202 protein-coding genes, 16 tRNA genes, 7 rRNA genes, 5 pseudogenes and 1 riboswitch (2 of these 231 only partly in view) are annotated in these 230,686 nt (G+C 42.7%); of the genes and pseudogenes, 77 read left to right on the forward strand and 153 right to left on the reverse strand.

Annotated elements, in window-relative coordinates; all coding sequences use genetic code 11:
- A protein-coding gene (mpl, locus tag M1F03_RS17135) for a UDP-N-acetylmuramate:L-alanyl-gamma-D-glutamyl-meso-diaminopimelate ligase (RefSeq protein ID WP_318840027.1) crosses the window boundary here: on the reverse strand, positions 1 to 649 show its 5' end (the start). The gene continues 731 nt to the left of window position 1, outside the view; the window shows 649 of its 1,380 coding nt (coding positions 1-649); the start codon lies at positions 647 to 649; its stop codon lies beyond the left edge, outside the window.
- Positions 650 to 950: 301 nt separating this feature from the next.
- On the opposite strand from mpl, the gene fbp reads away from it, so the two are divergent.
- Complete coding sequence (gene fbp, locus M1F03_RS17140; protein ID WP_154624533.1) at positions 951 to 1,958, forward strand: class 1 fructose-bisphosphatase; 1,008 nt, start codon at positions 951 to 953, stop codon at positions 1,956 to 1,958.
- 211 nt (positions 1,959 to 2,169) lie between these two features.
- Entirely contained in the window at positions 2,170 to 2,700 is a 531-nt protein-coding gene (ppa, locus tag M1F03_RS17145) for an inorganic diphosphatase (RefSeq protein ID WP_154624532.1), read from the forward strand.
- A gap of 106 nt (positions 2,701 to 2,806) precedes the next feature.
- Here ppa and M1F03_RS17150 read toward each other — a convergent pair whose 3' ends face one another.
- From M1F03_RS17150 to tamA, 3 genes are read right to left on the reverse strand one after another with little or no spacing between them, the layout of a single operon-like run.
- Positions 2,807 to 3,157 (reverse strand): gamma-glutamylcyclotransferase, encoded by a 351-nt coding sequence (locus tag M1F03_RS17150; protein ID WP_154624531.1) that lies wholly within the window; start codon positions 3,155 to 3,157, stop codon positions 2,807 to 2,809.
- Positions 3,158 to 3,160: 3 nt separating this feature from the next.
- Positions 3,161 to 6,931, reverse strand: coding sequence for an autotransporter assembly complex protein TamB (gene tamB / locus M1F03_RS17155; protein WP_318840028.1), 3,771 nt, complete (start codon positions 6,929 to 6,931; stop codon positions 3,161 to 3,163).
- Positions 6,928 to 8,670, reverse strand: coding sequence for an autotransporter assembly complex protein TamA (gene tamA / locus M1F03_RS17160; protein WP_163863204.1), 1,743 nt, complete (start codon positions 8,668 to 8,670; stop codon positions 6,928 to 6,930). Before tamA ends, tamB begins: the two co-directional genes overlap by 4 nt.
- A 133-nt stretch (positions 8,671 to 8,803) precedes the next feature.
- Here tamA and msrA point away from each other — a divergent pair, with 133 nt between their 5' ends.
- Together msrA and M1F03_RS17170 are read left to right on the forward strand one after the other, a co-directional pair.
- Positions 8,804 to 9,445: a peptide-methionine (S)-S-oxide reductase MsrA gene (gene msrA / locus M1F03_RS17165; protein WP_318840029.1), complete on the forward strand. Its 642-nt coding sequence runs from the start codon at positions 8,804 to 8,806 to the stop codon at positions 9,443 to 9,445.
- Between the two features lie 148 nt (positions 9,446 to 9,593).
- Positions 9,594 to 10,961: a hemolysin family protein gene (locus tag M1F03_RS17170; RefSeq protein WP_154624528.1), complete on the forward strand. Its 1,368-nt coding sequence runs from the start codon at positions 9,594 to 9,596 to the stop codon at positions 10,959 to 10,961.
- A gap of 91 nt (positions 10,962 to 11,052) precedes the next feature.
- Here the strand turns inward: M1F03_RS17170 and M1F03_RS17175 are convergent, their stop codons facing one another.
- Positions 11,053 to 11,259 (reverse strand): DUF1107 domain-containing protein, encoded by a 207-nt coding sequence (locus tag M1F03_RS17175; RefSeq protein ID WP_014657315.1) that lies wholly within the window; start codon positions 11,257 to 11,259, stop codon positions 11,053 to 11,055.
- Between the two features lie 303 nt (positions 11,260 to 11,562).
- On the opposite strand from M1F03_RS17175, the gene M1F03_RS17180 reads away from it, so the two are divergent.
- Entirely contained in the window at positions 11,563 to 12,123 is a 561-nt protein-coding gene (locus M1F03_RS17180) for a YtfJ family protein (protein ID WP_163863209.1), read from the forward strand.
- Positions 12,124 to 12,290: 167 nt separating this feature from the next.
- Here the strand turns inward: M1F03_RS17180 and qseC are convergent, their stop codons facing one another.
- Entirely contained in the window at positions 12,291 to 13,640 is a 1,350-nt protein-coding gene (qseC, locus tag M1F03_RS17185) for a quorum sensing histidine kinase QseC (RefSeq protein WP_163863211.1), read from the reverse strand.
- Entirely contained in the window at positions 13,637 to 14,299 is a 663-nt protein-coding gene (qseB, locus tag M1F03_RS17190; RefSeq protein ID WP_154624525.1) for a quorum sensing response regulator transcription factor QseB, read from the reverse strand. Before qseB ends, qseC begins: the two co-directional genes overlap by 4 nt.
- A 178-nt stretch (positions 14,300 to 14,477) precedes the next feature.
- Between qseB and M1F03_RS17195 the strand changes: the two genes are divergently transcribed.
- The 4 genes from M1F03_RS17195 to mqo all read left to right on the forward strand — a co-directional run bounded on the left by M1F03_RS17195 (position 14,478) and on the right by mqo (position 17,931).
- Entirely contained in the window at positions 14,478 to 14,882 is a 405-nt protein-coding gene (locus tag M1F03_RS17195) for a YgiW/YdeI family stress tolerance OB fold protein (protein WP_251464757.1), read from the forward strand.
- Between the two features lie 146 nt (positions 14,883 to 15,028).
- On the forward strand, positions 15,029 to 15,619 hold the full coding sequence (locus tag M1F03_RS17200) for an NUDIX domain-containing protein (RefSeq protein WP_163863213.1): 591 nt from the start codon (positions 15,029 to 15,031) through the stop codon (positions 15,617 to 15,619).
- 419 nt (positions 15,620 to 16,038) lie between these two features.
- Positions 16,039 to 16,428 carry a hypothetical protein gene (locus M1F03_RS17205; protein ID WP_154623671.1) on the forward strand — a complete coding sequence of 130 codons (390 nt, stop codon included), beginning with the start codon at positions 16,039 to 16,041 and terminating at the stop codon, positions 16,426 to 16,428.
- A 9-nt stretch (positions 16,429 to 16,437) separates the two neighbouring features.
- The gene (gene mqo, locus M1F03_RS17210; RefSeq protein WP_196713718.1) at positions 16,438 to 17,931 is read left to right on the forward strand and encodes a malate dehydrogenase (quinone); all 1,494 of its coding nucleotides are present in this window, start codon (positions 16,438 to 16,440) and stop codon (positions 17,929 to 17,931) included.
- 53 nt (positions 17,932 to 17,984) lie between these two features.
- Here mqo and cysQ read toward each other — a convergent pair whose 3' ends face one another.
- Positions 17,985 to 18,725: a 3'(2'),5'-bisphosphate nucleotidase CysQ gene (gene cysQ, locus M1F03_RS17215; RefSeq protein WP_154623673.1), complete on the reverse strand. Its 741-nt coding sequence runs from the start codon at positions 18,723 to 18,725 to the stop codon at positions 17,985 to 17,987.
- A 571-nt stretch (positions 18,726 to 19,296) separates the two neighbouring features.
- Here cysQ and M1F03_RS17220 point away from each other — a divergent pair.
- Positions 19,297 to 20,265, forward strand: a complete 969-nt coding sequence (locus M1F03_RS17220) for a hypothetical protein (RefSeq protein WP_196713719.1) — start codon at positions 19,297 to 19,299, stop codon at positions 20,263 to 20,265.
- A 95-nt stretch (positions 20,266 to 20,360) separates the two neighbouring features.
- Here the strand turns inward: M1F03_RS17220 and fklB are convergent, their stop codons facing one another.
- Positions 20,361 to 20,981: an FKBP-type peptidyl-prolyl cis-trans isomerase gene (fklB, locus tag M1F03_RS17225; RefSeq protein ID WP_154622444.1), complete on the reverse strand. Its 621-nt coding sequence runs from the start codon at positions 20,979 to 20,981 to the stop codon at positions 20,361 to 20,363.
- A 231-nt stretch (positions 20,982 to 21,212) separates the two neighbouring features.
- On the opposite strand from fklB, the gene M1F03_RS17230 reads away from it, so the two are divergent.
- Positions 21,213 to 21,827 carry a LysM-like peptidoglycan-binding domain-containing protein gene (locus tag M1F03_RS17230; RefSeq protein ID WP_251464758.1) on the forward strand — a complete coding sequence of 205 codons (615 nt, stop codon included), beginning with the start codon at positions 21,213 to 21,215 and terminating at the stop codon, positions 21,825 to 21,827.
- Positions 21,828 to 21,927: 100 nt separating this feature from the next.
- Here M1F03_RS17230 and rplI read toward each other — a convergent pair whose 3' ends face one another.
- The 7 genes from rplI to nsrR form a co-directional block, all read right to left on the reverse strand.
- Positions 21,928 to 22,377, reverse strand: a complete 450-nt coding sequence (gene rplI / locus M1F03_RS17235) for a 50S ribosomal protein L9 (RefSeq protein WP_154622442.1) — start codon at positions 22,375 to 22,377, stop codon at positions 21,928 to 21,930.
- Between the two features lie 38 nt (positions 22,378 to 22,415).
- Positions 22,416 to 22,643: a 30S ribosomal protein S18 gene (gene rpsR / locus M1F03_RS17240; RefSeq protein WP_000135199.1), complete on the reverse strand. Its 228-nt coding sequence runs from the start codon at positions 22,641 to 22,643 to the stop codon at positions 22,416 to 22,418.
- A 4-nt stretch (positions 22,644 to 22,647) separates the two neighbouring features.
- Positions 22,648 to 22,965 (reverse strand): primosomal replication protein N, encoded by a 318-nt coding sequence (priB, locus tag M1F03_RS17245; RefSeq protein ID WP_163863218.1) that lies wholly within the window; start codon positions 22,963 to 22,965, stop codon positions 22,648 to 22,650.
- Positions 22,966 to 22,973: 8 nt separating this feature from the next.
- The gene (rpsF, locus tag M1F03_RS17250; protein ID WP_154622441.1) at positions 22,974 to 23,369 is read right to left on the reverse strand and encodes a 30S ribosomal protein S6; all 396 of its coding nucleotides are present in this window, start codon (positions 23,367 to 23,369) and stop codon (positions 22,974 to 22,976) included.
- Positions 23,370 to 23,528: 159 nt separating this feature from the next.
- Positions 23,529 to 24,275 carry a 23S rRNA (guanosine(2251)-2'-O)-methyltransferase RlmB gene (gene rlmB / locus M1F03_RS17255; protein WP_154622440.1) on the reverse strand — a complete coding sequence of 249 codons (747 nt, stop codon included), beginning with the start codon at positions 24,273 to 24,275 and terminating at the stop codon, positions 23,529 to 23,531.
- Between the two features lie 66 nt (positions 24,276 to 24,341).
- Positions 24,342 to 26,807, reverse strand: coding sequence for a ribonuclease R (rnr, locus tag M1F03_RS17260; RefSeq protein ID WP_196713721.1), 2,466 nt, complete (start codon positions 26,805 to 26,807; stop codon positions 24,342 to 24,344).
- A 42-nt stretch (positions 26,808 to 26,849) separates the two neighbouring features.
- Positions 26,850 to 27,272 carry a nitric oxide-sensing transcriptional repressor NsrR gene (gene nsrR / locus M1F03_RS17265; protein ID WP_163863223.1) on the reverse strand — a complete coding sequence of 141 codons (423 nt, stop codon included), beginning with the start codon at positions 27,270 to 27,272 and terminating at the stop codon, positions 26,850 to 26,852.
- Between the two features lie 642 nt (positions 27,273 to 27,914).
- Between nsrR and M1F03_RS17270 the strand changes: the two genes are divergently transcribed.
- Positions 27,915 to 29,117 carry a mechanosensitive ion channel family protein gene (locus M1F03_RS17270; protein WP_154622438.1) on the forward strand — a complete coding sequence of 401 codons (1,203 nt, stop codon included), beginning with the start codon at positions 27,915 to 27,917 and terminating at the stop codon, positions 29,115 to 29,117.
- Positions 29,118 to 29,235: 118 nt separating this feature from the next.
- Here the strand turns inward: M1F03_RS17270 and M1F03_RS17275 are convergent, their stop codons facing one another.
- Positions 29,236 to 30,534, reverse strand: a complete 1,299-nt coding sequence (locus M1F03_RS17275; protein WP_154622437.1) for an adenylosuccinate synthase — start codon at positions 30,532 to 30,534, stop codon at positions 29,236 to 29,238.
- 105 nt (positions 30,535 to 30,639) lie between these two features.
- Between M1F03_RS17275 and M1F03_RS17280 the strand changes: the two genes are divergently transcribed.
- Positions 30,640 to 30,777: a hypothetical protein gene (locus tag M1F03_RS17280; RefSeq protein ID WP_163863225.1), complete on the forward strand. Its 138-nt coding sequence runs from the start codon at positions 30,640 to 30,642 to the stop codon at positions 30,775 to 30,777.
- A gap of 27 nt (positions 30,778 to 30,804) precedes the next feature.
- Here the strand turns inward: M1F03_RS17280 and hflC are convergent, their stop codons facing one another.
- The 8 genes from hflC to tsaE all read right to left on the reverse strand — a co-directional run bounded on the left by hflC (position 30,805) and on the right by tsaE (position 39,570).
- Positions 30,805 to 31,809 carry a protease modulator HflC gene (hflC, locus tag M1F03_RS17285; protein ID WP_154623461.1) on the reverse strand — a complete coding sequence of 335 codons (1,005 nt, stop codon included), beginning with the start codon at positions 31,807 to 31,809 and terminating at the stop codon, positions 30,805 to 30,807.
- Positions 31,810 to 31,811: 2 nt separating this feature from the next.
- On the reverse strand, positions 31,812 to 33,017 hold the full coding sequence (gene hflK, locus M1F03_RS17290) for an FtsH protease activity modulator HflK (RefSeq protein ID WP_154623462.1): 1,206 nt from the start codon (positions 33,015 to 33,017) through the stop codon (positions 31,812 to 31,814).
- A gap of 86 nt (positions 33,018 to 33,103) precedes the next feature.
- A complete protein-coding gene (gene hflX, locus M1F03_RS17295) occupies positions 33,104 to 34,384 on the reverse strand; it encodes a ribosome rescue GTPase HflX (protein WP_154623463.1) in 1,281 nt (426 codons plus the stop codon).
- Between the two features lie 101 nt (positions 34,385 to 34,485).
- A complete protein-coding gene (gene hfq / locus M1F03_RS17300; RefSeq protein ID WP_154623464.1) occupies positions 34,486 to 34,782 on the reverse strand; it encodes an RNA chaperone Hfq in 297 nt (98 codons plus the stop codon).
- A gap of 106 nt (positions 34,783 to 34,888) precedes the next feature.
- Complete coding sequence (gene miaA, locus M1F03_RS17305) at positions 34,889 to 35,830, reverse strand: tRNA (adenosine(37)-N6)-dimethylallyltransferase MiaA (protein WP_154623465.1); 942 nt, start codon at positions 35,828 to 35,830, stop codon at positions 34,889 to 34,891.
- On the reverse strand, positions 35,823 to 37,787 hold the full coding sequence (gene mutL, locus M1F03_RS17310) for a DNA mismatch repair endonuclease MutL (RefSeq protein ID WP_251464759.1): 1,965 nt from the start codon (positions 37,785 to 37,787) through the stop codon (positions 35,823 to 35,825). Before mutL ends, miaA begins: the two co-directional genes overlap by 8 nt.
- 12 nt (positions 37,788 to 37,799) lie before the next feature.
- Positions 37,800 to 39,092: an N-acetylmuramoyl-L-alanine amidase AmiB gene (gene amiB, locus M1F03_RS17315; RefSeq protein WP_154623467.1), complete on the reverse strand. Its 1,293-nt coding sequence runs from the start codon at positions 39,090 to 39,092 to the stop codon at positions 37,800 to 37,802.
- Between the two features lie 13 nt (positions 39,093 to 39,105).
- On the reverse strand, positions 39,106 to 39,570 hold the full coding sequence (tsaE, locus tag M1F03_RS17320; protein ID WP_154623468.1) for a tRNA (adenosine(37)-N6)-threonylcarbamoyltransferase complex ATPase subunit type 1 TsaE: 465 nt from the start codon (positions 39,568 to 39,570) through the stop codon (positions 39,106 to 39,108).
- 345 nt (positions 39,571 to 39,915) lie between these two features.
- Between tsaE and queG the strand changes: the two genes are divergently transcribed.
- Positions 39,916 to 41,073, forward strand: a complete 1,158-nt coding sequence (gene queG / locus M1F03_RS17325) for a tRNA epoxyqueuosine(34) reductase QueG (RefSeq protein WP_251464760.1) — start codon at positions 39,916 to 39,918, stop codon at positions 41,071 to 41,073.
- A gap of 687 nt (positions 41,074 to 41,760) precedes the next feature.
- Here the strand turns inward: queG and M1F03_RS17330 are convergent.
- From M1F03_RS17330 to orn, 5 genes are all read right to left on the reverse strand, one after another.
- Positions 41,761 to 41,836, reverse strand: a tRNA-Gly gene (locus M1F03_RS17330).
- Positions 41,837 to 41,875: 39 nt separating this feature from the next.
- Positions 41,876 to 41,951: transfer RNA gene (locus tag M1F03_RS17335), tRNA-Gly, on the reverse strand.
- A 39-nt stretch (positions 41,952 to 41,990) separates the two neighbouring features.
- Positions 41,991 to 42,066, reverse strand: a tRNA-Gly gene (locus tag M1F03_RS17340).
- Between the two features lie 370 nt (positions 42,067 to 42,436).
- Positions 42,437 to 42,649 carry a DUF1471 domain-containing protein gene (locus M1F03_RS17345; protein ID WP_154624508.1) on the reverse strand — a complete coding sequence of 71 codons (213 nt, stop codon included), beginning with the start codon at positions 42,647 to 42,649 and terminating at the stop codon, positions 42,437 to 42,439.
- 281 nt (positions 42,650 to 42,930) lie between these two features.
- A complete protein-coding gene (gene orn / locus M1F03_RS17350; protein WP_154624509.1) occupies positions 42,931 to 43,473 on the reverse strand; it encodes an oligoribonuclease in 543 nt (180 codons plus the stop codon).
- A 117-nt stretch (positions 43,474 to 43,590) separates the two neighbouring features.
- Between orn and rsgA the strand changes: the two genes are divergently transcribed.
- From rsgA to M1F03_RS17370, 4 genes are all read left to right on the forward strand, one after another.
- Positions 43,591 to 44,643 carry a small ribosomal subunit biogenesis GTPase RsgA gene (gene rsgA / locus M1F03_RS17355; protein ID WP_163863233.1) on the forward strand — a complete coding sequence of 351 codons (1,053 nt, stop codon included), beginning with the start codon at positions 43,591 to 43,593 and terminating at the stop codon, positions 44,641 to 44,643.
- 157 nt (positions 44,644 to 44,800) lie between these two features.
- The gene (gene asd, locus M1F03_RS17360; protein WP_251464762.1) at positions 44,801 to 45,712 is read left to right on the forward strand and encodes an archaetidylserine decarboxylase; all 912 of its coding nucleotides are present in this window, start codon (positions 44,801 to 44,803) and stop codon (positions 45,710 to 45,712) included.
- A gap of 33 nt (positions 45,713 to 45,745) precedes the next feature.
- Positions 45,746 to 49,087 (forward strand): miniconductance mechanosensitive channel MscM, encoded by a 3,342-nt coding sequence (gene mscM / locus M1F03_RS17365; protein WP_163863237.1) that lies wholly within the window; start codon positions 45,746 to 45,748, stop codon positions 49,085 to 49,087.
- A 64-nt stretch (positions 49,088 to 49,151) separates the two neighbouring features.
- Positions 49,152 to 49,481 carry a hypothetical protein gene (locus M1F03_RS17370; protein ID WP_154624512.1) on the forward strand — a complete coding sequence of 110 codons (330 nt, stop codon included), beginning with the start codon at positions 49,152 to 49,154 and terminating at the stop codon, positions 49,479 to 49,481.
- Positions 49,482 to 49,493: 12 nt separating this feature from the next.
- Here M1F03_RS17370 and M1F03_RS17375 read toward each other — a convergent pair whose 3' ends face one another.
- The 5 genes from M1F03_RS17375 to pldA all read right to left on the reverse strand — a co-directional run bounded on the left by M1F03_RS17375 (position 49,494) and on the right by pldA (position 55,637).
- Positions 49,494 to 50,285, reverse strand: a complete 792-nt coding sequence (locus tag M1F03_RS17375; protein WP_154624513.1) for a tetratricopeptide repeat protein — start codon at positions 50,283 to 50,285, stop codon at positions 49,494 to 49,496.
- Between the two features lie 656 nt (positions 50,286 to 50,941).
- Complete coding sequence (yigL, locus tag M1F03_RS17380) at positions 50,942 to 51,760, reverse strand: sugar/pyridoxal phosphate phosphatase YigL (protein ID WP_154624514.1); 819 nt, start codon at positions 51,758 to 51,760, stop codon at positions 50,942 to 50,944.
- A gap of 13 nt (positions 51,761 to 51,773) precedes the next feature.
- Positions 51,774 to 52,769, reverse strand: coding sequence for a lysophospholipase L2 (gene pldB / locus M1F03_RS17385; protein WP_154624515.1), 996 nt, complete (start codon positions 52,767 to 52,769; stop codon positions 51,774 to 51,776).
- Between the two features lie 16 nt (positions 52,770 to 52,785).
- Positions 52,786 to 54,612: an ATP-dependent DNA helicase RecQ gene (recQ, locus tag M1F03_RS17390; protein WP_251464763.1), complete on the reverse strand. Its 1,827-nt coding sequence runs from the start codon at positions 54,610 to 54,612 to the stop codon at positions 52,786 to 52,788.
- Positions 54,613 to 54,743: 131 nt separating this feature from the next.
- Positions 54,744 to 55,637, reverse strand: coding sequence for a phospholipase A (gene pldA / locus M1F03_RS17395; protein WP_154624517.1), 894 nt, complete (start codon positions 55,635 to 55,637; stop codon positions 54,744 to 54,746).
- Positions 55,638 to 55,793: 156 nt separating this feature from the next.
- Between pldA and M1F03_RS17400 the strand changes: the two genes are divergently transcribed.
- The 6 genes from M1F03_RS17400 to prfH all read left to right on the forward strand — a co-directional run bounded on the left by M1F03_RS17400 (position 55,794) and on the right by prfH (position 63,471).
- A complete protein-coding gene (locus M1F03_RS17400; protein WP_154624518.1) occupies positions 55,794 to 56,264 on the forward strand; it encodes a thioesterase family protein in 471 nt (156 codons plus the stop codon).
- 159 nt (positions 56,265 to 56,423) lie between these two features.
- A complete protein-coding gene (gene rarD / locus M1F03_RS17405) occupies positions 56,424 to 57,314 on the forward strand; it encodes an EamA family transporter RarD (protein WP_318840030.1) in 891 nt (296 codons plus the stop codon).
- A gap of 859 nt (positions 57,315 to 58,173) precedes the next feature.
- The gene (locus M1F03_RS17410; RefSeq protein WP_154624359.1) at positions 58,174 to 59,526 is read left to right on the forward strand and encodes an APC family permease; all 1,353 of its coding nucleotides are present in this window, start codon (positions 58,174 to 58,176) and stop codon (positions 59,524 to 59,526) included.
- 191 nt (positions 59,527 to 59,717) lie between these two features.
- On the forward strand, positions 59,718 to 61,439 hold the full coding sequence (locus tag M1F03_RS17415) for an amidohydrolase (RefSeq protein WP_154624358.1): 1,722 nt from the start codon (positions 59,718 to 59,720) through the stop codon (positions 61,437 to 61,439).
- A gap of 287 nt (positions 61,440 to 61,726) precedes the next feature.
- Positions 61,727 to 62,863, forward strand: coding sequence for an RNA ligase RtcB family protein (locus tag M1F03_RS17420; RefSeq protein WP_251464764.1), 1,137 nt, complete (start codon positions 61,727 to 61,729; stop codon positions 62,861 to 62,863).
- Positions 62,863 to 63,471 carry a peptide chain release factor H gene (gene prfH / locus M1F03_RS17425; RefSeq protein ID WP_154624356.1) on the forward strand — a complete coding sequence of 203 codons (609 nt, stop codon included), beginning with the start codon at positions 62,863 to 62,865 and terminating at the stop codon, positions 63,469 to 63,471. Before M1F03_RS17420 ends, prfH begins: the two co-directional genes overlap by 1 nt.
- A 47-nt stretch (positions 63,472 to 63,518) precedes the next feature.
- On the opposite strand, the gene M1F03_RS17430 is transcribed toward prfH, so the two are convergent.
- Positions 63,519 to 64,103 (reverse strand): 2OG-Fe(II) oxygenase, encoded by a 585-nt coding sequence (locus tag M1F03_RS17430; RefSeq protein ID WP_154624355.1) that lies wholly within the window; start codon positions 64,101 to 64,103, stop codon positions 63,519 to 63,521.
- Positions 64,104 to 64,355: 252 nt separating this feature from the next.
- Positions 64,356 to 64,823, reverse strand: coding sequence for a hypothetical protein (locus M1F03_RS17435; protein WP_251464765.1), 468 nt, complete (start codon positions 64,821 to 64,823; stop codon positions 64,356 to 64,358).
- Between the two features lie 127 nt (positions 64,824 to 64,950).
- On the opposite strand from M1F03_RS17435, the gene M1F03_RS17440 reads away from it, so the two are divergent.
- On the forward strand, positions 64,951 to 67,572 hold the full coding sequence (locus M1F03_RS17440) for a T6SS effector BTH_I2691 family protein (RefSeq protein ID WP_251464766.1): 2,622 nt from the start codon (positions 64,951 to 64,953) through the stop codon (positions 67,570 to 67,572).
- A 4-nt stretch (positions 67,573 to 67,576) separates the two neighbouring features.
- Positions 67,577 to 68,524 carry a DUF6708 domain-containing protein gene (locus M1F03_RS17445; protein WP_251464767.1) on the forward strand — a complete coding sequence of 316 codons (948 nt, stop codon included), beginning with the start codon at positions 67,577 to 67,579 and terminating at the stop codon, positions 68,522 to 68,524.
- 152 nt (positions 68,525 to 68,676) lie between these two features.
- Here M1F03_RS17445 and M1F03_RS17450 read toward each other — a convergent pair whose 3' ends face one another.
- Both M1F03_RS17450 and M1F03_RS17455 read right to left on the reverse strand, forming a co-directional pair.
- Entirely contained in the window at positions 68,677 to 68,868 is a 192-nt protein-coding gene (locus tag M1F03_RS17450) for a hypothetical protein (RefSeq protein WP_318840031.1), read from the reverse strand.
- Between the two features lie 130 nt (positions 68,869 to 68,998).
- A pseudogene (locus M1F03_RS17455) lies at positions 68,999 to 69,364 on the reverse strand (replication initiation protein); the annotation flags it as partial.
- A 136-nt stretch (positions 69,365 to 69,500) separates the two neighbouring features.
- Here M1F03_RS17455 and M1F03_RS17460 point away from each other — a divergent pair.
- Positions 69,501 to 70,448, forward strand: coding sequence for a DUF6708 domain-containing protein (locus M1F03_RS17460; protein WP_318840032.1), 948 nt, complete (start codon positions 69,501 to 69,503; stop codon positions 70,446 to 70,448).
- A 157-nt stretch (positions 70,449 to 70,605) separates the two neighbouring features.
- Positions 70,606 to 70,785: a hypothetical protein gene (locus tag M1F03_RS17465; protein ID WP_251464770.1), complete on the forward strand. Its 180-nt coding sequence runs from the start codon at positions 70,606 to 70,608 to the stop codon at positions 70,783 to 70,785.
- Here M1F03_RS17465 and M1F03_RS20060 read toward each other — a convergent pair.
- The 7 genes from M1F03_RS20060 to lptM all read right to left on the reverse strand — a co-directional run bounded on the left by M1F03_RS20060 (position 70,782) and on the right by lptM (position 78,132).
- Positions 70,782 to 70,967 (reverse strand): colicin-like pore-forming protein, encoded by a 186-nt coding sequence (locus M1F03_RS20060; protein ID WP_413242963.1) that lies wholly within the window; start codon positions 70,965 to 70,967, stop codon positions 70,782 to 70,784. The genes M1F03_RS17465 and M1F03_RS20060 overlap by 4 nt on opposite strands.
- Before the next feature lie 1,421 nt (positions 70,968 to 72,388).
- Positions 72,389 to 74,554, reverse strand: coding sequence for a DNA helicase II (uvrD, locus tag M1F03_RS17470; RefSeq protein ID WP_251464771.1), 2,166 nt, complete (start codon positions 74,552 to 74,554; stop codon positions 72,389 to 72,391).
- A 58-nt stretch (positions 74,555 to 74,612) separates the two neighbouring features.
- On the reverse strand, positions 74,613 to 75,329 hold the full coding sequence (gene yigB, locus M1F03_RS17475; protein ID WP_154622898.1) for a 5-amino-6-(5-phospho-D-ribitylamino)uracil phosphatase YigB: 717 nt from the start codon (positions 75,327 to 75,329) through the stop codon (positions 74,613 to 74,615).
- Positions 75,329 to 76,258, reverse strand: coding sequence for a tyrosine recombinase XerC (xerC, locus tag M1F03_RS17480; protein WP_196713738.1), 930 nt, complete (start codon positions 76,256 to 76,258; stop codon positions 75,329 to 75,331). Before xerC ends, yigB begins: the two co-directional genes overlap by 1 nt.
- A complete protein-coding gene (locus M1F03_RS17485) occupies positions 76,240 to 76,944 on the reverse strand; it encodes a DUF484 domain-containing protein (RefSeq protein WP_154622900.1) in 705 nt (234 codons plus the stop codon). The genes xerC and M1F03_RS17485 overlap by 19 nt, the downstream gene beginning before the upstream one ends.
- A gap of 153 nt (positions 76,945 to 77,097) precedes the next feature.
- A complete protein-coding gene (gene dapF / locus M1F03_RS17490; RefSeq protein WP_163863267.1) occupies positions 77,098 to 77,922 on the reverse strand; it encodes a diaminopimelate epimerase in 825 nt (274 codons plus the stop codon).
- Between the two features lie 21 nt (positions 77,923 to 77,943).
- On the reverse strand, positions 77,944 to 78,132 hold the full coding sequence (lptM, locus tag M1F03_RS17495) for an LPS translocon maturation chaperone LptM (protein ID WP_154622902.1): 189 nt from the start codon (positions 78,130 to 78,132) through the stop codon (positions 77,944 to 77,946).
- A gap of 273 nt (positions 78,133 to 78,405) precedes the next feature.
- Between lptM and cyaY the strand changes: the two genes are divergently transcribed.
- Entirely contained in the window at positions 78,406 to 78,723 is a 318-nt protein-coding gene (cyaY, locus tag M1F03_RS17500; protein WP_163863270.1) for an iron donor protein CyaY, read from the forward strand.
- An 18-nt stretch (positions 78,724 to 78,741) separates the two neighbouring features.
- Here cyaY and M1F03_RS17505 read toward each other — a convergent pair whose 3' ends face one another.
- Entirely contained in the window at positions 78,742 to 81,315 is a 2,574-nt protein-coding gene (locus tag M1F03_RS17505) for a class I adenylate cyclase (protein ID WP_163863272.1), read from the reverse strand.
- Between the two features lie 722 nt (positions 81,316 to 82,037).
- Between M1F03_RS17505 and hemC the strand changes: the two genes are divergently transcribed.
- The 5 genes from hemC to M1F03_RS17530 all read left to right on the forward strand — a co-directional run bounded on the left by hemC (position 82,038) and on the right by M1F03_RS17530 (position 86,717).
- Positions 82,038 to 82,982, forward strand: a complete 945-nt coding sequence (gene hemC / locus M1F03_RS17510; protein ID WP_154622904.1) for a hydroxymethylbilane synthase — start codon at positions 82,038 to 82,040, stop codon at positions 82,980 to 82,982.
- Positions 82,979 to 83,734, forward strand: coding sequence for a uroporphyrinogen-III synthase (locus tag M1F03_RS17515; protein WP_196713741.1), 756 nt, complete (start codon positions 82,979 to 82,981; stop codon positions 83,732 to 83,734). Before hemC ends, M1F03_RS17515 begins: the two co-directional genes overlap by 4 nt.
- Before the next feature lie 3 nt (positions 83,735 to 83,737).
- Positions 83,738 to 84,964, forward strand: coding sequence for a uroporphyrinogen-III C-methyltransferase (gene hemX, locus M1F03_RS17520; RefSeq protein WP_247047183.1), 1,227 nt, complete (start codon positions 83,738 to 83,740; stop codon positions 84,962 to 84,964).
- A 2-nt stretch (positions 84,965 to 84,966) separates the two neighbouring features.
- Positions 84,967 to 86,160, forward strand: coding sequence for a protoheme IX biogenesis protein HemY (hemY, locus tag M1F03_RS17525; RefSeq protein ID WP_154622907.1), 1,194 nt, complete (start codon positions 84,967 to 84,969; stop codon positions 86,158 to 86,160).
- Positions 86,161 to 86,489: 329 nt separating this feature from the next.
- Positions 86,490 to 86,717, forward strand: a complete 228-nt coding sequence (locus M1F03_RS17530; RefSeq protein ID WP_154622326.1) for a hypothetical protein — start codon at positions 86,490 to 86,492, stop codon at positions 86,715 to 86,717.
- Positions 86,718 to 87,705: 988 nt separating this feature from the next.
- On the opposite strand, the gene M1F03_RS17535 is transcribed toward M1F03_RS17530, so the two are convergent.
- From M1F03_RS17535 to trxA, 19 genes are all read right to left on the reverse strand, one after another.
- Positions 87,706 to 87,782, reverse strand: a tRNA-Pro gene (locus M1F03_RS17535).
- A gap of 30 nt (positions 87,783 to 87,812) precedes the next feature.
- Positions 87,813 to 87,898: transfer RNA gene (locus M1F03_RS17540), tRNA-Leu, on the reverse strand.
- A gap of 15 nt (positions 87,899 to 87,913) precedes the next feature.
- Positions 87,914 to 87,989 (reverse strand) — tRNA-His (locus M1F03_RS17545).
- Between the two features lie 81 nt (positions 87,990 to 88,070).
- A tRNA-Arg gene (locus M1F03_RS17550) sits at positions 88,071 to 88,147 on the reverse strand.
- A gap of 169 nt (positions 88,148 to 88,316) precedes the next feature.
- Positions 88,317 to 89,705, reverse strand: a complete 1,389-nt coding sequence (gene thrP, locus M1F03_RS17555; RefSeq protein ID WP_154624230.1) for a bifunctional threonine/serine APC transporter ThrP — start codon at positions 89,703 to 89,705, stop codon at positions 88,317 to 88,319.
- A gap of 303 nt (positions 89,706 to 90,008) precedes the next feature.
- Positions 90,009 to 90,746 carry a lipopolysaccharide N-acetylmannosaminouronosyltransferase gene (gene wecG, locus M1F03_RS17560; protein WP_154624229.1) on the reverse strand — a complete coding sequence of 246 codons (738 nt, stop codon included), beginning with the start codon at positions 90,744 to 90,746 and terminating at the stop codon, positions 90,009 to 90,011.
- Between the two features lie 9 nt (positions 90,747 to 90,755).
- The gene (gene wzyE, locus M1F03_RS17565) at positions 90,756 to 92,111 is read right to left on the reverse strand and encodes an ECA oligosaccharide polymerase (protein ID WP_154624228.1); all 1,356 of its coding nucleotides are present in this window, start codon (positions 92,109 to 92,111) and stop codon (positions 90,756 to 90,758) included.
- A complete protein-coding gene (locus tag M1F03_RS17570) occupies positions 92,108 to 93,190 on the reverse strand; it encodes a TDP-N-acetylfucosamine:lipid II N-acetylfucosaminyltransferase (RefSeq protein ID WP_154624227.1) in 1,083 nt (360 codons plus the stop codon). Before M1F03_RS17570 ends, wzyE begins: the two co-directional genes overlap by 4 nt.
- Entirely contained in the window at positions 93,187 to 94,437 is a 1,251-nt protein-coding gene (gene wzxE, locus M1F03_RS17575) for a lipid III flippase WzxE (protein WP_163863280.1), read from the reverse strand. Before wzxE ends, M1F03_RS17570 begins: the two co-directional genes overlap by 4 nt.
- Positions 94,437 to 95,567 (reverse strand): dTDP-4-amino-4,6-dideoxygalactose transaminase, encoded by a 1,131-nt coding sequence (gene rffA, locus M1F03_RS17580; protein ID WP_154624225.1) that lies wholly within the window; start codon positions 95,565 to 95,567, stop codon positions 94,437 to 94,439. The genes wzxE and rffA overlap by 1 nt, the downstream gene beginning before the upstream one ends.
- Entirely contained in the window at positions 95,554 to 96,294 is a 741-nt protein-coding gene (rffC, locus tag M1F03_RS17585) for a dTDP-4-amino-4,6-dideoxy-D-galactose acyltransferase (protein WP_163863282.1), read from the reverse strand. Before rffC ends, rffA begins: the two co-directional genes overlap by 14 nt.
- Entirely contained in the window at positions 96,272 to 97,153 is an 882-nt protein-coding gene (rfbA, locus tag M1F03_RS17590) for a glucose-1-phosphate thymidylyltransferase RfbA (RefSeq protein ID WP_154624224.1), read from the reverse strand. Before rfbA ends, rffC begins: the two co-directional genes overlap by 23 nt.
- Positions 97,154 to 97,162: 9 nt before the next feature.
- Entirely contained in the window at positions 97,163 to 98,230 is a 1,068-nt protein-coding gene (gene rffG, locus M1F03_RS17595; protein ID WP_154624223.1) for a dTDP-glucose 4,6-dehydratase, read from the reverse strand.
- Complete coding sequence (wecC, locus tag M1F03_RS17600) at positions 98,227 to 99,489, reverse strand: UDP-N-acetyl-D-mannosamine dehydrogenase (protein WP_154624222.1); 1,263 nt, start codon at positions 99,487 to 99,489, stop codon at positions 98,227 to 98,229. Before wecC ends, rffG begins: the two co-directional genes overlap by 4 nt.
- Positions 99,486 to 100,616: a non-hydrolyzing UDP-N-acetylglucosamine 2-epimerase gene (wecB, locus tag M1F03_RS17605; protein WP_163863284.1), complete on the reverse strand. Its 1,131-nt coding sequence runs from the start codon at positions 100,614 to 100,616 to the stop codon at positions 99,486 to 99,488. Before wecB ends, wecC begins: the two co-directional genes overlap by 4 nt.
- A gap of 98 nt (positions 100,617 to 100,714) precedes the next feature.
- Complete coding sequence (wzzE, locus tag M1F03_RS17610; RefSeq protein ID WP_163863285.1) at positions 100,715 to 101,773, reverse strand: ECA polysaccharide chain length modulation protein; 1,059 nt, start codon at positions 101,771 to 101,773, stop codon at positions 100,715 to 100,717.
- Between the two features lie 31 nt (positions 101,774 to 101,804).
- Entirely contained in the window at positions 101,805 to 102,893 is a 1,089-nt protein-coding gene (wecA, locus tag M1F03_RS17615) for a UDP-N-acetylglucosamine--undecaprenyl-phosphate N-acetylglucosaminephosphotransferase (RefSeq protein WP_163863287.1), read from the reverse strand.
- Positions 102,894 to 103,623: 730 nt separating this feature from the next.
- On the reverse strand, positions 103,624 to 104,883 hold the full coding sequence (rho, locus tag M1F03_RS17620) for a transcription termination factor Rho (protein WP_318840033.1): 1,260 nt from the start codon (positions 104,881 to 104,883) through the stop codon (positions 103,624 to 103,626).
- Between the two features lie 680 nt (positions 104,884 to 105,563).
- On the reverse strand, positions 105,564 to 105,890 hold the full coding sequence (trxA, locus tag M1F03_RS17625; protein WP_096617951.1) for a thioredoxin TrxA: 327 nt from the start codon (positions 105,888 to 105,890) through the stop codon (positions 105,564 to 105,566).
- 117 nt (positions 105,891 to 106,007) lie between these two features.
- Here trxA and M1F03_RS17630 point away from each other — a divergent pair.
- The 4 genes and pseudogenes from M1F03_RS17630 to gppA form a co-directional block, all read left to right on the forward strand.
- Positions 106,008 to 106,199: pseudogene (locus tag M1F03_RS17630) on the forward strand (DEAD/DEAH box helicase); the annotation flags it as partial.
- 92 nt (positions 106,200 to 106,291) lie between these two features.
- A complete protein-coding gene (locus M1F03_RS17635) occupies positions 106,292 to 107,563 on the forward strand; it encodes an IS4-like element ISPa13 family transposase (RefSeq protein ID WP_000813355.1) in 1,272 nt (423 codons plus the stop codon).
- A gap of 22 nt (positions 107,564 to 107,585) precedes the next feature.
- Positions 107,586 to 108,689: pseudogene (gene rhlB, locus M1F03_RS17640) on the forward strand (ATP-dependent RNA helicase RhlB); the annotation flags it as partial.
- 11 nt (positions 108,690 to 108,700) lie between these two features.
- Entirely contained in the window at positions 108,701 to 110,206 is a 1,506-nt protein-coding gene (gene gppA / locus M1F03_RS17645) for a guanosine-5'-triphosphate,3'-diphosphate diphosphatase (protein ID WP_154623515.1), read from the forward strand.
- Between the two features lie 49 nt (positions 110,207 to 110,255).
- Here the strand turns inward: gppA and rep are convergent, their stop codons facing one another.
- Entirely contained in the window at positions 110,256 to 112,280 is a 2,025-nt protein-coding gene (gene rep / locus M1F03_RS17650; RefSeq protein WP_163863289.1) for a DNA helicase Rep, read from the reverse strand.
- A 375-nt stretch (positions 112,281 to 112,655) separates the two neighbouring features.
- A complete protein-coding gene (gene ilvC / locus M1F03_RS17655) occupies positions 112,656 to 114,131 on the reverse strand; it encodes a ketol-acid reductoisomerase (protein WP_154623517.1) in 1,476 nt (491 codons plus the stop codon).
- Between the two features lie 177 nt (positions 114,132 to 114,308).
- On the opposite strand from ilvC, the gene ilvY reads away from it, so the two are divergent.
- Complete coding sequence (ilvY, locus tag M1F03_RS17660) at positions 114,309 to 115,205, forward strand: HTH-type transcriptional activator IlvY (RefSeq protein ID WP_154623518.1); 897 nt, start codon at positions 114,309 to 114,311, stop codon at positions 115,203 to 115,205.
- Here ilvY and ilvA read toward each other — a convergent pair.
- The 6 genes from ilvA to ilvL form a co-directional block, all read right to left on the reverse strand.
- The gene (ilvA, locus tag M1F03_RS17665; protein ID WP_251464775.1) at positions 115,197 to 116,771 is read right to left on the reverse strand and encodes a threonine ammonia-lyase, biosynthetic; all 1,575 of its coding nucleotides are present in this window, start codon (positions 116,769 to 116,771) and stop codon (positions 115,197 to 115,199) included. The two genes, ilvY and ilvA, sit on opposite strands and share 9 nt — an antisense overlap.
- Before the next feature lie 2 nt (positions 116,772 to 116,773).
- The gene (ilvD, locus tag M1F03_RS17670) at positions 116,774 to 118,624 is read right to left on the reverse strand and encodes a dihydroxy-acid dehydratase (RefSeq protein WP_163863294.1); all 1,851 of its coding nucleotides are present in this window, start codon (positions 118,622 to 118,624) and stop codon (positions 116,774 to 116,776) included.
- A 65-nt stretch (positions 118,625 to 118,689) separates the two neighbouring features.
- The gene (locus M1F03_RS17675; RefSeq protein WP_154623520.1) at positions 118,690 to 119,616 is read right to left on the reverse strand and encodes a branched-chain amino acid transaminase; all 927 of its coding nucleotides are present in this window, start codon (positions 119,614 to 119,616) and stop codon (positions 118,690 to 118,692) included.
- A 12-nt stretch (positions 119,617 to 119,628) separates the two neighbouring features.
- Positions 119,629 to 119,898: an acetolactate synthase 2 small subunit gene (ilvM, locus tag M1F03_RS17680; RefSeq protein ID WP_154623521.1), complete on the reverse strand. Its 270-nt coding sequence runs from the start codon at positions 119,896 to 119,898 to the stop codon at positions 119,629 to 119,631.
- Positions 119,895 to 121,541: an acetolactate synthase 2 catalytic subunit gene (gene ilvG, locus M1F03_RS17685; protein ID WP_249999477.1), complete on the reverse strand. Its 1,647-nt coding sequence runs from the start codon at positions 121,539 to 121,541 to the stop codon at positions 119,895 to 119,897. The genes ilvM and ilvG overlap by 4 nt, the downstream gene beginning before the upstream one ends.
- A gap of 134 nt (positions 121,542 to 121,675) precedes the next feature.
- Positions 121,676 to 121,777 carry an ilv operon leader peptide gene (gene ilvL / locus M1F03_RS17690; protein WP_071599630.1) on the reverse strand — a complete coding sequence of 34 codons (102 nt, stop codon included), beginning with the start codon at positions 121,775 to 121,777 and terminating at the stop codon, positions 121,676 to 121,678.
- A gap of 479 nt (positions 121,778 to 122,256) precedes the next feature.
- On the opposite strand from ilvL, the gene M1F03_RS17695 reads away from it, so the two are divergent.
- On the forward strand, positions 122,257 to 123,783 hold the full coding sequence (locus tag M1F03_RS17695) for a YifB family Mg chelatase-like AAA ATPase (protein ID WP_163863298.1): 1,527 nt from the start codon (positions 122,257 to 122,259) through the stop codon (positions 123,781 to 123,783).
- Positions 123,784 to 123,985: 202 nt separating this feature from the next.
- Here M1F03_RS17695 and M1F03_RS17700 read toward each other — a convergent pair whose 3' ends face one another.
- Positions 123,986 to 124,324, reverse strand: a complete 339-nt coding sequence (locus M1F03_RS17700) for a DUF413 domain-containing protein (RefSeq protein ID WP_004915426.1) — start codon at positions 124,322 to 124,324, stop codon at positions 123,986 to 123,988.
- Positions 124,325 to 124,435: 111 nt separating this feature from the next.
- On the opposite strand from M1F03_RS17700, the gene hdfR reads away from it, so the two are divergent.
- Positions 124,436 to 125,275, forward strand: a complete 840-nt coding sequence (gene hdfR, locus M1F03_RS17705) for an HTH-type transcriptional regulator HdfR (RefSeq protein ID WP_154624507.1) — start codon at positions 124,436 to 124,438, stop codon at positions 125,273 to 125,275.
- Between the two features lie 852 nt (positions 125,276 to 126,127).
- Here the strand turns inward: hdfR and M1F03_RS17710 are convergent.
- The 6 genes from M1F03_RS17710 to M1F03_RS17735 form a co-directional block, all read right to left on the reverse strand.
- A tRNA-Trp gene (locus tag M1F03_RS17710) sits at positions 126,128 to 126,203 on the reverse strand.
- A gap of 8 nt (positions 126,204 to 126,211) precedes the next feature.
- Positions 126,212 to 126,288, reverse strand: a tRNA-Asp gene (locus tag M1F03_RS17715).
- Positions 126,289 to 126,343: 55 nt separating this feature from the next.
- A 5S ribosomal RNA gene (gene rrf / locus M1F03_RS17720) occupies positions 126,344 to 126,459 on the reverse strand.
- Between the two features lie 119 nt (positions 126,460 to 126,578).
- Positions 126,579 to 129,484: ribosomal RNA gene (locus M1F03_RS17725) — 23S ribosomal RNA — on the reverse strand.
- Between the two features lie 345 nt (positions 129,485 to 129,829).
- Positions 129,830 to 129,905: transfer RNA gene (locus tag M1F03_RS17730), tRNA-Glu, on the reverse strand.
- A gap of 134 nt (positions 129,906 to 130,039) precedes the next feature.
- Positions 130,040 to 131,579, reverse strand: a 16S ribosomal RNA gene (locus M1F03_RS17735).
- The 16S, 23S and 5S rRNA genes sit together here with 3 tRNA genes alongside, the layout of an rRNA operon.
- 555 nt (positions 131,580 to 132,134) lie before the next feature.
- Between M1F03_RS17735 and M1F03_RS17740 the strand changes: the two genes are divergently transcribed.
- Positions 132,135 to 132,680 carry a gamma carbonic anhydrase family protein gene (locus M1F03_RS17740; protein WP_154622872.1) on the forward strand — a complete coding sequence of 182 codons (546 nt, stop codon included), beginning with the start codon at positions 132,135 to 132,137 and terminating at the stop codon, positions 132,678 to 132,680.
- Here M1F03_RS17740 and M1F03_RS17745 read toward each other — a convergent pair.
- Genes M1F03_RS17745 through dprA form a run of 5 tightly spaced genes read right to left on the reverse strand, consistent with a single transcriptional unit; the run spans position 132,656 to position 135,957 of the window.
- Positions 132,656 to 132,916, reverse strand: a complete 261-nt coding sequence (locus M1F03_RS17745; protein ID WP_163863300.1) for a DUF1488 domain-containing protein — start codon at positions 132,914 to 132,916, stop codon at positions 132,656 to 132,658. The genes M1F03_RS17740 and M1F03_RS17745 overlap by 25 nt on opposite strands.
- Complete coding sequence (aroE, locus tag M1F03_RS17750) at positions 132,913 to 133,731, reverse strand: shikimate dehydrogenase (protein ID WP_251464776.1); 819 nt, start codon at positions 133,729 to 133,731, stop codon at positions 132,913 to 132,915. The genes M1F03_RS17745 and aroE overlap by 4 nt, the downstream gene beginning before the upstream one ends.
- Before the next feature lie 7 nt (positions 133,732 to 133,738).
- Positions 133,739 to 134,308, reverse strand: coding sequence for an L-threonylcarbamoyladenylate synthase type 1 TsaC (tsaC, locus tag M1F03_RS17755; protein ID WP_154622875.1), 570 nt, complete (start codon positions 134,306 to 134,308; stop codon positions 133,739 to 133,741).
- 12 nt (positions 134,309 to 134,320) lie between these two features.
- On the reverse strand, positions 134,321 to 134,860 hold the full coding sequence (locus M1F03_RS17760; protein ID WP_154622876.1) for a type I DNA topoisomerase: 540 nt from the start codon (positions 134,858 to 134,860) through the stop codon (positions 134,321 to 134,323).
- 17 nt (positions 134,861 to 134,877) lie between these two features.
- Positions 134,878 to 135,957, reverse strand: a complete 1,080-nt coding sequence (dprA, locus tag M1F03_RS17765) for a DNA-processing protein DprA (RefSeq protein ID WP_154622877.1) — start codon at positions 135,955 to 135,957, stop codon at positions 134,878 to 134,880.
- A gap of 134 nt (positions 135,958 to 136,091) precedes the next feature.
- Here dprA and def point away from each other — a divergent pair, with 134 nt between their 5' ends.
- From def to mscL, 5 genes are all read left to right on the forward strand, one after another.
- Positions 136,092 to 136,616: a peptide deformylase gene (def, locus tag M1F03_RS17770; RefSeq protein WP_163863309.1), complete on the forward strand. Its 525-nt coding sequence runs from the start codon at positions 136,092 to 136,094 to the stop codon at positions 136,614 to 136,616.
- A 25-nt stretch (positions 136,617 to 136,641) separates the two neighbouring features.
- On the forward strand, positions 136,642 to 137,589 hold the full coding sequence (gene fmt, locus M1F03_RS17775; protein ID WP_251464777.1) for a methionyl-tRNA formyltransferase: 948 nt from the start codon (positions 136,642 to 136,644) through the stop codon (positions 137,587 to 137,589).
- A 71-nt stretch (positions 137,590 to 137,660) separates the two neighbouring features.
- Positions 137,661 to 138,947 carry a 16S rRNA (cytosine(967)-C(5))-methyltransferase RsmB gene (gene rsmB, locus M1F03_RS17780; protein ID WP_251464778.1) on the forward strand — a complete coding sequence of 429 codons (1,287 nt, stop codon included), beginning with the start codon at positions 137,661 to 137,663 and terminating at the stop codon, positions 138,945 to 138,947.
- A gap of 33 nt (positions 138,948 to 138,980) precedes the next feature.
- A complete protein-coding gene (gene trkA, locus M1F03_RS17785; protein WP_154622880.1) occupies positions 138,981 to 140,357 on the forward strand; it encodes a Trk system potassium transporter TrkA in 1,377 nt (458 codons plus the stop codon).
- 101 nt (positions 140,358 to 140,458) lie between these two features.
- On the forward strand, positions 140,459 to 140,869 hold the full coding sequence (gene mscL, locus M1F03_RS17790) for a large-conductance mechanosensitive channel protein MscL (protein WP_154624951.1): 411 nt from the start codon (positions 140,459 to 140,461) through the stop codon (positions 140,867 to 140,869).
- Between the two features lie 3 nt (positions 140,870 to 140,872).
- Here the strand turns inward: mscL and M1F03_RS17795 are convergent, their stop codons facing one another.
- The 38 genes from M1F03_RS17795 to M1F03_RS17980 form a co-directional block, all read right to left on the reverse strand.
- A complete protein-coding gene (locus M1F03_RS17795) occupies positions 140,873 to 141,073 on the reverse strand; it encodes an alternative ribosome-rescue factor A (protein WP_167520927.1) in 201 nt (66 codons plus the stop codon).
- 42 nt (positions 141,074 to 141,115) lie between these two features.
- Positions 141,116 to 141,532 (reverse strand): Zn(2+)-responsive transcriptional regulator, encoded by a 417-nt coding sequence (gene zntR / locus M1F03_RS17800; RefSeq protein WP_154624961.1) that lies wholly within the window; start codon positions 141,530 to 141,532, stop codon positions 141,116 to 141,118.
- Between the two features lie 127 nt (positions 141,533 to 141,659).
- The gene (gene rplQ / locus M1F03_RS17805) at positions 141,660 to 142,046 is read right to left on the reverse strand and encodes a 50S ribosomal protein L17 (protein ID WP_154624952.1); all 387 of its coding nucleotides are present in this window, start codon (positions 142,044 to 142,046) and stop codon (positions 141,660 to 141,662) included.
- Positions 142,047 to 142,083: 37 nt separating this feature from the next.
- Complete coding sequence (locus tag M1F03_RS17810) at positions 142,084 to 143,073, reverse strand: DNA-directed RNA polymerase subunit alpha (protein ID WP_004926425.1); 990 nt, start codon at positions 143,071 to 143,073, stop codon at positions 142,084 to 142,086.
- A gap of 25 nt (positions 143,074 to 143,098) precedes the next feature.
- Positions 143,099 to 143,719 (reverse strand): 30S ribosomal protein S4, encoded by a 621-nt coding sequence (gene rpsD / locus M1F03_RS17815; protein WP_004265487.1) that lies wholly within the window; start codon positions 143,717 to 143,719, stop codon positions 143,099 to 143,101.
- A 34-nt stretch (positions 143,720 to 143,753) separates the two neighbouring features.
- The gene (rpsK, locus tag M1F03_RS17820) at positions 143,754 to 144,143 is read right to left on the reverse strand and encodes a 30S ribosomal protein S11 (protein WP_002919257.1); all 390 of its coding nucleotides are present in this window, start codon (positions 144,141 to 144,143) and stop codon (positions 143,754 to 143,756) included.
- Between the two features lie 16 nt (positions 144,144 to 144,159).
- Entirely contained in the window at positions 144,160 to 144,516 is a 357-nt protein-coding gene (rpsM, locus tag M1F03_RS17825; RefSeq protein WP_004907144.1) for a 30S ribosomal protein S13, read from the reverse strand.
- A gap of 145 nt (positions 144,517 to 144,661) precedes the next feature.
- Complete coding sequence (rpmJ, locus tag M1F03_RS17830) at positions 144,662 to 144,778, reverse strand: 50S ribosomal protein L36 (protein WP_071548716.1); 117 nt, start codon at positions 144,776 to 144,778, stop codon at positions 144,662 to 144,664.
- A gap of 47 nt (positions 144,779 to 144,825) precedes the next feature.
- Complete coding sequence (secY, locus tag M1F03_RS17835) at positions 144,826 to 146,151, reverse strand: preprotein translocase subunit SecY (protein WP_070928787.1); 1,326 nt, start codon at positions 146,149 to 146,151, stop codon at positions 144,826 to 144,828.
- A 7-nt stretch (positions 146,152 to 146,158) separates the two neighbouring features.
- Positions 146,159 to 146,593 (reverse strand): 50S ribosomal protein L15, encoded by a 435-nt coding sequence (rplO, locus tag M1F03_RS17840; protein ID WP_070928788.1) that lies wholly within the window; start codon positions 146,591 to 146,593, stop codon positions 146,159 to 146,161.
- A gap of 3 nt (positions 146,594 to 146,596) precedes the next feature.
- Entirely contained in the window at positions 146,597 to 146,776 is a 180-nt protein-coding gene (rpmD, locus tag M1F03_RS17845) for a 50S ribosomal protein L30 (RefSeq protein WP_004265475.1), read from the reverse strand.
- A gap of 6 nt (positions 146,777 to 146,782) precedes the next feature.
- Entirely contained in the window at positions 146,783 to 147,283 is a 501-nt protein-coding gene (gene rpsE / locus M1F03_RS17850; protein ID WP_004265471.1) for a 30S ribosomal protein S5, read from the reverse strand.
- A 14-nt stretch (positions 147,284 to 147,297) separates the two neighbouring features.
- The gene (rplR, locus tag M1F03_RS17855) at positions 147,298 to 147,651 is read right to left on the reverse strand and encodes a 50S ribosomal protein L18 (protein ID WP_070928789.1); all 354 of its coding nucleotides are present in this window, start codon (positions 147,649 to 147,651) and stop codon (positions 147,298 to 147,300) included.
- 9 nt (positions 147,652 to 147,660) lie between these two features.
- A complete protein-coding gene (gene rplF / locus M1F03_RS17860) occupies positions 147,661 to 148,194 on the reverse strand; it encodes a 50S ribosomal protein L6 (RefSeq protein ID WP_154624953.1) in 534 nt (177 codons plus the stop codon).
- 14 nt (positions 148,195 to 148,208) lie between these two features.
- Positions 148,209 to 148,601, reverse strand: a complete 393-nt coding sequence (rpsH, locus tag M1F03_RS17865; RefSeq protein WP_004907134.1) for a 30S ribosomal protein S8 — start codon at positions 148,599 to 148,601, stop codon at positions 148,209 to 148,211.
- A 34-nt stretch (positions 148,602 to 148,635) separates the two neighbouring features.
- A complete protein-coding gene (gene rpsN / locus M1F03_RS17870) occupies positions 148,636 to 148,941 on the reverse strand; it encodes a 30S ribosomal protein S14 (protein ID WP_154624954.1) in 306 nt (101 codons plus the stop codon).
- Between the two features lie 12 nt (positions 148,942 to 148,953).
- Positions 148,954 to 149,493 carry a 50S ribosomal protein L5 gene (rplE, locus tag M1F03_RS17875; protein ID WP_070928791.1) on the reverse strand — a complete coding sequence of 180 codons (540 nt, stop codon included), beginning with the start codon at positions 149,491 to 149,493 and terminating at the stop codon, positions 148,954 to 148,956.
- 15 nt (positions 149,494 to 149,508) lie between these two features.
- Positions 149,509 to 149,823 (reverse strand): 50S ribosomal protein L24, encoded by a 315-nt coding sequence (rplX, locus tag M1F03_RS17880; RefSeq protein ID WP_154624955.1) that lies wholly within the window; start codon positions 149,821 to 149,823, stop codon positions 149,509 to 149,511.
- Positions 149,824 to 149,834: 11 nt separating this feature from the next.
- Positions 149,835 to 150,206, reverse strand: a complete 372-nt coding sequence (gene rplN / locus M1F03_RS17885) for a 50S ribosomal protein L14 (RefSeq protein WP_004926446.1) — start codon at positions 150,204 to 150,206, stop codon at positions 149,835 to 149,837.
- Between the two features lie 177 nt (positions 150,207 to 150,383).
- A complete protein-coding gene (gene rpsQ, locus M1F03_RS17890) occupies positions 150,384 to 150,638 on the reverse strand; it encodes a 30S ribosomal protein S17 (protein ID WP_154624956.1) in 255 nt (84 codons plus the stop codon).
- On the reverse strand, positions 150,638 to 150,829 hold the full coding sequence (gene rpmC / locus M1F03_RS17895) for a 50S ribosomal protein L29 (protein WP_008913885.1): 192 nt from the start codon (positions 150,827 to 150,829) through the stop codon (positions 150,638 to 150,640). The genes rpsQ and rpmC overlap by 1 nt, the downstream gene beginning before the upstream one ends.
- Positions 150,829 to 151,239: a 50S ribosomal protein L16 gene (gene rplP, locus M1F03_RS17900; RefSeq protein ID WP_004926449.1), complete on the reverse strand. Its 411-nt coding sequence runs from the start codon at positions 151,237 to 151,239 to the stop codon at positions 150,829 to 150,831. The genes rpmC and rplP overlap by 1 nt, the downstream gene beginning before the upstream one ends.
- A 12-nt stretch (positions 151,240 to 151,251) precedes the next feature.
- Positions 151,252 to 151,953, reverse strand: a complete 702-nt coding sequence (gene rpsC, locus M1F03_RS17905) for a 30S ribosomal protein S3 (RefSeq protein ID WP_004926451.1) — start codon at positions 151,951 to 151,953, stop codon at positions 151,252 to 151,254.
- A gap of 17 nt (positions 151,954 to 151,970) precedes the next feature.
- Positions 151,971 to 152,303 (reverse strand): 50S ribosomal protein L22, encoded by a 333-nt coding sequence (gene rplV / locus M1F03_RS17910; RefSeq protein WP_004265430.1) that lies wholly within the window; start codon positions 152,301 to 152,303, stop codon positions 151,971 to 151,973.
- Between the two features lie 15 nt (positions 152,304 to 152,318).
- Complete coding sequence (rpsS, locus tag M1F03_RS17915) at positions 152,319 to 152,597, reverse strand: 30S ribosomal protein S19 (protein ID WP_004265426.1); 279 nt, start codon at positions 152,595 to 152,597, stop codon at positions 152,319 to 152,321.
- Positions 152,598 to 152,611: 14 nt separating this feature from the next.
- Positions 152,612 to 153,436, reverse strand: coding sequence for a 50S ribosomal protein L2 (gene rplB, locus M1F03_RS17920; RefSeq protein ID WP_070928794.1), 825 nt, complete (start codon positions 153,434 to 153,436; stop codon positions 152,612 to 152,614).
- Positions 153,437 to 153,455: 19 nt separating this feature from the next.
- Positions 153,456 to 153,758: a 50S ribosomal protein L23 gene (gene rplW, locus M1F03_RS17925; protein WP_004926456.1), complete on the reverse strand. Its 303-nt coding sequence runs from the start codon at positions 153,756 to 153,758 to the stop codon at positions 153,456 to 153,458.
- Positions 153,755 to 154,360: a 50S ribosomal protein L4 gene (rplD, locus tag M1F03_RS17930; protein WP_004926458.1), complete on the reverse strand. Its 606-nt coding sequence runs from the start codon at positions 154,358 to 154,360 to the stop codon at positions 153,755 to 153,757. The genes rplW and rplD overlap by 4 nt, the downstream gene beginning before the upstream one ends.
- Before the next feature lie 16 nt (positions 154,361 to 154,376).
- The gene (gene rplC / locus M1F03_RS17935) at positions 154,377 to 155,006 is read right to left on the reverse strand and encodes a 50S ribosomal protein L3 (protein WP_154624957.1); all 630 of its coding nucleotides are present in this window, start codon (positions 155,004 to 155,006) and stop codon (positions 154,377 to 154,379) included.
- Positions 155,007 to 155,038: 32 nt separating this feature from the next.
- A complete protein-coding gene (rpsJ, locus tag M1F03_RS17940) occupies positions 155,039 to 155,350 on the reverse strand; it encodes a 30S ribosomal protein S10 (RefSeq protein WP_318840034.1) in 312 nt (103 codons plus the stop codon).
- 352 nt (positions 155,351 to 155,702) lie between these two features.
- Positions 155,703 to 156,176, reverse strand: a complete 474-nt coding sequence (gene bfr, locus M1F03_RS17945; protein ID WP_154624958.1) for a bacterioferritin — start codon at positions 156,174 to 156,176, stop codon at positions 155,703 to 155,705.
- A gap of 127 nt (positions 156,177 to 156,303) precedes the next feature.
- Positions 156,304 to 156,504 carry a bacterioferritin-associated ferredoxin gene (bfd, locus tag M1F03_RS17950; protein WP_154624959.1) on the reverse strand — a complete coding sequence of 67 codons (201 nt, stop codon included), beginning with the start codon at positions 156,502 to 156,504 and terminating at the stop codon, positions 156,304 to 156,306.
- Between the two features lie 90 nt (positions 156,505 to 156,594).
- Positions 156,595 to 157,338: an SDR family NAD(P)-dependent oxidoreductase gene (locus M1F03_RS17955; protein ID WP_251464779.1), complete on the reverse strand. Its 744-nt coding sequence runs from the start codon at positions 157,336 to 157,338 to the stop codon at positions 156,595 to 156,597.
- Positions 157,339 to 157,616: 278 nt separating this feature from the next.
- The gene (gene tuf / locus M1F03_RS17960) at positions 157,617 to 158,801 is read right to left on the reverse strand and encodes an elongation factor Tu (protein WP_154624778.1); all 1,185 of its coding nucleotides are present in this window, start codon (positions 158,799 to 158,801) and stop codon (positions 157,617 to 157,619) included.
- Positions 158,802 to 158,922: 121 nt separating this feature from the next.
- Positions 158,923 to 158,998, reverse strand: a tRNA-Thr gene (locus tag M1F03_RS17965).
- A gap of 6 nt (positions 158,999 to 159,004) precedes the next feature.
- Positions 159,005 to 159,079, reverse strand: a tRNA-Gly gene (locus M1F03_RS17970).
- Positions 159,080 to 159,153: 74 nt separating this feature from the next.
- A tRNA-Tyr gene (locus tag M1F03_RS17975) sits at positions 159,154 to 159,238 on the reverse strand.
- Between the two features lie 16 nt (positions 159,239 to 159,254).
- A tRNA-Thr gene (locus M1F03_RS17980) sits at positions 159,255 to 159,330 on the reverse strand.
- Positions 159,331 to 159,768: 438 nt separating this feature from the next.
- Here M1F03_RS17980 and coaA point away from each other — a divergent pair.
- Positions 159,769 to 160,719: a type I pantothenate kinase gene (coaA, locus tag M1F03_RS17985; protein ID WP_154624779.1), complete on the forward strand. Its 951-nt coding sequence runs from the start codon at positions 159,769 to 159,771 to the stop codon at positions 160,717 to 160,719.
- Positions 160,720 to 160,800: 81 nt separating this feature from the next.
- On the opposite strand, the gene M1F03_RS17990 is transcribed toward coaA, so the two are convergent.
- The 11 genes and pseudogenes from M1F03_RS17990 to M1F03_RS18040 all read right to left on the reverse strand — a co-directional run.
- The gene (locus M1F03_RS17990) at positions 160,801 to 161,697 is read right to left on the reverse strand and encodes a hypothetical protein (protein ID WP_318840035.1); all 897 of its coding nucleotides are present in this window, start codon (positions 161,695 to 161,697) and stop codon (positions 160,801 to 160,803) included.
- Positions 161,698 to 161,890: 193 nt separating this feature from the next.
- A complete protein-coding gene (birA, locus tag M1F03_RS17995) occupies positions 161,891 to 162,868 on the reverse strand; it encodes a bifunctional biotin--[acetyl-CoA-carboxylase] ligase/biotin operon repressor BirA (protein WP_163863319.1) in 978 nt (325 codons plus the stop codon).
- The gene (murB, locus tag M1F03_RS18000; protein WP_154624963.1) at positions 162,865 to 163,899 is read right to left on the reverse strand and encodes a UDP-N-acetylmuramate dehydrogenase; all 1,035 of its coding nucleotides are present in this window, start codon (positions 163,897 to 163,899) and stop codon (positions 162,865 to 162,867) included. The genes birA and murB overlap by 4 nt, the downstream gene beginning before the upstream one ends.
- 208 nt (positions 163,900 to 164,107) lie before the next feature.
- Positions 164,108 to 164,223, reverse strand: a 5S ribosomal RNA gene (rrf, locus tag M1F03_RS18005).
- 28 nt (positions 164,224 to 164,251) lie between these two features.
- Positions 164,252 to 164,327: transfer RNA gene (locus tag M1F03_RS18010), tRNA-Thr, on the reverse strand.
- Between the two features lie 45 nt (positions 164,328 to 164,372).
- Positions 164,373 to 164,488 (reverse strand): 5S ribosomal RNA (rrf, locus tag M1F03_RS18015).
- Between the two features lie 119 nt (positions 164,489 to 164,607).
- A 23S ribosomal RNA gene (locus M1F03_RS18020) occupies positions 164,608 to 167,513 on the reverse strand.
- Between the two features lie 460 nt (positions 167,514 to 167,973).
- A tRNA-Glu gene (locus M1F03_RS18025) sits at positions 167,974 to 168,049 on the reverse strand.
- Positions 168,050 to 168,136: 87 nt separating this feature from the next.
- A 16S ribosomal RNA gene (locus tag M1F03_RS18030) occupies positions 168,137 to 169,676 on the reverse strand.
- 538 nt (positions 169,677 to 170,214) lie between these two features.
- Positions 170,215 to 171,081 (reverse strand): glutamate racemase, encoded by an 867-nt coding sequence (murI, locus tag M1F03_RS18035; RefSeq protein WP_163863321.1) that lies wholly within the window; start codon positions 171,079 to 171,081, stop codon positions 170,215 to 170,217.
- Positions 171,026 to 171,358 (reverse strand): annotated as a pseudogene (locus tag M1F03_RS18040) (TonB-dependent receptor domain-containing protein); the annotation flags it as partial. The gene murI and the pseudogene M1F03_RS18040, both read right to left, overlap by 56 nt.
- 66 nt (positions 171,359 to 171,424) lie before the next feature.
- On the opposite strand from M1F03_RS18040, the gene M1F03_RS18045 reads away from it, so the two are divergent.
- A protein-coding gene (locus M1F03_RS18045; RefSeq protein WP_130574490.1) for an IS3 family transposase occupies positions 171,425 to 172,587 on the forward strand; the annotation gives its coding sequence in 2 pieces (ribosomal slippage) (positions 171,425 to 171,689 and positions 171,689 to 172,587; 1,164 coding nt in all).
- A gap of 9 nt (positions 172,588 to 172,596) precedes the next feature.
- Here the strand turns inward: M1F03_RS18045 and M1F03_RS18050 are convergent.
- Positions 172,597 to 174,153: pseudogene (locus M1F03_RS18050) on the reverse strand (TonB-dependent receptor domain-containing protein); the annotation flags it as partial.
- A gap of 71 nt (positions 174,154 to 174,224) precedes the next feature.
- Positions 174,225 to 174,421: riboswitch (cobalamin riboswitch) on the reverse strand.
- 182 nt (positions 174,422 to 174,603) lie between these two features.
- On the opposite strand from M1F03_RS18050, the gene trmA reads away from it, so the two are divergent.
- Positions 174,604 to 175,689 (forward strand): tRNA (uridine(54)-C5)-methyltransferase TrmA, encoded by a 1,086-nt coding sequence (gene trmA / locus M1F03_RS18055; RefSeq protein WP_251464781.1) that lies wholly within the window; start codon positions 174,604 to 174,606, stop codon positions 175,687 to 175,689.
- 90 nt (positions 175,690 to 175,779) lie between these two features.
- Here trmA and M1F03_RS18060 read toward each other — a convergent pair whose 3' ends face one another.
- A complete protein-coding gene (locus M1F03_RS18060; protein ID WP_154624413.1) occupies positions 175,780 to 176,169 on the reverse strand; it encodes a YijD family membrane protein in 390 nt (129 codons plus the stop codon).
- Positions 176,170 to 176,183: 14 nt separating this feature from the next.
- Positions 176,184 to 176,840 carry an HTH-type transcriptional repressor FabR gene (gene fabR / locus M1F03_RS18065; RefSeq protein ID WP_375097477.1) on the reverse strand — a complete coding sequence of 219 codons (657 nt, stop codon included), beginning with the start codon at positions 176,838 to 176,840 and terminating at the stop codon, positions 176,184 to 176,186.
- Positions 176,841 to 177,263: 423 nt separating this feature from the next.
- Here fabR and sthA point away from each other — a divergent pair, with 423 nt between their 5' ends.
- Positions 177,264 to 178,661 (forward strand): Si-specific NAD(P)(+) transhydrogenase, encoded by a 1,398-nt coding sequence (gene sthA, locus M1F03_RS18070; protein WP_154624411.1) that lies wholly within the window; start codon positions 177,264 to 177,266, stop codon positions 178,659 to 178,661.
- Positions 178,662 to 178,733: 72 nt separating this feature from the next.
- Here sthA and oxyR read toward each other — a convergent pair whose 3' ends face one another.
- Positions 178,734 to 179,642: a DNA-binding transcriptional regulator OxyR gene (gene oxyR, locus M1F03_RS18075; protein WP_154624410.1), complete on the reverse strand. Its 909-nt coding sequence runs from the start codon at positions 179,640 to 179,642 to the stop codon at positions 178,734 to 178,736.
- 180 nt (positions 179,643 to 179,822) lie between these two features.
- On the opposite strand from oxyR, the gene M1F03_RS18080 reads away from it, so the two are divergent.
- The 3 genes from M1F03_RS18080 (at position 179,823) to M1F03_RS18090 (ending at position 183,143) form a co-directional block, all read left to right on the forward strand.
- Positions 179,823 to 180,985 (forward strand): IS3 family transposase gene (locus M1F03_RS18080; protein WP_130574490.1). Its coding sequence is split into 2 segments (ribosomal slippage): positions 179,823 to 180,087 and positions 180,087 to 180,985, totalling 1,164 coding nucleotides; the frame shifts between segments, so codons are not numbered across the junction.
- Positions 180,986 to 182,392: 1,407 nt separating this feature from the next.
- Positions 182,393 to 182,725, forward strand: a complete 333-nt coding sequence (locus M1F03_RS18085; RefSeq protein ID WP_154622549.1) for a pilus assembly protein — start codon at positions 182,393 to 182,395, stop codon at positions 182,723 to 182,725.
- Positions 182,726 to 182,786: 61 nt separating this feature from the next.
- Complete coding sequence (locus M1F03_RS18090; RefSeq protein ID WP_196714151.1) at positions 182,787 to 183,143, forward strand: hypothetical protein; 357 nt, start codon at positions 182,787 to 182,789, stop codon at positions 183,141 to 183,143.
- A 74-nt stretch (positions 183,144 to 183,217) separates the two neighbouring features.
- Here M1F03_RS18090 and argH read toward each other — a convergent pair whose 3' ends face one another.
- From argH to argC, 4 genes are all read right to left on the reverse strand, one after another.
- Positions 183,218 to 184,594: an argininosuccinate lyase gene (gene argH / locus M1F03_RS18095; RefSeq protein WP_154622551.1), complete on the reverse strand. Its 1,377-nt coding sequence runs from the start codon at positions 184,592 to 184,594 to the stop codon at positions 183,218 to 183,220.
- Positions 184,595 to 184,671: 77 nt separating this feature from the next.
- The gene (locus tag M1F03_RS18100; RefSeq protein WP_251464782.1) at positions 184,672 to 185,892 is read right to left on the reverse strand and encodes an argininosuccinate synthase; all 1,221 of its coding nucleotides are present in this window, start codon (positions 185,890 to 185,892) and stop codon (positions 184,672 to 184,674) included.
- Positions 185,893 to 185,969: 77 nt separating this feature from the next.
- On the reverse strand, positions 185,970 to 186,746 hold the full coding sequence (gene argB / locus M1F03_RS18105) for an acetylglutamate kinase (RefSeq protein ID WP_154622553.1): 777 nt from the start codon (positions 186,744 to 186,746) through the stop codon (positions 185,970 to 185,972).
- A gap of 37 nt (positions 186,747 to 186,783) precedes the next feature.
- Positions 186,784 to 187,788: an N-acetyl-gamma-glutamyl-phosphate reductase gene (gene argC, locus M1F03_RS18110; protein WP_163863328.1), complete on the reverse strand. Its 1,005-nt coding sequence runs from the start codon at positions 187,786 to 187,788 to the stop codon at positions 186,784 to 186,786.
- A 102-nt stretch (positions 187,789 to 187,890) separates the two neighbouring features.
- Between argC and argE the strand changes: the two genes are divergently transcribed.
- Positions 187,891 to 189,045, forward strand: a complete 1,155-nt coding sequence (gene argE / locus M1F03_RS18115) for an acetylornithine deacetylase (RefSeq protein ID WP_196714153.1) — start codon at positions 187,891 to 187,893, stop codon at positions 189,043 to 189,045.
- Between the two features lie 228 nt (positions 189,046 to 189,273).
- Positions 189,274 to 190,158 (forward strand): methylenetetrahydrofolate reductase, encoded by an 885-nt coding sequence (gene metF, locus M1F03_RS18120; protein WP_154622556.1) that lies wholly within the window; start codon positions 189,274 to 189,276, stop codon positions 190,156 to 190,158.
- 52 nt (positions 190,159 to 190,210) lie between these two features.
- On the opposite strand, the gene M1F03_RS18125 is transcribed toward metF, so the two are convergent.
- From M1F03_RS18125 to metB, 5 genes are all read right to left on the reverse strand, one after another.
- Positions 190,211 to 191,317, reverse strand: coding sequence for a TPM domain-containing protein (locus M1F03_RS18125; protein WP_251464783.1), 1,107 nt, complete (start codon positions 191,315 to 191,317; stop codon positions 190,211 to 190,213).
- Positions 191,314 to 191,904: a LemA family protein gene (locus M1F03_RS18130; RefSeq protein ID WP_251464784.1), complete on the reverse strand. Its 591-nt coding sequence runs from the start codon at positions 191,902 to 191,904 to the stop codon at positions 191,314 to 191,316. Before M1F03_RS18130 ends, M1F03_RS18125 begins: the two co-directional genes overlap by 4 nt.
- Positions 191,905 to 192,238: 334 nt before the next feature.
- Positions 192,239 to 194,878, reverse strand: coding sequence for a phosphoenolpyruvate carboxylase (ppc, locus tag M1F03_RS18135; RefSeq protein ID WP_154622559.1), 2,640 nt, complete (start codon positions 194,876 to 194,878; stop codon positions 192,239 to 192,241).
- A 405-nt stretch (positions 194,879 to 195,283) separates the two neighbouring features.
- Positions 195,284 to 197,725: a bifunctional aspartate kinase/homoserine dehydrogenase II gene (locus tag M1F03_RS18140; RefSeq protein WP_247047159.1), complete on the reverse strand. Its 2,442-nt coding sequence runs from the start codon at positions 197,723 to 197,725 to the stop codon at positions 195,284 to 195,286.
- 11 nt (positions 197,726 to 197,736) lie between these two features.
- Positions 197,737 to 198,897, reverse strand: a complete 1,161-nt coding sequence (metB, locus tag M1F03_RS18145; protein WP_251464785.1) for a cystathionine gamma-synthase — start codon at positions 198,895 to 198,897, stop codon at positions 197,737 to 197,739.
- 310 nt (positions 198,898 to 199,207) lie between these two features.
- Here metB and metJ point away from each other — a divergent pair, with 310 nt between their 5' ends.
- From metJ to M1F03_RS18160, 3 genes are all read left to right on the forward strand, one after another.
- A complete protein-coding gene (gene metJ, locus M1F03_RS18150; protein ID WP_004924597.1) occupies positions 199,208 to 199,525 on the forward strand; it encodes a met regulon transcriptional regulator MetJ in 318 nt (105 codons plus the stop codon).
- Between the two features lie 182 nt (positions 199,526 to 199,707).
- Positions 199,708 to 200,454 carry a hypothetical protein gene (locus M1F03_RS18155; RefSeq protein ID WP_196714156.1) on the forward strand — a complete coding sequence of 249 codons (747 nt, stop codon included), beginning with the start codon at positions 199,708 to 199,710 and terminating at the stop codon, positions 200,452 to 200,454.
- 156 nt (positions 200,455 to 200,610) lie between these two features.
- Positions 200,611 to 200,976, forward strand: a complete 366-nt coding sequence (locus M1F03_RS18160; RefSeq protein WP_251464786.1) for a hypothetical protein — start codon at positions 200,611 to 200,613, stop codon at positions 200,974 to 200,976.
- A gap of 130 nt (positions 200,977 to 201,106) precedes the next feature.
- Here M1F03_RS18160 and rpmE read toward each other — a convergent pair whose 3' ends face one another.
- Positions 201,107 to 201,322, reverse strand: a complete 216-nt coding sequence (gene rpmE / locus M1F03_RS18165; RefSeq protein ID WP_154622565.1) for a 50S ribosomal protein L31 — start codon at positions 201,320 to 201,322, stop codon at positions 201,107 to 201,109.
- Between the two features lie 217 nt (positions 201,323 to 201,539).
- On the opposite strand from rpmE, the gene priA reads away from it, so the two are divergent.
- The 9 genes from priA (at position 201,540) to rraA (ending at position 211,786) form a co-directional block, all read left to right on the forward strand.
- A complete protein-coding gene (gene priA, locus M1F03_RS18170) occupies positions 201,540 to 203,738 on the forward strand; it encodes a primosomal protein N' (protein WP_251464787.1) in 2,199 nt (732 codons plus the stop codon).
- Between the two features lie 97 nt (positions 203,739 to 203,835).
- Positions 203,836 to 204,426 carry a hypothetical protein gene (locus tag M1F03_RS18175; RefSeq protein WP_251464788.1) on the forward strand — a complete coding sequence of 197 codons (591 nt, stop codon included), beginning with the start codon at positions 203,836 to 203,838 and terminating at the stop codon, positions 204,424 to 204,426.
- Between the two features lie 216 nt (positions 204,427 to 204,642).
- Positions 204,643 to 205,305 carry a pentapeptide repeat-containing protein gene (locus M1F03_RS18180; RefSeq protein WP_249999503.1) on the forward strand — a complete coding sequence of 221 codons (663 nt, stop codon included), beginning with the start codon at positions 204,643 to 204,645 and terminating at the stop codon, positions 205,303 to 205,305.
- Between the two features lie 619 nt (positions 205,306 to 205,924).
- The gene (cytR, locus tag M1F03_RS18185; RefSeq protein WP_196714160.1) at positions 205,925 to 206,953 is read left to right on the forward strand and encodes a DNA-binding transcriptional regulator CytR; all 1,029 of its coding nucleotides are present in this window, start codon (positions 205,925 to 205,927) and stop codon (positions 206,951 to 206,953) included.
- 198 nt (positions 206,954 to 207,151) lie between these two features.
- A complete protein-coding gene (gene ftsN / locus M1F03_RS18190) occupies positions 207,152 to 207,970 on the forward strand; it encodes a cell division protein FtsN (protein WP_163863346.1) in 819 nt (272 codons plus the stop codon).
- Positions 207,971 to 208,124: 154 nt separating this feature from the next.
- Positions 208,125 to 208,655 (forward strand): ATP-dependent protease subunit HslV, encoded by a 531-nt coding sequence (gene hslV, locus M1F03_RS18195; RefSeq protein ID WP_154622266.1) that lies wholly within the window; start codon positions 208,125 to 208,127, stop codon positions 208,653 to 208,655.
- Positions 208,656 to 208,666: 11 nt separating this feature from the next.
- Positions 208,667 to 210,001 (forward strand): HslU--HslV peptidase ATPase subunit, encoded by a 1,335-nt coding sequence (hslU, locus tag M1F03_RS18200; protein WP_154622267.1) that lies wholly within the window; start codon positions 208,667 to 208,669, stop codon positions 209,999 to 210,001.
- 229 nt (positions 210,002 to 210,230) lie between these two features.
- Positions 210,231 to 211,151 carry a 1,4-dihydroxy-2-naphthoate polyprenyltransferase gene (locus tag M1F03_RS18205; protein ID WP_154622268.1) on the forward strand — a complete coding sequence of 307 codons (921 nt, stop codon included), beginning with the start codon at positions 210,231 to 210,233 and terminating at the stop codon, positions 211,149 to 211,151.
- A 110-nt stretch (positions 211,152 to 211,261) separates the two neighbouring features.
- Positions 211,262 to 211,786, forward strand: a complete 525-nt coding sequence (gene rraA / locus M1F03_RS18210) for a ribonuclease E activity regulator RraA (RefSeq protein WP_154622269.1) — start codon at positions 211,262 to 211,264, stop codon at positions 211,784 to 211,786.
- Positions 211,787 to 212,303: 517 nt separating this feature from the next.
- On the opposite strand, the gene zapB is transcribed toward rraA, so the two are convergent.
- Complete coding sequence (gene zapB / locus M1F03_RS18215; RefSeq protein WP_154622270.1) at positions 212,304 to 212,543, reverse strand: cell division protein ZapB; 240 nt, start codon at positions 212,541 to 212,543, stop codon at positions 212,304 to 212,306.
- Between the two features lie 304 nt (positions 212,544 to 212,847).
- On the opposite strand from zapB, the gene M1F03_RS18220 reads away from it, so the two are divergent.
- The 3 genes from M1F03_RS18220 to M1F03_RS18230 all read left to right on the forward strand — a co-directional run bounded on the left by M1F03_RS18220 (position 212,848) and on the right by M1F03_RS18230 (position 220,492).
- Positions 212,848 to 213,690, forward strand: a complete 843-nt coding sequence (locus M1F03_RS18220; RefSeq protein ID WP_154622271.1) for an MIP/aquaporin family protein — start codon at positions 212,848 to 212,850, stop codon at positions 213,688 to 213,690.
- Positions 213,691 to 213,714: 24 nt separating this feature from the next.
- Positions 213,715 to 215,241, forward strand: a complete 1,527-nt coding sequence (gene glpK, locus M1F03_RS18225) for a glycerol kinase GlpK (RefSeq protein WP_154622272.1) — start codon at positions 213,715 to 213,717, stop codon at positions 215,239 to 215,241.
- A gap of 199 nt (positions 215,242 to 215,440) precedes the next feature.
- The gene (locus M1F03_RS18230; RefSeq protein ID WP_251464789.1) at positions 215,441 to 220,492 is read left to right on the forward strand and encodes a hypothetical protein; all 5,052 of its coding nucleotides are present in this window, start codon (positions 215,441 to 215,443) and stop codon (positions 220,490 to 220,492) included.
- A 40-nt stretch (positions 220,493 to 220,532) separates the two neighbouring features.
- On the opposite strand, the gene emrD is transcribed toward M1F03_RS18230, so the two are convergent.
- On the reverse strand, positions 220,533 to 221,717 hold the full coding sequence (gene emrD, locus M1F03_RS18235) for a multidrug efflux MFS transporter EmrD (protein WP_163863350.1): 1,185 nt from the start codon (positions 221,715 to 221,717) through the stop codon (positions 220,533 to 220,535).
- A gap of 390 nt (positions 221,718 to 222,107) precedes the next feature.
- On the opposite strand from emrD, the gene fpr reads away from it, so the two are divergent.
- Complete coding sequence (gene fpr, locus M1F03_RS18240) at positions 222,108 to 222,854, forward strand: ferredoxin--NADP(+) reductase (protein WP_154623345.1); 747 nt, start codon at positions 222,108 to 222,110, stop codon at positions 222,852 to 222,854.
- A 36-nt stretch (positions 222,855 to 222,890) separates the two neighbouring features.
- Here fpr and M1F03_RS18245 read toward each other — a convergent pair whose 3' ends face one another.
- Positions 222,891 to 223,313, reverse strand: a complete 423-nt coding sequence (locus M1F03_RS18245; protein ID WP_154623344.1) for a DUF805 domain-containing protein — start codon at positions 223,311 to 223,313, stop codon at positions 222,891 to 222,893.
- A 52-nt stretch (positions 223,314 to 223,365) separates the two neighbouring features.
- On the opposite strand from M1F03_RS18245, the gene M1F03_RS18250 reads away from it, so the two are divergent.
- The 5 genes from M1F03_RS18250 (at position 223,366) to M1F03_RS18270 (ending at position 229,732) form a co-directional block, all read left to right on the forward strand.
- Entirely contained in the window at positions 223,366 to 223,977 is a 612-nt protein-coding gene (locus tag M1F03_RS18250) for a DUF1454 family protein (RefSeq protein ID WP_154623343.1), read from the forward strand.
- A gap of 185 nt (positions 223,978 to 224,162) precedes the next feature.
- Positions 224,163 to 224,933 carry a triose-phosphate isomerase gene (tpiA, locus tag M1F03_RS18255; protein ID WP_154623342.1) on the forward strand — a complete coding sequence of 257 codons (771 nt, stop codon included), beginning with the start codon at positions 224,163 to 224,165 and terminating at the stop codon, positions 224,931 to 224,933.
- 468 nt (positions 224,934 to 225,401) lie between these two features.
- On the forward strand, positions 225,402 to 226,349 hold the full coding sequence (locus tag M1F03_RS18260; protein WP_282560474.1) for an OmpG family monomeric porin: 948 nt from the start codon (positions 225,402 to 225,404) through the stop codon (positions 226,347 to 226,349).
- Positions 226,350 to 226,768: 419 nt separating this feature from the next.
- Positions 226,769 to 228,649, forward strand: a complete 1,881-nt coding sequence (locus M1F03_RS18265) for a glycoside hydrolase family 3 protein (protein ID WP_318840037.1) — start codon at positions 226,769 to 226,771, stop codon at positions 228,647 to 228,649.
- A 126-nt stretch (positions 228,650 to 228,775) separates the two neighbouring features.
- Positions 228,776 to 229,732: an OmpG family monomeric porin gene (locus M1F03_RS18270; protein ID WP_163863352.1), complete on the forward strand. Its 957-nt coding sequence runs from the start codon at positions 228,776 to 228,778 to the stop codon at positions 229,730 to 229,732.
- Positions 229,733 to 229,896: 164 nt separating this feature from the next.
- Here the strand turns inward: M1F03_RS18270 and M1F03_RS18275 are convergent, their stop codons facing one another.
- Positions 229,897 to 230,686: the 3' portion of a sulfate ABC transporter substrate-binding protein gene (locus tag M1F03_RS18275; protein ID WP_163863354.1), read on the reverse strand. 212 nt of this gene lie beyond the right edge of the window; the window shows 790 of its 1,002 coding nt (coding positions 213-1,002); its start codon lies beyond the right edge, outside the window; its stop codon occupies positions 229,897 to 229,899.

Raw genomic sequence — 230,686 nt, forward strand, 5'->3', positions numbered from 1 at the left:
TTTTGCCGTTACTCGGCACAATGCGGACGAGATGGTGGAATTGCTTTTGGATAGCTTCAAGGTTGTCGAAAATATCAGCGTGATCAAATTCGAGATTATTCAACACTAAGGTTCTTGGGCTGTAATGAACAAATTTCGAGCGTTTATCAAAAAATGCACAATCGTATTCATCCGCTTCAATCACAAAGAAAGGACTTTCTCCAATTTGAGCAGAGGCCTCAAAGTTTCCGGGTACACCGCCGATCAGAAAGCCGGGCTGATAACCACAATCTTCTAATATCCATGTTAACATGCCCGCTGTGGTTGTTTTACCGTGTGTTCCTGCTACGGCAAGCACCCAGCGCTCGGGTAAAACATGGTCATGTAACCACTGAGGACCCGATGTGTAAGTTAGGCCTTTTTCTAATACCGCTTCTACACAAGGGTTACCGCGTGTCATCGCATTACCGATAACAACCATATCCGGTGCAGGTTCAAGCTGGCTAGGGTCATAGCCCTGAATGAGTTCAATGCCTTGTTTTTCTAGCAATGTACTCATCGGAGGGTACACGTTTGCATCGGAGCCTGTCACTTTATGCCCGAGCGAACGAGCCAGTATTGCCAAACTACCCATAAACGTACCGCAGATACCCAGAATATGTATGTGCATTATTTTCCATCCAATAGCATGAGGTTTATCATTATTCTACCCATCAATGTTAGGTTTATATAGACCAAAAATTCGAATTCTTACCACAACAAAAAATGCAGAGTATTCCCAAAATCATTCAAGCGACAACACGCGGCAAGCAACAACAATTTTAAGGGGGCATACGCAAGTATGTGACTCAGGTAACAAAACTCAGCCCATAACGCTGCGATAGCAAGTATGAAGGGTATAGATAAACTCCCCGCGCAAGGGTACAATTCCCCCCTGCAAACCTCTGTCAATTATATTCAGGACCTTCGTCATGAAAACATTAGGCGAATTCATCGTCGATAAGCAACAAGATTTTCCTCATGCAACAGGAGAGCTGACCGCACTACTGTCAGCAATTAAACTGGGCGCTAAAATTATCCATCGTGATATTAACAAAGCTGGACTGGTCGACATTCTAGGCACAAGTGGTGTTTCGAATGTACAAGGTGAAGTCCAGATGAAGCTTGACCTGTATGCAAATGAAAAATTAAAAGCAGCTTTGAAAGCTCGCGGGGAAGTTGCCGGTATTGCCTCTGAAGAAGAAGATGAAATCGTCATTTTCGAAGGTGATCGTGCAGAAAACGCGAAATATGTCGTATTAATGGATCCATTAGATGGTTCTTCTAATATCGATGTAAACGTTTCCGTCGGAACAATCTTCTCTATTTACCATCGTATTACCCCAATTGGTCAGCCTGTGACTGAAGCCGACTTCTTGCAACCAGGCCATCGCCAAGTGGCTGCTGGCTACGTCGTTTATGGCTCATCCACTATGTTGGTTTATACAACTGGTTGTGGTGTTCATGCCTTTACCTATGATCCATCACTTGGCGTATTCTGCCTGTCTCACGAAAAAGTGATGTATCCAGCGGAAGGCAAAATGTATTCAATCAACGAGGGTAACTACATTAAGTTCCCTATGGGGGTTAAGAAATACATTAAGTACTGCCAAGAACAAGACGAAGCAACAGGTCGTCCATACACGACGCGCTATATTGGTTCACTCGTTGCGGACTTCCACCGTAACTTGCTCAAGGGAGGTATTTATATCTACCCAAGCACAGCGAGCCACCCAAATGGTAAATTGCGTTTACTATACGAATGCAACCCAATTGCCTTCCTTGCTGAACAAGCAGGTGGTAAGGCTAGCAATGGTCGTGACCGTATTTTAGATATCGAACCAAGTGAGCTTCACCAACGCGTACCCTTTTTTGTCGGTACCGCATCGATGGTGGAAAAAGCAGAATCATTCATGCGTGAGTTCCCTGACGCTGAATAACTTGATTTCTTACGCTAAGGCGGGGGTTATCCCGCCTTTTTTGTTCTCTTTATTCAGCTTTTTTTTATGAATAGCTTACCAACTAGTGAGTTTTGTCCCTCTTTACGGCTATAATACCCCCCACGCTATGGACCAAAATAGGTTAGATTGTTTGGATATGATCTAATATATTGATGGACATATTAGTTTTTAACATAAAGGATACTTTTTCATGGGCCTGAACAATGTACCGGCAGGTAAAGATCTGCCAGAAGATATCTACGTTATCATCGAAATCCCTGCTAATGCAGATCCTATCAAATATGAAGTTGATAAAGACTCTGGCGCTCTGTTTGTAGATCGTTTTATGTCTACAGCGATGTTCTATCCATGTAACTATGGTTACATCAATCACACGCTGTCTTTAGATGGTGATCCTGTTGATGTGTTGGTACCAACACCTTATCCATTACAACCAGGTTCCGTTATTCGCTGCCGTCCAGTTGGTGTGCTGAAAATGACAGATGAGTCTGGTGAAGATGCTAAATTAGTGGCAGTACCGCACACTAAACTAAGCAAAGAATACGATCACATTAAAGACGTAAACGATCTGCCTGAATTGCTACGTGCACAGATCACCCATTTCTTTGAACACTACAAAGATCTCGAAAAAGGCAAATGGGTTAAAGTTGATGGTTGGGATAATGCTGAAGCGGCTAAAGCTGAAATTATCTCTTCTTTCGAACGCGCAGCTAAAAAATAATTCCCTTTTCTGGGGAAATGAAAGGTGCTAACGGTAACGTGAGCACCTTTTTTGTGGATATGAACAAACAAAAATGCCGGCAACGATGACGTATACCGGCATTTAACTACTCTTCTTCTTCGTGGCGCTTGAGCCAATCACCAGACTTAATTTTGCGTAAGCCTTCAACAGAATGCCGATACAGGTAAATCCAAGCATTACCATATGGCGTAGGGATTAACTCACGGACATAGTCTTGCGAATTTTTCTTTAATTCGTCTAATTCAGTCAGAATAGACGGATTGATGCGATAAACTTCGCATTCAATCACACCTTCACCTTTAATAACCGCTGGATAATAGCCAAGGTCATAAAGCTCATAGCCTTCTAAGCTATGCTCTCCTAGCAACTGAGCATAAGTCATCCAGTGATGATTCCCTTGCTTGCGCCTTAAACTGCCATAAACAATTACACGCATATTTTAAAACTCAAATTGATAAAGAAGATCCAAGGCCTGATTGACACCAGACACTGCTTCCAAATATAACTTCGGCATTAATCGATAACGTAACGTTAACGTTGCCAATGAATCAAATATACCAACACCATACTTAATTTGTAGGTCGTTAGTAATTTTTCCACTCACCACGACTTGAGATTTATCACCAACCCCTTGCGTATCGAGTGCCAAATCAGAGACTCCAAATGTTTCGCCAATTTTACCGACAAGTTGGCCACTTTGCGCAACGCCGAGTCCAATTAGCATCGATGTCATTTGTGAACCATTAGCATCTCCGCTTTCTAATCCTTCCCCGCGTAGCAGATAGGATAAAGCTTCTTGCTGTGTTTTGGCTGGCTCAGAGAATATCTCGACTTTTGGCTTGTCTGCAAGTCCTGTGACCTTAACACCTGCAATAACATTATCGGCAGTGTTATCTGGATTACGAATTGCTTCTAAGTTCAAGAATGGTTGATCCGCAGGTCCCGAGAACTGTATCTGACCTTTACGTACGATCAGATCCTGCCCATAAGCGCGGAAACGCCCCGATGGAATATCGATCTGTCCATTAAGGCTCAGACCTTGTTTGTTTTGTAATACCTTTAACATCCCCGTCAAACGGGCTTTCAGGCCAAAAGCATCCAACTGAACATCATTACCAATCTTAATATCCAAGTTAGTTTGAATTGGAATTGGCGTGCTGGTTTTATCGATAGGTTTCAAGTCGCTATCTAACATGACCACATCTGAAGAAGCACCAACAGCAGATTCTGGTAGCTCTTGTACCGTAATCCTCGCCCATGGAATTGTCACGCTACCATTTAATGTCAGTAACGTCGGTGACGCTTCAAACACAATATCAGGCTGTACATCAACTTTAACCATTGGAGGCATGGAAACACGTAAGTTATTACCGACTGCCATCACTTTCGCTCGCCATGCATCAACTTTACGCCAATCTGCATCACCGCTGATATTGAGATAACCTTCTGGCGTATTAATTTGCCCTGTCATTACGGAACTCGTGCCATTAAAGGCAATCCCTAAGTTACCGCTTTTAATATCAAAGGGAATCAATGATGATTTGATTTCCAAACCGGAAAGCGCCAAGTTACCGTTGAGCAATGGATTATTTGCCGTTCCCCCAAGGCGTAAGTTGGCATTTAAATCCCCATTTGCGACTTCTTTTTCACCTAATAATGGCTTAATCAGCGCTAATGTAATGCGATTGATCTCAACATGACCTGAAAGCTGACGTCTCTTTTCTAGATCCGCAATTTGTACACTGCCTTTCAATTGACCATTATTGGCGATTTTGAATAACCAATCCAAATTGGCTTTACCATTTTTCAACGCCGCACTTAACGTCAAGGTATCAAACTCTAGCGGTATCCAAGTACCATCAACTAACTGAACGGCTTTAACACCATCGCCTTTTAGATCCACTTTCGCTTGTGGCAAGCTACCATCATCTTTCCAAATAACATTCGCCTTACCACTAAACACACCGCGAACACGTGTTTCATCCGTGAGGAAGGGTTTCAACATTGCAAGATCAAAACGTTCTAGCACAATATCCGCGCTACCGTTTTTACCTGCTTTAATTGGTTTTGGCACACAAAGGCGCGCATTGATATTCACCCAGCAATGGGTACCAACCGTCACTTCTTGAGTTTGATTTGCATAATCAAGAGCCATGGCCTTGCTGAGTTTCCATTCACCAACGGGGGTTTCAAACAAGGTATTACTCAGGTTGCCTTTCCAAACCTCAGTTTGGCGATCAAACCCACCTGCTAATGTTAGATGGCCAGAGACGGGTTCCCCACTCACATCCAGCTTTAAGGTATGTTGCTTTTCGCTACCTTTCGCATCCAAAGTTAAGCGACTGATGACGAGGTCAGCTTGTTTTAACTGGCGAACAACGACGGATAAGTCACCTTTGATCTGTTCACCTGAAGCCACTTTACCTTTGATAACAACATTATCGACAGACAGCTCTTTTTGCCATCTTACGCCACGAGCTGTTAAATCCGCCAATATTTCAGGCGCTTGCAGGTCACCTCGTAATTTAACATCACCGATAATCACCCCACCAAGGCCCGGCAATATGCCATCTAATCCCGGCGCATTGATTTTCGTGTCTAAATTCCATTTATCTGATAGATTTCCTTTAACATCAAGGTGGTTTTTTCCGAGTGAAAGTTTCAGCTCTGGAATATTCCACTGTCCAGCAGCATTACCTGTCGCCTCACCTCGCGCTTTGAGTAAGTTATTCTTAACATTACCATCTAACGTAATTTCAGGTATTTGTAACTGCCAGCTGCCACCATAAAGGCTACCCCGGGTCGCAATCTTACCATCGACTTTTGCAGGCCATTCCGGCCATTGCTTAGCCGTATTGATACCTGATAAGGTCAATACGGCATTCCAACTGATTGCTTTGCTCCAATCAGCGACACCCGTAATATCAGCATTACCCTGTAAAGCCGCTAATCGCAGACGAGTAATATTGACTTGCTCTTCATTCCCTTTCGCATCCAACATCAATGTGGATGGTGGAATTTCCTGCCCAGTTATCGCTGAGCGAAGAGATAAATCATAAGCAGAAGGTCGGCCATTCAAACGTAAACGTGTACCATCAAGTTGATATTGAGCATCACCCACTAATGGCCAACTCAGTTTCTGGCTTTCTAACGTTAACTGAATAGGTAAGTCAGCTTGGGCAAGGTCGGCTTGAGCCGCTAAGGTTGCGTTCACCGGTCCACTTAAGTTCAGTGCGAGTTTTAGCTCCTCAAGTAACCCACCTTTGAGTGATAAATCGACTTTTTGACCATCAAGGTCTTCTAGACGGCTTTCCCCAGTAATCGACAGAGAAACAGGCCATTTATCGGCTAATGTTGCTGTTCCCGATAAGGCAAGGTGACCTTGGGGCGAATCAACCGTAAATTTCTTCAGTAGGACATTTTGCCCATCATTTGAAAGCGTTAAATTCAAGCTATTGATCACAACGTCCGTCGCGCCCGTTAGCTGTAAATTCGAACCGTTGATCCCTTCAACATTTAAATCGACAGGAAGGATCACTTCCGGTAATTCCGCCAGTAATGGTTTAGCGAACAGTTCCTTCAGCGTTTCGCCAATCGATTTTTCTTCACCAACAGGAACTTCTGTCACGGGTTCATCTGGCTGCGGTTCTTCGCTTACTGGCAGATTAATCGCTAAATTAATCACATCCATGGGTGCTAATGTCAGTGCTTTTTGCTGCCAGTGAATACCTGTCTTAAACTTTTCGAGGTCAATCGCCATCCCATCAACATTAACTTTGGTTGATGTTAATTGTAATTGATTGAGATTAATCGTGAGTGGCGCATTCAATTCGGTTAATGGCTCAGAAGGCGGCGTTTCTTCTGAAGGAGGCATTTTTGAGGTATCAACATTGACGATAACATTTTCAGTCGAAAGATCATCAATGCAAAGCTCGCGACTAGTCAAACAGCCTAAACGTAATGCAAGATGCAGTTTTTCTGCATCAACATCGACGCCCGGCATTTGGTATTTTACCCCAGCCAAGGTCAGATTATTGATATCCCCATCAATAGAGCGGATCTCTAGCCCAGGTACAAAACGTGTCGCACTATTAAGTGCAAAATGGAGGCCTGATTGCGTGCCCAATACCCAACTTAGTGCGGCAACAATCAAGATCAATACAAGTAAAACGGCAAGAGCTGTCCATTTTAACCACTTCATCCATTTCATAGTTCAGTCCCCAAGCCGATATAAAATTGTATTTTATTATTATCAGGATCCCCGATCGGAGTCGCTAGGTCGAATTTTATTGGTCCTACCGGAGAAACCCAGCGGACACCAACGCCAGCCCCCGTTTTAAAATCACTTTTCTTAATATCGTTAACGGCTTCACCACTATCAATAAACACAGCACCCCACCAGTTACCCGTGAAGTTATAATCGTATTCAATGGAACCCACGACCAGTTTAGATGCCCCTGTTAGTTTACCTTTGCTATCCTCTGGTGAGATTTTTTGGTAACCATAACCACGTACACTGCCATCACCACCGGCAAAGAAACGTAAGTCTGGTGGCACCTTGTCAAAATTATTCGTTTCAATCCACCCTAAATTTCCTCTGAATACAAAACGATGGCCTTCCCATGGGGAGCGGATCCACACTTGCTTAGTTTGCAATACAAGAAAATCGATATCGGAGCCCCAAATTTCATTCGAATAATCAATAGAGTAACGCTGACTGTCCCCCCAACTTGGCATCACACCACCACGTTGGCGAATTCGGCTAACATTAGCCCCAGGATAAAGCAACATCGTGGTATTCGTGACATCCGCTTGGGTAAAGTGGCTCAACATCCAACGCATGTTCACGCCATATTGCCAGCCGCTGGAATAATCCCAATTACGTGATACGTTTAGGGTCGTCGTATCGGACTCTGTATCGTTTAAGTCAGTACGTTTATACCCCCCTTGAACCGCATAATATTGTTCTAAAGGATTGGCTTTAAGGGGGATCTTATAGCTAGCATCAATAATCTGTTCAGGCTGCGATAAACTGATATTTGAGGTAATACTTTGCCCTCGCGAGTTTACCCAAGGCCTATTCCATGTTGCTTTAACGCGAGGACCAACGTCAGTGGCATAACCACCACCTAATTCAACGAAGTTTTTTGCACGAGGAACCATCACCCCTTCCATTGGCAACAGGTCAGTGTGCTCTTCCCGAGCTTTAGCAATATTGGGTGTCACAATGGCGGAAGTAAACCAACCCGTTTCCACTAATCGGCGGTTAAATTCGGCCAGTTGTTCTGAAGTGTAATATTCACCTTCTTTAAAAGGCGCGAGGTTGTTCAGATAATCAGTGCGGATTTGAGAACCTTCATAGGAAATGTCACCAAATCGGTAACGCTCACCACTATTAAAGTCAAAGTCCCAATAAGAGGCATGGTGATCAAGTGATATGCCTAGTTGGCTTTTTTCCATGATCGCATCAAAATAACCTTTACGGATCGCAAGCCCACTAAATTTACCTTTAAAGCTTTCATATTCGCCATCATTCTGGATCGTACCGATCTTAGGTGTGTTATTTTTTATCATTTTTGCATAGTCAGGGTCGTTTTTCGCTCCCCCTTCTAATGTAATATTAACACCTTGTACTCGAACAGGTTCGCCCAGTGTGACTTTCGCCGTTAATACGGAACGTGCTGGTGGCTTATTTTCTTGATAAGTGAACTCAATTTTAGGCTGATAGTATCCAAGTGGTTTCAGACCTTCCTCGATTGCTTTTGTGACACGAGCACGAAAGCGACCATTAGGCACCACTTCATCCTGAGAAATATTAGAAAGCTGAACACGGACGTTCTGATTAGGTTGCCCTTCAAGTCCTTCAATATTAAGGCGTAGATTTGCGCTATACGCAGCAGGAACTGTCGCCATTAAGGTTAGAAAACAGATGATAGGGTATTTTGACACGCCCGCTCCTAAGATCATTGATAATTTGACTAAACACTTCATATCAATTTATTTTGAGTAAAATAAACTCTAGATACAAGTTTTTATCCTAATTTTTACCGAAAATGCACATTACCACACATAGGAATCTGTTATGTCTTCTAATAAATTACAACCCGTGAGTATTTCGCAAGCGCTACCCGGTAGAGAAACCGCCATTCCCCATTCACCATACCATGCGGTGAACCAGTATTCGATTGATAATATTCCGAAGAATGCTGAAGTTGCCTATTTTGCGATGGGTTGTTTTTGGGGCGCTGAGCGCTTGTTTTGGCAGCAGTCCGGCGTTTATTCCACCTCTGTTGGCTATAGTGGAGGAATTACCCCAAACCCAACCTATGAAGAAGTTTGCACAGGACTGACAGGCCATACCGAGATTGTTAGAGTGGTCTTTGATCCACAGACTATCCGCTATACTGATCTATTAACTCTGTTTTGGGAAAACCATGATCCAGCCCAAGGCATGCGTCAAGGCGGTGATATTGGCACACAATATCGTTCAGCCCTCTATACCGTTTCTGATTCACAATTACAGCAAGCACAAGAGACACGAGCGGCTTATCAACAAGCGATGGTTGCTCAAAATGATACTCGCCAAATCACCACAGAAATTGCATCATTAGAAACCTTTTATTTTGCGGAAGATTACCACCAACAATACCTCCATAAAAATCCAGCAGGCTATTGTGGATTAGGAGGAACTGGAATTTGTTTACCGCCACAGAACATAAACTAGGCAGAAAATTTAACCTAATGCTATAATAACGTCACTAACCCAATTTTGCGCACCTCCGCGCTATTTTATCTCTGTAGTAGAAAGAGTTGCCTTCAGGGGATCCTCCATAAAGGGTCAGAGGTTCCTGAAGGTAATATTTGGATAATTTATGCTTAATAGTTTACTGATCGTTCTTTTATTATGTGCAATTAGCGCATTTTTTTCGTTGTCAGAAATTTCACTGGCAGCTTCTCGTCGTATCAAACTCAAGTTAATGGCCGATGAGGGCAACATTAATGCGGCACGAGTCCTGAAATTACAGGAAATGCCCGGTATGTTTTTTACTGTGGTTCAAATCGGCCTAAATGCGGTCGCCATCTTGGCAGGGATTGTCGGTGAATCTGCCTTTTCACCTGCATTACAAGACATTTTTATTAATTTCCTTTCTCCCGAGTGGGCACAACAAACTGCATCTATTCTGTCATTTACCATTGTCACTAGCCTATTTATTTTAGTGGCAGACTTAACCCCTAAACGTATTGGAATGGTAAAACCCGAAGCTATCGCTGTACGGATTGTTAACCCAATGCGTTTGTGTTTAACCCTACTCAGCCCACTGGTTTGGTTCTTCAATGGCCTTGCTAACTTGATTTTCAAAATTTTCAAGTTACCCACTGCGCGTAATGAAGATATCACTTCAGATGATATTTTTGCTGTTGTTGAAGCAGGTGCTGTTGCTGGCGTATTGCGTAAACAAGAGCATGAGTTGATTGAAAATGTCTTTGAACTGGAATCTCGCACGGTTCCATCGGCAATGACCCCGCGTGAAAGTATTATTTACTTTGATAAAGATGAATCCGAAGAGAGCATCAAACACAAAATTTCAACCGAGCCACACTCCAAATTTTTAGTGTGTAGCGGTGATATTGATCATGTCATTGGTTATGTTGACTCGAAGGTCCTATTAAACCGTGTATTGAATGGCCAAAGTCTTAATTTACAAGATGGTGTTCATATTCAAAATGCCTTAATGATCCCTGATACGCTCTCTTTGTCTGACACTCTTGAGGCCTTTAAAGCTAATGGCGTTGACTTTGCGGTGATCCTCAATGAATACGCTCTCGTTATGGGGCTGATCACAATTAATGATGTGATGATCACGTTAATGGGGGATCTTATCGGGCCAGGCCAAGAAGAGCAGATCATCTCACGAGATGAAAACTCATGGTTAGTTGAAGGCGGAACCCCTATTGAAGATGTGCAACGTATTTTGGATATTGATGAATTTCCTGACGTTAGCAACTATGAGACCATTGCTGGTTTTATGATGTATCGCTTAAGAAAAATGCCAAAGCGTACTGATTATGTCAAATATGCGGGGTATAAATTTGAAGTGGTTGATATTGATAACTACAAGATCGATCAATTACTTGTTACCCGAGTCACAACACCACCAGCAGCCGTCGTGGTTCAAGCAGGAAAAAGTAACGTGGAAACGGCTAACGCAGAACAACCAACACAACAAACTAAGCATTAATGCTTTACAGCGAAGCCGTTTCGCTTAACGCGCCACTCTATGTGGCGCTGTTTTTAGCTCAATAGCAATTTGCTATTTAGGCTAACAGCAACTACCCCAACTCAGACTGTAGTACCAATACTTGTTTGTTCACCTCACTCATCACATTGTAGTGGCGCTTGTCGCCCACCTTTGGTGGTAAGATTTTGCCATAATTAAACTCAAAAGCCCCAAAGCCTTTGATGTAGATACGACCACGGAATAGCGTTTTAACGTAGAGTGCAATTTTGGATGGGTTATAACGGTTAAATATTTTCATTAGAACTTTTCCTTTCCTTTTGTCTTACGATACTCTTCACTCATACCGCTCGTTAATAATAGACCAGGAATATTTACTTTGGTTCGATTATTGCAGTTTTATTCAATTCATTTACAGAAAATGACACTACAAACATTCTGTCAATAACCTCAAAAACTTTGTAGTTATGCTAAATTTTGCAAAAATGTTAATTTTGGTTTCACAACTCATCGGATGAGCTATGCTATAACTGTAAGCACAACACATTTTTGTGATGGTTCATTTCTCGTTGATGCATCAAAATATAACAAAAGAGGTAATATAATGATTAAGAAGAGTTTTTTATTTGCTTGCCTACTAACCCTCTCCTCTACCGCCTTGGCAAGCCAAATCCAACTTAACCAATCCGTTCCCCCTGTTTCAGTGACTGATAAAGGTGAAATGCAATTAAGTCCTGATGGAAAATTTTCTTATCAAGAATGGAAAAGCCAACAGCTACCTGGAAAAGTTCGGACAATTCAACATATTGCGGGGCGCTCTTCAGCTAAAGAACTCAATGCACCACTGATTGAAGCGATCAAAAAAGCCCGCTTTCCTCATGATACCTATCAAACAACCTCAATTATTAATGCCGATGATGCCATTTTCGGCACCGGTGTTTTTGTGAGTAATAGCGTTGAGGACAGCAAGAAAGAGTTTCCTTACTCACAATTTATTGTTGATAGTGATGGTGTCGTTAAAAAAGCATGGAGCCTCGCCCCTGAAAGCTCAGCGATTATCCTATTGAATAAAGAAGGAAAAGTACTGTATTTCAAAGATGGGGCACTGACTGAACCTGAAATTAATAAAGTGATAACCCTGATAAAAGCAGAACTAGGACAATAAATTTCCCCCTCTCTAGTGCACGGAAATATTGCTGTCGTGCACATAGAGAATGGCATCGTATCGAGAGGCACAGATTTCCATACCAATAGAGCGTTATTCTAAAGAAAGCGTATTACCTTTAAATTTACACGGTGAATAATTATTTGAAATATATTAATAACCAATCATTATGACCAATGTATTTTCACACAAAAACCGCCATTTTCACCATTCGTAAACGCTAATTTAAAATGATGTAATTCAGCGATACGTTTAACAATCGATAATCCTAATCCACTGCCCGTTTTTTCTTGCCCTGCTGGACGATAAAAACGTTCACCTAATCGCTTCAGCACCTCTAGCGGAACTCCCGCCCCATCATCCTTAATCGTTAGGTCATTATTATTTAATTCTATTTCAACTTTCCCACCCGTCTTCCCATAACGGATCGCATTATGCAGTATATTTCTCAGTAAGATAGCTAATAACAAACGTTGTCCTGTAAATGATGATGGTTCACTGAGCACACTGACATCAATGGTAACTTGTGCCGCCTTAGCCTCTAACTCAATGTCTTTAATTGATGACTGAATTAATGCAAGCCATGATAGCTGCTCAATATCGTCCAGTTGTGACAGTGATTCTAAGCGCGAAAGTGTCAGGAGTTGGTCAACAAGGCGTGTTGCTCTATCGATACCTTCGGATAAATTGGCCACCGCATGTTCGCGGATTGCCGAGTCTTGCCCTGCAATTTGCACGACTTCAGCCTGAACTTTAAGGGCGGCTAATGGGCTACGTAACTCATGTGCCGCATCGGAGGTAAATTGCCGTTCGCGGGCAAACATCGTCTGGATCCGTTCAAATAAGTGGTTAAGCGCATCTAACATAGGCTTAACTTCTGACGGCAAGCGTTCGACCTGAACCGACGTTAATTCATCTGGCCGCCGTTGATAGAGCTGAGTAGCCACTTGATGTAAGGGGCGCAATGCTCGGGTTAATAACCATAAAAATACAATCAACAGCGTCGGTAAAGCGATTAACCAAGGCAAAAACTGGGCAACCATAATGTCCATTGCCAGGTCTTGCCGATATTCCCACTCTTGCCCTACTGCAATAATATATTGCCCTTCCGAGGACTTTAACCAGACAAAACGCCATTCGTCATCACTCCCTTTAATTTTGCCTTCAGTAAAACCTTCCCGAGAAAAACTGAAGGGAATTTTACGCCCATTATCACCATCGTTGAGGACCATTTCGCCTTGAGGTGTAAAAATAGCGAATGCCAGTGCATCATCATCTTGATGACCCCGATTTTTACGTAAGATTTTTTTCGTTTTTGCTAATGACGTATTATTAAAGTCAAGGTCAGAAGGTAATACGGATAAGCGTTTGGCGAAAACCATTTGCTGGGTATCAAATAATTCATTAATGGTTTTATAGGTTTGATGCCATGCGAGTAAACTCGCGATACCCCATGTCATTAAGGCAAGTAACAGCAGTATCAGCGTTAGCTTTAAACGTAAACTAAAGGTTTTCATACCGCTTCACCTAAACGGTAACCAACACCATGAACCGTCCGGATAAAACCCGATCCTAATTTGCGGCGTAAATGATGAATATGCACCTCAACAGCATTGCTCGATACTTCTTCATCCCAGTTATATAATTTTTCCTCTATCATCGTTCGGGACAACACCTTATTTGGATTATGTAGAAATAGCGATAACAAGGATAACTCTTTGCTTTTTAATTCGATAAATTTACCATGACAAGTTACCGTCATCGCCACAGGATCCATTTCTACATCACCATGTTTGAGTATGGGTGATAACTGCCCGCTTCGCCGACGAATTAAAGCCTGTAACCGCGCGGCAACCTCAGCGAGGGCAAAAGGTTTACAGAGATAATCATCGGCACCTTGCTGTAACCCCTGAACACGCTGATCCAATGCATCTCTGGCAGTCAGTATGAGAACAGGCTCATCGCGCCCTTCTTGACGCCAATATTTCAAAATATCCATGCCGTCTAAACTCGGTAGAGAAAGATCGAGGATCACGGCATCGTATGGTGCATCAAGTAGCGCAACTTGCCCCTGTTTTCCATCAGTAAACCAATCAATGGTAAAGCCTAACTGGCTTAAGCCCACTTTTAAACCATCACCAATTAATCGGTCATCTTCTATCAGCAAAATACGCATGCTTCTCTCCTGTGTTAGCATATTATTATATTTATCCGATTCGTTTAGCGATGACCAGCTGTTATCGGCTAAATTTAAAATATATTTTTTTATGGGATTCCCTTAAGATCCTGTTAAGAATTTTTTGTTTTAATAGCTCCCGTAAACAAATTTTGGTAACCAAATGGAGAGGACCACTATGAAAACATTACCTTTAATTACCTTGATTGCGGCATTAGCTTCTGCACCAGTACTGGCTGTAAATGGTGGCTTTGATGGACCAGGTGCAACCCAAAATACCCCCGCTCAAACTTCCCAATCAGGTGGTTTCACGGGACCAAGTAGTGGCGAAACCACTGTCGCTAAAGCATTAGATCTCTCTGATGATAGCTGGGTAATTCTGCGTGGTAATATCGTTAAACAGTTGGATCAGAAACATTATGAATTTACCGATGGTACAGGCACCATCAATCTTGAAATTAGTCCAAAAAGATGGAATGGCCTTAACGTAACGCCAAAAGATAAAGTGGAGATCCGCGGTAAAATTGACAAAGATTGGAACTCACGAGAAGTGGAAGTGAAACAGATCCAACTGATTAAATAACGTTGATTTGATAAGGTGGCTTGGCATCCAAGCTGCCTTATCTATCCTTTATTCCCTTCAATAGGGTGCAACTAGCATGATTTCCTATTTCGAGATATTGATGACAATGCTAGATTAACAGCTATCATCATTATGAAGGTCATATCATGTCGACTAAAATCCCTCAAGTTCGTAATATTCAAGAAACTTTGCTCTCTGATAATTGGTATACACTGAAGAAATACACTTATGAACTTCAGCGCCGTGATGGCAGTTGGCAACAACAAACCCGCGAATCCTATGATAGAGGAAATGGTGCGGTGATTTTGCTATACAATCGAGTGAAAAATACGATTGTACTGATCCGCCAGTTTCGTTTTCCTTTATATATTAATGGATACCAGCATTTACTCATCGAAGCCGCCGCTGGATTACTGGATAACGCCTCACCAGAACAACGTATACGTGCTGAAGCGGAAGAAGAAACCGGATTTCGTATTGAAAAAATTGAAAAAATTTTTGAAGCTTATATGAGCCCAGGCTCTGTAACTGAAAAACTGTATTTTTATATCGCAGAATATCATGACCAAGATCGAATTAGCTCAGGTGGTGGCCTTGCTGAAGAAGGTGAAGATATTGAGGTATTAGAGTGGCCATTTCCTAAAGCATTGGCCGCCATAAAAACGGGCGAAATTGTCGATGGTAAAACCATCATGCTTATTCAGCATCTTGCCTTAAATAATATTTTAACTCATTAAAAATAATGCTATTTATATTATTCTATTTTCCTTCTTGATTAGAATTAGGAAGGAAAATTAAATCGTGTTTATTTCTATTTATATTTTTTTATTTATTACGTTAATTTTCTATTTATTGATGTGTTGTTTGCCCCATAATAAAAAAAATAAATAATTTATTTGTTATCAATAAGTTACGTCACCATTTATTTTGTTTTTTGTCATTCAAATAAATATCATCGGAAAACATCCTACCAATTCCTACAGTATTTATTTTAAATAGAATAGGATACAATAGTTGAATAGAATATTTATTCTAAAAGTACACTTATTTAGAGTTATCTTAATATGACTATTTGACAATATCTTTTGTTAAAAGTGCTTCATGTTTACCTATTAGCTTGTTTGTTCATCCATACAAAACTTAAGAGGTTAATAATATGATACGTTGTGTTCGTATGTGGACCGGTGAAGATGGTAATTCTCTGTTTGAAGAAGGCACGATTGAATTAAGTGGAGAAGCGAGAGGAGATAGCGAAACTCCTGCTATTGCCGTTAGTGAATTATCCTTCCGCGAAACCTCTTCAGGCGGGTCATGGGATTGGCACAAAGATCCTGTTCCACGTTATGTCATCACACTTACTGGTACTTTAGAGTTTGAAACCAAAGATGGTTCAACGTTTATTATTAAACCGGGTGATATTTTACTCGCCCAAGATAACACGGGAACCGGCCATAAATGGCGTTTAATCGGCGATGAACCATGGCGTCGCGCGTATGTTGTCTATCAAGAAGGCACTGAGCTGTGTTTTAAACCCTCTAAGTCTTAGGAGTTTTTAATGAGTAAGCCTATTTCAGAACAAGTAGATATCGCGCTCATCGGTGCCGGTATCATGAGTACTACCCTCGGCACTTTTTTAAAAGAACTTGAACCATCACTGAATATTGCGGTTTTTGAAAGACTGAATGACTGTGCGCAAGAAAGTTCTCATCCTTGGAACAACGCCGGTACAGGTCATGCTGCAAACTGTGAAATGAACTATACGCCACCGAATCCAGATGGCACGGTTGATATCAGTAAAGCCCTTGAAGTGAATACCGAGTTTGATCTGTCTCGCCAACTCTGGTCTTACTTAGTCACGAAAGGCAAAATCAAAGATCCCCGTGATTTCATCCATCCTTGCCCACATATGAGCTTTGTTTGGGGTGAAGATAACGTCAAGTTTTTGAAACAGCGCTATACCCAGATGTCAGCTCACCACTGTTATCAGAACATGGAATACACTGAGGATCCGCAACAGATCAATGAGTGGGCACCACTGATCATGGAAGGCCGTGATCCAAAAGAAACCATCGCGATGACACGGGTTGCAACCGGTGCCGATGTGGATTACGGCGCGCTGACGCATCTATTAATGGAACAATTGAGCCAGCAGTCAGGTTTTGCTGTTCACTACAAACATGAAGTTATCGATATTAAAAGAGCCGCTGACGGCAGATGGAATATCGAAGTCAAAAACCTGCTCACTCATGAAAAAACCATTACGACTGCTAAATTTGTCTTTATCGGTGCAGGCGGACGAGCTATCGAATTACTCCAAAAATCAGGTATTCCTGAAGGTAAAGGCTATGGTGGCTTCCCTGTTAGCGGTATCTGGCTACGTTGTGATAATGAAGAAATTGCAGCTCGCCATCATGCAAAAGTGTATGGTAAAGCAGACAAAGGCTCCCCACCTATGTCCGTTCCACACTTAGATACACGTATCATTGATGGTAAACGCTCATTATTGTTTGGTCCTTATGCTGGATTTTCTAGCAAATTCCTCAAACACGGCTCTTATTTAGATTTATTTGAATCGGTTAAATTAAATAACATAGAGCCAATGCTTGCCGTTGCTAAAGATAACTGGGCGCTAGCTGAGTACTTAGTTGGGCAAGTGCTCCAAACTTCAGCCCACCAATTTGCTATGCTGCAACAATTCTACCCAGAAGCACAGCGTGAAGACTGGAAAGAAGTGGTTGCGGGACAACGTGTTCAGATCATAAAACCAGATCACGATAAAAAAGGTATCCTAGAATTTGGTACTGAATTGATTACCAGCGCAGATAAGTCACTGACTGTCTTGATGGGCGCATCACCGGGTGCTTCTACCGCTGCGTTTATTGCATTGAATGTCTTGAAGACTTGCTTTGCGGATCAGCTTAATTCAGATGGCTGGGAAGCGCGTTTAAAAGAGATCATTCCAACTTATGGAATTGATTTAAAAGTCGACGCAAAAGCTTGCTTAGATATTCGCGCGGCAACGGCAAAAGTACTCAAGCTCGATAACTAATCGCGTTTTGTCGGGTAAATATACCAATTTACCCGACATGTTCTTATTTCCAGTCAGAACAAAGTTACACGGAAACCAGGGTTTAAAAAAGACTCACGTGGGGTGTAATCTAGCGTTTTACCGTTCCAATCTAAAACTTTAGCACCGGATGCGATTGCCACAGCATGCCCTGCTGCCGTATCCCAAATATTGGTTGGCCCGAAACGCGGGTACAGTTGCGCTTTGCCTTCTGCCACTAAACAAAACTTTAATGAAGAACCAATTTCAACCGTTTCATGGCTTCCCATTTGAGCAAGATAATCGCGCAATTCACCATCTTGATGAGAGCGGCTGATCACTATGATAGGTGGCATTGAATCTTTAACATGAATCGGTTGCTTGTGCCCACCTTCTTCTTTCCACGCTTGATTACCTTCAGCGTAATAGAGTAACCCTTTGGCGGGCGCATAAACAACGCCCATAATCGGTATACCCTTTTCAATCAACGCAATATTGACTGTAAAATCACCATTGCGATGAATAAATTCTTTTGTTCCATCCAGAGGGTCAATCAACCAATAACGCTGCCAATTTTTACGTTCATCCCATGACGGTGGCGCTTCTTCAGATAATTGAGGAATATCGGGTGCAATACGTGTTAAACCGGCAGTAATAATGTTATGAGCAGCAATATCAGCCTCTGTCACAGGAGATTGATCGCTTTTATGATCAATATGTAACGGCTCTTGGCTGGTATAAATAGCCATAATGGCGGAGCCTGCATCGATAGCCAATTCGCAAATTTGTTTTAGCATGATTCACCTCTTTTCCATCACTCTGTACCTTTAGCTTAACAGCCATAGATCATTGGAACCACAGAAACCGTTCACACTTACCTTATCAATTTACATTATTTTCTTTCCAAGTAGTTTCAATTAATGAAAAGAATAGTGTTCTTGGGGAAATATTGCGTTATATCAGAAACAGCGCTTTATATTATGCTTTAGGTTTGATTTATCACTCGACATTTGCAATAGTAATATTGTTTAATCCATTGTTTTGTATCCATAAGAAACAAATAAGAGAGAGCGGTGAGCTTCTTTTAAAGAAAGGCAATTATAGATTGTGAATATATAAGAAGTGACTTTAGGTTTTTAGCGCTAATGCCGCTAAGAAAAATGCCTATATTTAGGCTCGATGACAACATTAAGGTAGCAAACTTTATACCCCATTCTCGAGTTGCAACAACGCATTATGATTTAATGCTATACAGAACAATAAGTAAAAATGACAATAAGCTTAATCGCATTTTTGAATAGGAATCTAACCTGCTATTTATATATCACAACTATCAATGATGTGATTCTCTAAAATTTAGGAATAAAAATGAGTCAATCAAATACAGCCAAGCTCTCTTTTTTTAGATTACCCGCCATATTTGTGAGTGTTTGGATCCTCACGGAGTACTTTTGGTTTTATAGCGTGACAATTCAACCATTATTATACGTACCGCCTCATTATTTAAATGCGATTATATATAGCCTAAGGGTAGAATGGTTCATTAAGATTTTTATCTTCCTATTTTCCACTTGCCTTATCTTTTACTACACCAAATTGAACCAAGCTAACCTTAAAAATATCCTTATTGTTGCGGGTATTGCCATCGTCTACTTTTTTATTCTCAAATTTACGCAATACGTAAATGGGATAGCCATGCATAAGATGTTTGGAGAGGTACAGTTATATCATCGCCCTAGCTTAATATATACCTATAGCTTTTCCATTATATTTAACATTATCAACGTCTTGATACTTATTTTACTATTTATACCAAGAATATTTTTTTGTAAAAAAGCCCGTCATGATTTCGTATTAACAGAAAAAAATCATGGGTTAATTTACAATGCACTCTATACCATAACCATGCTATGTTTTACGCTTGTTATCGCCTCTCTCACGATATATTGCATTGCGTTACTCAAGGAAAATCAACTGATATTAAAAATTTTTTTGCTTCTGAGTTACCAAGCATCTGACATGTTATTTCCTGCAACAGCCGCTGCTATCGTTATATTGCTTTTAAGTATATATAGGTCAATTCCTTTCCAAGGAAATCAACTCAAGATAAAACGTTTAATGCTTCTTTCGTTCATTAATACCATCATACTACTGGCAATAATGAGCCTATTAGCTTTCTTACTGTATTTATCAATAGAGGTCTCTCAACAAATCACCACTTTAGATGAGCTATTTGTCATCGTTGGTTTTGTGATTTTTATTATCATTGCACGTCTTGTAAATAAACGGGTGTTTAGAACTAAAAAAGATTCCCCCTCAATAACACCTACAGCTTAAAACATAAAAAGGGCTTTGCGACCTTGCCTTCATCATAAAAAGGCAGGCCTGCAAAGCCCTGATATTGGCTTAGTCAGTTATACTGACCGCCAAGATTACAGAATTTCGAGTAATTCGACTTCAAAGACTAGCGTACTGAATGGCGGGATAGATGCGCCTGCACCACGCTCACCATAAGCCAGCTCAGAAGGGATGTACAGTTCCCACTTAGAACCGACAGGCATCAGAGTCAGAGCCTCTATCCAACCTTGAATAACGCCACTCACAGGGAATTCTGCGGGTTGGCCACGTTGAACTGAGCTATCAAAAACAGTACCGTCAATGAGACGACCTGTATAATGGACGCGAACACGGTCAGTACGTGCAGGGATCGCACCTTCACCTTGGTTAATCACAGAGAATTGCAAACCAGAATCAGTGGTTGATACACCTTCACGCTTTTGGTTTTCTTCAAGGAATGCACGACCTTCAGCCGCCATGGCTTCTTGGCGAGAAGCACGGACTGCATCTGCACGCTCATGAATTTCACGTAGCGCTTTATGAAGTGCTTCAACAGGAACTGAAGGCATATTACCTTCTAACGCATCAGTGAGGCCTGCTAAAATAGCAGCAGGTTCTAGGCCTTCTAAACCAGACTCTAATAATTGCTGACCGATTTGTAAGCCAATACCATAGCTTGCTTGAGCTTCTACTGAATCAAAATTTGGGTTTGCCATGAAAATACCTGTATGGTTTTTGATAAAAAAGCAAGAATAACAGCCCCTACCTTATGGGTAAACCTAAACCATACCTCTGTGCGTTAAAAGTAAGCTATTTTGTATGATTCAGCTCAGTGTTCTCTGAAAAATAACCTAGGGTAATCAAATTACTAAAAATCAGTGCTACTATTCCTATCATCACAAATGAATTTAGTTCGTCACCGTTCGTTCCTCAATCAAGGAGGAGTCATGCTTAAATTTTCAAGATTTCATCGCATTGGTATCACTATCTTAGCGATTATCGTTATTGCAGCCCTTTTCTGGCCTACTGGTGATGAAAACCAAGGTAATAAAACACCTCAAAGTCAGCCACAGCCTATTGTTGTACCGCCACCAACGACTCCCGAGATAGTGACTCCAACACCATCAGAAGAACCAATAGATAACGGTCAAACGGAAGGTGCCCCCGCAGGCGTGCCTGCTGAACCAGAGATCATCCAAGAACCGCCAGTGGAGCAGACTCCACCTGAGGTTACATCACCACCAACGACCACCACACCACCAAAGCAGACACAACAGCCTGCAACTCGCCCTACAACCAATGAATGGCAAAATTATCAGATACAAAAGGGCAAAACATTGGCACAACTGTTTCGTGATAACCACCTGCAAGCCAATGATGCATTTGTTATGGCCCGTGTTGAGGGAACGGAAAAACCTCTCAGTAGTTTACGGCAGGGTCAGAAAATACGTTTGAAGGCAAATGCAAAAGGGGAAGTACAGCTATTGGAGATTACGACCTCTGAAGGTAAAACATTTAGCTTTGCGCGTTTAAGTGATGGTAGTTACTACCGAACACCGTAGCTTGACTTGAACAAGCGCGATTACAGGCAATAAAAAACACCGGACTAGCCGGTGTTTTTTTGTGCTATCGGAAAACCGATGGCACTACCATCATTTTTGATTACTCAGCAACGATGATAACGTTCAGCTCAGCAAAAACATCGCTGTGTAACTGGAAGTGAACTTCGTGGTCACCAGTAGTACGCAGAACGCCATTTGGTAGGCGAACTTCGCTTTTCGCGATTGCAACGCCAGCAGCAGTTACTGCATCAGCGATGTCACGAGTACCGATAGAACCAAACAGTTTACCTTCGTCACCCGCTTTAGAAGCTAGAGTAACAGAACCCAGCGCAGTAACAGCTGCTGCACGAGCCTGAGCTGCTGCCAGAACGTCAGCTAATTTAGCTTCCAGTTCAGCGCGGCGAGCTTCGAAGAATTCGATGTTTTTCTTAGTTGCAGGAACAGCTTTGCCCTGTGGAACTAAGTAGTTACGAGCATAGCCCGATTTAACGTTAACCTGATCACCCAGGCTACCTAGGTTAGCTACTTTATCAAGCAGAATAACTTGCATTACCTTATCCTCTTAAAGTCGTTAATGGACTGTACCAATTACTGATGACGATCAGTATATGGCAACAGAGACAGGTAGCGAGCGCGCTTGATAGCACGAGCGAGCTGACGCTGATATTTTGCACGAGTACCGGTGATACGGCTTGGTACAATTTTACCACTTTCAGTGATGTAGTTTTTCAGCGTTGCGATATCTTTATAGTCGATCTCTTGAACGCCTTCCGCTGTGAAACGGCAGAACTTGCGACGACGGAAATAACGTGCCATATGGCTAGTCTCCAGAATCTATCAAATCAATCTGCTCGGCATGAAGAACCAGTTTACTTAATCCATTGCGCCCTTGATGGGTACTAATAAAACCAGTGACTGTAATTCGACTGCCGACCGTTATACTGTGAGTATGGGCTTGTAAGGTTTGTCCGCTAACAATTATGGGCATTCTGCACCATGCTTGTCGGGTTAATCCTGCTTCCTGTTGTTGTGAACGATGTTCTAAAACAAACTGGCAGTGAGGGATACCCGACGGACTCACTTTTCGAATCAATGCTTTACAGACTGTGCCTGTGAGCACCAAACGATTAGTGAACACCTGCGCAATTACTCTTCAGAATCCCCAGCTTCTTCAGCTTCTTCATCCTGATATTCATCAGCCAGGTCACGGCTACGACGTTCGTCTTTAGCTTTAACCATTGGAGAAGCTTCTGTTACTGCGTGTTTTAAGCGCATAACCATGCTGCGGATAACGGCATCGTTGAAGCGGAAGTTAGTTTCCAGCTCATCAATCGCTTCCTGTGGAGCTTCTACGTTCAACAGAACATAGTGAGCTTTGTGCAGTTTATTGATTGGGTAAGCCAGTTGACGACGGCCCCAGTCTTCCAGACGGTGGATCTGACCTTGTGCGTTAGTGATTACAGCACTGTAACGCTCGATCATGCCCGGAACCTGTTCGCTTTGGTCAGGATGGACCATAAAAACGATTTCGTAATGACGCATTAGTAGTTGCTCCTTACGGATTATTCAGCCTCCTGTCAGGGTTAACCGCGGCCCGCGGAGGCAAGGAACTTGTTGAGTGCGGCTAAAAAATTGACGCGTCACTATACCCATCCCCGAGAGAAAACTCAAGAGATGGCGACAAATATCACTGAATATTTATTATTCGGGTGACTTATCAGTACGTTGACGCACAGCTTCAAACAGGCAAATACCTGTTGCAACAGAAACATTTAATGAAGAAACCGTTCCCGCCATTGGGATGCTGATCAACTCATCACAGTGCTCACGGGTTAAACGGCGCATGCCTTCCCCTTCAGCTCCCATCACGAGTGCCATTGCCCCAGTTAATTTACTTTGATACAAGGTGTGGTCGGCTTCACCCGCGGTACCCACAATCCAGACATTGTACTCTTTCAATAAACGCAACGTTCTCGCTAAATTAGTCACGCGAATCAAAGGAACGCTTTCCGCTGCGCCACAAGCAACTTTTTTCGCGGTTGCATTAAGTTGTGCTGATTTATCTTTCGGCACAATCACTGCATGAACGCCCGCTGCATCTGCGCTACGCAAACATGCCCCTAAGTTATGAGGGTCTGTAACGCCATCTAACACCAATAGGAAAGGGGTTTCTGTATTTTCAAGAAAATCAGGCAAATCCCCTTCTTGATACTGCTTACCCGGCAATACTTTTGCAATGATGCCTTGGTGTACCGCACCTTCTGTTTGTGCATCCATCCATTGACGATTCGCGACTTGCACCACAATGCCAAGCGCTTCGATTTCATGAATAATCGGCATCAGACGGCGATCTTCGCGCCCTTTTAAAATATAAACTTCTTTGAGTCGTGATGCATCACGATCAAGTAGGGCTTTCACCGCATGAATGCCGTAAATAATTTCGCTCATAAATCTCTTTTTTGTTGATGGAATTCAAGGTGGCATGACGCCACCTTAGTTAACTCAGCGGATCCATTACCCTTCTTGTTTTTGGGCTTTTTTCGCTGCGCGTTTAGCTTTTAATTTTGCACTAATTTTCTTGGTTTTATCAGAGGCTTTTTTCCCTTTAGCCTTATTATCTGATTTTTTATCTGTTTTCTTGCCTTTCTTCTCTGAACGACGAAAAGCTGAATCAGGCTCGAAGTTTTTATCTTTGCTCACATCACCACGTTTACTGCGTGCTGATTTAGTTGCATTTTTAACTTCTTTTTTCATTCTATCACGTGCTGTTTTACCGGGATTCTTGGCTTTACGCGTAGTTGAAATCAATGCGAAATCAATGGTGCGTTCATCCATATGCACCGCTTCAACGCGAATCTCCACTTCATCGCCAAGTCGATAAGTGGTTCCGGAAGACTCACCAATCAAGCGTTGTCCCACCGCATCATAACGGTAGTAATCATTATCTAGCGTCGATACATGCACTAAGCCATCAATAAACAGGTCATTTAAGCGAACAAAGAAACCAAAACCTGTCACGCTGGTAATTAGCCCTGTAAAGACTTGACCGACTTGGTCTTGCATAAAGTCACATTTTAACCAATCGGCGACATCGCGTGTCGCTTCATCGGCACGGCGTTCCGTCATGGAACAATGCTCTCCGAGCTGTAACATGCTATCCATATCAGAATGCCAGCCACCTGTCGGCGTCCAACGATGATCGGTGTGCCCACGCTCTTTCGCAAGTAGGTATTTAATCCCTCTATGCAACGTTAGATCAGGGTAACGGCGGATAGGTGACGTAAAATGCGCGTAGGATTTTAAAGCCAGCCCAAAGTGACCGCGATTTTCAGGATCATAAATCGCCTGCTTCATTGAACGCAAGATCATCGTTTGCAGTAATTCATGGTCAGGACGGTCAGCAACTTCATTCATGACTTGAGCATAATCTTTCGGCTCAGGCTTCATGCCACCTGGTAGCGTTAAGCCCAATTCACTAAAGACGGAACGTAAGTTCATCACGCTCTCTTCTTTTGGACGATCATGCACACGATACAGTGCAGGCTCTTCATTTTTCTCAACATAGCGAGCCGCTGCGATGTTGGCTAGAATCATACACTCTTCAATCAGTTTATGAGCGTCATTACGTTCTACAGGCTCGATGCGTTCTATACGGCGTTCAGCGTTAAAGATGAATTTTGCTTCTTCTGATTCAAACGAAATTGCACCACGTTCAATACGTGCATCATCCAGAGCTTTATAAAGCGCATGTAATTGCTCAATATGCGGAACCAATGCCTTATAGTGTTCACGCAACTCCTCATCACCTTGTAAAATCTTCCATACTTTGGTGTACGTTAGCCTTGCGTGTGAATTCATCACGGCTTCATAGAATTTGTAGGAAGATAGGCGACCTGACGCAGATACCGTCATTTCACACACCATACAAAGGCGATCAACACCTGGGTTCAGTGAACAGAGGCCATTTGAGAGCACTTCTGGCAGCATAGGTACCACTTGCGATGGAAAATAGACGGAGTTACCCCGACTACGTGCTTCATCATCAAGTGCAGTTTGTGGACGAACATAATAACTTACATCAGCAATCGCCACCCATAAACGCCAACCCCCTCCTTTTTTCGGAGCACAATGTACGGCGTCATCAAAGTCACGAGCATCTTCACCATCAATCGTCACAAGGGGTAAATCACGTAAGTCGACACGCCCTTTTTTTGCTGATTCAGGAACCTGCTCACTTAAATCCGCCACCTGTTTTTCGACTTGAGGTGGCCATGAATGTGGGATTTCATGAGTACGCAAGGCAATCTCAACTGCCATACCGGTACCCATACTTTCGCCTAATACTTCAATAATATGTCCAACCGCTTGAGAACGGCGCTGTGGTCTTGTGACCAATTCAACCACCACCACGTTACCCATACGAGCACCGTTGATTTGGTCTTTAGGAATTAAAATATCAAAACTTAAACGGCTATCATCAGGAACCACAAACCCCATTCCTGATTCAATAAAATAGCGCCCAACAATTTGATTGTTACGAGGTTCAAGTACACGAACAACACGCACCTCAGTGCGCCCTTTACGGTCTTGACCATAAGGCTGTGCTAAAATGACATCGCCATGTAATGCACGTTTCATCTCATCTTGTGATAGGTAGTAGTCTTCTTTTTTACCTTCAACGCGCAAGAAACCATAGCCATCACGGTGGCCTATCACTTTGCCTTTAAGTAAATCTAAACGCTCTGGTAGCGCATAGCATTGACGGCGAGTAAACACTAATTGCCCATCACGCTCCATCGCTCGTAAACGGCGGCGTAAGGCTTCTAACTCTTCTTCTGAAGAGAGATTCAATAATTGTGCTATTTCTTCGCGCTTTGCAGGGGCCGAGCGTTTAGTGAGGAGTTCGAGTATGAATTCTCTGCTAGGAATTGGGGATTCGTATTTTTCTGCTTCTCTTTCCTGAAAAGGATCTTGTGACATCGTTACCTCCGTTGTCATCAGAATTTGCTATTACTGCGTTGTCTAATCGAGCAGTAATTGATAAAGCGGACTGTTATCTTTAACCATGTCAGCTAGCGTATGTTTATCGAGTTCCTTTAAAAACTGTTGTATCGCCTGATGAAGTACACCCTTCAAACGGCAGGCGGGTGTTATATGGCAAAACTCACCACTGCAATTCACTAACGTGAGGGGCTCTAGTGCTCTGACAACGTCCCCGATCCGGATGGTTTCTGCGGGTTGTCCAAGCGTTATCCCACCATTTTTACCACGAGTCGCTTTAACATAGCCAAGATGGCTGAGTTGATTGATAATCTTAACCATATGATTGCGGGAGACACCATAGACGTCAGTGACTTCTGTGATACTGGTCATTTTCCCTTCAGGGAGTGATGCCAAATAAATCAGAGCACGTAACCCATAATCTGTAAAACTCGTTAGCTGCACAATCACCTCAAAATTTTTGGCTTAGCCAATGGTTATCTCACCACTTCTCTCTTATTAAACTCAAATTATCACGAAATGGTATCCATATTGTTTGCGCTAGGCCAAAATAACCTAAGGATATCTTTCAAATAATTCAAGTTATACTCGGCACGGTACATGTTCCGTACCTCATGTTGGCCTTGCTTCAAAAAGCAAACAAATTAATGCCAATAGGCTTCATCAAATCAAGCCGCTCTTCAACGCTCAACAAAGACATTCACGTTAACAACAATAACCTAGACGATAACGAATGCCATTACGTCTGCATTTGGCATCATCAAATACCGTTTATTCTAGTTTAGCTTACTATGCAGGAAACATGTCGGTTTTCAGAGCGAGATAAACACTCCTACCATCTCCTGTTTTTACCTATCGATGCAAGCCAGATACTGACAAACAAATAATATCAAAGAATAATCGAACACATAATAGCACAGATTCCTTAAGCCACTCGAGATTCCTGACTCACTCCCTATTGTCTATACTGTTTGAACAAGAGTGAGTTGAATCGATAGGCTGCTTATCACTTTTAACATCAAATCTTTTTATTTTTTCCGTTTTACAATGAACAGTCGGCACGCTAAGTAGGTGATATAGGACGTTATGGAACAAATTATCGAAATTTATGATTTTATATCAGGGAACACCTTATTAATGACAGCGATCTTAGTCGTCGTTTTACTGCTGACATGGATCGTTGGCAAAGTCATTTTCTTACGATTTGCCAGAAGGTTATTACCATTATTAACCAATTTAACTGACGATGACTTAATTGATGGCGTTGCACGAAAAATTGCATCCATTGTTGCCGTCACTTTTGTGCTTTATCTCAATCAGATGCTGCCTTCATTTTCTGATGAAGTGAATATCACCTTTAAAACCATCTGTTGGGCGTTGATTATTATTAATGTTGCCGCTCTGATAAACGATGGCTTAGATGTTTTTATTCTGCGCCAAGCCAAAAAGACCCTGCATCGCAATAACTCAATAAAAGGCTATATCGAGATCGCAAAAATTATTGTATGGATAATTTCATTTATCTTGATCATCGCCCTAATGACCGACCAATCACCGATCATTATTATTTCGAGTTTTGGTGCTATTGCCGCAGTATTAATGTTTGTCTTCCAGCACACATTGCTATCATTTGTTGCCAACATACTTGTATCAAATGGTAAGGTACTGAAACTTTACGATTGGATTGAATTACCAAGCAGTAATATTAGTGGCGAAGTAATTGATATCGCCTTGCATACGATCACCGTTCGAAATTGGGATAATACGATTTCACGTATCCCGACAAAGGATTTTTTGACTGAAAAATACACTAACTGGCAACCCATGTTTTCATCGGGAGGTCGTCGCATCAAACGCAGTTTTTACATTGATCAATCTTCAATTTCATTTGCCACTGAAGCTTTATTTAATGAGCTAAAAAATACAGCGCCCTTACGCCAAAGTATAGAAAATATGCTAGAAGCACGAAGTGACATCACTAATATCAATGAATGGATGATTAATAATGGTGTAACGAACCTACAACTATTCAGAAAATATATTTTGAATTGGATAAAAATGCGTGGCGATGTTAGGACTGATATGTACTTAGTCATAAGAACGATGCCACCAACCCCCAACGGGTTACCCGTCGAAATTTATTGTTTCACTCGCTCAACGACTTGGGTTGAGTATGAGGAAGTACAATCTGAAATTTTTGAATATGTTAATGCTTCAGCAAAATACTTTAAGCTAAGAATTTACCAACACCCATCCGGCAGTGATCTGGCGAATTTAAAACGTGAATAACCAATAACAAAAAACACCGAATAAATCGGTGTTTTTAATCTGCCTAGACGCCTGTTCAAGACACAGGCTCTTAGCGGATAATGAGCAGCTTCTTATCTAAGAAACTGCTATGGCTGAACTATGCATCAAATGGATCGCGCAGGATCATCGTTTCAGAACGATCAGGTCCTGTTGAAATAATATCAACTGGAATACCCGTCAGCTCTTCAATACGCTTGATGTAATCTAAAGCGGCTTGTGGTAACAGCGCTCTGTCTTTAACACCAAAAGTTGTTTCGCTCCAACCCGGCATAGTTTCGTAGACAGGCTCTAAACCTTCCCACTCATCTGCTGCCAGTGGTGTCGTTTCTAGCACTTGACCATCTGGGCGGCGGTAGCCTACACAGATTTTCACTTCTTTCAGACCATCTAACACATCAAGTTTAGTCAAGCAGAAACCAGACAGGGAGTTGATCTGAACAGCGCGATTAATCGCAACAATGTCTAACCAACCTGTACGACGTTTACGACCTGTAGTCGCACCAAACTCTTGGCCTTTTTCACGCAGGAATTCACCTGTCTCGTCAAAAAGCTCTGTAGGGAATGGGCCTGCACCAACACGCGTAGAGTATGCTTTAATAATACCTAACACGTAGCTGACGTAGCGAGGACCTAAACCAGAACCTGTTGCAACTCCACCAGCAGTGGTATTAGAAGAGGTGACATACGGATAAGTACCGTGGTCAATATCCAATAAAGTGCCTTGTGCACCTTCGAACATCACTAATTCATTCTTCTGATGTGCTTTATAGAGCAGATCAGAAACATCAACTACCATGCTAGTCAGAATATCCGCGACTGCCATGATGTCATCGAGGGTTTTCTGATAATCAACCGCAGGCTCTTTGTAGTAGTTCACCAGTTGGAAATTGTGATACTCAATGATTTCTTTTAGTTTTTCAGCAAAACTTGCTTTATCAAACAGGTCGCCAACTCGCAAACCACGACGAGCAACTTTGTCTTCATAAGCAGGACCAATTCCACGACCCGTTGTACCAATCGCTTTCGCACCACGCGCTTTTTCGCGCGCATTATCTAATGCGATATGATAAGGCAGGATCAGTGGGCATGCTTCAGAAATATGTAAGCGTTCGCGAACAGGAACACCGCGATCTTCTAATTGCTTCATCTCTTTCATTAAAGCGTCAGGTGCAAGTACCACACCATTACCAATAATGCTGATGACATTTTCACGAAGAATACCGGATGGAATTAAGTGGAGAACGGTTTTTTCACCGTTTACAACAAGAGTATGGCCAGCATTATGGCCGCCCTGATAGCGAACTACATATTTAGCACGCTCTGTCAGCAAGTCGACGATCTTGCCCTTTCCTTCGTCACCCCATTGGGTGCCCAGTACGACAACGTTCTTACCCATTTCAAAATACACTCGGTTGCTTAAAAATGAATTCTACCATCTAAAATATTCTGTTCCAGTAATTTTTGGCACAGCAAAAATTATTTTTCTGGAAAGCAAGCAAAAATGGCATTTTTTATTTCTACCATAACTCCAACTGATAATAGCCAGCTCGACCAGATTGAATTTTCCCTGAAAAATCCAACACTTAAAATGGTAGGCGAAAAAAAAGCCCGCGAAGCGGGCTTTTCTTTACTAGCTTAACAGTTATTTTAATCTGTTGCACGTAACTTAATCATCAGTAGAACGCAACTTAGTTGGCGCTTTCATAAAGCGGAAGAAATCTGTGTCAGGGCTAAGCACCATCACATCATCGCCACCTTTAAAGCTCTGCTCATAGGCACGTAAACTACGGATAAAGGCATAGAACTCAGGATCTTGGTTGAAAGCGTCAGCAAACAGTTTTGTTGCCATCGCATCCCCTTCACCGCGTAGTGTCAATGCTGTACGTTCAGCTTCTGCCAACGTTTCTGTTACCGTTTTATCAGCAACCGCACGGATCTTAGTGGCTTCTTCCTGACCTTGTGAACGATGTTGACGGGCAACCGCTTCACGTTCAGCACGCATACGCGCATAGATAGCCTCAGAAACTTCGTTCGGTAACTCAATACGTTTGATACGAACGTCAACCACTTCAATCCCTAATGCAGCCATACTGTTTGCATTCACAACCAATGGCGCTAGGTTAGTTTCTTGCTCAACGCGTGCAGCCGCAGATGCGATAGCAGCATCGGCATCTTTCGTAGCATCATCCGTTGCCGTACCTTTGTTCAATGCATCACGCACATCAATGGTTAAACGACCACGAGAGTCCGTAATGATGTCTTTAACGCTTAAACGACCAAACTCAGAACGTAAACGGTCACTGAACTTACGTTTTAACAGTGTTTCGGCTTGATAAGGGTTACCACCTCCCGTCGCTACATAGTAACGGCTAAAGTCTGTAACACGCCATTTCAGGTAAGAGTCTACCATCAAGTCTTTGTTTTCACTTGTTAAGTAACGGTCAGCTTGAATTTCCAAAGTCTGGATACGCGCATCAAGCATTTTCACCGTTTCAATAAACGGTACTTTAAAGTGTAAGCCTGGCTCATAAATAATGGGTTTATTTTCTGAGTCACGCAATACCTTACCAAAACGTAACACAATGCCACGATCGGTTTGAGGAACAATAAAGATGGATGCGTAAGCAACTGCCAAGATGGCAATAACGATAACAATTAGCGATTTACGCATGATTATTGTCTCCCTACTCTAACGGCATCACCACGAACACCACTGTTTTGTTGCGCGGGTGCCGAACCATAAGATGATGAATTATTGGTATTAGGATTCATCACTTTAGGCGCTAAGCTCGTTTTTGGTGCTGGCGCACTGCTGTTGCCACCACGCATCAATTGCTCTAATGGCAGAACTAACATGCTGTTGCTCTTATCATTGGCGATAACTTTACGTGTATTGCTTAAAACACGTTCCATCGTATCAATGTAGAGACGCTCACGCGTAATTTCAGGTGCTGCACGATACTCAGGCAACATCTTCGCAAAGCTTGCAACCTCACCCTCTGCTTTAAAGACAACACTTGCCTTATAAGCTTCAGCTTCTTCGATTAGCTTTTGTGCGTTACCTTTTGCCATTGGCAGAACTTCGTTACGGTAAGCATGAGCTTCACGAATGGTTTTTTGTTCTTCTTCCCTTGCAGCGATTACGTCATCGAATGCGGCTTTAACATCTTCAGGCGGACGAGCAGCTTGGAAGTTGACATCGAGCAGTGTGATACCCATTTTGTATGGCGCAATTGTTGCTTCTAGCTCTTTTTGCGTAACATCACGGATAAATGCACGGTTTGTTGTCAACACTTGTTCCATTGCTGACTGACCGATAACGCCACGCACAGCACTATCAAGAGCCTGACGTAAGCTGTTATCTGGGTTGGTCACACTGAACAGGTATTCAGCAGGATCAGTGACACGATACTGAACGTTCATTTCAACGCGGATCACGTTTTCATCTGACGTTAGCATCATACCGTTAGTCGCTTGTTCACGAACGGTTTCAACGTTAACAGGGATAACCTTGTCAATAAATGTTGGCTTCCAGTTCAGACCAGGTCCGACAACACCGCTATACTCGCCAAAGCGTAATATAACACCTCGGTCACTTTCCTTAATGGTATAGAAACCTGATCCAGCCCATACAACTACGATGGCAGCAAGAGCCAATACACCAAGACGACCGCTGATTTGAGAGGGTTGTTTATTATCACCATCACCACCGCCGCCTTTTTTACCACCAAGCTTACTGCTCAGTTTACGAAAGAGATCGTCGAGATCAGAAGCCCCACGTTTTCGACCACCTTTGTTCCCGCCAGAGTTGCCGCCTTTATTGCCGCTTCCCCACGGATCGCGGTCTTGTCCGTCATTACCGGGCTGATTCCACGCCATGTTTTAGCTCCATATCTTTATGATTGATTTTTCGGGTTAAGAGCAACAAATAACTCTTAATATCAATTCCATTTCCTAGCGACATGTTAGATAACATAACTAGGTAATTGTTGTTCCTGTTTGCACAAACGCTGCCAATCAACCATTGGCATACGCACCTCAAGGCCAATTGAGCCGTCCTCTTCAAGCCATTCACGTTCAATCGCATGAAGTTGATAAAAACGGCTACGTAAGCGGCCTTCACTAGGTGGTAAACGCATTTCAACATGTGCGATTTCACCTGAAAGGCGTTCCGTCAATGCTTGTAGCAACAAGGGGATACCTTCACCCGTTTGCGCTGATACCCAGACACGAACCGGTTTGTTATCCTCATTTCTGTCGATACGCGGGATAAATTCTTCCAGCATATCCACTTTATTCATAACTAAAAGTGTCGGAATTTCATCAGCTTCAATTTCTTCCAATACACTTTCGACCGCATGAATATTTTCATCCAAACGGCTATCTGCTGCATCAATCACATGAAGCAATAATGTTGCTTCGCGAGTTTCCTGCAGTGTTGCTTTAAAGGCAGCAACTAAATCATGAGGCAGATGGCGAATGAAACCAACAGTATCTGCAAGCACAACAGTTCCTACATCATCGACATCAATACGTCTTAATGTTGGATCCAGTGTCGCAAACAGTTGATCCGCAGCGTAAACGTCAGAAGCCGTCATCCGGTTAAATAAACTCGATTTACCGGCGTTGGTATAACCAACAAGCGAAATCGTTGGAATATCCGCTTTATTTCGCGCCTGACGCCCTTGTTCACGTTGTCTTTCTACTCGGCCGAGACGGGATAAAATCTGACTGATTTTTCCCCTTAATAACCGACGGTCAGTCTCTAACTGAGTTTCACCAGGGCCACGTAAGCCAATTCCGCCTTTTTGTCGCTCAAGGTGCGTCCATCCCCTCACTAAGCGAGTTGATAGATGGCGTAATTGCGCAAGCTCAACTTGAAGCTTCCCTTCATGCGTGCGCGCCCTTTGAGCAAAGATATCTAAAATGACCCCTGTGCGGTCGACGACCCGACATTGGCATAGCCTTTCGAGATTACGTTCTTGCGCTGGACTCAGAGTATGGTTGAATAACACCACATCCGCGCCACTTTCCTTCACCGCCTCCGCGATTTCTTCCGCTTTCCCTTCTCCGACATAATACTTAGGATGAGGAGACTTACGACTGCCTGTGACTATCTGTACAGGTTTAACGCCTGCCGATGTCACGAGTGACTCAAATTCGGTTAGATTTTCCGTGTCCTTTTCTTGTGAGAAAAAAACATGCACTAATACAGCCAGCTCACCGCCTTCATACCTATCAAACAAGGGCTATAACCTCTTAGGCTTAATCACTATCAATACAAAGGAAAAACACAGGTAAAGTCTCCCTACCTATGTTTTCCTTGAATTTTAACGCACAACTGGCCTTACTCAGCGGCTTCGCCATCCTGTTGAGTAGGAGCACCAGTGTTATAATTGCCATTACCTGCCCCACCAGCAGCACTACCGCTATGATGAGAAACAGGACGAGCAGGGACAACGGTAGAGATAGCATGCTTATAAACCATCTGGCTAACCGTGTTTTTTAGTAAAATGACAAACTGGTCAAAAGATTCAATCTGACCCTGCAATTTGATGCCGTTAACCAAATAAATTGAGACCGGAACCCTTTCACGACGTAATGCGTTCAGGAACGGATCTTGCAAAGATTGCCCCTTAGCCATTCTATGTTTTCCTTATTTTGTTGTTTTTAAATGAGAATCTTTCGATTCCAAAAAGTAACTACTCAAAAATTGCGCTTAACATTCTAATTGTACACAAACCTTGGCTCTATGCACATATAACCTGCATAACAGACTTAAGCGCTAGCTGTGGTTGTTCACTATCTAGCCAGTGAACATTTTCCCAGCTTCTCAACCAGGTAATTTGACGTTTTGCCAATTGGCGTGTTGCACAAATTCCCCGATAAACCATTTCATCATAATCTGTTTCGCCTGCCAGATAAGACCACATTTGTCGATATCCCACACAACGGATAGAGGGCAAGTCAACATGGAGGTCACCTCTGTTATAAAGCGCTCTAACTTCCTCTTCAAATCCAGCATCTAACATCTGATGAAAGCGTTGTTCAATGCGCTGATGTAAAATTTTACGATCTTGAGGCGCAATAGCAAACTGAAACACATTATAAGGTAATTCTTCACCCGCTGTTTGAGTCATTTCAGTCAAAGTTTTCCCTGAAATGAGATATACCTCTAAAGCTCGAGATAATCTTTGCGGATCATTAGGATGAATCCTAGCCGCCGCAACCGGATCAACCTCAGCTAAACGACGATGAATGTCAGCCCATCCGTGTTGCTGTGCAATATCTTCAATCTCAGCACGGATAGCAGGATCCGCTGAAGGCAATGGTGAAAGCCCTTCTAACAACGCCTTAAAATAAAGCATTGTGCCACCCACCAGTAATGGAATTTTACCTTGAGAAGTAATCTCCTCCATTACATTTAATGCGTCTCGCCGGAAATCGGCGGCGGAATACGGCAAAGAAGGATCGAGAATATCGATCAGATGGTGAGGGGCTTGACTAAGTTCCTCTGCATTTGGCTTCGCTGTACCGATATCCATACCACGGTAGATCAACGCCGAATCGACACTGATTATCTCCACAGGCAAGTGTTGACGCAAAGCAATTGCCAACGCGGTCTTACCGGAGGCTGTCGGCCCCATCAGGAATATAGCATTCGGTTTTTTCTGAGTTAACAGTTCACTCATTTGTTAGTGTAGCTACCACGGGTTGTAAATTAATTAATTGTAATAATGTTGGTGACGGCTTTTTGACATACTGTGGACAAAGCCGCTCAACATCAGCGAGTAACTGAACTGCTTGTGCTAAGCTCCAGCTTTCTTGCATTTTTTCTCGAGAAACTGTTTTTGCAAGCCATTGAGCAATATCTTGATGAGAGACATGCTCTTTTGTCGACAAAAAATTCAGCAAACCTGAAAAAAGCTGAGATAAATTTTGTGTTCTTAGCGGTAACGATACCGCATGAATAGTTACTTTTCCATGAGATATCGTGGCTTCAACACCAAATAATGTCAATTGTTCCTTGTTACGTTGAAAAACCGCAATTTCATCAGCACTCAATGATAATTTTAACGGGATCAATAATGGCTGAGGTTTCAACGCTTCACCCTTTGGTGATAATTGAGCCAACTTCAGCAAATAATTTGCTTCTGTTAAGGATAACAGGATTAGCCCTAATGAAGACTCAATTAATGCAAAGTTTTTTGCGTAAATTGTCAATACTTTGCCAAATGTGAAGTTGTTGGCATTTTCTGCGACTGATTGGGAAGAAATTGTTGAAACATCTAGTGGTTGTCGAGCCGGAAATAATGGTTTTTTATCCTCTTCAGCCACAGGAACCGACATTAACGCCTGATATAACTGCCCTGCTTTTCGGTCATAATTTGAGGAAGAAGGGGAATAAGCGCTTTTTCCTTGAATATCACGATTGACTGATACCGCTGGCTGGGACGATAGTGATGGCGTAAAACGCGCTTTTTTTGATTGCTCATCATGCTCTTGCTCGCGTTCTTCTTGAGTATAGGCCGCTTGTTTATTTTCCTGCGCACTAAAACCTGTTGGTGATGAAAAATAATTATCGCCTGCGGAAGTCCGATTGGCTAATTCATGCGTAACAGGCTCAATGCCAGGCAATTCATCGGCCCCATGAGCATTCAACAATGCTGTCCGAACCCCTTGATAAATAAAATCATGGACTAAGCGAGCTTGATGAAAACGCACCTCATGCTTAGCAGGATGCACGTTCACATCAACTTGTTGAGGATCTATGGTCAAGTAAAGGACATAAGCGGGCTGTTGATTATCATCAAGGTGTCCTTCATAAGCTTGACGAATAGCATGATTGATTAACCTATCTCGCATCATGCGGCCATTCACATAACAGTACTGAATATCACTGACAGAAAGCGTATTGTCAGGGGAGACTACCCAGCCTTTTATACCGAGATCGCCGTGCTCCCACGCGATTGCCAATGCGCCTTGCATAAACCCTGTTCCACAAACCGTTGCTAATCGACGTTCTTGTTGCACTTCATCATGAGCCGCTCGGTATTGCTTAACAAGTTTACCGTTATGATTCAAATTAATCGCTACGTCAGGCCGAGAAAGTGCAATACGTCGCACAATTTCGTCGATATGACCAAATTCCGTTTTCTCAGTACGCATAAATTTGCGGCGAGCGGGGGTGTTATAAAACAGATCAAGCACTTCTACCGTAGTGCCGTTTGGGTGAGCAGCAGGTTTTACCGTCACCGTCATATCCCGCCCTTCCGCATACGCTTGCCATGCTTCGGATTGTTCCGCGGGCTTTGACGTTAACGTTAAGCGTGAAACTGAACTAATACTGGCAAGCGCTTCCCCTCGAAAGCCCATACTCATAATGGCTTCAAGATCATCTAATGTCGCTATCTTACTGGTTGCATGACGTGCTAAAGCCAAAATTAATTCATCTTTACTGATGCCATTACCATTATCGCGAATACGAATTAATTTCTCCCCACCACGCTCAATATCAATATCAATGCGTGTTGCACCAGCATCTAAGCTATTTTCAACTAACTCTTTAACAACCGAGGCGGGACGCTCCACTACCTCTCCAGCAGCAATCTGGTTAGCAAGTTGAGGGGAAAGAATCTGGATCGCCATCGCTATCACCTCTTAATTAGGTGCGGCTTGCAGAGGGTTTGCTAGGAAATATTGGCGCAAACCTTGATGAATTGCTTCAGCAACTTGCTCTTGATAAGCGTCTGATTTTAGCAATTGTTCTTCCGCACTATTACTAATGAACCCTGTTTCAACCAAAATTGAAGGAATATCCGGCGAACGCAGTACGCCTAAACTGGCATGCTCAGGGCTACGTTTATGAATATTGCCAACTTTTCTGAGTTGTTTAATCACTTGGACGGCAACGTCATACCCCACTCGCTGTGAATGACCAAATTGCAAATCAAGGACCGCTTGGCTCAAATAAGGATCAGCACCACTTAAGGCATCACCAGCTCCACCTAATAATTCAGATTGTTTTTCGCGCTGCTCAAGCCAGTTACCTAATTCACTGTTAGCACGACGATTAGAAAGAACCCATACCGATGCCCCTCTCGCACTGCTGTTTGGCGCGGAGTCAGCATGAATAGACACTAACATATTGGCGCCTTTCTTACGTGCAACATCAGAACGGCCACTCACTGAAATAAAATAATCACCGTCACGGGTCATTGCCGGCTTAAACATGGGGTCTGCCGCCAATTTAGCATACAGTTTGCGCGCCACACTCAAGGTAACATCTTTTTCACGATAACCATTTTTACCAATCGCACCGGGGTCTTTACCACCATGGCCCGCATCAATTGCAATCACCACCTGTTTAGCACCTTTTGGCATCGTTTTATTGGCTTGCACTGGTACAGGCGTTTTTTGTTGTCCCGCCGCGTTCATTTTTAACGGCTTATCCTGTGCACTATTATTGCCAACGGCCTGTACTGGTTGAGTTATGTTATTCGACGGTGCAGATGTCCCACCTTTCCCTGTCGAAAGGCTAAACACCACTTGATATTGACCAGCAACTTGTTTCAGCGACGTTTGTACCTTGGCTGCTTTTGTCAGCTCCAAAACAATACGTTTATGCCGACTATCCGGTGGCTGACTCGTGCGAACAACTTTCACTAAATCACCCGCAGGGAGTTTCATCGGTAAACCCATAATTTCGCCATTTTGTTTAATATCAATGACGAGACGCTCTGGCGAATGCAGGGGAAAATATTTGTAGTCAGGGTTACCTCCAGCAAAGGAGAGTGTGACCTGTGCATTTGATGGGCTGTTATCTACTTGAATGTTCGCTAACGTTGCTGCCTGAACAGGCCGTGCAACGAGACAGAGCGCAAAAATCATCAATAGTAATAAGTAGGAAGCAATGCGCCTATCGGTTATTTTTCTTGGTAATGCATTCGTCATGAGCAATATATCCTTAAAGAGCGGGTAGTTCTTCTAACAACGACTCCCCATTTGCAGAAAAAGCAATCAAGTGAGCCTGACGTCCTTTATCCTGATAGGTCAAATGAAGTTCCAAGTCCGCCTCAGGTAGAAAACCTTTACCTTGTTGAGGCCATTCAACTAGGCAGATCGACTCAGGGGAAAAATAGTCACGGATCCCCATAAATTCCAATTCTTCTGGGTCGGCTAAACGATAAAGATCAAAATGAAAAACTTGTCGCTCAGGGAGATCATAAGGCTCAACCAGTGTGTAAGTCGGGCTTTTCACATGACCTTGATGCCCTAATGCCTGCAAAAAACCTCGACTAAACGTTGTTTTACCCGCCCCAAGATCGCCATACAAGTTAATCACTGCACCTTGTTTGCAGGCCTGTGCAACTGCACGCCCTAGTGCCACGGTTTGCTCTTCGTTGGCAAGTTGTAATATGCGTTCTTTCATGAATTATTCAATCAGCTATAGTAAGGAAAAAACAGATCAATGTTGATATTAACGACTATATTAACTCAAGCCGATCCATTTTTCTTAAATAACATTACAGAAATATTGGCATCATGGATATTAAATTAGTCATCGAACTTAATCACACAACGAGATTAACAAGTCGATATTTTGTGAATTCACCTAGCCATGATAAAGTTCTCAAGAAATGGAGGGCGTCCAGCTTAGATGACTGAACACGGTATTTGGGGTCTCACTCAAATAAGATGCATTCACAGACAAACAGACCACCAAACGTCAATAACGCTTAGCAAGGTATAGAGCCTAGTATCACGATAAAATCTCATGGCAACACTTCTTGATCTCAACCTTCTCGCTCAAAATATCAAGCAATGGGGAGTAGAAATTGGCTTCCAGCAAGTCGGTATTTGTGACACTGACCTTTCGTTAGAAGAACCAAAATTGCAGGCATGGCTGGATAAACAGTATCATGGCGATATGGCGTGGATGGAACGCCATGGAATGATGCGAGCAAGGCCACATGAGTTACACCCTGGCACATTGCGCGTCATTAGTGTACGTATGAATTACCTTCCTGCAAAAGCCGCTTTTGCGAGCACTCTCAATGACCCTAAACTGGGGTATATTAGCCGTTATGCCTTAGGTAGAGATTATCACAAGCTACTTAAAAAACGCTTAAAAATGCTGAGTGACCGTATTTTAGCCTATTGTCGAGAACACACCTGTTCAGAAGAACTCAATTTTCGCCCTTTTGTTGATTCTGCTCCCATCTTAGAACGTCCACTCGCCGTCAAAGCCGGTTTGGGCTGGACGGGTAAACATTCGTTGATCCTCAATCGTGAAGCTGGATCCTGGTTTTTTCTCGGTGAATTGCTGGTCAACTTACCCCTTCCTATCGATCAGCCCGTTGAGGAGCAATGTGGCCGTTGTGTTGCCTGTATGACAACTTGTCCGACGGGGGCAATTGTTGAACCATACGTTGTGGATGCTCGCCGCTGTATTTCTTACCTCACAATTGAACTGGACGGCCCAATCCCAGAAGCGTTTCGCCCCCTAATGGGAAACCGTATCTACGGTTGTGATGATTGCCAATTAATTTGTCCTTGGAATCGTTTTTCTCAATTAACTGACGAAGAGGATTTCAGCCCAAGACGGGTGCTACACACACCGGAGCTTCTCGATCTCTTTAGTTGGGATGAAGCCACTTTTTTAAAAGTCACTGAAGGCTCTGCAATTCGCCGAATTGGTTACCTGAAATGGCTAAGAAACATCAGTGTGGCATTGGGAAATGCGCCTTATCAAGACAATATCGTCATCGCTTTACGTTCCCGCTTAGGCATGGGGGAAATGCTAGATGAACATGTCCAATGGGCGATACAACAACAATTGAATCGTAGAGAAGAAAACCAAGTGACTATTCAAACTTCACAACAGAAACGCCTTGTACGTGCCATATCTAAAGGTTTGCCTAGAGACGCTTAAAAATAATACGTCATTATATCCTAAATAGACAAAAGTCAACCTCGTGTGAATAAAATAAAAAATTGCTTAACTGACAATGGTTAAAGGATTTGCAAGTTATGACACCCACATTTTCAGCAATTTTTTTTATACTTTAAATTCAATAAGATAATTAATAACTCTTGGAAATTATTTTTTCAATTATGTAAAAATACTCACAGACACATCCTGTGGATAACTCTGTGTAATAAAGTATTACAGAGACTTATAAGCGACTTTGTTTCGATAATAGATTGTGGATAACTTATTCACGGCAGGAAACTAAAATAAAGCGACTTTTTGCTACTCACAACAGAAGTAAAGTTATAAAAATGTAAGATTGGAACAATAAAATTAACTAAAACGGCAAAAAATAGATCTTTTGTATACTACGCAACCAAAACTATAACATTTGAAATAATAATTTATTTCCCCAATCAGTAAGGGGTGGCTATTCTATGGCGGCAACCTAATGAATGCAAGCAGAAAAATCCCCAAGATCCTAAAAAGATCCCGAACCGTATCAAGATAGCGCCTTTCGCTTAGGCTTAAAAGAATAATCGCCATATCGTTCATGATATTCAATATCGATAAATAACGGTTTTTGCTTAGGTAAGCGATCTGTGGCTTTAAAATGAGTGTGGATGGCGTCGAAAATACAGTGAATTTTGGAGCGGGAAACGAGACTCGAACTCGCGACCCCGACCTTGGCAAGGTCGTGCTCTACCAACTGAGCTATTCCCGCATTTGGTGTGAGTACTGCAACTAAAACACTAAGAGAGATTGGAGCGGGAAACGAGACTCGAACTCGCGACCCCGACCTTGGCAAGGTCGTGCTCTACCAACTGAGCTATTCCCGCAGACCGAAAATAGTGTTTTAGCAAAACATTAAGAGAGTTTGGAGCGGGAAACGAGACTCGAACTCGCGACCCCGACCTTGGCAAGGTCGTGCTCTACCAACTGAGCTATTCCCGCAAAACTGCATCTTTTTGCTTTACCGTACAGATAAAAATCTTCATCGGTACGGGGAGCGCATTATACGAGAAATTGCACGGCAGGCAAGTCCCTTGTCACAAATTTTTCATTTTTTTGTTCGTTTGCTGATAAATTGGGCATTGTGATGATTTTATCAACGATGAAAGTAACCTTCTGATTTCAATCGGTTAACACTTTTTTACTTTTGTGTTATTCCGCATAACGCACTCAACAATAAAGCACGCTAACAGACATGTTGACAGCCATTTGATGATAAAGAGAGATGAGATAAATAGCGGTAAGCAGTTAATATCGCAAGCAACGGAGTGCCTTCAATAGGCATTCCGTTAACTCGACTTAGCAACAGAGCTTATTTATTGAGATCTGCACTCATTGTCACGAAATTACCAACACGCGCACTGGTAATTTTGTAGCTGTCCGCACCCGCCTCTTTTGCTTTCTGAGCAATCATAGCTTCGGTAGAAGCTAGCGTGTCACCCGTTGCTGTAACCGTTTGAGCTGAAGCGCCGAAAGCCACTAAAGATAACAATGAAGCTGTTGTTAATGTTTTAATCATGTTCATAATTTTTATCCTTTAATTTTATCGTTAAAATTGACTTGATAACCCTTGTTATCTGCTATGCCATTAATTTAACCTTAAGTTACCGCAAATAAAAGCAACTAAATTTGGCTTTATTTATCAATTTTTTTGAATAAAAATAGCGAGATCAGCACTTCATCCTATTAGGAAAATAAGTCATGAATACGTCAACAATAACGAGGAGTTAAAGAAGGTCAGTTACTAACATAAATAGGCCACTTATCGGTGGCCCATCTATTTTTAGTCGCCTGGTCTAATCGGCTTTATTTAATAAAAGTTTCGCGGTAATAGGCTAATTCAGCAATGGATTCACGAATATCATCTAATGCTTGATGGGTACCTTTTTTCGTAAATCCCCCCAGTATTTCCGGTTTCCAACGACGAGCTAGCTCTTTTAATGTGCTGACATCAAGGTAGCGATAATGGAAATAACTTTCTAATTCAGGCATATAGCGAAATAAAAAACGACGATCCTGACCAACACTATTACCACAAATTGGTGAAGCGCCTTTTGGCACCCACTGCTCTAAGAAAGCAATCGTCGCTAATTCAGCGTCATGTTCACTGAACGTACTGCTTTTAACACGTTCAACTAATCCACTTCCTGTATGCGTATTGACATTCCATTCGTCCATCAAATCCAATTGCGCTTGTGTTTGATGAATCGCAATGACAGGACCTTGTGCTAAAATATTAAGTTGACTGTCCGTAACAATAGTCGCGATTTCGATAATACGGTCACGCTCAGGATCGAGACCGGTCATTTCTAAATCGATCCAGATTAAATTATTCTCATTCTTTTGCATCATATACCCTAACTTGATCCGGTGGAATTCGTGTATGATAGCGCGTTTGAGGTATCGACGCGATCCACTCAATGAAGCAAACAAAAAAACTCAGCCAACAATATCAAGAGAGGTCAGGTGGCTAAGCAGAAATTGTCAAAAGGCCAGCAGCGCCGCGTGCAGGCAAATCATCAAAAAAGACTGAAAAAACAAAATGTCACTGAAATTGATGATAGTCAACTAGGAGAGGCACAAGAAGGGCTAGTTATCAGCCGGTTTGGACAACATGCTGATATTGAAGCCAATGACGGTACATTGCAGCGTTGTAACTTGCGCCGCACTATCTCGTCTCTTGTGACTGGCGACCGTGTTGTTTGGCGCCCGGCACTGAATACGCAAACAGATAACAAGGTGAACGGCATTGTCGAAGCGGTTCATGAGCGCCGCTCAGTCTTAACACGACCTGACTATTATGACGGGCTGAAACCCATTGCTGCGAATATTGACCAAATCGTGGTGGTTTCGGCAATCCTACCGGAACTTTCTCTCAATATTATTGACCGCTATTTAGTGGCTTGTGAAACCGTTGGTATTCAACCAATTATTGTTCTGAATAAAATTGACCTGTTAGACCAAGAGAACCGCGAATGGGTCAGTGAGCTGATGACGATTTATCGCGATATTGGCTACCAAGTCCTCGAGGTATCCAGTCATACCAACGAAGGAATGGAAGCGCTCACTAACTTATTAGAAGGCAAAATATCGGTCTTTGTGGGGCAGTCCGGCGTGGGTAAATCCAGTTTACTGAATGCATTATTACCACATAATGAGGAAGCTATTTTAGTAAATGAAGTGTCTGACACCTCGGGTTTGGGTCAACACACGACAACAACGGCGCGCTTGTATCACTTCCCTCATGGAGGTGACGTTATCGACTCTCCGGGCGTGCGTGAGTTTGGCTTATGGCACCTTTCAACGGAACAAGTCACCAAAGGATTTGTCGAATTTAAAGATTATTTAGGTGGCTGTAAGTTCCGAGATTGTAAACATTTGGATGATCCCGGCTGCCTACTGCGTGAAGCAACAGAAGATGGGAAAATCGCGGAATCACGCTTTGAAAATTACCACCGTATTTTAGAAAGCATGGAGCAAGTGAAACCGCGTGGTAATTTCACGGGGAAAGAGAAATAAACCGGCTTAAAACGTAAGTGTGTGCTTACATTTTTTTATGGACGCACAGGCTAAAGGTAAAGATTTTTAAGCCCATCGAAACAAAATAGCCTATTTAAAAAAGCAAAGGTACAATAACGCCTTTTTGCTAACTGGCCTTTTCGAATTTGAGGTTAACGTGCTAGATAAGATTAAAATACGTTTACAATATTTATTACCAAAACAAGGTCTTACACAACTTGCGGGCTGGTTTGCCAACAAGCAAGCTGGCTTTATCACTCAGTGGGCCATAAAACTATTTGCTAAAGCCTATAAAGTGGATATGAGTGAAGCACAAAAAAGCGAATTCACCGCTTATGCCACGTTTAATGATTTTTTTGTACGGCCATTGAAAGACGAAGTTCGCCCATTGGTTGAAGGTCAACATCAATTAGCCCAACCTGCTGATGGCGCTGTCAGCCAATTAGGCCCAATTCAAGACGGTCACATTTTCCAAGCCAAAGGTCACAATTATACGGTGGAAGCTTTACTGGCGGGTAACTATCAGTTGGCAGAAAAATTTCGTCACGGCGACTTTATTACCACTTACTTATCTCCAAGTGATTATCACCGTGTTCATATGCCTTGTGATGGTTTATTAACCGAAATGATTTATGTTCCTGGGGATCTTTTCTCTGTGAACCCACTCACTGCCGCCAATGTACCGAATTTATTTGCACGTAATGAGCGCCTGATTTGTGTGTTTAAAACCGAGATAGGTCTGATGGTACAAATTTTAGTTGGTGCAACAATTGTCGGTAGTATTGAAACCGTCTGGAGTGGCTGCGTTAATGATCAACGCCAAGGTATTATTCAGCGTTGGACTTATCCAGACCAATTAACTGAAAATGCGGTATTCCTGAAAAAAGGCGAGGAAATGGGTCGTTTCAAACTTGGCTCAACCGTTATCAACCTGTTCGAGGCTAATACAATCCGTTTCAATTCTTCACTGATCCCAGGTTATGCTACCCGTATGGGTGAGCTATTAGCTGAAACGATCACAAATGACACTTTAGCGGCGGCTACCGCTGAACAAACAGAAACTCAGTAATACTCAATTAATGATTTGAAGGAGCTCCCGACTGTGCGCTTGATTATCAGTTTTTTTTTCAGCCTGCTAATCGCCTTTTCTGCGGCTGGGGCTCCTAATACCACGCTAAATGAAGCACAGATTAAGCAGGAGCTGTCTCAACTAGATCCGAGCAAAAATCCCAAAGATGCGGAGATAGCGCAAGCTTTACAAGGCGCTCTCAACTGGATCAGTGAAGCCAATGAAGCGGATGCTAGAGCCAAGTCTTACCAAGACGCCATTGATAATTTCCCTAAAATTATTAAAGGGTTAAGGCAAGAATTACTCAATGAAAGTGATGAGCCACCGGCTATCCCTGCCAATATCAGTTTGTCTGAGCTTGAACAACAAATTATTCAAGTCAGTAGCCAACTACTTGAACAAGGAAGAAAAACTCAGCAAGAACAAGATAAAGGACGTGAGATTAGTGAGTCACTCAGTGCGCTTCCCAAGCAGTTGTCAGAGTCACGACGCTTGCTTTCTGAAGCGGCTTTTCGTTTACAATCGCTAAGTACGCCCTCGACACCATTAGCGGAAGCGCAGTCAATCCTTGCTCAAGCAGAAGTAAGTGCTCGCAAATCCGAAGTTAATGAATTGGAAATGGCACAGTTATCAGCCAATAACCGCCAAGAGATTTCCCGTGTCACATTAGAGATCAATAAAAAACGCTATAACCGGCTAGAACTTGAACTGCAAAAATTGCGTGAAGTGCAAAACACGTTACGTCAGCAAAAAGCCGTATTAGCCCTTGAGCATACTGAAATGCTGGCTGAGCAAGGCGAGCTGACCCCTTTTCTAAAAGAACAAATTGATATTAATCGCAAATTGTCACAAGAGCTAACTGACCAAGCGGTTCGCATGAACAATATCAGTACTAGCCAAGCAGAAATTTCCTCGGGTATCCAAGATGCACGCCAAGCACTCACCACTATTCGTGAACAAGCACAATGGCTTGATGGTTCAAGTACGTTAGGAGAAGCCTTACGCACTCAGCTATCACGCCTACCTGAGATCCCTAAAAGCCAACAGCTTAACCGTGATATGGCTGACTTACGTGTGCAAAGGCTAAACTATGAAGACATGCTTGATCGGCTATCCAAGCTGGATACTGCCACACAAGAAACTGAAAATAATTTAAGCCCAGCACAAGCACAAGTTTATTCATCGCTGATCAAAACGCGTAAAGAGCTGCTCACGGCACTGATTTCAGGCTTTGATACTGAAATGCTTGAGCTAACGAAATTAAACGTAGCCACTAGCCAGCTCACCGATGCATTGAAAGATGTAAAAGATGCCTCACACCGTTATCTGTTTTGGGTCGCTGACGCACCGCCAGTAACGCTCCACTATCCTGTCTTACTGATCACTGATATTACCCAGTTGCTCTCTTTAGACACCTTATCGCAACTGACCGGTGCCTTAAAGGTGATGCTGACGACCCAAGATACTTTTTTGTATCTGCTCGGCTCAATCATTTTAGTTATCTTCAGTATTAGCACTCGTAAGCATTATCAGGATTTTCTTGATCGCGCTAGCTTACGTATTGGTAAAGTCACCCAAGACCATTTTTACCTCACTGTACGAACCATTTTTTGGTCTATCATTGTGGCGCTACCACTCCCGATGATGTGGTCCGCCATTGGCTACGGGTTACAAAGTGCATGGCAATACCCGATGGCGGCGGCGATAGGTTATGGCGTCAGCGCGACGACGCCGGTGCTATGGCTGTTTATGATCAGTGAAACCTTCTCTCGCCCCACAGGGTTATTTATTGCACACTTCGGCTGGGATAAAGATGCCGTAAAACGTGCGATGCGTTACTATCGCCTCGCTATTTTCGTTATTGTCCCCTTGATGATGGCGCTGATTACTTTTGAGTATTACAGTGACAGAGAATTCGCCTCAACCATTGGTCGCTTCTGTTTCTTGTTACTATGCTTTGCATTGAGTTTAATGACCAATAACTTGCGTCGCACACACGTTCCACTCTACCTTGATAGACATGGCTCAGGCGATAATCTCATCAACAAGGCATTATGGTGGATGCTACTCGGTGCACCAGTCGTCGCTGCCTTTTTCTCTCTGTTAGGGTATTTTTCAACTTCTCAAGCCCTACTCGGTCGTTTAGAAACCTCGGTTGCCATCTGGTTTGTGTTATTAATTATCTATCATACTATCCGCCGTTGGATGTCAATTCAGCGTCGTAAACTCGCCTTTGAACGCGCCAAACAGCGTCGTGCAGACATCTTAGCCCAGCGGGCAAAAGGAGAGGATGACTCACAACAGCCAAACGCCAGTGGAGAAGGTAGTATTGATATTGATGAGCAAGTGATTGACCTTGATGCGATCAGCGCACAATCCGTCGGCTTAGTACGTTCGATACTTACGATGATTGCCTTAGTCTCTCTGATTTGGCTATGGTCTGAGCTGCACACTGCATTTTCGTTCCTTGAAAATATTCGCTTGTGGGATGTCACCTCTACCATTAATGGTGTTGATACTGTGCAACCAATCACGATGGGATCGATTTTTATCGCCATCTTGATCATCATTGTCACCACGCAATTAGTCAGAAATTTACCTGCATTGCTTGAGTTAGCGGTGTTACAGCATTTAGATTTAACCCCTGGCACGGGTTATGCCATAACCACACTGACGAAGTACTCACTCACTATCATAGGCACCATTGTTGGTTTCTCTATGTTGGGGATCGATTGGTCGAAATTACAGTGGTTAGTCGCCGCCATGGGGGTTGGGTTAGGCTTTGGTTTACAAGAGATCTTTGCCAATATCATTTCCGGTCTAATGATCTTGTTTGAAAAACCTATCCGAATTGGTGATACCGTCACCATACGCAATTTAACGGGTAGTATTACTAAGATTAACACCCGTGCGACCACCCTGACTGATTGGGATAGAAAAGAAATTATTGTGCCCAATAAGGCCTTTATTACAGAGCAGTTTATCAACTGGTCTCTCTCTGACACCATCACACGTATTGTTATGACTATCCCTGCTCCTGCGGATGCAGACAGCCAGCAAGTCACCTCCATCATTCTCAGCGCGGCTGAACGTTCGAGCATGATATTGGATAACCCGAATCCTGAAGTTTATTTGGTCGATTTACAACAGGGTATTCAGATTTTCGAATTACGCGTCTATGCTGGCGAAATGGGGCACCGCTTACCAGCACGGCACGAAATCCATCAAAATATATTGGCGGCATTTGCAGAACAAGGAATTACCTTGCCATTCCCTCCATTCCAAGCACGCGTGGATATACGTGATAATGCATTACAAAGTGCAACGAATAATCTTGCAGGTCGCAATCCTCCACGTAAATCAGGAGAGCTATAACCGCAGAACTTAATGGTCAATAACTTAGGTTATTGACCATGATACTAATTTTTAAGGTAGTGAAATGAAAGCACCTATTGATCCACAAGATGAGCAGGTTTTATTACGAGTCACTCAATTTGATAAAGTTGGCTCGATCCTCTTTTTCCTGATCCCATTGATTATCTTGTTAGTCGTCGGAAAATCATTTGCCGTCTATATACTCTATTTATGGCAAGCGCTTTCCCTACTCTATATTGTGGCTTATCGCATGTTGGTGAGTAAATTATCAACCAAAGCGTTACAGTTAAATGTACGTAGAGGCTGGGGATATAATCGGTTTTATCGTATGAGTTGGGCCTATCTCGTGCTATCGATCATTATCATGGTGGGATATCGGATCATATCCCACTGAGTTTACTGTTCGTCAGCTCGCCTTAGATCCATAGGATTGAATATAATTCTCAGCGAGTTGCTGTGCTTGTTTTAAGTCATTTTCATTTAATTGCTCGGCAATTTTATTTTGCAATTTCTGGCTCTCTTTATTACCACTATAAACTGCGGTTGCCAGCCAAGCATAAGCCTGTTGCAGGTTTTTCTTGACGCCTTTCCCTTCTGAATACATGACACCTAAACGATCTTGCGCTTTTGCATCACGCTGTTTAGCTGCTTTACGGAACCAAAACACGGCTTTTTCATTATCCTGATCAACACCGCTACCAATTGAATACATTTGGCCGATGTGGAATTGCGCAATGACATTGCCACCTTGCGCTGCTTTCCTAAACCAATAAGCTGCTTTTTCGAGATCTTGTGCGACACCAAGCCCTTGTGCATACATCATCGCCATGTTGGTTTCTGCACGGGTGTCATTTTGTTTAGCGGCTTGTTGATACCAAAGCATCGCCTTATCGTAGTCTCGACGCACACCGAAACCATTCACATACATCGTACCTAATTGGAATTGTGCATCAGAATTACCTCGGTCACCTGCTTTAATAAACCATTCCGCTGCAATTTTTGAGTCCTGAGAAACGCCATTGCCTTTAAAATAGCGCTGACCAAGAAGGTATTGCGCTGTTGGATCACCTTTTTGTGCTAACTGCGTAATTTGCTCTATGGTCTGTTGAGGAGGTGCCGATTTTGTCGACGGCGTGGCAAGTAACAGTGAACTATAGCAAACAGAACCTAATAAGAGCGCTAACGCAATTTTTTTCATCCTAAACAACCCTCAACAGTGCAAAATACCGACTGAGAAAACAGTGTGATCCATTATTATCGGCAGGCTGCGGTTTGACTATAGCCTAAACTCACAGCCGACTCGTCATAGTTTAATGCGACTTTCATACAGAAAGAATAGGAAAATTGAGTTTATTACTGATTTAGCACATTTTTTACTTTTATTATAGAAACTGAGGTATTTCCTGACCAAGTCAAATAAAAACAGACTGTTCTCTAAAAAAATAAGACAGAATTATTTATAGTGCGCATCAATGAGTATGGTTTAACCTCACCCATTCAGTAAGACAGTATTAAGCGATGTATCTCTACCCGTCCCCTTATTTTATGCAACCGCTATTGCAATAACGCATTTATTTTCTGCGTGATTATTCCATGAATCGTATTGAATGACTGACTATGGCCACGGGCTGTTGCAATAGCGTGACCCAGCTTTCCGTACTCACAACACTTCCTTCTTTTATTTTTCTCAAATAAAAATAAAATCTATTTTTATGTTTTTATATAAATCCGATTTAATAAAGGAATATTTATCCGTGATGCTATTGACTATGTTAACGCCAATATCGAGTATAAATAATTAGAGGCAGTATAATTTGCCTCTAATTTGGAATAATCTCTTTTTCGTGTTGTCAGTTAACCAACAGGATGAGTGAGATACAGTTTTCTCAGGTAGTTTGCTACCGCATCATCTGCATTAGAGCCAATAATTTCAAGTTGTGGTAATTCATCTTTGAGCATTTGATGAGCATTTTCCATAATGCAGCCTTTACCTGATAAGGTCAGCATTTCTTTATCGTTCATCCCATCACCAAAGGCGATACAATCATGAACTTGATAGCCCTGCAACGCTGCAACTTGTTGCAACGCTTCACCTTTAGAGACCACTCCAGCCATCACTTCAAGGCAACTACGTAATGAAAATGTCACATTGACGCGGTCTTGCCAACGCTCACGGATCCGATTTTGTAAATCGACTAACAGGTCGTGATCTTCACTCGTGTAATAGACTTTACACACGTCAGAAGTATCAAAGTTATCGCGCTCAAATAAGGTATATTGAAACACGGATTCTTTGAAAAACTCTTTTTGTTCAGGGCTTTCGCGGTTAATAAACCAGTCATCACCACTGTAATAGTTAGTCACAAGATCAGGATTATCGAAGTCCATCAAGCACAATTCATGTGCAATGTCAGGATCAACATTATGTTTAAAAATCAGTTCGCCCTTTGTATTGTGAACTCGAGCACCATTGGAGGTGATCATATAAGCATCAATACCTAAACCATCTCTAATTTGTGCAACATCCACATGATGACGGCCCGTTGCAAACACAAAATGGATATCTTGTGTTTCGACTAACTGTTTCAACGTTTCCTTGGTAAAAGAGGTTAAATCATGATTGGGAGATAAAAGCGTACCATCCAAATCAGAAGCAACAACAGGATATTTCATAAATCATTCCTAACTAATACTGCTCAAAAAAATCACAGATTGCATTAAGTGCCATCGCTCTTAGTGCATCCACTTCAAACAGGATTTCATGGTGTGCCCCTTCTATCACGAGAGGTAATTTTTCTTCTCTTCCTGTTTGTGCTTTTTGCCGACTTTGACAAAAAGCCTGTAGCTCTCGATTGCTGACCACTTTATCTTCACTTGCTTCTAGTAGCATCAGTGGTACATCAATTTCTCCCGCTCTTGCAATCAACTCATCACCAATTGCAAAACTTTCTTTTAGCCAATGATAAGTTGGCCCTCCAAGACGCAAGTCAGGATAGTCGGCATAATAACGCAAATAACGCCGATAGCGCTCTTGACTGTGTGTCAGGACGTTAATCATATAAGGTAATGGCTGCCATTTACCCGTCGATACCGCATACTCATTACGCACACTTTGGTGTAATTCTGCCCTATCAACAATAAAGCTGGCTAGCCAATGTGGTATAGGTAAATTAATCCCAATCATAGGCGCACAAAGCGCAGCCGCATCAAAAGTCACCTTATCTCGCAATAAGTAGCCTCCTAGGATCGCTCCTCCCATCGAGTGGGCTAAGGCATAACATTTGAGATAATGCCGACATTGCACTTCAAGTTCAATAAACTTTGCAAAATCATCGATATAATCAGTGAACTTTTCAACGTGCCCTTTTTGTGGATCGGCAAGCATACGTCCTGATCGTCCCTGCCCTCGATGATCCACAATAAAGACATCAAAGCCAAGATGATAAAAGTCATAAGCAACTTCAGGATATTTCACATAGCTTTCACTACGCCCTGGAGAGATCACAATGGCTTTACTGTGCTGAGAATTGATAAAACGAACGTAACGGATAGGCACATCATCTACCCCCAAAAATTCAGCTTCCTCTCGCTGTATCCAGAAATCCAAAAGAGGCCCGTTGGTAAACGCAGCAAATTGAGCTTCTCGATTTAACCAGCTCTCTTTTAGCTTCTCAGGGGTCATTATATTTATCCTTTCGTCATTCGTAACCTTCAAGATGATCCCGAATCAATGTCATAAAGGCATCACCAAAGCGTTCTAGCTTCCGTTCTCCCACGCCGTTGATCAACAACAATTCTGAGGAAGACGTAGGGCAGTGCTCTGCCATTTCAATCAGTGTTGCATCATTAAAAACCACAAATGGGGGGATATTTTCTTCATCGGCTATAGATTTACGTAATTTGCGTAGCTTAGCAAATAACTTCTTATCATAGTTGCCCCGATAAACTTTGTTTTGCTGATTACGGCTTTTTGTTACCAAAACGCGAGGAACGGCTAATTGCAGTGATGATTCACCGCGTAAAATCGGCCTAGCTGCTTCAGTAAGTTGTAATGCGGAGAAATGAGTAATATTTTGTGTGATCATGCCAAGGTGAATTAATTGGCGGATCACACTCACCCAATGCTCATGGCTTTGCTCTTTTCCGATACCGTAAACAGGTAATTGGTCATGGCCTAATTCCCGAATACGCTGATTATTCGCCCCACGTAATACTTCGACAATATAGCCGATACCAAAACGTTGACCAACACGATAAATGCACGAGAGCGCTTTTTGTGCATCGACTAAACCATCATACTGTTTTGGAGGGTCTAAACAGATATCACAATTCCCACACGGTGACTGCCTATTTTCGCCAAAATAATTGAGTAGTACCAATCGACGACAAGTTTGTGCTTCGGCAAATGCGGCTATCGCATTTAGTTTATGCCGTTCAATATCTTGTTGCAGACCCGCGGGTTTTTCTTCGAGACAGCGGCGTAGCCATGCCATATCAGCGGGATCATAAAAAAGGATTGCTTCCGCCTCAACCCCATCACGTCCGGCACGTCCAGTCTCTTGGTAATAGGCTTCAATATTGCGAGGAATATCAAAATGTGCAACAAAACGCACATTCGACTTGTTGATCCCCATACCAAATGCCACTGTTGCCACAACAATTTGCAAGTTGTCTTTTAAAAAAGTATCCTGAACCCACTCGCGTTGCTGGCTATCTAATCCCGCGTGATACGCTGCAACACTTAGCCCCCGTTTTTGTAAGCGTTCGGCGGTTTCTTCCACTTTACTACGGCTATTACAATAAACGATACCAGCCTTGCCTTTCTGGGCTTTAATAAAAAACCAAAGTTGCTCCAGTGGCTTATACTTTTCTACTAAGGTATAGCGAATATTCGGTCTATCAAAGCTACTGATTTGTATCAACGGGTCATGTAAATCGAGCAAGCGAACAATATCTGCTCGTGTTGTTTCATCTGCCGTTGCTGTTAATGCCATCACTGGCACATCGGGAAAATGTTGTCTCAATTGGCCAAGGGCACGATATTCAGGACGGAAATCATGGCCCCATTGTGAAATACAATGAGCCTCATCGACGGCCAATAGACTTATATTCCAATTAGCCAGTTGGTTTAGAAAGTAGTCAGTCAGTAATCTTTCAGGGGCGATATACAGTAATTTCAAAACACCTTGCGCGCACAGATCCATGACCTCACGCTGTTCTTGGGCGGTCTGAGAAGAATTTAAACAAGCCGCACTAATGCCATGAAGTCGTAATTGATCGACCTGATCTTTCATTAATGAAATTAAGGGGGAAACCACCAGCGTCACCCCCTCCTTGACTAGAGCAGGCACTTGATAGCACAGAGACTTACCGCCCCCTGTTGGCATGAGTACTAAGCAGTCACGATGGTCAAAAATTGCTCGAATAACGGCTTCCTGCCCAGGGCGGAAAGACTGATAACCGAAAGTACTGTTGAGTATACTTTCAGCAAGTGAAAACTGGGAGATCACTTCTGCAGTAGACACGCGGATCCTCAAATTACAAACTGATAGCTGCCCGTCAGAGAGCAGCGTCTAAATAGTGGGTTAGTGCCCGAAGCCTTTCAAGGTATCGCTTGAATTAAGGTTGTCGTATGCTAACAAATAAGTGCTAACGACTAAAGCATATCATTTAGCATCACACCGATACCAAAGCGAGTTTGCCGATAATCATAATCGATCATGGATTCGCCGTAACCGCTAAATAATTGGGTATAGAACCTCACATGCTTGGTGATTGGATAGCTCCAACCTAGCTCAGCCGCACCATAGCCACTATTCCAGTTATAACGCCCCGTTGCCGTAAATACACTATCACCTAAGGCATAACCTACTTTTAACCGGTAATAGCCCATATATTTGGTGATATCTTTATTATCATCACTTCCTTCACTTTCGTGAATGCGATACCAAGGTTTTAAATCGACTTGCCAGTTACCATTTTGGGCCATAGCACGTGCATAAATACGATTCCAACTGCGTGACGTCGGCTCAGAACGGCCATTCGACTCATGGTTGAAACCCGTTTCTAATTCACGCAACGTCCAACCCCCCCACTGGTAGTCAGTCGCCCAACCAATAAAAATTTGCGGTTCATAGTTAGTATCACGAAAGGGTGAAGATTCTTTTTTATTACTTAATTGCCACCAAGAACGTTGCGTATAAGATGCGGCTAAGACGGAATTATCCCCCGCAATCCCTCTCCATAAAGGAAAAGCTAAACTCAGTTGAAATTTTACTTCGTCATGTAAAGCATCATCACCCCAATTATAGGTTTGTATCGCTTCCTTATTTATTGATGAAGTATAAGTATAAATAATGTAGTTAGACTCATATGGATAAAGTACAAAAGGATTATCGTAATTTTGTAATAAACCCGAAATAATACTCCCTCTTATTGGCTTGTTATCTGTAACTTCTTGCGAATTTGGCGTATCCGATTTTTCTGCCGCAAATAATGATACGGACCAAAAACAGAGCACTACACTAAGTAATTTGTGAAAAATGCGCATTCTGTTATTCCTATTTTGTACATTCCCAAAAAAAGTTTTTCTCATTTTACACATAAAATCTGATAACTGCTGAAAGATTATTCGTTCATTTGCTAGAGACATATTTTATACATAGTGGTAACTTATTGTTCACATATTTTTAAAGGAATAAAGCAGATGAATGACCATACTTACACATTAGAAGAAGCCAGTAAGCTCATGAGTGATGCATTTATCTATAAAATGCCTTTTAATCACCTTTTAGGCATCGAATTAGCACATATGAGCGATGATTTTGTCCAACTGACCATTAATAATCGTCCAGAATTGATAGGCAATTTCACACAAAATATCCTGCATGGTGGCGTGATCGCATCCCTATTAGATGTTGCCGGCGGCATGGTATGTATTAACCGCATTCTTCAACGTATCACCCCATTAATCCATCAAGATATCGTTGAGAAAATGTCAAAAATGGGCACCATCGATCTACGAGTTGATTATTTACGTCCTGGTCGCGGTGAAGTTTTTACGGCTAGTGCAAGTTTACTGCGCGACGGTAATAAAATTGCCGTGACTCGCTGTGAATTACATAATGAACGTAATCAGCATATTGCTACAGCCACTGCGACTTATCTAATCGGATGAAAATAAAAAGTAAAAATTTAGTTACTTACTCAACTAATGACTTGTAAAAAAACTCGAGCAATGTCACATTAATAAGGTCATAAATCGAGCCAATATTTTCTTTGGCTCGATATCTCAATCGACTTACTTTTAGCCGTTTATTCGAATTCAGAGTCAATAATGAACCAACAAAACACCATTAAGGGTGTCTTATGCGCCTTGGGCGCCTATTTAATTTGGGGCGTCGCACCTATTTATTTTAAAACCATCCAAGAGGTGCCAGCAGAAGAAATACTGACTCACCGTATTATTTGGTCATTTTTCTTTATGTTGGTCTTATTAACGGCCAGTAGGCATTGGAGCTATATGCGCCAAGTGTTAAAACACCCTAAAAAAATTCTGATTTTGGGTGTCACTGCGGTAACCATTGCTTCCAACTGGCTAATTTATATTTGGGCTGTCAATAATGGTCATATGTTACAAGCTAGCCTAGGCTATTTTATAAACCCTTTAGTCAACGTCTTGTTTGGCATGCTATTTCTACAAGAACGTTTTCGCCGCATGCAGTGGATTGCCGTCAGTTTAGCGCTCATGGGAGTGCTGATCCAACTATGGCAATTTGGTTCAGTGCCGATCATTGGGTTAAGCCTTGCGGTCACTTTTGCAACTTACGCTTTATTGCGTAAAAAACTGGGGGTTGATGCTCAAATTGGCATGACATTCGAGACACTCTGGTTATTACCTGTCGGCATCATCTTCTTACTATTCTTTGCGGATAGTCCGACTAGCAATATGACAATGAATGATTGGCATTTAAATGTGTTATTAATCCTCGCTGGTGTGATTACAACGGTGCCTTTGTTACTGTTTACTGAAGCAGCAAACCACTTACGTTTATCAACACTTGGATTTTTCCAATATTTGGGACCAACAATTATGTTCTTACTCGCTGTATTTATCTATGGTGAACAAATGACATCAGAATTGTTAGTCACTTTTGGTTTTATTTGGGTTGCATTAATTTTATTTACCTTGGATGCACTTTACACACAACGTAGATTACGAAGATAAATTCAGTAAATTGCCTATTTAAAGGCAATTATCGAAACCCTGGCCTTTTATTATTTATTAATTAGAAGGTCAGGGTTTCATTTTATGGAACTTCATTTGTTAATTTACTTTATGCATATAGACAATCGACAAAGTTATATCATTTAGATAAATGATTTCCCCAACCTAAATAAATTACAAATAACCTATTTACGATTAATAGTACCTATTATTCACATCAATAGAGAAATGATCATCTGTCATTGGCAATGGCTCTAATACTTTCATTCAAACAAACAATAAATCCAATAAAAATCAATATTTTAGAAAGGCATGTGACACATTGATTTAATTCTCAAACAAGCTATTATTATATTTATCCAAAATGAGCTTTTATTTACCCACATTAAAATCAAACCAACTTATTGAATTAAAAAAATATTTATTTTTTTAATAATTAATCATTGCGTTAAAGGAACATCGAATCTATATTGTACGCCGCTTGTATTCACCCCAGCGGATGGTGATGGTCCGATTCATCACTGACGTTTCATTAAAGTGCGCACGATGACAGATGATTTATCAAATGTCCTGGTGCGAGGTTTTCTGAAATTGAATATGAGTTCGCTCTAAAATTTATTTTAATACAATAATGTAGCGTTATAACTCAGGTTATATACTCACATAATTCTAGATGCAGTTAAACATCAATGAATGCACCGCTAATAGCATAGAAAGTGATGCTGCTTGTTCAAATGAACATAGCTACCATTTATTAACATAACGCTGCAACTGAAGTATTAACGAGTATAGCTGCATTTTAGGTTCACTCCGCCTATGGAGTTGATAGTTGTTAAGGGCTTTTGGGAAGGGCTTAAAAATGCAACAGAATACCGTTCAAATGAAACGTGTACTGACCACACCTGCGTTAGTTTTTTTCGGGCTGGCTTATATGGTGCCACTCGGAATTTTCACCACCTATGGCCAAGTGACTGTATTAAGTGAAGGCCATTTGCCTATCGCTTATCTTGTGACATTGGCTGCTGTTCTATTTACTGCGATGAGTTATTGCCGAATGACAAGTGCACTGCCGCTAGCAGGCTCTGCCTATTCATATGTGCAAAGGACGTTTGGCGGTACACTGGGCTTCCTCGTCGGTTGGGCACAATTGCTCGATTATCTATTTCTGCCAATTATTAACTATATTGCTATTGGGATCTTCGTTCATGAAGCATTCCCGAGCATTCCAATGCCAGTGATTATCTGCACGACAATTGCCGTTGTCAGCTTGATGAATATTTTGGGGATAAAATTAGTTTCCTCCATGAATATGCTGATCATCGCCATGCAAATTGTCTTTATTGCGGTCTTCTTATATCTGAGTTTCAAAACAAACTTTGTGCTAGATACTGAAGCACTACTCGCGCCGATTACGCTGGCAGCAGATCAGGTTCCTGGTTTATTTGCGGGAGCAGCGGTTCTCTGCTTAGCCTTCTTAGGTTTCGATGCCATTTCAACAATGGCGGAAGAAACAAAGGATGCTCGCAGCGCCCTACCTAAAGCGATTATCTATACCGTCTTTATTGCTGGCACCTTATTTGTGGTTATCTCGTATAGCGCACACTTAAGCTACCCTATGTGGCAAGAGTTTATTCCAAATACCGATGTTGCTAGCCTTGCAGTCATGAAACAAGTTGGTGGAGCCATGATGGCATCCAGCTTTATCACCGCTTATGTGATCGGTGTGTTTGCCTCTGCAATGACGTCACAAGCCAGTATTGTGCGTATTTTCTATGCTATGGGTCGTGATGGTGTATTGCCACGCTCTATATTTGCTTATCTGCACCCAAGGCTGAATACGCCGGTGTATTCAATTATCTTTGTTGCTATCGCGTCACTACTCTCACTGGTACTGTCGTTAAGCATGGTAGCGTCAATGATCAGCTTTGGTGCATTGATTGCGTTTACCTTTGTTAACTTGTCGGTTATCAAACACTTTTATATCGACCGTAAAGAGGCTTTAAACGGTAAAAAACTGATCACTTGCCTGATTATGCCGTCGATTGGTGTCATACTGACCTTATGGTTATGGACAAGTTTAGATAAAGAAGCCTTTACGGTTGGCCTATGCTGGCTTGCGGCAGGCGCGTTTTATCTGACATTGCTGACACAGGGTTTCAGACGTAGTCCACCAGCAATCTCTGACGATGAGACGAATATGATTATCAATTAACTCTCGCTATTTCGAGCTAACGTATGTATTGACTAGAATCACGTATAGATGTCGCATACTGTTGCTACCCAGCTGTGCCTCGAAGTAGTTAGAGTGACATTCATATAATTGTAGACTTGGGGGAGCGATGCCTTCCCCTTTGTTATTCTGGCTCTACCTATACCGAGCCCCTGATAAAGACTGTGATAGAAATGAATAATAAAGTTGCTGATGTCATTTATTTCAACGGTTATATCTACACTGCTGATAAACAAGATAGTGTTGTAGATGCCATTGCCGTACAAGATGGTTATATTATCGCGAGCGGTACTTCTGATGAATTACATCAATATGTTGGGCCGAAAACTGAAAGTATCGATTTAGAAGGTAAGATGATGATGCCAGGCATCATCGATGGTCATATGCACCCATTTTGGGGCGGTATTCAATTATTTGGGTGTCACCTCAACTATGAATCGCTGACTATTGAACAAATTCTTCAGCGCGTCCAAGAACACTTGGATAAAGATCCTCGTACAGGTGAAAATGATTGGCTAAAAGTCACTGCATGGCTACGTCAAGGCATGTTACCCGCAGGCATCGATATGTATCGCGAAGACATGGATAAACTGAAGACAAAGCGTCCGGTCGTCCTATTTTCCAATGACTGCCACACCTTATTAGCCAATAGCCGTGCATTAGAACTCTTTGGTATTACCAAAGATACCCCTGAGCCACCTGATGGCAAAATCGGTAAATATGCTAATGGCGAGCTAAATGGCATTTTAGAAGATGCTCCGGCGATGCGTGCCGCGGATAGTATTCCATCAATTCGTGATGACCAAGCGGTTGAAGTCGCTGAATTAGTGCAAAAAGTACTCAACCAGCAAGGCGTGACCACCGTTATGGATGCGCGTGTTTCCGAACAGCAGTTAGAAGCGTTCGCGGAACTCCAACGCCGCGGCGAACTAACGGTGCGTTTTCAAGCGGCTCGAGAAATTACACCAGATGATACGCCTAATGTCGCAGCCGTTGCGGCCGCGGTGGATAAAGCCGTTGCTTTTGCCAAAAAATGGCACCAAGCTGATTGGACGCCAGCACCGGGGATTGGTCTACGTAATATCAAAATGTTTGTCGATGGCGTATTGCAATACCCAACCATGACGGCTTCATTGCTCCAACCTTATCGTATCAATAAAGGCACTGACGAAGCACCGAACTGGGTTGAAACCGATAACTACGGTGATTTGTATTTTACTGCTGAAATTCTGGATGAATTAATGGAAAAAATTGCAGCAGCAGGTTACGACCCCCATTTACATACCGTTGGTGAGGGAGCCGTTTCTATCGTGCTGGATGCGATTGAAAAGATGCGCGCGGCGCATCCAGAAAAAGATATTCGCCCAGGTCTTGCTCATAATGAATTGGTACATCCAAAAGATTATGAACGTTTTGCACGCCTCAACACTATTGCTTGCCTTTCCTTTCAATGGGCAGCCCCCACACCTGAACTGGCCGCCTTTGAACGCAAGATGTTAGGCGAAGAGCGTTTCGAACAATTGGAACCGATTGCGAAGTTTATCGATGCGGGCGCGGTAGTTGCTTTCGGTAGTGACTGGCCAATTGATGACTTTGATGAGTGGTATGATTTAAAAGTCGCAGCCACGCGTCGCGGGCGTCACATTGACGGTAACCCAGCACCCCGTCTGGATAATGACCGTGATATGACCGTGACTGAAGTTCTACGTTCAGCAACCATTGATTCTGCCTATGCTCAACACAGAGAAGATGTGATTGGTTCATTAGAAGTCGGGAAATTTGCAGACATGATCGTCCTTGATCGCAATGTATTTAAAATCCCAGCAGATGATATCGAAAATGTAAAAGTATTGCGTACGATTATTGGCGGAAAGACCGTCCATGTCGCACAATAGCTTAATATTTAATTAATATTTAGACGGCTTACTGCCTTTCAGTAAGCCGTTCTACACAGAGTAAAGCATTCTTAATCAGCAACACCATTGTGAAAACTGCTTGCAATCCCCTATCCCCCTCGTTATTATCCGCTCGTTTTTTTACTCACCCACACACTGCAAGGAGGAACATTATGACAACAATTCATCACACTCTTTGCGGGCGTACTCAGAAATAGTCTCTCTATCTCTCCAGTTCTTGCCTGCTAAATCACCTTATTTTTTCCTTAAAAATGAGTTAATGACTTATGGGCAATATCATTCATTCTGTCAGCGAACACGTCAGTTATATCGCGACAGAAAACACGTGGATTGAAAGCAAAGCGATCCAACAATTACAAACAACCGCGGCACTCCCTAACATGGTTTCTGTGGTCGGTATGCCAGATCTACATCCGGGTCGTGGTTACCCAATTGGTGCTGCATTTTTCTCAGCACAGCGCTTCTATCCCGCATTGGTCGGTAATGATATTGGTTGTGGAATGCGTTTATTTCAAACCGATATCAAGAGCACTAAGTTAAACTTGGATAAGTTTGAAAAACAGTTATCCACAATGCCGGATAGCGCTCCCTTAGAATGGCTTGATGAGCATGTTCCACATGAGATGAAATCCCATCATTTTATGTCCTCACTCGGCTCCATTGGTGGCGGTAATCACTTTGCTGAATTTCAAATCATCGACAAAATCTTTAGCGACGAGTCGATCACCCAAAGCGGTTTAAATAAAAAATGTGCATTACTGCTTGTGCACAGTGGCTCTCGTGGATTAGGCCAATCCATATTACGTCAGCATGTTGAAAACTATGGCCACAATGGCCTTGAAGAGTCTTCAAATGAAGCGAAAGCCTATTTAGAGGCACACCAAAATGCATTATCTTTTGCCGAATTAAACCGCCAATTAATTGGTTTACGTATGTTGCAGCAGGTCAAGGCTAAGGGGGAAATGGTCCTTGATGTTAATCATAATTTGGTTGAGCCGTGCACTCTTAACGGTATACAAGGTTGGCTACATCGCAAGGGTGCCACCCCTTCTGACCAAGGCATGGTCATTATTCCGGGATCACGCGGCGATTTCAGTTATTTAGTTCTGCCTCATCCCCGTGAGGTTAGCTTAAATTCACTGGCTCACGGTGCGGGTCGCAAATGGATGCGTACGGAGTGTAAGGGGCGACTGTCTCATCGCTATACCCCATTACAGCTAGCGCGAACTGCATTAGGTAGCCGAGTCATCTGTGCTAATAAACAATTGATTTATGAGGAAGCGCCACAATCCTATAAGTCGATTGAAACCGTGATTGAAAGCATGGTGGGAGCAGGGTTAATTGAGGTTATCGCACGTTTACGCCCCTTACTGACCTACAAAACCAGTGGGGAGTGTGCGTAATGTTATTACAATTTTCTTCTGCACAAGGCCCCGAGGAGTGCTGTATTGTCGTTGAAAAAGCGTTAGCTTGCTTTTTTGTTGAAGCTAAAAAACATCAAGTGACGGTTGATCTACTCGACACTGTCGCATCAAAACACGGTTTAAAATCTGCGTTGGTCTCTTTAGAAGGGCATGACGCTGAAAAGCTAGCTCAGTTATGGTCTGGTACACTACAGTGGCAATGTCCAAGCCCCTTAAGGCCCAACCATAAACGGAAAAATTGGTTTATTAATGTGATCCGCTTTTCACCTATTCAAGCTATTGAAGAGAGTGATATTGAATTCGAATTTATAAAAGCTCAAGGTCCTGGTGGGCAGCATGTTAATAAAACTTGCTCAGCAGTAAGAGCAAAACATCTTGCAACTGGGATCAGTGTCAAAGTGCAATCTGAGCGTAGTCAGCATGCGAATAAGAAATTAGCTAAGCAGCTTATTTATTGGCGTTTAAATGAATACCAAGATCAGCAAGCATCGGAATTGAATAAGCAACGACATAATGCGCATTATCAAATAGAAAGAGGAAATGCGAATATTATCTTTTCTGGACAAGCATTTAAACGAATTAATTAATCCATTTACAGCCCACCTCCGCGAGGAGGTGGCATTCGTCAGTAAGGTTAAAGTATTTTTTCGGTTAAAAACCAACCGGCTATACTTTCACGCTTTTGTTGGGTAGGGAGAACTTCATGAGGAAACTCTTCAGACATAAACACAATCATCCGCCCCGCTAAAGGGTCAAGTTGAAACAGTTTATTATCTTGATGATCATACACAACCAATTCCCCACCATCACCGCGCTGCCACGCCTCATTCATATAAAGCACCGTCGTCACTTTGCGTCGGCCTTGGCCTTGAAAATTATCGACATGCTTTTTATAAAACGCGCCATTTGGGTAACGGCAAAAATGCGTCTCAAAGTCACGTAACCCCATGTAGCATTGTTGGTTTAATGCTTGGCGGATAACGTCCATTTTCGCCATATACTCTGCAATAGGTGCCCCCATTTCAGACTCTAGCCAAATAGTTTGGTCACCACGAATCGTTTTATTGTCTTGTAACGATTCACCGTTACCAATACGAGCGTCGTGTAGTTTTTCAGGAATGCAGCTTTTAATTGCCTGTATTTCTGACAGGTTCAAAAAGTCATCCCACACATACCAACCTTGTGTAGAAAGAGAATCAATTAACTTATTCAATGACATGATAAATATTAGAATGGTTACTCGGTATGATTTTATACTTCACTGAATGGAAAATTTAAAATTAAAAACTTAAATCTTAATGATTAGACTCTTAAATCAATGTGACTAACCATAAAGCCGAGTTTTAATATGACAAAACTATTGGTAGATGAGTGAGTGATATTCATCATGTTATCGCGTTCATCACGGCCATGATGAACGCTTTCTATGCTTAAAAGATCGCTACTCACTGAGTATTAATCGCTTAAAAAATTAGCCAGAAACCGTTGTGCAAATTACTGTTTTACCCAAGCAAAACGTCAATGATGATCCAATTCGGTCATGCATCTCAGTCATACCTGTCAATGAGCTTACCGCGTCCTCTCCCTTATGGAATAGCGATATCTTTTCACTCAATAAGAATGAATTTAAACCTTTATATTTTGCCGTAACAAATTTGAGGTCCTGCTGATAAGCAGTCAACATATCAATACGAGAAGATAAGTATTGCTCACTGATCTCAGCCAAACGATGCTGACTATCTTTCAGTGAATGGTAGCCCGCACCTACTTCACGATTAAATCGTTTAATCAATGCTCGCGTTGCGCTATCCATAAAATCATGCACAGCCAACTGCGAGTGTTGTAGCGTTGCCCATTGGATGGTTGGATAGAGTTTTCGTGTCTTAAAATTGATTTTAGGGGCTTTAATGGATATAAGAAGGCGGTTTTGAGTAGCCAACTCGTCCGTTTGACATAATGAGTCTTATACGTGCTTTCAGTTTGAGCTTTTCAGAATTAATGTTAACTTAACTTAGATTTTTCTATTTGATGTTATTTTATCGTTTATTTCATGGAGCTGAAATCGTATGTCTAAATCCCCTAAACGAGAAGGATGCCGTTTTTGTCAGCGTCGCGGACTCCCTATTTTACCCGTCCGTCCTGCCATTATGTCTCAACATGATATTCTGCCAGTCATGCCCGAGTCTATTCAAGTGCCTATTCCCGCCCAAGGCGAAACCGCCTATACCTTACGCTTGATGCGCTCTGGATACCTGAATATTTGGGATGAATTCGGCAATGCATGGATTAATTATTTTGTCACCGAAGGCGGTTTTTTCTACCCACTCCCTGAAAATGGTGACGTGCCTGATGAAGTCGCCTCCGGTAAAATCAAACCCTGCATTGACCAACCTGAAGAGTTAGCTAAAGCTTCTCTTGTCACTTTACCGGTGATGCCTGACGGAATGAAAAATGGACTCTTTTGGTTTGCTTGGTCGGAAGTGAAATGGACCGAGACCATTCGTAAGCAGTTTGAAGATAAAAGCCACCGAGAGCGGTACATGCAGCCCTTTGACATGGATGCATGGCTCAATACGCAATCGACTGCTCAGACGTTACCATTATCTGAGTTGGAAAATACCATCGCAGATTACTCTCAGCACGTCAAAAAAAGCCAAATGTGGAAGTGGTCAGCGCTTATCGCGCAGCTCGATCTTCTTGAAGGACTTAAGTCCTTGGTGTACCCCATCACGTCGAAGTTCAGCCCCATTGCAACCGGTCAACAGGTCGAAATGACGGCACATCAAGATCTTCATCCCAACGGGGCGCTTCTTGTCTTGCAAGACCCAACGGGGATTTTGAGGGACTTGCCTACACTGATTGAATATGAGTTGGATAAGCATGTCTATCAGCGCCCTGATATTAAGCGACAAGTCATGCTACTGGGGGCGATTTCAGGTGTCAAAAACAGTATTAGAGACCAATTTCAAGAAAATTATATCACCACCACATTACGTGAAGCCGCATACATTAAAAGTATTGATACCTATCCCGATGGCGATATCACCGTCGAGTTGGAAGAGGATGAATTGGACAGCGCGTTTATCCAAAACCGCCGAGCCATGATAATGGCAAAAACGCAGGCGCATTGGGCTGAATATGAGCAGTATTATAATACTGAGGCCTATGATGCATTCAATCTTCGTTTTCAGAGCATTTTAGAAGAATACAATACCCGTGTAGTTAGTCCTCGAACGCAGTTGTACTTGGATTGGTTTCAGTCACCAACATTAATGCATTATTTTCAGCAACATTTTGATACGCGGGATTTGATCAGTGGGATTGCCTATACTGCCACGGTAAGCTATTGCATTATTAAAATGTCGGACAAAAAAGGCAGTTTGGACTATTTCTCAAGCTCACTGTTAAAAAGTTTGTCTGACCCCACCAATATTTTAGGGCGAGCATTGGTTTTCAACCAAGATGCCTTAATCAAAAAAATAGACGAGGCAACCCAATCCTCTGTGGATATGCTGTCACTCAATTGGGCAGGATTAGCGGATGCGTTCGCTAAGTTAATAGAACCCCACCAAATTACCTCTCAAAATATCATGGCGGTGTATCTCGGTAATCTTGCCACCGTGGTCATGAACACGGTCGATAAAGCCATGAGTTCAGAAAAAATGTATGGCTTTGTGGCAGCGCTCGGGGCCTTCAGTAATAAAGCCATTATCCCTGTGCGTAAAGCAGGCACGTATCGCCACTTTGTTAAAGATGTCGTGAATACTTTGGTTAGACTCAGTGATCATAACCATGATTTGAATGAGAATGAAATCAGAAAGCATGTGTACAACAAACTCAAACGATTGAAGGTCGCTGGATTACCGATGGAGCAAAATCGAATATTAAAATATTGGATTGACATTGATACCAGTGAATTAGACCGAATTAAATTACTTACCCCTAAAGAACAAGAAAAAGCCCTCAGTCAGTTGTTACAATTACATTCAGAAACAGAGTCTGCCAGCATTGCGCGGATGCGCACCAGCATGACATCCGGAAAAGGAAAATCCGGGATGGTCATTGGAGCAGGAATAGTGTCAGGCATTCTTCAAAGTGTCGCGCTGTTCCACTCGATGGATTTGGAAAATAAGAAAACCTTACCGGAAGAGGTGTTTGAAGCGCACAGTCGATTTTATGCTGGGGTTGCAGGGGTTGTCAGTGCGTCGGTTGGACTAGTCGAAGAAGGAATGAAACGTTTTGCGTCGTTTGACAATTTGGCGCAAAAAATGCTGTTTAGAAATTCAACGGCGTTCAAGAGTCTGGTTATCGGGATTGGCAAAGGCGTGGGTATTGCTGCTGGGGTTGTCTCCGTAGCATTTGATATTTATCATGCAAATGAAGAAAGAAATAAAAAAAACATAGGACTTTCAATTGCCTATTTTGCCTCTGGAGTATCAGGAATATGGTTAACCGTTATTATTTTTTCGAAGATGCTCGCGGCGTTTGCGGTATTAACCTTGTTAGCGGTGCTCATTATGATTGGGGCAGCGATTTACATTGCCATCAAAGGGCAAAATAAGATCCAAAAATGGTTAGAACAATGCCTGTGGCGTCAAGTGCCCGCGCATATCCCTCAAAGTGAATGGCCCGACATTTACCCGACCATGGCCATGGAAATGGACGCCTTTGAACGTGCATTAGGATAAGAATATGGATATTTACGGATTATTTCCCCAATTTAAGCTCAATCGCCCACTGAATGCGCGCGAACGTGCCACACAGTTAGAGCAAAAAGTACGGCTGGATTTTGAGACTGACCAATTAATGCCTGACTTGAAAGTGATTGAGATAAACTCGCACTATTTAGAAATGGTGGATAAATACTATTCGTCAAAAGGCTATTTGAGCTTTATTGCCTCTACTGGGGCTTTTTTGATACTTGGTACTTTTTTTTCAATGATTGTAAAAACCATTATCTATCAGCAATATTCATTAGAGGAAACGCTTGGGCTTTTAATCATAGGAATTATGGCAATCCCGACAGGATTCGGGATGTTGTTTCTCTTAAAAAAAGAGTGGTTTGCTTGGACGCATTACCCCATCCGATTTGATCGTAAAAATCGACTCGTCCATGCTCATCGTCATGATGGTTCCGTATTTAGTGCGCGATGGGATGATCTTTTTTTTACCACCGCCGCAATGCATGGTAGTGATTGCTACATTAGCGGGCATGTTCTTGCCGAGGATGGTGAGACCATTGTCGATACTTTTTGTTTACCCGCCTCTCATAACAATATTCCCGCCTTAAAGGCCCATTGGGAGTTTGTGCGACGATACATGGAAGAAGGGCCGGAAGGATTGGCTTCGCGTATCTCTTTTTGCCTGCCAATAGCTGAGAAAAAAGAAGGTTATGGATTTACCTTTTTTTATTTAATGACTATCTACAATGGGGCGCCCATTGTCGTATTGCCCTTTCTTGCTCCGTTGGCGTTTTTATTCAGTCTCCCACGTTATGTGGCGATTTTAACCAGTCGACGCCCAATTTGGCCTGAAGAAGTTCAAGCTCAATGTCGCATGGCGGAGGACGATCCCTATCGTTTGGATGCCTCAATGAATCCGAAAAACTTGTGGCGCACGTTTTTCTCAAAAAAGGGGTGAGATTCTCCGTATTTAACATAAGGGTGCTTAAGCATAACGCCACTTAGGCACTCATTCAAAAATCTACTCAATGGGCTAAAACCACTTCTTTTCACCCGTAAAAACACCATTTTTGATATTGCTCGTTTGTTATCAAAATGGCGGTTTGGGTTTCAGCATGGAAATGATACCAAACGGCTATTTTTCCAGAATTGCCAAGATTTTTTGGCTGGCACTGATGCAACTGGTTCAGATGTTGTTAGTAGCTTGGATTCGATTAATAGCATGGCATTTTTTAAGCTATCAACATGAGCATCTTTGTCTTCTAACCGTTGCTTTAAAAACTCAATTTCTTTTTTCAGCAACTCATTTTCTAATTTTGAGCTGTCATTATCATGGGTGACAATGATAGTTTTCCTGTCGCGACATAACGTTGTATTGTCCTGCGACTTTTTCCTATTAGCTTAGCTGCTTCTGAAATACTTACCTGAGCCATTAGATTGCCATTTTTATTTGTTTATCTCCTTTAAATTGGAAGTGTAAAGCGACAACTCTACGACCTTTTTTGACAGTATCAACTAAAACCATTAGATCACTTTTTTCATTTAATTCTTGAATCGCCGGTTTTATGACATCGTCATTTAATCTTTTAAATTGACTATATTTTTCCTCCAATCCGAGCATAGACCGGAAGTCATAGACGCTTATAAGTCGATCACCTGTCTTCTTGAATTGCATTAATAATTCATAAATTCGTATGCTATATGTCCTTTTAAGAGCAGATACATTTTTAACAGCAATACTAGTGAATTGGCCTTTTAATTGAGTTAAATATGGTATAATCAAATCTGAAAAAACTAATATAAGATCCAAAAATGGTTAGAGCAATGCCTGTGGCGTCAAGTGCCCGCGCATATCCCTCAAAGTGAATGGCCCGACATTTACCCGACCATGGCCATGGAAATGGACGCCTTTGAACGTGCATTAGGATAAGAATATGGATATTTACGGATTATTTCCCCAATTTAAGCTCAATCGCCCACTGAATGCGCGCGAACGTGCCACACAGTTAGAGCAAAAAGTACGGCTGGATTTTGAGTCTGATCAATTAATGCCTGACTTGAAAGTGATTGAGATAAACTCGCACTATTTAGAAATGGTGGATAAATACTATTCGTCAAAAGGCTATTTGAGCTTTATTGCCTCTGCTGGGGCTTTTATGACGATTATTGGTTATTTTTCAATGATAGTAACAACTATTGTCTATCAGCAATATTCATTAGAGGAATGGCTAGCACTTTTATTTGTAGGGGCTATTTTTCTCCCGACAGGATTCGGGATGTTGTTTCTCTTAAAAAAAGAGTGGTTTGCTTGGACGCACTATCCCATCCGATTTGATCGTAAAAACCAACTTGTCCATGCGCATCGTCATGATGGTTCCGTATTTAGTGCGCGATGGGATGATCTTTTTTTTACCACCGCCGCAATGCATGGTAGTGATTGCTACATTAGCGGGCATGTTCTTGCAGAGGATGGTGAGACCATTGTCGATACTTTTTGTTTACCTGCCTCCCATAACAATATTCCCGCCTTAAAGGCCCATTGGGAGTTTGTGCGGCGATACATGGAAGAAGGGCCGGAAGGATTGACTTCGCGTATCTCTTTTTGCCTGCCAATAGCTGAGAAAAAAGAAGGTTATGGATTTACCTTTTTTTATTTAATGACTATCTACAATGGGGCGCCCATTGTCGTATTGCCCTTTCTTGCTCCGTTGGCGTTTTTATTCAGTCTCCCACGTTATGTGGCGATTTTAACCAGTCGACGCCCAATTTGGCCTGAAGAAGTTCAAGCTCAATGTCGCATGGCGGAGGACGATCCCTATCGTTTGGATGCCTCAATGAATCCGAAAAACTTGTGGCGCACGTTTTTCTCAAAAAAGGGGTGAGATTCTCCGTATTTAACATAAGGGTGCTTAAGCATAACGCCACTTAGGCACTCATTCAAAAATCTACTCAATGGGCTAAAACCACTTCTTTTCACCCGTAAAAACACCATTTTTGATATTGCTCGTTTGTTATCAAAATGGCGGTTTGGGTTTCAGCATGGAAATGATACCAAACGGCTATTTGTCCAGAATTGCCAAGATTTTTTGGCTGGCACTGATGCAACTGGTTCAGATGTTGTTGGTAGCTTGGATTCGATTAATAGCATGGCATTTTTTAAGCTATCAATATGAGCATCTTTGTCTTCCAATCGTTGCTTTAACAAAAAAAGATCGCTAATTATCACTTTTTATTGCATTAGGTAACTCAACAAAGAAAAGCTCATAACCATCAATTGCTGGTCCAACATACCCCATGCCTTTACTCAACAGTTTAAATTTTTTGGTGGCATCGGCAATTTCAACTGATTCTAACGCTATGACTATTGCTTGGCGATCTTTGGCATTAATTTTTTTATTAATATTAGCTTAAGAGATTTGTTCGTTGTTTTTTATTGTATTTCAAATAGAAGTTAGACCCCGAGGTTTGGGAAGCAATGGAACAGTAAACGTCGTTAAGCAATCATTTTAACCACTAGCAGCCCGTTCCAAACATTAGTCAGTTTAACAAATCTTAGCCATTCTATTTAACCCATTAACCATTGTTATCGTTTCGTTGCTTCCCAACATCCCCTTTTCATTAACGCTATCATTCAATTCAGGACAAAGTAGTAAAGATACCTTACCTAAAATAGTCGTAATTACTGCTTGCCAAACCAACTTAAAGAAAATTATTTCGCCAACAAAAAAATAAATAATAGAAAAACAATATTTTGCATTGAATTAACCTTCAAAGGTAATCAAATCCAGTTTTTATATCCTTTCTTGATGATTTCTCTTGCCATTAGGTTAATGACTCTTTACCTTAAGCGAAATTTAACTTTTTGTACGATTAATGGTATTCACTTATTATGATAAAACTGATCCCTGCTGTCTTGTTCTTACCTTTAATCGTCTTTACGGAACTCAGTTATTCTGAGCCCTTATGATTTCCAGCCAATAGAGACAAAACAAAAAAGCGCTTAGAATCGGAAAAACAGCAACGAGAGGCCCTTGAAAATCAAAATACTGTTACGGTAGACCCGACACAGAAAAGCACTAGTGATAATGCCTTGTGTTTTAACGCGAACCAAATTGAATTAGTGGGGATTTCCGTTTCTGCCTTTAAAGATAATGTATTATCACCCCTCGGTGATTAACGCCACAAATTCGTTACATATCCAAGCAGGGAAAAGCATCAATTTTGATAATACCCAGTTAGCCAAAACGAATAAACTCACCCTCAGTGCTAATGACAATATTGTGATTCATCGCGATGAATCCAATTTAATGAAACTCGCAGCTTCAGAGCTTGCCGCAAACACTTCCTCCACCCGGGTGCTGGTTTCAGCCTATTTCAGGACAAACGCTATCTGTTCTTCAGTATAACGTGTCTTTTTCATGTCAGATGACCTCTTTTTCAGGAGAAAAAAGGCAGGAAACTCTACTTTATACCTGTACTGAAGAAAGGGAAGCGATCAGCTTAATGTTGTATTGCGACGAAAATCTCCAATGAGATCATCGTTTATTTTTTCAATTGCCCAATTCACACTCATCGTCCTTGAATTAATGATTATTAAAACGCAAATCATGCTATAAGCAAAAAATCGAAAAAACAAATTTATAATTTATATAAAAAAGCAATAAAATAATTACAGTGAAAATGAGTTTAAATATATTATTAATTGATAATTACAATCTATTTTATTTTTATGTGTTTTAATATGCCTCGTGAAATTAAAACACACCGTATATTAGGTAGAATGCCATATTTTGTTTATGACACTCTACGGGGGAAAAATAACTTATGATACATTTTCTAGCCGAGCATAGGATGCCACGAGCCATTTAATGCCTTGACCTTGGAAAGCAATTTGCAAACGACAATGTTCTCCACTTCCTTCCAAATTAATAATAGTACCTTCACCAAATTTAGGGTGCCGTACACGTTGGCCTAACGCATAACCTGAATCATTTTGGGTTACTGGTGTGCCAAGGCGCTGATGATTAACAGGACGAGAAACCGTTGCACGTAAACGAACTTCTTCCACACATTCTGTCGGCAACTCCGCAATAAAACGTGATGGGCGGTGATAAACTTCTTTACCATATAAACGACGACTTTCCGCATACGTGATCGTCAGCTTTTGCATCGCTCGCGTGATCCCAACATAAGCTAAGCGACGCTCTTCTTCTAAGCGACCGCTTTCATCCATTGACATTTGGCTAGGGAACATCCCTTCTTCCATACCAACGATAAAGACGATTGGGAATTCGAGTCCTTTTGCTGAGTGTAGTGTCATTAACTGCACCGCATCTTGATTCACATCGGCTTGGCCATCACCCGATTCCAATGCGGCATGTGATAAAAAGGCTTGTAGCGGCATCAAATCCTGATCTTCATCTTGATAACTAAAATCGCGGGTTGCGTTCACCAACTCTTCCAAGTTTTCGATGCGAGCCTGTGCTTTTTCACCTTTCTCTTGCTCATACATCGCACGTAGACCAGAGTCATTAATCACTCTATCCGTTTGTACATGTAAGGGCATATCTTGCGTTTCTTTCGCCAGCGCATCGACCAATTCGAGAAAACGTTCAATAGCCGCCGCGGCACGACCCCCAAGAACTTGCTCACGAAGTAAATATTCACAACTTTCCCATAAGGTTAATTGTTGGTCTCGTGCGGTTTGGCGTACGGTATCCAGAGTACGATCGCCAATACCTCGCGTTGGCGTATTTACCACACGTTCAAAGGAGGCATCGTCATTACGATTAGCAATCAGCCTTAAATAAGACAGTGCATCTTTAATTTCTTGACGTTCAAAGAAGCGTTGTCCACCATAAATGCGATATGGCATAGCACTTTGAATTAATGCCTCTTCCAACACACGAGATTGCGCGTTGCTACGATATAGCATCGCACAATCCTGCAAAGCACCACCATTTTCTTGCCACTGTTTTATACGGCTGACAATATAGCGCGCTTCATCTAATTCATTAAAAGCACAGTAGAGGGAAATCGGCTCACCATCGCCATCTTCCGTCCATAAATTTTTCCCTAATCGATCGCTATTATGCGCAATTAAGGCATTCGCAGCTTTCAGAATATTGTTAGTGGAACGGTAATTTTGTTCAAGACGGATTGTTTCAGCTCCAGGGAAGTCATTCAAAAAACGCTGAATATTTTCCACTTGTGCCCCACGCCAGCCGTAAATTGATTGATCATCATCGCCAACAATCATCACCTTACCCGTTTCGCCAGCTAACACGCGGATCCAAGCGTATTGAATGCTGTTCGTATCTTGGAATTCGTCGACGAGAATATTCGTGAAGCGTTCACGATAGTGTTGCAATACATGGGGCTTATTGAGCCATAATTCATGGGCTCGTAATAACAACTCAGCAAAATCGACTAACCCAGCACGATCACAAGCCTCTTGATAAGCTTGATACACTTTTAACCATGTACTTTCTATCGGGTTACCATAACATTCGATATGTTGAGGACGTAATCCCTCATCTTTTTTACCGTTGATGTACCACATTCCTTGGCGGGGGGGCCATTGTTTTTCATCAAGATTCATCGCTTTTAACAACCGACGAATTAATCGATATTGGTCATCGCTATCGAGAATTTGGAAATCTTGTGGTAAGCCAGCATCCAAATAGTGTTGACGTAGTAAGCGATGGGCTAAACCGTGGAAAGTACCAATCCACATGCCACCTTCACTTGAGCCAATCAACTGATTGATACGATGGCGCATTTCTGCTGCTGCTTTGTTGGTAAAGGTCACTGCCATGATCGAGAATGGTGATGCATGCTCAACCGCCATTAACCAAGCGATTCTGTGTACCAATACGCGCGTTTTACCACTACCTGCACCTGCAAGTACTAATAAGTTAGTGCGTGATGCAGCAACTGCCTCACGCTGTTTATCATTAAGGCCTTCGAGCAGATAAGAAACGTCCATAATTACCATCAAAGCAGGACAGTGGCCACGACCACTGTGTTTTTATACAGAAAAATGATTATACCAGCGACAATAGAGAAGCCAACTGCGAAATTTCAACATGCGGCAATAAGCGTACATCTTTCTCTTCCATGAGTGTTTTATTGTCGACGTTAATCCAACAGGCTTGCATACCACTACGAATAGCACCCTCTACATCCGTCAATAGATTATCGCCCACATGTAAAATAGCATGAGGCTGTAAATCGAGTTTTTGCGCGGCTAGCCGATACATATCACAATAAGGTTTTGAGCGCCCATCCGGCCCTGCTTTCAACACAAACTGAAAATATTGCCCCAAGCCACAAGCATCTGGCTCTGCATTACCATTGGTAATCGCCACTAGGGGTAATTTTTCTGCAAGCTGAGCTAATATCTGGTGGGTTGATTCAGGAATATCTATTTGATTTCGCCAATAAGTAAAATGAGCCATTAGTTCATCCGCCCCTTTTAGAGCGTCTTCTCGGCTATATCCATAATGGCAAAACATCATTTTCGATGATAACCAGCGCCAGCGGGTGATATCGTGGCAAATATCCGGTTCTTGTTCAGCCACAATGCGACGAAAAGTATACAAATCATGATGAGTAAAATGACTGAATTGTGGATCATATTCACGGACAAAACGTAATACCTCTTCTTCCGTTTTATCAATGACCGGATGGTTATCATATAAAGTATCATCCAAATCAAACGTTATCGCTTGAATCGGTGACAGCGGACGGTAAAAATGCATTAAGGTTTCTCCCTTTTTGCTCTGGGATGAGCCACATCATAAACATTAGCCAAATGCTGAAAATCTAAGTGTGTATAGATTTGCGTTGTTGATAAGTTGGCATGGCCGAGCAATTCTTGCACACCGCGTAAATTACCACTTGATTCAAGAATATGTGTTGCAAATGAATGGCGCAACTTATGTGGGTTAATATGGCTATTTACCCCTTGTTTAATGCCCCATTGCTCAAAACGTTTTTGCACATTACGGTTTGATATTCGTTTGCCACTCTGTGTCGAAATAAAAACGGCATTATCTTCCGGTGCATATAACTCACGCATTTCTAGCCAACGTGTTAACCAACTCACCGCGGTTTTACCTAATGGGATTTTACGTTCTTTACTGCCTTTTCCCATCACTTTGACTTCACCCGAGGCGAGATCTAAATGACGAATATCTAATCCAACTAATTCAGATAAACGCAGCCCCGCGCCATACATCACTTCTAACATGGTTCTGTCTCGCACCACCAGTGGGTCACCGCTGTCCATATTCAGTAATTGTGAGACTTCATCAACATCCATATTCTTTGGCAGTCGCTTTTTCGCTTTTGGCGCCTGTACTGCTTTGACTGGATTAGCCGGTAATTCACCTTGTTGTACCATCCAATCACAAAAACTCCGTAATGCAGACAATCGCAGCGCCATACTGGCTGCTTGCAAGCCTGCTCGACGGCTTTTAGCCGCGATATTACGGGCTTTAACGACATCAAGCTGTTGCCACTCACTCACCTTCATTTCATTGAGCATTTCTGTCACTGTCGTGAGCTGGCGGCGATAATTAGTGATCGTGACAGGGCTTAATCTACGCTCAACATGTAAATAACGTAAAAATGCTTCGACTTGGGTCATCAGCCCTTCCGGCTGAGTCGTTATAAGCGTTCTATCCATCGGCATAATAACCTCGGTAGAATTTGAGCCACTTTTTCTAACATCACTGTTCCCATACCAGATTGATAATGGTCTCGATTTCGGCTAGTAAAAATGACCATTCCTGATTCCCCATGATGACCAAAGAGAGAAATCGCTACCGAGCCTACATTCATAGCTTCCGGCAACAGCAGTTGTATTTCAGGGCCATTCAGCGTACCTAAATAATGCGTTTTCTCTCCAAAACGCTGAAGGCGAATAGATTCGAACGCACTACGGGAAACCACAAGTGCTTGCGCATCAAGAGGAGCAGACAACCGCCAACAATCACTAAATAAACGAACAGATGCCCCTGATAGGCCGAGTTTTTTTGCCCAGCGATTTAAACTGCTGAGCATCTCATTCAGGCTTTGCGCCATTGACATATCGATGACAAGATACAGTAACTCATCAAATAACAAACCATTTTCATGCGCTTGTTCAACCATGAAACAGATATCTTGTTCGAGCTGTTTGATTTTTAGTCGCTGTCGATTCATCACCGCTTCAGGTAACGAAATTGTCCCCTGTATTGCATGCGGTATTGAAAGTTGCTCAACAAGCGAAGCATTGCGGATAAAGAAGTCGGGCTGTTCCTGTAAGTAACGCGCCACTTGGCGATCATCAATTTGATAAGGGCTATCTGGCTCTATTTTCAGTTTATCCATTATAACCTCTTGATGATTAAGTCTACTCTAAATAAATCCCAGTATAGTTAGATGGCAAATAAGGCGCTAGTCAGTCACAAAACAGGTCGCTAACGCCAACGCGTACAGCCAATAACGCTGTCACTTGCAATTTCTTGAGTCGCGAAATAAAGCTTAAAGTTGTAGTACCCCATCATAAACATGACTCGCAGGCCCTGTCATATATAATGGATGGCCAGGCCCTTCCCAACTAATATCAAGGGATCCTCCTGGCAAGTCAACTTTCACTCGATTTGATAATAACCCTTGCTGGATACCGATTGCCACCGCGGCACAAGCACCACTACCGCATGCCTGCGTTTCTCCCGCTCCACGTTCAAACACACGTAAGCTGATATGGTTCGCATTGATTATTTCCATGAAACCGACATTAACGCGTTCTGGAAACCGTTCATGGCTCTCAAGAACAGGGCCTAAAATTTCCACTTCAGCTGTTTTTACACTTTCAACCTGAATAACACAGTGAGGATTTCCCATCGAAACCACACCACATAATACTGTACGTTCTAACGCTCTAATAATATAGGTTTTTTCTGCTTTGATAGCGCGAAAAGGTATTTTCTGAGGTTCAAATTCAGGTTCCCCCATATTCACGCAAACATCGTCATTTTCATTGATCGTCAATGTCATGCGACCTGCTTGAGTACTGACTTTAATTTTTTGTTTATTTGTCAGCCCTTTTAAACGTACGAAACGTGCAAAACAGCGAGCACCATTGCCACATTGTGCAACTTCACTTCCATCTGCATTGAAGATACGATAATGAAAATCTAAATCAGGATCATAAGGCGCCTCAACTAACAACAGTTGATCAAAGCCAACCCCTGTATGTCTATCCGCAAGGCGGCTAATCAGCTCAGGAGAAAAATAAACATTCTGAGTGACGCCGTCGACGACCATGAAATCATTACCTAAGCCATGCATTTTAGAAAATTGCATAATCCGCTCCATCGCAGCAGCTTATTGTTGATTTGAAGACGGCGCTCGTGAATCTGCCGCGGTACTATTTTGTGCCTTAGGTTCAACATCTTCAGTTTGTGATGCTGAAGCCTGTTCTTCTGGTGGAAAATAGAGAGGGCCTTTTAAGCCACAACCAGAAAGAGTCAACAACATAATAAACGCAGAGAGTCCAACTAAACTTTTTTTCATTATATTTCGCCTGTAAAACTAACTTTTGACGTCTGAATAGGGTTAACAGATTAACAGGGCAGCCTAAGCAAATCACTATTGTTCATCAATTGTATCGTGATTTTATTCCCTACCCACAATAGCATAATGCTTAAAAGAACAGTCACCAACAAATGTTTTAGTATTCTCAAAAGAAAGTTACCCTGCGTCCTCCCTTTTCGTTGATTGACCCTCACTGATATTCACACCTATAATTTCTATTAGTAAATTATTTAAGCTGATAGGAAATTAACCGTGAATGACAGTGAATTTCACCAACTTGCCGATCAAATGATGGCTTCTATTGAACAACATTTGGACAATTATGACGGTGATGCAGATATTGATTGTGAAACGAATGGTGGTGTCATGACGCTCAGTTTTGAAGATGGCAGCAAAATCATTATCAATCGACAAGAGCCTTTCCACCAAATTTGGCTCGCCACGAAACACGGCGGCTATCACTACGACTATAAAGATAATGAGTGGGTATGCGATCGTTCAGGGCAACGATTCACGGAGATGCTCGCACAAGCTATTAGCGCGCAAAGCGGTGAGCCTTTTACGTTTTAGTATTAACGATTCGTCCGCTCAATAATGATGGGCTTGATGATGCGGTGAAGTATCAAAATGCCCAGCATTCATTAATTCATCCTGCTCTTCAATATCGAAAGGCCAAGTTCCGCCTGAAAAGGGTATCACTTGGCTTTTGCCTTTATGAGTCACAATTTGATAGAACTGAGGCAAATTAAAATTAATAAAATTAGCACCGTACGTAAAACGGTCATGAGACGATGAATAGAAACGGCTAACGTCTCGTACTAAGTCTTCTTTGGAACCCTCACAGTGAGAGTAAATTTCCACTCGGTTGGCTTCATCTAAAACATAAATGTTAAAGCCTGTGTTATCTGCGGTATTTTCAAAGAAAAACTGTACGATACCCTCACTTGCATAACCGTCAACAACGGCGGGTAAATGGTTATTTTCTTTGGCGTTTAATTTGACAGGCCAACCATGTAATTTATTGTGAGAAATGGCCCCATAGAACTCAACCGCATTTTCCAGTTTCTGAACTGAAACATTTAACCGTTCAAAGAATAAGCCCCATGTTTGCCCAGCAATCCGTAACGCTTTGAAACGACCGGGGTCATTGCGATTACTTGATAAACGCAAGTCAATGCACTCTGAAACCAACTGTTGTACACGTGTTCTCACTAGGCCACGTAAATGCTCACAATAACAGAAGACTTCCACCGCATCTGGCGGCGCAGCATCTTGATGCATTTTACCTAAAATGGTTTTGAGTGCCTCTAACATGCATTGCTCGCCGCTAAAGTGAAGTGTTCTCACTTCATTCCAAGAGTTGCGATACAGCAGATCAATACTACCAATTAGGCAACGTTGTTCTTCACCAAAACTAAACACGTCTAGCTTTCTGAAATCAAAATGTACCACTTGGTCGGAATAAACTTGTGTCGGATCTTTTTCTAAATTGACGATAATGGCTAAGTGGCGGATTTCACAAGGACTATACAAGGCTTTTGGCGTTGGGGCCGGTAAGCGAATCGGAAAATGCCCTGAAACGTCATGCATCAATTCAAGTAACTTCTTCTCATCACATTGAGACTGACCATGATGCATATACACCTGAGTATTTTCAGTCAGTAATCCGTTAAAGTAAGCCCAAGCGACCAGTTTGTTCAAATAACGGTTATATTCGAGCGGTTGATGACCAATAATGGTGTCAATATGTGGTGCTTGGTTATACAAATACCAACCGCTACGATTCGCGCGGCCAGAAGGAACATAAATAAACGTAAGATGTGGCTCACTGAGGTCTGGAGAGATTTGCGGGTTAACAAGTGTCACTTTACCCGGTAGCGCTTCAAAAGCAGCATATAACTTACGGGTTAATACGCCAATATCTTGTGGGCTGGCACTAACACTTAAATTATTACGACGAGCAAAGCGGATCAGGTTACGGTAACTTTGCATCATCGTGTCGAGTAACTCATTATGGGCTTCACGAACACGCTCAATTTTCCATTGATTGCGCAAATCTAACATCTCTAAACGTTCAGCACCCCACCCCCATGATTCAACTAACTGTGAAAGTACATCACGGCGCCAGCCAGAACATTCATCTTCAGTATCTTTAGAGAGTTTTTCACAGACTTTGAGGTAGAAACAACGACGAATTAAATCAAGGCGAGTAGTATCATTAATTTCGATTAAATAGCGGGTAACACGTTCTAACATTAAACAATAAGAATCTAAACCGTAACAAACTATCTCGCCAGCGTGGAGATGGCGTTTAAATTCTAATGCGAGTAATTTGCCTTTTGGATAATCCCACGAATAAGATTCTAATAGTAAGCTTTTTAAAACCGCTTTATAAGGTGAGTCGACACTTTTATATAATTGCCACAAACTTGCACCAAAGTATTCAGCGGCAGACAGTTCGCCCAATCCACCGAGGTCTAGCCATTCATTTGGCGTTAATACCCCCTGAGCATAAAGCGACATCACATATTCATCATAATGATGTTCTTCTTCGACGGGTACCATGGTCCATAACAGCCTTTTACCCGCCATACGTACCGCGGTACGGTAGAATTCATCAAGCAATAAAATATGTTGTGTTGAACCGCAATCTTCTCCGCCAATATGGCCACTCGCATGGTGTCTAAAACGATTTTCATCGATCAAAAAAACCGTCACATCAATGCCAAGAGAAGCCGCCCACTGTTCGATTAATGTGCATTTTTTCTGTAATAGGCGCTTTTCTTCACTATCCAACCAAGAGGGATGACAAACCCAAATATCAATATCTGAACATTGGCTTTGACCTATCGATGATGTACTCCCCATGGAATAAATGCCTGTGATAGGAAGTTCACCATTCGCTTTATCTGCTGAGGGAAGATATTTTTCAAATTGCGACAACCATGTTTGTTGGTCATCATCAGGCGTGAAGAAACACACACCATGAGGGACGTTTCCTTCAATATAGCCAGGCATCATTGGGTGATGATAATGAAATAAGACAGGCAGCAGACTGTAAACCTTACAGAAGGTTTCATCCATTGACGCTGTCGCACGATCTAACCGAAGTTGGTTTATCGCATCAAGTCTCTGTTTTAGAGTTTCAATATAGAGATACAAGGGATACGCCTGGCTGAATGAACTTAACGACAAATCTGGGAATACCCAGCACCCAATAAAGAGAAATATCTACTCGTCATACTTCAAGTTGCAGCGCTACTAACGATGCTTACTTGCGCTAGTTACCTAGTTTTTACAACGCCTAGCGACTTATCGACCTGCCGCCTAGCGACATCTCGCGTTAATTAAAAGTAAGTTTAAATTTATTTTCAAATGAATTGTCGGAAACGTGATCAATTTAACACCTTGCGGCAAAAGGGTAAAGTAGATCACATAATTTTATCTGTGTATTTTTGATACAAATTAATTTTCAACATATTGTATAAAAAGGCTTTTTATTTTTTATAGCGACTGAATATCCCTTGTTTATCAATGGAATAATAACAAATCATCTGATTGCTCAAAAAAAACACACCAAGCATCCATCACAAACGTATTTCGCATTAGGCCTGTGCTTGAACGCTTCACCACTAAATTGACTTAAATTGAAATTTGTTTACGACTTTAACCGCACAAATAGCTAAACAATCCTTTGCATTACTTTCTTTTTTTGATGATTTATGTCGCAGCAACCTTATCAAAAAGAGACGCTTTCTATTAATAAGGCAATTAATGAATCGTTAGCTTTAGCGTCGTTAACTGGAAAATCCATCGCTAAAATGTTAAAACTAGGGATAATTGTATGGTTAATCTATGGCCTTTATGCCTGAGAAAGCAACGAAATGACTTCAATAAATATCGTCCGTATTGCAACACGTAAAAGCCCTTTAGCTATGTGGCAAGCACACTTTGTTAAAGAGAAGCTCGAACAACTACACCCCGGTTTGCAGGTTGAACTGGTACCGATGGTGACTAAAGGCGATATTATTTTAGATACTCCCTTAGCTAAAGTAGGTGGAAAAGGTCTATTTGTTAAAGAATTAGAGTTAGCTTTACTGGAAAAACGCGCAGACATCGCAGTGCATTCAATGAAGGATGTTCCCGTTGAATTTCCAGAAGGGCTCGGTTTAGTCACGATCTGTGAGCGTGAAGACCCACGTGACGCTTTTGTGTCTAATCACTTTGACAGCCTTGAGGCTCTACCTAGCGGTAGCATAGTGGGAACGTCCAGTTTACGCCGCCAATGCCAAATACGAGAACTACGCCCAGACCTCATTATCCGCGATCTACGCGGAAACGTGGGAACTCGGCTCTCGAAACTGGATAATGGCGAATACGATGCCATAATTTTGGCCGTCGCGGGGCTGAAACGGTTAGGTTTAGAAGCGCGAATTCGTACTGCATTAGCGCCTGAACAATCCTTACCAGCCGTGGGACAAGGTGCGGTGGGTATTGAGTGCCGCTTAGAGGATGAGCGTACTCGTCAACTACTCGAAAAACTTAACCACGATGAAACAGCCATCTGTGTTCTCGCGGAACGTGCTATGAATATGCGCCTTGAAGGCGGTTGCCAAGTACCTATTGGGAGCTATGCGATTTGGCAAAATAACCAAATTTGGCTACGTGCTTTAGTGGGGGCGCCAGATGGTAGCCAAGTCATTCGTGGCGAGCGTTTAATCGCCCCAGAACAAGCAAAACAAGCAGGGATCTCTCTTGCTGAGGAATTACTCGATAAAGGCGCCCGCGAAATTCTCTCTGTGGTTTACCAAGGGAATCCACCGGCATGAAAGTACTAGTCACGCGGCCTGAGCCAGCTAGTTGCGAACTCATCGCAGCAATCAAAGCAAAGGGAGGCGATGCTTTCGCTTCCCCGCTCATTAGTATTGCGCCGGGTGCTGAATTAAATTTACTGGGATCACGCCTTCAGCAGCTTGATCAACACGATTTAGTCTTTCTTTTATCTAAAAATGCGGTCTGGTATGCACATTTAACCCTTAAACAAGTAGGACGCAACTGGTCAGATAAGTTATCCTACTATGGAATAGGTCGTTCAACCGGCCAGTATTTTGAGGCGTTAACAGGTCGCTCTATCCGTTGGCCAGAGCACGGAGAGACCAGTGAAGCATTACTTAGCCTTCCTGAATTACAATTTCTTGAAGGTAAACGTGCACTTCTATTACGCGGAAACGGAGGAAGGGAGCTCCTAGCCTCAACATTACGTTCCAGAGGTGCAGAGGTTGAGTATTGTGAATGTTATGCGAGACACCCTGTTTTATACGATAAAACAGAGTTTAATCAACAATGGGTTAATGCAAATATTACTGATATTGTGATCAGTAGTGGTCAAATGTTAGCCTTACTCAATCAATTAATCGCTGAAAATACCAAAGAATGGTGGTTCAATCGCCGCTTATTAGTTGTCAGCGAACGGATTGCAGACCAAGCCCGCCAAAATGGTTGGAAAAAGGTCTGTGTGGCAAATAGCGCAGAAAATAATGCTTTATTGGACGCCTTATTTTCAACCGACATGGGATGCTAATTTATGACGGAACAAAATAATTCTACCGAAACGGTTAATAATGAAACTGTCGCGGAAACCCCAAAAAACCGCCAACCCAAGCCGTCTTCGGAGCAAAAACGTTCTGGTCTCATCGGTAGTGCCATCGCTATCGCAATTATCATCGCCATTGGTGGTGGTATTTATTATTTTACTCAACAAAGTAATGCGCAACTCGTGAATGAAAATAACGAATTGAAGCAACAGTTGAATGATTTAGCCGAACAGCAAAAAGTTGACCGCCAGCGCTTGGATGCGCTGTTCGCCTCACAGTCAGAAATCAAAACACAGACTCGTGAATATGAAGAGCAGCTCAACCGTCATATGCAAGAGCTACAAGCACATGTTAATACGCTCTCAAGCTCAGATGTTAAAAGTTGGTTACTGGCACAGGCTGATTTTATGGTCAAAATGGCAGGAAGAAAATTATGGAATGATCACGACCCAGTCACGGCCGCGGTACTCTTAAAAAGTGCGGATTCTAGTCTTGCTGAAATGAATGACCCTAGCCTGCTTGATATCCGTAAAGCCATTAAAAATGATATTGCTAGCTTAGCGGCGATCAATCAAGTCGATTATGACGGTATTATTCTTCGTTTGAATCAATTGAGTAATGAAGTCGATAACTTGCGCCTCAATGAGATTAACAGCGGTGATGTAAAAGCTGAAGATGAAGGAGAAGTTTCCAGCGATATCGCGGATTGGAAGCAAAATCTATCACGGAGTTGGAAAAACTTTACTAATGATTTTATCACCGTACGTGCTCGTGACGGTTCAGAAGCCCCATTATTGGCACCAAATCAAGATATCTATCTACGTGAAAACATTCGTTCTCAATTGTTGATCGCTGCACAAGCGGTGCCTCGATATCAAGAAGAAACCTATAAACAGTCACTCGAACAAGTTTCTACTTGGGTTCGTGCTTATTTTGATGTTAACGCTCCGGCAACAAAAGCCTTCTTAGCTGAAGTTGATGATTTAATAAATCAACCGATCGCGACTGAGATGCCTGATGCTTTAGAAAGCCAACCTAAACTTGAAAAAGTAATGCAAACACGCGTTCGTAATCTGTTGGCACAGTCAGAAGAAGTGGCTAATACGCCTGCTGAAGCTGCACCAACAGAAGAAAAACAGCCCGAAAAAGCGGTCGCAAAACCTGAAGATTCAGAGGCAGCACCTCTTGATGCACCAGCCAATGAGCAGAAGGGGTAATTATGATTAAAGTACTGATCCTTTTTATTGTGCTTATCGCTGGTATTATCTTAGGCCCTCTTTTAGCGGGCCACCAAGGTTATGTTTTCATCCGTACAGATGATTATGATATCACCACCAGTGTCACTAACTTAGTGCTGTGCTTTGTGTTGCTCCAGTTTGTCCTGCTGTTCCTTGGCTGGTGTTACCGTCGTTTTATTAGCACCACTTCACGAACTAAAGGCTGGGTCAGTGGGCGTAAATACCATAAAGCGCACTCACAAACACAAAAAGCCTTACTCAAACTTGCCGAAGGCGATTTCGACCAAGTTGAAAAACTGATGAGTAAACACGCGGATTTTTCTCAGCAGCCAGTGATTAACTATTTACTTGCCGCTGAAGCGGCACAACAGCGTGGAGATGAGCATCGAACTCATCAATACCTCAATAGAGCCGCCGAAGTTGCCGGCAACGACCAACTTCCCGTCGATATCAGCCGTGTTCGTATTCAATTGGCTGAAGGCGAAGTGTATGCGGCTCGAACGGGGATTGATAAACTTCTCGATCAAGCACCTCGCCACCCTGAAGTACTACGTCTTGCTGAACAAGCCTACTTACGTTCAGGGGCTTATCAGGCACTGATTGAACTGCTACCGATTATGGCGAAAACACAACTTCATAACGAAGATGAGTTAGAGGCATTAAAACTGAAAGCTTATAAGGGCTTGATGAATCAATGTATGGCTGAAAATGGTAGTGAAGGCTTGAAACAGTGGTGGAAAGCTCAGCCACGAAAAATCCGTCATGAAACGGCTTTACAGTCCTTCTTAGCTGAACATTTGATTGAATGTGATGATATCGAAAGTGCTGAAAAAATTGTGATTGATGGTTTGAAACAGCAATATGATGAGCGCTTATTACTCCTCGCACCAAGACTCCGTAGCGATAAACCAGAACAGCTTGAGAAAGTATTAAAGCAACTGGTTAAGCAGTCAGGAGCAACACCATTACTCAATAGTACAATGGGGCAAATCGCATTACAGCATGCGCAATGGGAACACGCAGAGACTTATTTCAAAGCCGCATTAGCGCAACGTTTTGATGCTCATGATGCCGCTTGGTTAGCCGATGCCCTCGATAAACTGCACAAAGCAGAGGAAGCCGCTAAAATACGTCAAGAAGCCTTACTGCATTCACTCAAAAAAGAACGTTCTTAAAAACTATTTTGAAATATATAAACGAAAAACTCCACTTTATAAGTGGAGTTTTTTTATCCGCTATTTTTATTCTAAATACCATCATATTTAATCAAACATTTTTATCACTCATAATATGATTAACAGTATTAGCCTAATTAAACTTATTTAAATACATTATATTGACGGCTGTTATCAGTCGCCATGATATTTAAAAAGCACAAATTAGACTGAAAAACGCCTAATTGTTGTATAACATCAAACAAAATAACGGTTGTTCTGTAATATACCATTTACATAGTGTATAAATAATACATTGTTTTTGATTTAATCGAACTCAGGACATCTACATGAATGTAATTAAAACTATTTGGCGCTGGATCATTTCAACCCCGAATCGACTACAAGTATTTTTCGACCTGCTACTTTTAATTCTGTCACCTTTTGTTTTTATCTCTATCATTGGTTTCGATACTGTTGATCTAAATAAAGACGTTTTCATCATTACATTTATTATTTTGTGTTATACCTACCTCACTCGCTGGTTCAGCAAGTGGTTTTGTAATCGCAAAAATTAATGTCATACAAATGAATTTCTGATTTCCTTCCGTAACAGCATCATGCTGTACAGAGGGAAATCGCTCTAGTCGATGAGTTCATATAAAAAAAAACACCTGCCAGCAAGGCAGGTGTAAATATACAATCAGGTCTACAGACGGATGGTGCCTCACTCAACGTTTCGTCCACGGGTTGATGAGAAGAGGATTAGCTCTTGTTCATCTATATTGGACAATAGGCACCGATAATCGGCTTTGCATCATTCCTGGGTTTATGAAGCATTGCTGTCATAATAAGTGGAATGAGCATCTACACAATAGATAATGCAGAATGCGTGCCAACTTTTTTTGAATGGCCTTTTTTCTTTCTATTATCCCATTTCATCGGAAAAAACACGCCTAACGCAATCCTAGCAGTTTTTTATATAGTGCCATTTTCCCCCTGCCTTACATGAGGCTGTGTTAGCATCCTTTTTTAACAACAAAGCTGTCTCAATTCAGAGACATCAAAATCACCTTGATAATTTACTATTAAAAATCAATGTATTATATGTCTCCATTTGGCGACACCGAGATACTGGTTTGTATCTATTTTGCGACACAGACGGATAGATAGAAAAAATAACAAATATAAACAGTCTATTAGCTATGATTTTCTTCATAAAGCCCTCAGTCGCATTTGTTCTAACAGATAACCAGTCAATGAGTATATCGGGAACCATAAACGGTCATTCTTAACACACAGACATTTAAATACGTTCAGTCATGCTTACCGTTTATTTGGCACTTGAAGTTGACGTTGGAGTTAATGTCGAAGGTTTGGGGTTTGGGGTTTGGGTTTTGGGTTTTGGGGTTTGGGGTTTGGGGTTTGGGGTTTGGGGTTTGAATAATGATTGATAATTGATGATTGGTATACCCGTGCCAAAGGTAGCTCGTACCAATGAATAAGCTGATTTTGCGCGCTTCTAAATGCAAAAACCCCGCTGATTAAAGCGGGGTTCTTTAAATTTGGTCGGCGAGAGAGGATTCGAACCTCCGACCCACTGGTCCCAAACCAGTTGCGCTACCAAGCTGCGCTACTCGCCGATAGGGTATATCTACTTTACATTCTTTTCGTGGTGCGAAAGGGGGGACTTGAACCCCCACGTCCTGAGGACACTAACACCTGAAGCTAGCGCGTCTACCAATTCCGCCACCCTCGCAATGTCACAAAAGAATGGGGTGGCTAATGGGACTCGAACCCACGACAACTGGAATCACAATCCAGGGCTCTACCAACTGAGCTATAGCCACCATAACTTCACTTTATTCAAAGCGTTGCTATTATACTACATACAACTTTGTTTTGCCAACCGTAGCAGCACGCTAATTTAATGGCGCGCCCGACAGGATTCGAACCTGAGACCTCTGCCTCCGGAGGGCAGCGCTCTATCCAGCTGAGCTACGGGCGCTTAACGCCGTTGCGGGTGTGGATAGTACGGATTTAATGAGGTTCTGTCTAGTCCTTTTTTCAATAAAATTTTCGATTGCTTGCCTTTTGCGCATTTCGTCGATAAAGAGAGCATTTTTTCTCTCTTTATCGCGATATTGGTCAATCAACAGCGTGATGATGATAGCGAATTAGCACTGACTCTTCGCGCGGTTGCGTGTGCGCAGTAAGAAATAAAGCGCAGAAACCGTCAATAAAAAGATCGCACCAACAATTAACGACAAGCGGGTATCAGGGTTAATCGCCATGCCGACTATCACGCAAGCTAAAAACAGTAACGTTGCGTAGTTCACCCATGGAAACAGAATCGATTTAAACGGATGTCCAACAATCTTGTCTTGGTTTTGCTGCCGAAAACGCAGTTGACTGGTCAATATCACTAACCAAGGCACCATGCCAGGTAAAACACTCGCGCTGTACACATAAACAAAAACTTGTTCAGGGTTAGGAATGATATAGTTTAGGCTCGAACCTACCAATAAGCATAAGATAGTCAAGCCAACACAGCGCGCTGGTACGCCATTACGTGTCAGTTTTAATAGTGAGGCGGGGAGTTGTCTATTTTGGGCTAACGCATATAACATACGGCCACCACTGTACATACCGCTATTACAGCCTGATAGCGCCGCAGTCAGCACCACAAAATTTATCACCGCCGCCGCTGACGCGATACCTACCTTAGCAAAGGTCAATACAAACGGGCTACCTTGTTGCCCAACGTCCGTCCACGGAAACAGCGTAACAACAATGAAAATAGCGCCAACATAAAAAATTAAAATACGCCATAAGATATTATTGATCGCTTTTTTCAATGTCACCTGTGGATTTTTCGCTTCACCCGCGGTGATCCCGACTAATTCGACGCCTTGATAAGAAGCAACTACGATACACAAAGCAAATAAAAAACCTTTCCAGCCACCCGCAAAGAACCCGCCATGATCCGTCAAATTCGCAAGGCCAATCGGTTCAAAATTATTGCCAATGCCTAAAAAAATGAGACTCAACCCAATCAGTATCATAACCACAATCGTGGTGACTTTTATCATAGCAAACCAAAACTCTAGCTCTCCATAGAGCCTAACTGCCGCAAGGTTTGCAAGTGCAACGGAAACCACCGCGATCAACGCAAATATCCATTGAGGGACGTCTGGGAACCAATACTCAGCATAGACACCTATTGCCGTAATTTCAGAGATACCGACAGCAACCCACATAAACCAATAGCCCCATGCCGTTAAGCAGCCCCAAAATGGGCTTAAGTACTTATAGCCGAAAGAGGCAAAAGAACCTGTTACTGGCTCAACAAATAACATTTCGCCCATTGAGCGCATGATAAAAAACACAAAAATACCGGCAATAATGTAAGCGAGCAAAACCGATGGCCCTGCCCATTTTAATGTGCTGGCTGAACCCATAAATAGGCCAACACCAATTGTTCCACCTAGCGCAATGAGCTCGATATGCCGCGCTTCTAAGCCTCGTTGCAATCCTTGAGGTCGTTCTTGTTGTGAGCTTTCCATTCATTCCCCCTGTCGTTACCCAAAAAACAAATCACGACTTATGAGTATTTATAGTAATAAGTATGATTTTATCTTCATAAAACGACTATTTTAATAGCCGAAAAACATGATATAAGCATTAAACTAAGCTAAAAGCCCATGCATTGCATATATTTTTGATGGATTATAAAAATAATTGAGAGAAGAGGCCAGAAGTAACGTTTTTGTTATTACAAAGATAAAATAGCAGTTAGTCTGATATTTTTGATAAGAACGATGAGAAAACGCGCCACGGCATCTTATACCATGGCGCGTGAAGGCTCTTTAAAGCTTACCACCATAGTAATAAGCTAAAAATTTTAATAATTTAAATTGTCGTTTAATACGTGTGGGTTGTGCTAGCAGGCGATACAGCCACTCTAACCCAAGGTTTTGCCATATTTTGGGCGCCCGCTTCACATGACCGGTGAAAACATCATAAGTACCACCGACACCCATATACAATGCCTCAGGGTAAACTTTACGGCAATCGCGCATGAAAATTTCTTGTTTTGGCGACCCCATCGCAACGGTCACAATCTTCGCGCCGCTGGCTCGGATACGCTCAAACAGAGCATCTCGGTCTTCTGCTGTAAAATAACCATTTTGTGAACCAACAATATTCACATTCCATTGAGAACGTAATTTTTCTTCTGTTTGTTCAAGAATTTCAGGTTTGCCTCCGACTAAGAAAACCGGCGTTCCTTCCCTCCCTGCTCGCTCCATTAACGCCTCCCAAAGGTCAGCGCCTGCAACACGAGAAACTTGAGCCTGTGGATATTTACGGCGAATAGCGCGCACAATACTAATACCATCCGCATATAGGTATTCGGCTTGGCCAAGCAAGGTGTTTAATGCCGCATCTTTTTCCGCCGTCATGACTTTTTCAGCGTTGATTGCAACCAGAGTCCCTGACTGAGTCTCGCCATCAGCAAACAGATGATCCAGAAAATGTGCCATATCTTTAAACCCCCAAATTTGGTGGCCTCTGATACTATATTGCGGAATAGATTGCTGTTCCATAATGCTCCTTTAGCGGTCTTCGCGACGTTGGCTTCTTAGATAAGAAGATGCTTTTGCCCGAATAAGCCCCGCACTTTCAAATAACCAGTACAGTAATTTCGCCAAAATCAAACAAAGTCCGAAAATCAGGCAGAAAAAGACCACTCGTGACACAAAAGAATCGACGCCTTCACGTGCCAAAACAATCATGTTAAAAATGGCACCAAAACAAAACGCTTGCATAATTGCAGCTTTATAGCGGTTTGACTCTTTCAGACTCATACCATAAATCCAGTCAAACCATTTGATAATTAACCCAACGACAATTGCCCCTAAAGGGATAAATAGCACACCGCCCATCACGACTAATGAGCCGATGAGAGTCGGAGAAATGGCTAATCCAGAATGGTTATTAAGGACTTCCCAAGTAAAGTAATTAGCTGAGTTCAGTACGGTATCAGGCCTATCTGGCCATACCCACGATGGGATAAACACATAAAAATCACGTGCAATCGGTGCCAGCCCTTGAAACTCAATCTTGTCGTAGTAACTCAATAACAAGGCAAGGTTTTCCCAAGGCGAAAATGTGTCTCGGGTTAAATACAAGAAGGTGTAGAAAGCTTCGGCACCACTCACGTCCAAACCATAGCGTTTTAGCGCTAACCAGAACATGCCGACAATACTTGCAACCCCTGCCGCAACTAGCATCCATAGCGTGATCCACCCTCTTACGATACCAATAAATAAGAATAGTGCGAACGCGATGATGATATTTGCACGAGTTCCGCCCACGATGACATAGGTTAAAAAACCAAATGCCACAGTACTGACAAGAAAGAAGACCCAACGTTTCTGGGATGGGCGTAGGAAGTAAACAATCAGCATTGCAGGAATAAAGAAGTAGAAAAAACGCTTTAATGCAACGCCTGAAACCTGACTGGAGAATATCTGACTATATGATTGAAGCTTAAATAATAAAAAGCCATTCTGTAAGAAGAAAATACCCACTGTCACGACGGCAACAGCTATCAGCAATAAACAGGTTAAGTGAGTCTCAACTTTATTCATCGTGAACAGCGGCCGCTTAGCGACAGTGGCGCTTTTTGTTAGGCGTGTTTTATAGGCTACATAATAGATGGCATAAAAACTTGTTGCTGCAAGCTGCGCATACAATAAGTACTCCGCAGGCACGACTGCCACATCAAACTGAAACACCAATGCACACGTCAATGGAAAACCAAAATAAAACGTCAATAAATACAGTAATGAAAAGAAAATATTAAAATTGAAGCGCACACGTCTGAACTCTTTATAGAGTAACGTGCCCATAAAAATGATGGAAATCAGGTAGACAAGCGATAAGCCGCCTAACTCGGCTAAGGTCATGCTTTCTCCTCCGCAATACCTAAGATTTTTTTCCAACCATCGGTAAAGTTAGGCGCGAAAAAGTCAATATGTTGCTTATCCAGCAACGCCATCTGGCGCTGTGCTTCATCAACTAATTCCAACGATAGTTCATCCCCATAGAAGAATACTGGGACATTCTGTGCCGTCAAATCTTGCCAAAATGTATTTTGTCGACTGATGACAAATGGGACCCCAAATTGAATCAGCAGACACACCGTTCCCACACCTTGTTGGCGATTAAAAATAAAATAGCCTAAGTCACAGGTTTTCAATAAATTCAGGTAATCCGTAAATTCCATACGTTCTTTTAAAATATTCACCTGACCCGCCGCAAACAGTGTTTGTGCGGTTTCTTCGACCTGTTGGATATAAGCTTGGTTATTTGCAGGGTAACCCATAGGCACGATAATGCTGACCTGCTCACCAAATTGCTGTTTAATCGCTCTCAGCGCCTCTGTGTGACGATTTGATCGATCACCTGAGTTACCTAATAGTATTGTCAATGTATCGCCCTGACGTGCTGGACGTTCACTTAGCGTGAGTGCAGGGTCCATGCGTGTTGGGAAATACAATACCGATGCAGGGACTTTAGGGTTAAATTGCTGAAAGTAACACAAGTCACCTCGGGTCGCGCAAACATGCCCTACCTTCTTTTGTGCTAAACGACGTAATACATAAAACAATTTGAATTTTATCGAATTAGACTCTTCGTAGAGATCTGCACCCCAAATATGCCACCAAAATTGGTGTGATTTAATTTTGCCAAACAGCAAAGCGAGCCAAATAGGTGCATTAAATTGGCCATGGAAGAAAAAACGTTCTCTTCGGTTGGATGTTGCCCGACGAATCACCGCATCTGCGATCGCCTTTTTGCTGTCAAAGACTTCGATATCCAACTCGGGATAAGCATTGGCCATCTGATCATCGAGGCTCACCACCATAAAATGGGGTTTCTGTGACACTGCTTTTTCTTTACAGATCACATTATTAAAAAACGTCAGCACCGTTTGATTATGGTGAGGGAGATCAGATCCCAGTACATGTATTAAGGTTGTCATACTCGCCTACGGTAAATCAAAAATACACAACAACAGAGGAGAAAATACACGATATATGTTGCCATATAGGCTTGTGTTGCCCCTATCGCACCATGCATAGGTATCAACCAATGGGAAAAGCCCATTAAGAGGATAAACTGGCTCACCTCAGTTAAAATATAAAAACGTAATGCCGCCTTCGCAATCACCAGATAGCCAAAGACATAAGCGCCAACTTTCAGTACATCCCCTACCAATTGCCATGCAAATAAATCGCGCATGCCATTAAATTTTTCGGAGAACAGTAGCCAAATTGCGAAATCGCGTAATAGCCACACCATAAAGCTTGCAACGGCAACAGCAGGTAATACAAATTTTAGCGTCTTAATGATCTCCGCAGAGATGTCATTCTTGTGTTGTAATCGAGAAAGTGTAGGCAGCAAATACACGGAAAATGTTGCAGTGATAAACTGCAAATAAGCATCCGAAATAGTGCTAACTCCCGTCCATAGACCTACGTCATCCCAGCTATATTTTGCAGCCAACAAGTTTCGCATCATGACATAGGCGACAGGTAAAGTGACCGACGTAATTAACGCCATAATGGTAAATTTACCTAAGTTGGTGGCAATCGCCTTATTCCAAGCCGGTTTCAACATCGATAATGCAAACCGCTTACGGCGAACAATCATCCCGATAGCAGGTAAAACCACTAACGCCGGAACCAAAGCTAATCCGACTAATGCCCCTTCATAACCACCGAACGTATAGCATAAATAATAGGCAACAACACCAATTATGCTACCAAAAATAATGGATTGTGCATTACCCGACGCATCCCGATATCCCTTGAGGATCGCCAAAAAATAGTTAGCGTAGGCAATGCCCATCTGAATCAAGGCAACAGCTTGAATGACCGATTGATACTCCCGACTATCAAAGAGCGCTTCACTGATCGGGGCACTAAAAAATAGAAATACCAGCGCCAATAACGTCGAAAAACCAAGAATAAGTGTTGAAGAGGTCCCTAATACCGCGCGCAATTTTTCAGGGTCTTCATGGTGTTCCGCAATATATTTGGTCACCCCATTAAAAATACCCGCGCCCGATAATACCCCTAACACAGTGATTAACTGGCGGAAGTTTCCCGCCAGTCCTACCCCACTGGGGCCAAATGTGACTGCTAATAACTTAACAATAAGCAGGCCTGCCCCGATTTTTATCAAGGTAGACCCCGCAGTCCAAACCGATGCTCTAGCTAACGACATTAGGCAAAAAACGCCTTAATTTTTGTGATAACCGTTTGCTGTTCCTCATCTGTCATGTTGTAGAACATTGGCAGACGTACTAAACGGTCACTCTCACTTGTTGTATAACGGTCTTCGCCATCGAAACGCCCAAATTTCTCCCCAGCAGGGCTGGTATGTAACGCAACATAGTGGAATACCGTTAAAATGTCATTTGACTTCATATAGTCATTGAAAGCAGTACGCTCTTCGACATCCTTCAACTTGATATAAAACATATGTGCATTATGTTTTAATCCTTCCGGTACGATAGGTAATGCTAACTGGCCTGCCTGTGCTAAAGGTGCTAGAGCATCATAATAACGCTGCCATAACAACAGACGACGGTCATTAATCTTGTCTGCTTCCTCAAGCTGAGCCCATAAATAAGCCGCCTGTAAATCAGACAACAAATAGCTGGAGCCGATATCGCGCCACGTATATTTATCAACTTGCCCACGGAAAAATTGGCTACGGTTAGTCCCTTTTTCACGAATAATTTCAGCACGGTTAATCAGAGACTTATCATTCACTAACGTGGCGCCACCTTCACCACCAGAAGAGTAGTTTTTCGTTTCGTGAAAACTGTAAGCGCCAATATGGCCAATCGTTCCGAGTGCACGACCTTTATAAGTCGACATCACCCCTTGAGCCGCATCTTCAATCACAAATAAGTTATGTTTTTGGGCTATTGCCATGATGGTGTCCATTTCACAGGCTACGCCCGCATAATGAACAGGAACAATTGCACGAGTACGTTCAGTAATGGCAGCTTCGATTTTGGTTTCATCAATATTCATTGTATCTGGACGAATATCGACAAAAACAATGGTTGCCCCTCTCAGTACAAACGCATTAGAAGTAGACACAAAGGTAAAGCTTGGCATGATCACTTCATCACCAGGCTGAATATTAATCAGGATTGCCGCCATTTCTAATGACGCTGTGCAAGAAGGTGTTAGCTGGACTTTAGGGCAATTAAAACGCTTTTCCATCCACTCTTCACAACGTTTTGTAAAACCACCGTCACCACACAGCTTGCCGCTTTCCATGGCTTGCTTCATATATGCTAATTCTGTTCCTACAACGGGTGGCTTATTAAATGGAATCATGTTGTCCCCTATATAACCAATATGCAGTGCTAGCAACTGCCGCACCACTACGTGAATAAAGATTCAATGCCGCAATATTGCTTATTTGAGTGGCCACATTTAACTGTCTTTTTTTGTGCTGCTCACACCAAACAACGGCTGCTGACATCAATTTACGACCAACTCCCTGCCCATGAGCATTCGGCATAACAGCGAGTAGGCCTATACGTGCTGTGTCATCATCAAGGTGCCTTAAACTAACGAAACCTAAAATATCTCCTGCCACATTTTTGACTAATAAACAGGTATGATCGAAAGTGCCTAAGACTGCTTTTTCTATCCACAATGCATAAAAGCGTCCACTATCACCTTCACGATACCAAGGCGTTCGAAAGCGGCTTTGGCTAAAAACCTGCTCCGCTACCTGACGCAATACAGGTATATCTTCAGTAACCGCGGGTTCAATGCGCACTTTTTTCCGTAAATCACTATTCAAGTAAGCATTTTCTATGCCAACAGTCAGCGCAAAATCGACTTCCCCTTCAACCAAAGAGAAACCAAGCCGCCTTAATTCATCTAAGCGCTCTGTTTCATTAGCCCGTATTTTGGCTTGAGTTATCGCATAGTCATCTAATTGGCTTGCAAGGATCATCTCTGCCTGAGGAGCAGTGAAGTCTAGCTTTGCTGTTGAGAGTCCGAAAAACTCAGACTCCCATGATAAATAATCAATATTGGCGCGGACGGACACGGAGTAGATCCTCTAAATACTGACCATACCCTGTCTTACTGAGTTGTTTAGCTGACATTTTGACTTGCTCGTCAGTTAACCAACCATTACGCCATGCGATTTCTTCTAGACAGGCAACCTTAAAACCTTGACGTTTTTCAACAGTTTGAACAAAAGTACCCGCTTCTATCAGGCTATCGTGAGTACCTGTATCTAACCAAGCGAAACCTCGGCCTAATAACTCTACGTTCAACTCACCTTTATCGAGATACATCTGGTTGATTGAGGTAATTTCCAACTCACCGCGTTCAGATGGTTTCACCTGCTTTGCAAAATCAACCACTTGGTGATCATAAAAATAAAGCCCAGTGACTGCCCAGTTAGACAGTGGCTTTTTCGGTTTCTCTTCAATCGACAGCACTTTGAAATCGTCATCAAATTCTACGACACCAAAACGCTCAGGATCCATGACCTGATAACCGAATACCGTGGCACCTTGGGTTCTCGCCGCAACGGATTTCAGTTTTGGGCTAAACGAGTGCCCAAAGAAAATGTTATCGCCTAACACTAAACAGCATGCATCACCATTTATAAACTCTTCACCGATGATAAAGGCTTGAGCCAAGCCATCAGGAGAGGGTTGTTCAGCATAGCTCAGCTCGATACCAAATTCATGACCATCACCCAGCAAGCGTTTAAACATCGGCAAATCTTCAGGCGTAGAAATGATCAATATTTCACGGATCCCTGCCAGCATTAGCACTGACAATGGATAATAAATCATTGGCTTATCATAGATGGGTAACAACTGCTTCGAGATGCCTCGCGTAATAGGATGTAAACGAGTTCCCGAACCACCAGCAAGTATAATACCTTTCATGATCCCCCCTTAAGCGCCTAAACCAAGGCGTTCACCGGCATAAGAGCCATCTTGCACACGACGCCACCAAGTCTCATTATTGAGGTACCACAACACCGTTTTGCGGATCCCCGACTCAAAGGTTTCTTGTGGTGTCCACCCTAACTCACGCGCTATTTTGTCAGCATCAATGGCATAACGCATATCATGCCCAGGCCTATCCGTCACATAGGTAATTAAATCGCGATAATGTGCAACACCCTGCGGTTTTTGAGGATGAAGTTCTTCAAGCAATTCACAAATGGTGTTAACAACATCAATATTACGGCGCTCATTGTGCCCACCAATGTTATAAGTTGTCCCCGGCTGAGCCGTGGTTGCCACCAAATGTAATGCCCGCGCATGGTCTTCAACGAATAACCAATCACGGATCTGCTCGCCTTTGCCATAAACAGGTAATGGCTTGCCGGCTAATGCATTGAGAATAATTAATGGAATCAATTTTTCTGGAAAATGATATGGCCCATAATTATTTGAACAATTCGTGATCATGGTCGGCAACCCATAAGTACGATGCCACGCGCGTACTAAGTGGTCGCTTGATGCTTTAGATGCTGAATAAGGACTACTTGGTGCATAAGGTGTTGTTTCAGTGAAGAAACCATCAGGACCTTCTAAATCACCATAGACTTCATCAGTAGAGATATGATGGAAGCGGAATTGCGCTTTCTTATTGCCATCCAGCCCCATCCAATAGTGGCGTGCGGCCTCAAGTAAGGTATAAGTGCCAACAATATTGGTCTCAATAAACGCCGCAGGGCCATCAATAGAACGGTCTACATGGCTTTCAGCAGCCAAATGCATCACCGCATCAGGTTGATATTCAGCAAACACGCGGTCTAGCGCTATGCGATCACAGATATTCACTTGTTCAAACGCATAGCGATCACTGTTAGAGACTTCACTGAGTGACTCTAAATTACCGGCATAGGTCAAACAATCGACAACAATTGCGCTATCGCGAGTGTTCTCAATAATATGTCGCACAACAGCAGAACCGATAAATCCCGCTCCACCCGTAATTAGAATACGTTTCAACGCCAAACTCCTTTTGTATCCACAACCCATTTCTGTGGAATAGCAGAACCTTGGATTCCTTTAAAGACCGTATGATCAACCAACATCAAAATGATATCGGCTTCATTCACCGCGGTCTCAATCGAAACTAATTCCGCAATCCCTTTAAGAGACGTTGGTAGCGCTTCAATATGCGGTTCAACCGCATAGGTTTTACCTGTATTCCAATTCGCGATCATTTTAGTGATATGCATGGCTGGGCTTTCACGTAAATCATCAATATTGGGTTTAAATGACAGACCAAAACAAGCAATAGTCACTTCACTGGCTTTTTTACCTGTCTCAGATAAGCAATCCGCTACAGCAGCTTTGACTTGGTCGACAACCCAGATAGGCTTGCCATCGTTCACTAAACGAGCCGTATGAATTAAGCGAGATTGTTTGGGGTTTTGCGCCACAATAAACCATGGATCGACAGCGATACAGTGCCCGCCGACACCAGGACCTGGTTGTAGAATGTTGACGCGTGGATGGCGGTTAGCCAAGCTAATCAATTCCCACACGTTAATATCTTGCTCGGCACAAATCAGTGATAATTCATTAGCAAATGCGATATTCACATCACGAAAACTGTTTTCAGTTAATTTGCACATTTCCGCTGTTCTGGCATTAGTAATAACACATTCACCTTCAAGGAAAATATTGTACAGCTCGCTAGCACGCAAGGATGACTTAGGTGTCATACCACCGACAACACGGTCATTTTTAATCAACTCAACCATCACCTGCCCAGGCAGAACACGTTCCGGACAATAAGCCATATCAATATCAGCGTCTTCACCCGCTTGGTGAGGGAACGTCAAATCTGGACGGACTTGAGCCATCCACTCCGCCATCTGTTCGGTTGTGCCAACAGGAGACGTTGACTCTAAAATAACCAAATCCCCTTTTTTCAACACAGGTGCGATCGACTCTGCGGCTGCTCTGACATAAGTCAGGTCAGGTTCATGCTCACCTTTAAACGGAGTTGGTACTGCGATCAAATAAGCATCGGCAGGTTGTGGCTTAGTAAATGCTTTCAAGTGACCTGCTTCAACCGCTGTTTTTACAACAAGGTCCAGTTCAGGTTCGACAATATGGATTTTACCGCGATTAATGGTATCAACCGCATGCTGGTTGACATCAACACCAATCACTTGCTTTTTACGTGATGCAAAAGCTGCCGCTGTTGGTAAACCAATATACCCAAGGCCAATAACAGAAATAGTTTCAAAACTCATAATTTCACCTGATTGCTTTTTAGTGCTTCAAGAATTCGCTGACAAGCATGACCATCACCATAAGGGTTATGAGCGCGGCTCATTGCATGATATTCCGCTTCATCTGTCAGTAACCTATTAACTTCTGCAACAATTTTTTGTGTGTCTGTTCCCACAAGACGTACTGTTCCCGCATCAACCGCTTCAGGACGTTCGGTCGTATCCCGCATCACTAAAACGGGCTTACCTAGCGATGGCGCTTCTTCTTGAATGCCACCGGAGTCTGTTAAGATTAGATAAGCATGATTCATTAAATAAACAAAGGGCAAATACTCTTGTGGAGTAATCAGAATAATATTATCAATGCCATGCAAAATACGTTTGACAGGCTCGCTAACATTTGGATTTAAATGCACAGGGTAAACCACCTGAACGTCCGGATGACTTTGAGCTATTTCAGCTAATGCATGACAAATACGCTCGAAGCCTCCACCAAAGCTTTCGCGGCGGTGCCCCGTCACTAAAATCATTTTTTTATTTGGATCAATAAAGGGATAATTTGCCGCCAATTTTTCGGCCATGTGCTGGTCGCTCATCACTTTATCGCGTACCCACAATAAAGCATCGATCACGCTATTACCTGTCACAAAAATATGCTTATCTGGGATAGACTCTTTCAGTAGATTTTGACGCGAGTTTTCTGTGGGAGCGAAATGATACATGGCGAGATGACCCGCAATTTTTCGATTGGCTTCTTCCGGCCATGGCGAATATAGGTTCCCCGTACGTAATCCTGCTTCCACATGCCCAACAGGAATACGATGGTAGAAGGCAGCGAGGCTGGTTGCCATCGTCGTTGCAGTATCACCATGGACTAAAACAACATCCGGTTGGAAATCGGCAAATACCGTTTTCAATCCTTCCAAAATACGACACGTAATATCTGTTAAATCTTGCCCTGGCTTCATAATATTGAGATCATAATCAGGCGTGATCTCAAATAGCTTCAGTACCTGATCGAGCATTTCTCGGTGCTGGGCCGTCACACAGACTTTGGCTTCAAAAGCCGCATCATTAGCAAGTGCATGAACCAACGGAGCCATTTTGATGGCTTCAGGTCGAGTGCCGAATACAGTCAATACTTTCACAGTGACTCTCTTATTTTTATCTAATGCAGTTAGCTGCTTGATCTCATTATTGATAACTTTATATAGTGGCAGACATTAAGCCTGCCACTTATGTAAAATTAGGACGGGCGACGGCGTGCAAGTACCACACCAGCACCAACCAACGCACCTATAGCGCCCCAGAGAACCATCATAAAGGCTCTACGTGGGCTATCGCGTTTGACGGGATCTTCAGGTGTCCTTAAATAACGGTAAGCCTGAAAACGGTCTTGAAGGGTCGGTCCAACACTCAATGTTGATAGCATTGCCATGTTTTGATCGTAATCTGTGTCATGATCTGGCCCCGTAGCTTTTAGCGTCTCAATTTGAGCTTCCAGCAATGGCACCCCTAACATGAACATTTTAGAATCAGGGATTTCATCAACAGGCGTTGTACTTTGATTACGTGAAATGCCTTGTTTTTGAGCGACTTTCAATGCCTGTTCAAGTACATTTAAACGTCTTTCATAAGCAGATTGAGCCACCATATCCTCACGTTTTACCAACGCTTTCATGGATTGCATTTTGGTTGCCCAAGTTCCTTTGATTTCATCATTCAGGTTAGCCGTTGCTCGCTGGTTGGCAAACTGAATGTACTGACGTAATAGCTGATTCGCATCGGTAGAGGTTTCAGCAATCAATTTAATATTGTCAGTGAGATTTTTCAGATTATCTGCTGGCGTAAATTCAATATTGTTAATCAGCTCATCTAATAATGCCGCATCTGCTTTCGGGTCATTTTCTAACCGCTGCTTGTAATAATCAGTGGTTAACCAAAATTGACGACGAGTATCATAAGAGCCCACCTGTTTGATGAACTCTTGATAAGCCTCATTCGCTATCGTTGGCAATTGCCCTTCTTGTCCCGTCGTATTAATACGAGAATCAAGATTACGCAAAAATTGTTGCTGCGAATAATAGCTGCCTAAATTATTAACAGTTGGCAGGTCGGTGATCGCGGTTGCACTCCATTTTTGCTGCATAAAATAAGATGCGCCTAATGCAACAGCGGCAAAAATTACCGCAAATGCCACGATCAAAATTTTACCTTGCCACAAAGAGCGACATAAACCACGGATATCCAATTCCGGTTCTATCGGCGGCTGATACTGATTAGGTTGTGTTTCTGAGTTTTTCACTGCACAGAACCTCTATTATTTCCGTTTGTCGTTACCGTACTGCACCACCTCTTCGCATACGACGTCTGATGCGCTTAATAAAACGAGCCACTTTCCATGCTCGTTTGATGCAGTAACCATACATAAAGAATACAAGCAAAAACAATGCCAACATGACCCATTCTGGGATAAATGTTAAGCGTTCACCAATAATTCCTATGCATGCCAAAAATGCAGCCGCTAGGGTAATTAGTACAAAAGCACCTTTAGGCGTAAAACCTGAACGCATGATTAAATGGTGAATATGTTGACGGTCCGGTGAAAATGGACTCATTCCCTTACGAATACGTCGATACATTATTGCAACCATGTCCATCAACGGGATTGCAATGATCCAAAGCGCTGTAACAGGATTCAGTGGATGTACTGTTTCCTGAGTTGATTCAACTAGGATCCAAATAATCGTAAAGCCAATAAGTGTACTTCCAGCATCCCCCATAAAGACCTTAAAACGTCGGCCTAACAAACCTAAATTTAAAAAGATATAAGGAAGGATAGCGGCAATGAAGGCAAAACACCAAAATGCTAACGCATAGTTACCACTTTGATAAAGTAAAAAGCCTAATGCGCCAAAAGAAACGCACGATAACCCACCTAACAGGCCATCAATACCATCAACCATGTTAAACGCATTAATAGCTGCCCAAACAGCAAATAGCGTCACAATATAACCAAACGGCCCGAGCACTAGCTCCCATGGACCAAAAGCATAACCTAATGATTCTAATTTTAGGTCGGCAACCGTCATCATCACGACAGCAACAATTGCCTGTACACCCGCTCTTAACTTCACACTGATATCAAACCGGTCATCCAAAGCGCCAATCAAAACAAGTAGGCCTGCACATATTAGGTATAACCATTTGTGAGGAATGTATTCCTCCGTTATCACAAATGCGAAGCAGATGCCAAAAAATACCGTAATCCCTCCCACTAAAGGAACTAATCCTACATGTTTTTTTCGGAAGTTAGGTTTATCTACCAGCCCGATTTTCGTTGCAACAACTCGAGCGATAAAAATAAATACTAACGTGAACAAAAAAACATAAAAAAGACTGGCAATAAATTGTGCGGTGTCCACGAGTCAACTCTCTTATTCTTTATCTAATCAACCTAAAACTAAAACGTTTAAGCCCATGCAGATCCTATGACCGACAGCTAATGCATTATTCTCTCAAAAGAAATAACTGCTATAAGACGAGTCTTTAATCACGACTATTATAACTATATAAAAATTTACCCAGCTCAGTTATCAGTGTAGTTTTTTATACAGCTATGCCTTATCTGCCGATTTTATACTTAATAAAAGCAAGATGCATGCCATAACGAACTGTTATTTTCTATGATGCTAATTTTAAGTTGCTTTTTTGTTTAATAAATGAACCTTTTCTGACAAGTCAAAAAACGCCATTACCAAAATGACATAATCTTTAAATAAATGAAGACATTGAATGCATGTATTACTTCAAACCAATCAATCTTGGAATAAAACAATAATCAATTCTATGCAACGAATTGATTTTCCATTTTGTTACACCAAAAATCCAATATAAAAAATATTATTTTTTTAATAACCCTATTTTAATCATCATAAATGATATTTAATTATTATAAATTAGAATCATTCAATGATGATTTCGTTACTATAAATATAAACTTAACTTATATTTTTTATGAGTTACAAACGGATACGGATATTATGCAGGGCAAAATAAATGCAATATCCATTTGAAAATCAAAAAAAATAGCCATAAAAAAAGCGCTGTCATCGACAGCGCTTAATCCATTCAACCATGTTGAAAATTTAGCGATTATGCTCTTTTCATAAAGTCGAAAAATTCTTCGTTAGTTTTCGTCATCGCTAACTTACTGATGAGGAATTCCATCGCATCGATTTCGCCCATAGGGTGAATGATCTTACGGAGGATCCACATTTTTTGTAATTCATCTTGTGAAGTCAGTAACTCTTCTTTACGTGTACCTGAGCGATTATAATCAATCGCAGGGAAAACACGTTTTTCAGCAATTTTACGAGACAGGTGTAATTCCATGTTACCTGTACCTTTAAACTCTTCGTAAATGACTTCATCCATTTTCGAGCCTGTGTCGACCAGTGCTGTAGCAATAATCGTTAAGCTACCACCTTCTTCCACATTACGAGCTGCACCGAATAAACGCTTAGGACGATGTAATGCGTTTGCATCGACACCACCTGTTAATACCTTACCCGATGAAGGAACAACGGTATTATAAGCGCGAGCCAAACGAGTAATGGAGTCGAGAAGAATAATCACATCTTTCTTATGCTCAACTAAACGTTTTGCTTTCTCGATAACCATTTCAGCAACTTGCACGTGACGTGCTGCTGGCTCATCAAACGTAGACGCAATCACTTCACCTTTCACTAAGCGCTGCATCTCGGTCACTTCTTCTGGACGCTCATCAATCAGCAGAACCATCAATACGCAATCTGGGTAGTTATGTGCAATGTTAGCGGCAATATTTTGCAGTAACATTGTCTTACCTGCTTTTGGTGGAGCAACAATCAAACCACGCTGACCACGGCCAATCGGAGCCGCTAAATCCAGAACACGTGCCGTTAAATCTTCTGTTGAACCGTTACCACGTTCCATACGAAGACGATTATTAGCATGTAATGGGGTTAAGTTTTCAAAAAGAATTTTGCTGCGGGCGTTTTCAGGTTTATCAAAGTTAACTTCATTAACTTTTAACAGGGCAAAATAACGTTCACCTTCTTTAGGAGGACGGATTTTTCCTGAAATTGTATCACCTGTACGAAGGTTAAAGCGGCGAATTTGGCTGGGGGAAACATAGATATCATCGGGACCTGCGAGGTAAGAGCTGTCTGCTGAACGGAGGAAACCAAATCCATCCTGCAATATCTCCAACACGCCATCGCCAAAGATATCTTCCCCGCTTTTAGCATGCTGCTTTAAAATCGAGAAGATAATATCTTGCTTTCTCATACGGGCTAAGTTTTCTAGCCCCATGTTTTCGCCTAACGTAATCAATTCTGATACTGGCGTATTTTTTAATTCGGTAAGATTCATAATGGTGGGTTCTTTAACTCGGGGTAATTCTCGAACTATGAACGTAAATTGAAGACAACTATATATAAGATATATAACTGCCAGCTTAACTTTATAACGCCCTGTTGATAGTTACAAACAGAAACCATTAACAATGCGTAAAAATTCTTGCGCTTATTCTTGCTAAGACTGCACTAACATATCGCGGCGATTCATCTGAATGATGTGCGGCTTATTATTAGAAACACAGACAATATTAGCAATAGTTTTTTGTACATTTAAGACAACATATATCTCAATATGGCAAATTGTCAGCTTTCAACGCACGAAAAAACAAAAGCGCCACTTTGCAATCTCCACTAACCTAAATAACCCTTAACAGTTGCTGTTTATCACTATCATAAATTGATATTGTAAATGTACCACGAAAGAAATAATTGAACGTTGTAAGCGCAACAACTCAATTTTCAATTGATAATTTCAGAAATCAACACATTATCAGCCCTAGATCACATGATATGAACCACAACTGAACTGACAAACCAGATATTTTTGATAAGAGCAACGGATTACAAGGTAATTCATTCGGGTGCGATATGGAGATTGAGGATAACTTACCATGCTTCAATCAGGACGTCTAGCGGTCCCCTCTATAAAATAGATGTACCGCTAAACGTTTTATCTAAACTAACAACGATAACTTACAGATTTTCGTCTAAAAATTCTTTCAACTGCGCTTTAGATAATGCACCCACTTTTGTTGCCGCTACACTACCATTTTTAAATAGTAAAAGTGTTGGGATACCACGAATACCATATTTTGGTGCTGTAGCAGGGTTATCATCAATATTCAGTTTTGCGATAGTCAGTTTGCCTGTATATTCTTCAGCAACTTCATCAAGAATTGGCGCGATCATTTTACAAGGACCACACCATGCTGCCCAAAAATCGACAAGAACAGGTGAACCAGCTTTCAGTACTGCGGTCTCAAAACTTGCATCAGTGATATGAATAATTTTGTTGCTCATGTTGTACTCCAATGGATCATTTTTGCAGTCTTAGTGTAACATTAATTGGCAGCAGTATGCTTTATTTCAAAAGATACACTTTCGTAAACCAACCGTTAACTGATATTCTACCACACTATGAGTAAAGCACACTTGACAGAAAAGAAGTTTTCCGACTTCGCCTTGCACCCAAAAGTCATTGAAGCCCTGAATAAAAAAGGCTTCAATTTTTGCACGCCTATACAGGCTTCTACCTTGCCTTTCACTGTCGAAGGCAAAGATGTTGCGGGGCAAGCGCAAACTGGAACCGGAAAAACGTTAGCATTTTTACATAGGTATGATCTTTAGGAGTTGAAGAGGTGCTTCATTCGTGATCTAATTGATTTACCAGAAAAAAAAGATCACCTTTGCAGGAAAAACGAATGAAGCAACAACAAGATACCCGATTTTCGAGCGCTTTTGAACGATTTTTTTCAGCAGCAGAGCTTGATGCGCTTGGCAAGCAATCAGGCTTTATGAAGCGGCGGCGGCAGGTGACGCCACAGAAGTTTTGCATGGCGCTGGTCAGTGCGCTGGGTGCAGGAACAACGAATTCGATTGCCGATGTGCACCGGCAATTTAACCATATGCACTCAACGGACATAAAGCTTAAACCCTTTCATAAACAGTTGGTTAAAATGGCTGCTCCTGAATTTATGCGTGAAGTGTTTGAAAAGGCGCTGGCTCTGCATCTCCCTGATATGTTTGCTATCAGGAATAAATATCAGGACATGTTCAAGCGCATTATTTTACAAGATGGCACCAGTTTCGCTGTACATGACGACTTAATGTTCTATTTTCCAGGACGTTTTAATGAAAATAGTCCGGCAGCGGTTGAGTTACATGTCACTTATGACGTGTTTAAGGGGCAACCTGACGGTGTTAGTCTGACTGAGGACACGGCACCCGAGCGGGACTATTTGCCTTCACCCGCCTCTTTATCAGGCTGCTTATTTATGGCAGATGCAGGTTATTTTTCAAAAGCTTATATACAACAGCTTCAAGAAGCCTGCGCGTATTTTATTATGCGGATGTGTAACCGTGTTAATCCAATGGCGGTTTGTACTAAGACTCAGCAGATGAAGCCGCTGAAAACATGGTTAAAAGAATTACCCAATGCAGGTGTATTGGATTTAGATGTGCAGTGGCCGAATGGCCCGGTTTATCGTTGCGTTGCATTTGCAGCATTAGATCACAAAAAACGTCATGTATTGGTCTGCACTAACCTTGACCGTGAGCAGTTTCCTCCAGCTGTTGTGGGTGATTTTTATCGTGTTCGCTGGCAAATAGAATTATTATTCAAAGAGTGGAAGTCGATGAATAATTTAAATAAATTCGATACAGGTCATGCCACAATCGTTGAGACATTAATTTGGGGTAGCTTGCTGGCAGCAACCTTAAAACGCTGGCTAATCAACGCGGCACAAAAGAAGTATAACCGGGTGTTGTCGCTTTTTACCGGAGCAAAAACTGCCCATATGTGGTGGATACCATTTTGCTTTGATATAGCCATGAGTCGTGGTACGGATTTAGCAAAAGCCATGAATAACGCGCTGGCATTTTTAGCGCAACATTGCCAACGGCAAAATGTTAAACGAGACCAAATAAGTGGCGTATATAAGCTGCTTAATAACACAAATAAATCATTGGGTTAGGTCGTTAAGGTCATACGTATGAGCATTTTTAACGTCTACATTTCATTATTTACTAACTCACCCTGCCATTGAGGGGAAACAAGCCAATCAGCCTCGCGCTCTTATCATGGCACCAACGCGTGAATTGGCGGTACAAATCTACTCGGATGCCAAAGAACTTGCCGAGTATACTGGCTTAAAAATGGGGCTTGCTTATGGTGGCGATGGTTATGATGAGCAATTAAAAGTGCTACAACGTGGTGTTGATATCCTAATCGGCACGACTGGGCGTTTAATTGACTACGCTAAACAAGGGCATGTTGACTTAGGTGCAGTACAAGTTGTTGTCCTTGATGAAGCGGATCGCATGTATGACCTTGGCTTTATTAAAGATATTCGCTGGCTATTTCGCCGTATGCCATCCGTCGCTGAAAGATTGAATCTCCTCTTTTCAGCAACGCTTTCTTATCGCGTAAGAGAACTGGCATTTGAACAAATGAGTAACCCTGAATATATTGAAGTCGAGCCATTACAAAAAACAGGTCACCGTATTAAAGAAGAACTGTTTTATCCTTCAAATGAAGAAAAAATGCGCTTGTTACAGACGCTACTAGAGGAAGAGTGGCCAGAGCGTTGCATCATTTTTGCTAACACCAAACATCGTTGTGATGAAATTTGGGCGCACCTTGCTGCTGACGGACATCGCGTTGGTCTCTTAACAGGGGATGTCGCTCAAAAGAAACGTCTGCGCATTTTAGAAGAGTTTACACAAGGCAACCTTGATATTTTAGTGGCGACCGATGTTGCAGCCCGTGGCTTACACATTCCTTCAGTGACCCATGTTTTTAACTATGATTTACCTGACGATTGTGAAGACTATGTACACCGTATTGGTCGTACCGGCCGAGCCGGTGAAAGTGGTCATTCAATCAGTCTCGCTTGTGAAGAGTATGCGTTGAATCTACCGGCTATTGAAGACTATATTCAACATTCGATTCCAGTGAGCAAATATAACAGCGAAGCGTTATTAACCGACCTTCCGACTCCGAAACGTCGCCATCGTCCGCGTCCAGGAGGGCCTCGTCGCAATTCAAATTCGCCACGTCGCCATAATGGCCCACGTAATAACCATAAACGTTCAGGCTGAGTGATAACGATATGCTGAAATCCTCTTCTCTCTATGCAGCGATTGATTTAGGTTCGAACAGTTTTCATATGCTGGTCGTTCGTGAAGTTGCGGGTAGTATTCAGATTATTTCAAGAGTAAAACGCAAAGTGCGTCTCGCAGCGGGTTTAGACAGTCAAAATAGGCTGTCAGAGCAAGCTATGGAGCGCGGTTGGCAATGTTTGCGACTTTTTTCTGAGCATTTACAGGATATTCCTAGCTCTCAAATACGTGTCGTCGCAACTGCAACATTGCGGTTGGCAAAAAATGCCGATATTTTTGTGCAAAAAGCCAGTGAAATTCTAGGTAATACCGTTAAGGTCATTCAGGGAGAAGAAGAAGCACGTTTGATTTACCAAGGTGTTGCCCATACAACCGGCGGCCCTGATCAACGGTTAGTGGTGGATATCGGTGGTGGTAGTACAGAGCTTGTGGCGGGAACAGGAGCCAAAGCCGAGCAATTATTCAGTCTTGAAATGGGCTGTGTCACTTGGCTTGAAAAATATTTTAGTGACCGCGCGCTGACGGAAGAAAATTTTGCGCAAGCAGAACGTGCCGCGCGCGCAGTTATTGCACCTGTTGCCGAGACGTTAACACGTCATGGTTGGAAAATTTGTGTTGGCGCATCGGGTACCGTTCAGGCCATCCAAGAAATCATGATTTCGCAAGGGATGGATGAGCTGATCACTCTCGATAAACTACAGCAGCTCAAATATAAAGCGATTCAATGCCATAAGCTTGAAGAGCTAGAAATTGAAGGTTTAACGTTTGAGCGAGCACTCGTATTCCCAAGCGGCCTATCAATCCTCATCGCTATTTTCGAAACCCTGTCGATTGATAATATGACCCTCGCCGGTGGTGCATTACGTGAAGGTCTGGTCTACGGCATGCTTGAATTACCGATAGAACAAGATGTTCGTGCGCGAACATTGCGGAATATTCAACGCCGTTTCCAAGTGGATATTGAGCAAGCCGCCCGTGTGAGTCAATTAGCTGAACATTTCTTTTTGCAAGTCGCCAAACACTGGGAGCTCGACCTACGCTGTCGTGAGTTATTATCCAGTGCGTGTGCCTTACATGAAATAGGCCTGAGTGTGGACTTTCGCAAAGGCCCTGAACATGCCAGCTACCTGATCACCAACCTAGATTTACCCGGTTTTACTCCGGCACAAAAACGCTTATTAGCAGCACTGTTACGTAATCAGCAAGGCCCTGTTGATCTTGCCACACTGAGTCAACAAAATGCGCTCCCCATGCAACAAGCCTACTATTTATGCCGCTTGCTGCGTTTGGCGATCATTTTTGCTAGCCGTCGACGTGATGACACATTGCCGGCATTGAGGCTTCAGGCTGAATCGGATACCCTCACGATTGTATTACCATATCGTTGGTTAGCGGAGCATCCATTACGATCAGAAAACTTGCAACAAGAAGTTCAATGGCAAGGTTATGTTAACTGGCCTTTGAAACTTGAAGAACGCAATAGTTCCAATAGTTAGTTTTTCCCCCTCACACTCGATAAGCACAAGCAGTGTGAGGGGCAATCTCCTACTTATCTTTTTTATTCAGTCCTAGACGGGCCTTAATATCGGCAAGTGCTGATTGCCCTTTTTGCATTCGCTCCTCCGCCGTAACGACTTTCCGCTGTTGCTCCCACTCTAAATCATCTTGTGGTAATTCTAATAAAAAGCGGCTTAACTCAGGTCGGATTAGCTCCCCATATTGGCGACGTTCACGACAATGACTAAAAAAGAGCTCTTTTTGTGCCCGAGTAATTCCAACATAAGCTAGACGGCGTTCCTCATCGATATTGTCTTCATCAATACTGCTTTGATGTGGTAACAGCCCTTCTTCCATACCGACTAGGAAAACATAAGGAAACTCAAGCCCTTTTGATGCATGTAAGGTCATTAACTGAACTTGGTCTGACTCTTCATCATCTTCACCTCGTTCCATCATGTCACGTAACGTGAAACGCGTTACAACCTGATCTAACGACATTGGGTCATTCAAGTCGTCGCCTTCTACCATTTCACTCATCCACGTAAACAATTGATTCACGTTTTTCATCCGCATTTCGGCAGCTTTAGTACTGGCGGAAGTTTCATACAACCAGCTTTCATAATCCATTTCACGCAGCAAATCACGTACCGCTATCAATGGCTCACGTTCAGCCAATTTCACAATCTTGTCCATCCAATGAGCGAATTGCTGAAGCGCGTTTAATCCTTTGCCTGTTAACGTTTGCTCTAAGCCCAAATCAAAACTGGCTTGATAGAGGCTCTTGCCCCGCTGATTAGCCCATTCACCAAGCTTTTGGATTGTTTTCGGACCAATTTCACGACGTGGCGTATTCACGATACGCAAGAAAGCACTATCATCTTCAGGATTAGTCAGTACCCGCAAATACGCTAATAAATCTTTTATTTCAGGACGAGAAAAAAAGGAGGTTCCCCCTGAAATGCGATATGGGATGCGATTTTGCATCAACATTTTTTCAAAAATACGAGATTGGTGGTTACCACGATATAAAATCGCATAATCTTTATATTGTGTTTTATTGATGAAGTGATGAGCAATCAATTCACCAATCACCCTTTCTGCCTCATGATCTTCATTGTTGGCGGTAATCACTTTGAGTGGCGCACCGTAGCCCAGTGTCGAGAACAATTGTTTTTCAAATACATGAGGGTTATTGGCAATCAAAATATTTGCCGCTTTGAGTATTCGCTCAGATGAACGATAGTTTTGCTCCAACTTAATCACATTCAGTTTTGGAAAGTCTTGACTTAACAGCACCAAGTTTTGTGGTCTAGCACCACGCCAAGAGTAGATAGATTGATCATCATCCCCTACCACCGTAAAGCGCGCGCGCTGACCAACCAACAACTTAACCAATTGATATTGGCTAGTATTGGTATCTTGATATTCATCCACCAGCAAATAACGAATTTTTTGTTGCCAACGTTCGCGAACCTCTTCGTTATGCGACAAAAGTAACGTTGGCTTACTGATAAGGTCATCAAAATCCAATACGTTACAGCTTCTTAAATGTAATTCGTAGCGGCGATAGCATTCAGCGAAATGGTGCTCTTTTTCACTTCTGGCACGCGCCAATGCTTGATCAGGTGATAATAGATCATTTTTCCAATTTGAGATCGATGAGATCAATTGCTGTAAAAGATCTTTATCCTCTTCTAATAAATCAAAGGTTAGCTCTTTTAGTAATGCCATTTGGTCCTGATCATCAAACAGAGAAAAGTTCGCTTTAATACCTAATGCTTTATATTCTCGCTTGATGATCTCCAAGCCAAGAGTATGGAATGTCGAGATAATCAACCCACGCGCTTCTTTTTTACCCAAGGTTTGGGCGACACGCTCTTTCATCTCACGCGCCGCTTTATTGGTAAACGTTACCGCAGCGATTTGACGAGGCTGATAGCCACAATGGCGGATCAGATGCGCTATTTTATTGGTAATAACTCGGGTTTTTCCCGAACCGGCACCCGCCAGCACAAGGCATGGGCCATCCACAAATTCAACAGCCTGCTGTTGGCTTGGATTTAATCGCATGGTTTCTCTACATCACTTAGTTATTCAAAATGGAACTCTCTACGGATTGTAGCAGAAACCTAGCCAACTCTTGAGCAACGATCCTTTATAAAAGCAAAAAACCACATCATTCATTAGACCGATGTGGTTCTGTTCTTTTTCTTTTATAACATCAATACATTTTTCTAAACTATTCGCGTTAGAGGAAGGCGGCAAAGGAGGTTATCCCAAGGAGCATACATTAAGTATGTGACTTGGGTAACCGAGTGAAGCCAACGCACCTATCACGCGAAGAGTGACGAAAAAGGAGGTTATCCCAAGGGGCATACATTAAATATGTGACTTGGGTAACCTCCGTTCAGCCAACGCATCTATTGATGCGGAGAATGGTAAGGATTATTGCGCGCTAGAGATTTTCTTCATATCCGTCATATAACCACGTAATGTCTTACCGATTTTCTCGATAGGATGGTTACGAATCGCTTCATTCACATCACGTAGTTGCGCGTTATCAGTGCCATTATCAGCAACAGGTTTAGCTAAATCACCGGCTTGCAGTTTACTCATAAAGTCTTTCAGCATTGGAACGGCTGCAAATGAGAACAGGTAGTTACCATATTCTGCGGTATCTGAAATAACCACGTTCATTTCATACAAACGCTTACGAGCAATCGTATTGGCAATCAGCGGCAATTCATGCAGTGATTCGTAATAAGCAGACTCTTCAAGAATACCCGCTTCTAACATCGTATCGAATGCTAACTCAACCCCTGCTTTAACCATTGCAACTAACAGAACGCCATGGTCGAAATACTCTTGCTCCGAAATCTTACCAGTATATTCTGGGTAATTTTCAAACGCCGTTTTACCTGTTTCTTCACGCCAAGCCAGTAGGTTTTTATCATCATTAGCCCAGTCAGCCATCATAGTTGCTGAGAATTCGCCTGAGATAATGTCATCCATATGTTTTTGGAATAAAGGCGCCATGATGGTTTTCAATTGTTCTGACAGAGCAAATGCACGCAGTTTAGCTGGGTTAGACAGGCGATCCATCATCAGCGTGATACCACCTTGTTTCAAGGCTTCGGTAATGGTTTCCCAACCAAACTGAATCAATTTGCCTGCATAGCCTGGCTCAACACCATCAGCAACCATTTTGTCGTAAGACAGCAAAGCACCAGCTTGCAACATACCGCACAGGATAGTTTGCTCGCCCATCAGGTCAGACTTAACTTCAGCAACAAATGAAGATTCTAATACCCCAGCGCGATGACCTCCCGTTGCAGCAGCCCAAGCTTTAGCAATTGCCATTCCTTCACCTTTCGGATCATTTTCAGGATGAACCGCAATCAGCGTTGGAACACCAAAGCCACGTTTGTATTCTTCACGTACTTCAGTACCAGGGCACTTCGGTGCTACCATCACAACAGTAATATCTTTACGAATTTCTTCGCCAACTTCGACAATGTTAAAACCGTGCGAATAACCTAAAGCCGCGCCTTGTTTCATCATTGGTTGAACAGCACGAACAACGGTTGAGTGCTGTTTGTCTGGCGTTAAGTTAATCACTAAGTCAGCTTCTGGGATCAACTCTTCATAAGTGCCCACTTTGAAACCATTTTCTGTCGCTTTGCGCCATGATGCACGCTTCTCCGCGATAGCTTCAGCGCGCAGTGCGTAAGCAATATCTAAGCCCGAGTCACGCATATTCAAGCCTTGGTTTAGGCCTTGAGCACCACAACCGACGATGACGATTTTTTTACCTTTTAAGTATCCTGCTTCATCAGCAAACTCTTCGCGCTTCATGAAACGACACTTGCCTAATTGTTCCAACTGCTGACGCAGATTCAAAGTATTAAAATAATTCGCCATTGTCTTACTCCATTGTTCTGTTGTGTTCGTTATGTCAGGCCCTTGGCCCGTCGCTTTTATTAAGCGGTTATGGTTTTACTATATGCGATGATTTGCATTGCTTAAATTGATATATTAACAATACAATGTTGCATATTTTGCAACGTCATATTTATTGAATCTGAGGCTAATACAAAAATGGATATTCGTGATTTAAAGCTATTTCTTCATTTAGCAGAAAGCTGCCATTTCGGTCGAACCTCTAAAGCAATGTATGTCAGCCCCTCAACCTTATCGAGACAAATTCAACGCTTAGAAGAACAGCTAGGGCATCCGCTATTTATTCGTGATAATCGTTCGGTAAAACTGACGCAAGCTGGAGAGCATTTAAAACAATTTGCTCAACAAACCTTATTGCAATATCAACAACTGCAACATGTTCTCAATCAACAAAGCCCCTCTCTCACGGGTGAGCTACGCCTTTTTTGTTCAGTAACAGCCGCCTACAGCCATTTACCACAGGTTTTAGATAAATTCCGAGCCCTTCACCCACTCGTTGAAATCAAACTCACCACAGGGGATGCTGCCGATGCCGTCGATAAAGTCGAAACCAAAGAAGCGGACTTAGGGATTGCCGGTAAACCGGAACGCCTTCCTGATAATGTAAAATTTACTAAAATTGGTGAAATTCCATTGGTTCTGATTGCTCCGGCATTGCCTTGTGCGGTACGCACCATGGCGACAGAACCACAACCTGATTGGTCTGCCATTCCTTTTATCCTGCCTGAACACGGCCCCTCAAGAAAACGTATCGAACTATGGTTCCGTCGCCACCACATCAATAACCCCGTGATCTATGCAACCGTCTCTGGGCATGAAGCAATCGTCTCAATGGTCGCGCTTGGTTGTGGTATCGCTTTGATTCCGAGCGTCGTGGTTGATAACAGCCCAGAACCGGTACGTAGTCGTATATTACAATTAGATAATATTTCGCTAGTGGAGCCTTTTGAACTAGGCGTTTGCTCACTTAGCAAACGCCTTAGCGAACCCTTAATCAAATCATTCTGGCAACTACTCCCAGAAAGCTTAATCTAATGTTTGAGGGAGACGTTGGGGCGCTAAAAAGAAACGGAAAGAGGGATTCCCCGTTTCATCATGATATTCATAGCCTAATGCATCAAGGTGCCTATCAAAGCGAACTTCTGGTCCAGATAACTCAAACGCGGCTAACACACGCCCGTAGTCAGTGCCATGACTCCGATAATGGAACAGTGTAATATTCCAATAGGTACCTAACGTCTCTAAGAATTTCAACAGTGCCCCGGGGGACTCAGGAAACTCGAAACTATAGAGGCGCTCTTCCAATGGTTTCGATGGGCGACCACCAATCATATAGCGGACATGTAATTTTGCCATTTCATCATCGGAAAGGTCAGCCACTTCATAGCCGTTCTGTTGTAGCTCCTGAATTATTTCAATTCGCTCACTTTCCCCGCCATTAAGTCTTACCCCAACAAAAATACACGCGCGGTCAGGATCTGCATCGGTATAACGATAGTTGAACTCCGTGATAGACCGATGACCTAGCAACTGACAAAAGCGTAAAAAGCTGCCTTTTTGTTCAGGGATCGTAACGGCAAGTAGTGCTTCCCGCTGTTCACCAATTTCACAGCGCTCAGACACATAACGTAGCCCATGAAAGTTCATATTGGCGCCAGACAAAATATGCGCTAAACGTTCGCCTTTAATATTATGCTGTTGCACATATTTTTTCAGGCCCGCCAGCGCCAATGCACCGGATGGTTCGGCAATAGCACGTACGTCTTCAAAAATATCTTTCAAGGCTGCACAGATCGCATCGCTATCTACCGTGATCACATCATCGACATATTGTTGGCAGAGACGAAATGTTTCATCCCCAATACGTTTTACTGCCACACCTTCTGCAAATAAACCAACTCGAGGTAAGTCAACCGGATGGCCAGCCTCTAGCGCTGCTTTTAAACAGGCGGCATCTTCTGCTTCAACGCCGATGATTTTAATTTCTGGCATTAATTGTTTGATTAAAACCGCCACCCCCGCGATTAGGCCACCACCACCAACAGGTATAAAAATTCGGTCAAGATGCACATCTTGTTGCAGTAGCTCTAATGCAATCGTTGCTTGACCTGCAATGACCGCGGGATGATCGAAAGGAGGAACAAAGGTATAGCCCTCTTGAGCTGCCATCTCAATGGCTTTTGCTTTCGCCTCATCAAAATTAGCGCCATGCAAAATGGCCTCGCCCCCAAAGTTACGTACTGCATCAACTTTGATATCCGCTGTCGCAACAGGCATCACAATTTTTGCTTTCACACCAACACGGCTCGCCGATAAGGCTACCCCTTGAGCATGGTTTCCCGCAGAAGCGGTCACGACACCTTTCGCTTTTTGCTCATCGGTCAACCCTGCAATCATGGCGTAAGCACCGCGCAACTTAAAACTATGCACAGGCTGCCTATCTTCACGTTTAACGAGGATCGTATTTCCCATACGAGCCGAGACTTTGCTCATTTCTTGCAATGGCGTAACTTGAGCGACTTCATAAACCGGCGCACTCAGCGCCGCTTTTAGATAATCAGCACTCGTTGGGGCTGATGGTAATGGTTTTGCAGCTGCCACCGTTAGCCTCCCAACTTAGACTTATCGCGTACAGCGCCCTTATCTGCACTGGTTGCAAGAGATGCATAGGCACGTAAAGCAAAAGAGACTTCACGCTGACGATCACGTGGTGTATAAGCTTTATCACCTCGCGCTAATTCCGCATCACGGCGTTTATTTAGCTCATCTTCACTCACATCCAAAGCAATGGTTCTCTTTGGAATATCAATATCAATGATGTCACCATCCTGTACTAAGGCTAACAAACCACCACTTGCTGCTTCCGGTGAAATATGACCGATCGATAACCCAGAACTTCCCCCAGAGAAACGACCGTCTGTAATCAGTGCACAGGCCTTACCTAATCCCATCGATTTAAGGTATGACGTCGGATAGAGCATCTCTTGCATGCCTGGACCGCCTTTCGGGCCTTCATAACGAATAACAACCACATCACCTTCAACAACCTTGCCACCAAGTATCGCTTCAACAGCATCATCTTGGCTCTCATACACTTTAGCGGGGCCTCGGAACGTTAAACTTCCTTCATCAACACCCGCAGTTTTTACAATACAACCATCTTCGGCGATATTACCGGCTAATACCGCTAATCCGCCATCTAAGCTATAAGCATGTTCAATATTACGAATACACCCATTTTCACGGTCAGTATCCAAGGAAGGCCAACGGCAACTTTGCGAGAATGCTTGTGTTGTGCGAATACCCGCAGGCCCCGCTAAAAACATCGATTTAACTGACTCATCTTTCGTCAACATGACGTCGTATTGCTCAAGCGTCTGTTTAAAAGTCAGCCCCAGAATATTTTTCACATTTTCTTGTAATAAACCTGCTCGGCTCAACTCACCTAAAATACCAATCACACCACCAGCACGGTGAACGTCTTCCATATGGTATTTCTGGGTGCTCGGCGCGACTTTACATAAGTGCGGAACTTGACGTGACAAACGATCAATATCCGCCATGGTAAAATCAACCTCTGCTTCTTGCGCGGCAGCAAGCAAGTGCAATACGGTATTTGTCGATCCTCCCATCGCAATATCCAGTGTCATCGCATTTTCAAACGCGGCTTTGTTGGCGATATTACGTGGTAATGCACTTTCATCATTCTGCTCATAATAGCGTTTTGTCAGTTCGACAATGCGTTTACCCGCATTAATGAAAAGGGTTTTACGGTCAGCATGAGTGGCTAATAAGGATCCATTTCCGGGTTGTGATAAGCCAAGCGCTTCTGTTAAACAGTTCATCGAGTTAGCGGTGAACATTCCCGAGCAAGATCCACACGTTGGGCAAGCCGAACGTTCAATTTGTTCACTATCCGCATCACTGACATTAGGGTTAGCACCTTGGATCATCGCATCGACCAAGTCCAACTTAATGATTTGATCTGAAAGCTTCGTTTTACCCGCTTCCATTGGGCCACCTGAAACAAATATCACCGGAATATTCAAACGTAATGACGCCATTAACATGCCCGGTGTGATTTTGTCACAGTTGGAGATACAAACCATGGCATCTGCACAGTGCGCATTCACCATATATTCAACAGAATCTGCAATTAACTCACGGGAAGGTAAGGAATAAAGCATCCCGCCATGCCCCATAGCGATACCATCATCAACGGCAATCGTATTAAACTCTTTCGCAACACCACCCGCAGCTTCAATTTGCTCAGCAACCAGCTTCCCTAGGTCGCGCAAATGAACGTGCCCTGGAACAAATTGAGTAAATGAGTTAACCACTGCAATAATTGGTTTTCCAAAATCAGCATCCGTCATACCGGTGGCACGCCATAATGCACGAGCGCCTGCCATATTACGGCCATGAGTGGTTGTTGCTGAACGGTACTTAGGCATATCTTTACTCCCGTGTTTTAAAACAGGCGGGGAACGACCGCCTGTAAGTCTGTTTATATTTGTTATTAAGGGTTTACTGGATCTAACCAACCCCATTTATCTTCCGTCGACCCATCAAACAAGCCAAAAAATGCTTGCTGGATCTTTTTCGTCACAGGGCCACAACGGCCAATGCCGACTTGGATACCGTCAACGCTACGTACTGGAGTAATTTCCGCCGCGGTTCCTGTCATAAAGACTTCATCAGCAAGATAAAGTGACTCACGTGATAATGTTTGCTCACGCACCTCAATCCCCATGTCTTTTGCTAGGGTTAAAATAGCGTCACGAGTGATCCCCGGTAGAGCAGAAGAAGTAAATGGAGGAGTAAATAAAATACCATCTTTCACTTCAAAGATGTTTTCGCCCGCACCTTCAGATAGATAACCATGAACGTCTAACGCGATACCTTCTTGGTAGCCATGACGGCGAGCCTCACTCCCTACTAACAGCGATGACAGATAGTTACCGCCAGCTTTTGCACCTGTTGGGATAGTATTTGGTGCCACACGATTCCAAGAAGAGACCATTGCATCAATACCTTGGTCTAATGCTTCTTCCCCTAAATACGCTCCCCATGGGAAAGCAGCCATGATGACATCTGTTTTATAACCGTCCGGTGGGTTCACTCCCATGCCAACATCACCGATAAAAACGAGTGGACGAATATATGCACTGACTAAGTTGTTTTTACGCAGAGTGGCACGGCAAGCTTCCATTAACTCATCTACGCTATAGCTGACAGGCATACGGTAGATTTTTGCGGAATCACGCAAACGTTGCATGTGTTCTCTATGGCGGAATACAACTGGCCCTTTGTGAGAGTCATAGCAACGGACGCCTTCAAATACCGATGTTCCATAATGCAGAGCATGAGACATAACGTGTACCTTAGCATCAGCCCATGGCGTCATTTCACCGTTAAACCAAATATAGTCAGCTTTCTTAGTCATTGTATTTATTCCTTACATTGCACTCTGAGTGCGTAATAGTCGTGATTCTTGTTCTCTTATTTCAACTTCTGAAACATCAGACAACTTAGTTAACTGTGCATATAGCTGGGTGAGTGGCCTCTGGCTATTCACAGTCATTTCAATATTTACATTATCACCATCTGGCATGTGATCCATAGTCATTGAACTGATTTGGAATCCACGATGGCGAGTCACCCGTAATATACGCTCTAAAACCTCAGGACGGAAACGGGCTTGTATTGCGAGTTGATGTTGCATCATAACGGTTTCTCCATCATTTTTTCATTACTCGCCCCTGGTGGAACCAGCGGCCAGACGTTTTCTAATTCATTTATTGAAACCTGCAAGATGTAAGCGCCTTCACTATTAAGTAATTCATCTAGCGCAGCATCGACTTCCGATTTTGCAGTGATACGGCGTCCAGGAATATCAAAAGCCTGCGCCAAAGCGACAAAATCAGGGTTATCCGTTAAAATAGTTTCACTATAACGTTGCTCAAAAAACAGCTCTTGCCACTGACGAACCATGCCTAAACGTTGGTTATCTAACAATAAAATTTTAACCGGTAACTGTTTACGCTTAATGGTTCCCAACTCTTGAACGTTCATCATGAACGAGCCATCTCCAGAAACACAGATCACGGTATCTTCAGGACGAGCAACCTGAGCACCGATTGCCGCAGGAATACCAAAGCCCATGGTTCCCAGACCACTTGAAGTTATAAAATTTTCAGGGGCATCAAACTCTAAATGCTGAGCTGACCACATTTGGTGCTGCCCAACATCCGTTGTGACAACCGTATTAGGCCCCATACGATCGGAAAGTTGCTTTAACAGCAAAGGGGCATAAATAGCTTCGCCAGGATGGTCATAGCGCCAACTGAATTCGTGTTTTAACTGCTGCACCTCTTCCTGCCATGACGAAATATTTTTTTCCATCGTCAATTCAGGTAATAGCTGTTTGGCATCACCTAACAAAGCCACATGCGTTTGACGCAATTTATCAAGCTCAACATGGTCAATATCGATATGTATGACTTTGGCATCCGGAGCGAATGTATTTAATTTGCCCGTCACACGATCATCAAAACGTGCACCAACCGCAATCAATAAATCGCAACGTTGTACCGCTAGGTTAGCGGCTTTCGTTCCATGCATACCTAACATGCCAAGATAATAAGGCTCCGTCGCCGCTACAGCCCCCAACCCTTTTAACGTCGCCACAGAAGGGATGCCTGTGCACGCAATAAATTGTCTTAACTCGGCAACCGCTCCCGACATACCAACACCGCCACCAATGTATAACATCGGCTTTTGCGACTGTTGGAGTAACGCTCTTGCTTGCTGTACTTCATCAGTTTGGATAGGCAAATCCTGTTCAACAGGCATTAAAAATGGTGCTAGGTCGGCCTGCTGTAGTTGAATATCTTTCGGAATATCAATCAGTACAGGTCCTGGACGACCACTATTTGCGATTGCGAAAGCTTCAGCAACAATACGAGGCAGGTCTTCAAGAGATTCCACTAAAAAACTGTGCTTAGTACAGGCAAGCGATAACCCTAAAACATCAATTTCCTGAAAAGCATCCGTACCAATAAATTCAGAGCTCACCTGCCCTGTAATGGCAACAACAGGAACTGAATCTAACAACGCATCGGCTAATCCTGTAATTAAGTTTGTGGCACCCGGCCCAGATGTCGCAATACATACTCCCGTTTTCGAGGTTGATCGCGCATAACCAATCGCCGCAATCACAGCACCTTGCTCATGGCGGCATAACAGATGCTCAACGCCGCCATCATACAATGCATCATACACTGGCATAATCGCACCACCAGGGTAACCAAACACGGTTTCAACCCCTTGAGTTCTTAATGCTTGAACTAACCATTGTGCCCCATTCATGCTTCTCTCCTGTCTTCCATTTGCTTTATCTATTTGTATTTATTTTGTTTTTTTAGGTTGAATGATGTTGGTAAACTTTTATGTCAAAAAAAACCCCGCGCCTTTCGGTGCGGGGTTCTCGTGAGATCTGGCTACTAATTTAGCCTTCGTCGTCCAAGTGCAGCCCCGCACGGTGGGATAATAATCACCACCACGCTGATAATAATTAGGCTAATCACTCGGAAAAATGCGTTCATCTGTTTTTTTCTTTCACTGTTATTCGTTATCTATATTAAAGAGTTATCATGTTAAAATTACTTTGACAACTTTTATTTTCTTTTTTTCCTATTAAAAAATAAATTTACTTTAAAAACATAGCGCTACAAAATATTTAGCATGATTATCTAGTATTTCACTATATATATAGCAAATACATATTGTTCTGATTGAATAATTAGTCTGATATTCCATTATCTAAACCTAACATTGAAGATATTAAATTTATTTCATATATCACTTTTCAATAATAATTATCTAAAGTAATACTTAATGATTATTTATAAATAAAACCCAATACCATGATAAATAATAATTTTGTGAACATCTTCGCAAGAAAATGATGATTGCTAAATATTTTCTAATCTGCTTTCCAAACGGCTTCTCAACATTAAAACATGCGATTGCACAGCCTTTTTGTTAAACAGAATATTACTCTGTTTACTAAAAGGGAGAAAATATGGCACTAGCGATTGTCTACACCAGAGCCTCGATAGGAATGGATGCCCCACTTGTGACTGTTGAAGCCCATATTAGTAATGGACTTCCAGGCTTAACGCTTGTCGGTCTGCCAGAAACCGCTGTTAAAGAATCTAGAGATAGGGTACGAAGCGCTCTAATAAACAGCGGCTTTGAATATCCAACCAAAAAAATGACAATTAACTTGGCCCCTGCCGATCTCCCTAAAGAAGGGGGGCGTTATGATCTAGCGATAGCCATTGCTATCTTAGTTTCTTCAGGCCAAGTCCCCGCTAAGATACTTCATCAATATGAATTTCTCGGCGAACTTGCTTTATCTGGCCAAATTCGTCATGTTAATGGCGCTATTCCTGCCGCTTTGGCTGCATTAACAAAAAAAAGACAGCTCATTCTTGCAGCGGAAAATCCACAACAGCTGAACTTACTCCCTGATAACAGCGTTATGTTTGCAGGAACACTATTAGAACTTTGCCATTTTTTATATGAAAAGACCGCCTTACCACGTAATTTCCATCCAACTAACATCCCTGCATCACTCAATTGTAATGACAACATCAGCGATATCATTGGGCAAGAACAAGGAAAAAGAGCATTAGAAATCTGTGCCAGTGGTGGACATAATTTACTCTTATTAGGCCCTCCTGGTACTGGAAAAACAATGTTAGCAAGCAGACTCAAGACGCTTTTACCCACTCTAACGCCACAGGAAGCGTTAGAAGTCGCTTCAATACATAGTCTATGTCAATCCACTCACTTAAGTTATGATTGGCCTCCTCGGCCATTTAGAGCGCCTCATCATAGTGCCTCAATGGCAGCACTTATTGGCGGAGGAAGCTTACCGAAGCCGGGGGAGATATCCCTAGCGCATAATGGGATTTTGTTTCTAGATGAATTACCGGAATTTAGCCGCACTGTACTTGATGCATTACGTGAGCCGCTAGAATCAAGGCAAATCATTATTTCTCGTGCTAAAGCAAAAGTCTCTTTCCCTGCTAACTTTCAACTCATTGCTGCCTTAAATCCAAGCCCTACAGGTCAATATCAAGGAAACTTTTGCCGCAGCTCTCCAACTAAAATTTTACGCTATCTCTCACGTATTTCAGGCCCTTTTCTTGATCGATTTGATCTTTCAATAGAGATTCCATTACTACCTCTAGGCACGCTAAGCCACCCATCCTCTCACAGTGAAAATAGCGAACAAATACGCTCTAGGGTCCTACTTGCAAGAAACATTCAAATGAAAAGAATAGGGAAATTAAACAGCCAGTTAACCGAGAAAGAAACCACCGCACTCTGTCAGCTCAATACCAAGGATGCCTTTTTTTTAGAGCAGGCTTTAAATAAGCTCGGATTATCTATCAGGGCTTGGCATAAGATCTTAAGGGTTGCTCGTACCATTGCTGATTTACAAAATACAGACAATATTGAAAAACCGCATCTTCTCGAAGCATTAGGTTACCGAGCGATGGATAAGTTATTGCTTCATTTACAAAAACAAGTAAGCTGACTGGCTGGGAGAGAGTTAAAGACAGAAAAATAAAACAGAGAACCTAACAATTTTCAGTGGATAGGTACAGAATGCATGAAATGATGACGATATGCGATTAGATAAGCACACATTTGCAAGAATAACATGGTCGATAAGTCATACTAATATCCGATAAATAAACTAAGGGGCCTAAAGCCCCTCTGTAAATATATTGATGATATTAATCATCTGTATCTGTATAGTCATCTGAAGGGTCTATCTGAGGTTTACCGCCAGAGAGAGTATGAAAGCGTTTTGGACGATTTATACGGCTAGAATATTTCGCCCACACCTTTTCTTCAGGAGTTACTGGTTCCCTTTCGCCACGGCAAACTGCAACGAACAGTTTTTCTTCATCAGTCTGTGCAGCGCGTTTGCCAGAATCAAGCTCAGAAAAAGCTTGACCGTGACGTTCGAGTAACTGAGCTTCCTTGATGGTGAAATCACCATGACGAGAAAAGCCACGTGGGTAATGTTTATTATCAAAAAAACGATTAGTCGTGATGAAGCTTTCTGCCATCTGACACACTCCTAACTTATTACTGTCAACTCTTTATGGCGCGGAGTATTAGACAGCATTGACAATCTGTAAAACAAAACATTTAAATCATCACGACAAAAATTATTGGAGATGTATGTGGATACTGAGTTATTAAAAACTTTTTTGGAAGTCAGTAGAACCAGACACTTCGGCCGAGCCGCAGAATCACTATATTTAACACAATCTGCTGTTAGCTTTCGTATCAGACAACTTGAAACACAACTAGGCACAAACCTATTTACTCGGCATCGTAATAACATTCGATTAACGGCCGCGGGGGAGCGCTTAGTCCCCTATGCAGAATCGTTGATGAATACATGGTTACAGGCTAAAAAAGAGATCTCACATGCATCACAGCATACTGAACTATCAATTGGAGCGACCGCATCACTGTGGGAAGGCTATCTGACGGACTGGGTACAAGCATTATATGAACAGCATGATGAGCTACGATTAGAAGCGCGAGTATCAACGCGTCAATCACTCGTCAAGCAACTACACTCCAGAGAACTCGATTTGCTGATAGCAACGGAGCCACCGAAAATGGATGAGTTTGAAAGCACCATTATTGGTACGATTGAACTTCAGCTAATGGCTTCACAAAAAAATATTGCGCTAACAAATTATAATTATATCAAATTAGAGTGGGGAGCCGATTTCCATCCTCAAAATGATTCAGCTTTAACGCCTGATGACTCACCTGTCATGATAACGACATCAGCGCATATAGCCCGTCAATTACTCTCTGTATCACTTTCTGCTGCGTTTTTACCTTCTCACTGGAGTATCCAGTACCCTGGGCTAAAAACACTCTCAGAAAGTCCAATGACAAAACCACTCTACGCTGTTTGGCTACAGAAGAACGATCAACAAGCATTGATTAATCAACTAATAAAAACCCCTATTAAGAATGCTCAATTAATCCCATAAAATAAGCTCATCACGCCATGACGCTCGATTGTTTTATCGAGCGTCTAGTTTTTCAATAATGTTAATTTGCTCGAAAGTCACAGGCACATCAAAGAGCTATCCCATTTTATTGATATCTAAATAAGTTATCATTCCCTGCCAATAAAAAATGGTGATATTTGATAATACCCCTATCACCCAAAATTAATGCTATTAAATTTTATGGGGTATTTACCGGCTTGGGTGAGCGACGGCAATGTCCTAAACATGCAATATATAAACATCATCACTTGGCACGCTTCTTTAAAGTCATGGCATTAGTCATATTGGCTTAAACGAAGTCACAATCGAAAGGTATATAGGTAGGCAAACAAAAACCAAGTCTTCATGCCAGATAGATTAAAACAATCAAACCTTCTTAGCATGTAAGCAGAAAGAGAAAAATCGATAGAAAGCCGTTCCCATTAAAACCTAACAACACTGATAGGTCTAAATTGAGCTATCAATGACAGTAATAACTGCGCCGTTTAACGTCACAATGATATTCCGTTAATAAGCTACATTTAATCTTTAAGTTCATTCAGCGTGTTAGGGGATATTAATACAACCCAAAAGTCACTTTTAGGCATTTTAGCATTGAGGTAGGGTGTAACTGCTTATATACGCACTCTATTACTCAATTTGATCACAGAGTGATAGTGTTCTCTTTAATCCCAAAATTGAGTCATTGACTGCATTATCAAAGGGTAATACAAGTGGGATGTCTGCTCGGTGGGAGATGGTGATGTGTCTGTAGGTTAGATAAAGAAAAACCCGATTAAAATAATCGGGTTATCAATAAGATACTTCTTTTATTTTTACTTAATTGGTAACTGGCAGGGGCGGAGAGGCTCGAACTCCCAACACCCGGTTTTGGAGACCGGTGCTCTACCAATTGAACTACGCCCCTAAATTAAGTGGCGGAACGGACGGGACTCGAACCCGCGACCCCCTGCGTGACAGGCAGGTATTCTAACCAACTGAACTACCGCTCCACTATTCTTTCGCCTAACGGCTGCTTATCGCTTCGCAATAAGTCTTTAATTTAATGTCTGGCAGTTCCCTACTCTCACATGGGGAGACCCCACACTACCATCGGCGCTACGGCGTTTCACTGCTGAGTTCGGCATGGGGTCAGGTGGGACCACCGCGCTATTGCCGCCAGACAAATTCAGTTTTTGTTCCCGTCGGCTTCCACCAACCAGAACAGCAATCTTGAACAAGCTAATTTCTCGCACTCTGTATGCGCTTCACAACGTTCTCTCTAAAACACCTTCGGTGTTGTCAGGTTAAGCCTCACGGTTCATTAGTACTGGTTAGCTCAACGTATCGCTACGCTTACACACCCAGCCTATCAACGTCTTAGTCTTAAACGTTCCTTTAGGACCCTTAAAGAGTCAGGGAAGACTCATCTCAAGGCAAGTTTCCCGCTTAGATGCTTTCAGCGGTTATCTCTTCCGCACTTAGCTACCGGGCAGTGCCATTGGCATGACAACCCGAACACCAGTGGTGCGTCCACTCCGGTCCTCTCGTACTAGGAGCAGCCCCTTTCAATCTTCCAACGCCCACGGCAGATAGGGACCGAACTGTCTCACGACGTTCTAAACCCAGCTCGCGTACCACTTTAAATGGCGAACAGCCATACCCTTGGGACCTACTTCAGCCCCAGGATGTGATGAGCCGACATCGAGGTGCCAAACACCGCCGTCGATATGAACTCTTGGGCGGTATCAGCCTGTTATCCCCGGAGTACCTTTTATCCGTTGAGCGATGGCCCTTCCATTCAGAACCACCGGATCACTAAGACCTACTTTCGTACCTGCTCGAGCCGTCACTCTCGCAGTCAAGCTGGCTTATGCCTTTGCACTAACCGCATGATGTCCGACCATGCTTAGCCAACCTTCGTGCTCCTCCGTTACTCTTTGGGAGGAGACCGCCCCAGTCAAACTACCCACCAGACACTGTCCGCACCCCAGATGATGGGGCCACGTTAGAACATCAAACATTAAAGGGTGGTATTTCAAGGTTGGCTCCATGCAGACTGGCGTCCACACTTCAAAGCCTCCCACCTATCCTACACATCAAGGCTCAATGTTCAGTGTCAAGCTATAGTAAAGGTTCACGGGGTCTTTCCGTCTTGCCGCGGGTACACTGCATCTTCACAGCGAGTTCAATTTCACTGAGTCTCGGGTGGAGACAGCCTGGCCATCATTACGCCATTCGTGCAGGTCGGAACTTACCCGACAAGGAATTTCGCTACCTTAGGACCGTTATAGTTACGGCCGCCGTTTACTGGGGCTTCGATCAAGAGCTTCTCCTTACGGATAACCCCATCAATTAACCTTCCAGCACCGGGCAGGCGTCACACCGTATACGTCCACTTTCGTGTTTGCACAGTGCTGTGTTTTTAATAAACAGTTGCAGCCAGCTGGTATCTGCGACTGGCTTCAGCTCCATCCGCGAGGGACTTCACCTAGCGCCAGCGTGCCTTCTCCCGAAGTTACGGCACCATTTTGCCTAGTTCCTTCACCCGAGTTCTCTCAAGCGCCTGAGTATTCTCTACCTGACCACCTGTGTCGGTTTGGGGTACGATTAATGATAATCTAGAGCTTAGAGGCTTTTCCTGGAAGCGGGGCATGAGCTACTTCGCCACCGTAGTGACTCGTCATCAGACCTCAGCATGTAGTGAACCGGATTTGCCTAATTCACCTGCCTACATCCTTAAACCGGGACAACCGTCGCCCGGCCAGCCTAGCCTTCTCCGTCCCCCCATCGCAATTATCACCAGTACAGGAATATTAACCTGTTTCCCATCGACTACGCATTTCTGCCTCGCCTTAGGGGTCGACTCACCCTGCCCCGATTAACGTTGGACAGGAACCCTTGGTCTTCCGGCGTGCGGGTTTTTCACCCGCATTATCGTTACTTATGTCAGCATTCGCACTTCTGATACCTCCAGCATGCCTCGCAGCACACCTTCACAGGCTTACAGAACGCTCCCCTACCCAACAACATCTAAATGTCGCTGCCGCAGCTTCGGTGCATGGTTTAGCCCCGTTACATCTTCCGCGCAGGCCGACTCGACCAGTGAGCTATTACGCTTTCTTTAAATGATGGCTGCTTCTAAGCCAACATCCTGGCTGTCTGAGCCTTCCCACTTCGTTTCCCACTTAACCATGACTTTGGGACCTTAGCTGGCGGTCTGGGTTGTTTCCCTCTTCACGACGAACGTTAGCACCCGCCGTGTGTCTCCCGTGATAACATTCTTCGGTATTCGTAGTTTGCATCGGGTTGGTAAGTCGGGATGACCCCCTAGCCGAAACAGTGCTCTACCCCCGAAGATGAGTTCACGAGGCGCTACCTAAATAGCTTTCGGGGAGAACCAGCTATCTCCCGGTTTGATTGGCCTTTCACCCCCAGCCACAAGTCATCCGCTAATTTTTCAACATTAGTCGGTTCGGTCCTCCAGTTAGTGTTACCCAACCTTCAACCTGCCCATGGCTAGATCACCGGGTTTCGGGTCTATACCCTGCAACTTAATCGCCCAGTTAAGACTCGGTTTCCCTACGGCTCCCCTATACGGTTAACCTTGCTACAGAATATAAGTCGCTGACCCATTATACAAAAGGTACGCAGTCACACCTAAAAGGTGCTCCCACTGCTTGTACGTACACGGTTTCAGGTTCTATTTCACTCCCCTCGCCGGGGTTCTTTTCGCCTTTCCCTCACGGTACTGGTTCACTATCGGTCAATCAGGAGTATTTAGCCTTGGAGGATGGTCCCCCCATATTCAGACAGGATAACACGTGTCCCGCCCTACTCGTCGAGTTCACAACACCAACACCTTCGGATACGGGGCTATCACCCTTTACTGCCGGACTTTCCAGACCGTTCTCCTGATGCTGATGCTGATTAAGACTCTGGGCTGCTCCCCGTTCGCTCGCCGCTACTAGGGGAATCTCGGTTGATTTCTTTTCCTCGAGGTACTGAGATGTTTCAGTTCCCTCGGTTCGCCTCGTTTGACTATGGATTCATCAAACGATAGTGCAACGAATTGCACTGGGTTTCCCCATTCGGACATCGTCGGCTATAGCGGTTCATATCACCTTACCGACGCTTTTCGCAGATTAGCACGTCCTTCATCGCCTCTGATTGCCTAGGCATCCACCGTGTACGCTTAGTCGCTTAACCTCACAACCCGAAATTGTTTCAACGATCACCTAACTGTCATGGCTGTGCGTGGTGAAATTCTTTGTTGCGCGGTGCTCGTCATGCTCACGTACCGATGTACGCTGCGCTGACTGCGCTCCTACGCCGTGAATTTCACACTGCTCGCTCATGCCACTCGTTTGAATGACCGAAAATTTCAGGTTTGAAATTTTGAGAGACTCTCACATTGTTTAAGCGATAAACAATGTGCGTTGTTTCAATTTTCAGCTTGTTCCAGATTGTTAAAGAGCATAATTGTTAAACTAACTCAGTGAATTAGCTTAATCATTATTGAGGACATCGTCTTTCACTCGATATCGGCGCAATTGGCGTCCCCTAGGGGATTCGAACCCCTGTTACCGCCGTGAAAGGGCGGTGTCCTAGGCCTCTAGACGAAGGGGACACGAAATATTGCACAACCATGTTGTGGCCTATTTCATGCAAGTCTTACCCTGTGGTAAGTCTCCCACGTATAGCCTATTGCTCTACTTTTCATCAGACAATCTGTGTGAACACTTCACAGAAACACTTCAATGGTAAGGAGGTGATCCAACCGCAGGTTCCCCTACGGTTACCTTGTTACGACTTCACCCCAGTCATGGATCACAAAGTGGTAAGCGCCCTCCCGAAGGTTAAGCTACCTACTTCTTTTGCAACCCACTCCCATGGTGTGACGGGCGGTGTGTACAAGGCCCGGGAACGTATTCACCGTAGCATTCTGATCTACGATTACTAGCGATTCCGACTTCATGGAGTCGAGTTGCAGACTCCAATCCGGACTACGACGTACTTTATGAGTTCCGCTTGCTCTCGCGAGGTCGCTTCTCTTTGTATACGCCATTGTAGCACGTGTGTAGCCCTACTCGTAAGGGCCATGATGACTTGACGTCATCCCCACCTTCCTCCGGTTTATCACCGGCAGTCTCCTTTGAGTTCCCGACCGAATCGCTGGCAACAAAGGATAAGGGTTGCGCTCGTTGCGGGACTTAACCCAACATTTCACAACACGAGCTGACGACAGCCATGCAGCACCTGTCTCAGAGTTCCCGAAGGCACTAAAGCATCTCTGCTAAATTCTCTGGATGTCAAGAGTAGGTAAGGTTCTTCGCGTTGCATCGAATTAAACCACATGCTCCACCGCTTGTGCGGGCCCCCGTCAATTCATTTGAGTTTTAACCTTGCGGCCGTACTCCCCAGGCGGTCGATTTAACGCGTTAGCTCCGGAAGCCACGCCTCAAGGGCACAACCTCCAAATCGACATCGTTTACAGCGTGGACTACCAGGGTATCTAATCCTGTTTGCTCCCCACGCTTTCGCACCTGAGCGTCAGTCTTTGTCCAGGGGGCCGCCTTCGCCACCGGTATTCCTCCACATCTCTACGCATTTCACCGCTACACATGGAATTCTACCCCCCTCTACAAGACTCTAGCTGACCAGTCTTAGATGCCATTCCCAGGTTAAGCCCGGGGATTTCACATCTAACTTAATCAACCGCCTGCGTGCGCTTTACGCCCAGTAATTCCGATTAACGCTTGCACCCTCCGTATTACCGCGGCTGCTGGCACGGAGTTAGCCGGTGCTTCTTCTGTCGGTAACGTCAATCGTTGATGATATTAGCATCAACGCCTTCCTCCCGACTGAAAGTACTTTACAACCCTAGGGCCTTCTTCATACACGCGGCATGGCTGCATCAGGCTTGCGCCCATTGTGCAATATTCCCCACTGCTGCCTCCCGTAGGAGTCTGGGCCGTGTCTCAGTCCCAGTGTGGCTGATCATCCTCTCAGACCAGCTAGGGATCGTTGCCTAGGTGAGCCATTACCCCACCTACTAGCTAATCCCATATGGGTTCATCCGATAGCGCAAGGCCCGAAGGTCCCCTGCTTTGCTCCTTAGAGATTATGCGGTATTAGCCACCGTTTCCAGTAGTTATCCCCCTCTATCGGGCAGATCCCCATACATTACTCACCCGTCCGCCGCTCGTCAGCGAGAAGCAAGCTTCCCCTGTTACCGCTCGACTTGCATGTGTTAGGCCTGCCGCCAGCGTTCAATCTGAGCCATGATCAAACTCTTCAATTAAAAGTGTTTGATGCTCAAAGAATTAAACTGACTACATTCTTTCATATATGAATTAACGTGTTAGTCACTCTTCAAGACTTAAAATCAAATATTTTTTTGATAGTGTCCTGTGAGTGCCCACACAGATTGTCTGATAAATTGTTAAAGAGCGTTGCGACTTTATCTTTCGATATTAACCGTTTAGGTTGTTGCCGCGAGGTGTCGTATACTACGTTTTTCTGTCAGAAAGTCAAGTGATTATTTTCAACTTTTTCTCTCTTTTTCACCTCAGTCATCACGAGGGTTTCTTTTTCAACCTGACCACCGAAGCGGTTTGTCGTGACAACGGATGCGCATTATAGGGAGTCAGAAAATTCTGGCAACCCTTTTTTTGAAAAAAAATACCGCTTGAAGATAAAATCATCATTATGTTTTTTTTTCTAGCAATATGATGCTGAAATAGACAACGAAAAGATACTTTGAATACTTTACCTTTTGCAGATTAAACATCTTCATTGTATGTATACATATTAACTATGCTTTTAACACTACCATTTATTGACTATGGCGACTGCTATGAATAAACATTTAAGACCTTATTTAGGTATTTACCCAACTACTGGCACTGATGTATTTATCGATCCTTCCGCTGTTGTTATCGGAGATGTCCGCTTAGCCGATGATGTAAGTATTTGGCCTCTGTCTGTATTACGTGGTGATGTGAATTATATTGAAATTGGATCTCGCACGAATATACAAGATGGTTCAGTCTTACATGTTACCCATAAGTCAAAACACAACCCTGACGGTAACCCGTTAATTATCGGTGAAGATGTCACTGTCGGCCATAAAGTGATGCTGCATGGCTGTACCATTGGAGATCGCGTTTTAGTTGGAATGGGGTCGATTGTATTAGATGGTGCAATTATTGCGGATGACGTTGTTATAGGTGCTAACAGTTTAGTTACCCAAGGTAAAAAACTCGAAAGTGGCTACCTATATGTCGGTAGCCCAGCAAAAGCGGCCCGCAAACTGACTGAAGGGGAGTTGGAGCATTTGCGCTATTCCGCTAATAACTATGTTCAATGGAAAAATGACTACTTATCATCAGGCAAAGAGTAATCATTACCATTGTCTAAAAGGTCTTGAGCGATCAAGACCTCAAACTCTTCTTCTATATCCCAACGGTGAGTTTGAAATAATGCTAATGGTTCGGCTCCCATCCCATATCTTTTATATAGTAACCTGTCCGATATGACGCAATGCGCTAACATTCCATTAATTAATACTGGAAATCGTACCTTTCCAGTCATTACATCCCATTCTTCTCTATCTGGGAATTGAATTGCTTGATTCATTTTTTCAATTCCTTCTGTAACGCATACAAGACTGGTTCCATATCTGGCAGTACACCATGCCATAACTTAAAGGCAAAAGCGGCTTGCCCAACGAGCATTCCCAAGCCGTCAGCAAGCTGTTCAACATTATAAGCTTTCGCAAAAGATAAAAATGGCGTTAATGATTGTTGATAGAACATGTCATAACAAGCGACTTGCTTAGAAAATACCGCAGGATCAAGTTCAGGAATTTCCCCACTAACGCCAGAAGATGTTGCGTTGATGATAAGATCAAAAGTCGCAGTTTTGATCTCATCGATCGGCTGTGCGGTAATTGTTCCAAAACTTGCAAATTGGTTTATTAATGTTTTCGCTTTAGAGAAAGTTCTATTTGTTAGCGTTATTTCACACCCAAATTCCAAAAGTGGTAACAGCGCTCCGCGAGTTGCGCCACCAGCACCAATCATTAATATTTTACTATCCGTACGAATAAACTTCAGCCGTTGCAGGTCTAATAATAGACCTACACCATCCGTGTTATCACCTAAGAACCGATGGTCATCAAGTTTCATGACCGTATTGACAGCACCACATGATTGAGCCCGTTCTGTTAGTTCTGACATCATGTGATGTGCTCTTTCTTTAAAAGGAAGAGTGATATTCGCTCCTTTTCCTCCTTGAGCAAAAAACTCAGAGAGTTGTTGCTCAAATTCATCTATCGGAGCCAGAATACGTTCATACTCCAACGAGATCCCTGTTTGTTGAGCAAACATCTGATGAATGATAGGAGATTTACTATGTGCAATCGGATGGCCAAAGACGGCATACTTATCCATAAAATAGTTATCCTTTTCGGTATAATTGCCCAGTTTTAGCATCACGAATTTCTGATGGGTTTTGACGTCCACCTACAGCCCCATCCAGTACAGGGATACTTCCCGCAAACTGCTCTATAACTTCATGGGTCGTTCTACAAGGCTCCTTTCCACTCAAATTTGCGCTCGTTGATACCAATGGTTTTCCATATTCTCGGCAAAGTGCTTTTACTAACTTATGGTCAGTCACCCTTACCGCCAAAGTATCAAAGCGACCCGTTAACCATTTAGGTGTAGATGGCTTCGCTGGGATAACCCACGTAACGGGGCCAGGCCAGCTTTCAAACATGACTTGTTTTTGTTCATCTGTTAGCTGACTATCATCAACGTAACTTTTCAATTGCTCATAATTATCAGCAATGAGAATCAACCCTTTTTCCCAAGGACGTTGTTTCAATTCAAGTAATTTATTGACCGCTTGTTCACTATCGGGGTCACAGCCAAGTCCAAAAACAGCCTCTGTGGGATAAGCGATAACATCCCCTTTATTAAGGGCTGTGATAATATTTTCAATTGCAGGTGTAGATTTATTTTGCATCTTTTTAACTCATTATTCTTTCTGTGGTTTACCACATCGTTTACTGGCACAAAATAATCTTACTCCTTGAGCACCCCTTTTTTCCATAAGTAATGGATAATGACAATGCTCACACTCGCCAGATACGGGCTTGTTATTAAGAATAAATTGGCAGGATGGATAGCTATCGCAAGCATAAAATGTCTTACCAAACCTAGATTTACGTTGCAACAGATGCCCTGTTTGACACTGAGGGCAAGAAACTTTCGTTTCATCTGGCTTATCAATTAATTCTATATGCTCACATTCAGGGTAGTGACTACACCCAATAAACATACCAAATCGCCCTTGTTTCAAAACGAGATCATAACCACATTGAGGGCATGCTTGTCCTTCTAATACCTTTATTACATGGCTTTCTGCTGAAGGGCGCATAGGTTTGATATAATGACACTGCGGATATGAAGAACACGCAAAAAAAGGTCCATGTGCACCATTACGAATAACCAATACCGCACCGCATTCAGGGCAATGTTCATTTTTTTCTGTTTCAAAAGGCAATTGCTTTGACATGATTTTCTCTTAGCCAACTAACTTAATTTTATATATCCACCAGCAACTGAAGCGATCACACCATCTATTTCTAATTCAGTCAAAATAGAAGTCACTTCTGTTATGGGCTGTTGTGCGCGCTCAGCAATAACATCTGCGGGTAAAGGATGATACTCAACCATACTCAATATTTTGTTTTCTGTCAGATTAAATTCAGAATTAATTTCTTCTTTAATTAACGATTCGACAGGCAACCAATTCAGTCCGGCCTCTAGATGAGGTTTAATATCTTCGGGATCAACTAATAAATACGCGCCTTGCTGCAATAACCAATGATTGCCACTGAAAGCGGGATCTCCTAACGGTGCGGGTATCGTAAAAAGATCTCTATTTTGTTCAATAGCATAGCGTGCTGTTATCAATGAACCACTTTTCATACCTGCCTCAATAACAACGGTGGCTTTACTTAAACCACTAATGATTCGATTACGCCGAGGAAATTGCTTAGGGAGTGGCGGTGTATGAGGTAAATATTCAGAAATTAATGCGCCTTCTTCTTTTATTTTTTCCGCCAAAAAAATATGTTGCTTGGGGTAGATATTTGCGAGTCCACTACCTAAAACAGCGATTGTTTTCCCTTTTTCATTTAATGCCGCCCGATGACTAACAACATCGATTCCAAAGGCTAGCCCACTCGTAATCGTTAAACCATAACGTGTAAATTCTTTGGCAAACAGCTCGGCCCATTTACGGCCGTAAGCACTCGTTTGGCGGCTACCAACGATTGCAATCTGTGCAGTTGCAATTAATTCCCTTTGCCCGATGACAAACAACACCAGCGGAAAATTCGAGATTTGTTTTAACAAAAGGGGATAGTGTGAATCATAAAAGGTGATCAGCTGGTGCTCTTCTTTTTCCAACCATTTAATCGTTTGAGTTAACTTGGTCGAAGAAAAATGTTGAAACTGTAAGCATTGCAACTCATTCAGCCCACATTCTCGTAAGATAGGCAGACTAACTTTCTCTAATAAGAGTAGCTTGTTAATTATTCTTAATGCCTTATGCGGTGATAACCGGCTGACTTGAGACATTCTTAACCATATTTCTTGAGAATCCATCGCATCTTCCTGACGTTATAATAAATGAGTTCATCAATGAACAAATCATCACCAATACTGTCAATATGACCAATAAATGTCTAGAATAGGCATTAATTCTTATTCACTTTTTTGGACGCTGCTCGAAAAAATTTATGTCAGTATTAAACGTATTACATTACCCAGACGAACGCTTACGCACTATTGCTAAGCCAGTAGAAAAAGTAGATGCCGAAATTCAACGTATTATCGATGATATGTTCGAAACGATGTATGAAGAAGAAGGTATCGGTCTTGCTGCGACCCAAGTTGATATTCATCAGCGGATCATCGTTATTGATGTATCCGAAACGCGTGATGAACGACTGGTATTGATCAATCCTGAATTACTCGACAAATCAGGTGAAACAGGTATAGAGGAAGGCTGTCTCTCCATTCCTGAACAGCATGGATTTGTCCCAAGAGCCGAAAACGTTAAAATTCGAGCTCTCGACTATAATGGCGAAACGTTTGAACTTGAGGCCGATGGCTTACTCGCTATTTGTATTCAACATGAGATGGATCACCTTGTTGGGAAACTATTTGTCGATTATCTCTCTCCATTAAAACGCCAACGTATCCGCCAAAAAGTTGAAAAGTTGGATAGAATGAGAGCTAAAGAAGCCAAAATAGCTAAATAGATAGATTTATACAGGGAACATAAACGTGTCAGAATCATTAAAAATTATCTTTGCAGGTACACCTGATTTTGCTGCTGGTCATTTAGCTGCTTTGCTTAACACTAAACATCAGGTTGTAGGTGTCCTCACTCCACCAGATAAGCCCGCGGGAAGAGGAAAGAAGCTGACACCTAGCCCTGTAAAAGTATTAGCGCAAGAAAATAATATTCCCGTTTTTCAGCCTACTACACTGAAAAAGGAAGAAAACCATCAATGGATCAAAGAGCAAAATGCTGATTTGATGATTGTTGTTGCTTATGGCTTTATTTTGCCAAAAGCCGTTTTAGATATCCCCCGTTTAGGTTGCCTAAATGTCCACGGCTCACTACTACCTCGCTGGCGTGGGGCTGCTCCTATTCAACGTTCTATTTGGGCGGGTGATGCTGAAACGGGCGTCACGATTATGCAAATGGATGAAGGCTTAGATACCGGTGATATGCTCTATAAAGCGAAATGCCCTATCCTGCCAGAAGATACTAGCGCAACACTCTATCAAAAATTGGCTGTTATTGGTCCAGAAGCCCTAATACACACCTTAGACCTGATATCTAGCCAACAATGCCTTCCTGAAAAACAGGACGATTCCTTAGCAAATTATGCAGAGAAATTATCTAAAGAAGAAGCACGTATTAATTGGCAATTATCAGCAGAGCAGATAGAACGTTGTGTTAGAGCGTTTAATCCTTGGCCTATGAGCTATTTTATGGTTCAAGATCAACTGATAAAAATTTGGCAGGCTGAAGTGATTTCAGAAAATCACAGTGAAAAACCAGGTACGATTATTAGCGCCGATAAAAATGGTATATGTGTCGCCACTGCTAGCGGAAAATTGAATATCGTTCAATTACAGCCTCCAGGTAAAAAAGCCATGGCAGCACAAGATCTATTAAACTCTCGCCGTGAATGGTTCGCTCCTGGAACACTACTTAATTAAAACACCAATAAATTTGCCTGATAATATATTCAGGCAAATTTATTTCGTGACGAATAGACTCACCCTCATTTATGAAGAATACATATAACTTGCGTAGCATCGCAGCAATAGCCATTGGTCAAGTCATTGACAAAGGCCAATCCCTAAGTACGGTACTACCTGAATTACAAAAAAATATTAGCGATAAAGATAAGTCTCTATTACAAGAGATCTGTTTTGGTGTTCTCCGCTATTTGCCTAAACTTGAATGGTTTGTTAGCCAACTAATGGAAAAACCACTGACAGGCAAGCAACGAACATTACACTACCTCATTATGGTTGGTATTTATCAGCTACTCTATACACGTATTCCAGCTCATGCAGCCCTTGCTGAAACAGTCAATGGAGCCGTTGCATTAAAACGTCCTCAACTAAAAGGGCTTATCAATGGTGTATTGCGTTCATTCCAAAGACAACAAGCTCAGTTAGAAGAACGTAGCGCAAATCATAATAGTCAATATTTACATCCTAGTTGGTTACTAAAAAGACTGCAAAACGCATACCCTAGCGAATGGCAATCCATTGTTGAAGCGAACAACCAACGTCCACCTATGTGGTTGAGGGTTAACGCTCAACATCATAGTGCTGAACAATACCAAAGGCTGTTGGAAGAAATAGGAATTACATCTGAGCGACATCTTAAACACCCTTCCGCATTAAGGCTATCTGAACCAACTTCAGTAGCAAAACTACCCGGCTTTGATGATGGCTGGTCTACAGTACAAGATGTCTCCGCCCAAGGTTGTGCCGAAATACTTGCACCTCAAAATAATGAACATATTCTCGACCTATGTGCAGCACCTGGCGGTAAGACAACCCATATATTAGAACTGGCACCAAAAGCGCATGTTGTGGCTGTCGATATTGATGAATCTCGCCTAAAACGCGTAAACGAAAATTTGTCGCGACTCAAGCAACATGCTGTTGTTATTCAAGGTGATGGAACTACTCCTGAGCAATGGGCTGAGGGTAAATTGTTTGATCGCATATTGCTTGATGCACCATGTTCAGCAACCGGTGTTATTCGACGTCACCCAGATATAAAATGGTTAAGACGGGATTCTGATATTAATGAGCTCACCGTTCTTCAAGCCAAAATACTCGAGTCTATTTGGCCATATTTAAAAGTAGGCGGTACTCTTGTCTATGCAACTTGCTCTGTTATGCCCGAAGAGAATAGCCTGCAAATAAAAAACTTTTTAGCTAAACACCCGGAAGCTAAACTGAATGATGGCACAAGTGCAGGATTACAAATACTCCCCAGTGAAACAGGGGGTGATGGTTTCTTCTACGCACGCCTAGTAAAGCAAATAAATTAACTGGATAAGGCTTGTCTGAGATAGGAATATTCAATGAAAATCATTATTTTAGGTGCAGGACAAGTTGGTGGAACTCTCGCTGAAAATCTAGTAGACGAAAACAATGATATTACTGTCGTTGACACGAATGCTGATCGCTTGCGTCAATTACAAGATCAGTTTGATCTTAGAGTCGTCAATGGTCACGGCTCCCACCCACGAGTACTCCGTGATGCGGGAGCTGAAGATGCAGATATGTTAGTCGCAGTGACTAATTCAGATGAGACTAACATGATCGCATGTCAAATTGCCTATAGTCTTTTTAATACCCCGAATAAAATCGCGCGTATTAGAGCAACTGAATATATCCGTGAAGCAGACAAGCTATTTTTACCTGAACAAATTCCTATTGATTATTTAATCTCTCCGGAACAATTAGTCATAGACTATATTTACAAACTAATCCAATACCCTGGCGCACTCCAAGTAGTTAATTTTGCCGAAGGTAAAGTCAGTATTGTTGCGGTTAAAGCCTATTATGGCGGTTCACTCGTGGGTAATGCTCTATCAAGCTTACGTGAACACATGCCACATATTGATACCAGAGTCGTAGCAATATTCCGTCAAGATCGTCCTATAAGACCTCAAGGCTCGACCATCATTGAAGCTGGAGATGAAGTATTTTTTGTCGCTTCAACACAACATATTCGCGCTGTCATGAGTGAATTACAACGTCTAGAAAAACCTTATAAACGTTTAATGATAGTAGGTGGCGGTAATGTTGGTGCAGGCTTAGCAAAACGGCTAGAAAAAGATTATAGCGTCAAGCTAATAGAGCGTAATCAACAACGCGCAACAGAACTGGCTGAACTACTTCATGATACGATCGTGTTTTATGGTGATGCTTCTGATCAAGAGTTATTAACCGAAGAGCATATTGAGCAAATGGATGTATTCATAGCCCTAACTAACGACGACGAAGCAAATATCATGTCGGCTATGTTAGCTAAAAAAATGGGGGCTAAAAAAGCCATGGTCTTAATTCAACGCACCGCTTATGTTGAATTAGTTCAAGGAGGGGTGATTGATATTGCTGTATCACCACAGCAAGCAACAATCTCGGCATTACTTGGCCATGTCCGAAAAGCCGATATTGTCAGCGTTTCCTCATTAAGAAGGGGGGTTGCTGAAGCCATTGAGGCAATTGCACACGGAGATGAAAATACATCTAAAGTTGTAGGAAAGAAAATTTCAGATATTAAGCTTCCACCGGGGACAATTATTGGTGCTTTAGTTAGAGAAGATGAAGTTATTATTGCCAGTGATTATCATATTATTGAACAAGGTGATCATGTCATCATGTTTATTACAGATAAAAAATATGTACCTGACGTTGAAAAACTATTTCAGCCTAGCCCTTTCTTTTTATAAAAATAAAATGACGATTCATTTGCAGCTTAATTGATCTAGGTACTATAATTTGTTAACTAAATATTTATTTTATGAAACAGAGTTTTTAATTAGGGGGTCAAATGAGTTTTTTAAAAGAGTTTCGTGAATTTGCAATGAAGGGCAATGTTGTCGACATGGCTGTCGGTATCATTATTGGTGCAGCATTCGGTAAGATTGTTTCTTCATTAGTAGCTGATGTCATTATGCCCCCTCTCGGCTTATTAATTGGCGGGGTCGACTTTAAACAATTCAGTGTTATTTTAAGGGCGGCTGAAGGAGATATGCCTGCTGTTGTTCTTAATTATGGTATGTTTATTCAAACGGTATTTGATTTTGTTATTGTCGCATTTGCTATTTTCATGGCAATTAAAGTGATGAATAAAGTACGTCGCGAAAAAGAAGCAGAACCTGAAGCGCCACCGGCACCGAGTAAAGAAGAAGTTTTATTATCAGAAATTCGTGATTTATTAAAAGAACAAAATAAAAAGTAATAACTAAAAAGCCAGTGGTAATACGTAGAATAACTTATTACCACTGGCCTCCCAGTTACCATTTCTTTGATGTTTTCCTTTCCGAGTATAGCTTCCTTTTCCTTTCTTATTTTTTTCAACTCGTTGCCTAAATAATGGGTCGTGTAACAATGCTTCAATTGCATTATCTTTTATCTGACCACGTTTATGTTGATATTGGCTCATGGTATATACCTTCCTATAACAATAAAACTAAATGGTAATCAACTAATAGACTTTGGATGCACCCTTTTCAAGAATCTCCATTATCGAACAATATGTTGTTGCGTGTTCCTCGCCACAGCAAGCGGAGCTAAGCATCTTCAAAGAATCACGCATAATAATAAGTTCTTGGATCTTTTTTTCAACTTCAAACAGACGCAAATCAACAATTTTTTTTGACTCTTGGCATGTATGATGTTCAGGATCGACTCTTATCGATAAGAGCTCAGTAATCGCTTCCAAAGTAAAACCTAATTGCTTTGCATAACGGATGAAACGCAGCCGTTGCAGATCTTGATCCGTATACAAGCGATAACCGCCTTCAGTCCTAAGCTTATGCCCCATCAGACCTTGCTTTTCATAAAAGCGGATCGTATCAGGGGTAACATCAGCAAGACGAGCAATTTGCCCTATTTTATACATACTCATGGGTACTCCACTTTAAATAAGGTCTAAATGGAATAAATCAAGGATGATGTTCAGTGGAAGATAGAATAGCAGGTACAAAAAAACCGGGCAAATATACCCGGTTTTTTTGATAGCAAACAGATTACTCTGCAGCTACTTCTTGAGACTCAACAGCACGGTCAACAAGCTCGATGTAAGCCATCGGAGCATTGTCACCAGTACGGAAGCCACACTTAAGAATACGAGTGTAACCGCCCGCACGCGCTGCAAAGCGAGGTCCCAATTCATTAAACAATTTTGCCACGATCTCGTTATCACGAGTACGGGCGAATGCCAGACGACGATTAGCTACGCTGTCGGTCTTGGCAAGAGTAATCAGCGGCTCAACGACGCGACGCAGTTCTTTCGCTTTAGGCAGAGTCGTCTTGATGATTTCATGACGAACTAAAGAACCTGCCATGTTACGGAACATAGCTTGGCGGTGGCTGCTGTTGCGGTTCAATTGACGACCACTCTTACGATGGCGCATGACCTTATCCTTCTCAGTAAAACCTTAACCTGTGATCCTAATCATCAGCAATACTTGCTGGTGGCCAATTTTCTAAGCGCATGCCCAGAGAAAGACCACGAGATGCCAAGACGTCCTTAATTTCAGTAAGAGATTTCTTACCAAGGTTAGGCGTTTTAAGCAACTCAACTTCAGTACGCTGTACCAGATCACCGATGTAGTGGATAGCTTCTGCTTTAAGGCAGTTAGCAGAGCGGACAGTCAATTCCAGATCGTCAACTGGGCGCAATAAGATAGGATCGAACTCTGGTTTCTCTTCTTTAACTTCAGGCTGACGAACATCACGTAAGTCAACAAAAGCTTCAAGTTGTTCAGCCAGGATAGTCGCTGCACGGCGAATCGCCTCTTCAGGATCGATTGTACCGTTAGTTTCCATTTCGATAACTAACTTATCCAAGTCAGTACGTTGCTCAACACGAGCTGCTTCAACATTGTAGGCAATACGCTCTACAGGGCTATAGCAAGCATCGACTAACAAACGACCAATTGGGCGCTCATCTTCTTCCGAATGTACTCGGGCAGAAGCCGGCACATAACCACGACCACGCTGAACTTTGATACGCATATTGATTGATGCGCTTTCGTCTGTCAGGTGGCAGATAACGTGCTGTGGCTTGACGATTTCGACATCGCCATCATGGACGATGTCGGCTGCAGTCACAGGGCCAATGCCAGATTTATTCAAGGTTAAAATAACTTCATCTTTCCCCTGAACTTTTACCGCCAGCCCTTTCAGGTTGAGGAGAATCTCCAGGATATCTTCCTGTACACCTTCTTTGGTGCTGTACTCATGCAGTACACCATCAATCTCAACCTCTGTCACCGCACAACCCGGCATAGACGAAAGCAGAATACGGCGCAGTGCGTTACCAAGAGTATGACCGAAGCCACGCTCTAAAGGCTCAAGGGTCACCTTGGCGTGCGTCGAACTCACTTGCTCGATATCTACCAGGCGCGGTTTTAGAAACTCTGTCACAGAACCCTGCATTGTGTCCTCTCTTTGGTGCTAAGCTTTACTTAGAGTAAAGCTCGACGATCAGGTGTTCGTTAATGTCCGCAGACAGGTCAGTACGTTCAGGAATACGTTTGAACACACCTTCCATTTTAGCAGCATCAACTTCCAGCCAAGTTGGCTTCTCACGCTGTTCAGCCAGCTCTAAAGCAGCCTTAATACGAGACTGTTTTTTCGCTTTCTCACGAACGCTGATAACGTCATTCGGGGAAACCTGATAAGAAGCGATATTAACTACTCGACCATTTACCATGATAGCCTTGTGGCTAACCATTTGACGTGCTTCTGCGCGAGTTGCGCCAAAGCCCATACGGTAAACGACGTTATCAAGACGGCCTTCCAGCAGAGTCAGCAGGTTTTCACCTGTGTTGCCTTTCAGACGTGTTGCTTCTTTGTAATAGTTACGGAATTGACGTTCTAGAACACCGTAAATACGACGAACTTTTTGTTTTTCACGTAACTGAACACCGTAGTCAGACAGACGCGGTTTACGCGCGCCGTGCTGGCCAGGTGCTTGTTCTAATTTACACTTGGTGTCAATCGCGCGAACACCAGACTTCAGGAAGAGGTCTGTTCCTTCGCGACGGCTCAGCTTGAGCTTAGGACCCAAATATCTAGCCATTTTCTTTCTCCAACAGTCCTAAAAACGAAACGTATTAAACGCGACGTTTTTTCGGTGGGCGACAACCGTTATGAGGGATAGGAGTCACATCAGTAATATTTGTGATGCGGAAACCTGCGGCGTTCAGAGCACGAATTGTTGATTCGCGACCCGGACCCGGTCCCTTAACCATAACTTCCAGGTTCTTGATACCGTATTCTTTCACGGCTTCTGCGCAACGCTCTGCTGCAACCTGAGCTGCAAACGGAGTGGATTTGCGAGAACCACGGAAACCGGAACCACCGGCAGTTGCCCAACCTAATGCGTTACCCTGACGATCAGTAATAGTAACGATTGTGTTGTTGAAAGAAGCATGGATATGAGCCACACCGTCTGAGACTTGTTTTCTTACACGTTTACGTGCACGAATTGGTGCCTTTGCCATTATTCAGTACCCCGACTTATTTCTTGATCGGCTTACGCGGACCCTTACGGGTACGAGCGTTAGTCTTAGTACGCTGTCCGCGCACAGGAAGACCACGACGATGACGTAAACCACGGTAACATCCAAGGTCCATCAGACGCTTGATGCTCAGGGTAATTTCACGACGTAGGTCACCTTCTACCACATACTTGGCAACTTCGTCACGCAGCTTGTCGATTTGTTCTTCAGACAGCTCACTGATCTTAACATTTTCAGCAATACCAGTTGCTTCACAGATAGCCTGTGAACGAGTTTTGCCGATTCCGAAAATCGATGTTAAAGCGATTACGGTATGTTTATGATCAGGAATGTTAATGCCTGCTATACGGGCCACTATGCACTCCTAAGTTAAAATATACATTACTGTGCTGAAAAGCCCGTTTTCAGGATACTCAAACAATAATGTATCTTCGATAAAAAAGATTGGCTGGCTAATTTAGCCAGCTCAACCCAACTTTGCAAGAAAAAAATGCTTTTTCTTAACCTTGACGTTGTTTATGTCTTGGTTCAACACTGCAAATTACACGAACGCTACCATTGCGACGGATAACTTTACAGTTACGGCATAATTTCTTGACGGAAGCACGAACTTTCATTTTTACTCTCCGTAACTTCTAAAGCAAACCATAATCACACTAAGTGATTACTTACCTTTAAGATTTGCTTTCTTCAATGCAGACTCATATTGACTTGACATCATGAGAGTTTGCACTTGAGCCATAAAGTCCATGATAACGACGACTACGATTAATAGGGAAGTACCACCAAAGTAAAAAGGTACTTTCATTGCGTCACGCATGAACTCCGGGATTAGGCAGATAAAGGTAATATAGAGCGCGCCAACTAAAGTTAGACGTGTCATTACCTTATCAATGTACTTGGCCGTTTGCTCTCCCGGACGAATTCCTGGTACAAATGCACCGGACTTCTTCAGGTTATCTGCCGTTTCTCTTGGGTTGAAAACCAACGCCGTATAGAAGAAACAGAAGAAGATGATCGCAGAAGCATAAAGCAACACATACAACGGTTGGCCTGGTTGTAAATACATCGAAATAGTCGTTAACCAGTCCCAACCAGTCCCATCACCGAACCAGGATGCTATTGTACCCGGGAACAGTATGATACTGGAAGCAAAAATTGCAGGAATTACACCCGCCATATTCACTTTTAGTGGTAAATGTGTGCTTTGTGCAGCATAAACACGGCGTCCTTGTTGACGTTTCGCGTAGTTAACAACGATACGACGTTGACCACGCTCCATGAATACAACAAAGAAAGTTACCGCGAATACGAGCACTGCAACCAACAGCAACAGGAGGAAGTGCAGATCGCCTTGCCGAGCTTGCTCGATAGTATGGCCAATGGCCGGCGGTAGACCCGCAACGATACCAGCGAAGATAATGATTGAGATACCGTTACCAATACCTCTTTCAGTTATCTGCTCACCTAGCCACATCAAGAACATGGTTCCAGTAACTAAGCTAACAACAGCCGTGAAGTAGAACGGGAGACCCGGATCAATAACTAGCCCTTGCATCCCTGGCATATTCGGAAGACCCATCGCAATACCAACAGATTGGAATATTGCTAAAACCAAAGTACCCCAACGGGTATATTGGCTTATCTTCCGACGACCTGCTTCACCTTCTTTCTTAATCTCTGCTAATCGTGGGTTAACCACAGATAATAATTGGATAATAATTGACGCAGAAATATACGGCATAATACCCAAAGCAAAGATAGAAGCTCGGCTAAGAGCACCACCAGAGAACATGTTAAACATATCAATGATGGTGCCTTGTTGCTGTTCGAGCAATTTGGCAAGCACAGTGGCATCAATACCAGGGATTGGAATAAAAGAACCAATTCGGAAAACGATTAGTGCACCAATAACAAACAAAAGTCTGCGCTTCAGTTCACCAACTCCACCCTTGGCACTTTGAAAATCTAATCCTGGTTGTTTAGCCATCTGTCACTTATTCCTCAATTTTACCGCCGGCAGCTTCAATCGCAGCGCGAGCACCTTTAGTAACACGAAGGCCACGTACAGTAACTGCACGATTCACTTCGCCAGACAGAATAACTTTCGCATATTCAATCTGGATGCCAACAACATTCGCGGCTTTTAGTGCGTTCAGATCAATTACATCGCCTTCAACAGCAGCAAAATCAGACAGACGAATCTCTGCGGTGATCATTGCTTTACGTGAAGTAAAACCAAATTTTGGTAGACGACGGTATAAAGGCATCTGGCCACCTTCAAAACCACGACGTACGCCACCGCCAGAACGAGATTTCTGACCTTTGTGACCACGTCCGCCGGTTTTACCCAGACCAGAACCGATACCACGACCTAAGCGCTTAGGCGCGTGCTTGGCACCTTCAGCCGGAGACAGAGTATTTAAACGCATCTCTTACTCCTCAACTTTAACCATGTAGGAAACCAAGTTGACCATACCGCGAACAGCAGGAGTATCCTCACGTTCTACTGTATGACCAATGCGACGCAGACCTAAACCGACCAAAGTTGCCTTATGCTTAGGCAGACGACCGATTGAACTGCGAACTTGTGTAATTTTAATAGTCTTAGCCATGGCTGATTACCCCAGAATTTCTTCGACGGATTTTCCACGCTTAGCTGCGACCATTTCTGGAGACTTCATGCTGTCTAAAGCATCCAGTGTTGCACGAACCACGTTGATTGGGTTTGTGGAACCATAGGTTTTAGCCAGTACGTTGCGAACTCCAGCTACTTCTAAAACAGCACGCATTGCACCACCGGCAATGATACCGGTACCTTCGTGAGCAGGTTGCATAAACACGCGAGAACCGGTGTGTGTACCTTTCACAGGGTGGAACAGTGTGCCGTTGTTTAGAGCAACGGTTTTCATACTGCGACGGGCTTTTTCCATCGCTTTCTGGATTGCTGCCGGAACTTCGCGCGCTTTGCCGTAGCCAAAACCAACGCGACCGTTACCATCACCAACTACTGTTAGTGCTGTAAAGCTGAAAATACGGCCACCTTTAACGGTTTTTGCTACGCGGTTTACCGCGATCAGCTTTTCCTGCAGTTCACCAGCTTGTTTCTCGATGTGAGCCATCTTACACCTCTACCTTAGAACTGAAGGCCAGCTTCACGGGCAGCATCTGCCAGTGCCTGGACTCTACCATGATATTGGAAACCAGAACGGTCAAAAGCAACAACAGTGATGCCTTTTTCCAGTGCGCGCTCAGCAATAATTTTACCAACAACTGCTGCTGCGTCTTTGTTTCCAGTGAATTTCACTTGCTCATTGATAGCTTTTTCTGTAGTAGAAGCGGCCACCAAAGTTTCAGAACCGTTTGGAGCGATAACCTGCGCATAAATATGGCGTGGAGTACGGTGTACCACCAGGCGTGTCGCACCCAACTCTTGGATCTTGCGGCGTGCGCGGGTCGCACGACGGATACGAGCTGCTTTCTTATCCATAGTGTTACCTTACTTCTTCTTAGCCTCTTTAGTACGCACGATTTCATCGGCGTAACGAACACCCTTGCCTTTGTAAGGCTCAGGACGACGGTAAGCACGCAGTTCTGCCGCGACTTGACCAATCACTTGCTTATCAGCACCTTTCAGTACGATTTCAGTTTGTGTTGGACATTCTGCAGTAATGCCTGCTGGCAGTGCGTGTTCAACCGGATGCGAGAAACCTAAAGACAAGCTAACTGCATTGCCTTTGATTGCTGCACGGTAACCAACACCGACTAGTTGAAGTTTTTTAGTGAAGCCTTCAGTAACACCAACAACCATTGAGTTAAGCAAAGAACGAGAAGTACCCGCCTGTGCCCAAGCATCAGCAAAACCTTCGCGTGGTGCGAAAGTTAAGCGGCCATCTTCATGTTTAACTTCAACCGCATTATGGATAGTACGAGTAAGCTCGCCGTTTTTACCCTTAATCGAAATAACCTGACCGTTGAGTTTTACCTCTACGCCGGCAGGAATGACGACGGGTGCTTTTGCCACACGAGACATTCTTTCCTCCCGAATTAAGCTACGTAGCAGAGAATCTCGCCACCAAGACCAGCTTGGCGAGCTGCACGATCAGTCATGACACCTTTAGAGGTAGAAACAACAGCGATGCCTAGGCCAGCCATAACTTGTGGCAGCTCATCTTTTTTCTTATAGATGCGCAGACTTGGGCGGCTTACACGCTGAATGCTTTCTACAACAGCCTTACCTTGGAAATAACGCAGAGTCAGTTCCAATTCTGGCTTGATGTCGCCTTCAATTTTAAAATCTTCAATATAACCTTCTTCCTTCAGCACTTTGGCAATTGCCACTTTCAGCTTGGAGGAAGGCATGGTGACCGCAACTTTGTTCGCGGCCTGACCGTTACGGATACGGGTCAGCATATCCGCGATGGGATCTTGCATGCTCATCTGTCTTTACTCCCGTGATTCAATATGGTGACAATTACCAACTAGCCTTTTTAAGGCCCGGGATTTCACCGCGCATAGCGGCTTCACGGACTTTAATACGGCTCAGACCAAATTTCCGCAGGAAACCGTGCGGACGCCCAGTTTGACGGCAGCGGTTACGCTGACGAGAAGGACTTGAATCACGTGGCAGTGTTTGCAGCTTGAGAACAGCGTCCCAGCGATCTTCATCAGATGCTTTTACATCAGAGATGATAGCTTTCAGCTCAACGCGCTTTGCGAAGAACTTATCAGCTAATTTAGCACGCTTAACATCACGCGCTTTCATAGATTTCTTAGCCATGAGTACCCTGCCTTACTTGCGGAACGGGAAGTTGAACGCTGCTAACAGTGCGCGACCTTCATCATCTGATTTCGCAGTCGTGGTGATAGTAATATCTAAACCACGTACACGATCCACTTTATCGTAATCGATTTCAGGGAAGATGATTTGTTCACGTACACCCATGCTGTAGTTACCGCGACCATCAAATGACTTAGCGGACAAGCCACGGAAGTCACGAATACGTGGTACAGCAATAGAAATCAGTCGCTCAAGGAACTCCCACATGCGTTCGCCACGCAGAGTTACTTTACAGCCGATTGGATAGCCCTGACGGATTTTGAAGCCTGCAACAGATTTGCGTGCTTTGGTGATCAGTGGTTTTTGACCAGAGATTGCTGCTAAGTCAGCTGCTGCATTATCCAGCAGTTTCTTATCAGCGATCGCTTCACCAACACCCATGTTCAGGGTGATCTTCTCGACCCGAGGGACTTGCATGACAGAATTGTAACCAAACTGAGTCATCAGTTGTTTAGTTACTTCGTCTTTATAGTAATCATGCAGTTTCGCCATCGTATACTCCAAAAATTACTTGATAGTTTCACTGTTAGACTTGAAGAAACGGACTTTTTTACCGTCTTCAAATCTAAAGCCTACACGGTCAGCCTTACCGGTTGCCTTGTTAAAGATTGCAACGTTAGAAACTTGAATAGCCGCTTCTTTTTCAACGATGCCACCTGGTTGGTTCAGAGCCGGGACAGGCTTCTGATGTTTCTTAACCAGATTGATACCTTCAACGATAACTTTACCAGAAGAAATAACCTGTTTTACTTTACCGCGCTTACCTTTATCTTTACCAGTCAGCACGATAACTTCGTCATCACGACGGATTTTCGCTGCCATAGTTCCGCTCCTTAGAGTACTTCAGGTGCCAGTGAAATAATTTTCATAAACTTCTCTGTACGAAGTTCACGAGTTACCGGCCCAAAAATACGCGTACCGACTACCTGCTCGCTGTTATTGTTTAAAATAACGCATGCATTACTATCGAAGCGAATGACAGAACCGTCCGGGCGACGTACACCCTTCTTGGTGCGCACCACTACCGCCTTCAGGACATCACCTTTTTTCACTTTACCGCGTGGAATTGCTTCTTTAACAGTAATTTTAATGATGTCGCCGACGCCTGCGTAGCGACGGTGCGAGCCACCTAGAACCTTGATACACATTACGCGACGTGCACCGGAGTTGTCGGCCACGTTCAGCATAGTCTGTTCTTGGATCATTTTAGTGCTCCGCTAAATGTCAACTACTACTGAGCCACTTCATTATTGAAGAGACCGTTCAATATACCCCATAATACGAGGGCGCGGCATTATAACACCACATCTTCGTTATGGACAGAAAAAAATAAACGGCCCAGTAAAAAAAGAGCCGTTTATTTATCAGAAGAAGCTATTCTATTACAGAATTGCTTTTTCAACAACGCGAACTAAGGCCCAAGACTTAGTCTTAGACAGTGGACGAGTTTGGCGGATTTCTACCACGTCACCGATACCACATTCATTGTTCTCGTCATGTACGTGCAATTTAGTCGTACGACGGATGAATTTACCATACAGAGGGTGCTTCACCATACGCTCGATAGCAACAACGATGGATTTCTCCATTTTATCGCTAACTACACGACCTTGCAGAGTACGGATTTTATCGCTCATTACGCACCTGCCTTCTCAGTCAGTAAAGTCTTCACACGTGCGATATCGCGACGCACTTGTTTCAACAGATGAGACTGTTGTAGCTGACCGCTTGCAGCCTGCATACGTAAATTGAATTGTTCACGCAGCAGATTCAGCAGTTCAGAATTCAGCTCTTCAACGCTTTTTTCGCGCAGCTCTTGTGCTTTCATTACATCACCGTCTTAGTTACAAAGGTGGTTTTGATAGGCAGTTTCGCTGCTGCCAGAGAGAATGCTTCACGAGCCAGCTCTTCAGGCACACCGTCCATTTCATACAGGACTTTACCAGGCTGGATCAAAGCAACCCAATATTCTACGTTACCTTTACCTTTACCCATACGAACTTCGAGTGGCTTTTCAGTAATTGGCTTATCTGGGAACACACGGATCCAGATTTTACCTTGACGCTTAACTGCACGGGTCATAGCACGACGTGCCGCTTCGATCTGACGAGCAGTCAGACGACCACGGCCCACAGCTTTAAGACCGAAAGTGCCGAAGCTAACATCCGTACCTTGTGCCAGACCACGGTTGCGGCCTTTATGCACTTTACGGAATTTTGTACGCTTTGGTTGTAACATCAGCGACTCTCCTTACTTGCGGCCTTTACGCTGCTGCTTTTTAGGTTGAGCAGCTGGTTTCTCAGCTTGTTCAACAGCAGCCATACCACCCAGAATCTCACCTTTGAAGATCCATACCTTAACGCCGAGAACACCATAAGTAGTGTGCGCTTCTGAAGTGTTGTAATCGATATCAGCACGTAGAGTGTGCAGTGGCACACGGCCTTCACGATACCACTCGGTACGAGCGATTTCAGCACCGCCTAAACGGCCACTGACTTCAACTTTGATACCTTTAGCGCCCAGACGCATTGCGTTCTGTACAGCACGTTTCATAGCACGACGGAACATAACACGACGTTCCAGCTGTGAAGCGATGCTATCAGCAACCAATTTAGCGTCTAGTTCTGGTTTACGAACTTCGGCGATATTGATTTGCGCAGGAACACCAGCGATATCCGCTACTGTTTTACGCAGTTTTTCTACGTCTTCACCTTTCTTACCGATAACGATACCTGGGCGAGCAGTGTGAATAGTCACACGGATGCTTTTTGCAGGACGCTCGATAACGATGCGTGAAATTGACGCTTTTGCCAATTCTTTGTTCAAGTACTGGCGTACTTTATAATCGCTGTCTAGGTTGTCAGCGAATTCATTAGTATTCGCGTACCAAGTAGAGTTCCAAGGTTTGACAATACCCAGGCGAATACCATTAGGATGTACTTTCTGACCCATTGCTAGTCTCCAGAGTCTCAGCGATCGGACACAACCACAGTAATGTGGCTGGTGCGCTTAAGAATACGATCTGCACGGCCTTTCGCACGCGGCATGATGCGTTTCATGGTTGGACCTTCGTCTACGAAAATTTTCGCAACTTTCAGGTCATCAATGTCAGCGCCATCGTTTTGCTCTGCGTTAGCAATTGCAGATTCAAGTACTTTCTTCACTAAACCAGCAGCTTTCTTGTTGGTATAGGTCAGAATTTCCAGAGCTTGCGACACTTTCTTACCGCGAATAAGGTCTGCAACTAAGCGAACCTTCTGGGCAGAAGAACGAGCGTGGCGATGCATAGCTAAAGTTTCCATCTCTTCCTCCTATCCTTAACGTTTCTTAGCTTTCTTATCAGCCGCGTGGCCGCGATAAGTGCGAGTCGGTGCGAATTCACCCAGTTTGTGACCAACCATTTCGTCGGTTACGAAAACTGGAACATGCTGACGACCATTATGGACAGCGATGGTCAATCCGATCATATTAGGAAAGATCGTTGAACGACGGGACCAAGTCTTGAGAGGCTTCTTGTCTCCGCTTTCCACCGCTTTCTCTACCTTCTTCAGCAAGTGCAGGTCAATAAAAGGACCTTTCTTGAGAGAACGTGGCATGGCTTATCCTCTAATTATTTTTTAGAACGATGACGTACGATGAATTGATCAGTACGCTTGTTGCTACGAGTTTTCTTACCTTTGGTCTGAACGCCCCATGGTGTTACAGGGTGTTTACCAAAGTTACGACCTTCACCACCACCATGTGGGTGATCAACTGGGTTCATCGCCGTACCACGAACAGTAGGACGAATACCACGCCAGCGGCTAGCACCAGCTTTACCCAGAACACGTAACATATGTTCAGCGTTACCAACTTCACCTAAAGTTGCACGGCAATCAGCCAGAACTTTACGCATTTCACCAGAGCGCAGACGTAGGGTGACATAAGCACCGTCACGAGCAACGATCTGAGCGTAAGTACCTGCTGAACGCGCTAACTGACCACCTTTACCTGGTTTCAGTTCGATGTTGTGAACTGTAGAACCAACAGGGATGTTGCGCATAGGCAGTGCGTTACCAGCTTTGATTGCTGAATCAACACCAGATTGAATCTGGTCACCAGCTTTCAGGCCTTTAGGTGCAAGAATATAACGACGTTCACCGTCTTTATATAGAACCAGTGCAATGTTCGCAGAACGGTTTGGATCATATTCCAAACGCTCAACAACAGCAGGGATACCATCTTTGTTGCGTTTAAAGTCAACCAGACGATAATGTTGCTTATGGCCACCACCAATGTGACGAGTGGTGATACGGCCATTGTTGTTGCGACCACCGGATTTGCTGTTTTTCTCTAACAGCGGAGCATAAGGTTTACCCTTATGCAGCTCAGGGTTAACCACTTTAACTACGTGGCGACGGCCCGGAGACGTAGGTTTACATTTAACAATTGCCATTGTTCTTTACTCCTCCGACTTACTCTGCGCCGCCAATGAAGTCCAGATTCTGGCCTTCTTTCAGCGTAACGTAAGCTTTTTTCCAGTCGCTACGACGACCGAAACGCTGACCGTGGCGTTTAGTTTTGCCTTTAACCAGCAAAGTGTTAACACCTTCAACTTCGACTTCAAACAGTTTCTGCACAGCAGCTTTGATTTCTGCTTTAGTCGCGTCTTTCGCAACTTTGAGAACGATGGTATTGCTTTTTTCCATCGCTGTAGAAGCTTTTTCAGATACGTGCGGCGCGCGCAGTACTTTTAGCAGACGTTCTTCACGGATCATGCCAGCATCTCCTCAACTTGCTTCACAGCATCAGCAGTCATAACCACTTTGTCGAAGGCGATTAAGCTAACTGGGTCGATACCCGCTGCATCACGAACGTCAACCTTGTACAGGTTACGTGCTGCTAAGAACAGATTCTCATCTAATTCAGCAGTGATGATCAGCACATCTTCCAGAGCCATATCTTTCAGTTTTTGTGCTAGCAACTTAGTTTTAGGTGCTTCAACAGAAAACTTCTCGACAACGATCAGACGATCTTGACGTACCAGTTCAGACAGGATGCTTTTCAGAGCACCACGGTACATCTTCTTATTAACTTTTTGACTGTGGTCCTGTGGTTTAGCAGCAAAGCTAACACCACCAGAGCGCCAAATTGGGCTCTTGATAGAACCAGAACGTGCGCGGCCTGTGCCTTTTTGACGCCATGGTTTTTTACCTGAACCAGAAACTTCAGCACGAGTTTTCTGAGCACGAGTACCTTGACGAGCACCAGCTGCATACGCAACAACTACTTGGTGAACAAGCGCTTCATTGAAATCACGCCCGAAGGTAGTTTCGGAAACAGTCAGCGCGCTTTGCGCGTCTTTCATTACCAATTCCATTCCTATCTCCTCGACGTTAAGCCTTGACAGCCGGTTTTACGATCAGGTTGCTACCAGTTGCTCCTGGAACAGCACCTTTGACCAGCAGCAGGTTGCGCTCAGCGTCAACACGTACTACATCTAAGCTCTGAACGGTTACACGCTCATTACCCAGTTGGCCTGCCATTTTCTTGCCTTTAAACACTTTGCCCGGAGTCTGGTTCTGACCGATAGAACCCGGAACACGGTGTGACAAGGAGTTACCGTGAGTCGCATCTTGAGTACGGAAATTCCAGCGCTTAACTGTGCCGGCAAAACCTTTACCTTTAGATGTACCAGTAACGTCGACTTTTTTAACGTCAGCGAAAATTTCAACGCTAATGCTTTGACCTACGTTAAACTCTGCACCTTCTTCAGTACGGAATTCACGTAGAATACGGCCAGCTTCAACGCCAGCTTTAGCGAAATGACCTGCTTCAGGCTTAGATACACGGTTCGCTTTTTTGCTACCAGTAGTCACCTGAATTGCATTGTAACCGTCAGTTTCTGCAGTTTTAACCTGAGTAACACGGTTATTTTCGATTTCGATAACAGTTACAGGGATAGAAACGCCATCTTCAGTGAAGATACGAGTCATACCCACTTTCTTACCGACTAAACCAATCATTGTTTCAACCTCTCAATCGTTCGACGACCTGATTAACCCAGGCTGATCTGCACGTCTACGCCGGCAGCCAGGTCCAGACGCATCAGAGCATCAACGGTCTTCTTGGTTGGCTCAACGATGTCAACCAGACGTTTGTGAGTGCGAATTTCGTACTGATCACGCGCATCTTTGTTAACGTGCGGAGAAATCAGAACGGTAAAACGCTCTTTACGTGTCGGCAGCGGGATAGGACCACGAACTTGCGCACCAGTGCGCTTAGCAGTCTCTACGATTTCCGCAGTTGATTGATCAATTAAACGATGATCAAAGGCTTTCAGGCGGATACGGATTCTTTGGTTCTGCATGAGACCAGAGCTCCAACTATTTTATAAACGTAAATAATTACTCCTCGCACCCATTTCGATTGATGGGGGAGTGTAATCGTTCTTTGATGTAACCCCCAAATCGGGAGTATTGTCTAAATGAGCAACAAATCGTTGACTCAATACTGACCTTTAAAACCTAAAAAATTAGAGATTACTAATCAGTAAGCCCGCGCATTATACGCAACTGAATCTTAAACGCAAGTAATCGTGGAAAATATGTGCGAATTTTTCTGATTTTTATCCCCCTTCCCTCTTTGCCGATAATAAAAAATGCCCCATCGCACAGTAAGCAAATGAGGCATTTTTGGAAAATGCATAATGTGAAGTTTGATTACTCTTCGATGATTTGAGCTTGCGTATAGTTTTGAATCCCCATACGTTTAATTAAATCGAGCTGAGTCTCAATCCAATCAATATGGTTCTCTTCATCTGCTAAGATTTCAATCATTAAGTCACGACTAACATAGTCATGGATGGAATCAGCATAACTGATCGCTTCTTTCAGATTTTTAGCACCATCTAATTCGAGTTTGAGATCTGAGGCCAACATTTCTTCAACATCTTCACCAATGTTCAGTTTACCCAGATCTTGTAGGTTAGGTATTCCTTCAAGAAATAATATACGCTCAATATATTTATCTGCATGCTTCATTTCATCAATTGATTCATGGTATTCCACTTCGTTGAGGCGGGTTAATCCCCAATTTTTGAACATACGGGCATGAAGAAAATATTGATTAATTGCTACTAATTCATTGCCCAACAGTTTGTTTAAATGGGCTATCATTTTTTTATCGCCTTTCATTTTTAATCCTCCATCGCTTCCAGTCTTTAAAGTGTAGTACTGAAATTCGATGAATGAGTAATTTTATCTGCAAGATTTAAAATGAAAGTTACTTATTAATGAATGAGTTAAATGATTCTTATTTCGATTAAGCGACTTCAGCAATGTGTAGCTGGCCGATATGTATTAGCTCTTCATTCATAATTTCACGTGTTTGCCTAATACATTTGCCACACTCACGACCAATGGGAAGAATTTGGCGCAAACCTTTTAAGGATGCCACATGATGCTGACGTACGGCATTCCTAATTTGTTTGTCGGTAATAGCTTCACAAAGACATACGTACATAACAACTACCTGTATAAATCACATACAGGCAGTTTAAATAATAATGATTACCATTTCAATTATCATTATTGTTAATTTACATTTCCCTCGCTAAGCGGTGAAGCCTCCATCAACCAGATATGAAGCACCTGTGACAAAAGAGGCTGCATCACTCGCTAAAAATGCAACAACATTAGCGACTTCTTCTGGCGTACCTATTCTTTTCATCGGATGAAGCTCTGCTAATTTTTGCTTATCTAAATGACGTCCATCTAACAAAGGAGTATCAATATAACCAGGACAAACGGCATTCACACGAATATTGTGGATCGCATAATCTATGGCTAATGTTTGCGTTAACAACTTTACTCCCCCTTTTGAGGCACAATATCCAGAAAATTCATGCTGACCAACAAAAGAGCAAATCGAACTACAGTTAACAATGGCTCCTTTTTGCTTATTTTCTAACCAATATTGAATCACTGCCTGATTGATCAAAAAAACACCATTCAAATTAACATCAATGAGACGCTTCCATTGCTCATACGCTAATTTATCCGCAGCACTATCAGTCAGAACCCCTGCATTTGCGAATAAAAAATCAATCGTGCCATATTCTTTCACTACAAACTGTACCAATTGTTGGTTATCTTTTTCGCTAGCAGCATCCATTTGTATAAACTTTATCGGGTACCCTTTTTCCTGTAATTTCTTTTCAGCATTCTGACCACGAACTACGTTAGTCCCCGTTATCACAACTGATGCCCCTAGCGCTAAAAACTTTTTTGCCGCCGCTAAACCAATTCCACTATTACCGCCAGTAATGATACCGACCTTATTTTCAAACGAAATCATAGTTAGCTTCCTTATTTTGACATCAACTATTAAATAATAGGCGCTGTGCCTTATCTTTTTAGAAAGCACTCAGATTAATGTTTGTTCTGTGATCGATTTAACGCGTTGATATGTAATGAATAAATTAAAATATCACTCATTATTATAATATCTAGAGGAACAGTTTTATTTGTAATTGTTCGAAGTGAAATGAAAGTGAGAGAGTTAAAATAGGGAATAGAGCGTTGAAATGCAAAAGGGCATCTTAATGATGCCCTTTTTACTAAAGTGGGTTGTTATTATGCAATGATTTTTGCAACAACACCCGCACCTACAGTACGGCCACCTTCACGGATTGCGAAACGCAAACCATCATCCATCGCGATTGGGTGGATCAGGGTAACTTTCATGTTGATGTTGTCACCTGGCATTACCATCTCTACGCCTTCTGGCAGTTCGATAGTACCGGTTACGTCAGTTGTACGGAAGTAGAACTGTGGACGGTAGCCTTTGAAGAATGGAGTGTGACGACCACCTTCATCTTTGCTCAGGATATAAACTTCTGATTCGAAAGTAGTGTGTGGCTTGATTGAACCTGGTTTCGCCAGAACTTGACCACGTTCGATTTCTTCACGCTTAGTACCACGCAGAAGAACACCAACGTTCTCACCTGCACGACCTTCGTCTAGAAGCTTACGGAACATTTCAACACCAGTACAAGTGGTTTTCGCGGTCTCTTTGATACCAACGATTTCAACTTCTTCACCCACTTTGATGATACCACGCTCAACACGGCCTGTTACTACTGTACCACGACCAGAGATTGAGAATACGTCTTCGATTGGCAGCAGGAATGGCTTGTCAATTGCACGCTCTGGCTCTGGAATGTAGCTGTCCAGTGCTTCTGCTAATTCAACAATTTTCGCTTCCCACTCTGGGTTGCCTTCCAGCGCTTTCAGAGCTGAACCACGGATAACTGGAGTGTCATCGCCTGGGAAATCGTACTGAGACAGAAGCTCACGAACTTCCATTTCAACTAGCTCTAACAGCTCTTCGTCGTCTACCATGTCACATTTGTTCAGGAAAACGATGATGTAAGGAACACCAACCTGACGACCTAACAGGATGTGCTCACGAGTTTGTGGCATTGGGCCATCAGTTGCAGCAACAACCAGGATTGCACCATCCATCTGCGCAGCACCGGTGATCATGTTTTTAACATAGTCGGCGTGTCCTGGGCAGTCTACGTGTGCGTAGTGGCGAGTTGGTGTATCGTACTCTACGTGAGAAGTAGAGATGGTGATACCACGCGCTTTTTCTTCTGGTGCGTTATCGATTTGATCGAATGCACGAGCGCTACCGCCGTAAGTTTTTGCCAGAACAGTAGTGATTGCTGCTGTCAGGGTAGTTTTACCGTGGTCAACGTGGCCGATTGTACCAACGTTAACGTGCGGTTTTGAACGTTCAAATTTTTCTTTAGACATTAGATTGTCCCTCTAAGACACGGAATCGGTGGCTACACCACATCAACCAAGCAGTTAAGATTCTATTTGCTTGCTTTTTACAGGAGACAAATCAGGGAGATATTTGAGAACATAAGGGAAGTGGTGCTGATAGGCAGATTCGAACTGCCGACCTCACCCTTACCAAGGGTGTGCTCTACCAACTGAGCCATATCAGCACATCTTGGAGCGGGCAGCGGGAATCGAACCCGCATCATCAGCTTGGAAGGCTGAGGTAATAGCCATTATACGATGCCCGCAATGAACTCGGCTACCTGAGTTATCAGCTGCTAAACTGTTCCTTAAAGTTTCCTCTTGGGAAGCTTCTTGGAGATGGTGGTGGGAGAAGGATTCGAACCTTCGAAGTCGATGACGGCAGATTTACAGTCTGCTCCCTTTGGCCGCTTGGGTATCCCACCTATCCAAATTGTTAATTGGTGCCGGCACCAAGAGTCGAACTCGGGACCTACTGATTACAAGTCAGTTGCTCTACCAACTGAGCTATGCCGGCATCAAGTGCTGCGCATTCTAGGAAGAGTGAGCGCGACTTGCAACAAAAAAATTTAATTTTTTGTTCGCTTGCTCACATTTTATTCGTTTTTTGTGATTTTGATGCTTTTTTCGCTACATTCAGCTTAAAACATCTACAGCGAATTGCTACTATAATCTAGGATTATTTAATCAGTAAAGTGTCTTGGCACCATAAAAAAATGGTGAACTCATTTTTTAAAATTAAAAATGACGTTTTTTGTCTGTTTAGAGACCATGTCTATCGCTGTTTTTTTCAGCAGTTAATGATATTTTTACAGCCTCCGTCAAAAAAAATTCATATAAAACATAAAAAGTTCTACGCCTACTATCTTTCACTCGCTATGATGCAACTTAATTTTACGGATACGGGTGTTTAGGCAACCTGTCCAACCTGCATAGAATAGGCAGATGTTGGTTTATGAAACAGACAGAGAATTTAATTACTACACCATACTTAGAGTTTGATCGAGAACATTGGGCTACATTACGTGATTCAGTGCCATTAACATTAACACCAAGTGAGCTTTCTGAGCTGAAAGGCATTAATGAAGAACTCTCCATGGAAGATGTTATTGAGATCTATCTACCATTGTCTCGTTTACTCAATTTCTATATTAGCTCTAATTTACGTCGCCAAGCTGTGTTAGAACAATTTCTTGGTACCAATGGCGCTAAGGTTCCATACATTATAGGGATTGCTGGAAGTGTTGCTGTCGGTAAAAGCACGACGGCTCGCTTATTACAGGCGCTGTTGACTCGCTGGCCTGAGCATCGAAAAGTTGATTTAATCACAACGGATGGTTTTTTATATCCGAACCAAGTTTTAAAAGATCGTAATATCATGAAGAAAAAAGGTTTCCCTCAATCTTATGATATGCGTAGGTTGGTTAACTTTGTCTCACAAATAAAGTCAGGCGCCCGCAATGTTGTTGCACCAGTATACTCGCACCTCACTTATGACATCGTTCCCGACCAACAACAAGTCATTGATCAACCTGATATATTGATTTTAGAAGGCTTGAACGTGTTACAAAGCGATATGGACTACCCACATGACCCTCACCATGTGTTTGTATCCGATTTTGTTGACTTCTCTATCTATGTCGATGCGAACCCTGAACTATTAAAACAGTGGTATGTGGGGAGATTCTTAAAATTTCGCCAAGGCGCATTCTCAGATCCTGATTCTTATTTTCACAATTACTCTAAATTGAGTGAAGAAGAAGCCGTTAATATCGCTGGCGCTATTTGGGATGAAATTAATGGACTCAATCTCAAAGAAAATATTTTGCCGACAAAAGAACGTGCTAGCCTCATCATGACTAAGGGTGAAAACCATTCCATTCAGAGTGTTCGGTTAAGAAAATAATAACAGCAAGCCGGCTAAAAACCGGCTGTTATTTATTCACTGATAATTTCCAACGGTATTTAAAATACGCTGTTCGTATCATTACTGGAGGCCAAATACCAATGTAGTACCGTGGGCGTTATCGCTCGACAGATAGCCTACACCGATTTTCATTTTCATATCATAACCATAAATTTTCAGCGGTGTTTCAACTGCAACTTCAGTACTGTTAATAAATCCAAAAGATAAGTCACGATAACCTTTACCATAAAAACCGCCAATTCGATTGGACAGCAATAGGTCAAAATCCTTTTCCATAATATTCAAGGCATCCGAAACTAAATAACTTGCTCCGGTTGACCATGTTCCTGCATTATCATCAACTTTAACGCCGCTTTTATTATTATCAATACCGGTTAACACCATATATGAAATGCGGCTATGGAATGTGAGCTCATCATTATTATCAAAGGCTTTTTTAAATTTCGCACCGATTTCAGGCGCAAAATGTAAGGTATTAACATCCCAATCAAGTAGCCCATTATCGGTGAGGCCCTCTTTTACTTCTTGACTTCCTCGAACCTTAGAATTATTCACCATTTTTGAATAACCTAAATCAACCGCCCCTTCTAGGGTTACATATTGATTTAATTTGTAATCCACTTTTGGGGTAACCATTACATTGAATATATCCCAGCGCCCATAATAAATATCGTTATCGTCATTGATACTAATCGGGTCTAAGCGAACTTTAAGATAACTTCCTTTTAGTCCGAGAGAGAATGCATAATCTTCATACTGATACAAATTTTCAAATACATATGGCAAAATATATTTGTTGTAATCAACCCCTTCAGAATGCAGCGTAGATGCGCTGATATCATTGCTTGATGATAAGGTTAAAAGTTTAGAGTATCCGGAAGTTAAGTCATCAGCATAAGTTAAATTTGCATTATGTACTAACACTAAAAATAAAGCTGTTTGTTGTATTCTTTTCATCATGTTCGCATTAACTGTATGATTTAAATAATTTATAATAAGTGTAGATTATTAATTATTTATTTCTAACAATAAAATATTGTCGCCCTTAATAATATTTTTTCTGTTTTACTCGATATCAACTGATTTAAATACCTTTATTGCACTACCAAAAAATATACCTAAAATCAGTCGATATATATTAAACACTTCGTTATATTTCATTCGCTCTTAATGAAATTTCACCGCCAATATATGGAATAATATCACCATTATCATGTTGCAATAAAAGAGCACCTTGCTGATCAATCCCCTTTTCAATCCCAGTGATAATTTTATCTCCAATCAATAACTTAACCTTTCTTCCTAAGAAATTATCAAGCTCAAACCAGCTCTCTAAAAATGGGGCTAAACCTTCTTTTTCAAATAAGATTAATGCTTCTTTTAATGCATTAATAATACTTGCTGATAATTCGTTTCTTTCAATATTTTCAACTTCGTCTACCAATGATGCCCATTCTTGGTTGATGGATTTTTCTTTATCAATATTTTTTTTCTCCATACCAATATTAATGCCAATACCAATAATAATATGTGCCGCATCACCTGTTTTACCTGTTAATTCAACAAGTATTCCTGCTAATTTTTTATCATTAAGGTAAAGGTCATTAGGCCATTTAACCTTAACTTTGCCTTTGCTAATTTTGTTTAACGTTTTCGCAATGACGATACCCACAACTAAACTAAGACCTACCGCCGCCGCCGGCCCTTGGTCAAGTTTCCAATACATGGATAAATATAGATTACAGCCAAATGGAGAAACCCACTGTCGCCCTCTACGGCCTCTTCCAGCACTTTGATATTCCGCTAGACATGTATCACCAGACTGTAAGCTAGGAATTCTATCCAGCATATACTGATTTGTTGAATCAATGACAGGTTCGACGATCACATGACTCCCCTGAACCTGCTTTCTAATTACTTCACCATTCAACAAATTAACTGAATAAGGTAATTTATAGCCTTTTCCGGTAATTGTTTGTACCTGAATACCCCATGAACGTAGCGTTTTAATGTGCTTATTGATACCCGCTCTTGTCATACCAATTTTATCACCCAGTTGTTGTCCAGAGTGAATTTGGGCATCCGATAAAAGCTCAATCAATTGTAATGGTATGCTAGTTTCTTTCATAAAATACAATCCATTGGGTTAATTTCACCATTTTTGCCAATAAATCTCACTTCAGGCTCAAGCATAATACCAAAATGTGAATGTACCGTTTGGCTAATATGTCTAGCGAGATTAACAACATCATTCCCTGTCGCTTGATTTTTATTAATTATCACTAAAGCTTGCCGTGTATGAACTGCCGCTCCGCCCAATTCATAACCTTTCAGACCACACTGATCTATCAGCCATCCTGCGGCAACTTTGACTGAACCATCTTCCTGAAGATATTGTGGACATGTGGGGTAAAGCTGCTTTATTTGCTGTGCTTTATCTGCCGAGATAATCGGGTTTTTAAAAAAGCTACCCGCATTTCCTGTAATAGCAGGGTCGGGTAATTTCATTTTTCGTGTATTACATACAGAGTCAAAAACTTGCTGTGGTGTGACTGTTTCAGGATCTAACAGCGCCAAATCGCCATAAGTGAGTTTTGGAGTCCATTGTTTAGAAAGTTTAAACCCAACACCAATAATAATGTAATCATCCTGATATTCATGCTTAAAGATACTATCACGATAACCAAAACGACATTCTTCAGCTTGGATCCTCACCGTTTCACCTGTTATCAGATGCAACATATCCACATACTCACATATATCCTTTAGCTCAACGCCATAAGCGCCTATATTTTGTATTGGCGCAGATCCTACACAGCCAGGTATTAATGCTAAGTTTTCAGCTCCATTAATACCGTTATTCATTAAATATTCAATAAATTGATGCCAGTTTTCACCTGCTGCTGAATATACCTGCCAATCATCAGCTGTTTCAGTTACATTGATCCCTTTAATGCGATTTAAAATAACTACGCCATCAAAATTATCGATAAATAAAACATTACTACCGCCACCAAGAATCAAAACAGGTAACTGCTGTTTTTTTGCTTCAAGCCATTGCTGATAAATAGCTTCCGCTGATTCAGCAATACAAATGGACTTTGCTGTTGCATCAATACCAAAACTATTAAATGGTTTTAATTCAAGGGATGGGTTCATTGCAGCCTTCGATAAACAATAAATAAAGATAAGACAAGTCTATCAGGCCGACCAACGAGAATCATTAAATAATGAAGCGACATTGATGATATTAAGAGTATTACTTTAAAACAGTAAAAATCGAAACAATATATCAAAGGTTGTGGGAGCTTTTGCAAACGCTAAATAGCAAAAAGCCACCGATTAAGGTGGCTTTTTTATGTTTAAAACCTAGCAGTTCCCTACTCTCACATGGGGAGACCCCACACTACCATCGGCGCTACGGCGTTTCACTACTGAGTTCGGCATGGGGTCAGGTGGGACCACCGCGCTATTGCCGCTAGGTAAATTCTTTTTAAATGCCGATAATTCATGGTGCTGATACCCAGATTCGAACTGGGGACCTCACCCTTACCAAGGGTGTGCTCTACCAACTGAGCCATATCAGCAATATGGTGCGGTCAGTCAGTACTGACACAACCTTTAAAATTGATGTCTGGCAGTTCCCTACTCTCACATGGGGAGACCCCACACTACCATCGGCGCTACGGCGTTTCACTGCTGAGTTCGGCATGGGGTCAGGTGGGACCACCGCGCTATTGCCGCCAGACAAATTCGGTTTTTGTTCCCGTCGGCTTGCACCAACCAGAACAGCAATCTTGAACAAGCTAATTTCTCACACTCTGCGTGCGCTTCACAACGTTCTCTCTAAAACACCTTCGGTGTTGTCAGGTTAAGCCTCACGGTTCATTAGTACTGGTTAGCTCAACGTATCGCTACGCTTACACACCCAGCCTATCAACGTCTTAGTCTTAAACGTTCCTTTAGGACCCTTAAAGAGTCAGGGAAGACTCATCTCAAGGCAAGTTTCCCGCTTAGATGCTTTCAGCGGTTATCTCTTCCGCACTTAGCTACCGGGCAGTGCCATTGGCATGACAACCCGAACACCAGTGGTGCGTCCACTCCGGTCCTCTCGTACTAGGAGCAGCCCCTTTCAATCTTCCAACGCCCACGGCAGATAGGGACCGAACTGTCTCACGACGTTCTAAACCCAGCTCGCGTACCACTTTAAATGGCGAACAGCCATACCCTTGGGACCTACTTCAGCCCCAGGATGTGATGAGCCGACATCGAGGTGCCAAACACCGCCGTCGATATGAACTCTTGGGCGGTATCAGCCTGTTATCCCCGGAGTACCTTTTATCCGTTGAGCGATGGCCCTTCCATTCAGAACCACCGGATCACTAAGACCTACTTTCGTACCTGCTCGAGCCGTCACTCTCGCAGTCAAGCTGGCTTATGCCTTTGCACTAACCGCATGATGTCCGACCATGCTTAGCCAACCTTCGTGCTCCTCCGTTACTCTTTGGGAGGAGACCGCCCCAGTCAAACTACCCACCAGACACTGTCCGCACCCCAGATAATGGGGCCACGTTAGAACATCAAACATTAAAGGGTGGTATTTCAAGGTTGGCTCCATGCAGACTGGCGTCCACACTTCAAAGCCTCCCACCTATCCTACACATCAAGGCTCAATGTTCAGTGTCAAGCTATAGTAAAGGTTCACGGGGTCTTTCCGTCTTGCCGCGGGTACACTGCATCTTCACAGCGAGTTCAATTTCACTGAGTCTCGGGTGGAGACAGCCTGGCCATCATTACGCCATTCGTGCAGGTCGGAACTTACCCGACAAGGAATTTCGCTACCTTAGGACCGTTATAGTTACGGCCGCCGTTTACTGGGGCTTCGATCAAGAGCTTCTCCTTACGGATAACCCCATCAATTAACCTTCCAGCACCGGGCAGGCGTCACACCGTATACGTCCACTTTCGTGTTTGCACAGTGCTGTGTTTTTAATAAACAGTTGCAGCCAGCTGGTATCTGCGACTGGCTTCAGCTCCATCCGCGAGGGACTTCACCTAGCGCCAGCGTGCCTTCTCCCGAAGTTACGGCACCATTTTGCCTAGTTCCTTCACCCGAGTTCTCTCAAGCGCCTGAGTATTCTCTACCTGACCACCTGTGTCGGTTTGGGGTACGATTAATGATAATCTAGAGCTTAGAGGCTTTTCCTGGAAGCGGGGCATGAGCTACTTCGCCACCGTAGTGACTCGTCATCAGACCTCAGCATATAGTGAACCGGATTTGCCTAATTCACCTGCCTACATCCTTAAACCGGGACAACCGTCGCCCGGCCAGCCTAGCCTTCTCCGTCCCCCCATCGCAATTATCACCAGTACAGGAATATTAACCTGTTTCCCATCGACTACGCATTTCTGCCTCGCCTTAGGGGTCGACTCACCCTGCCCCGATTAACGTTGGACAGGAACCCTTGGTCTTCCGGCGTGCGGGTTTTTCACCCGCATTATCGTTACTTATGTCAGCATTCGCACTTCTGATACCTCCAGCATGCCTCACAGCACACCTTCACAGGCTTACAGAACGCTCCCCTACCCAACAACATCTAAATGTCGCTGCCGCAGCTTCGGTGCATGGTTTAGCCCCGTTACATCTTCCGCGCAGGCCGACTCGACCAGTGAGCTATTACGCTTTCTTTAAATGATGGCTGCTTCTAAGCCAACATCCTGGCTGTCTGAGCCTTCCCACTTCGTTTCCCACTTAACCATGACTTTGGGACCTTAGCTGGCGGTCTGGGTTGTTTCCCTCTTCACGACGAACGTTAGCACCCGCCGTGTGTCTCCCGTGATAACATTCTTCGGTATTCGTAGTTTGCATCGGGTTGGTAAGTCGGGATGACCCCCTAGCCGAAACAGTGCTCTACCCCCGAAGATGAGTTCACGAGGCGCTACCTAAATAGCTTTCGGGGAGAACCAGCTATCTCCCGGTTTGATTGGCCTTTCACCCCCAGCCACAAGTCATCCGCTAATTTTTCAACATTAGTCGGTTCGGTCCTCCAGTTAGTGTTACCCAACCTTCAACCTGCCCATGGCTAGATCACCGGGTTTCGGGTCTATACCCTGCAACTTAATCGCCCAGTTAAGACTCGGTTTCCCTACGGCTCCCCTATACGGTTAACCTTGCTACAGAATATAAGTCGCTGACCCATTATACAAAAGGTACGCAGTCACACCTAAAAGGTGCTCCCACTGCTTGTACGTACACGGTTTCAGGTTCTATTTCACTCCCCTCGCCGGGGTTCTTTTCGCCTTTCCCTCACGGTACTGGTTCACTATCGGTCAATCAGGAGTATTTAGCCTTGGAGGATGGTCCCCCCATATTCAGACAGGATAACACGTGTCCCGCCCTACTCGTCGAGTTCACAACACCAACACCTTCGGATACGGGGCTATCACCCTTTACTGCCGGACTTTCCAGACCGTTCTCCTGATGCTGATGCTGATTAAGACTCTGGGCTGCTCCCCGTTCGCTCGCCGCTACTAGGGGAATCTCGGTTGATTTCTTTTCCTCGAGGTACTGAGATGTTTCAGTTCCCTCGGTTCGCCTCGTTTGACTATGGATTCATCAAACGATAGTGCAACGAATTGCACTGGGTTTCCCCATTCGGACATCGTCGGCTATAGCGGTTCATATCACCTTACCGACGCTTTTCGCAGATTAGCACGTCCTTCATCGCCTCTGATTGCCTAGGCATCCACCGTGTACGCTTAGTCGCTTAACCTCACAACCCGAAATTGTTTCAACGATCACCTAACTGTCATGGCTGTGCGTGGTGAAATTCTTTGTTGCGCGGTGCTCGTCATGCTCACGTACCGATGTACGCTGCGCTGACTGCGCTCCTACGCCGTGAATTTCACACTGCTCGCTCATGCCACTCGTTTGAATGACCGAAAATTTCAGGTTTGAAATTTTGAGAGACTCTCACATTGTTTAAGCGATAAACAATGTGCGTTGTTTCAATTTTCAGCTTGTTCCAGATTGTTAAAGAGCATAATTGTTAAACTAACTCAGTGAATTAGTTTAATCATTATTTATGGCCAGCACTTTCGAGAAAGTGCGAGCTAAGACATTTCAAGGCGTAGGCGCACAGCGAGCGGAATGTACATTCAGTACATGAGCATCGCGAGCACCGCACAACGCTGAAAGGTCGACGCGCAGCCTTTCGATTGACCCACACTGAATGGCGTCCCCTAGGGGATTCGAACCCCTGTTACCGCCGTGAAAGGGCGGTGTCCTAGGCCTCTAGACGAAGGGGACAACAAGGTCTTCAGTCAATCTTAGATTGGCTTTGCTCTACTTTTCATCAGACAATCTGTGTGAACACTTCACAAAACACTTCAATGGTAAGGAGGTGATCCAACCGCAGGTTCCCCTACGGTTACCTTGTTACGACTTCACCCCAGTCATGGATCACAAAGTGGTAAGCGCCCTCCCGAAGGTTAAGCTACCTACTTCTTTTGCAACCCACTCCCATGGTGTGACGGGCGGTGTGTACAAGGCCCGGGAACGTATTCACCGTAGCATTCTGATCTACGATTACTAGCGATTCCGACTTCATGGAGTCGAGTTGCAGACTCCAATCCGGACTACGACGTACTTTATGAGTTCCGCTTGCTCTCGCGAGGTCGCTTCTCTTTGTATACGCCATTGTAGCACGTGTGTAGCCCTACTCGTAAGGGCCATGATGACTTGACGTCATCCCCACCTTCCTCCGGTTTATCACCGGCAGTCTCCTTTGAGTTCCCGACCGAATCGCTGGCAACAAAGGATAAGGGTTGCGCTCGTTGCGGGACTTAACCCAACATTTCACAACACGAGCTGACGACAGCCATGCAGCACCTGTCTCAGAGTTCCCGAAGGCACCAAAGCATCTCTGCTAAGTTCTCTGGATGTCAAGAGTAGGTAAGGTTCTTCGCGTTGCATCGAATTAAACCACATGCTCCACCGCTTGTGCGGGCCCCCGTCAATTCATTTGAGTTTTAACCTTGCGGCCGTACTCCCCAGGCGGTCGATTTAACGCGTTAGCTCCGGAAGCCACGCCTCAAGGGCACAACCTCCAAATCGACATCGTTTACAGCGTGGACTACCAGGGTATCTAATCCTGTTTGCTCCCCACGCTTTCGCACCTGAGCGTCAGTCTTTGTCCAGGGGGCCGCCTTCGCCACCGGTATTCCTCCACATCTCTACGCATTTCACCGCTACACATGGAATTCTACCCCCCTCTACAAGACTCTAGCTGACCAGTCTTAGATGCCATTCCCAGGTTAAGCCCGGGGATTTCACATCTAACTTAATCAACCGCCTGCGTGCGCTTTACGCCCAGTAATTCCGATTAACGCTTGCACCCTCCGTATTACCGCGGCTGCTGGCACGGAGTTAGCCGGTGCTTCTTCTGTCGGTAACGTCAATCGTTGATGATATTAGCATCAACGCCTTCCTCCCGACTGAAAGTACTTTACAACCCTAGGGCCTTCTTCATACACGCGGCATGGCTGCATCAGGCTTGCGCCCATTGTGCAATATTCCCCACTGCTGCCTCCCGTAGGAGTCTGGGCCGTGTCTCAGTCCCAGTGTGGCTGATCATCCTCTCAGACCAGCTAGGGATCGTCGCCTAGGTGAGCCATTACCCCACCTACTAGCTAATCCCATATGGGTTCATCCGATAGCGCAAGGCCCGAAGGTCCCCTGCTTTGCTCCTTAGAGATTATGCGGTATTAGCCACCGTTTCCAGTAGTTATCCCTCTCTATCGGGCAGATCCCCATACATTACTCACCCGTCCGCCGCTCGTCAGCGGGAAGCAAGCTTCCCCTGTTACCGCTCGACTTGCATGTGTTAGGCCTGCCGCCAGCGTTCAATCTGAGCCATGATCAAACTCTTCAATTAAAAGTAGTCTGATGCTCAAAGAATTAAACTGTTTATCAATTCGCTTCTGTTCGGCTAACATTGTCGGCTTCGCTCCGCTTTCCTCGCCGTACCTCAGTACTGTCTCGGAAATACTCACTCGCCTTCGCGTTATCCTTCCACAATCGAATTGCACATTGTTAGTTCATATATGAATTAACGTGTTAGTCACTCTTCAAGACTTAAAATCAAATATTTTTTTGATAGTGTCCTGTGAGTGCCCACACAGATTGTCTGATAAATTGTTAAAGAGCGTTGCGACTTTATCTTTCGATATTAACCGTTTAGGTTGTTGTCGCGAGGTGGCGTATATTACGCTTTCCTCACCGAGAGTCAAGCTTTTTTTTCGCTTATCTTTTCAGATTCTCTCGTCTGCCGTCGTTAGCCTTTTGGGCTTGCCATCACATTCTGTGTTGGCTCATCGTCGGTCAGTGGAGGCGCATTATAGGGAGTCAGAAAATTCTGGCAACCCCTTTTTTCAATTTTTTTTTCGTTTGCTCAGATTGCCATCAAATTTAACTTAGATAGCCAGTTTTTCCAACGAATTAAACCCTTCAGTGGCCAACACTGATTGCAATTCTATCGCGCTATGATTCATTAATAGACAATACGCAAAATCTGCATCATGACTCGCAATGATATCTTCTGCTTGATTGTTAATCAGCCATACCGTACGCCTAGCAATTGCAGCGCCTGAATCAATGAATCGAGTTCCATTTGGAAGCACTTGCTCAAGTTCTTCTATTAATAGAGGGAAATGAGTACAGCCTAGAACAACGGTATCTGGCGCTTCTGGCATTCTTAACCATGGTTTCACCGCATTGGCGACTTCTGTTAAAGGTATCTGTTCTCCATGTAGCTTTCTTTCTGCCAATTGCACAAGGTCCGCTGAACCAAGTGAAATGACTCTACAGTCTGTCGCAAATCGCGCAATCAACTCTTTCGTATACTCGCGATTGACGGTGCCCTTCGTCGCTAACAACCCAACTATGCCATTTCGGGTTAATTTAGTGGCGGGTTTAATCGCGGGTACGACACCAACCACAGGAAAATTAAAATGCGCTCTAAGATTAGGCAAGCTAATCGTACTTGCGGTGTTACATGCGATGATAGTAATAGTCAAAGGATGCTTTTTGGCAATTGCATTCACGATTTGATAAACCCTATCGACAATAAACTCTTCGCTCTTTTCGCCATAAGGAAAAGCTTCATTATCGAATGCATATATATAATGTGCGTTAGGCAGTAATTTTTTGACTTCACGATAAACAGATAACCCGCCCACCCCTGAATCAAACACAAGGATGGTCGGGCGAATAGATAGGTTGTGATTAGAAGTTGTAGCTTCCTGTAAGGAAATATTCTCTTCCAGCGGTGCGATAACCATACGCGGTCTCATAGTCTTTATCGAACATATTAGCTATTTTACCACGAATTGTGAGCTGTGAAGTGATTGGATATGCCGCTGTGAGATCCCAAAGGCTAACCCCCCCTTGTTTTAGACGTTTTGATGGTGATTGGGAAAAGTCATTATCATAACGCGAACCTATATAGTGATAAGTTAGCCCCATATCTACCTCAGCAATATTCCAATCTAATTGGTATTTCACTTGTTGCTTAGCTCGGCGCTCCAATACTTTGTTCGTCATTTTATTTCTGGGATTGTTCTGGTCTAATTCAAATAGACACTTCAATTTGAGACACTAGAAGTTGTCTGACTTGGAGTGATTATGAATCAGAAACGTAAATATAATAGCTACACCAAAGAATTCAAACAAGAAGCTGTTGCCTTGGTGACGGAGCAAGGTTACAGCGTGGTTGAAGCGGCTCAGGCCGTAGGTGTTAATCCCAACCAAATTTATGCTTGGAAAAAGCATTTTGAAGACCAAGCCAGCGGTGTTGCTCTATCTGATGATGAGCGTGCTGAGCTACGCAAACTACGCGCTGAAAACAAGCGTTTGCGCATGGAGAAAGAAATATTAAAAAAGGCTTCGGCCTTCTTCGCCAAGGAAATGAAATAAACTTTAAGTTTATTCACCAAGCACGGCAAGAAGGCTACCCAGTAGGCTTAAGTTGTAAGACGCTTGGGCTTAGTCGTTCAGGCTACTATGCATGGGATAAACGCCCAGCACAGCTCATTACTGAGGATACACTGATGTTGTATCGCACAGCTAAGCAACTTTTTAAAGACAGCCGTGAAAGCTTGGGTAGCCGTGAATTAATGAAAAAACTGAATCAGCATGGCTTCGCTATTGGTCGTTATAAAACGCGTTCCATCATGCAAAGGCTTAACCTTGTCGTTAGGCAGCGCGTAGCTTACAAGGTAACAACACAGCGCGATAAACGTCATTTGGCTGCGCCGAATTTAGTCAGTATGGACTTTAACCCAGAACGGCCCAACCAAGTATGGGCGGGTGATATTACCTACTTAAAAACGGCACAGGGCTGGATGTATTTAAGCGTGGTCATGGATCTTTATTCGCGGCGTATTGTTGGCTGGTCGATCAGTAAACGCATGACGACAGACTTAGTTTTAAAGTCATTGCAACAAGCTTATTGGCTAAGAAAGCACCCTAAGGGAGTTATCTTCCATAGCGACCGCGGTTCGCAATACACCAGTAAAAAGCTAAGGAAAGCCTTAGTCAGAATGGGTATAAAGCAATCAATGGGCGACACAGGCGCTTGCTGGGATAATGCAGTAGTTGAACGCTTCTTTGGAAGCTTAAAGCATGACTGGATATTAAAAGTCCATCACGCAACTTACGAAGAAATGGTTGCGGATGTTACGGCTTACATGAAGTATTATAACGTAAAAAGGCTTCATACAGCTAACGGGGATGTGAGCCCTGTTGAGTATGAAAATTATCAATTAAAAGTGTCCACTTGGACTTGACCAGTACAGATCGACATATTGGTATGTTAATTGATGATGTAAAAAGCCAGTGCTAAATTCACCAACCCACTCGATACCTTTAATTTCTGCTTTTCCAATATTTTCATATGTATTGATAAAATTGCCATATTTATATTCAATCAGGTTATCAATATCATTATGATAAGCATTAATTTGCCAGAATAGCGGTCCCGTTGTTCCTTCAACACCAATTTCCCACTGCTTACTTTCTTCTGGTTTTAAGTTCGGATTACCTTTTGTTGTTCCCCAACTTGATGAAGAATATGCGTACAGTTGACTTAGATTAGGTGCTTTATATGCTGTTGCGTATGATCCAACCAGTTTATACCCATCATAAAATTCCCAGCTCAGCCCTGATTGCCATGATGTATGCCAATTAAATTCTGAATGATGATCCGTGCGAACGGCGGCTTCGGCTATAACAGAATCAACAAACGAGTATTGCCCCGTCAAATAGAGCCCCGTGTTATTCATGGTTTCTTTTTTAGTTATTAAAGCATAGCCATTAGGTTCTATGCTTTGACGCTGATAATCTATACCCGCACTAATATTACCTTTATCTAAACGATAATTGTTACCCCACTGAATATTATACTGCTTTGATTCATCTAGATTAGAAGAGCTAGCATACTGCCCTTGCCTTGGATCAAAATTGTAATCTTTAACGTAACTATAGCTTCCGGATAGTGAGGTTGAGTATTGGTTTTGATGATATTTAACGCCAGTTTCATATGTACGGCTATAAAGTTTACGGGTATCTACCCGCACACCTGAGTATTCAGAGGCATCATAACGAGTTCTATTATCATATCCATATGCTCTCGCATAAGCTGATATTTCAGATGATAACTGGTGCTCCACACCTAGCCATAGTGATTTATTAAGAAAACCATCTTTATCGTAGTCACGTGGACTAACGTCCTTAGGTGCTAGATCAAATCCTTTTGTATAGGTATAAGCTGCGGCAGCGGTTACTGTTGTATTTTCACCGATTTTCTGTTGAGTTGAGCCGTTATAATTCTGATAACCATAAGAACCAATACCCGCATTTAATGTGGTTCCTACATTATCTCGGCGAGTAATAATATTAACAACACCACCAATTGCATCCGAGCCATAAACAGCCGATCTTGCTCCACGAATATATTCGATTCGCTGAACTAAAGAGATAGGAATTTGGCTCATATCTGATGAGCCAGAAATACCCGCTTGGTTTAAACGAACACCATCAACTAATACCAATACATGGCGAGACTCTGAACCTCTAATAAAGAGGGAGCTCTGCTGTCCTATACCACCATATTGGGCAATATCCACACCCGGTAGCCGCCGTAATACATCAATCACAGTATTCGACTGCCAATGATCAATATCTTCACGCGTGACAACGGTTACTGGCGCTAATATCGATGAGATAGGCTGTTCAAAGCGGTTCGCTGATACCACCATTTCATCTGATTGATTATTTGCATTTGCCAAAGAAGAAATACCACACAACACTGCCATAGCAGCAGCCGATAACGGCAACAACTTATTCTTATTCATTTTGATAAACTCGGAATATCAATAAAATTAAAATTCCGCGAGGTTGAATATCAGATCCGCGCTAATAATCAACAAAGCGATAAAGCTATGGCAGGTCTTCGGACTTAGAAGTGATACCCATTAAGGGTACGATAATTATGGAGGCAACTTCCCATCAATTTAAAACAGTGTTGTATCTCCTCTTATACTTCATTACCGCTGCGCGTCAGTCTCGGAATCACACCGAGTTCCCTCTTCATTCATTGAGACCATAGCCGTATTATCCTAAAGGGAACGAGTATAGGTGTCTATGGATCTATTTTCATGATCCCTCATATGACACTCACGATTGGCATCTTATTCAGCCCAGAGACTTTATAAATAGAATCAAAACTGGACATCTGCACGACTTGCCCTACAATTTCGTCCCTGATGCAATTTTTACTGTTTTCTATGAATGGGGCCATATTAATGAACACCGAGCACTATGCATTGCAACTTGCAGAAAAAGTAGAACGACTAAAAATGATGATGGCCCCTTATACGACAATTGAGCCTGAAGTATTTGCGTCACCAGAATCCCATTATCGGATGCGTGCAGAATTTAGAGTGTGGCACGACGGTGATGATTTATTTCATATCATGTTTGATAAAGAAACCAAAGAACGTATTCGGGTTGATCAATTTCCCGTTGCAAGTGAGCTAATTAACCAGGCAATGCAAGCACTTTTGCCTTTAATAAAAGAAAGTACGCTTCTGCGTTATAAATTATTTCAAATCGACTATCTTTCAACGCTGAGTAATAAGTTAATTATCTCTTTGCTCTATCATAAAAAACTGAATGACGAGTGGACCGAAGAAGCTAAACAATTAAAAGCAAAATTAGTGAGTAAAGGTTTTGACCTTCAACTCATCGGTCGTGCATCAAAAACTAAAATCATGCTCGATAATGATTATGTTGATGAAGTGCTACCCGTTAATGGTCGGAATATGATTTATCGGCAAGTTGAAAATAGCTTTACCCAGCCTAATGCTCACGTGAATATTAATATGTTGGAGTGGGCAATCGCTGCAACTAAAGGGGCTACAGGCGACCTACTTGAACTGTATTGTGGAAATGGCAATTTTTCATTGGCATTAGCACAAAACTTTGAGCGCGTCTTAGCAACTGAAATTGCTAAACCGTCGGTATCTGCTGCACAATATAATATCGCTGCAAACAACATCAATAATGTGCAGATTATCCGTATGTCAGCAGAAGACTTTACACAGGCTATGCGTGGCATACGTGAGTTTAAACGCCTTGAAGGTATTAATTTACGTGATTACCAATGTAATACTATTTTCGTTGACCCTCCACGCAGTGGCCTAGATGATAAAACCGTTCAATTAGTGCAAGAGTATGACCATATCCTCTATATTTCTTGCAACCCAGAAACCTTGTGTGACAATTTAGCGGTTTTAAATGAAACTCATGAAGTGAAAAAACTCGCGCTGTTTGATCAGTTTCCTTACACCCATCATATGGAAAGTGGTGTTTTGCTGACTCGCCGTTAATTTTTTTGATTGTGAAACACAAACGCCGCAATGCTTAACATTACGGCGTTTTCTATCAAGCTCATTTTTACAAGCTAATTTTAATTGAAATTAAATTTCAGCTTCATTTTCGGCTGTCAGTTCTTGCTGCTCTCTTTTACGTGCCTTCCAGCTTGTATACAACCACAATGCTAAAGCAACAATGATCGTTGCAGGAATAAAGTTAGAGCCAACTTCTGGGTGTTGTACGCGTAAAATTGCCGCATAAGCAAACAAACCTAAAAAGAAGTTACCCACGACAAATTTAGGCAATCCTATAGGCATCGCATGATGTAAATAACGCTGATGTAAGCAATAAACTGCTAATACTAAAGTAATAATTGGAAAAATGGAAAACTCTACTAAGGAGTTAAACAGAGCAGAGAAAGTTCCGTGAGTCGATAAGCCAATGACTAAGGCGAGTAGTAATGTGCTTTTCTCATAGCGATTGTGTTCCGTCATTGATTCTCCTTATGTTATTTAGTGAGATCGGGGTCAGTTTGATTCTGTTTTTCTTGTTCGCGTCGGTACCAGTAATATGCGCCTTTAGCAATCATTCGTAGTTGAAGTACAAGCCGTTCTTCCAGATGTTGCCTTTTCTCTTCATCAATATCGAGCGCCTCAGCACCCGCACTAAAAACGATGGTAACCATGGATTCTGCTTGTAGTTCAGTGAAATGGCGCGGCATATGGCTGTCTTGTTCTAGGTAATCCGCCAATTCAGCAATAAAATGTTGGATTTCCCGTGCCACCGCAGCGCGGAATTCAGCTGAAGTACCGGAGCGTTCACGCAATAATAACCTAAAGGCATTAGGGTTATTACCAATAAACTCCATAAAAGTTGAGATTGACGTCCGGATCACACTACCGCCTTTTGCGATACGCTGCCGAGCTTGCCGCATCAGTTGACGCAACATCAAACCACTTTCGTCAACCATGGTCAGACCCAGTTCGTCAACATCTTTGAAATGGCGATAAAATGAAGTGGGTGCAATGCCTGCCTCACGTGCGACTTCACGTAAGCTGAGACTGGTAAAACTACGTTCTGCACTTAATTGGCTAAATGCGGCTTCAATGAGCGAACGACGAGTTTTTTCTTTCTGTTTTGCTCTAACGCCAATATTATTGCTCACGGTGATCCTGATTTCTATGTCATTAAACAGCCATTAACTTTCAATATACCAAAATATTAAAATGACAGCGCGGCTATCGTTCTAGCATACCCTAAAATTATTAGACTGTTTGAGGGAAAAAGCGATTAAGTATACAGATTACTGCTTTTCAGAATTTGACCAAATCATTTTTCAATAACTTTTGGCTTTTCATGGCTTAATTGCTCAAAATTCATTACCCCATTTAAATAAGGCATAAAGAAATATTTTTCTGAATCAAAGCCAGCCACGCCTGTTAATTTAAGCTGTCGATTCCCCGTCAGCCAATAAAATAAGCGGTATAAATTAAGTCATAGATTGAAAGGTCATGACTAAAACGGGTAAATAATCAGCGGATATGCTAACATCATGTTGTCATTTTGTTTTTATAGCAGGTCTTACCTCATGCAACACATTCATTTTGATGCAATCGTCATTGGTTCCGGGCCAGGTGGAGAAGGCGCCGCCATGGGACTGGTGAAGCAAGGAAAAAACGTCGCCGTTATAGAACGTTATAATAGTGTCGGCGGTGGCTGTACCCACTGGGGAACCATTCCCTCCAAAGCACTCCGTCATGCCGTTAGTCGAATTATCGAATTCAACCAAAATCCTCTCTACAGTGATAATTCTCGCTCTTTACGCTCCTCTTTCTCTGAAATCCTTAAGCATGCTGAAAGTGTCATTAGCCAACAAACACGTATGCGCCAAGGTTTTTATGAGCGTAATGGCTGCACAATGTTTTCTGGCGAAGCAACCTTTATTGATGAGCGCCATGTTAGTGTGCGCTATGCGGATGGAAGCTGCGATGTTCTCAGCGCAGATAATATTGTGATAGCGACAGGCTCTCGCCCTTATTGTCCATCCGATGTTGATTTTAATCACTCCCGTATTTACAACAGTGATACCATCCTAAATCTCACCCATGAACCGCGTCATGTGATTATTTATGGTGCTGGCGTGATTGGTTGTGAATATGCATCTATCTTCCGCGGATTAGGTGTTAAAGTTGATTTAATTAATACTCGCGATCATTTACTGGCATTCTTAGACCAAGAAATGTCAGATGCCCTTTCTTATCACTTCTGGAATAGCGGTATCGTTATTCGTCATAACGAAGAATATGAAAAAATTGAAGGCGTCGATGATGGGGTTATTGTTCATCTTAAGTCAGGCAAAAAAGTCAAAGCTGACTGTTTACTTTACGCTAACGGGCGGACAGGTAATACAGACAAGCTTGGCTTAGCTAATGTTGGTATTGAAGCTGATGGCCGAGGACTCGTTAAAGTCGATAGCGCATATCGTACATCTAATGAACGTATTTATGCTGTTGGCGATGTTATTGGTTACCCAAGCTTGGCATCCGCTGCTTATGACCAAGGTCGTATTGCCGCTCGAGCTATTGCCGAAGATTTAGGAAATGCCCATCTAGTTGAAGATATTCCTACTGGTATTTATACCATCCCTGAAATTAGTTCTGTTGGTAAAACAGAACAGCAATTAACAGCGATGAAAATTCCATACGAAGTCGGACGCGCTCAATTTAAGCATTTGGCTCGCGCGCAAATTGCGGGTATGAATGTTGGCAGCTTGAAAATTCTATTTCATCGTGAAACATTGCAGATCTTGGGTATCCACTGTTTCGGTGAAAGAGCCGCTGAAATTATTCATATCGGTCAAGCTATCATGGAGCAAAAAGGGGAAGGAAATACGATTGAGTATTTTGTGAATACTACATTCAACTACCCTACGATGGCAGAAGCATTTCGTGTCGCAGCATTAAATGGGTTAAACCGTTTATTTTAAGCAGTGACGTTAGTGATTGCCGAAAATCACACGGCAATCACTACTCGCAAGTAAAATAGATTCTATGTCACTTTAACGCGCCTTTTGGCTGTAATAACTACTCATTAAATTATAAATAGCTTCAGCAAGTTGCTCATAGCGTCCACGTAATGGTGATCCTGGACGATAAACTAATACCACAGTACGCTTTGGTTCTGGATGAATACAATTTAAGTAGCACACCCCATCACGACATGTTTCACTCGGTACCGCCAAATCAGGTAATAATGTAATTCCACTTCCCGCCGCGACCATATTCCGCAAAGTTTCTAAACTGGTAGCACGAAAATGTGTATCTTCTTTTGCGCCAGCTTGGAAACAAAAGCCCATGGCTTGATCACGTAAGCAATGGCCGTCTTCAAGCATCAATAGCTTTTCACCCGCTAATTCACTCATATCAATAGTGTCGCGATCACGCCATGAATGACCTTCATAAATAGCTAACTTCATCGGTTCTTCAAATAAAGGAACCACAATAAACGGATCTGTTTCTTTTACTTGAGCCAAAATTGCACAATCTAATTTCCCACTATCGAGCTGCGCGAGTAATTGTTGCGTTTGCGCTTCGTGTAAATAGATCTCAAGTTTAGGAAACAGTTTATGCAATTCGGGAATAATCAGAGGTAGAAGATAAGGAGCAATTGTCGGAATTAACCCTATATGTAAAGGTCCCGACATACTTTCACCTTGTAGAGCCGCCATTTCTTGTAATACTTTAATTTCGCGTAAAATCGTTCTCGCTTGTTCAACAAGCAGCAACCCCTGTTGAGTAAATAACACTTTACGACTGGTTCGTTCCAGTAACATAACACCGAGTTCTTCTTCTAACTTACGTATTTGGCCACTCAGTGTTGGTTGACTCACGTGACAAGAGTCCGCGGCTCGACGAAAGTGTTTGTGTTCAGCTAATGCTACTAGATATTCCAGATCGCGAATGTTCATTTTGCAGCCCTTCTTAATATAGATTGCCAATCAGTATAGCAGAAATCTAATGCTTTTAACTATCAATTACCATTGAGATGCTCAGTATTTCTTCATCTTTACTGCTTTAGGTATGTTCTGGTCTAATTCAAATAGACACTTCAATTTGAGACACTAGAAGTTGTCTGACTTGGAGTGATTATGAATCAGAAACGTAAATATAATAGCTACACCAAAGAATTCAAACAAGAAGCTGTTGCCTTGGTGACGGAGCAAGGTTACAGCGTGGTTGAAGCGGCTCAGGCCGTAGGTGTTAATCCCAACCAAATTTATGCTTGGAAAAAGCATTTTGAAGACCAAGCCAGCGGTGTTGCTCTATCTGATGATGAGCGTGCTGAGCTACGCAAACTACGCGCTGAAAACAAGCGTTTGCGCATGGAGAAAGAAATATTAAAAAAGGCTTCGGCCTTCTTCGCCAAGGAAATGAAATAAACTTTAAGTTTATTCACCAAGCACGGCAAGAAGGCTACCCAGTAGGCTTAAGTTGTAAGACGCTTGGGCTTAGTCGTTCAGGCTACTATGCATGGGATAAACGCCCAGCACAGCTCATTACTGAGGATACACTGATGTTGTATCGCACAGCTAAGCAACTTTTTAAAGACAGCCGTGAAAGCTTGGGTAGCCGTGAATTAATGAAAAAACTGAATCAGCATGGCTTCGCTATTGGTCGTTATAAAACGCGTTCCATCATGCAAAGGCTTAACCTTGTCGTTAGGCAGCGCGTAGCTTACAAGGTAACAACACAGCGCGATAAACGTCATTTGGCTGCGCCGAATTTAGTCAGTATGGACTTTAACCCAGAACGGCCCAACCAAGTATGGGCGGGTGATATTACCTACTTAAAAACGGCACAGGGCTGGATGTATTTAAGCGTGGTCATGGATCTTTATTCGCGGCGTATTGTTGGCTGGTCGATCAGTAAACGCATGACGACAGACTTAGTTTTAAAGTCATTGCAACAAGCTTATTGGCTAAGAAAGCACCCTAAGGGAGTTATCTTCCATAGCGACCGCGGTTCGCAATACACCAGTAAAAAGCTAAGGAAAGCCTTAGTCAGAATGGGTATAAAGCAATCAATGGGCGACACAGGCGCTTGCTGGGATAATGCAGTAGTTGAACGCTTCTTTGGAAGCTTAAAGCATGACTGGATATTAAAAGTCCATCACGCAACTTACGAAGAAATGGTTGCGGATGTTACGGCTTACATGAAGTATTATAACGTAAAAAGGCTTCATACAGCTAACGGGGATGTGAGCCCTGTTGAGTATGAAAATTATCAATTAAAAGTGTCCACTTGGACTTGACCAGTACAGTATCCTGTGTACTCAGTATAAACATGTCTAAATGAAACCAAATATGACTAAATATTACATTGAATCTCTCATAAAATAACCCAATAGAACATTTCAAATATCATTAATTTTCATCGTTTTGATGAAATTAAATACCATTATTAATGAAATAAATAGTAATATTAGTTCACGTTTATTAACATATTATTTATAAATATATTTTTTAGCTCTGTGCCCCCCAGCTAAAGAAAACTCAAAAACCACCATAAAAAATTAATCACTTAACTAAGAAATATAAATAATATTTACACCCAAAAAATTATCGATGTCGTGATTAACTTTGAAGTTTTTCACTAATAATTAGCAACATATTATTAGTGAAAAAATAAATTGCATTCCAAAATGGAGGCTATATTTAGGTAAATAAGAAGGAACAACAAAAAGGAAATAGACGTTAATGGAATAGCGATTTTCTGGAATGCTTAAAACCTATTACAGGTACAGCCAAAGGAGAAACGCTATGAAAAGCTTAAATCCTATCGTAAACCGTATTAATCCATTCACATTCCTGTACTCAATTAGCAAAACGCTTAGCGACTTGTTAAACACTGTACTTATCGTTGGAACCACCGCGTTTCATTGGTGGCAAGTCCTGTCAGCATTCATAACAACGATCTTGATAACTAAAAAGAATCACTCATATAGATATGAAGAGAATTATGGCTTTCACGATGAGAAGCACAATAGCCACCAAAAAATTAAGAATGGCATTACCTAACTATCATTAGAGAGTTAATAAGCAAAGCACACCGATAGGTATAAACAACTAATGTACTCTTATTGGCCCTGTAATACGCCGATTGAGTGTTAAAGATATAAATTTATTATTACATAAAATCAGCCATCAATATTAACAACAGATAATTAAGTAAAATAAAAACATTTTAAAGACTTACAAATATATTAAGGTAAAACACAATAAGGATTAAAAAAGATAATTAATAATTCACTTACCCAGTGAAACATTTAGATACATTATGTCGATTTTGTTTATTGATTTATTAATTTTAATTAAAAAATCAATAAAAATTCCCATGATTTACTTTATATTTTACATCAAGTTAGATAATGACTTTTTTCACACTGCGAAAGATAAAACCAACAAAATAAAGACAGACAGTGGCATATAACACCAAATACCAACAATTGATGATATTTTACAGAGTTTAATTCTGACAAATTATACATGAGGCAATGCTGTGCATAAATAAAGCCAACTCATTTTAAATATATTTACTCACATTTGCTTTTTAAAATTAACACCTAAATCGAGTTGATATCTATATAATTCGCTCATCAAAAATTGGTGGTAATTAATATACGCAAACCACACTTAAATATATCTAGAGGATGAAAGCCATGATGAAAAAAGTCGTCATATCATCAATGTCACTTGTATTACTCGCTACAGTACTATTAACAGAGAATGCACAAGCAAAGACAAACAATACCACCATTACATTTAAAGCAGCTATTGTACAACCGCCTTGCAGCTATGATTTTAATAACAACAACGTTCAATTGAATTGTTTTAATAGCAAAGAAAATAAAACTAAAAAATCAAATATTCATTACTCACGACAAAGCAAAACATCTGAATGGAAGCAAACAACTGATAATCGCGGCATATATCAATTCAAATGGACGAATAAAGAAAGAAATCTTGCCATGATTTCAGTGCAGTACCTTTAACAAAAAATAAATAAAAACAAACAGTTAATTATAAACTACAGATCAGCAAGGAAAACAAATCATGAAAACATTATCTTCAACTTTAAACAAAAATCTTCTCGCCCTATTAACAGTACTCTTAATGACTCCTGTATTTAGCGTTGCAGATACGGAAGTAAAACAAAGAACGCACAGTGGGGTTATTCATTTTACTGGCTCTATTGTCCATCCACCTTGTATGAACAGTGTAAGCAACCAACAACAATTAATATTTAATTGCTTAAATGACAAGGCGGATATGGTAGAAGAAAAATTGGATATCAAAAAAATAGCGCAGTCTAAAGACTGGGGAACCATGAATAATGGTAGAGGCGTTTATACCTATCATTGGGTTGATAAGCAAAGTCAATTAGGCCTTTTAACAATTAAGTATATTTAAGTAGCAACGACTGACCTCGGGGTAGAATAACTACCCCGCTTTTTTTATGTTTCTACTCAACACCCAACCATCTCTTACAGCCCTAAACGTAATTTAGCTTCGATGATTGCCTGACTCACTTGGCTCTTTGCAACCCCACCTTTGGCTAAACGCTTATCTAAGCATGATTGTAACGATAAGATTTGATATACATCGAGTTGGATAGTATCACTGAATTTTTGTAAATCACTTAATGTCATTTCTTCCAACGCTTTTCCTTGGCTAATTGCCGCCACAACGGCTTCGCCCACAATATGATGTGCTTCACGGAATGGAACGCCTTTAGCAACAAGGTAGTCTGCGAGTTCTGTCGCATTGGCATAGCCTTGTTTTGCTGCGTCTTCACAACGATGACGACGGATTTGAATACCATCTAACACCAATGCAGCCATATGCATACAGTCTAGCCACGTATCAAGAGCATCAAACAGGCCCTCTTTATCTTCTTGCATATCTTTATTATAAGCTAATGGCAATCCTTTAAGTGTCATCATCATCCCAGTTAATGCCCCTTGCACACGACCACACTTACCACGAATTAACTCAAGTGCGTCTGGGTTTTTCTTTTGAGGCATTAATGATGAACCGGAGGTGACTTTGTCAGAAAGTTCAACAAAACCAGCTTCACCGCTATTGAAGAAAATTAAATCTTCCGCAAAACGGGATAAGTGAACCATTCCAATGCTTGCATCAGATAACAGTTCTAAAACATGATCCCTATCTGACACCGTATCAAGACTATTACGTGTTGCAGATGCAAACCCCAGCCAAGAAGCCAGTTGTTCACGGTCAATATCGTAAGCCGTACCTGCCAATGCACCACAGCCTAATGGGCTAACATCCAAACGTTTTAATGTATCTTTGAGGCGGCTTTCATCCCGAGCCAGCATTTCACTGTATGCTAAACACCAGTGTGCGAAAGTAACGGGTTGAGCACGTTGTAAGTGGGTGTAACCAGGCATCACTGCATTTTGATTATTTTCAGCGGTGATAACTAAGGCCTTTTGTAGCTCAATCACCGCTTCTAATAGTTGTGCTATTTGGTCTTTACACCATAATTTCAAATCCGTCGCGACTTGGTCGTTACGGCTACGACCCGTATGCAGTTTTTTACCTAAATCACCTACTTTATCAATCAGTTTTCCTTCAACCCAGCTATGAATATCTTCTGCATCACTTTGCAAAATGCTTTCGGGGTTATCTTGTACTTCTTTCAATAGCGCCTTCAATGCCTGTTCAAGGGATTGTTGTTCTGCTTCTGATAACACCCCGACTGTGACTAACGCTTTTGACCAGGCAACCGAACCAATAATGTCTTGTTGCGCCAAGCGGTAATCAAAACGCAATGAATCATTAAATTGTTTAAACCGTTGATCGGCTTCTTGACTAAAACGTCCACCCCAAAGTGCCATAACTGTTCCCTATCTGATTGATAAAATAAATGTTATCCCCGACAGCCAATGGCTGTCGGCGGAGTATTTCAATAAAACTATTTCGCTTTGTTCTGCTCTTTGAGTGCACGAATACGTGAAGAAAGAGAATATAAACGGATAAAGCCACCAGCATGGCTGTGATCATAGACTTCATCTTCACCAAAAGTTGCAAACTCTTCTGAATACAGGCTGTTATCAGCTTTTTTCTGAATAGCCGTCACTTGCCCTTTATACAGTTTCAAAACAACTTCACCGGTGACATCCTGCGCTAAAGATTCTGCTGCCGCTTGCAGTGATTGACGTAAAGGAGCGAACCAACGTCCATCATAGACCACATAAGACATTTCTAGGCCTAGCTGCTCACGCCATTTGAAGCTATCGCGATCCAAAACAAGTTGCTCAATACCACGTAGAGCTGCCATCATAATGGTGCCTCCGGGTGTTTCATAACAACCACGAGACTTCATGCCTACTAAACGGTTTTCAACGATATCAATACGACCCACACCGTGTTTCGCACCTAAGACGTTTAATGCTTCAAGGCAACCGAGTGGAGATAAAGCTTGACCATTAACAGAGACCACTTCCCCTTGTTTAACGCCAACAGTGACGAGTTCCGCTTCATCTGGGGCATCTTTTGGATCCACAGTCCACACCCAGCAGTCTTGGTTGGCTGCATTCCAAGTACTTTCTAATACGCCACCCTCAGTCGAAATATGCCATGCGTTTTCATCGCGGCTATAAATTTTCTCTAAACTCGCCGTTGTTGGAATATTGCGTTCTTTCAGGTAGTCCAGTAGCGCTTCACGGGAACGTAAATCCCACTCACGCCACGGCGCAACAACTTTTAACTGAGGTGCTAGCGCGGTGTAAGTGCTTTCAAAACGCACTTGGTCATTTCCTTTACCGGTTGCGCCATGCGCAACGGCATCGGCCCCAACTTTTAATGCGATTTCAACTTGTGCTTTAGCAATAATAGGACGTGCCATCGACGTGCCTAATAGGTAGCTCCCTTCATATAACGCACCCGTTTTTAATACTGGGTAGATATATTCTTTGATAAATTCTTCGCGCAGATCCACCACATAACATTCAGATGCACCTGATTGCAGTGCTTTTTGCTCCACACCCACCAGATCTTCTCTGTCTTGACCTACATCTGCCACAAAGGCAACCACTTCGCAGTCATCATAGTTTTCTTTCAACCATGGAATAATGGCTGATGTATCTAAACCGCCTGAATATGCCAATACAATTTTTTTGATGCCCTTTTTCATAACTTACCTATCCCGATTTCGCTTAATTAAAGAGTTCATGTGTTATTGGTTGGCAAAGCCCCCCGAACGCACCCATTTTATGATGCTAAAATCCGCGTACCGATGGCTGTGCCATTAAATAGTGCGGGGAGTTGCTCTGCATGACGCCAACTTGCAATGTCTACTGGGCGTTGCAACGTTTTTGCTGCGTCTAATGCCGCGTTCACTTTGACGATCATGCCATCTGTGATAATGCCTTGTTCAATGAGCTTCTGCGCTTTTGCTGTGGTCATTTCATCAATTTTTTGCCCTTTCCCATCGAGGATGCCGCTAACATCTGATAATAGGACTAAGTCGGCATTCAAAGCTTGTGCGATAGCCGTTGCTGCTTGGTCAGCATTCACATTCATCAATAAACCCTGTTCAGTCACACCGATCGAGCTTATGATAGGTAAATAACCTGCCCCCAATAGTAACTGTAACAATTTAGGATCACCGGGTTTCGCATCCCCAACATGACCAAGCTCGTCATTTAACTGGCTGACTGTTGCACTTTGTCCATCACCTAATGATAGTCCAACCGCTTGTAACTGGTATTTAGTCGCCCACGCCAATAGTGTTTTGTTGGCAGTGCCTGCTAATGCACCAGTGATAATATCAATCTGATCAGCAGGTGTGACACGGAGTCCTTGTTTCTTCACCACCGGTAATTGGAGCTTTTGCATAAGTTCATCAACCAGACAACCACCACCATGTACAATCACTAAAGGTCGTTGATGAGACTGACGATAGGTTTGTAATGCAGTAAATAATCTTTCAAGCGCTTCTTCGCTATCCAGTAATACACCACCCAATTTGATCACTAATGGTTGCATGGGTTAATCCTTAATAAGTTCGTTGACCGTGATATCACTAAAGTAATGATTGCGTTTCATTAAAACCGAAACGAATATTCATGCACTGTACCGCTTGTGCCGCTGCACCTTTTAATAAGTTGTCTTCCGTTCCGACTAAGATTAGGTGCTCGCCTTTTAATACAAAGCCAATATCGCAAAATGGTGTGCCAACGACAGCTTTCAGTGCTGGAACACCTTTTTCATACAAACGCACTAGTGGTTTGTTGTGATAGGCATCTTTGAAGACTTGTTGAATCTGTTCGGTCGTCACACCAGCGTTTACCTTACAAGTAATCGTAGCCAAAATACCGCGAGAAAAATTCCCCAAGTGCGGTGTAAAAATGACCTCACGTCCCAAATGCGTTGCGATTTCAGGTTGATGACGATGCGTGAAAATACCGTATGGCTGTAAACTCACTTCACAAAAACTATTTGTCATAGAAGCTTTACGACCCGCGCCCGAGACCCCACTCGTCGCGTTAATCACTGGCCACATTTGGTCATCAAGTAGTTTCGCTTCAATCAACGGTTTCAACGCTAATTGAGAAACCGTTGGATAGCATCCCGGCACAGCGATGAGTTGTGCTTGACGAATTTTGTCGGCTTGCCACTCAGCAAGGCCGTAAACCGCTTGATTTAACCATTGACTGTTTGTATGTTCGAATCCGTAATATTTTGGGTAGAAAGCGGCATCTTGAACACGATAAGCACCCGATAAATCAAAGACGACACAGCCTGCCTCTAAAAACTGAGGGGCGATGTCATGGCTAACTTCATGAGCAGTGGCAAGAAAAACGACATCAATACCTTGTGCCGCGGCCGCAACATCCGTTAATGGTAAGACAGGAATATCGATAATCCCCTTATACTGGGGATGTAGATCAGAAAAGCATTTACCTGCATCAGCACTTTGAGCTGACACCATCAATCCCTGAAGATTTATTTCAGGATGACGTTGCAGATAAGCCGCTAATTCTGCTCCAGTATAACCACTGGCTCCGATAATGAGTGTGTTCAACATATGCTTTCTACCTTGTGCTCGTGACCCAAACAGTTTAATGTGTATTTTTATTCAAATAAAGTGCATGAATATTGATACTATTATGGATAAAGGCTGTCAACAGTGAATATTAAATTACCTGCATTTATTGAGATTTATCGTCAATTAATTGCCACTCCCTCTATCAGTGCCACTGATTCGCAACTCGATCAGAGTAATAAGGCTCTGGTCGAACTGCTTGGTGGGTGGCTAGAAACACTCGGGTTTACGGTGAATATACAACCAGTGCCAGATACCCGCGACAAATACAACCTACTCGCAACGATTGGTGAAGGAAGTGGTGGCTTGATGCTATGTGGCCACACGGATACCGTGCCGTTTGATGAAGGTCGATGGAGCAAAGATCCATTTACCCTGACAGAACAAGACGGCAAGTTATACGGCCTCGGCACTGCGGATATGAAAGGCTTTTTTGCTTTTATCGTTGATGCATTGCGTGATATTGATATCAATAAACTGACTCGCCCACTGCATATCCTTGCAACGGCAGATGAAGAAACATCAATGGCTGGGGCGCGTTATTTTGCGGCCAGTACACAGCTACGTCCTGATTTTGCGATTATTGGTGAGCCAACCTCACTACAACCGATACGAGCACATAAAGGCCATCTTTCTAATGCGATCCGTATTACTGGCCAATCAGGCCATTCAAGTGACCCTGCCCGAGGCGTTAACGCAATTGAATTGATGCATGAATCTATTTCACATCTCATGACACTGCGTAATACGCTGAAAGAGCGCTATCACAATCCGGCTTTTGTCATCCCTTATCCAACCATGAATTTTGGTCATATTCATGGTGGAGATGCAGCTAACCGAATTTGTGGTTGCTGTGAATTGCACATGGATATTCGCCCATTACCTGGGCTGACTTTGCAAGATCTCGATGAATTATTAAATGAATCCTTAGAGCCGGTGAAAAAACAATGGCCGGGACGGCTAGCCATTGAATCTCTCCACCCACCGATCCCCGGTTATGAGTGCCCAACCGATCATAAAATGGTTGCAGTGATTGAACAGCTCCTTGGTCAAAAAGCGGATACCGTAAATTACTGTACTGAAGCGCCATTTATTCAAGAATTGTGTCCAACGTTGGTACTGGGCCCCGGCTCTATTGAACAAGCGCATCAACCCGATGAGTTTATTGATATGAAATTCATCGAACCCACTCGACAACTCATTAGCCAGTTAATTGAGCACTTCTGCTTAACTGAATAAAAATGCGTTCTGCGCAATAATCTTTGGTTATTGCGCATTTTCTTACATGAATTTTTTTCCTATTCCCCCTGAAAAACCCTCACACCTCTATTTCATTTAAGTGTTGACTCAGTATCAGCATATCCGGTAATCTCTATTTAGACGTCTAAACGTATAGACGCACAAATGGATATAATCAATTATCGATACAATTTTCGTTTCGTCATTACAAAGTCATGAGGACAGGGTATGAGTTTCTTTCACGCAAATCAGCGCGAAGCGCTAAATCAAAGTCTCGCTGAGCTAGATGGGCAAATTAATGTCTCCTTTGAGTTTTTTCCGCCACGCACTGAAGAGATGGAACAAACCCTGTGGAAATCCATTGATAGACTGAAAAACCTTAAACCCAAATTTGTCTCTGTAACTTATGGTGCAAATTCAGGTGAGCGTGATAGAACCCATAGCATTATTAAAGATATTAAAGACAAAACCGGCTTAATTGCAGCGCCTCATTTGACTTGTATTGATGCATCCCGTGAGGAACTCAAAGAAATCGCGCGTGATTACTGGAATAACGGTATTCGCCAAATCGTGGCATTACGTGGTGACTTGCCGGATAATAGCCGTAAACCAGATATGTATGCGGCTGATTTAGTTGAGCTTCTTAAAACAGAAGCAGATTTTGATATTTCAGTCGCCGCTTACCCAGAAGTGCACCCTGAAGCTAAAAGCGCCCAAGCTGATTTGATTAGCTTAAAAAAGAAAATTGATGCGGGAGCGAATCGGGCTATTACGCAATTTTTCTTTGATGTAGAGAGCTATTTACGTTTTCGTGACCGCTGCGTCGCAACGGGGATTGATGTTGAAATTGTACCGGGAATTCTCCCTGTCTCAAACTTCCGTCAATTGGAACGTTTTGCCAAGCTGACCAATGTGCGTATCCCATCATGGATGAATAAAATGTTTGAAGGGTTAGATAACGATCCTGAAAGCCGTAATTTAGTTGGCGCCTCAATTGCCATGGATATGGTGAAGATTTTAAGCCGTGAAGGCGTGAAAGATTTCCATTTTTACACCTTAAACCGCTCTGAACTGACGTATGCGATTTGCCACACGCTTGGAGTAAGACCATAGCCGCTATAGAGTATGAAGGCCGCACTTTGCGACCTTCATCTCTCTTATGCGATTACCAATGCCCTGAGGCACCACCGCCGCCACTCGACCCACCACCGCCTCCGCCACTGTCATGATCACTCGATGAACTCGAGGAGCTTGACGAGCTCGAAAAATCCGATGAGCTAAAAGAAGAGGAATAATAAGGTCGGCAAATATCATTCCATTCCTGTTGTTGCTGTCGGTAAGCAGGCAAAATGGTATGTATCACGACCAAGATTATTGGTGTCGCAAACATGCTCCCTACAACACAAAATAGGGCCATCAAGAGAAGTAAAATTAGGTCAAATCTTCCTTCTAACAAGGTCGTTAATAACATGAGTGCTAAGTAATAGAGAGTCGTTATCAACAACGTACTAAATAGTGAAGGAAAGTAGTATTTATATTGATGATACTTTTTTAGCTTAGCTAACTGTAACTGTTGATTTGCTCGTGCCCGTTTGGATTTATCCGCATACGCGATACGATAGATTTTCTTTTCAATATATAGCCGACGTTGTTTAGTACCATAGAAGAGCGCCGTAAAATAAGCGGTAATAAATGATATAAAATAGAAGAGCTTATAGTTCTCGATACTCTTTGGTAGCACAAATCCACCATAAGAGCCGCCCATTTGATAGCCTACGGCTTCATTGATCACATTTATCACACGAGATACGCTATTTTGGATCCCTGTGTAATAATGTTCATGTTTAAAATTAGGAATAATACTTTGGCGAATGATACGCCCAGAGAGGGCATCGGTCATCACGCCTTCATAACCATACCCAACTTCAAAACGGACATTGCGGTCGTCTAGCGATACAACAAGCAATATACCATTATTTTTGCCTTTTTTTCCGAGTCCCCAACGATTAAACGCACGTAATGAAAATTGCTCTATTGTTTCAGGTGCTGTCGTTGGAACAATATAAACAACAAATTGCGTTCCATCACCACGCTGCTTTTCAAAGTTTAATAGCTGGTTATTTAACGTTTGATACTGTGACTCACTTAATAGACCTGCATGGTCGAGTACCCTATCACTTCCCAATGCAGGAAGTGGAATGTGTTGTGTCGCCCAAGTTCCGCTGCTCAATACACAGAATAATAATAGCCAGATGACATGCCGATATTTCAATTAAAATCCACCGTCGGTACTGTTTTTATCGCCTGTTCGTTTTCTACGTTAAAATTTGCTTTTGCAGAGTCACCAAAATAACTTGCAATCAAGTTATTAGGGAACTTGCGAATTTGTGTATTGTATTGGCGGACTGCTTCAATATAACGACCTCTTGCAACTGCAATACGATTTTCAGCACCTTCCAGTTGTGTCATTAAGTCTTGATATAATGGGCTTGCTTTAAGGTCTGGATAACTTTCCGATATGGCTAATAAACGGGATAATGATTGCCCTAATTGTGCTTGTGCTTTTTGATACTCCGCTAAAATAGCAGGGTCTGATAATGCACTGGCATCAATGTTAATTGCCCCAACTTTCGCCCTTAATTGCACAACGTCTATCAGTATTTTTTCTTCATAACCAGAATAACCTTTTACCACATTAATTAAATTCGGAATAAGGTCAGCACGACGTTGATATTGGTTAATAACTTCGGATGCGGCAGCATCAACAGCTTCATCATTTTGTTGAATACTGTTGTAGTTGGTAATGACAATGACCGAAATAATAATAAGCGCTAAAATAGAAATAATCAGTTTACGCATTGTTATGACACTCTATCCTTCGGATATCCGTTGTTGAATACAACCGGAATAAATTAAATCTGACCGACATCCATCATTCCATTAGTCGTTTGATACATGAATGAAGTCATGCAATTCAGTCCATAACTCATATCTATTTTAGCAACTTAACATAAATATCAATAAAGTTCTTGTGGTTATTCTCAATAAGATAAGTGATACCACTGCGTCAAAGGCAATACAGAAAAATCAATAAAAAAAGAAGGCGCCATTATCAATTTGGCAACCTTCTTACTGTTTTAATAAAGGATGTGATATCGGCCAAATCAGCGAACTGATCTGACCGGTATATTACCTAGCCAGTATTGCGCATTCCCGCAGCGACACCCGCAATCGTCACCATCAGCGCTTGTTCAACACGTGGGTCGGGTTGTTCTTGTTGGCGAGAACGGTGTAATAGCTCCGCCTGTAATACGTTGAGTGGATCTGTATACACGTTACGTAATGCGATCGACTCAGCAATCCAAGGTAAGTCCGCCATTAAAGCTTCATCCTTCGATACCGCGAGCACACTCTTAATATCTTCAGAAAGCTGTTCACGTAATTTTAGCCCCAGCGGCCATAAACGTTCTTCGACCAAGCGATGGTCGTAATATTCCGCCAGCCACAAGTCAGCCTTGGCGTAAACCATCTCCAACATGGCGATGCGGGTGTTAAAGAATGGCCATTGTTGCCACATCTCATCTAATATGGCTTGTTTACCGTCTTCCTCAATCACGTATTTCAAGGCAGCACCAGCACCTAGCCATGCAGGCAACATAAGGCGGTTTTGGGTCCATGCAAAAATCCATGGAATGGCACGTAAGGTTTCGACCCCCCCAGTTGGACGGCGTTTTGCTGGACGTGAGCCCAATGGCAATTTGCCTAATTCGAGTTCAGGCGTTGCAGCACGGAAATATGGCACAAAGTCAGGTTGTTCACGTACATAATCACGATACATGGCGCACGAAACATCAGAGAGCGTATCCATCACGGATTTCCACTCTTGTTTCGGCTCAGGAGGTGGCAACAAGTTGGCTTCTAAAATGGCACTCGCATACAGAGCAAGACTACTGATCGCCACTTGCGGTAAACCAAATTTAAAGCGGATCATTTCACCTTGTTCAGTAACACGTAAGCCGCCTTTCAAACTACCCGGTGGTTGAGATAAGAGAGCTGAGTGTGCAGGTGCACCGCCACGACCGATAGTACCACCTCGGCCGTGAAATAGCGTCAAGGTTACCCCTTCTTTATCACATAGCTTAATTAATGCATCTTGTGCTCGATATTGCGCCCATGAAGCAGCCATGACTCCCGCATCTTTTGCCGAATCTGAATAACCAATCATGACCATTTGACGATCATCAATCAGCTCACGATACCACTCGATACTCAATAATTTTTTCATCACACTTTCAGCATTATTTAAGTCTTCAAGTGTTTCAAAAAGCGGTGCGACAGGCAGGCGAATAGATGCGCCAGCTTCTTTTAGCAGTAATTTAACGGCTAAAACGTCAGAAGGTACTTTCGCCATAGAAATAACATAGGCGGCAATAGAATCATTTTTCGATTCGGCAATAACGCGGCACGTTTCGAAGACTTCTTCTGTTTCTGGGCTAGGTTGCCAGTTACGTGGGATCAGTGGGCGACGTGATTGTAGTTCAGACAAAAGAAACGCTTGTTTTTCGTCTTCAGACCACGCGGCATAATCACCTAAACCAAGGTATTGAGTCAGTTCAGAAAGTGCTTCTGTATGACGCGTACTTTCTTGGCGAACATCAATACGCACCAGTTGCAGGCCGAAACTACGGATACGGCGTAAGGTATCCAGTAATTGCCCATTAGCAATAATGCTCATCCCACACGCCATCAGTGACTGATAACAAGCGTATAAAGGCTCCCACAATTGCGCATTATCCGTCAGTAAATCAGCAGGAGGTAATACCTGCTCGCCTTTTACGCGGCGCTCTAAATATTCTAATGTGGAGAAAAGCTGGCCTCGTAAATTTTTTGCAATTTGACGGTATGGCTCATCAATATCATCCCCCCCCGCTAACGCCCGTAGCTCTGGCGTCGCTTCTGTCATGGACAATTCAGAAACGAGCACTTGAATATCTTTCAAAAATAAATCGGCAGCTTTCCAGCGACTAAGCAATAAGACATGACGAGTCACTTCAGCGGTGACATTCGGGTTACCGTCGCGATCTCCCCCCATCCAAGAAGTAAAACGAATTGGGTTTGCTTCGACAGGAAGTTCAGCACCAATTGAATCTTCAAGTTGTTCGTTAAATTCACGTAAGAAAGCCGGAACTGCTTCCCACAATGAATTTTCAACTACGGCAAATCCCCATTTTGCTTCATCAATCGGCGTTGGGCGTATTTTACGGATTTCATCTGTATGCCATGATTGAGCGACCAACTGGCGTAAACGACGCATAATATTATTGCGTTCATAATCAGCCAGATCATCATGATCGAGTTGCGATAAACAGTTATTAACCTCAACCAATTTATGGATCAAGGTACGGCGTGCGATCTCAGTCGGATGTGCCGTTAATACCAGTTCGATCGACAGCTGATTGACTGCCTGACAGAGATCAGCATCGGTAAAATGTTTCTCTTTTAAGCGACTAAAGAGTTTTTTAAGTGCAACAGGATTACTCGCTGCTTCACCATGCGGAGAGATGCTGTGATACTGTTCAGCAACATTCGTCAGATTCAGAAATTGGTTAAACGCCCTTGCAACTGGCAATAGCTCGTCATTAGAGAGGTTTTGTAGCGTCATCAATAGTTTTTGGCGTTGTACTTCATTACCCGCGCGTGATGACTTTGATAACTTACGGATAGATTCAACTTTATCGAGGATATCCTCACCTAACGCTTCTTTGATTGTGTCGCCAAGTAGTTTACCCAGCATACTGACATTACTGCGCATTGCGGAATATTGCTGATTCATGAGACTCCTGACCTTGTGCTTCTGGCAGAATGCAACACCGCCTCAGGTTGGTTGACGGTTAACAGACTGCGACCTAATTTCCTGTAACTAAATTTCAATCGGCTGCGATAGAGTTGTTGTTTTGTGATACAGCCGCCAAATTTTACCCTTGTCTCTATATAGATATCAGAAAAAAAGCACTTTGGGGGATTTTTCTGAAATTTAATTACAGCCTTATTCTTATTAGTTTTTCTTATTTAAGTATTGTTTCAGCGCAATATATCGTCGATTCAGCACTTTCAAGACATGAATATTGCTTAAGAATTAAATCATCAGAACAAAAAGGTGAAAAATAGGAGAAGAAAAATAAGGGAAATCACGGATAGTGATAGTAGGCACCATCGCGATGCCTAACTATCAAACTGATTAAAGCAATTGTGAAAGCCGATTAAGGTCTGATTGAATAGCTCCAGCAGTTACATCACGGCCGGCACCAGGGCCACGTATAACTAATGGATTATCACGATACCAGCGACTTTCTATCGCGAACACATTATCCCCTGGTAGCAGAGAAGAGAGTGGATGTTCAGGTTTAACGGCTTCAACACCAACACGAGCGCGACCTTTCACCGCATCAAATCGTGCAACATAGCGCAATACCATTCCCATTTCTTTAGCGGCTTCTAAACGCTGCTGCATTTGTTCATTAATGACCGCACTATTTTCAAAGAACTCGTCTAAAGACCCCTCTTCTGCCTGCGCTGGCACCAAGGATTCAACACGCACATCACTCGGTTCAATTTCATAACCCGCCTCGCGTGCTAAAATAATCAATTTACGCATAACATCCTCACCTGAAAGGTCAATGCGAGGATCAGGTTCCGTCAGCCCTTGCTGCCATGCTTGTTCGACTAGCTCGCTAAAAGGCACTGAACCATCAAACTGTAAAAACAGCCATGACAGCGTACCTGAAAAAATACCACTAATCGCTAAAATTGCATCGCCGCTCTCTTTAAGATCGCGTACGGTATGGTTGATTGGTAGACCGGCTCCCACCGTCGCATTGTATAACCAATGACGGCCTGTCTTACTGAATGCATCACGGATCTGACGATACTGTTGTGTTGGTGCAGCGCCGGCAATTTTATTTGCGCTGATCACATGGAAGCCATAGCTAGCGAAATCCACATAACTCTCTGCTAGCGCTTGGCTGGCGGTCACATCAAGCACCACTAAATCATCGTATGGATGTGCGCGCATCCATAAAAAGAGATTATCATCTTCATGCTCAATCGCTTCATCGTCGAAAAACGCTAACGCACGGCTAGGATCAATTCCTTGATAATTCAGTAAGCTACGGCGACTATCGACAACGCCGGCCAACACAAAATCAAAATCACTGCGTGCTGAAATATTGGGTTGTTCTGTGGCAAACAGCTCCAACCAACGCGCACCAATATTACCTTTACCAAACAATACCAACCCTATACGTTTTTCAGCACGAAAGAGGCTTTGATGCATGCCTTGAATAACATGGTCAGTCTGATTTGAACGCAAGACCGCGACTAAACTGATACCTTCTTCTGAATGCCAAACAAATTCAACTGGTTGTTCTTTTAACTCTTCATAGAAACGATGACTATGCAGTGGGTTCTTACAGACACCAGCACCAACGAGTGCCACCAGCGAAAAGCCTTCCCGAAGAGATAATGTGCCCGGCAATGCCGCTTCTTCTAACACATCCAACGCACTTTCAACAATTTCAGCGGTATAGCAAAATTGTAATAGGTTTCTATCGGGGTGAATGCCATGCGCCAACGGGCGTAATTGAGTTCGCTTTAATAATAGATCAATATCTTTATATATCTGATTAAAATCACGCCCTTGTGCAATTCGCAACTCAATCAAACAGACGTCATCATGACTGGTTACAATCTTAGCGCCTGTGCCAGAGGCCAAAACACGTTCAATTTTTGTTGACCCTTGCTCTGGCTGGTAGCTACACCTCAACTGCAAATCAATATTACTGACAGAAACGGGCTGTAGTGTCCGTGTGTGTAAGACTGGGGCGGCAAGACGAGCTAATTCACTGGCTTCATCAAGCCGTAATAATGGTAATAAACAAGCATCTTTAATTTTGCGTGGATCCGCACTATAAACCCCCGCAACATCACTCCAAATTGTCACTTTTTCGGTGTTAGCTAATGCACCGACTTGCGTGGCGGAGTAATCGCTACCATTACGGCCTAATAGCACGGTTTCTCCCGCTTGGTTACGCGAAATAAAACCGGTTACAACGAGACGATGCTTAGGATACTGCACTAAAATTTGTTGCAATAATTGGCGTGATTGCGACTCTTCAACCTGAGGTTGAGCGGCTCTTTCTGCCCGTAAAAAAGCACGAGCATCCAGCCATTCGCTTTGCATGCCAGCTTCCTGTAATACGGCTGACATGAGCCGCGCTGACCAAATTTCACCATGCCCGACAACCTCAGCATAAGAGGCATCATTAATAGGTTTATCTAATAAAGTACTTAAACGCTCTAGGTCTTCAACAAATTGATGATTTAGTTGAGCCGCTTTTTCTTCAGACAATAACCCATTGATCAACTCTTGCTGATAACGACGCAAGTATTGCTGAACTTGATGAGCAGAAATACGATCACTTTGACTCAGTTTCAACCAGCTAATTAACTGGTTAGTTGTACTGCCAGCGGCGGAAACGACCATTAAGTCACCAGGCTGACTATAATTCGCCATAATGTTAGCAACTCGCTGGTAACATTTTACATCGGCTAAACTACTCCCCCCAAATTTATGTAACTGGCGGTGATATGGACCCGCCTCAACTGCTGTCAGTACGCTCATCAAATACTCCACTAACGTTGCGCTGCAACTCTAAATGCATTCTCTAAGTCTGCGATCAAATCTTCACTATCTTCGATCCCAACAGAAATTCTGAGTAGACTATCGGTAATACCGGCGGCGGCACGTGCTTCTGCCGACATCCCTGCATGGGTCATCGTTGCGGTATGCGAGATCAATGTTTCAACACCGCCTAATGACTCCGCCAATGTAAACAATGTTAATGCACTCAAAAAACGGCACAACTGTTGTTCATCGCCATTAAACTCGAAGCTCAGCATCGCACCAAAGCCTTTTTGCTGTTTCACCGCGATTTCATGACCAGCATGGTCTTGTAACGCTGGGTAGTATAACTTTTTCACCCATGGTTGAGCTGTAAGATAATTGACGATTTCCAGCGCATTACTTTGTTGCTGCTTAATGCGTGGAGACAACGTTCGTATCCCTCTTAACAACAGATAACTATCAAATGCGCCACCCGTGACACCAATATTATTCGCCCACCACGCTAATTCTAAAGCCCATTTTTCCTCTTTGGCAATCACTGCACCCGCAATAATATCTGAATGCCCATTAAGATATTTTGTACAGGAATGCACCACAAAATCTGCCCCTAACGCGATAGGTTGTTGTAAAACAGGGCTTAAAAACGTGTTATCGACAACAACGAAAGCCCCCACTTCATGCGCTAAACGCGCAATATGCTCAATATCATAAATAGTCAGTAGCGGGTTACTTGGTGTTTCGATCAGGACCAATTTAGGTTTTTTCTTCAGTGCAGCAAGTAGCTCATCTTGATTGTTTTGATTAACAAACTGTACTTGATAAGCGCCTCGTTGATGCTGGCTATTGAAGAGACGATAACTTCCACCATAACAATCATGAGGGGCGACCAGTAAGTCACCAGGCTGTAAAAACACCGTACATAAAAGATGTAATGCGGACATTCCACTGTTAGTCATTACCGCACCACTACCGCCTTCAAGCTGTGCGATGGTTCTTTGCACAATATCACGTCCTGGATTTCCTCGACGTGAATAATCATGAACTCTCGGCTCATTGAATCCTGTGAAGTTATAAGTGCTCGACAGGTAAATAGGGGGAACAACGCAACCAAACTGCGTATCTTCATTTAATCCATTATGAATGGCGATAGTCGACGATTTAAGGGACATAAACGCTTCTCCTGATTGACGGTAAGTCAAATAATACTCATTAGATGTATGGACGTCAATATATCTAGACGTCCAAACTTCTTTACGTTTATACTAACTAATGAAATAATCATCCCTAAAGATTATGCGTAAATTGTTTGTAATTTGTACAAAATGAATTAACATAATAATTTTCAAAAGAAATTATTATATTTTATGCAGATTCTAACTGACTATGCTGGTTTTACATTCAAGAACACAAATATCTTGTTCTTGGAAAGATTACGGGCATATTATTTTTTATTATCAATGAAACTAACCAAGGTAACTCATGGCTGAATGGAACGGTGAATATATCAGTCCGTATGCTGAACATGGCAAAAAAAGTGAGCAAGTAAAAAAAATCACAGTATCGATCCCATTAAAGGTACTGAAAATTTTAACTGATGAGCGTACTCGCAGACAGATCAATAACTTGCGTCATGCAACCAACAGTGAGTTGCTGTGTGAAGCTTTCTTACACGCCTTCACGGGACAGCCTCTGCCAAATGATGAAGATTTGCGTAAAGAGCGTAGTGATGAAATCCCTGAAGCAGCAAAAGAGATCATGCGCGAACTTGGTATTGACCCAGAAACTTGGGAATATTAATTCTCTTTCCCCTTATCCTACTTGCCTTGATTGCAGATTAAGGTTTTTAATCGGTAGGATAAGGGGCGATTATTCCTATTTATTTTTATTTCAGACTCCCCCCAGCCCCTCTTTTTTGTGTTTATTTATACTTGTAGTGAGTTTTTCCTCTATCAATTATAAAGGCACAAAGGTTAATCTCCATGGGTTTATACGCTCAGGCTTCATTTGCTCTACTCAGTAGTGTTTTGCTGTTCACAGCGGGATGCTCTTCTTACCCACGCCAAGCAATCAATTCTACGGCAACACAGGAACCCCAACCAACGTCAACCGCAAAAACGTTAGGCACACAGTGGGGGGAAGATATTCACTCTGCCGTACAGGGTGTGACAGCCAGCCGCCTCACAGAGACACCTTATGATGCCGCCACTATTTATTATCAAGGTGAAGCGGTACCAAAGCATATTGCAACACAAACTTATATCGCCGCATCTCCTCTCGAGATCCAAATACTCGATGAAAATAAACGCGCCATGCCAATGTACCGCCATTCCCAAAAGGGATATAAACTGCCAGCAACAGAGGGGATGCGTTATACACTACAAATCACTAACAATGATAAAAATAGAACCTATGAGGTGGTCACTACTGTTGATGGCCTTGATGTCCTCAATGGACAAGCAGGCGCTTACCGAAATAGAGGCTATTTAATTCGACCAGGAAAGAAACTGACAATCGAAGGCTTTCGCAAGAATAGTCAGCACGTTGCCGCATTTCGTTTTGCAGCGCCTGAATCATCCTACGTGAATCAAAACGTACAAGGTGATGCTCGAAATATTGGCGTGATTGGCCTCGCTTTTTTTGAAGTACAGGAAACCTTACCTGCATGTGAAGCTAATCCGTTCCCAGCTAATACACAATACGCACCGGCTCCCTGCCGTAAGTATTAATCGCGACATCACGCAATTAGCGTATCACCCCATACGCTAATTTTGCGTACCATCAACCGATTAATAATCCCCATATTGACATTAACGACCCGTTCTTAAACGCAGAAAAAACTCAGTATTGGTTATGGTATTCCCGTAACGCCTCAAACTCAGCGAATGCCTGAAGTCACTTTATCCTATAAAAATAGCTGCCATAACCGCTATACCAAAACCAAACATGCTGAATTTACAGCAGAATATGGCCGTATCGGTAACAAACTCACCGATCTGCAATTAGGAATGGATATCAAACATGATATTCATGAGATGTTCTCAGTGGATGGAGTAGTGGCTACAGAGATTAAACTCAACAGTGACCGTGATGCGTTTACGGGTTACATCCCTTATATTGATGCGTATGCCTATGATAAAGGTGATGAGCGTACTGTTAACCCTTACACCGTTGCTGGACTCAATATTAACGTCACCCAGAACTCAACAATATGCCCCGTGTCGATTGGCAATAAACGGACGACAATATGACAGTGTCAATGTCGATCTCCTATCACAGTAAGAACCCAATGACTGGAAGGCGTTAAATGATTTTCAGCCATATTACGCGCATAAAAAAAGGGAAACTAAGTTTCCCTTTCTTCGCATTTCACAGGTTTGATTACTTCTTAGAACCTGGGATGCTGAAACGTTGGTTAAAGCGATCAACACGACCACCAGTAGCAACGTCACGCTGTTTACCAGTGTAGAATGGGTGGCAGCTACCACAAACGTCCAGGTTCAGCGAGTGACCTGCTGTTGAATTAATTTTCATAACATTACCGCAAGAGCAGGTTGCAGTAACTTCTTCGTATTTAGGGTGAATACCTTTTTTCATGGGAAAACCTCTATTAAGGCCGTGTCGCCATTCCAGCCCTAACGCCGGACACCACACGTCGTGTTGATTAAAATGATTTATTGGCAAAATTAGATACCAAAGGCGGCGGATCATACAGAAAATCTGTTTATCGCGCAATGAAAACCACGTAGTTTTTATGGTACTCTAACAAAATAATTAAACTATTATTGCATAAAAACTAGACGGAACTCCAGTTATGATCGTCGTTCAGGTGGCTTTACCTGTTCCTTTAAATCGTGCATTTGACTATCGCTTAGCCGACAACATGCCCATTCCCCCCATAGGTGGCCGTGTCATGGTGCCTTTTGGAAAGCGCCAAGCGCTCGGCGTGGTGGTCAATCACAGCCATACAAGTGAACTATCTGAAGATCAGTTAAAAATCATTGAGCTTGTTCTCGATAAAGAAACGCTATTCCCTGATGACTTATGGCAGCTATTACTATGGTCTGCACAATATTATCACTACCCCATTGGCGAAGTGTTGTTTCATGCACTGCCCATTCTATTACGACAGGGTAAGGCAGCGGAGTTTTCACCTATTTGGCAATGGCAGATAACACCACAAGGCAGCGCACTTGACCTTAATGAATTAAAACGTTCACCAAAACAGCAACAAGCGTTAGCATTGTTACGCCGCCGCTCCGTATATCGTCACCAAGTCGCTGAATTAGAATTAAGTGAAAGCGCATTACAATCACTGAAAAAGAAAGAATATATTGAGCTATATCCAGTTCAACCTATCACTGAAAAATGGCAATCACAATTTGCTGTCAGTGGTGAACGCCTACGCTTAAACAGTGAACAGGCTACCGCTGTTGGGGCTATTCGTGCCGAAGATGACCATTTTTCACCTTGGCTTCTTGCCGGCATTACTGGTTCAGGTAAAACGGAGGTTTATCTCAGCGTACTCGAAAACATTCTCGCTCAAGGTAAACAAGCACTGGTTTTAGTTCCTGAAATTGGCTTAACCCCACAAACAATTAGCCGTTTTCGAGAGCGATTTAATGCTCCCGTGGACGTACTCCATTCAGGATTAAATGATAGTGAGCGCCTTGCCGTGTGGCTACGTGCGAAGCAAGGCAGTAACGCTATTGTGATAGGAACTCGTTCCGCTCTGTTTACCCCTTTCGCTCGTTTAGGCATCATTATTATTGATGAAGAGCACGACAACTCTTACAAACAGCAGGATGGCTGGCGTTACCATGCGCGCGATCTCGCCGTCTTCCGCGCTAAAAAAGAAAATATCCCGATTATCATGGGAACAGCAACGCCTTCTTTAGAAACGTTATCCAATGTTCAGCAAAAAAAGTATCGCCAACTCAATTTAACATTACGAGCAGGTAATGCGCGTCCAGCGACACAACATCTGATTGATTTAAAAGGTCAACCGCTTAAATTTGGTTTATCCCATTTATTGATTAAGCATATTCAGCAGCATTTAGCGCAAAATAATCAGGTTATTTTGTTTTTAAATCGCCGAGGCTACTCACCCGCATTGCTCTGCCATGAATGTGGCTGGATAGCGGAATGCCAACGCTGCGATCACTATTACACCTTACACCAAAATTTCCGTCAGCTACGCTGCCATCATTGTGATAGCCAACGTCCCGTGCCTCGCCAATGCCCACACTGCGGCTCAACACACCTTGTGCCTGTTGGTATGGGGACAGAGCAATTGGAAGAAGGCATCAATGAATTATTCCCTGACATACCTGTCACGCGTATTGACCGTGATACCACCAGCCGTAAAGGGGAACTTGAACAGCATTTAAATGAAGTACATGCTGGTGGAGCACGAATTTTGATTGGCACACAAATGTTGGCAAAAGGCCATCATTTTCCCGATGTCACGCTGGTCGCTTTATTGGATGTGGATGGCGCCCTGTTTTCAAGTGACTTTAGAGCCGCCGAGCGATTTGCTCAACTCTATGTTCAAGTTTCTGGACGAGCAGGCCGCGCGGGTAAACAAGGTGAAGTATTTTTGCAAACACATCACCCCGAGCACCCACTATTACTAACGCTATTAGAAAATGGCTATGAGGCATTTACTCAAGAAGCGATGGAAGAGCGGCGCATCGCTATGCTACCACCGTTTTCTAGCCATATTTTATTGCGTTCAGAAGATCACAATAATCAGGATGCTCGGCAATTTTTACAAAACGTTCGCCAATATATTACTGAACACCCGCAAAGTGATCCCCGTTTATGGATTTTAGGCCCTACCCCATCGATCCAAGCTAAGCGAGGTGGTCGCTTTCGCTGGCAATTATTATTACAACACCCATCACGAGGTTATTTGCAGCAATTTGTCGCACAAATTTTGCCTGAATTGCAGAGCCAACCAGAAAGCCGCAAAGTGAAGTGGAATATTGACGTGGATCCCACTGACTGTTAGGTGATAGTAAATATAGAAAAGAACTTGAACAACTGAGAGTTGACGCTATCACTCCAGGCTCTTGGCTTAATGATATATTGACGAAGGTTAATAAATAATGAATTATTATAAGTTGGGTATAAATCCTGCAAGTAAAAAGTGGAAAGGTTATATGAACCTAAGCCCATTTTTTTTAGATGATAAAGGAAATGAATTAAATGATGTAAAACTATCAGCTATCCAAGAGAGATTTAATGGTGTTTTATATTTCGATATATTAAGTCAGGGTAAGATTCCCCCAGTTACCTCAACAGGCTCTAGATTCTTAGCATTTAATGACAGTATTTTTTGTACAGATGATTTTGACGTTAACGGCGTCCAGCCAATACCAATTATTAATAGAGATAGTCATTTAAAATATATATTGATGCATGTATTTAATTACATTGATTGTGTTGATTGGGAACATTCTAAAGTTGATCACTGGCCTGTGGGATATATTCCAGAAACATGGGAGTCAAAGCGTGGGCGTTTTTTTATTGAACCTGTTATTTATAAAAGTAAGATACCTAAAAACTTAGATGCCTTTCGTTTGTATGAATGGAATAGTGCGTTTAATATCGTGATATCTGAAAGTTTTAAAGAAAAATTATTATCGGTAAAATTTGATCATACTTTTCTTGATTTTAAACTATTATCTCTTAAATAAGAAACTGCCGAGGTATTAGACCCTGTAAATAATTTTGTGTATTTGCCTTTCATTAAAGGTGACCGTCTAGGCGGTCGCCAAAAGTAATAATAAAACGGAAAAGTAGCTGTATTTGATATAACTACTTCGGGGCAAGCATCTAAAATGAGTAAATATAATATTGACGATGTTACGGATTGGTTGATTAATATTCTTTATCAATAGAGGTTATTTTATATGAATAATAAATTAAAAAAAGAAATGGTAGAGAGATGGACTGATGAGCTGAACTTTAAGATAAACGCCATGTTTAAAAAGGAAGATTGGAGAGACAAAAATATTATTAATGCTCGTTGGAATATGGCTCCTTTTGGGTCCACCGATAATAATAAACTAGATTTTAGAGGATTTGTTTTTAGAGAGCCTATTCATTACCACTATATCTCAAATATTGATTTTTCTTATTCACGGGTAATAAGTGGTAATAAAGATAAGTACGGACCATCAAGAGGAGTAACTGGATTTATTAGTTCAATACTTGAAGATTGCAACTTTATTGGTTCACAGATGCCTGCTAACTTGGCTGAAAAATTTACAAAATGTAATTTCAGTGGAGCAAAATTTGAGTCATCAAAATTAAATGCTGATTTTTTTTCCTGTCAGTTTATTAACTCCGACATGAAAGATGTTTTAGCCAATGGTAAAAAATTTATCAAATGTGATTTCACTAATGCGAGTTTAAAAAAATGTAATTTTTACAACTGCTATTTTGAAGACTGTATATTTGATAATGCAATTATGTCTTCCTCAAATATCTCAGGTAGTACATTTGTTAAGACTAAACCTTCTGAGCTTCAGATCATGAGCTGCTCAGTGTCTGATAATTTAAAATTTTTATAAAATATTCTAAACATCATAGATGAGTTTTGATTATGTATTCGACATGTAGATTATTGTGTTTACTTGCGTAAAAACACTTACTTCCAGTAAGCAAAATTTATTGATTTTATAGATTTTCTAAAATACTCACGATGGGTTGAATGGCGTGTCAGAGGTTCTTACCAAGAATAAAGGTAATATCGTTTAGCAAGGCCAATAGGGTGTTTAGGGGAATTAACAACATCAGGCCCGCCCTACCGGTGAGTTTAACAGTAAGCAAAGCCTACCCGTTTGAAGTGCTGCTTATGTTATTGCAATGACCGTGAATCACACTCGACATGGCTCGACCGTTCCCAGCCTCTTTTGATATGCAAATAGCCGCACTTTTTTCCTGCGATCACCTGCAATCATACAAACTGACTCACCAGATATTATCCCTCCTTTTTATTCAGAAACTTTATGCTAACTATTTTCAATATTTGCGAACCAGCTCTAAAAAATGACGTGAGTCACAGTTTTTATGTAAACTAGGTAACAGATATTATTGTTAAACCAATTAGAATAACTCGTTACTTGAAGCGATGACGTCTTTGCGCCATTCAAAAAAAGCAATCGATTAACTAAACGTAAGGAAGGCGTTGTGGAACAAAAACAACAAAATGCTACTGCAACCATGAAAGATGTTGCTAAAGCAGCGGGCGTATCAACGGCGACTGTCTCTAGAACATTAATGACGCCTGAAAAGGTCTCATTACAAACTCGTCAAAAAGTCGAGCAAGCAGTGATGGACGTGGGCTATTATCCACACAGCCTAGCGAGAAGCTACAAACGTAACGAATCGAAAACGATCTTGGCGATAGTGCCTGATATTAGCGACCCTTTTTTTAGTGATGTTATTTGTGGACTTGAAAAAGTTGCCGCACAAGAAGGCTATTTTGTACTGATTGGTGACTGCAAACATCAGCAAAAGCAAGAAAACGCTTTTATTAATCTAATCATCACAAAGCAAATCGATGGGATGGTACTGTTAGGGTCGAACTTACCGTTTGATGTATCCGCAGAAGAACAAAAAAATTTACCGCCAATCGTTATGGCTAACGAATTCTCGCCTGAATTAAAATTACCGACTGTTCATATCGATAACCTAACATCAGCCTTTAATGCCACCCATTATTTACAAAAATTAGGTCATAAGCGCATTGCATGTATTGCAGGGCCTGAGCATATGCCTCACAGCCAATATCGTTTAGAAGGTTATAAAAAAGCGATGCTACGTACCGGCGAAAAATTACGGGAATATTATATTGTTCGAGGCGATTTTACCCATGAAAGTGGCGCTGAAGCAGTCAAAACTCTGCTATCGCTACCGGAACCTCCTACCGCTATTTTTTGTCATAGCGATATTATGGCAATCGGCGCCATGTGGCAGGCTAAAAAATTAGGTTTAACGCTACCTGACGATTTATCTATCGTCGGGTTTGATAATTTAGAACAAGCCAAGTATACACTGCCGGCATTAACAACCATTAACCATCCCCGAGATGAAATTGGTCGACATGCTATGTTATTGCTGCTTGAACAACTACAGGGTAATAGTGTCACTCCGGGTTCTCGCCTCCTAGATTCTGATTTAATCATCAGAGAGAGTGCAAAAGCGCCTAAAAGCTAGGCAAAGTCGTTCAGGTTAAGTAACATGTATGTCCTAACTTATTCAAGGTGCAGCTTAAGTGGTGATCCGAACAATAGTGAAATGCCTGCAACAATAGGCCATTATTGTCAATCAGCCTAACGAATCAACTACAGCTTGAGATATGCAAGTATAAAACTGAATAATCACAGACACTCAATAAACTAGTGAATTAACAGCGTGGCACAAAAAGATTATGTAGCTCGTGGGCGGTCACCAGCCCGCCGAAAAACCAGTAAAGGTAAATCAAAGAAAGCACAAGGACTGCCGATAACGACATTGGTCGTTGCCGTCGGCATTGTGGTTTTATTTGTTGGTGGCCTTTTCTATATCACTCAAAATAAAAAAGAGTCGCCGCAGAATGTGGGGGCTAATCCACCGTCAGCGCCGACCAATACTCTGCCGCCAAAACCCGAGGAGCGCTGGCGCTATATTAAAGAGCTGGAACGACGTGGTGTTGATACGCCAAATATTCAGCAACCAAACAGCCAGAATGGCAATATAATGCGTCCATCCGATCTGACACCTGAACAGCGTCAGCTCTTGGAGCAAATTGATTCAGATAGACGTGGTCCTGTAACCAATTTACAGGAGGTTCCTTATAACGGGCAGCCTGTACCGCGCTCACAAGTGATCATCAATGAGCCAACTCAGCCGGTGAGTCCACCCGTGCGGCACAAGCCTACAACGCCGCCTGAGACAAAAACAGAGACGCGTTCTACACAACCAGCGCAGTCGTCACCTGCACAATCTGAAAGTAAGCCAGCCAATAATTTACAAAATATGCTCGTACAATGTGGCTCTTTCCGTACTGCCGAGCAGGCTGAATCTGTCCGAGCCACTCTCGCATTCTCGGGAATCGAGAGCAGAATCACTGTTGGTGGTGGTTGGCATCGTATTGTGCTTGGCCCTTATTCTAAGGCAACAGCAGAAAAAATGCGCGATCGAGCAAGTAGCGTCGGTGTTTCTGGTTGTATTCTTCGTGCCTCTGGGGGTTGAAAAATATAATCCCCTCCCCCATGTACTGTTGTAACGTACTATCAAGAGCGGCTATTACAGCATTTTGTTTATTTCCAGTTACCGATTTAAGAAGGTCGGTAATTGGGAAAATTAATACGCCGCATTTTTTCGTCATAAAACCAGGGGCTAACTCATGACAACAATCGTAAGTGTTCGCCGTAATGGCCAGGTCGTAATTGGTGGAGATGGGCAGGCGACGATGGGTAATACCGTCATGAAAGGCAATGTCCGCAAAGTTCGTCGCTTATATAACGACAAAGTTATTGCCGGATTTGCCGGTGGCACTGCTGACGCATTCACTCTTTTTGAGTTGTTTGAGCGCAAGCTTGAGCTACATCAAGGCCATTTAACTAAAGCTGCTGTTGAGCTAGCGAAAGATTGGCGTACTGACCGCATGCTACGCAAACTCGAAGCGCTACTTGCTGTTGCTGATGAACATACCTCCCTCATTATTACAGGGAATGGTGATGTCGTTCAGCCAGAGAATGATTTAATTGCTATAGGTTCAGGTGGCTCATATGCACAAGCCGCTGCACGCGCATTACTTGAAAATACCGACTTAAGTGCTCGTGAAATTGCTGAAAAAGCACTGTCTATCGCCGGTGATATCTGTATCTATACCAACCACAATGTCAACTTTGAAGAAATTTCTTCAAAATCATAAGGATTGCCTGTATGTCCGAAATGACTCCACGCGAAATAGTTAGCGAACTTGATAACCATATTATTGGTCAAAATAAGGCAAAACGTTCTGTCGCAATCGCCCTGCGTAACCGTTGGCGTCGTATGCAACTGAATGAAACGTTGCGCCATGAAGTCACGCCAAAAAATATTTTAATGATTGGACCAACTGGTGTTGGTAAAACGGAAATTGCACGCCGTCTGGCAAAGCTTGCTAATGCCCCCTTCATCAAAGTTGAAGCAACAAAATTCACTGAAGTTGGCTATGTTGGTAAAGAAGTAGACTCTATCATCCGTGACCTCGCAGACTCTGCTGTCAAAATGGTACGTCAGCAATCTATCGAAAAAAATCGGTATCGTGCAGAAGAATTAGCCGAAGAGCGTATTCTCGATGTCTTGATTCCACCAGCAAAAAATAACTGGGGCCAATCAGAGCCTGTTGATGGGCACTCACCAGCGCGTCAATCTTTCCGTAAAAAACTACGTGAAGGCCAGTTAGACGATAAAGAAATTGAAATTGAAGTTGCTGCCGCGCCAATGGGCGTTGAAATCATGGCTCCTCCAGGTATGGAAGAGATGACTAATCAGCTGCAATCTATGTTTCAAAACCTTGCGGGCCAAAAACAAAAAGCACGTAAGATGACGATAAAAGAAGCTTTTAAACTTTTGGTTGAAGAAGAAGCAGCCAAGTTAGTCAACCCTGAAGAGTTGAAAGAGCAGGCTATCGAAGCGGTTGAGCAACACGGCATCGTATTTATCGATGAGTTCGATAAAATCTGTAAACGGGGTGGACAAAGCTCCGGCCCTGATGTTTCCCGTGAAGGTGTCCAGCGTGACTTACTGCCATTGATCGAAGGGTGTACTGTTTCAACTAAGCATGGCATGGTCAAAACAGATCATATTCTGTTTATCGCTTCTGGGGCATTCCAAGTCTCTAGCCCTTCTGACCTGATCCCTGAATTACAGGGTCGTTTGCCAATTCGAGTTGAACTACAGGCACTGACGACAGAAGACTTTGTACGTATTCTGACGGAGCCAAATGCCTCGCTGACTGAACAATACAAAGCCTTAATGGCAACAGAAGGTGTCACAATTGAGTTCACAGAAGATGGTATTCGCCGCATTGCAGAAGCCGCATGGCAAGTGAATGAGTCGACTGAAAATATTGGTGCTCGTCGCTTACATACTGTTTTAGAGCGTCTAATGGAGGATATCTCCTATGATGCGAGTGAACGTAACGGTCAAACCATTCACATTGACGCGGCATACGTCAGACAACACCTAGATGAATTAGTGGCTGATGAAGATCTGAGTAGATTTATTTTATAAGCTTATTAATTATCAGGTTTTCATGTATCCTTAATATGCATCTAATAAAGTACAACGGTGATTCATCGTTGTACTTTATAATATGAGATTAAGCAGCAAATATTCAGCTTCTCACAAAACCATGACCTATGCTGTCCATGAGGACGCTCTCATGAAACGAGAGTCATAAGGTATGTCATGTGAGGGCTTATTAATGATATTGAACATAACAAACCTGTGAAATTATTGAATGAGCTCATCTACTTCTATTAGCCGTAAGCAGGCCTGGCTAGAAAGTTTACGCCCTAAAACCCTGCCTCTAGGGGTGATTGCGATTATCACTGGCTCTGCGTTAACCTATTTAATGGGCACGTTTAAGTGGCCAGTTGCCCTTTTAGCACTCATTACAGCAGGTTTACTGCAAATATTGTCTAACCTTGCTAATGATTACGGCGATGCCGTGAAAGGCTCTGACACTGCCGAACGTATAGGCCCTTTGCGTGGCATGCAAAAAGGGGTCATCACCCAAGCAGATATGAAAAAAGCGCTCAAAATTAATATTATCGCTGCCTGTATTTCAGGGCTGCTGTTAATTATAGTCGCTTGTGAAAAACCAGAAGACGCTATCGGCTTCTTAGTGTTAGGGTTAGTTGCAATTGTTGCGGCAATCACCTATACCGTTGGTAAAAAACCTTATGGTTACCTAGGCTTAGGGGATATTTCTGTTCTTATTTTCTTCGGCTGGCTCAGTGTTATTGGCACATATTATTTGCAATCCAACAGCTTTAATATGATCACGTTCTTACCTGCAACGGCATGTGGATTACTTTCAGTTGCAGTGCTCAATATTAACAATATGCGCGATATCGAAAATGATATTAAAGCGGGCAAAAATACCCTCGCGGTACGTTTAGGCCCTCAAGGTGCGAGGATCTATCACGCAGCTATCATTATTATCGCGATTTTATGCCTAGCTTTCTTTAATTTACTGTATCTGCACGGTTGGGCCGGCTGGTTATTTTTACTGGCGGTGCCTATGTTGATGAATCATATTCGCCGTGTACTCAGTGATCCGACACCCGAAGGCATGCGTCCGATGCTAGAAAACATGGTGAAAGCAGCACTATTCACTAACGTTCTCTTTTCTATCGGTGTAGTATTGAGTAAATAATTGCTTATTTTTTGACTAGACTCCCCTATTTTTAAGAGGTGAATTTTGCCAATCACCTCTTAAAAGGGATATACTTTATCTCTCTTGCAGCAAAAAAAGACCTATACACTATGAAATATGATACTTCCGAACTCTGTGATATCTACCAAGAAAGCGTCAATGTGGTAGAGCCTCTATTTTCCAATTTTGGTGGGCGTACTTCATTTGGCGGTCAAATCATTACGGTTAAGTGCTTTGAAGACAATGGCCTACTGTATGATTTGCTGGAAGAAGATGGCCATGGTCGTATTCTCCTCGTCGATGGGGGCGGTTCTGTGCGTAAAGCACTCATTGATGCAGAGCTCGCTAGATTAGCGGTCGATAACCACTGGGAAGGCATTGTGATATACGGTGCTGTACGCCAAGTGGATGCATTGATGGAGCTCGATCTGGGTATTCAAGCCATTGCTGCAATACCGAGCGGTTGCCCAGATGAAGGGATTGGGGAAAGTGATATCCGCGTTAATTTTGGCGGCGTTACCTTCTTCTCTGGTGACTACCTTTATGCCGATAATACAGGCATTATTCTGTCAGAAGAGCCTCTTGCAACGCAGGATAGTGCAGGTTTTGAAGTCATTGACGATGAAGACCTCTAGGCCTTAAATAAACAAATTCCATTAAAAAAGAAGGGCCGATGATGATATCGGCCCTTCTTTTCGGTAGAACACGTTTTGCTGTATCTATATCACAAAGGGTAGCGGTGTTAATCTCACTCCCCCATCAAGCATGTCAGCTTTTAATACCAATATGTCACCTACAAGTATCAGTAACAGCTATAAATGATTAAAGCTATTACTCTCCCAAATACTCTACACCGTTCGTATTGTAACTGGGTCGCCATCACAAGCTATGACGGCAAACATACACGGCGTCATAACGTCTTGAATGTATAACGCTCTAACTAGCCTGTGTTGCCGTTAAACACCAAATTACTGTTATCTTGATGAATAAACATACCGCTCTAACGAATTGAAACTCGTTAACTGAATACCCTAAATTATTCGAGTTGCAGCTAGGCAGCGATTCGCAAGTGACCCCGATGAACATACACTAGATATGCTTCAGGCAACCGAAAGATGCCAGCACTGCTGCGGCGCGAAACATAACGGGTATTTAAACTTCTTCCATTTTGCCGAGCAACCCACGCAACTTTTCTTGCCAAGTCTGCTGCTCTTGTTTCAGTTGCTCATTTTCACGTACGAGTGACTCAGTACCTGATTTCGCGTTATCGAGTTCTTGAACGAGTGCACTATTTTTATCTTTCAGTTCATCGATTTCCATTTGCAACAATGTGATTGTATCAATCGCTTGTTGGACTTTTGCTTCTAATTTCTCAAATACTTCAAATGACATTCTTCTAACCTCCCATGTAAGCTTTATTATCGATTGTAAGTAGCATGATCCCCTGTGTCTAGTAGCTTGACTCTGATTCCCTTAATCACTTATTTTAAAACACTGGTCGGATCACATTGTAAAGGTCGATTACGTCACTATTTTTGGTCGTTCTTTTTCGTTTTGGTGATGTAACACACATATTTCAATTTCGATATTTCTCGTTTGCGCTCATTAACGATAAATTTACACTATAGGTTTTCACTTTGAAGATCTTAATCTGAAAAACATTACAATAATTTTAATTTTCGTAGGATAGAAAGATATGAGCCAAACGACCACAACTACACTTACAGGTCAGTGCATATCAGAATTTTTAGGTACTGCACTCATCGTATTCTTCGGATTAGGCTGCGTTGCTGCCGTCCGTATCGCGGGAGCACAACTCGGTCTCTGGGAAATCAGTATTATTTGGGGCTTTGGTGTTGCTCTCGCTGTATATCTAACAGCCGGTATTTCCGGAGCTCACCTTAACCCAGCTGTAACCATCGCATTATGGTTATTCGCGAGTTTCGAAAGACATAAAGTTGCCCCTTATATTGTTGCGCAAATGTTAGGCGGCTTTTTTGCTGCTGCCTTAGTTTACGCCATGTACTCCCCTGTATTCATTGACTACGACCAAGTTCATCACATTGTTCGCGGCACACAAGAAAGTCTCTTTACTGCGGGTGTTTTCTCCACTTACCCAGCACCACAGCTAAGCGAAATGCATGCCTTCTTTATTGAAGTCGTTATCGCCGCGATTCTACTTTGCCTAATCTTGGCACTCACTGACGATGGTAATGGTATTCCACGCGGTCCTTTAGCACCTCTTCTAATTGGTATATTAATCGCTGTTATTGGTGGTTCTTTCGGACCACTGACAGGATTTGCCTTAAACCCAGCTCGTGATTTTGGCCCTAAAGTTGTCGCCTATTTTGCTGGTTGGGGAGACATTGCGCTCACGGGTGGCCGTGAAATTCCTTATTTTCTTGTCCCATTAATTGCTCCTATTGTAGGTGCGTTAATTGGTGCATTTGGTTATCGCATGCTGATTACTCGTCATTTACCCGGTTTCATTCATACGAAAAAAGACGAGCAATCAAAAACAGCGAGTAAAAACGTTTAATCATCACCGGAACAGGTTTAAATTATGACAACAGAAACAAATATCGAGAAAAAATATATTGTCGCTCTTGATCAGGGAACAACCAGTTCGCGGGCCGTTGTACTCGATCACGACGCCAACATTATCAGTATTTCTCAACGTGAATTCACCCAAATCTACCCTAAGCCAGGCTGGGTAGAACATGACCCGATGGAAATCTGGGCATCACAAAGCTCAACACTGATTGAAGTCTTGGCGAAAGCAGATATTCGTACCGACGAAGTTGCGGGTATCGGGATCACCAACCAACGTGAAACAACCATTGTTTGGGAAAAAGCGACAGGTAAGCCAATTTATAATGCCATTGTTTGGCAGTGCCGCCGTACCGCTGATTTTTGTACGCATCTCAAACAAAATGATCGGGAACTAGAAGAGTATATTCGTCAAAACACTGGGCTGGTTGTTGACCCATACTTCTCCGGCACCAAGGTCAAATGGATTTTGGACCATGTGGAAGGGGCACGTGAACGTGCTGAAAAAGGAGAACTGCTGTTTGGCACAGTCGATACTTGGCTTGTCTGGAAAATGACGCAAGGGCGTGTTCACGTAACAGATTATACCAATGCTTCCCGTACCATGATGTTCAATATCCGCAATCTGGAATGGGATGATAAGATTTTAAAAGCCTTAAATATCCCACGAGCAATGCTACCCGAGGTTCGTCCATCATCTGAGGTGTATGGGCAAACTAACATCGGTGGTAAAGGTGGAACACGTATTCCTATTTCAGGTATGGCTGGTGACCAACAAGCAGCACTCTATGGCCAATTATGCGTGAAACAGGGTATGGCAAAAAATACCTATGGCACCGGTTGTTTCTTATTGATGAATACGGGTGAAACTGCGGTTCGTTCAAATCATGGCCTACTTACCACAATCGCTTGTGGTCCAAGAGGTGAAGTCAATTATGCACTGGAAGGGGCTGTTTTCGTCGGTGGCGCATCCATTCAATGGCTACGAGATGAGTTGAAGCTGATCGATGAATCGACTGACTCCGAGTATTTCGCCACCAAAGTCAAAGACAGTAACGGTGTCTACGTTGTACCTGCTTTTACTGGCTTAGGGGCACCATACTGGGATCCGTATGCTCGTGGGGCTATTTTTGGCTTAACACGTGGTGCAAACCGTAATCATATTATTCGTGCCACACTGGAGTCCATCGCTTACCAAACTCGTGATGTGTTGGATGCAATGCAAGCGGATGCTGAAACACGCCTTGCAGCGCTACGTGTTGATGGCGGTGCGGTCGCAAACAACTTCTTAATGCAATTCCAAGCGGATATTTTAGGGACTTCTGTTGAGCGTCCTCAAGTGCGTGAGAGCACCGCTTTAGGTGCCGCGTACCTAGCCGGCTTAGCCGTTGGTTTTTGGAATAGCCTTGATGAACTGCAATCAAAAGCAAGCATCGAACGCGTCTTCAAACCGGGGATTGAAACAACAGAACGTAATTATAAATATGAAGGATGGAAGAAAGCGGTTGCAAGAGCGCAAGAGTGGGAAGATCGCGCCTAGTTTTCACGCCACGTTTCACTAACCCATACAAAAAGGCAACACTTCGGTGTTGCCTTTTTTATATGACCGCGCCATCGATTAATTAAATAATTAGCTTATTAGTATATTAATAATAAATTAGACGCCACATTTTAATAACTTAAAATATCCAATTGATTTATAGGGAATAAAAGCCACTGTTCAACAACGGAGATAGGTTATGGATAACCAAAAAGAGGCCGTATCTTTACCAAAAGAAGAAAAAAATGAATCTGGTTTGTTAGCGTTTGTTTATGATATGGCAGATCCAAATCTCCCTGTTATGACACAATCTGTTGCCATTTCGGATTTAAGAAATAACACGACGCCTTTAACGGCAAGGCCCTCTCAAAGCCAGTGGGTTTATGAGGGAGTACTCAATGTGCCACGGGATGGAAAATATCTCTTCATGGTTGATCAGCATAACACACCGTTATCGCTTGAAATCAATCAGCAAAAAATCGACTTAAGCCAACAACAAATCGCTGATGGTATCACCGTCGACCATCTCAAATCAGGGGAACAATACCCCATCCGATTTACCGCCATTACAGATGGCTTAGTGCCACAATTTCGCTTTTATTGGGATGCTGGAAATGGGTTTGAAGTGGTGCCCGACCATGTACTTCACCACCCTCAGCATAGAGAAGCCTCTAATATAAACACAACGCCCCTCGATCATCCGCAAAATGAAGCCATCAATACCATTATTGTGCATGAAGTTGAGCAAAAAAAACTACAGCTAGGCTATTACAAGAATCGTGGTCGTGTTGCGGTAATACGCGATGATTCAGCACTACTCGCTGCATTATCTCACCAAGGTCCAACCGATTCCAAGATGGGCAATACGGCCTTTCAATTGATCAGTTGGTTAGCAGGAAAACCACGAATTGCTCATGAAAGCCGCAAAACTTACCTATTAAGTGCGCTCGATACCGAACAATTTTCTGGGTTTGATTTTCACACCAAACACAATCTATTTGTTGATAGCTTTAACTCGCCACACCATTGGCAAGATAACGACCATCGAGCCGCAGAGCAACTTGCAGATGCTCTACTCCCCAGTGGTGAATGGCATCGCCATTATGACATCGTCGTATTACCAGCAAATGCGAATCAACAACAAGTGGCGTTAATTCGCCATTGGATGGAGCTGACTGGCGGCAGTGTTTTTATTTTACACAGCCCAACTCATCATGTTCCCAGCCTAGCCATTCAACAATTAATCAGTGACATTCATCCACAACAAAACCATGAAGAACATGTCACCATTCCAGCGGTCACCCTTAAGAGAAAGGGATTACAAGTGACCGTAAGTGACTGGGATCCACTGACTAACGAAACAACGCGAGTTGCAGAATATATGCTCTCTGCAAACTCAAATGATCCCCTACCTGCTCGTAGCCGACCAACTCAATGGCTATTTAGTGGTGTAGTCACGGCACCTGAAGATGGTGACTTATGGTTAACCAGCAGAGGTTCAGAGCCCTTCTCTTATCAAATAAACTCAGTCAGCCACATTCAGGACCCTGAAAGCAATCAAGTTCATAATATAAAATCAGGTGAAAGCTACCCTATTCAAGCCACAATAATGACACAGGGGGAAGTGCCTCACTTCGCACTTTATTGGCAATTAGCTTGTCATGGTGAAGACTATAAACCGGTTCCTGATGACGCCTTAGAGTATGACATCGCTGACGTTCAAGTGAGTTCAGACCCTATTCCGACAATAACCGAACCTTCATTAAGGCAATCTCATTATCAGCAAACCATTCAGTTGCCTTCAACATCAATAAATACGCTGAATTTAACGGAAGAAATGCTTGCTCAAACTGAGTACTTTTCACTCACGCTACACACGCCTGAAGCCACGACGCCCTTTATCTTAGAAGATATCCCTCTGTCATCTCACCCTTCATGGCAATCATTAGTACAAGAAATAGAACAACACATTAATCAGCGGATCACCGATCACGTGGACACAAGGGTATCCGTCAGATATCAAAATAATCATATTATTATTCAAGGTGATGATGTTTATTTTACTCAGTTTCAACTGAAACAAAATCGACCAACCGCCCATATATCCATCAATCCCACACACATAGCATCGACAGAGGATGAAAATGGCACGACACACACCTTCAAACTGTATGCGAATAGCCTGAAAGAATTAACACATCTTTCTTTATCACTGGCAGGCGAAACGGACAAGCGTGTACATTTGCTAAAGAATGAATTTAAATCGCCTGACTTACCGATCACATCATCCGAGCAATTTGTTGCACAATTACAGCATTATCTACGGTCCCAAGCGCAGACCCAATCGCTGCATGTAAGCTATGATGAAAATCAGCAGGTGCTATCTCTCTTCGACCCATTAAAGCGTTCCCTTGAAAACTTCAATTTGGGTTTGCAACATCAGACATTGCCTTTTGTTATCGCTGAAAATCATAGAGAAGAAGCCGCCTCTTTGATCATCGGAGCAATAACGGGAAAATTGCCTACTCACCCAGATGTTATTGAATACCGTTTACTTGAGGAGCCAACATTTGGCAAGGTCAGACTCAACCATCAAACAGGTGAGTGGCTCTATCAGGCAAATAGCGATAGTCCTTTTTCAGGGAGCGATCAATTTGACTTTATGGCCATTTTGAAAAATGGCCAATATTCCGCCCCCATGTCGATTCAACTACAATCAGACGATGCCCCTGTGACAAACTACCCGGGGAAAAGAGTCTTTACACTACCTGATCCGATCTACCATGAGCCTGCTGTACGTGGCAATCACGTACCGGTAGATATGCAAGTTCACACCATCCAGCTCGCACAGACCCATTTACAAAGCCCCGATACCCCCTATTTCGTACTCACGGCCAATCGTTGGGCATTATTAAAAGTTGATATCACAAGCCCATCCTCCGCGAATGCGCCAGACATTACCGCAGTCGTGATGGATAAAGATGACCAAGAAATTGGGCGAATTCGTTTAACTGGACCAGAAAATTTACCTCAGCAATTACCTGTTATTCCAAATACGCCAACCATAAAAAGCCATGAGCTGCATCAGCAGAGTTATACGGCTCCGCTTCAAGGTCAATGGATACAACCGGGTATGAAATTGCAATTATTGGTAGGTGATACCCCGGTGGTGATGCCGTACACCGATCACCACGGTATCTTTACTCCCCAAATTAGCACAAGCAATGACATGGTTTCGCGTGTCACGAACCATAGCCTTTATCGTCATGGACAAGGTGTTTATGCCTATTCCCCCCTGAGCTGGGGGATGGAAGCCGCAGCCAAGCTGCCCACTAACGCATTTACCTTATATAGTTACCCAGCTTTGTCGCAGTTTTTACCTCTCGAGCCACAAATCACACATCGCGCAGCACTTTTTATGCCGACCTATGATAGGTTAAGCGGCCTTTATCCTCATCACAGCGAACAAATTTCTTGGGGTTCCCATCGCAGCATCGAAACCAGTAGAACAAATGGACTTGATAGTGACTTTAATTACTATTCACTGACTCCGACAGGCGTGAGTAGTCTACTTGGCTTAGCATGGAAAAACCAAGGTAGTGGTGTCGCTTATGCCAATGTCATGTGGCACGAAGTGTATGGACATGGATTTGGTCTGCACCATACTACGGAGCCTAGCACGGCTTACCCATTTGATAAGAAACACAACGGCTTCAACATCGCATTTGACCAACAGGCACAGTCATATATGACTTACAAGTACATCAATGCGTATACAGGCCAAGTGGCTGAAGTGCTGCCTATGTTATATCCTTACCTAAGTGATGCAGGCCATGATATTTTTAATGCATTCACTTCCCACTCCGATTATTTTACTCAGCGTATACAACAATTTCTGAGACAAAAATTACGCTGGCAGCCAAACGCTCTAGAAGGTGAAGATATTGAAGATCATGGTTTCGCTGGTGACGGTTATTATCAGCGTTGGTCAGATAATAGTCATCAATGGGAGACACTCACGGAGGATAATTTCGCGCAGTTTTACCCAACGAGTTCTCCCTATGAATTAGCCCATCAACGAGATGTCCCTGTCTATTGGATCAATGCTTCAATCTTAACCATGCCAAATGGTCAGCTTCACCCCTATAGCACGCTCAAGCCAATACGAACACGTGGTCACCTACCAGCGCCATACCATAATTTAATCACAGCAACAGGTCGGCCTTACAATGACGACATGCACTATGCACTTAAAGTGACCTACGCGACTCAATATGGTCTATTGACCGAACATCTACAAGCGGTCACGGACTTAACAACAATCAACCTCAATCTTCCTGACAAAGGGGAACTCGTCAAACTTGAATTAGCCAAAATCAATACCGATAAACAACTCGATAAGCCCATTTATACCTACAACAACCCCAATGCTTTGGCAAACCGCCTATTTAGCCAGTGGGATAGCAAATCCCCGACTCCTCAGCTGACGCTCGATGACTATTGGCAAGGCAGTAAACTATTTTGGTCAGCAACAGACACCGCGTTGATTGATATGTCCACTGGAAAAATCGACAAACAGAAAATAACTCAAGACAGTGTGTTATGTGCTATTTGGGTGAAAGATGGGCAGCGGCAAAAACAATATTTTTCATTACGTGATCCGTGGGGAGAACATGCCTTACCTCATGGTGTACACACATTTTCACCCATCAATCACTTAGAGCAGGTTATCGATAAATATGTAACGCCAATAGCTTATGATGTTGAATCAGAGAGTTTACTGCTGTCTGATGCCTATATTAATCAAACCGTGGATATCTCAGCGATGCAACTGCCAGAAGGACAATACACTTATTGGCTAACCTTACTGCTGGATGATGGCTCAGGGCAAATTCAAGAGCAAGTTCCCCAAGAGCAATGGATGATATCACGACAGGGAGAGCGATTATCGATTATCGGCAATATCGACAGTACACCCAAATTAACTATCACAGGGCTTAAGGTTTATATCGATAGGCACTTACAAGACGATATTCATCCTAATACATTAATATTAAACCAAAATACATCCATACCGCTCAGTGAGAATACTCAGTGGCTAGATTACAATCGGCCCGTTGTTTTTAATCAGCGAGATCAACACATTGATTTGATTGCTGCGATGGATAACACACCGCTGCATATGCGTGTAGAAAACGACACACGGTGGTCAGCTAGCACCAAGAATTTTTCTGCGCCTTTAACTCTCTAAGCTAGAGCAGGCGGTATTGCGTACCGCCTGCAACTGAGGATTATACCGTATGTTCAGTCCTATCCATGCGATGTGCTAATGGCAGCCAACACAATAAAACAAGTACTGACATCAAGAACATTAATAACCCTAAACTAAACTGCCCATTTTGGGGTAATAACGCGGACACCCAAGTTGCTATGCCGGATCCCACATTTTGCATACCGCCGACTAATGCGCCCGCCGCCCCCGCTAAATAGGGAAAAGGTTCCATGGCCCCCGTTGTAGCAAGCGGGAATAACATACCCGCACCAAAGAAAAAGACAGAAGCCGGTACCAGTAAAGTCCAGATATTCATTGTGCCAAACCAACCAGGGATCCACATCATTAAGCCAGCTATCAGACAGCAAATGACCGATTGCCACATTAACTGATAAAAACTTTTACCATCACGCCCTGCATACCAAGCCCCAAAGAACGCCGCTGGAATAGGAATAATGAATAAAATACTGACAGTAATACTGTTAAGACCCAGTACGCCGCCCATCAACACTCCGCTACTCGCCTCGAAAACAGCAATACCCGCTAATGCGCCAATCAACATGATTAAATAAGACACAAAAGAACCTGTTGATAATAATTGACGGTATGAAGTGAGCATTTTGTGTTTTTCTGGTGAAACAGGTCTTGTTTCAGGCAACCAGCGATACATGCTTAACAGTACAGTGGCGCCTAATACAAACAAGAAAATATAACACGCATGCCAGCCCCAGAAGTGGGCTAATAAGCCCCCAAACATCGGTGCCACTAAAGGACTCACTAATACACCCATATTTAATAAGCTATTCGCATAGCGTAATGAAGTGCCTTTATAAAGATCGCGTGGCATGGTACGAACCATAACACCGGCGACGCCAGTTCCCAGACCTTGCAAACCACTCGCGAGCACTAAAATATCCAGTGTAGGCGCAAAAATAGCCAGTAACGTTGAGAGTAAAAAGATCACCATTCCCACTAAAATCACGGGACGGCGACCAATTCGGTCTGACAACGGCCCATAGATCAGCTGAGAAAAGCCATAAGTAAAGAGATAGGCCGCCATGACGCGTTGCACAGAGCCGGACGGTTGTCCAAAATACACGGCAATATCCGCAATGACAGGTACATAAACCGTCTGCGTCATCTGCCCCACTGCCGCTAAAGCAATCAGCAAGATCAGTAAATTAAAATTTTCCAGTTTTCTCATTTTCTTCTCAAACTAATTTTATCATCCTGAGCGCACAGCCTAGCTGTGTCATTAGACACAAATAACATAAAAGCTTTATTTCAGGGGAACACCCCAGAGTGTTATCGATTGTTTTATTTGATAAAGCAGCCGTTATCCCATCGTTAGCTGCTGCGCGACTAAGATAACAAATTGAATTTTTTTTTCGAGATAGGATAGCATTTTAATTAGCATGCCAACGTCAGCAAAATTCGCCACATATGGCAATAAAACTGTACATTAAATTTAGCAGTGCACCATTTAAAAGAATAATTCACTGGAACACTTTATCGATAAGCGCAAATAGTAAACTGATTTAGTATGAAACTCTGATAAGTCGCAAAGCTGAAAAAAATTCAGAGGTGAAAATTTATGGCCAATTGGGTTAACGGAACTGTTATTGAAGCAAAATTTTGGACCGAGTCACTCTTTAGCTTAGTCATCAATGCCCCCATTAAACCTTTTATCGCTGGTCAATTTGCAAAACTTGCCTTGGAAATCGAGGGAGAACGTGTACAACGCGCCTACTCTTACGTCAATGCTCCCAGCGATGATCGACTTGAATTCTACTTTGTCGTCGTCCCTAACGGGAAATTAAGCCCTAAACTTGCCCAATTGCGTGTAGGAGATACACTGCAAGTCACTGATGAGGCGTCTGGTTTCTTTATTTTGGATGAGATCCCTGACTGCCAGCATCTTTGGATGCTCTCAACGGGCACGGCAATAGGCCCTTTTCTCTCTATCTTACAAGAAGGTAAGGATCTTGAGCGTTTTGAAAAAATTATCCTTTTACATGCCGTCCGCTATCAAAAAGACCTAAGTTATCTTCCTTTAATGAAACAGCTAGCCGAGCGCTACCCAGAAAAGCTCCATTTGGTGACCGTTGTCAGCCGTGAGCAGTGTGAAGGCGCTTTATATGGGCGAGTGCCTGCATTAATTGAAAACCAGATGCTCGAAAACGTTACAGGAGTTTCCCTTGATGCTGCTAGCAGCCACGTAATGCTATGTGGTAACCCTGAAATGGTTAAAGACACACGAGAGGTACTGATAAAAACCCGTGATATGCGCAAACATTTACGCCGTAAACCGGGTCATATCAGCAGTGAGCAATATTGGTAGTCATCCTAAGATCCCCTTAATGCGTGATATAGGGGATCAAGAAAGATAATCAACAGGTTGTGTTTTTTTGCCGTATTGATTTTCAGAATCCATCCCGACAAAAACACCACAGTCTAATAACATAATCATGGCAATTAAAAGAGGTAAAAAACGCCCAATTCCCCATTGCCAAACAGGTGCTAATTGGCTGACATCCATGGAAAACAAGGCAAATGCAAGAATAATTAATGCAAACCAGCCGCCGGGTTTTCCTCTATCATGTAGACGTTTGGTAAAAATTGCCGCTAACGGGTATAGCAACAATACAAACAACACGATCACTACGATTTCAGGTAAGCGCAATGCATTTTGCAAAAGCACAATAACCGTCATTAAAATAAAGCATAAGGCGATACCCGCCCAAAAAGGTCGACGACCTATTCGCCCTTTGAAGGAGAAGGCCCATTGTTGTAATGTCATTACACCAGATCCTGATACACTATTAAAAACCCTAAAATGAGTGGCAAAACAAATGAAACAACCCGCACTCCGTTCAATCCCTATCATCATAACCGTTTTTCTACTTGGTTTGCCACAACTGACATTTGCACAAAAAGTACCGACACTGCCTAACACGGACTTTGAAGTGGCTTACTTAGCCCCTGATGCGCCCTCATTCGACCTCACTATCCCTCAGTTACGTAACCAGTTTAATCAAACCAATCCGACGTTACCGCTACATGAATACAAGGTGATAGCGAGCCAAGATATTTCGGCTCCCTATATTCGCGCCGCTTCTCGAATTAATGCTCACCTATATTCATCCGCTGTTCTTGAGCGTGGAAGCGAAAAGATTAAAAGTTTACAAGTCACTTTACTGCCAGAAGAGCGTCAAGATACTCAAGCGAATAGGCAATTAGCAGAACGCTATATTATGGCGATTATCCATCAATTTGACCCAAACATTTCTGTCGATAAAGCGCCTGAATTAACCCTCGCATTAAATAAATTTATGGCGAATAAAGATGCCGTCCATGCCGAAGAGGTTCGTTTAGGCGGTCTACGCTACATTTTAGTAAAAAGTGAAAATAATGTGCTTACTTTTGCTGTTGAACCGATTAAGCTAGAAACAGAAGCGCCTTAAATAGATAAGGATCACAGCAATCGTCAGCAGCGTGATAAAAAGCAAAGCTATTGTTATGTATTCTCTTTATACTTAACACCTCAATTTTAGGCACAGTGACAGAAACATTTTTCTCGTTGCACAAAATGTAACAGCGCGGCGAGTCACTTATTGATAAATCAAACTCTCTGGTTGGAGGAAACAACATGCGACATCCATTGGTAATGGGTAACTGGAAACTGAACGGCAGCACCCATATGGTTAATGACCTGATCGCGGGTTTACGCAATGAACTGAGCAGTGTTGATGGCTGCGATGTAGCGATTGCCCCACCGGCTATCTACCTAGGTCAAGCAAAACATGCGCTTGCAGGTAGCCGTATCGCATTAGGTGCACAAAACGTTGACGTAAACCTTTCCGGCGCATTCACTGGTGAAACATCTGCGGAAATGCTCAAAGATATCGGTGCAAAATACATTATCATCGGTCACTCTGAGCGCCGTACATACCATAAAGAAAGCGATGAGTTTATTGCTAAAAAATTTGCGGTATTGAAAGAACAAGGTTTGATCCCCGTGCTGTGCATTGGTGAAACAGAAGCGGAAAACGAAGCGGGTAAAACAGAAGAAGTGTGTGCTCGCCAAATCGATGCGGTGCTCAATACACTGGGCGCGCAGGCATTCCAAGGAGCAGTGATTGCTTATGAGCCTATTTGGGCTATCGGTACAGGCAAATCAGCGACCCCAGCGCAAGCACAAGCTGTTCATAAATTCATTCGTGACCACATTGCGAAAAAAGATGCTGCCATCGCAGCACAAGTGATCATCCAATATGGTGGTTCTGTTAATGCAAGTAATGCGGCAGAGCTTTTCACTCAACCAGATATTGATGGTGCACTCGTCGGTGGCGCGTCATTAAAAGCTGACGCATTTGCTGTGATTGTTAAAGCGGCTGCTGAAGCGAAAAACGCGAAATAATTTATTTTTATTGAGAATAAACCGTCAATGTTTATTGGCGGTTTTTTTATTTGCTGCCATAATAAAAGAATAATAACACTAATAAAAAACAATATATTTCCACAATAAAGAAAATTCATTTTATTTATTTGAATCACAAAAACAAAAACTCCCTAAAATAAATTATTCCTTTTCGCATTTTATCATCCCTAGAAAAATAAACTATAAATCATCAATATGATTTATTACTTATCCCACTAATAATCTTAAATATTCCTTTCATACCTCTTATCAAGAATACTCGACAAGGCGACTTTTTTTACATTAAATTCACATTGGCTTCGACCTTAAATTATTTACACGTTTTAAAAAAATGAATGTTAACGATAAATAACACCTTACTGTTAAATAAAAAATGATAACGGCTATTCGTCATCAACATTGCATTATTAATTTTCATCAAATAAAGCATTCACGATAAGGATGATTATGGAATATTTTAAAGGTTTAATTCTAAGCACAGTCATAATATTACCAACAACCGCTTTTTCCCAAGCCAGTAATGATTATTGGCATGTAGACACAGATGTTTATGTCGAAGTTGAAGAGTACCAAGGTCAACGAGACAGCTTTAATAACAAAGTATTCGACAAAGTCAGCATGGTAGGTAAGCTTGCACTGACTAACCCACAATCATTATGGGGCTTTTATTTCGAACATCGTGAGTCATTAAAAAATTATGGGCATGACTTTTCGAGTTCCCGTGACTCCTCTATCCGTAATCGAACTCAAATTGGCGCGACCCGCCAGCTCTACCGAAGTGCGGTTGCAGCATTCAGTCTAAATGGAAGTTACCGAAAAGAATCCAATGATTCCGCACCAAATACCACCGCGCTTTCATCCAATAGCTTATATTGGTTAATGCCAGCAGGTAGCATTCAAATTAATAAAAAATGGTCTTTTGATTTTTGGGATGCGCTCTATTACTACAGTAACTTTTTAGCATCAAACTACTATGAGTGGGAAGCTGAACACGGCGTCACTTACAAACACTCGAATGCCGTTACAGCAAAATTCACTTTATATAACGATAGAGTGTGGGATAAAGATTTCAATCAAGTTTTTGCACGGGATCAAATAAGAGGCTACTTCCCTATTAAGATCAGTGAAAAATGGGCGATTACGCCTTATTTTCGCTATTTTTTGAATGACAGCAGTTATGATGGCCAGAAAAATTTAACTCAACGGATCAAAAACGGCTATCGTATTGGAACACAAATCGCTTATAACGTGACCCCCAAATTAACACTCTGGGGTGGCGCAGCGATTGAAGCGACACAGTGGAAATACCCCATAAACAATCATATGACATCAGGAAGGAGTCATAGTCAAACCTACTACTTGGGGCAAATTGGTATCAAATACTCTTGGCAATGATAAGCGGAACACAACACTTTATTTTAAAAGATAAAAAAGTCGTAATAGCAGTAATACGGCTTTTTTATTAAACGCTATATTTTATATTAAAATTAATAATTAAAACATTTTTTACACATTAATCAGAATAAAAATTCAGTTTCAATTAATAGTTTAGATAATTAAATCTTTTCACGCAATTCACAGCCTAGATCACATAAGGGAATAATTCCAAAGTGGAATTATTCTATAGAAATATTAAGTATTCCACAAAATTAATCAAACAAAATCAATGCACTACTTAATATAGCACAATTTGTTAAATCGATAACTATTCTTATTTCATAACAAATAAGAATAATCTTATCTGTGATTTATCTCACTTTATAATTAATTAACCCTACTTATTATTCATCGAAAAATAACTTAGGAATAACTCGATGAAAAATCTGACTCTACTTTCCCTCTGTTTATTGAGCGCCGTGTCGTTGGCTGAACCTATTTCACAAGCACAGCTTGATACTTTGTGGAAAAACAAACAAAAATCTGCTGAAGAAATTGTCAATAATATGTCTGAAGCCGAAAAAATTGGCCAACTATTTATGTTGGACTTCAGATATTGGAATCAGGATAGCAAAGGCGAGCCAGCTCCATTTCTGGTCATGAACGAGGAAGTTTCTAAAGTGATTAATCAATACCACTTAGGTTCTGTCATCTTGTTCCGTGAAAATTTAATTGATCCCCCCCAAACGGTGGAATTAATTAACCAGCTACAAGCTTCCCGTAGTAATTTGCCACTCTTTATTGGTACTGACCAAGAAGGCGGCTATGTCACTCGCCTTCGTGTCGGAACCGAAATGCCCGGTAATATGGCCTTAGGCGCGACCCGTAATCCTGCTCTCGCAGAGCTAACCGGCATGATCCATGGCTATGAATTATCCAGCCTCGGCTTTAATATCAACTTTGGCCCTGTTGTCGATGTGAATAACAATCAAAATAACCCTGTCATTGGTGTGCGCTCCTATTCGGATAATAAAGAGCTGGTCGAACAGCTTTCGACCAATTACATCAAAGGCATCCATAAATACAATTTATTGACCTCACTAAAACACTTCCCTGGGCATGGTAATGTTTCCTCTGACTCTCACGTAGACTTACCTGTCGTGAATTCAAATGAACAAGAGTGGCGCTCTACAGAGTTACCGCCCTTCCAGTATGCGCTCAACCATGGCGCAGACGCAGTAATGACGGCGCACATCATTGTGCCTGCCCTCGATAACAGCAAGATCAAAACGCTAACAGGGAAAGAGGTGGGAACACCCGCTACGCTGTCAAAACCTATCCTACACGGCATTTTACGTGATGAGCTAAATTATGATGGCCTCATCATCACTGACGCCATGGATATGGGAGCGATTGCGGATAATTTTGATATGAATTGGGCTGTAGAAACCTCTTTATTAGCAGGCTCGGATATCATCCTTATGCCAATCAAAATGTGGGACAGCGAATCAATTACTCGTCTAGACAATATGTATCGCTATCTTGAAAGTGAGGCTAAGAAAAACCCTGAATTACAAAAACGTATTGATGAGTCGGCTAAACGCGTCATACTGAAAAAATTACAGCAAGAGATCACCGCTCAACCGGTTGATTTAAAAAATGCTCAACAGATTGTCGCCTCTAAAGGCCATAAAGATCTGGAGAATATGGTTTCAGAGCAAGCGATTACGGTGATCAAAAATGATCATGTGCTGCCTTATATCTTGAAACCACAAAATAGAATACTCGTCATTTCCGATGAAAAACCACGTAATGAATTAATTCAAAAACACTTAAATGCTATTGCTAATGAAACGGGTGTCACTATTGATAGCCAAGAAATCGTGATCAAATTAGCGGAAAACACCCTCACTGAAAAAGATATTAAACCTCGATTAAAAAACCAAGATCTGATCTTATTGACCACCTATAACTTAAAAGATAATCCAACTAACGCTCAGATAATCATTGATGAAGCGAATAAAGCAAATATTCCGCTCGTCGTTATTTCCTCTCGTAACCCTTACGATATCGCCTATTTGAAAGACGTTAAAGCTAACATCGCTATCTACGGCATTACTGGATTTGATATTACGAATAATAACCGTAATTCACTGGAAACGAATATTCGTAGTGGATTACGCACATTATTTGCAGACCAACAGAAACAACCTTTGAATATGCCTAAGGGGCAACTGCCGGTCAATATCAAGAACCCTCAAGGGGATAAAATCCTGTTTCCTTATGGTTACGGTGAAACCTACAACACAACACATTAACGCCTATTTTCACTCTGTACTTTCCAGCCTCTATATCTCCATCGGAAATATAAGGCTGGTTATTACACCTCAACAAAAACAAACACTGCTACCTCATAAACAATAATTAAAAATTAAAGGATCATCATGAAAATATCATTGAATGGTTTACTCTTTCTCTCTGTTACTAGCCTTGCTACCCCAGTATTAGCGGCTGAGCCTATAAATAACGACTACTGGCGAATTACGTCTAACGTTTATATGGAATTAGAAAAATTTGAAGGTCACCATAATACCAGTGGCGGCAAGGTATATGACAAAACAACGATGATAGGCCAGCTCTTCTTATCAAACCCTGAATCTAAATGGAGCTTCTTTCTTGAACACAAAGAGTCTTTAAGAAGCTATAACCATAATTTCTCTACATCAAAAGACTCTTTTATTCGTAACCGTACCCAAATTGGGGCAACACGTAAAATGTATTCGAGCGATGTAGGGCAATTCAACCTAAACGTGACCTACCGAAAAGAATCAAATGACTCGGCTCCCGGAACGATGGCGCGTCCATCGAACACACTATTTTGGTTGATGCCTAGCGGGACTTATAATTTCAACGATAAGTGGGCATTTAATTTCTGGGATGCGTTTTACCACTACGATAATTTCCACGCCCCCAATAGTTATGAGTGGGAATCCGAACACGGTATCGTCTACAAGGTGAATGATTCGGCAACCGCTAAACTCTATATGTACACCGACTGGACATGGGATAAAGACTTCAATAAAACATGGGAACAAAACCAAATCCGTGGCTACTTCCCAGTTACCCTAAACCAAGAATGGAGTATTATGCCGTACTTCCGCTATTACCTAAATGAGCACAATTACGACAGCAACCAACGTACGACCCAGAAAGTGAAAGAGGGTTACCGAGTTGGCACACAAGTTTTCTATAATTTAACCCCCAAAATCACATTATGGGGTGGATTCGCTGTTGAGCCGAGTACTTGGGAAAATCCGAAAGGTGCCGGCATTACCTCTGGTAGTCATAACCGCCAAACATTCTACTTAGGCCAATTAGGCGTGAAATACGTCTGGCAATAACAGAAAAAATATTGCTACCGCTCATCCCCTCATTGAGCGGTAGCAATCCACAAGCATCATAAAGCAACCCCTGTTTCTCCTATGTAACATGTCGTTCGGTGGCGAGAAAACCGGCTGTTAGGTGCACAAAAGTGATGTCGGCGACTCAAAATATGCCGTGAGTGTTAGGGGCGGCGACTAATCTCATCAAAAACGCCCCCATTGGCAAAATGCGTAGATTGCGCTTGAGTCCAACCGCCAAACACATCATCAACCGTCAATAGTTTCAGTTTAGGAAAGCGTTGCTGATATTTTTTAGCGACATCCGCATCACGGGGTCGATAATAATTTTTAGCGGCTATTTCTTGCCCTTCAGGGGAGTATAAATACTCCAAATAGGCTTGTGCGACTTCTCGGCGGTCACGTTTATCGACGGTTTTATCAACCACAGCCACAGTAGGCTCAGCTAAAATAGAGATGCTAGGCGTCACAATTTCAAATTCACCATTTTCACCAAGCTCATTAATCGCTAATAACGCCTCGTTTTCCCACGCAATTAATACATCTCCAATTCCACGTTCCACAAAGCTATTTGTTGCGCCGCGAGCACCAGAATCTAACACCTCAACATTTTGATAGAGTTGTTTAACAAATTGTTTGGCTTTCTCTGGGTCATGATGATTTTTTTCCAAAGCATATCCCCAAGCCCCAAGATAATTCCAACGCGCTCCGCCTGAGGTTTTGGGATTCGGTGTCACAATCGCAACATCTTGACGGATCAAATCATCCCAATCTTGGATATTTTTAGGATTACCTTTACGGACAAGAAAGACAATTGTTGAAGTGTAAGGTGCGGAATTATCGGGGAGCCGTTTTATCCAATTTTTATCAATGCGCCCGCTGTCCGCTATGGCATCAACATCATAAGCTAACGCTAGCGTGACGACATCGGCTTCCAAGCCATTAATGACAGAT

The organism is Providencia sp. PROV080 (assembly GCF_033688105.1).
Lineage (GTDB): Bacteria > Pseudomonadota > Gammaproteobacteria > Enterobacterales > Enterobacteriaceae > Providencia > Providencia zhejiangensis.

Coding starts and splice junctions, on each gene's coding strand:
- fbp (WP_154624533.1), top strand. CDS start 951: ATGAAAACATTAGGCGAATTCATCGTCGATAAGCAACAAGATTTTCCT.
- ppa (WP_154624532.1), top strand. CDS start 2,170: ATGGGCCTGAACAATGTACCGGCAGGTAAAGATCTGCCAGAAGATATC.
- M1F03_RS17150 (WP_154624531.1), bottom strand. CDS start 3,157: ATGCGTGTAATTGTTTATGGCAGTTTAAGGCGCAAGCAAGGGAATCAT.
- tamB (WP_318840028.1), bottom strand. CDS start 6,931: ATGAAATGGATGAAGTGGTTAAAATGGACAGCTCTTGCCGTTTTACTT.
- msrA (WP_318840029.1), top strand. CDS start 8,804: ATGTCTTCTAATAAATTACAACCCGTGAGTATTTCGCAAGCGCTACCC.
- M1F03_RS17170 (WP_154624528.1), top strand. CDS start 9,594: ATGCTTAATAGTTTACTGATCGTTCTTTTATTATGTGCAATTAGCGCA.
- M1F03_RS17175 (WP_014657315.1), bottom strand. CDS start 11,259: ATGAAAATATTTAACCGTTATAACCCATCCAAAATTGCACTCTACGTT.
- M1F03_RS17180 (WP_163863209.1), top strand. CDS start 11,563: ATGATTAAGAAGAGTTTTTTATTTGCTTGCCTACTAACCCTCTCCTCT.
- qseC (WP_163863211.1), bottom strand. CDS start 13,640: ATGAAAACCTTTAGTTTACGTTTAAAGCTAACGCTGATACTGCTGTTA.
- qseB (WP_154624525.1), bottom strand. CDS start 14,299: ATGCGTATTTTGCTGATAGAAGATGACCGATTAATTGGTGATGGTTTA.
- M1F03_RS17195 (WP_251464757.1), top strand. CDS start 14,478: ATGAAAACATTACCTTTAATTACCTTGATTGCGGCATTAGCTTCTGCA.
- M1F03_RS17200 (WP_163863213.1), top strand. CDS start 15,029: ATGTCGACTAAAATCCCTCAAGTTCGTAATATTCAAGAAACTTTGCTC.
- M1F03_RS17205 (WP_154623671.1), top strand. CDS start 16,039: ATGATACGTTGTGTTCGTATGTGGACCGGTGAAGATGGTAATTCTCTG.
- mqo (WP_196713718.1), top strand. CDS start 16,438: ATGAGTAAGCCTATTTCAGAACAAGTAGATATCGCGCTCATCGGTGCC.
- cysQ (WP_154623673.1), bottom strand. CDS start 18,725: ATGCTAAAACAAATTTGCGAATTGGCTATCGATGCAGGCTCCGCCATT.
- M1F03_RS17220 (WP_196713719.1), top strand. CDS start 19,297: ATGAGTCAATCAAATACAGCCAAGCTCTCTTTTTTTAGATTACCCGCC.
- fklB (WP_154622444.1), bottom strand. CDS start 20,981: ATGGCAAACCCAAATTTTGATTCAGTAGAAGCTCAAGCAAGCTATGGT.
- M1F03_RS17230 (WP_251464758.1), top strand. CDS start 21,213: ATGCTTAAATTTTCAAGATTTCATCGCATTGGTATCACTATCTTAGCG.
- rplI (WP_154622442.1), bottom strand. CDS start 22,377: ATGCAAGTTATTCTGCTTGATAAAGTAGCTAACCTAGGTAGCCTGGGT.
- rpsR (WP_000135199.1), bottom strand. CDS start 22,643: ATGGCACGTTATTTCCGTCGTCGCAAGTTCTGCCGTTTCACAGCGGAA.
- rpsF (WP_154622441.1), bottom strand. CDS start 23,369: ATGCGTCATTACGAAATCGTTTTTATGGTCCATCCTGACCAAAGCGAA.
- rlmB (WP_154622440.1), bottom strand. CDS start 24,275: ATGAGCGAAATTATTTACGGCATTCATGCGGTGAAAGCCCTACTTGAT.
- rnr (WP_196713721.1), bottom strand. CDS start 26,807: ATGTCACAAGATCCTTTTCAGGAAAGAGAAGCAGAAAAATACGAATCC.
- M1F03_RS17270 (WP_154622438.1), top strand. CDS start 27,915: ATGGAACAAATTATCGAAATTTATGATTTTATATCAGGGAACACCTTA.
- M1F03_RS17275 (WP_154622437.1), bottom strand. CDS start 30,534: ATGGGTAAGAACGTTGTCGTACTGGGCACCCAATGGGGTGACGAAGGA.
- M1F03_RS17280 (WP_163863225.1), top strand. CDS start 30,640: ATGGCATTTTTTATTTCTACCATAACTCCAACTGATAATAGCCAGCTC.
- hflC (WP_154623461.1), bottom strand. CDS start 31,809: ATGCGTAAATCGCTAATTGTTATCGTTATTGCCATCTTGGCAGTTGCT.
- hflK (WP_154623462.1), bottom strand. CDS start 33,017: ATGGCGTGGAATCAGCCCGGTAATGACGGACAAGACCGCGATCCGTGG.
- hfq (WP_154623464.1), bottom strand. CDS start 34,782: ATGGCTAAGGGGCAATCTTTGCAAGATCCGTTCCTGAACGCATTACGT.
- miaA (WP_154623465.1), bottom strand. CDS start 35,830: ATGAGTGAACTGTTAACTCAGAAAAAACCGAATGCTATATTCCTGATG.
- mutL (WP_251464759.1), bottom strand. CDS start 37,787: ATGGCGATCCAGATTCTTTCCCCTCAACTTGCTAACCAGATTGCTGCT.
- amiB (WP_154623467.1), bottom strand. CDS start 39,092: ATGACGAATGCATTACCAAGAAAAATAACCGATAGGCGCATTGCTTCC.
- tsaE (WP_154623468.1), bottom strand. CDS start 39,570: ATGAAAGAACGCATATTACAACTTGCCAACGAAGAGCAAACCGTGGCA.
- queG (WP_251464760.1), top strand. CDS start 39,916: ATGGCAACACTTCTTGATCTCAACCTTCTCGCTCAAAATATCAAGCAA.
- M1F03_RS17345 (WP_154624508.1), bottom strand. CDS start 42,649: ATGAACATGATTAAAACATTAACAACAGCTTCATTGTTATCTTTAGTG.
- orn (WP_154624509.1), bottom strand. CDS start 43,473: ATGCAAAAGAATGAGAATAATTTAATCTGGATCGATTTAGAAATGACC.
- M1F03_RS17370 (WP_154624512.1), top strand. CDS start 49,152: ATGAAAGCACCTATTGATCCACAAGATGAGCAGGTTTTATTACGAGTC.
- M1F03_RS17375 (WP_154624513.1), bottom strand. CDS start 50,285: ATGAAAAAAATTGCGTTAGCGCTCTTATTAGGTTCTGTTTGCTATAGT.
- yigL (WP_154624514.1), bottom strand. CDS start 51,760: ATGAAATATCCTGTTGTTGCTTCTGATTTGGATGGTACGCTTTTATCT.
- pldB (WP_154624515.1), bottom strand. CDS start 52,769: ATGACCCCTGAGAAGCTAAAAGAGAGCTGGTTAAATCGAGAAGCTCAA.
- pldA (WP_154624517.1), bottom strand. CDS start 55,637: ATGCGCATTTTTCACAAATTACTTAGTGTAGTGCTCTGTTTTTGGTCC.
- M1F03_RS17400 (WP_154624518.1), top strand. CDS start 55,794: ATGAATGACCATACTTACACATTAGAAGAAGCCAGTAAGCTCATGAGT.
- rarD (WP_318840030.1), top strand. CDS start 56,424: ATGAACCAACAAAACACCATTAAGGGTGTCTTATGCGCCTTGGGCGCC.
- M1F03_RS17410 (WP_154624359.1), top strand. CDS start 58,174: ATGCAACAGAATACCGTTCAAATGAAACGTGTACTGACCACACCTGCG.
- M1F03_RS17415 (WP_154624358.1), top strand. CDS start 59,718: ATGAATAATAAAGTTGCTGATGTCATTTATTTCAACGGTTATATCTAC.
- M1F03_RS17420 (WP_251464764.1), top strand. CDS start 61,727: ATGGGCAATATCATTCATTCTGTCAGCGAACACGTCAGTTATATCGCG.
- prfH (WP_154624356.1), top strand. CDS start 62,863: ATGTTATTACAATTTTCTTCTGCACAAGGCCCCGAGGAGTGCTGTATT.
- M1F03_RS17430 (WP_154624355.1), bottom strand. CDS start 64,103: ATGTCATTGAATAAGTTAATTGATTCTCTTTCTACACAAGGTTGGTAT.
- M1F03_RS17440 (WP_251464766.1), top strand. CDS start 64,951: ATGTCTAAATCCCCTAAACGAGAAGGATGCCGTTTTTGTCAGCGTCGC.
- M1F03_RS17445 (WP_251464767.1), top strand. CDS start 67,577: ATGGATATTTACGGATTATTTCCCCAATTTAAGCTCAATCGCCCACTG.
- M1F03_RS17460 (WP_318840032.1), top strand. CDS start 69,501: ATGGATATTTACGGATTATTTCCCCAATTTAAGCTCAATCGCCCACTG.
- M1F03_RS17465 (WP_251464770.1), top strand. CDS start 70,606: ATGGAAATGATACCAAACGGCTATTTGTCCAGAATTGCCAAGATTTTT.
- uvrD (WP_251464771.1), bottom strand. CDS start 74,554: ATGGACGTTTCTTATCTGCTCGAAGGCCTTAATGATAAACAGCGTGAG.
- yigB (WP_154622898.1), bottom strand. CDS start 75,329: ATGCATTTTTACCGTCCGCTGTCACCGATTCAAGCGATAACGTTTGAT.
- xerC (WP_196713738.1), bottom strand. CDS start 76,258: ATGGATAGAACGCTTATAACGACTCAGCCGGAAGGGCTGATGACCCAA.
- M1F03_RS17485 (WP_154622900.1), bottom strand. CDS start 76,944: ATGGATAAACTGAAAATAGAGCCAGATAGCCCTTATCAAATTGATGAT.
- dapF (WP_163863267.1), bottom strand. CDS start 77,922: ATGCAATTTTCTAAAATGCATGGCTTAGGTAATGATTTCATGGTCGTC.
- lptM (WP_154622902.1), bottom strand. CDS start 78,132: ATGAAAAAAAGTTTAGTTGGACTCTCTGCGTTTATTATGTTGTTGACT.
- hemC (WP_154622904.1), top strand. CDS start 82,038: ATGACTTCAATAAATATCGTCCGTATTGCAACACGTAAAAGCCCTTTA.
- M1F03_RS17515 (WP_196713741.1), top strand. CDS start 82,979: ATGAAAGTACTAGTCACGCGGCCTGAGCCAGCTAGTTGCGAACTCATC.
- hemX (WP_247047183.1), top strand. CDS start 83,738: ATGACGGAACAAAATAATTCTACCGAAACGGTTAATAATGAAACTGTC.
- hemY (WP_154622907.1), top strand. CDS start 84,967: ATGATTAAAGTACTGATCCTTTTTATTGTGCTTATCGCTGGTATTATC.
- M1F03_RS17530 (WP_154622326.1), top strand. CDS start 86,490: ATGAATGTAATTAAAACTATTTGGCGCTGGATCATTTCAACCCCGAAT.
- thrP (WP_154624230.1), bottom strand. CDS start 89,705: ATGGAAAGCTCACAACAAGAACGACCTCAAGGATTGCAACGAGGCTTA.
- wecG (WP_154624229.1), bottom strand. CDS start 90,746: ATGGAACAGCAATCTATTCCGCAATATAGTATCAGAGGCCACCAAATT.
- wzyE (WP_154624228.1), bottom strand. CDS start 92,111: ATGACCTTAGCCGAGTTAGGCGGCTTATCGCTTGTCTACCTGATTTCC.
- M1F03_RS17570 (WP_154624227.1), bottom strand. CDS start 93,190: ATGACAACCTTAATACATGTACTGGGATCTGATCTCCCTCACCATAAT.
- wzxE (WP_163863280.1), bottom strand. CDS start 94,437: ATGTCGTTAGCTAGAGCATCGGTTTGGACTGCGGGGTCTACCTTGATA.
- rffA (WP_154624225.1), bottom strand. CDS start 95,567: ATGATTCCATTTAATAAGCCACCCGTTGTAGGAACAGAATTAGCATAT.
- rfbA (WP_154624224.1), bottom strand. CDS start 97,153: ATGAAAGGTATTATACTTGCTGGTGGTTCGGGAACTCGTTTACATCCT.
- wecC (WP_154624222.1), bottom strand. CDS start 99,489: ATGAGTTTTGAAACTATTTCTGTTATTGGCCTTGGGTATATTGGTTTA.
- rho (WP_318840033.1), bottom strand. CDS start 104,883: ATGAATCTTACCGAATTAAAAAATACGCCAGTATCAGAATTGATTACG.
- trxA (WP_096617951.1), bottom strand. CDS start 105,890: ATGAGCAACAAAATTATTCATATCACTGATGCAAGTTTTGAGACCGCA.
- M1F03_RS17635 (WP_000813355.1), top strand. CDS start 106,292: ATGAAGCAACAACAAGATACCCGATTTTCGAGCGCTTTTGAACGATTT.
- gppA (WP_154623515.1), top strand. CDS start 108,701: ATGCTGAAATCCTCTTCTCTCTATGCAGCGATTGATTTAGGTTCGAAC.
- rep (WP_163863289.1), bottom strand. CDS start 112,280: ATGCGATTAAATCCAAGCCAACAGCAGGCTGTTGAATTTGTGGATGGC.
- ilvC (WP_154623517.1), bottom strand. CDS start 114,131: ATGGCGAATTATTTTAATACTTTGAATCTGCGTCAGCAGTTGGAACAA.
- ilvY (WP_154623518.1), top strand. CDS start 114,309: ATGGATATTCGTGATTTAAAGCTATTTCTTCATTTAGCAGAAAGCTGC.
- ilvD (WP_163863294.1), bottom strand. CDS start 118,624: ATGCCTAAGTACCGTTCAGCAACAACCACTCATGGCCGTAATATGGCA.
- M1F03_RS17675 (WP_154623520.1), bottom strand. CDS start 119,616: ATGACTAAGAAAGCTGACTATATTTGGTTTAACGGTGAAATGACGCCA.
- ilvM (WP_154623521.1), bottom strand. CDS start 119,898: ATGATGCAACATCAACTCGCAATACAAGCCCGTTTCCGTCCTGAGGTT.
- ilvG (WP_249999477.1), bottom strand. CDS start 121,541: ATGAATGGGGCACAATGGTTAGTTCAAGCATTAAGAACTCAAGGGGTT.
- ilvL (WP_071599630.1), bottom strand. CDS start 121,777: ATGAACGCATTTTTCCGAGTGATTAGCCTAATTATTATCAGCGTGGTG.
- M1F03_RS17695 (WP_163863298.1), top strand. CDS start 122,257: ATGGCACTAGCGATTGTCTACACCAGAGCCTCGATAGGAATGGATGCC.
- M1F03_RS17700 (WP_004915426.1), bottom strand. CDS start 124,324: ATGGCAGAAAGCTTCATCACGACTAATCGTTTTTTTGATAATAAACAT.
- hdfR (WP_154624507.1), top strand. CDS start 124,436: ATGTATGTGGATACTGAGTTATTAAAAACTTTTTTGGAAGTCAGTAGA.
- M1F03_RS17740 (WP_154622872.1), top strand. CDS start 132,135: ATGAATAAACATTTAAGACCTTATTTAGGTATTTACCCAACTACTGGC.
- M1F03_RS17745 (WP_163863300.1), bottom strand. CDS start 132,916: ATGAATCAAGCAATTCAATTCCCAGATAGAGAAGAATGGGATGTAATG.
- aroE (WP_251464776.1), bottom strand. CDS start 133,731: ATGGATAAGTATGCCGTCTTTGGCCATCCGATTGCACATAGTAAATCT.
- tsaC (WP_154622875.1), bottom strand. CDS start 134,308: ATGCAAAATAAATCTACACCTGCAATTGAAAATATTATCACAGCCCTT.
- M1F03_RS17760 (WP_154622876.1), bottom strand. CDS start 134,860: ATGTCAAAGCAATTGCCTTTTGAAACAGAAAAAAATGAACATTGCCCT.
- dprA (WP_154622877.1), bottom strand. CDS start 135,957: ATGGATTCTCAAGAAATATGGTTAAGAATGTCTCAAGTCAGCCGGTTA.
- def (WP_163863309.1), top strand. CDS start 136,092: ATGTCAGTATTAAACGTATTACATTACCCAGACGAACGCTTACGCACT.
- rsmB (WP_251464778.1), top strand. CDS start 137,661: ATGAAGAATACATATAACTTGCGTAGCATCGCAGCAATAGCCATTGGT.
- trkA (WP_154622880.1), top strand. CDS start 138,981: ATGAAAATCATTATTTTAGGTGCAGGACAAGTTGGTGGAACTCTCGCT.
- mscL (WP_154624951.1), top strand. CDS start 140,459: ATGAGTTTTTTAAAAGAGTTTCGTGAATTTGCAATGAAGGGCAATGTT.
- M1F03_RS17795 (WP_167520927.1), bottom strand. CDS start 141,073: ATGAGCCAATATCAACATAAACGTGGTCAGATAAAAGATAATGCAATT.
- zntR (WP_154624961.1), bottom strand. CDS start 141,532: ATGTATAAAATAGGGCAAATTGCTCGTCTTGCTGATGTTACCCCTGAT.
- rplQ (WP_154624952.1), bottom strand. CDS start 142,046: ATGCGCCATCGTAAGAGTGGTCGTCAATTGAACCGCAACAGCAGCCAC.
- M1F03_RS17810 (WP_004926425.1), bottom strand. CDS start 143,073: ATGCAGGGTTCTGTGACAGAGTTTCTAAAACCGCGCCTGGTAGATATC.
- rpsD (WP_004265487.1), bottom strand. CDS start 143,719: ATGGCTAGATATTTGGGTCCTAAGCTCAAGCTGAGCCGTCGCGAAGGA.
- rpsK (WP_002919257.1), bottom strand. CDS start 144,143: ATGGCAAAGGCACCAATTCGTGCACGTAAACGTGTAAGAAAACAAGTC.
- rpmJ (WP_071548716.1), bottom strand. CDS start 144,778: ATGAAAGTTCGTGCTTCCGTCAAGAAATTATGCCGTAACTGTAAAGTT.
- secY (WP_070928787.1), bottom strand. CDS start 146,151: ATGGCTAAACAACCAGGATTAGATTTTCAAAGTGCCAAGGGTGGAGTT.
- rplO (WP_070928788.1), bottom strand. CDS start 146,593: ATGCGTTTAAATACTCTGTCTCCGGCTGAAGGTGCCAAGCACGCGCCT.
- rpmD (WP_004265475.1), bottom strand. CDS start 146,776: ATGGCTAAGACTATTAAAATTACACAAGTTCGCAGTTCAATCGGTCGT.
- rpsE (WP_004265471.1), bottom strand. CDS start 147,283: ATGGCTCACATCGAGAAACAAGCTGGTGAACTGCAGGAAAAGCTGATC.
- rplR (WP_070928789.1), bottom strand. CDS start 147,651: ATGGATAAGAAAGCAGCTCGTATCCGTCGTGCGACCCGCGCACGCCGC.
- rplF (WP_154624953.1), bottom strand. CDS start 148,194: ATGTCTCGTGTGGCAAAAGCACCCGTCGTCATTCCTGCCGGCGTAGAG.
- rpsH (WP_004907134.1), bottom strand. CDS start 148,601: ATGAGCATGCAAGATCCCATCGCGGATATGCTGACCCGTATCCGTAAC.
- rpsN (WP_154624954.1), bottom strand. CDS start 148,941: ATGGCTAAGAAATCTATGAAAGCGCGTGATGTTAAGCGTGCTAAATTA.
- rplE (WP_070928791.1), bottom strand. CDS start 149,493: ATGGCGAAACTGCATGATTACTATAAAGACGAAGTAACTAAACAACTG.
- rplX (WP_154624955.1), bottom strand. CDS start 149,823: ATGGCAGCGAAAATCCGTCGTGATGACGAAGTTATCGTGCTGACTGGT.
- rplN (WP_004926446.1), bottom strand. CDS start 150,206: ATGATCCAAGAACAGACTATGCTGAACGTGGCCGACAACTCCGGTGCA.
- rpsQ (WP_154624956.1), bottom strand. CDS start 150,638: ATGAGCGATAAAATCCGTACTCTGCAAGGTCGTGTAGTTAGCGATAAA.
- rpmC (WP_008913885.1), bottom strand. CDS start 150,829: ATGAAAGCACAAGAGCTGCGCGAAAAAAGCGTTGAAGAGCTGAATTCT.
- rplP (WP_004926449.1), bottom strand. CDS start 151,239: ATGTTACAACCAAAGCGTACAAAATTCCGTAAAGTGCATAAAGGCCGC.
- rpsC (WP_004926451.1), bottom strand. CDS start 151,953: ATGGGTCAGAAAGTACATCCTAATGGTATTCGCCTGGGTATTGTCAAA.
- rplV (WP_004265430.1), bottom strand. CDS start 152,303: ATGGAAACTTTAGCTATGCATCGCCACGCTCGTTCTTCTGCCCAGAAG.
- rpsS (WP_004265426.1), bottom strand. CDS start 152,597: ATGCCACGTTCTCTCAAGAAAGGTCCTTTTATTGACCTGCACTTGCTG.
- rplB (WP_070928794.1), bottom strand. CDS start 153,436: ATGGCAATTGTTAAATGTAAACCTACGTCTCCGGGCCGTCGCCACGTA.
- rplW (WP_004926456.1), bottom strand. CDS start 153,758: ATGATCCGTGAAGAACGTCTGCTAAAAGTACTGCGCGCGCCGCACGTA.
- rplD (WP_004926458.1), bottom strand. CDS start 154,360: ATGGAATTGGTAATGAAAGACGCGCAAAGCGCGCTGACTGTTTCCGAA.
- rplC (WP_154624957.1), bottom strand. CDS start 155,006: ATGATTGGTTTAGTCGGTAAGAAAGTGGGTATGACTCGTATCTTCACT.
- rpsJ (WP_318840034.1), bottom strand. CDS start 155,350: ATGCAGAACCAAAGAATCCGTATCCGCCTGAAAGCCTTTGATCATCGT.
- bfr (WP_154624958.1), bottom strand. CDS start 156,176: ATGAAAGGCGATAAAAAAATGATAGCCCATTTAAACAAACTGTTGGGC.
- bfd (WP_154624959.1), bottom strand. CDS start 156,504: ATGTACGTATGTCTTTGTGAAGCTATTACCGACAAACAAATTAGGAAT.
- M1F03_RS17955 (WP_251464779.1), bottom strand. CDS start 157,338: ATGATTTCGTTTGAAAATAAGGTCGGTATCATTACTGGCGGTAATAGT.
- tuf (WP_154624778.1), bottom strand. CDS start 158,801: ATGTCTAAAGAAAAATTTGAACGTTCAAAACCGCACGTTAACGTTGGT.
- coaA (WP_154624779.1), top strand. CDS start 159,769: ATGAAACAGACAGAGAATTTAATTACTACACCATACTTAGAGTTTGAT.
- M1F03_RS17990 (WP_318840035.1), bottom strand. CDS start 161,697: ATGAAAAGAATACAACAAACAGCTTTATTTTTAGTGTTAGTACATAAT.
- birA (WP_163863319.1), bottom strand. CDS start 162,868: ATGAAAGAAACTAGCATACCATTACAATTGATTGAGCTTTTATCGGAT.
- murB (WP_154624963.1), bottom strand. CDS start 163,899: ATGAACCCATCCCTTGAATTAAAACCATTTAATAGTTTTGGTATTGAT.
- murI (WP_163863321.1), bottom strand. CDS start 171,081: ATGGTTATCGCACCGCTGGAAGAGAATATTTCCTTACAGGAAGCTACA.
- trmA (WP_251464781.1), top strand. CDS start 174,604: ATGAACACCGAGCACTATGCATTGCAACTTGCAGAAAAAGTAGAACGA.
- M1F03_RS18060 (WP_154624413.1), bottom strand. CDS start 176,169: ATGACGGAACACAATCGCTATGAGAAAAGCACATTACTACTCGCCTTA.
- sthA (WP_154624411.1), top strand. CDS start 177,264: ATGCAACACATTCATTTTGATGCAATCGTCATTGGTTCCGGGCCAGGT.
- oxyR (WP_154624410.1), bottom strand. CDS start 179,642: ATGAACATTCGCGATCTGGAATATCTAGTAGCATTAGCTGAACACAAA.
- M1F03_RS18085 (WP_154622549.1), top strand. CDS start 182,393: ATGATGAAAAAAGTCGTCATATCATCAATGTCACTTGTATTACTCGCT.
- M1F03_RS18090 (WP_196714151.1), top strand. CDS start 182,787: ATGAAAACATTATCTTCAACTTTAAACAAAAATCTTCTCGCCCTATTA.
- argH (WP_154622551.1), bottom strand. CDS start 184,594: ATGGCACTTTGGGGTGGACGTTTTAGTCAAGAAGCCGATCAACGGTTT.
- M1F03_RS18100 (WP_251464782.1), bottom strand. CDS start 185,892: ATGAAAAAGGGCATCAAAAAAATTGTATTGGCATATTCAGGCGGTTTA.
- argB (WP_154622553.1), bottom strand. CDS start 186,746: ATGCAACCATTAGTGATCAAATTGGGTGGTGTATTACTGGATAGCGAA.
- argC (WP_163863328.1), bottom strand. CDS start 187,788: ATGTTGAACACACTCATTATCGGAGCCAGTGGTTATACTGGAGCAGAA.
- metF (WP_154622556.1), top strand. CDS start 189,274: ATGAGTTTCTTTCACGCAAATCAGCGCGAAGCGCTAAATCAAAGTCTC.
- M1F03_RS18130 (WP_251464784.1), bottom strand. CDS start 191,904: ATGCGTAAACTGATTATTTCTATTTTAGCGCTTATTATTATTTCGGTC.
- ppc (WP_154622559.1), bottom strand. CDS start 194,878: ATGAATCAGCAATATTCCGCAATGCGCAGTAATGTCAGTATGCTGGGT.
- M1F03_RS18140 (WP_247047159.1), bottom strand. CDS start 197,725: ATGAGCGTACTGACAGCAGTTGAGGCGGGTCCATATCACCGCCAGTTA.
- metB (WP_251464785.1), bottom strand. CDS start 198,897: ATGTCCCTTAAATCGTCGACTATCGCCATTCATAATGGATTAAATGAA.
- metJ (WP_004924597.1), top strand. CDS start 199,208: ATGGCTGAATGGAACGGTGAATATATCAGTCCGTATGCTGAACATGGC.
- M1F03_RS18155 (WP_196714156.1), top strand. CDS start 199,708: ATGGGTTTATACGCTCAGGCTTCATTTGCTCTACTCAGTAGTGTTTTG.
- M1F03_RS18160 (WP_251464786.1), top strand. CDS start 200,611: ATGCCTGAAGTCACTTTATCCTATAAAAATAGCTGCCATAACCGCTAT.
- rpmE (WP_154622565.1), bottom strand. CDS start 201,322: ATGAAAAAAGGTATTCACCCTAAATACGAAGAAGTTACTGCAACCTGC.
- priA (WP_251464787.1), top strand. CDS start 201,540: ATGATCGTCGTTCAGGTGGCTTTACCTGTTCCTTTAAATCGTGCATTT.
- M1F03_RS18175 (WP_251464788.1), top strand. CDS start 203,836: ATGAATTATTATAAGTTGGGTATAAATCCTGCAAGTAAAAAGTGGAAA.
- M1F03_RS18180 (WP_249999503.1), top strand. CDS start 204,643: ATGAATAATAAATTAAAAAAAGAAATGGTAGAGAGATGGACTGATGAG.
- hslV (WP_154622266.1), top strand. CDS start 208,125: ATGACAACAATCGTAAGTGTTCGCCGTAATGGCCAGGTCGTAATTGGT.
- hslU (WP_154622267.1), top strand. CDS start 208,667: ATGTCCGAAATGACTCCACGCGAAATAGTTAGCGAACTTGATAACCAT.
- M1F03_RS18205 (WP_154622268.1), top strand. CDS start 210,231: ATGAGCTCATCTACTTCTATTAGCCGTAAGCAGGCCTGGCTAGAAAGT.
- rraA (WP_154622269.1), top strand. CDS start 211,262: ATGAAATATGATACTTCCGAACTCTGTGATATCTACCAAGAAAGCGTC.
- zapB (WP_154622270.1), bottom strand. CDS start 212,543: ATGTCATTTGAAGTATTTGAGAAATTAGAAGCAAAAGTCCAACAAGCG.
- M1F03_RS18220 (WP_154622271.1), top strand. CDS start 212,848: ATGAGCCAAACGACCACAACTACACTTACAGGTCAGTGCATATCAGAA.
- glpK (WP_154622272.1), top strand. CDS start 213,715: ATGACAACAGAAACAAATATCGAGAAAAAATATATTGTCGCTCTTGAT.
- M1F03_RS18230 (WP_251464789.1), top strand. CDS start 215,441: ATGGATAACCAAAAAGAGGCCGTATCTTTACCAAAAGAAGAAAAAAAT.
- emrD (WP_163863350.1), bottom strand. CDS start 221,717: ATGAGAAAACTGGAAAATTTTAATTTACTGATCTTGCTGATTGCTTTA.
- fpr (WP_154623345.1), top strand. CDS start 222,108: ATGGCCAATTGGGTTAACGGAACTGTTATTGAAGCAAAATTTTGGACC.
- M1F03_RS18245 (WP_154623344.1), bottom strand. CDS start 223,313: ATGACATTACAACAATGGGCCTTCTCCTTCAAAGGGCGAATAGGTCGT.
- M1F03_RS18250 (WP_154623343.1), top strand. CDS start 223,366: ATGAAACAACCCGCACTCCGTTCAATCCCTATCATCATAACCGTTTTT.
- tpiA (WP_154623342.1), top strand. CDS start 224,163: ATGCGACATCCATTGGTAATGGGTAACTGGAAACTGAACGGCAGCACC.
- M1F03_RS18260 (WP_282560474.1), top strand. CDS start 225,402: ATGGAATATTTTAAAGGTTTAATTCTAAGCACAGTCATAATATTACCA.
- M1F03_RS18265 (WP_318840037.1), top strand. CDS start 226,769: ATGAAAAATCTGACTCTACTTTCCCTCTGTTTATTGAGCGCCGTGTCG.
- M1F03_RS18270 (WP_163863352.1), top strand. CDS start 228,776: ATGAAAATATCATTGAATGGTTTACTCTTTCTCTCTGTTACTAGCCTT.